226 protein-coding genes, 11 pseudogenes and 3 other annotated features (1 of these 240 cut by a window edge) are annotated in these 230,686 nt (G+C 35.2%); of the genes and pseudogenes, 169 read left to right on the top strand and 68 right to left on the bottom strand.

Annotated elements, in window-relative coordinates; genetic code table 11:
• Nucleotides 1-466, top strand: partial view of an aminotransferase-like domain-containing protein gene (locus tag ACIGHG_RS09735; protein WP_396548264.1) — the final stretch only. Its footprint begins 986 nt before the window's first position; only the last 466 of its 1,452 coding nucleotides appear in the window; its start codon lies off the left edge, out of view; it ends in the stop codon at nucleotides 464-466.
• A gap of 225 nt (nucleotides 467-691) precedes the next feature.
• Nucleotides 692-859: a DUF3933 family protein gene (locus ACIGHG_RS09730; RefSeq protein ID WP_090911955.1), complete on the top strand. Its 168-nt coding sequence runs from the start codon at nucleotides 692-694 to the stop codon at nucleotides 857-859.
• 301 nt (nucleotides 860-1,160) lie between these two features.
• On the opposite strand, the gene ACIGHG_RS09725 is transcribed toward ACIGHG_RS09730, so the two are convergent.
• Nucleotides 1,161-2,126 carry a patatin-like phospholipase family protein gene (locus ACIGHG_RS09725; protein WP_396548262.1) on the bottom strand — a complete coding sequence of 322 codons (966 nt, stop codon included), beginning with the start codon at nucleotides 2,124-2,126 and terminating at the stop codon, nucleotides 1,161-1,163.
• 95 nt (nucleotides 2,127-2,221) lie between these two features.
• The gene (locus ACIGHG_RS09720; RefSeq protein ID WP_090911948.1) at nucleotides 2,222-2,386 is read right to left on the bottom strand and encodes a YjcZ family sporulation protein; all 165 of its coding nucleotides are present in this window, start codon (nucleotides 2,384-2,386) and stop codon (nucleotides 2,222-2,224) included.
• 307 nt (nucleotides 2,387-2,693) lie between these two features.
• Between ACIGHG_RS09720 and ACIGHG_RS09715 the strand changes: the two genes are divergently transcribed.
• Both ACIGHG_RS09715 and ACIGHG_RS09710 read left to right on the top strand, forming a co-directional pair.
• A complete protein-coding gene (locus tag ACIGHG_RS09715; RefSeq protein WP_396548260.1) occupies nucleotides 2,694-3,467 on the top strand; it encodes a YwqG family protein in 774 nt (257 codons plus the stop codon).
• A gap of 520 nt (nucleotides 3,468-3,987) precedes the next feature.
• Complete coding sequence (locus tag ACIGHG_RS09710; protein WP_336472787.1) at nucleotides 3,988-5,145, top strand: transglutaminase domain-containing protein; 1,158 nt, start codon at nucleotides 3,988-3,990, stop codon at nucleotides 5,143-5,145.
• Nucleotides 5,146-5,187: 42 nt separating this feature from the next.
• Here the strand turns inward: ACIGHG_RS09710 and ACIGHG_RS09705 are convergent, their stop codons facing one another.
• The gene (locus tag ACIGHG_RS09705) at nucleotides 5,188-5,496 is read right to left on the bottom strand and encodes an ArsR/SmtB family transcription factor (protein WP_336472786.1); all 309 of its coding nucleotides are present in this window, start codon (nucleotides 5,494-5,496) and stop codon (nucleotides 5,188-5,190) included.
• Nucleotides 5,497-5,613: 117 nt separating this feature from the next.
• Here ACIGHG_RS09705 and ACIGHG_RS09700 point away from each other — a divergent pair, with 117 nt between their 5' ends.
• Nucleotides 5,614-6,552: an aldo/keto reductase gene (locus ACIGHG_RS09700; RefSeq protein ID WP_396548257.1), complete on the top strand. Its 939-nt coding sequence runs from the start codon at nucleotides 5,614-5,616 to the stop codon at nucleotides 6,550-6,552.
• Between the two features lie 246 nt (nucleotides 6,553-6,798).
• On the top strand, nucleotides 6,799-7,983 hold the full coding sequence (locus ACIGHG_RS09695; RefSeq protein ID WP_336472814.1) for an MFS transporter: 1,185 nt from the start codon (nucleotides 6,799-6,801) through the stop codon (nucleotides 7,981-7,983).
• A 64-nt stretch (nucleotides 7,984-8,047) separates the two neighbouring features.
• Here ACIGHG_RS09695 and ACIGHG_RS09690 read toward each other — a convergent pair whose 3' ends face one another.
• Both ACIGHG_RS09690 and ACIGHG_RS09685 read right to left on the bottom strand, forming a co-directional pair.
• On the bottom strand, nucleotides 8,048-8,272 hold the full coding sequence (locus ACIGHG_RS09690; protein WP_139207577.1) for a hypothetical protein: 225 nt from the start codon (nucleotides 8,270-8,272) through the stop codon (nucleotides 8,048-8,050).
• A gap of 85 nt (nucleotides 8,273-8,357) precedes the next feature.
• Nucleotides 8,358-8,705 (bottom strand): DUF4257 domain-containing protein, encoded by a 348-nt coding sequence (locus ACIGHG_RS09685; protein ID WP_035438188.1) that lies wholly within the window; start codon nucleotides 8,703-8,705, stop codon nucleotides 8,358-8,360.
• 310 nt (nucleotides 8,706-9,015) lie between these two features.
• Between ACIGHG_RS09685 and rsgA the strand changes: the two genes are divergently transcribed.
• Nucleotides 9,016-10,068 (top strand): ribosome small subunit-dependent GTPase A, encoded by a 1,053-nt coding sequence (gene rsgA, locus ACIGHG_RS09680; protein ID WP_336472784.1) that lies wholly within the window; start codon nucleotides 9,016-9,018, stop codon nucleotides 10,066-10,068.
• A 203-nt stretch (nucleotides 10,069-10,271) separates the two neighbouring features.
• Nucleotides 10,272-10,643 carry a DUF3979 family protein gene (locus tag ACIGHG_RS09675; protein WP_396548254.1) on the top strand — a complete coding sequence of 124 codons (372 nt, stop codon included), beginning with the start codon at nucleotides 10,272-10,274 and terminating at the stop codon, nucleotides 10,641-10,643.
• Nucleotides 10,644-11,068: 425 nt separating this feature from the next.
• Here the strand turns inward: ACIGHG_RS09675 and ACIGHG_RS09670 are convergent, their stop codons facing one another.
• Nucleotides 11,069-12,109: a YkvI family membrane protein gene (locus ACIGHG_RS09670; protein WP_396548252.1), complete on the bottom strand. Its 1,041-nt coding sequence runs from the start codon at nucleotides 12,107-12,109 to the stop codon at nucleotides 11,069-11,071.
• Nucleotides 12,110-12,448: 339 nt separating this feature from the next.
• Between ACIGHG_RS09670 and ACIGHG_RS09665 the strand changes: the two genes are divergently transcribed.
• Complete coding sequence (locus ACIGHG_RS09665; RefSeq protein ID WP_090911930.1) at nucleotides 12,449-12,904, top strand: DUF3939 domain-containing protein; 456 nt, start codon at nucleotides 12,449-12,451, stop codon at nucleotides 12,902-12,904.
• 76 nt (nucleotides 12,905-12,980) lie between these two features.
• The gene (locus ACIGHG_RS09660) at nucleotides 12,981-14,237 is read left to right on the top strand and encodes an MDR family MFS transporter (protein WP_396548250.1); all 1,257 of its coding nucleotides are present in this window, start codon (nucleotides 12,981-12,983) and stop codon (nucleotides 14,235-14,237) included.
• Between the two features lie 287 nt (nucleotides 14,238-14,524).
• Here the strand turns inward: ACIGHG_RS09660 and ACIGHG_RS09655 are convergent, their stop codons facing one another.
• Complete coding sequence (locus ACIGHG_RS09655; RefSeq protein WP_336472779.1) at nucleotides 14,525-14,941, bottom strand: DUF1259 domain-containing protein; 417 nt, start codon at nucleotides 14,939-14,941, stop codon at nucleotides 14,525-14,527.
• Nucleotides 14,942-15,371: 430 nt separating this feature from the next.
• Nucleotides 15,372-15,563 (bottom strand): DUF3896 family protein, encoded by a 192-nt coding sequence (locus tag ACIGHG_RS09650; RefSeq protein WP_090911924.1) that lies wholly within the window; start codon nucleotides 15,561-15,563, stop codon nucleotides 15,372-15,374.
• A 180-nt stretch (nucleotides 15,564-15,743) separates the two neighbouring features.
• Between ACIGHG_RS09650 and ACIGHG_RS09645 the strand changes: the two genes are divergently transcribed.
• Nucleotides 15,744-17,216 carry a flavin monoamine oxidase family protein gene (locus ACIGHG_RS09645; protein ID WP_336472813.1) on the top strand — a complete coding sequence of 491 codons (1,473 nt, stop codon included), beginning with the start codon at nucleotides 15,744-15,746 and terminating at the stop codon, nucleotides 17,214-17,216.
• A 39-nt stretch (nucleotides 17,217-17,255) separates the two neighbouring features.
• On the opposite strand, the gene ACIGHG_RS09640 is transcribed toward ACIGHG_RS09645, so the two are convergent.
• Complete coding sequence (locus ACIGHG_RS09640; protein WP_396548247.1) at nucleotides 17,256-18,158, bottom strand: aldo/keto reductase; 903 nt, start codon at nucleotides 18,156-18,158, stop codon at nucleotides 17,256-17,258.
• Nucleotides 18,159-18,339: 181 nt separating this feature from the next.
• Between ACIGHG_RS09640 and ACIGHG_RS09635 the strand changes: the two genes are divergently transcribed.
• Nucleotides 18,340-19,290: a CobW family GTP-binding protein gene (locus ACIGHG_RS09635; protein ID WP_336472777.1), complete on the top strand. Its 951-nt coding sequence runs from the start codon at nucleotides 18,340-18,342 to the stop codon at nucleotides 19,288-19,290.
• Between the two features lie 30 nt (nucleotides 19,291-19,320).
• Here ACIGHG_RS09635 and ACIGHG_RS09630 read toward each other — a convergent pair whose 3' ends face one another.
• Nucleotides 19,321-19,791 carry a GNAT family N-acetyltransferase gene (locus ACIGHG_RS09630; RefSeq protein ID WP_336472776.1) on the bottom strand — a complete coding sequence of 157 codons (471 nt, stop codon included), beginning with the start codon at nucleotides 19,789-19,791 and terminating at the stop codon, nucleotides 19,321-19,323.
• Between the two features lie 338 nt (nucleotides 19,792-20,129).
• The gene (locus tag ACIGHG_RS09625; protein ID WP_336472775.1) at nucleotides 20,130-21,068 is read right to left on the bottom strand and encodes a metal ABC transporter substrate-binding protein; all 939 of its coding nucleotides are present in this window, start codon (nucleotides 21,066-21,068) and stop codon (nucleotides 20,130-20,132) included.
• Between the two features lie 272 nt (nucleotides 21,069-21,340).
• Between ACIGHG_RS09625 and ACIGHG_RS09620 the strand changes: the two genes are divergently transcribed.
• Nucleotides 21,341-21,484 carry a hypothetical protein gene (locus ACIGHG_RS09620; protein WP_090911915.1) on the top strand — a complete coding sequence of 48 codons (144 nt, stop codon included), beginning with the start codon at nucleotides 21,341-21,343 and terminating at the stop codon, nucleotides 21,482-21,484.
• A 77-nt stretch (nucleotides 21,485-21,561) separates the two neighbouring features.
• Entirely contained in the window at nucleotides 21,562-22,221 is a 660-nt protein-coding gene (locus ACIGHG_RS09615; RefSeq protein ID WP_336472774.1) for an oxidoreductase, read from the top strand.
• A gap of 136 nt (nucleotides 22,222-22,357) precedes the next feature.
• On the opposite strand, the gene namA is transcribed toward ACIGHG_RS09615, so the two are convergent.
• Entirely contained in the window at nucleotides 22,358-23,398 is a 1,041-nt protein-coding gene (namA, locus tag ACIGHG_RS09610; RefSeq protein ID WP_336472773.1) for an NADPH dehydrogenase NamA, read from the bottom strand.
• Nucleotides 23,399-23,573: 175 nt separating this feature from the next.
• Here namA and ACIGHG_RS09605 point away from each other — a divergent pair, with 175 nt between their 5' ends.
• From ACIGHG_RS09605 to ACIGHG_RS09580, 6 genes are all read left to right on the top strand, one after another.
• Nucleotides 23,574-24,026 carry a methylated-DNA--[protein]-cysteine S-methyltransferase gene (locus ACIGHG_RS09605; protein WP_272191512.1) on the top strand — a complete coding sequence of 151 codons (453 nt, stop codon included), beginning with the start codon at nucleotides 23,574-23,576 and terminating at the stop codon, nucleotides 24,024-24,026.
• A 382-nt stretch (nucleotides 24,027-24,408) separates the two neighbouring features.
• Nucleotides 24,409-26,067, top strand: a complete 1,659-nt coding sequence (locus ACIGHG_RS09600) for a peptide ABC transporter substrate-binding protein (RefSeq protein ID WP_396548243.1) — start codon at nucleotides 24,409-24,411, stop codon at nucleotides 26,065-26,067.
• Nucleotides 26,068-26,123: 56 nt separating this feature from the next.
• Nucleotides 26,124-26,540, top strand: coding sequence for a FosB/FosD family fosfomycin resistance bacillithiol transferase (gene fosB / locus ACIGHG_RS09595; RefSeq protein ID WP_090911906.1), 417 nt, complete (start codon nucleotides 26,124-26,126; stop codon nucleotides 26,538-26,540).
• Between the two features lie 15 nt (nucleotides 26,541-26,555).
• Nucleotides 26,556-27,101: a short-chain dehydrogenase gene (locus tag ACIGHG_RS09590; RefSeq protein ID WP_396548240.1), complete on the top strand. Its 546-nt coding sequence runs from the start codon at nucleotides 26,556-26,558 to the stop codon at nucleotides 27,099-27,101.
• A gap of 14 nt (nucleotides 27,102-27,115) precedes the next feature.
• Nucleotides 27,116-27,733, top strand: a complete 618-nt coding sequence (locus tag ACIGHG_RS09585; RefSeq protein ID WP_336472770.1) for a phosphoserine phosphatase 1 — start codon at nucleotides 27,116-27,118, stop codon at nucleotides 27,731-27,733.
• A 214-nt stretch (nucleotides 27,734-27,947) separates the two neighbouring features.
• Nucleotides 27,948-28,388 (top strand): hypothetical protein, encoded by a 441-nt coding sequence (locus tag ACIGHG_RS09580; RefSeq protein ID WP_396548292.1) that lies wholly within the window; start codon nucleotides 27,948-27,950, stop codon nucleotides 28,386-28,388.
• 21 nt (nucleotides 28,389-28,409) lie between these two features.
• Here the strand turns inward: ACIGHG_RS09580 and ACIGHG_RS09575 are convergent.
• Nucleotides 28,410-28,454 (bottom strand): annotated as a pseudogene (locus tag ACIGHG_RS09575) (hypothetical protein); the annotation flags it as partial.
• 421 nt (nucleotides 28,455-28,875) lie between these two features.
• Here ACIGHG_RS09575 and ACIGHG_RS09570 point away from each other — a divergent pair.
• The 7 genes from ACIGHG_RS09570 to ACIGHG_RS09540 all read left to right on the top strand — a co-directional run bounded on the left by ACIGHG_RS09570 (nucleotide 28,876) and on the right by ACIGHG_RS09540 (nucleotide 36,818).
• Nucleotides 28,876-29,949, top strand: a complete 1,074-nt coding sequence (locus ACIGHG_RS09570; protein ID WP_336472768.1) for a CotH kinase family protein — start codon at nucleotides 28,876-28,878, stop codon at nucleotides 29,947-29,949.
• A gap of 82 nt (nucleotides 29,950-30,031) precedes the next feature.
• Nucleotides 30,032-30,649 carry an NUDIX hydrolase gene (locus ACIGHG_RS09565; RefSeq protein ID WP_336472767.1) on the top strand — a complete coding sequence of 206 codons (618 nt, stop codon included), beginning with the start codon at nucleotides 30,032-30,034 and terminating at the stop codon, nucleotides 30,647-30,649.
• Nucleotides 30,650-31,456: 807 nt separating this feature from the next.
• On the top strand, nucleotides 31,457-32,059 hold the full coding sequence (uptA, locus tag ACIGHG_RS09560; protein ID WP_336472766.1) for an undecaprenyl phosphate transporter UptA: 603 nt from the start codon (nucleotides 31,457-31,459) through the stop codon (nucleotides 32,057-32,059).
• A gap of 269 nt (nucleotides 32,060-32,328) precedes the next feature.
• Entirely contained in the window at nucleotides 32,329-33,708 is a 1,380-nt protein-coding gene (locus ACIGHG_RS09555) for a putative polysaccharide biosynthesis protein (RefSeq protein WP_336472765.1), read from the top strand.
• A gap of 187 nt (nucleotides 33,709-33,895) precedes the next feature.
• On the top strand, nucleotides 33,896-34,837 hold the full coding sequence (locus ACIGHG_RS09550; protein WP_090911894.1) for a magnesium transporter CorA family protein: 942 nt from the start codon (nucleotides 33,896-33,898) through the stop codon (nucleotides 34,835-34,837).
• A gap of 211 nt (nucleotides 34,838-35,048) precedes the next feature.
• Entirely contained in the window at nucleotides 35,049-35,945 is an 897-nt protein-coding gene (locus tag ACIGHG_RS09545) for a permease (protein ID WP_090911892.1), read from the top strand.
• Nucleotides 35,946-35,948: 3 nt separating this feature from the next.
• Entirely contained in the window at nucleotides 35,949-36,818 is an 870-nt protein-coding gene (locus tag ACIGHG_RS09540) for a TIGR03943 family putative permease subunit (protein WP_336472764.1), read from the top strand.
• Between the two features lie 602 nt (nucleotides 36,819-37,420).
• Here ACIGHG_RS09540 and ACIGHG_RS09535 read toward each other — a convergent pair.
• The gene (locus tag ACIGHG_RS09535; RefSeq protein WP_020060957.1) at nucleotides 37,421-37,510 is read right to left on the bottom strand and encodes a YjcZ family sporulation protein; all 90 of its coding nucleotides are present in this window, start codon (nucleotides 37,508-37,510) and stop codon (nucleotides 37,421-37,423) included.
• Between the two features lie 657 nt (nucleotides 37,511-38,167).
• Between ACIGHG_RS09535 and ACIGHG_RS09530 the strand changes: the two genes are divergently transcribed.
• The 3 genes from ACIGHG_RS09530 (at nucleotide 38,168) to ACIGHG_RS09520 (ending at nucleotide 40,048) form a co-directional block, all read left to right on the top strand.
• On the top strand, nucleotides 38,168-38,626 hold the full coding sequence (locus tag ACIGHG_RS09530; protein WP_336472763.1) for a spore coat protein: 459 nt from the start codon (nucleotides 38,168-38,170) through the stop codon (nucleotides 38,624-38,626).
• Nucleotides 38,627-39,127: 501 nt separating this feature from the next.
• A complete protein-coding gene (locus ACIGHG_RS09525; RefSeq protein ID WP_336472762.1) occupies nucleotides 39,128-39,322 on the top strand; it encodes a hypothetical protein in 195 nt (64 codons plus the stop codon).
• A 105-nt stretch (nucleotides 39,323-39,427) separates the two neighbouring features.
• Nucleotides 39,428-40,048, top strand: a complete 621-nt coding sequence (locus tag ACIGHG_RS09520) for an NAD(P)-dependent oxidoreductase (RefSeq protein ID WP_336472761.1) — start codon at nucleotides 39,428-39,430, stop codon at nucleotides 40,046-40,048.
• Nucleotides 40,049-40,073: 25 nt separating this feature from the next.
• Here ACIGHG_RS09520 and ACIGHG_RS09515 read toward each other — a convergent pair whose 3' ends face one another.
• Together ACIGHG_RS09515 and ACIGHG_RS09510 are read right to left on the bottom strand one after the other, a co-directional pair.
• Nucleotides 40,074-40,556 carry a DUF456 domain-containing protein gene (locus ACIGHG_RS09515; protein ID WP_336472760.1) on the bottom strand — a complete coding sequence of 161 codons (483 nt, stop codon included), beginning with the start codon at nucleotides 40,554-40,556 and terminating at the stop codon, nucleotides 40,074-40,076.
• Entirely contained in the window at nucleotides 40,553-41,866 is a 1,314-nt protein-coding gene (locus tag ACIGHG_RS09510; protein WP_336472759.1) for a hemolysin family protein, read from the bottom strand. Before ACIGHG_RS09510 ends, ACIGHG_RS09515 begins: the two co-directional genes overlap by 4 nt.
• Before the next feature lie 619 nt (nucleotides 41,867-42,485).
• Here ACIGHG_RS09510 and ACIGHG_RS09505 point away from each other — a divergent pair.
• The 4 genes and pseudogenes from ACIGHG_RS09505 (at nucleotide 42,486) to ACIGHG_RS09490 (ending at nucleotide 45,278) form a co-directional block, all read left to right on the top strand.
• Nucleotides 42,486-42,770 carry a hypothetical protein gene (locus tag ACIGHG_RS09505; protein ID WP_336472758.1) on the top strand — a complete coding sequence of 95 codons (285 nt, stop codon included), beginning with the start codon at nucleotides 42,486-42,488 and terminating at the stop codon, nucleotides 42,768-42,770.
• A gap of 501 nt (nucleotides 42,771-43,271) precedes the next feature.
• Nucleotides 43,272-43,919: a cyclic di-AMP binding protein CbpA gene (gene cbpA / locus ACIGHG_RS09500; protein ID WP_336472757.1), complete on the top strand. Its 648-nt coding sequence runs from the start codon at nucleotides 43,272-43,274 to the stop codon at nucleotides 43,917-43,919.
• A gap of 511 nt (nucleotides 43,920-44,430) precedes the next feature.
• Nucleotides 44,431-44,760, top strand: coding sequence for a chaperone CsaA (gene csaA, locus ACIGHG_RS09495; protein WP_090911877.1), 330 nt, complete (start codon nucleotides 44,431-44,433; stop codon nucleotides 44,758-44,760).
• Nucleotides 44,741-45,278, top strand: a pseudogene (locus tag ACIGHG_RS09490) (DUF1572 family protein). The gene csaA and the pseudogene ACIGHG_RS09490 overlap by 20 nt, the downstream one beginning before the upstream one ends.
• On the opposite strand, the gene ACIGHG_RS09485 reads toward ACIGHG_RS09490, so the two are convergent.
• Nucleotides 45,256-45,414, bottom strand: a complete 159-nt coding sequence (locus ACIGHG_RS09485) for a hypothetical protein (RefSeq protein WP_396548291.1) — start codon at nucleotides 45,412-45,414, stop codon at nucleotides 45,256-45,258. The pseudogene ACIGHG_RS09490 and the gene ACIGHG_RS09485 sit on opposite strands and share 23 nt — an antisense overlap.
• Before the next feature lie 24 nt (nucleotides 45,415-45,438).
• Between ACIGHG_RS09485 and spoIIP the strand changes: the two genes are divergently transcribed.
• The 4 genes from spoIIP to ACIGHG_RS09465 all read left to right on the top strand — a co-directional run bounded on the left by spoIIP (nucleotide 45,439) and on the right by ACIGHG_RS09465 (nucleotide 49,706).
• The gene (gene spoIIP / locus ACIGHG_RS09480) at nucleotides 45,439-46,593 is read left to right on the top strand and encodes a stage II sporulation protein P (RefSeq protein WP_336472755.1); all 1,155 of its coding nucleotides are present in this window, start codon (nucleotides 45,439-45,441) and stop codon (nucleotides 46,591-46,593) included.
• A 583-nt stretch (nucleotides 46,594-47,176) separates the two neighbouring features.
• Complete coding sequence (locus ACIGHG_RS09475) at nucleotides 47,177-47,917, top strand: M15 family metallopeptidase (RefSeq protein ID WP_336472754.1); 741 nt, start codon at nucleotides 47,177-47,179, stop codon at nucleotides 47,915-47,917.
• 398 nt (nucleotides 47,918-48,315) lie between these two features.
• Nucleotides 48,316-48,747 (top strand): NfeD family protein, encoded by a 432-nt coding sequence (locus ACIGHG_RS09470; RefSeq protein WP_336472753.1) that lies wholly within the window; start codon nucleotides 48,316-48,318, stop codon nucleotides 48,745-48,747.
• Nucleotides 48,747-49,706 carry an SPFH domain-containing protein gene (locus tag ACIGHG_RS09465; RefSeq protein WP_090911864.1) on the top strand — a complete coding sequence of 320 codons (960 nt, stop codon included), beginning with the start codon at nucleotides 48,747-48,749 and terminating at the stop codon, nucleotides 49,704-49,706. Before ACIGHG_RS09470 ends, ACIGHG_RS09465 begins: the two co-directional genes overlap by 1 nt.
• 108 nt (nucleotides 49,707-49,814) lie before the next feature.
• On the opposite strand, the gene ACIGHG_RS09460 is transcribed toward ACIGHG_RS09465, so the two are convergent.
• Nucleotides 49,815-50,276, bottom strand: coding sequence for a DinB family protein (locus tag ACIGHG_RS09460; RefSeq protein WP_336472752.1), 462 nt, complete (start codon nucleotides 50,274-50,276; stop codon nucleotides 49,815-49,817).
• Nucleotides 50,277-50,442: 166 nt separating this feature from the next.
• Between ACIGHG_RS09460 and alr the strand changes: the two genes are divergently transcribed.
• The gene (gene alr / locus ACIGHG_RS09455; protein WP_336472751.1) at nucleotides 50,443-51,618 is read left to right on the top strand and encodes an alanine racemase; all 1,176 of its coding nucleotides are present in this window, start codon (nucleotides 50,443-50,445) and stop codon (nucleotides 51,616-51,618) included.
• A 114-nt stretch (nucleotides 51,619-51,732) separates the two neighbouring features.
• On the opposite strand, the gene ACIGHG_RS09450 is transcribed toward alr, so the two are convergent.
• Entirely contained in the window at nucleotides 51,733-52,149 is a 417-nt protein-coding gene (locus ACIGHG_RS09450; protein ID WP_396548230.1) for a GNAT family N-acetyltransferase, read from the bottom strand.
• 828 nt (nucleotides 52,150-52,977) lie between these two features.
• Nucleotides 52,978-54,372 carry a MocR-like pyridoxine biosynthesis transcription factor PdxR gene (gene pdxR / locus ACIGHG_RS09445; RefSeq protein ID WP_336472749.1) on the bottom strand — a complete coding sequence of 465 codons (1,395 nt, stop codon included), beginning with the start codon at nucleotides 54,370-54,372 and terminating at the stop codon, nucleotides 52,978-52,980.
• A 129-nt stretch (nucleotides 54,373-54,501) separates the two neighbouring features.
• On the opposite strand from pdxR, the gene ACIGHG_RS09440 reads away from it, so the two are divergent.
• The gene (locus tag ACIGHG_RS09440; protein ID WP_336472748.1) at nucleotides 54,502-54,930 is read left to right on the top strand and encodes a GNAT family N-acetyltransferase; all 429 of its coding nucleotides are present in this window, start codon (nucleotides 54,502-54,504) and stop codon (nucleotides 54,928-54,930) included.
• Nucleotides 54,931-55,006: 76 nt separating this feature from the next.
• Here the strand turns inward: ACIGHG_RS09440 and ACIGHG_RS09435 are convergent, their stop codons facing one another.
• Together ACIGHG_RS09435 and ACIGHG_RS09430 are read right to left on the bottom strand one after the other, a co-directional pair.
• Entirely contained in the window at nucleotides 55,007-56,023 is a 1,017-nt protein-coding gene (locus ACIGHG_RS09435; protein WP_336472747.1) for an ABC transporter permease subunit, read from the bottom strand.
• Nucleotides 56,020-56,922, bottom strand: coding sequence for an ABC transporter permease subunit (locus ACIGHG_RS09430; protein ID WP_336472746.1), 903 nt, complete (start codon nucleotides 56,920-56,922; stop codon nucleotides 56,020-56,022). Before ACIGHG_RS09430 ends, ACIGHG_RS09435 begins: the two co-directional genes overlap by 4 nt.
• A 385-nt stretch (nucleotides 56,923-57,307) precedes the next feature.
• Between ACIGHG_RS09430 and ACIGHG_RS09425 the strand changes: the two genes are divergently transcribed.
• From ACIGHG_RS09425 to ACIGHG_RS09410, 4 genes are all read left to right on the top strand, one after another.
• Entirely contained in the window at nucleotides 57,308-57,793 is a 486-nt protein-coding gene (locus tag ACIGHG_RS09425) for a GNAT family N-acetyltransferase (protein WP_336472745.1), read from the top strand.
• A gap of 23 nt (nucleotides 57,794-57,816) precedes the next feature.
• Complete coding sequence (locus ACIGHG_RS09420) at nucleotides 57,817-58,263, top strand: GNAT family N-acetyltransferase (protein WP_336472744.1); 447 nt, start codon at nucleotides 57,817-57,819, stop codon at nucleotides 58,261-58,263.
• A 48-nt stretch (nucleotides 58,264-58,311) separates the two neighbouring features.
• Complete coding sequence (locus ACIGHG_RS09415; protein ID WP_396548226.1) at nucleotides 58,312-59,190, top strand: phosphotransferase family protein; 879 nt, start codon at nucleotides 58,312-58,314, stop codon at nucleotides 59,188-59,190.
• A gap of 306 nt (nucleotides 59,191-59,496) precedes the next feature.
• Entirely contained in the window at nucleotides 59,497-59,787 is a 291-nt protein-coding gene (locus ACIGHG_RS09410; RefSeq protein ID WP_396548224.1) for an antibiotic biosynthesis monooxygenase family protein, read from the top strand.
• 71 nt (nucleotides 59,788-59,858) lie between these two features.
• Here ACIGHG_RS09410 and ACIGHG_RS09405 read toward each other — a convergent pair whose 3' ends face one another.
• Nucleotides 59,859-60,644: a GNAT family N-acetyltransferase gene (locus ACIGHG_RS09405; protein WP_396548222.1), complete on the bottom strand. Its 786-nt coding sequence runs from the start codon at nucleotides 60,642-60,644 to the stop codon at nucleotides 59,859-59,861.
• A gap of 130 nt (nucleotides 60,645-60,774) precedes the next feature.
• On the opposite strand from ACIGHG_RS09405, the gene ytfJ reads away from it, so the two are divergent.
• From ytfJ to ACIGHG_RS09385, 4 genes are all read left to right on the top strand, one after another.
• Nucleotides 60,775-61,200 carry a GerW family sporulation protein gene (gene ytfJ / locus ACIGHG_RS09400; RefSeq protein WP_336472741.1) on the top strand — a complete coding sequence of 142 codons (426 nt, stop codon included), beginning with the start codon at nucleotides 60,775-60,777 and terminating at the stop codon, nucleotides 61,198-61,200.
• A gap of 161 nt (nucleotides 61,201-61,361) precedes the next feature.
• A complete protein-coding gene (locus tag ACIGHG_RS09395; RefSeq protein ID WP_396548220.1) occupies nucleotides 61,362-62,138 on the top strand; it encodes an oxalate:formate antiporter in 777 nt (258 codons plus the stop codon).
• Between the two features lie 48 nt (nucleotides 62,139-62,186).
• Complete coding sequence (locus tag ACIGHG_RS09390) at nucleotides 62,187-62,507, top strand: hypothetical protein (protein WP_396548218.1); 321 nt, start codon at nucleotides 62,187-62,189, stop codon at nucleotides 62,505-62,507.
• A 68-nt stretch (nucleotides 62,508-62,575) separates the two neighbouring features.
• Nucleotides 62,576-62,788 carry a hypothetical protein gene (locus tag ACIGHG_RS09385; protein WP_090911836.1) on the top strand — a complete coding sequence of 71 codons (213 nt, stop codon included), beginning with the start codon at nucleotides 62,576-62,578 and terminating at the stop codon, nucleotides 62,786-62,788.
• A 117-nt stretch (nucleotides 62,789-62,905) separates the two neighbouring features.
• Here ACIGHG_RS09385 and ACIGHG_RS09380 read toward each other — a convergent pair whose 3' ends face one another.
• A complete protein-coding gene (locus ACIGHG_RS09380; RefSeq protein ID WP_396548216.1) occupies nucleotides 62,906-63,244 on the bottom strand; it encodes a permease in 339 nt (112 codons plus the stop codon).
• Between the two features lie 210 nt (nucleotides 63,245-63,454).
• Between ACIGHG_RS09380 and ACIGHG_RS09375 the strand changes: the two genes are divergently transcribed.
• The 4 genes from ACIGHG_RS09375 (at nucleotide 63,455) to ACIGHG_RS09360 (ending at nucleotide 67,760) form a co-directional block, all read left to right on the top strand.
• Nucleotides 63,455-64,135 (top strand): class I SAM-dependent methyltransferase, encoded by a 681-nt coding sequence (locus tag ACIGHG_RS09375; RefSeq protein WP_336472812.1) that lies wholly within the window; start codon nucleotides 63,455-63,457, stop codon nucleotides 64,133-64,135.
• Nucleotides 64,136-64,264: 129 nt separating this feature from the next.
• Entirely contained in the window at nucleotides 64,265-65,953 is a 1,689-nt protein-coding gene (locus ACIGHG_RS09370) for a formate--tetrahydrofolate ligase (protein ID WP_090912618.1), read from the top strand.
• A gap of 90 nt (nucleotides 65,954-66,043) precedes the next feature.
• Nucleotides 66,044-66,571: a hypothetical protein gene (locus tag ACIGHG_RS09365; protein ID WP_336472738.1), complete on the top strand. Its 528-nt coding sequence runs from the start codon at nucleotides 66,044-66,046 to the stop codon at nucleotides 66,569-66,571.
• Nucleotides 66,572-66,590: 19 nt separating this feature from the next.
• Nucleotides 66,591-67,760, top strand: coding sequence for a DEAD/DEAH box helicase (locus ACIGHG_RS09360; RefSeq protein ID WP_396548214.1), 1,170 nt, complete (start codon nucleotides 66,591-66,593; stop codon nucleotides 67,758-67,760).
• A gap of 426 nt (nucleotides 67,761-68,186) precedes the next feature.
• Here ACIGHG_RS09360 and ACIGHG_RS09355 read toward each other — a convergent pair whose 3' ends face one another.
• Both ACIGHG_RS09355 and ACIGHG_RS09350 read right to left on the bottom strand, forming a co-directional pair.
• Nucleotides 68,187-68,807, bottom strand: a complete 621-nt coding sequence (locus tag ACIGHG_RS09355; RefSeq protein WP_336472736.1) for a hydrolase — start codon at nucleotides 68,805-68,807, stop codon at nucleotides 68,187-68,189.
• Nucleotides 68,808-68,838: 31 nt separating this feature from the next.
• On the bottom strand, nucleotides 68,839-69,822 hold the full coding sequence (locus ACIGHG_RS09350; RefSeq protein WP_396548212.1) for a quinone oxidoreductase family protein: 984 nt from the start codon (nucleotides 69,820-69,822) through the stop codon (nucleotides 68,839-68,841).
• 184 nt (nucleotides 69,823-70,006) lie between these two features.
• On the opposite strand from ACIGHG_RS09350, the gene ACIGHG_RS09345 reads away from it, so the two are divergent.
• Nucleotides 70,007-70,582 (top strand): sigma-70 family RNA polymerase sigma factor, encoded by a 576-nt coding sequence (locus tag ACIGHG_RS09345; RefSeq protein WP_336472734.1) that lies wholly within the window; start codon nucleotides 70,007-70,009, stop codon nucleotides 70,580-70,582.
• Entirely contained in the window at nucleotides 70,582-71,262 is a 681-nt protein-coding gene (locus ACIGHG_RS09340) for a DUF3600 domain-containing protein (RefSeq protein ID WP_396548209.1), read from the top strand. The genes ACIGHG_RS09345 and ACIGHG_RS09340 overlap by 1 nt, the downstream gene beginning before the upstream one ends.
• Nucleotides 71,263-71,357: 95 nt before the next feature.
• Here ACIGHG_RS09340 and ACIGHG_RS09335 read toward each other — a convergent pair whose 3' ends face one another.
• A complete protein-coding gene (locus tag ACIGHG_RS09335) occupies nucleotides 71,358-72,329 on the bottom strand; it encodes an MBL fold metallo-hydrolase (RefSeq protein ID WP_396548207.1) in 972 nt (323 codons plus the stop codon).
• 88 nt (nucleotides 72,330-72,417) lie between these two features.
• Nucleotides 72,418-72,639, bottom strand: a complete 222-nt coding sequence (locus tag ACIGHG_RS09330; RefSeq protein ID WP_396548285.1) for a DUF3925 family protein — start codon at nucleotides 72,637-72,639, stop codon at nucleotides 72,418-72,420.
• A 213-nt stretch (nucleotides 72,640-72,852) separates the two neighbouring features.
• Here ACIGHG_RS09330 and ACIGHG_RS09325 point away from each other — a divergent pair, with 213 nt between their 5' ends.
• A complete protein-coding gene (locus ACIGHG_RS09325) occupies nucleotides 72,853-73,332 on the top strand; it encodes a glutathione peroxidase (protein ID WP_396548205.1) in 480 nt (159 codons plus the stop codon).
• Between the two features lie 187 nt (nucleotides 73,333-73,519).
• Here ACIGHG_RS09325 and ACIGHG_RS09320 read toward each other — a convergent pair whose 3' ends face one another.
• The 3 genes from ACIGHG_RS09320 to ACIGHG_RS09310 all read right to left on the bottom strand — a co-directional run bounded on the left by ACIGHG_RS09320 (nucleotide 73,520) and on the right by ACIGHG_RS09310 (nucleotide 75,144).
• Nucleotides 73,520-74,269: a hypothetical protein gene (locus tag ACIGHG_RS09320; protein WP_396548203.1), complete on the bottom strand. Its 750-nt coding sequence runs from the start codon at nucleotides 74,267-74,269 to the stop codon at nucleotides 73,520-73,522.
• Between the two features lie 141 nt (nucleotides 74,270-74,410).
• Nucleotides 74,411-74,755: a hypothetical protein gene (locus tag ACIGHG_RS09315; protein ID WP_336472729.1), complete on the bottom strand. Its 345-nt coding sequence runs from the start codon at nucleotides 74,753-74,755 to the stop codon at nucleotides 74,411-74,413.
• Nucleotides 74,756-74,775: 20 nt separating this feature from the next.
• Nucleotides 74,776-75,144, bottom strand: a complete 369-nt coding sequence (locus ACIGHG_RS09310; protein WP_336472728.1) for a hypothetical protein — start codon at nucleotides 75,142-75,144, stop codon at nucleotides 74,776-74,778.
• A gap of 207 nt (nucleotides 75,145-75,351) precedes the next feature.
• Here ACIGHG_RS09310 and ACIGHG_RS09305 point away from each other — a divergent pair, with 207 nt between their 5' ends.
• Nucleotides 75,352-75,795: a hypothetical protein gene (locus ACIGHG_RS09305; protein ID WP_336472727.1), complete on the top strand. Its 444-nt coding sequence runs from the start codon at nucleotides 75,352-75,354 to the stop codon at nucleotides 75,793-75,795.
• Nucleotides 75,796-76,118: 323 nt separating this feature from the next.
• Here ACIGHG_RS09305 and ACIGHG_RS09300 read toward each other — a convergent pair whose 3' ends face one another.
• From ACIGHG_RS09300 to ACIGHG_RS09290, 3 genes are all read right to left on the bottom strand, one after another.
• The gene (locus ACIGHG_RS09300; RefSeq protein WP_396548201.1) at nucleotides 76,119-79,763 is read right to left on the bottom strand and encodes a copper oxidase; all 3,645 of its coding nucleotides are present in this window, start codon (nucleotides 79,761-79,763) and stop codon (nucleotides 76,119-76,121) included.
• Between the two features lie 89 nt (nucleotides 79,764-79,852).
• Nucleotides 79,853-81,013: a copper resistance protein CopC gene (locus ACIGHG_RS09295; RefSeq protein WP_396548199.1), complete on the bottom strand. Its 1,161-nt coding sequence runs from the start codon at nucleotides 81,011-81,013 to the stop codon at nucleotides 79,853-79,855.
• Between the two features lie 131 nt (nucleotides 81,014-81,144).
• Complete coding sequence (locus tag ACIGHG_RS09290; RefSeq protein WP_336472724.1) at nucleotides 81,145-81,558, bottom strand: hypothetical protein; 414 nt, start codon at nucleotides 81,556-81,558, stop codon at nucleotides 81,145-81,147.
• Between the two features lie 78 nt (nucleotides 81,559-81,636).
• On the opposite strand from ACIGHG_RS09290, the gene ACIGHG_RS09285 reads away from it, so the two are divergent.
• From ACIGHG_RS09285 to ACIGHG_RS09275, 3 genes are all read left to right on the top strand, one after another.
• Nucleotides 81,637-82,392, top strand: a complete 756-nt coding sequence (locus ACIGHG_RS09285) for a hypothetical protein (RefSeq protein WP_336472723.1) — start codon at nucleotides 81,637-81,639, stop codon at nucleotides 82,390-82,392.
• Nucleotides 82,393-82,897: 505 nt separating this feature from the next.
• A complete protein-coding gene (locus tag ACIGHG_RS09280) occupies nucleotides 82,898-83,425 on the top strand; it encodes a hypothetical protein (RefSeq protein WP_336472722.1) in 528 nt (175 codons plus the stop codon).
• A gap of 263 nt (nucleotides 83,426-83,688) precedes the next feature.
• Entirely contained in the window at nucleotides 83,689-85,605 is a 1,917-nt protein-coding gene (locus tag ACIGHG_RS09275) for an LTA synthase family protein (protein WP_090911813.1), read from the top strand.
• A gap of 115 nt (nucleotides 85,606-85,720) precedes the next feature.
• Here the strand turns inward: ACIGHG_RS09275 and ACIGHG_RS09270 are convergent, their stop codons facing one another.
• Nucleotides 85,721-85,807: an excalibur calcium-binding domain-containing protein gene (locus tag ACIGHG_RS09270; protein WP_244547989.1), complete on the bottom strand. Its 87-nt coding sequence runs from the start codon at nucleotides 85,805-85,807 to the stop codon at nucleotides 85,721-85,723.
• 340 nt (nucleotides 85,808-86,147) lie between these two features.
• On the opposite strand from ACIGHG_RS09270, the gene ACIGHG_RS09265 reads away from it, so the two are divergent.
• On the top strand, nucleotides 86,148-87,170 hold the full coding sequence (locus ACIGHG_RS09265; RefSeq protein WP_336472721.1) for a GH25 family lysozyme: 1,023 nt from the start codon (nucleotides 86,148-86,150) through the stop codon (nucleotides 87,168-87,170).
• A 250-nt stretch (nucleotides 87,171-87,420) separates the two neighbouring features.
• On the opposite strand, the gene ACIGHG_RS09260 is transcribed toward ACIGHG_RS09265, so the two are convergent.
• From ACIGHG_RS09260 to ACIGHG_RS09250, 4 genes and pseudogenes are all read right to left on the bottom strand, one after another.
• Nucleotides 87,421-88,215, bottom strand: coding sequence for an LVIVD repeat-containing protein (locus tag ACIGHG_RS09260; protein WP_483861796.1), 795 nt, complete (start codon nucleotides 88,213-88,215; stop codon nucleotides 87,421-87,423).
• A pseudogene (locus ACIGHG_RS25675) lies at nucleotides 88,195-88,584 on the bottom strand (alpha-helical endospore appendage domain-containing protein); the annotation flags it as partial. The gene ACIGHG_RS09260 and the pseudogene ACIGHG_RS25675, both read right to left, overlap by 21 nt.
• Before the next feature lie 956 nt (nucleotides 88,585-89,540).
• Nucleotides 89,541-89,861, bottom strand: a pseudogene (locus tag ACIGHG_RS09255) (alpha-helical endospore appendage domain-containing protein); the annotation flags it as partial.
• Nucleotides 89,862-90,546: 685 nt separating this feature from the next.
• A complete protein-coding gene (locus tag ACIGHG_RS09250) occupies nucleotides 90,547-90,906 on the bottom strand; it encodes a hypothetical protein (RefSeq protein ID WP_396548196.1) in 360 nt (119 codons plus the stop codon).
• A gap of 109 nt (nucleotides 90,907-91,015) precedes the next feature.
• On the opposite strand from ACIGHG_RS09250, the gene ACIGHG_RS09245 reads away from it, so the two are divergent.
• From ACIGHG_RS09245 to ACIGHG_RS09195, 11 genes are all read left to right on the top strand, one after another.
• Complete coding sequence (locus tag ACIGHG_RS09245) at nucleotides 91,016-91,663, top strand: HD domain-containing protein (RefSeq protein ID WP_336472720.1); 648 nt, start codon at nucleotides 91,016-91,018, stop codon at nucleotides 91,661-91,663.
• Complete coding sequence (locus ACIGHG_RS09240; RefSeq protein ID WP_336472719.1) at nucleotides 91,660-93,552, top strand: ABC-F family ATP-binding cassette domain-containing protein; 1,893 nt, start codon at nucleotides 91,660-91,662, stop codon at nucleotides 93,550-93,552. Before ACIGHG_RS09245 ends, ACIGHG_RS09240 begins: the two co-directional genes overlap by 4 nt.
• A 75-nt stretch (nucleotides 93,553-93,627) precedes the next feature.
• Nucleotides 93,628-94,359, top strand: a complete 732-nt coding sequence (locus ACIGHG_RS09235; protein WP_336472718.1) for a Bax inhibitor-1/YccA family protein — start codon at nucleotides 93,628-93,630, stop codon at nucleotides 94,357-94,359.
• 159 nt (nucleotides 94,360-94,518) lie between these two features.
• A complete protein-coding gene (locus tag ACIGHG_RS09230; protein WP_336472717.1) occupies nucleotides 94,519-94,857 on the top strand; it encodes a single-stranded DNA-binding protein in 339 nt (112 codons plus the stop codon).
• Nucleotides 94,858-94,920: 63 nt separating this feature from the next.
• Complete coding sequence (locus tag ACIGHG_RS09225; RefSeq protein ID WP_336472716.1) at nucleotides 94,921-96,048, top strand: conserved virulence factor C family protein; 1,128 nt, start codon at nucleotides 94,921-94,923, stop codon at nucleotides 96,046-96,048.
• Between the two features lie 5 nt (nucleotides 96,049-96,053).
• Nucleotides 96,054-96,437, top strand: a complete 384-nt coding sequence (locus tag ACIGHG_RS09220) for a thiol-disulfide oxidoreductase DCC family protein (RefSeq protein ID WP_090911711.1) — start codon at nucleotides 96,054-96,056, stop codon at nucleotides 96,435-96,437.
• 84 nt (nucleotides 96,438-96,521) lie between these two features.
• Nucleotides 96,522-96,956 (top strand): BrxA/BrxB family bacilliredoxin, encoded by a 435-nt coding sequence (locus ACIGHG_RS09215; protein ID WP_090911710.1) that lies wholly within the window; start codon nucleotides 96,522-96,524, stop codon nucleotides 96,954-96,956.
• Between the two features lie 193 nt (nucleotides 96,957-97,149).
• A complete protein-coding gene (locus tag ACIGHG_RS09210; protein WP_336472715.1) occupies nucleotides 97,150-97,926 on the top strand; it encodes a class I SAM-dependent methyltransferase in 777 nt (258 codons plus the stop codon).
• A gap of 41 nt (nucleotides 97,927-97,967) precedes the next feature.
• Nucleotides 97,968-98,183, top strand: a binding site (T-box leader).
• A gap of 48 nt (nucleotides 98,184-98,231) precedes the next feature.
• A complete protein-coding gene (gene argS / locus ACIGHG_RS09205; protein WP_396548192.1) occupies nucleotides 98,232-99,920 on the top strand; it encodes an arginine--tRNA ligase in 1,689 nt (562 codons plus the stop codon).
• Between the two features lie 51 nt (nucleotides 99,921-99,971).
• Nucleotides 99,972-100,106, top strand: a complete 135-nt coding sequence (locus tag ACIGHG_RS09200; protein ID WP_396548190.1) for a hypothetical protein — start codon at nucleotides 99,972-99,974, stop codon at nucleotides 100,104-100,106.
• Between the two features lie 310 nt (nucleotides 100,107-100,416).
• On the top strand, nucleotides 100,417-100,971 hold the full coding sequence (locus ACIGHG_RS09195; RefSeq protein WP_336472713.1) for an SMI1/KNR4 family protein: 555 nt from the start codon (nucleotides 100,417-100,419) through the stop codon (nucleotides 100,969-100,971).
• Nucleotides 100,972-101,181: 210 nt separating this feature from the next.
• On the opposite strand, the gene ACIGHG_RS09190 is transcribed toward ACIGHG_RS09195, so the two are convergent.
• Nucleotides 101,182-101,871 carry a YjjG family noncanonical pyrimidine nucleotidase gene (locus ACIGHG_RS09190; protein WP_336472712.1) on the bottom strand — a complete coding sequence of 230 codons (690 nt, stop codon included), beginning with the start codon at nucleotides 101,869-101,871 and terminating at the stop codon, nucleotides 101,182-101,184.
• A gap of 963 nt (nucleotides 101,872-102,834) precedes the next feature.
• Between ACIGHG_RS09190 and ACIGHG_RS09185 the strand changes: the two genes are divergently transcribed.
• Nucleotides 102,835-105,069: a GW domain-containing glycosaminoglycan-binding protein gene (locus ACIGHG_RS09185; protein ID WP_396548187.1), complete on the top strand. Its 2,235-nt coding sequence runs from the start codon at nucleotides 102,835-102,837 to the stop codon at nucleotides 105,067-105,069.
• A 443-nt stretch (nucleotides 105,070-105,512) separates the two neighbouring features.
• On the opposite strand, the gene ACIGHG_RS09180 is transcribed toward ACIGHG_RS09185, so the two are convergent.
• Entirely contained in the window at nucleotides 105,513-105,749 is a 237-nt protein-coding gene (locus ACIGHG_RS09180) for a hypothetical protein (protein WP_336472711.1), read from the bottom strand.
• Between the two features lie 185 nt (nucleotides 105,750-105,934).
• Nucleotides 105,935-106,176, top strand: a binding site (T-box leader).
• Nucleotides 106,177-106,230: 54 nt separating this feature from the next.
• Between ACIGHG_RS09180 and ileS the strand changes: the two genes are divergently transcribed.
• The 3 genes from ileS to aspS all read left to right on the top strand — a co-directional run bounded on the left by ileS (nucleotide 106,231) and on the right by aspS (nucleotide 115,412).
• Nucleotides 106,231-109,335: an isoleucine--tRNA ligase gene (gene ileS, locus ACIGHG_RS09175; protein ID WP_396548185.1), complete on the top strand. Its 3,105-nt coding sequence runs from the start codon at nucleotides 106,231-106,233 to the stop codon at nucleotides 109,333-109,335.
• Nucleotides 109,336-109,425: 90 nt separating this feature from the next.
• Complete coding sequence (locus tag ACIGHG_RS09170; protein WP_396548183.1) at nucleotides 109,426-113,658, top strand: tetratricopeptide repeat protein; 4,233 nt, start codon at nucleotides 109,426-109,428, stop codon at nucleotides 113,656-113,658.
• 139 nt (nucleotides 113,659-113,797) lie between these two features.
• Nucleotides 113,798-114,010: a binding site (T-box leader), on the top strand.
• 109 nt (nucleotides 114,011-114,119) lie between these two features.
• Entirely contained in the window at nucleotides 114,120-115,412 is a 1,293-nt protein-coding gene (gene aspS / locus ACIGHG_RS09165; RefSeq protein ID WP_396548181.1) for an aspartate--tRNA(Asn) ligase, read from the top strand.
• A 57-nt stretch (nucleotides 115,413-115,469) separates the two neighbouring features.
• On the opposite strand, the gene ACIGHG_RS09160 is transcribed toward aspS, so the two are convergent.
• Nucleotides 115,470-116,267: a lipid II flippase family protein gene (locus ACIGHG_RS09160; protein WP_336472707.1), complete on the bottom strand. Its 798-nt coding sequence runs from the start codon at nucleotides 116,265-116,267 to the stop codon at nucleotides 115,470-115,472.
• 183 nt (nucleotides 116,268-116,450) lie between these two features.
• Here ACIGHG_RS09160 and ACIGHG_RS09155 point away from each other — a divergent pair, with 183 nt between their 5' ends.
• The 5 genes and pseudogenes from ACIGHG_RS09155 to ACIGHG_RS09135 all read left to right on the top strand — a co-directional run bounded on the left by ACIGHG_RS09155 (nucleotide 116,451) and on the right by ACIGHG_RS09135 (nucleotide 120,563).
• On the top strand, nucleotides 116,451-117,092 hold the full coding sequence (locus ACIGHG_RS09155) for a class I SAM-dependent methyltransferase (protein ID WP_336472706.1): 642 nt from the start codon (nucleotides 116,451-116,453) through the stop codon (nucleotides 117,090-117,092).
• 14 nt (nucleotides 117,093-117,106) lie between these two features.
• Nucleotides 117,107-117,763: an HAD family hydrolase gene (locus tag ACIGHG_RS09150; RefSeq protein WP_336472705.1), complete on the top strand. Its 657-nt coding sequence runs from the start codon at nucleotides 117,107-117,109 to the stop codon at nucleotides 117,761-117,763.
• A 167-nt stretch (nucleotides 117,764-117,930) separates the two neighbouring features.
• Nucleotides 117,931-119,370, top strand: coding sequence for a GntP family permease (locus ACIGHG_RS09145; protein ID WP_396548179.1), 1,440 nt, complete (start codon nucleotides 117,931-117,933; stop codon nucleotides 119,368-119,370).
• 330 nt (nucleotides 119,371-119,700) lie between these two features.
• Nucleotides 119,701-120,126: pseudogene (locus ACIGHG_RS09140) on the top strand (SAM-dependent methyltransferase).
• The gene (locus ACIGHG_RS09135; RefSeq protein ID WP_396548177.1) at nucleotides 120,123-120,563 is read left to right on the top strand and encodes a GNAT family N-acetyltransferase; all 441 of its coding nucleotides are present in this window, start codon (nucleotides 120,123-120,125) and stop codon (nucleotides 120,561-120,563) included. Before ACIGHG_RS09140 ends, ACIGHG_RS09135 begins: the two are co-directional and overlap by 4 nt.
• A 469-nt stretch (nucleotides 120,564-121,032) precedes the next feature.
• Here ACIGHG_RS09135 and ACIGHG_RS09130 read toward each other — a convergent pair whose 3' ends face one another.
• Nucleotides 121,033-121,572 carry an HAD-IIIA family hydrolase gene (locus ACIGHG_RS09130; protein ID WP_090911681.1) on the bottom strand — a complete coding sequence of 180 codons (540 nt, stop codon included), beginning with the start codon at nucleotides 121,570-121,572 and terminating at the stop codon, nucleotides 121,033-121,035.
• A 215-nt stretch (nucleotides 121,573-121,787) separates the two neighbouring features.
• On the opposite strand from ACIGHG_RS09130, the gene ACIGHG_RS09125 reads away from it, so the two are divergent.
• The 5 genes from ACIGHG_RS09125 (at nucleotide 121,788) to ACIGHG_RS09105 (ending at nucleotide 125,714) form a co-directional block, all read left to right on the top strand.
• Complete coding sequence (locus ACIGHG_RS09125; protein WP_336472702.1) at nucleotides 121,788-122,513, top strand: ABC transporter ATP-binding protein; 726 nt, start codon at nucleotides 121,788-121,790, stop codon at nucleotides 122,511-122,513.
• Nucleotides 122,491-123,708: an ABC transporter permease gene (locus ACIGHG_RS09120; protein ID WP_336472701.1), complete on the top strand. Its 1,218-nt coding sequence runs from the start codon at nucleotides 122,491-122,493 to the stop codon at nucleotides 123,706-123,708. Before ACIGHG_RS09125 ends, ACIGHG_RS09120 begins: the two co-directional genes overlap by 23 nt.
• A gap of 260 nt (nucleotides 123,709-123,968) precedes the next feature.
• The gene (locus tag ACIGHG_RS09115; protein ID WP_336472700.1) at nucleotides 123,969-124,544 is read left to right on the top strand and encodes a YpjP family protein; all 576 of its coding nucleotides are present in this window, start codon (nucleotides 123,969-123,971) and stop codon (nucleotides 124,542-124,544) included.
• A 119-nt stretch (nucleotides 124,545-124,663) separates the two neighbouring features.
• Nucleotides 124,664-125,293: an HAD-IB family phosphatase gene (locus ACIGHG_RS09110; protein ID WP_090911673.1), complete on the top strand. Its 630-nt coding sequence runs from the start codon at nucleotides 124,664-124,666 to the stop codon at nucleotides 125,291-125,293.
• Between the two features lie 28 nt (nucleotides 125,294-125,321).
• On the top strand, nucleotides 125,322-125,714 hold the full coding sequence (locus ACIGHG_RS09105) for a VOC family protein (RefSeq protein ID WP_336472699.1): 393 nt from the start codon (nucleotides 125,322-125,324) through the stop codon (nucleotides 125,712-125,714).
• Between the two features lie 220 nt (nucleotides 125,715-125,934).
• Here ACIGHG_RS09105 and ACIGHG_RS09100 read toward each other — a convergent pair whose 3' ends face one another.
• Complete coding sequence (locus ACIGHG_RS09100) at nucleotides 125,935-126,417, bottom strand: hypothetical protein (RefSeq protein ID WP_396548171.1); 483 nt, start codon at nucleotides 126,415-126,417, stop codon at nucleotides 125,935-125,937.
• A 126-nt stretch (nucleotides 126,418-126,543) separates the two neighbouring features.
• Here ACIGHG_RS09100 and ACIGHG_RS09095 point away from each other — a divergent pair, with 126 nt between their 5' ends.
• Nucleotides 126,544-127,242, top strand: a complete 699-nt coding sequence (locus tag ACIGHG_RS09095) for a serine hydrolase domain-containing protein (protein WP_396548169.1) — start codon at nucleotides 126,544-126,546, stop codon at nucleotides 127,240-127,242.
• Nucleotides 127,243-127,548: 306 nt separating this feature from the next.
• On the opposite strand, the gene ACIGHG_RS09090 is transcribed toward ACIGHG_RS09095, so the two are convergent.
• Nucleotides 127,549-129,006, bottom strand: coding sequence for a serine hydrolase (locus ACIGHG_RS09090; RefSeq protein WP_396548167.1), 1,458 nt, complete (start codon nucleotides 129,004-129,006; stop codon nucleotides 127,549-127,551).
• A gap of 268 nt (nucleotides 129,007-129,274) precedes the next feature.
• On the opposite strand from ACIGHG_RS09090, the gene ACIGHG_RS09085 reads away from it, so the two are divergent.
• From ACIGHG_RS09085 to ACIGHG_RS09065, 5 genes are all read left to right on the top strand, one after another.
• Complete coding sequence (locus tag ACIGHG_RS09085; protein WP_336472694.1) at nucleotides 129,275-130,231, top strand: thymidylate synthase; 957 nt, start codon at nucleotides 129,275-129,277, stop codon at nucleotides 130,229-130,231.
• A gap of 20 nt (nucleotides 130,232-130,251) precedes the next feature.
• On the top strand, nucleotides 130,252-130,740 hold the full coding sequence (locus ACIGHG_RS09080) for a dihydrofolate reductase (RefSeq protein WP_336472693.1): 489 nt from the start codon (nucleotides 130,252-130,254) through the stop codon (nucleotides 130,738-130,740).
• A gap of 747 nt (nucleotides 130,741-131,487) precedes the next feature.
• Nucleotides 131,488-133,482 carry a penicillin-binding transpeptidase domain-containing protein gene (locus ACIGHG_RS09075; protein ID WP_396548164.1) on the top strand — a complete coding sequence of 665 codons (1,995 nt, stop codon included), beginning with the start codon at nucleotides 131,488-131,490 and terminating at the stop codon, nucleotides 133,480-133,482.
• Nucleotides 133,483-133,706: 224 nt separating this feature from the next.
• The gene (locus ACIGHG_RS09070; RefSeq protein WP_396548162.1) at nucleotides 133,707-134,342 is read left to right on the top strand and encodes an FMN-dependent NADH-azoreductase; all 636 of its coding nucleotides are present in this window, start codon (nucleotides 133,707-133,709) and stop codon (nucleotides 134,340-134,342) included.
• A gap of 113 nt (nucleotides 134,343-134,455) precedes the next feature.
• A complete protein-coding gene (locus ACIGHG_RS09065; protein ID WP_336472690.1) occupies nucleotides 134,456-135,175 on the top strand; it encodes a lysophospholipid acyltransferase family protein in 720 nt (239 codons plus the stop codon).
• Between the two features lie 40 nt (nucleotides 135,176-135,215).
• Here ACIGHG_RS09065 and trhA read toward each other — a convergent pair whose 3' ends face one another.
• On the bottom strand, nucleotides 135,216-135,872 hold the full coding sequence (gene trhA / locus ACIGHG_RS09060; RefSeq protein WP_396548160.1) for a PAQR family membrane homeostasis protein TrhA: 657 nt from the start codon (nucleotides 135,870-135,872) through the stop codon (nucleotides 135,216-135,218).
• A 193-nt stretch (nucleotides 135,873-136,065) separates the two neighbouring features.
• Here trhA and tatA point away from each other — a divergent pair, with 193 nt between their 5' ends.
• The 4 genes from tatA (at nucleotide 136,066) to ACIGHG_RS09040 (ending at nucleotide 138,506) form a co-directional block, all read left to right on the top strand.
• Nucleotides 136,066-136,230, top strand: coding sequence for a twin-arginine translocase TatA/TatE family subunit (tatA, locus tag ACIGHG_RS09055; RefSeq protein ID WP_035430399.1), 165 nt, complete (start codon nucleotides 136,066-136,068; stop codon nucleotides 136,228-136,230).
• Between the two features lie 122 nt (nucleotides 136,231-136,352).
• Complete coding sequence (gene tatC, locus ACIGHG_RS09050; RefSeq protein ID WP_396548158.1) at nucleotides 136,353-137,108, top strand: twin-arginine translocase subunit TatC; 756 nt, start codon at nucleotides 136,353-136,355, stop codon at nucleotides 137,106-137,108.
• Between the two features lie 154 nt (nucleotides 137,109-137,262).
• Nucleotides 137,263-137,514, top strand: a complete 252-nt coding sequence (locus ACIGHG_RS09045; protein WP_336472687.1) for a DUF2535 family protein — start codon at nucleotides 137,263-137,265, stop codon at nucleotides 137,512-137,514.
• Between the two features lie 149 nt (nucleotides 137,515-137,663).
• The gene (locus tag ACIGHG_RS09040) at nucleotides 137,664-138,506 is read left to right on the top strand and encodes a DegV family protein (RefSeq protein ID WP_090911658.1); all 843 of its coding nucleotides are present in this window, start codon (nucleotides 137,664-137,666) and stop codon (nucleotides 138,504-138,506) included.
• Between the two features lie 179 nt (nucleotides 138,507-138,685).
• On the opposite strand, the pseudogene ACIGHG_RS09035 reads toward ACIGHG_RS09040, so the two are convergent.
• Nucleotides 138,686-138,787: pseudogene (locus ACIGHG_RS09035) on the bottom strand (MBL fold metallo-hydrolase); the annotation flags it as partial.
• A gap of 308 nt (nucleotides 138,788-139,095) precedes the next feature.
• Here ACIGHG_RS09035 and ACIGHG_RS09030 point away from each other — a divergent pair.
• Both ACIGHG_RS09030 and ACIGHG_RS09025 read left to right on the top strand, forming a co-directional pair.
• Nucleotides 139,096-139,554 carry a helix-turn-helix transcriptional regulator gene (locus ACIGHG_RS09030; protein ID WP_090911656.1) on the top strand — a complete coding sequence of 153 codons (459 nt, stop codon included), beginning with the start codon at nucleotides 139,096-139,098 and terminating at the stop codon, nucleotides 139,552-139,554.
• Between the two features lie 118 nt (nucleotides 139,555-139,672).
• Nucleotides 139,673-140,260 (top strand): SCO family protein, encoded by a 588-nt coding sequence (locus ACIGHG_RS09025; RefSeq protein WP_396548155.1) that lies wholly within the window; start codon nucleotides 139,673-139,675, stop codon nucleotides 140,258-140,260.
• A gap of 142 nt (nucleotides 140,261-140,402) precedes the next feature.
• Here the strand turns inward: ACIGHG_RS09025 and ACIGHG_RS09020 are convergent, their stop codons facing one another.
• A complete protein-coding gene (locus ACIGHG_RS09020; protein WP_090911652.1) occupies nucleotides 140,403-140,861 on the bottom strand; it encodes an Hsp20/alpha crystallin family protein in 459 nt (152 codons plus the stop codon).
• Between the two features lie 414 nt (nucleotides 140,862-141,275).
• On the opposite strand from ACIGHG_RS09020, the gene asnB reads away from it, so the two are divergent.
• From asnB to ACIGHG_RS08975, 9 genes are all read left to right on the top strand, one after another.
• A complete protein-coding gene (gene asnB, locus ACIGHG_RS09015) occupies nucleotides 141,276-143,177 on the top strand; it encodes an asparagine synthase (glutamine-hydrolyzing) (RefSeq protein WP_090911650.1) in 1,902 nt (633 codons plus the stop codon).
• Between the two features lie 89 nt (nucleotides 143,178-143,266).
• Nucleotides 143,267-143,626, top strand: a complete 360-nt coding sequence (locus tag ACIGHG_RS09010; RefSeq protein WP_336472684.1) for a GNAT family N-acetyltransferase — start codon at nucleotides 143,267-143,269, stop codon at nucleotides 143,624-143,626.
• A 16-nt stretch (nucleotides 143,627-143,642) separates the two neighbouring features.
• Entirely contained in the window at nucleotides 143,643-144,131 is a 489-nt protein-coding gene (locus ACIGHG_RS09005; protein ID WP_336472683.1) for a GNAT family N-acetyltransferase, read from the top strand.
• A gap of 18 nt (nucleotides 144,132-144,149) precedes the next feature.
• The gene (locus tag ACIGHG_RS09000) at nucleotides 144,150-144,479 is read left to right on the top strand and encodes a hypothetical protein (protein ID WP_139207584.1); all 330 of its coding nucleotides are present in this window, start codon (nucleotides 144,150-144,152) and stop codon (nucleotides 144,477-144,479) included.
• Between the two features lie 105 nt (nucleotides 144,480-144,584).
• Nucleotides 144,585-145,571 (top strand): N-acetylmuramoyl-L-alanine amidase, encoded by a 987-nt coding sequence (locus ACIGHG_RS08995; RefSeq protein WP_396548152.1) that lies wholly within the window; start codon nucleotides 144,585-144,587, stop codon nucleotides 145,569-145,571.
• 607 nt (nucleotides 145,572-146,178) lie between these two features.
• Nucleotides 146,179-147,054 (top strand): D-amino-acid transaminase, encoded by an 876-nt coding sequence (dat, locus tag ACIGHG_RS08990; protein ID WP_336472682.1) that lies wholly within the window; start codon nucleotides 146,179-146,181, stop codon nucleotides 147,052-147,054.
• A 422-nt stretch (nucleotides 147,055-147,476) separates the two neighbouring features.
• Nucleotides 147,477-148,124 carry a nitroreductase family protein gene (locus tag ACIGHG_RS08985; RefSeq protein ID WP_336472681.1) on the top strand — a complete coding sequence of 216 codons (648 nt, stop codon included), beginning with the start codon at nucleotides 147,477-147,479 and terminating at the stop codon, nucleotides 148,122-148,124.
• A gap of 257 nt (nucleotides 148,125-148,381) precedes the next feature.
• A complete protein-coding gene (locus tag ACIGHG_RS08980; RefSeq protein WP_336472680.1) occupies nucleotides 148,382-148,870 on the top strand; it encodes a putative periplasmic lipoprotein in 489 nt (162 codons plus the stop codon).
• 135 nt (nucleotides 148,871-149,005) lie between these two features.
• A complete protein-coding gene (locus ACIGHG_RS08975; RefSeq protein ID WP_396548149.1) occupies nucleotides 149,006-149,554 on the top strand; it encodes a cysteine hydrolase family protein in 549 nt (182 codons plus the stop codon).
• 42 nt (nucleotides 149,555-149,596) lie between these two features.
• Here the strand turns inward: ACIGHG_RS08975 and ACIGHG_RS08970 are convergent, their stop codons facing one another.
• Nucleotides 149,597-150,187, bottom strand: a complete 591-nt coding sequence (locus ACIGHG_RS08970) for a class I SAM-dependent methyltransferase (protein WP_336472678.1) — start codon at nucleotides 150,185-150,187, stop codon at nucleotides 149,597-149,599.
• Between the two features lie 114 nt (nucleotides 150,188-150,301).
• Between ACIGHG_RS08970 and ACIGHG_RS08965 the strand changes: the two are divergent.
• The 14 genes and pseudogenes from ACIGHG_RS08965 to hcp all read left to right on the top strand — a co-directional run.
• Nucleotides 150,302-150,424 (top strand): annotated as a pseudogene (locus ACIGHG_RS08965) (alpha-crystallin domain-containing protein); the annotation flags it as partial.
• A 216-nt stretch (nucleotides 150,425-150,640) separates the two neighbouring features.
• On the top strand, nucleotides 150,641-151,789 hold the full coding sequence (locus ACIGHG_RS08960) for a GAF domain-containing sensor histidine kinase (RefSeq protein ID WP_396548147.1): 1,149 nt from the start codon (nucleotides 150,641-150,643) through the stop codon (nucleotides 151,787-151,789).
• Nucleotides 151,786-152,421: a response regulator gene (locus ACIGHG_RS08955; RefSeq protein WP_090911631.1), complete on the top strand. Its 636-nt coding sequence runs from the start codon at nucleotides 151,786-151,788 to the stop codon at nucleotides 152,419-152,421. The genes ACIGHG_RS08960 and ACIGHG_RS08955 overlap by 4 nt, the downstream gene beginning before the upstream one ends.
• A 154-nt stretch (nucleotides 152,422-152,575) precedes the next feature.
• Nucleotides 152,576-153,112 carry an NADPH-dependent FMN reductase gene (locus ACIGHG_RS08950; RefSeq protein WP_336472677.1) on the top strand — a complete coding sequence of 179 codons (537 nt, stop codon included), beginning with the start codon at nucleotides 152,576-152,578 and terminating at the stop codon, nucleotides 153,110-153,112.
• A gap of 1 nt (nucleotide 153,113) precedes the next feature.
• Complete coding sequence (locus ACIGHG_RS08945; RefSeq protein ID WP_396548144.1) at nucleotides 153,114-154,343, top strand: MFS transporter; 1,230 nt, start codon at nucleotides 153,114-153,116, stop codon at nucleotides 154,341-154,343.
• A 287-nt stretch (nucleotides 154,344-154,630) separates the two neighbouring features.
• Nucleotides 154,631-155,185, top strand: a complete 555-nt coding sequence (locus tag ACIGHG_RS08940; protein WP_396548142.1) for a YdcF family protein — start codon at nucleotides 154,631-154,633, stop codon at nucleotides 155,183-155,185.
• Between the two features lie 101 nt (nucleotides 155,186-155,286).
• Entirely contained in the window at nucleotides 155,287-156,240 is a 954-nt protein-coding gene (locus ACIGHG_RS08935; protein ID WP_396548140.1) for an ABC transporter ATP-binding protein, read from the top strand.
• Between the two features lie 3 nt (nucleotides 156,241-156,243).
• The gene (locus tag ACIGHG_RS08930) at nucleotides 156,244-157,755 is read left to right on the top strand and encodes an ABC transporter permease/substrate-binding protein (protein ID WP_336472673.1); all 1,512 of its coding nucleotides are present in this window, start codon (nucleotides 156,244-156,246) and stop codon (nucleotides 157,753-157,755) included.
• 388 nt (nucleotides 157,756-158,143) lie between these two features.
• The gene (gene arcD / locus ACIGHG_RS08925; protein ID WP_336472808.1) at nucleotides 158,144-159,571 is read left to right on the top strand and encodes an arginine-ornithine antiporter; all 1,428 of its coding nucleotides are present in this window, start codon (nucleotides 158,144-158,146) and stop codon (nucleotides 159,569-159,571) included.
• Between the two features lie 148 nt (nucleotides 159,572-159,719).
• The gene (locus tag ACIGHG_RS08920) at nucleotides 159,720-159,980 is read left to right on the top strand and encodes a LemA domain protein (RefSeq protein ID WP_336472672.1); all 261 of its coding nucleotides are present in this window, start codon (nucleotides 159,720-159,722) and stop codon (nucleotides 159,978-159,980) included.
• An 84-nt stretch (nucleotides 159,981-160,064) separates the two neighbouring features.
• Nucleotides 160,065-161,876: a hypothetical protein gene (locus ACIGHG_RS08915; RefSeq protein ID WP_336472671.1), complete on the top strand. Its 1,812-nt coding sequence runs from the start codon at nucleotides 160,065-160,067 to the stop codon at nucleotides 161,874-161,876.
• Nucleotides 161,866-163,716: a hypothetical protein gene (locus tag ACIGHG_RS08910; RefSeq protein WP_396548279.1), complete on the top strand. Its 1,851-nt coding sequence runs from the start codon at nucleotides 161,866-161,868 to the stop codon at nucleotides 163,714-163,716. Before ACIGHG_RS08915 ends, ACIGHG_RS08910 begins: the two co-directional genes overlap by 11 nt.
• A 267-nt stretch (nucleotides 163,717-163,983) precedes the next feature.
• Nucleotides 163,984-164,580 (top strand): hypothetical protein, encoded by a 597-nt coding sequence (locus tag ACIGHG_RS08905; protein ID WP_090911610.1) that lies wholly within the window; start codon nucleotides 163,984-163,986, stop codon nucleotides 164,578-164,580.
• Between the two features lie 106 nt (nucleotides 164,581-164,686).
• On the top strand, nucleotides 164,687-165,973 hold the full coding sequence (gene hcp, locus ACIGHG_RS08900; RefSeq protein WP_336472806.1) for a hydroxylamine reductase: 1,287 nt from the start codon (nucleotides 164,687-164,689) through the stop codon (nucleotides 165,971-165,973).
• Nucleotides 165,974-166,020: 47 nt separating this feature from the next.
• On the opposite strand, the gene ACIGHG_RS08895 is transcribed toward hcp, so the two are convergent.
• On the bottom strand, nucleotides 166,021-166,512 hold the full coding sequence (locus tag ACIGHG_RS08895) for a chromosome segregation protein (protein WP_336472670.1): 492 nt from the start codon (nucleotides 166,510-166,512) through the stop codon (nucleotides 166,021-166,023).
• Between the two features lie 779 nt (nucleotides 166,513-167,291).
• On the opposite strand from ACIGHG_RS08895, the gene ACIGHG_RS08890 reads away from it, so the two are divergent.
• Nucleotides 167,292-168,626, top strand: a complete 1,335-nt coding sequence (locus tag ACIGHG_RS08890) for a hemolysin family protein (protein WP_336472805.1) — start codon at nucleotides 167,292-167,294, stop codon at nucleotides 168,624-168,626.
• Nucleotides 168,627-168,803: 177 nt separating this feature from the next.
• On the opposite strand, the gene ACIGHG_RS08885 is transcribed toward ACIGHG_RS08890, so the two are convergent.
• Nucleotides 168,804-169,196 (bottom strand): YueI family protein, encoded by a 393-nt coding sequence (locus ACIGHG_RS08885; protein ID WP_336472669.1) that lies wholly within the window; start codon nucleotides 169,194-169,196, stop codon nucleotides 168,804-168,806.
• A 178-nt stretch (nucleotides 169,197-169,374) separates the two neighbouring features.
• Between ACIGHG_RS08885 and ACIGHG_RS08880 the strand changes: the two genes are divergently transcribed.
• The gene (locus ACIGHG_RS08880; protein WP_396548136.1) at nucleotides 169,375-170,508 is read left to right on the top strand and encodes a BA2291 family sporulation histidine kinase; all 1,134 of its coding nucleotides are present in this window, start codon (nucleotides 169,375-169,377) and stop codon (nucleotides 170,506-170,508) included.
• A gap of 268 nt (nucleotides 170,509-170,776) precedes the next feature.
• On the opposite strand, the gene ACIGHG_RS08875 is transcribed toward ACIGHG_RS08880, so the two are convergent.
• Together ACIGHG_RS08875 and ACIGHG_RS08870 are read right to left on the bottom strand one after the other, a co-directional pair.
• Entirely contained in the window at nucleotides 170,777-172,009 is a 1,233-nt protein-coding gene (locus ACIGHG_RS08875) for an aminopeptidase (RefSeq protein ID WP_336472667.1), read from the bottom strand.
• 91 nt (nucleotides 172,010-172,100) lie between these two features.
• Complete coding sequence (locus ACIGHG_RS08870) at nucleotides 172,101-172,865, bottom strand: DUF4397 domain-containing protein (RefSeq protein WP_396548134.1); 765 nt, start codon at nucleotides 172,863-172,865, stop codon at nucleotides 172,101-172,103.
• Nucleotides 172,866-173,077: 212 nt separating this feature from the next.
• Between ACIGHG_RS08870 and ACIGHG_RS08865 the strand changes: the two genes are divergently transcribed.
• From ACIGHG_RS08865 to ACIGHG_RS08790, 16 genes are all read left to right on the top strand, one after another.
• The gene (locus tag ACIGHG_RS08865) at nucleotides 173,078-173,233 is read left to right on the top strand and encodes a YjcZ family sporulation protein (protein ID WP_090911596.1); all 156 of its coding nucleotides are present in this window, start codon (nucleotides 173,078-173,080) and stop codon (nucleotides 173,231-173,233) included.
• A gap of 368 nt (nucleotides 173,234-173,601) precedes the next feature.
• A complete protein-coding gene (locus tag ACIGHG_RS08860; RefSeq protein ID WP_336472665.1) occupies nucleotides 173,602-175,074 on the top strand; it encodes an NAD(P)/FAD-dependent oxidoreductase in 1,473 nt (490 codons plus the stop codon).
• A gap of 421 nt (nucleotides 175,075-175,495) precedes the next feature.
• Nucleotides 175,496-176,806 carry an aspartate aminotransferase family protein gene (locus tag ACIGHG_RS08855; protein WP_090911592.1) on the top strand — a complete coding sequence of 437 codons (1,311 nt, stop codon included), beginning with the start codon at nucleotides 175,496-175,498 and terminating at the stop codon, nucleotides 176,804-176,806.
• Nucleotides 176,803-177,501 carry a 3-oxoacid CoA-transferase subunit A gene (locus tag ACIGHG_RS08850; RefSeq protein WP_396548131.1) on the top strand — a complete coding sequence of 233 codons (699 nt, stop codon included), beginning with the start codon at nucleotides 176,803-176,805 and terminating at the stop codon, nucleotides 177,499-177,501. The genes ACIGHG_RS08855 and ACIGHG_RS08850 overlap by 4 nt, the downstream gene beginning before the upstream one ends.
• Nucleotides 177,486-178,148, top strand: a complete 663-nt coding sequence (locus tag ACIGHG_RS08845) for a CoA transferase subunit B (RefSeq protein ID WP_336472804.1) — start codon at nucleotides 177,486-177,488, stop codon at nucleotides 178,146-178,148. The genes ACIGHG_RS08850 and ACIGHG_RS08845 overlap by 16 nt, the downstream gene beginning before the upstream one ends.
• Nucleotides 178,149-178,163: 15 nt before the next feature.
• Nucleotides 178,164-179,432: a peptidase gene (locus tag ACIGHG_RS08840; RefSeq protein WP_396548129.1), complete on the top strand. Its 1,269-nt coding sequence runs from the start codon at nucleotides 178,164-178,166 to the stop codon at nucleotides 179,430-179,432.
• The gene (gene ablB, locus ACIGHG_RS08835; RefSeq protein WP_336472661.1) at nucleotides 179,429-180,274 is read left to right on the top strand and encodes a putative beta-lysine N-acetyltransferase; all 846 of its coding nucleotides are present in this window, start codon (nucleotides 179,429-179,431) and stop codon (nucleotides 180,272-180,274) included. Before ACIGHG_RS08840 ends, ablB begins: the two co-directional genes overlap by 4 nt.
• 162 nt (nucleotides 180,275-180,436) lie before the next feature.
• The gene (locus ACIGHG_RS08830; RefSeq protein WP_396548126.1) at nucleotides 180,437-181,816 is read left to right on the top strand and encodes a sigma-54 interaction domain-containing protein; all 1,380 of its coding nucleotides are present in this window, start codon (nucleotides 180,437-180,439) and stop codon (nucleotides 181,814-181,816) included.
• Between the two features lie 245 nt (nucleotides 181,817-182,061).
• Nucleotides 182,062-183,480, top strand: coding sequence for a lysine 2,3-aminomutase (gene kamA / locus ACIGHG_RS08825; RefSeq protein ID WP_090911579.1), 1,419 nt, complete (start codon nucleotides 182,062-182,064; stop codon nucleotides 183,478-183,480).
• Nucleotides 183,477-183,749 carry a YokU family protein gene (locus ACIGHG_RS08820; RefSeq protein ID WP_396548124.1) on the top strand — a complete coding sequence of 91 codons (273 nt, stop codon included), beginning with the start codon at nucleotides 183,477-183,479 and terminating at the stop codon, nucleotides 183,747-183,749. Before kamA ends, ACIGHG_RS08820 begins: the two co-directional genes overlap by 4 nt.
• Nucleotides 183,750-183,824: 75 nt before the next feature.
• Entirely contained in the window at nucleotides 183,825-184,040 is a 216-nt protein-coding gene (locus ACIGHG_RS08815) for a YozE family protein (protein WP_336472658.1), read from the top strand.
• Nucleotides 184,041-184,239: 199 nt separating this feature from the next.
• Nucleotides 184,240-184,386 carry a hypothetical protein gene (locus ACIGHG_RS08810; RefSeq protein ID WP_396548289.1) on the top strand — a complete coding sequence of 49 codons (147 nt, stop codon included), beginning with the start codon at nucleotides 184,240-184,242 and terminating at the stop codon, nucleotides 184,384-184,386.
• A gap of 1 nt (nucleotide 184,387) precedes the next feature.
• Complete coding sequence (locus ACIGHG_RS08805) at nucleotides 184,388-185,863, top strand: recombinase family protein (RefSeq protein ID WP_336472657.1); 1,476 nt, start codon at nucleotides 184,388-184,390, stop codon at nucleotides 185,861-185,863.
• 318 nt (nucleotides 185,864-186,181) lie between these two features.
• Entirely contained in the window at nucleotides 186,182-187,024 is an 843-nt protein-coding gene (locus tag ACIGHG_RS08800; RefSeq protein WP_336472656.1) for an SMP-30/gluconolactonase/LRE family protein, read from the top strand.
• Nucleotides 187,025-187,424: 400 nt separating this feature from the next.
• The gene (locus ACIGHG_RS08795) at nucleotides 187,425-187,595 is read left to right on the top strand and encodes a hypothetical protein (protein WP_175483354.1); all 171 of its coding nucleotides are present in this window, start codon (nucleotides 187,425-187,427) and stop codon (nucleotides 187,593-187,595) included.
• A 63-nt stretch (nucleotides 187,596-187,658) separates the two neighbouring features.
• Nucleotides 187,659-188,282 carry a hypothetical protein gene (locus ACIGHG_RS08790; RefSeq protein ID WP_336472803.1) on the top strand — a complete coding sequence of 208 codons (624 nt, stop codon included), beginning with the start codon at nucleotides 187,659-187,661 and terminating at the stop codon, nucleotides 188,280-188,282.
• Between the two features lies 1 nt (nucleotide 188,283).
• Here the strand turns inward: ACIGHG_RS08790 and ACIGHG_RS08785 are convergent, their stop codons facing one another.
• The gene (locus ACIGHG_RS08785; protein WP_336472655.1) at nucleotides 188,284-188,439 is read right to left on the bottom strand and encodes a DUF3930 family protein; all 156 of its coding nucleotides are present in this window, start codon (nucleotides 188,437-188,439) and stop codon (nucleotides 188,284-188,286) included.
• A gap of 154 nt (nucleotides 188,440-188,593) precedes the next feature.
• Between ACIGHG_RS08785 and ACIGHG_RS08780 the strand changes: the two genes are divergently transcribed.
• From ACIGHG_RS08780 to ACIGHG_RS08760, 5 genes are all read left to right on the top strand, one after another.
• Nucleotides 188,594-188,779: a YozD family protein gene (locus ACIGHG_RS08780; protein WP_020060656.1), complete on the top strand. Its 186-nt coding sequence runs from the start codon at nucleotides 188,594-188,596 to the stop codon at nucleotides 188,777-188,779.
• A 111-nt stretch (nucleotides 188,780-188,890) separates the two neighbouring features.
• On the top strand, nucleotides 188,891-189,082 hold the full coding sequence (locus tag ACIGHG_RS08775; protein ID WP_090911567.1) for a hypothetical protein: 192 nt from the start codon (nucleotides 188,891-188,893) through the stop codon (nucleotides 189,080-189,082).
• Nucleotides 189,082-189,900 carry a serine/threonine protein kinase gene (locus ACIGHG_RS08770; RefSeq protein WP_396548120.1) on the top strand — a complete coding sequence of 273 codons (819 nt, stop codon included), beginning with the start codon at nucleotides 189,082-189,084 and terminating at the stop codon, nucleotides 189,898-189,900. The genes ACIGHG_RS08775 and ACIGHG_RS08770 overlap by 1 nt, the downstream gene beginning before the upstream one ends.
• A complete protein-coding gene (locus ACIGHG_RS08765; protein ID WP_336472653.1) occupies nucleotides 189,882-190,640 on the top strand; it encodes a sporulation protein in 759 nt (252 codons plus the stop codon). Before ACIGHG_RS08770 ends, ACIGHG_RS08765 begins: the two co-directional genes overlap by 19 nt.
• 72 nt (nucleotides 190,641-190,712) lie before the next feature.
• Complete coding sequence (locus tag ACIGHG_RS08760; protein WP_396548118.1) at nucleotides 190,713-191,366, top strand: phosphatase PAP2 family protein; 654 nt, start codon at nucleotides 190,713-190,715, stop codon at nucleotides 191,364-191,366.
• Between the two features lie 54 nt (nucleotides 191,367-191,420).
• On the opposite strand, the gene ACIGHG_RS08755 is transcribed toward ACIGHG_RS08760, so the two are convergent.
• The 3 genes and pseudogenes from ACIGHG_RS08755 to ACIGHG_RS08745 all read right to left on the bottom strand — a co-directional run.
• Nucleotides 191,421-192,302, bottom strand: coding sequence for a cation diffusion facilitator family transporter (locus ACIGHG_RS08755; RefSeq protein ID WP_396548276.1), 882 nt, complete (start codon nucleotides 192,300-192,302; stop codon nucleotides 191,421-191,423).
• Between the two features lie 194 nt (nucleotides 192,303-192,496).
• Nucleotides 192,497-192,811 (bottom strand): thioredoxin family protein, encoded by a 315-nt coding sequence (locus tag ACIGHG_RS08750; RefSeq protein WP_336472651.1) that lies wholly within the window; start codon nucleotides 192,809-192,811, stop codon nucleotides 192,497-192,499.
• Nucleotides 192,812-192,890: 79 nt separating this feature from the next.
• A pseudogene (locus ACIGHG_RS08745) lies at nucleotides 192,891-193,148 on the bottom strand (tyrosine-type recombinase/integrase); the annotation flags it as partial.
• A gap of 369 nt (nucleotides 193,149-193,517) precedes the next feature.
• Between ACIGHG_RS08745 and ACIGHG_RS08740 the strand changes: the two are divergent.
• From ACIGHG_RS08740 to ACIGHG_RS08725, 4 genes and pseudogenes are all read left to right on the top strand, one after another.
• Nucleotides 193,518-193,793: a barstar family protein gene (locus tag ACIGHG_RS08740; protein WP_396548116.1), complete on the top strand. Its 276-nt coding sequence runs from the start codon at nucleotides 193,518-193,520 to the stop codon at nucleotides 193,791-193,793.
• Between the two features lie 162 nt (nucleotides 193,794-193,955).
• Entirely contained in the window at nucleotides 193,956-194,144 is a 189-nt protein-coding gene (locus ACIGHG_RS08735; RefSeq protein ID WP_396548274.1) for a transposase, read from the top strand.
• 12 nt (nucleotides 194,145-194,156) lie between these two features.
• The gene (locus ACIGHG_RS08730; protein WP_396548114.1) at nucleotides 194,157-194,303 is read left to right on the top strand and encodes a hypothetical protein; all 147 of its coding nucleotides are present in this window, start codon (nucleotides 194,157-194,159) and stop codon (nucleotides 194,301-194,303) included.
• Nucleotides 194,304-194,697: 394 nt separating this feature from the next.
• Nucleotides 194,698-195,009, top strand: a pseudogene (locus ACIGHG_RS08725) (alpha-helical endospore appendage domain-containing protein); the annotation flags it as partial.
• Nucleotides 195,010-196,386: 1,377 nt separating this feature from the next.
• On the opposite strand, the gene ACIGHG_RS08720 reads toward ACIGHG_RS08725, so the two are convergent.
• Nucleotides 196,387-196,893 carry a sunset domain-containing protein gene (locus tag ACIGHG_RS08720; protein WP_396548112.1) on the bottom strand — a complete coding sequence of 169 codons (507 nt, stop codon included), beginning with the start codon at nucleotides 196,891-196,893 and terminating at the stop codon, nucleotides 196,387-196,389.
• Between the two features lie 703 nt (nucleotides 196,894-197,596).
• On the bottom strand, nucleotides 197,597-197,947 hold the full coding sequence (locus tag ACIGHG_RS08715; protein WP_336472649.1) for a hypothetical protein: 351 nt from the start codon (nucleotides 197,945-197,947) through the stop codon (nucleotides 197,597-197,599).
• A gap of 694 nt (nucleotides 197,948-198,641) precedes the next feature.
• Between ACIGHG_RS08715 and ACIGHG_RS08710 the strand changes: the two genes are divergently transcribed.
• Nucleotides 198,642-199,457, top strand: a complete 816-nt coding sequence (locus ACIGHG_RS08710; RefSeq protein WP_396548110.1) for an MBL fold metallo-hydrolase — start codon at nucleotides 198,642-198,644, stop codon at nucleotides 199,455-199,457.
• Nucleotides 199,458-199,533: 76 nt separating this feature from the next.
• Here the strand turns inward: ACIGHG_RS08710 and ACIGHG_RS08705 are convergent.
• Nucleotides 199,534-199,824: pseudogene (locus tag ACIGHG_RS08705) on the bottom strand (cupin domain-containing protein); the annotation flags it as partial.
• A 115-nt stretch (nucleotides 199,825-199,939) separates the two neighbouring features.
• Between ACIGHG_RS08705 and ACIGHG_RS08700 the strand changes: the two are divergent.
• The 8 genes from ACIGHG_RS08700 (at nucleotide 199,940) to ACIGHG_RS08665 (ending at nucleotide 210,855) form a co-directional block, all read left to right on the top strand.
• A complete protein-coding gene (locus ACIGHG_RS08700) occupies nucleotides 199,940-200,248 on the top strand; it encodes a DUF4870 domain-containing protein (RefSeq protein WP_090995817.1) in 309 nt (102 codons plus the stop codon).
• 604 nt (nucleotides 200,249-200,852) lie between these two features.
• Nucleotides 200,853-201,971 carry a citrate synthase gene (gene mmgD / locus ACIGHG_RS08695; RefSeq protein ID WP_396548108.1) on the top strand — a complete coding sequence of 373 codons (1,119 nt, stop codon included), beginning with the start codon at nucleotides 200,853-200,855 and terminating at the stop codon, nucleotides 201,969-201,971.
• A 98-nt stretch (nucleotides 201,972-202,069) separates the two neighbouring features.
• Nucleotides 202,070-203,506, top strand: a complete 1,437-nt coding sequence (gene prpD / locus ACIGHG_RS08690; RefSeq protein WP_336472646.1) for a 2-methylcitrate dehydratase — start codon at nucleotides 202,070-202,072, stop codon at nucleotides 203,504-203,506.
• Nucleotides 203,507-203,523: 17 nt separating this feature from the next.
• Nucleotides 203,524-204,432, top strand: a complete 909-nt coding sequence (prpB, locus tag ACIGHG_RS08685; RefSeq protein WP_336472645.1) for a methylisocitrate lyase — start codon at nucleotides 203,524-203,526, stop codon at nucleotides 204,430-204,432.
• 402 nt (nucleotides 204,433-204,834) lie between these two features.
• Complete coding sequence (locus tag ACIGHG_RS08680; protein ID WP_396548105.1) at nucleotides 204,835-206,595, top strand: sigma 54-interacting transcriptional regulator; 1,761 nt, start codon at nucleotides 204,835-204,837, stop codon at nucleotides 206,593-206,595.
• Between the two features lie 138 nt (nucleotides 206,596-206,733).
• Nucleotides 206,734-208,443, top strand: coding sequence for an acyl-CoA dehydrogenase family protein (locus ACIGHG_RS08675; protein ID WP_396548103.1), 1,710 nt, complete (start codon nucleotides 206,734-206,736; stop codon nucleotides 208,441-208,443).
• Between the two features lie 16 nt (nucleotides 208,444-208,459).
• Nucleotides 208,460-209,350 carry an NAD(P)-dependent oxidoreductase gene (locus ACIGHG_RS08670; RefSeq protein WP_396548101.1) on the top strand — a complete coding sequence of 297 codons (891 nt, stop codon included), beginning with the start codon at nucleotides 208,460-208,462 and terminating at the stop codon, nucleotides 209,348-209,350.
• A gap of 44 nt (nucleotides 209,351-209,394) precedes the next feature.
• Nucleotides 209,395-210,855, top strand: a complete 1,461-nt coding sequence (locus ACIGHG_RS08665) for a CoA-acylating methylmalonate-semialdehyde dehydrogenase (RefSeq protein WP_336472641.1) — start codon at nucleotides 209,395-209,397, stop codon at nucleotides 210,853-210,855.
• A 76-nt stretch (nucleotides 210,856-210,931) separates the two neighbouring features.
• On the opposite strand, the gene ACIGHG_RS08660 is transcribed toward ACIGHG_RS08665, so the two are convergent.
• The gene (locus tag ACIGHG_RS08660) at nucleotides 210,932-211,984 is read right to left on the bottom strand and encodes an enoyl-CoA hydratase/isomerase family protein (RefSeq protein WP_336472640.1); all 1,053 of its coding nucleotides are present in this window, start codon (nucleotides 211,982-211,984) and stop codon (nucleotides 210,932-210,934) included.
• A 452-nt stretch (nucleotides 211,985-212,436) separates the two neighbouring features.
• Between ACIGHG_RS08660 and ACIGHG_RS08655 the strand changes: the two genes are divergently transcribed.
• From ACIGHG_RS08655 to ACIGHG_RS08630, 6 genes are all read left to right on the top strand, one after another.
• A complete protein-coding gene (locus ACIGHG_RS08655) occupies nucleotides 212,437-212,697 on the top strand; it encodes a hypothetical protein (protein WP_090911532.1) in 261 nt (86 codons plus the stop codon).
• Nucleotides 212,698-212,993: 296 nt separating this feature from the next.
• Nucleotides 212,994-213,233 carry a DUF2584 family protein gene (locus tag ACIGHG_RS08650; RefSeq protein ID WP_090911530.1) on the top strand — a complete coding sequence of 80 codons (240 nt, stop codon included), beginning with the start codon at nucleotides 212,994-212,996 and terminating at the stop codon, nucleotides 213,231-213,233.
• A gap of 22 nt (nucleotides 213,234-213,255) precedes the next feature.
• Entirely contained in the window at nucleotides 213,256-214,413 is a 1,158-nt protein-coding gene (locus ACIGHG_RS08645; RefSeq protein ID WP_396548098.1) for an exonuclease SbcCD subunit D, read from the top strand.
• Complete coding sequence (locus ACIGHG_RS08640; protein WP_396548096.1) at nucleotides 214,410-217,499, top strand: AAA family ATPase; 3,090 nt, start codon at nucleotides 214,410-214,412, stop codon at nucleotides 217,497-217,499. Before ACIGHG_RS08645 ends, ACIGHG_RS08640 begins: the two co-directional genes overlap by 4 nt.
• A gap of 211 nt (nucleotides 217,500-217,710) precedes the next feature.
• A complete protein-coding gene (locus ACIGHG_RS08635) occupies nucleotides 217,711-218,016 on the top strand; it encodes a hypothetical protein (RefSeq protein ID WP_336474704.1) in 306 nt (101 codons plus the stop codon).
• Nucleotides 218,017-218,499: 483 nt separating this feature from the next.
• On the top strand, nucleotides 218,500-219,234 hold the full coding sequence (locus tag ACIGHG_RS08630) for a MerR family transcriptional regulator (RefSeq protein WP_396548094.1): 735 nt from the start codon (nucleotides 218,500-218,502) through the stop codon (nucleotides 219,232-219,234).
• A gap of 129 nt (nucleotides 219,235-219,363) precedes the next feature.
• Here ACIGHG_RS08630 and ACIGHG_RS08625 read toward each other — a convergent pair whose 3' ends face one another.
• From ACIGHG_RS08625 to ACIGHG_RS08610, 4 genes are all read right to left on the bottom strand, one after another.
• Nucleotides 219,364-219,702 carry a hypothetical protein gene (locus ACIGHG_RS08625; RefSeq protein WP_396548092.1) on the bottom strand — a complete coding sequence of 113 codons (339 nt, stop codon included), beginning with the start codon at nucleotides 219,700-219,702 and terminating at the stop codon, nucleotides 219,364-219,366.
• A 306-nt stretch (nucleotides 219,703-220,008) separates the two neighbouring features.
• The gene (locus ACIGHG_RS08620; protein WP_396548090.1) at nucleotides 220,009-220,356 is read right to left on the bottom strand and encodes a hypothetical protein; all 348 of its coding nucleotides are present in this window, start codon (nucleotides 220,354-220,356) and stop codon (nucleotides 220,009-220,011) included.
• A 192-nt stretch (nucleotides 220,357-220,548) separates the two neighbouring features.
• Nucleotides 220,549-221,070 carry a transposase gene (locus tag ACIGHG_RS08615; RefSeq protein ID WP_396548088.1) on the bottom strand — a complete coding sequence of 174 codons (522 nt, stop codon included), beginning with the start codon at nucleotides 221,068-221,070 and terminating at the stop codon, nucleotides 220,549-220,551.
• A gap of 40 nt (nucleotides 221,071-221,110) precedes the next feature.
• Nucleotides 221,111-221,665: a GNAT family N-acetyltransferase gene (locus ACIGHG_RS08610; protein WP_396548086.1), complete on the bottom strand. Its 555-nt coding sequence runs from the start codon at nucleotides 221,663-221,665 to the stop codon at nucleotides 221,111-221,113.
• A 640-nt stretch (nucleotides 221,666-222,305) separates the two neighbouring features.
• Here ACIGHG_RS08610 and ACIGHG_RS08605 point away from each other — a divergent pair.
• The 6 genes from ACIGHG_RS08605 to ACIGHG_RS08580 all read left to right on the top strand — a co-directional run bounded on the left by ACIGHG_RS08605 (nucleotide 222,306) and on the right by ACIGHG_RS08580 (nucleotide 226,347).
• On the top strand, nucleotides 222,306-222,842 hold the full coding sequence (locus ACIGHG_RS08605; RefSeq protein ID WP_336474090.1) for a DinB family protein: 537 nt from the start codon (nucleotides 222,306-222,308) through the stop codon (nucleotides 222,840-222,842).
• 248 nt (nucleotides 222,843-223,090) lie between these two features.
• Nucleotides 223,091-224,143 carry a metallophosphoesterase gene (locus ACIGHG_RS08600; protein ID WP_336474097.1) on the top strand — a complete coding sequence of 351 codons (1,053 nt, stop codon included), beginning with the start codon at nucleotides 223,091-223,093 and terminating at the stop codon, nucleotides 224,141-224,143.
• Between the two features lie 139 nt (nucleotides 224,144-224,282).
• Complete coding sequence (locus tag ACIGHG_RS08595; protein WP_336474089.1) at nucleotides 224,283-224,846, top strand: MarR family winged helix-turn-helix transcriptional regulator; 564 nt, start codon at nucleotides 224,283-224,285, stop codon at nucleotides 224,844-224,846.
• The gene (locus tag ACIGHG_RS08590) at nucleotides 224,846-225,142 is read left to right on the top strand and encodes a hypothetical protein (protein ID WP_090912593.1); all 297 of its coding nucleotides are present in this window, start codon (nucleotides 224,846-224,848) and stop codon (nucleotides 225,140-225,142) included. Before ACIGHG_RS08595 ends, ACIGHG_RS08590 begins: the two co-directional genes overlap by 1 nt.
• A 131-nt stretch (nucleotides 225,143-225,273) precedes the next feature.
• Nucleotides 225,274-225,906 (top strand): YdbC family protein, encoded by a 633-nt coding sequence (locus ACIGHG_RS08585; RefSeq protein WP_396548084.1) that lies wholly within the window; start codon nucleotides 225,274-225,276, stop codon nucleotides 225,904-225,906.
• Nucleotides 225,907-225,939: 33 nt separating this feature from the next.
• Nucleotides 225,940-226,347, top strand: coding sequence for an NUDIX hydrolase (locus ACIGHG_RS08580; protein ID WP_396548082.1), 408 nt, complete (start codon nucleotides 225,940-225,942; stop codon nucleotides 226,345-226,347).
• 59 nt (nucleotides 226,348-226,406) lie between these two features.
• Here the strand turns inward: ACIGHG_RS08580 and ACIGHG_RS08575 are convergent, their stop codons facing one another.
• On the bottom strand, nucleotides 226,407-228,107 hold the full coding sequence (locus ACIGHG_RS08575) for a pyruvate oxidase (protein ID WP_396548080.1): 1,701 nt from the start codon (nucleotides 228,105-228,107) through the stop codon (nucleotides 226,407-226,409).
• A gap of 82 nt (nucleotides 228,108-228,189) precedes the next feature.
• A complete protein-coding gene (locus tag ACIGHG_RS08570) occupies nucleotides 228,190-228,927 on the bottom strand; it encodes a ZIP family metal transporter (protein WP_396548078.1) in 738 nt (245 codons plus the stop codon).
• A gap of 679 nt (nucleotides 228,928-229,606) precedes the next feature.
• Here ACIGHG_RS08570 and ACIGHG_RS08565 point away from each other — a divergent pair.
• A complete protein-coding gene (locus ACIGHG_RS08565; RefSeq protein WP_396548076.1) occupies nucleotides 229,607-229,927 on the top strand; it encodes a hypothetical protein in 321 nt (106 codons plus the stop codon).
• 517 nt (nucleotides 229,928-230,444) lie between these two features.
• Here the strand turns inward: ACIGHG_RS08565 and ACIGHG_RS08560 are convergent.
• Nucleotides 230,445-230,686 (bottom strand): annotated as a pseudogene (locus ACIGHG_RS08560) (VanZ family protein); the annotation flags it as partial.

The raw sequence follows: 230,686 nt of genomic DNA, 5'->3' as shown, positions 1-230,686 counted from the left end.
TAGCCCAGGATTAAGAATTGGCTGGATTGTAGGGCCAGAGGCTGTTATTAATCGATTAGCAGATATTAAAATGCAAACAGATTATGGATCAAGTTCTTTGTCACAACGAGCTGCTGCTCAGTGGTTTTTAAGCGGATTGTACGAAGAACATTTAGATTGTATTCGGCAACAATTACAAATACGCAGAGATATTGCATTACATGCGTTGGAAAAACATTTTGCACATATTGCAACGTGGAATGTACCAGAAGGTGGTTTTTACATTTGGTTACATATAAATTTGAGATTTTCTATGCAGAAACTATTTTATAAAGCATTACAAGCAGGAATTTTGCTTAATCCAGGAAATTTGTATGATCGGCATGCTGAGCAACATTTGCGAATTTCTTACTCCTATGCATCGCTGCACGATATTGAAAGAGGAATTGAAAAACTTGCACGAATTATACAAGAAATAAAACAATAAATACGATAATATATAAATCCAAATTAAAAACCTGACATAAACCCCTTTTCTTTTTAGATGGTCGAGAGCGTCTGGCCATGCGTAGAAGCGGTCAGGGCCTTTTTCTTCCACGTGCGAAGTTCAAACAAAGAGAGAAAGAAAGTAGCAGGTTATTTTTTGTTCAGCATGGCGGCAACTTGTGTGTTGGAAAGTCAAGTTGGATTTATATATAAAAGGAGAATGAAAATGAAACGCTATGTCATTTGCCAAGTGATAAATGGAACAAAATATTTAGCTGCTTATGCAGAAACAAAACAAGAAGCAATTGAAAAAGCAGAACTGTTAGGGTTAAGAACGGGAGAACGTTATATTGTTATTACGGAGGAAGAAGCAGAGGGATTGCAATATCCGTAAAAGGACGGTAGCTATTATGGCTACCGTTTTTTCTTCTTATATTTATTTTTTAGCAGTTTTTCTCTAATTAGCTGTATACAGTGAATTTAGACTTGAGGAGGGAATTATATGTCCCAATGCGAATGTATATGCGTGGTACATAGCCAGTCCCTCTCGACCACTTAAAAAAATGCTTTTCTATCGGTTTTTCATAGAGTGACTGAGTAGTTACACCATTTGAAAATATATAAGTAAGTCTCTTGAATTTACGTTTTGAAGGAAAGAAGAAATGAACTAAAATCTTACTGCTGGTAGTTTTATATTATTGTTTATCGTAATTAGTAGTTTGGCTGTGTATAGCACGAGATGATTCGCTACGATATTGACGTATATACTGTTTAAAATTCCAAGAGCTCAGAAATTTTTTAGCTGCCTGGTAGCCAGAATGATAAAGCCAATCTCTTTCTTCATCACTTAAATTAAAGTGGGTACTCGTAATACTTCCAGTGGGGATTTTAATTGTGCGTGCGCTTGTTTCTGTATTGAGGTAGCGTAAATCGTGGGCTTGCATCATTGTTTTAAATAGTCCTTTAAACATAGAAACAGGTTCTTCATAATGCACAGGTTCAGCTTGAATTTCGTCTTTCATGAAATGAAATCCAAAGGTAGGCCAGCGAGGGATGTTTGGTGAGTCGAAAATCCATATCGGATAATTACTGAGAATGCCCCCATCAAGCATATAGCAAGGTTTATTCCACTTAGGGGTTTTCCATTTTACAGGTTGAAAAAAGAAAGGAATTGTTCCGCTCATTCTTGCTGCTTTTGCAATAGAAAATTTTTTATTTGGAAATCCATAATGCGGTAAATCATCAGGGAAAATTACCATGTTCCCATTGCTAATATCAGAAGCAATAATTTTTAAGCCGCTCGGGTTAGGTAAGTCACTAAAACAATAAACGCCCTTTTGAGATAATAAATCCTCTAACCATTGTTCTATAAAATCGTTTTTATATATACCCATTTTGAACCACACATTTACTCCTTTTCCAATAAGGGGAATTTTATCTAACCATGTTTTTGTTATGAAGTTTGTATAATCAGCACTATTTATAATTGTTCGTAGTTCTTTTCCTGTATAACCGCATGCGAGCAGTGCGGCTATAATAGCACCGGCTGATGTACCAGCGACTCGCTCCCATTCATAACCATGTTCTTCTAATGCACAAATTGCTCCAACATGTGCAATGCCTCGAACGCCGCCGCCTTCAAAGACACCATCTATTTTCATGAAAATACCTCTCTTCAATTCATTATTTATAAAGTTAAAGAAAATAAAAAAGCACGACAAATGCGTGCTTTTCTACAATAGTTGTTAAAGATTACTTAGAAGACAAAGCCATTACAGCAGCTTGCTCCAATGATGATAAGAAGGATAAATAAAACGATTAATAAAGCAAAACCGCCAAATCCACAACCGCCATATCCTCCACAACCGCCATATCCTCCATAACCGTAACCAAATCCACAACCGCCATATCCATAGCCCATATTTATTTCCTCCTTAATATAAGAATTTTGAGTAAAAAAAGTGGGAATTACGAGGGTGTCTTACAAAGGATGAAAAGTTTGCATGTTTGTAGGAACACTGTATATTATGTGTTAGAAAGACATTCCGATTATAATGAACAAGCCCTTTTTCATAATGGGCAGTACAGGTAGAGATAAAGAAAAAAACGAAAGAAGCTTTATCATACCTAGCGAGATGACCCTCACCTCAAGCACGAAACGGTAGGTGGGGGTAGTTCAATAAATTTTATGATATGATGTAGGTAATCATGTAGAAAAAGGAGTTTGTATGACGAAGCATATTGAAGAATTAATTGACAAGTATCAACTGAATCATATAAAAGATGAATTGTTAGCCACAGCATTTGAATGTATAAAAGTGGTACCAAAACAAGAAGAGATATTGCCAATAGGGTGTTCAAAAATGGGAGGATCACCTGATTTGCCAGCAGAGTTGGCGTATCCAGCTTATAAAGGGCGTCCCCTTCACTTTGTTGCCCAGTTTAATTTAGCTGAAATTCAAGCTGTAGGTATAAAAAATGATTTTCCTGAAAATGGCATGTTGTATTTTTTCTATTTTGCTGATGATGAGCAAGAAGACTTTTATGAAGTGTATGGAAATGCAAACATAAAAGAAGGCTGGCGTGTTTTATATTATGAAGGAGCAATCGAGGATTTACAAAACACGAATCAAATGAAAGGGCAATTTTCTCAGTGCAGAATTACATTTGAAAAAGTGCAAAAACTTCCGGAGTTGTTTATTGAAAATGAAGATGATTCAGATCGTTTCTTGCAATTGTTAGAGGAATTAATACCTGACCACTATGACAATCATCAAATTTTTGGTACACCATTTTCCGTTCAAACAGAAGTATTTGAGGAAGCACAGGAATATATGAATGTGCATCATAGTGAGATGACATTATTATTTCAAGTAGATTCTGATGAGCAACATTTAAACATGATGTGGGGAGATATGGGAATGTTATATTTCTGTATTGCAAATGAAGATATAAAGCAACGCCGTTTTGAAAACGCTTGTTGTATTTTACAAAGTTTATAATTTAAAGAAGTTTCGCGTGTGAACGGAAATTACTTTTCCATATATACAAGTTAAAAAACCGATATAAAAACCCTCTTTTTTTAGGGGAGGACGAGAGCATCTGGCCGCGCATAGAAACGGTCAGAGCCTTTTCTTGCCACATGCAATGTTTAAAACAAAAGGAGGAAGCGAGAGTAGGTCATGTTGTATTCTCTATAGCAGTGACTTATATGTCGGAAAATTAAAATGGATTTATATAGTTCACCGTTGTTTGAATTACTTCACTTACGTGTATGAAATCTTTATATCTAGCACATACATTTTTAGGTGATGTCAACGAGTTTTTGTTGTCTAGGTCCGTATACTTAACTGGAAAAACGCGGAACTGCTGCCCGTTACGTGCTTAAAGATGTGGGTTTCTTTCGGAAATACGTTAAAATATCAAAAAAATGTATTTTCTTTTTTGATAGAATTAATATATGTTTATATATATTAGAAAATCATTTTTTATAATTACTTTATATTACGAGGATGTGATTAAATGAAGAAATCTGTAAAATGTTTATCAACTATAGTACTTTGTTCGTCTATTATAAGTGGAACGCTTCATATGCCTTCAGTATCATATGCTGCTACAAAACAGGTAGATAGTTCTGTAAGCGATGCAAAACTGATTGCAGCGTTTCAACAAGAGTTACAAAAGCATTTAAATAATCATGAAACAAATATTACAATTGTTTATAAGACAAAGAATTCAAACATAAAAGAAGTGTTAAATACACTGGTGCAAGCCTATAACCAAACGTTGGAAAAGGATGAATATTTAAAATATAATGTAAGTGGTACGAAATTTTCGATTCGTGGTGTACCAGGGAATTATTCATTTACATTGAATATTTCATACCGAGAAACGAAAGAACAATCACAGTACGTGATGAAGCAAGCAAAATCAATTGTAAATTCAATCATTACAGCCGGAATGGACCAAAATGAAAAAGTAAAAGCCATTCATGACTATGTAGTGAAAAATGTTTCATATGACACATCACTACGTTCTTACACTGCATATGAAGCGTTATCAAAACATTCGGCAGTTTGTCAAGGATATGCACTATTAACCTATCAGTTATTAAAAGAAGCGGGAATTCAATCTCATATTGTAACGGGAACTGGAAATGGGCAGTCTCATGCGTGGAACCTTGTGAATGTTGAGGGGAAATGGTATCACCTCGATACGACATTCGATGATCCCGTTCCGGATAAACAAGGACGTGTTACGTACTCTTATTTTAACTTGTCCGATGAGCAAATGAGTAAAGATCACCAGTGGGATCGTAGTAAATATCCAGCTGCAAATACAAGTTATTATAATGAGTTAACAAATAAAATTAAAGCAGGAAATAAGAAAGCTCCTATTTATCAACAAATCTTAAAAGATACAAATCTTGTTTATTTAGCAGCAGAATTTGGAGCTGAAAACTATAATCAGTTAAAACAAAAATTACAGCAAAAATTTACAACGAAACAAGAAAAGGTAGAACTTCGTTACCATCAAACAATCGATAACACGATGAACGATGTGAAAAAAGTACTGAATGAAGTTGCTTGGCCAAAAGGAGCAAAGCGAGTGTCATATCAGGTAGCTCCTTACCAGGCGCAAAGTGGATATTCATTGTTAACAATTACATTTTCATATTAATAACAAACAGGAGCATCTTTATGAAGATGCTCCTGTTTGTTATTAATAAGGTTCTGTCGCTTGTAAAATAGCGTCTAATAACCCTGGAAATCTCTTGTTTAAGTCTTCTGTCCTAATGGAGATGAAACGCTGTGTTCCTTCGATTCTCGTATACATAACACCGGACTCTCGTAATACTTTAAAATGATGAGAGAGTGTAGATTTTGCGATAGGGATGTTTAAAGCGCCGCAAGACTGTTCACCGCATGTCAGTAAGTCGTTTACAATCTTTAACCGGATTTGATCGCTAAGTGCATATAATACAGAGGAGAGTTGAATTTCCTCACGATTTGGATGGTATAGAGTTCGCATTTTTCCACCTGCTTTTCGTAACGTATTTTAGTTTCTATTTGCACTATAACATATATCATGATATATTTCTATTGTTCGAATATATTAGAACAATAGAAATATAAAGGGGATAGAAAAATGAAATTAGTAACTTTACAGAAGGCAAAATTGGAAGTTTCACAAATTGGTTTTGGAACAAATGCGGTTGGTGGCTATAACTTATTCTCAAATATTGATGAGGCAGAAGGAACGAAAATGATAGAAGAAGCTTTATATCAAGGAGTTACTTTTTTTGATACAGCAGACGTATATGGATTTGGACGTTCAGAAGAGTTATTAGGAGAAGTATTACGAAGGAAACGAAAAGATATTACACTTGCTACGAAAGGTGGGATTCAAAAGTTATTAGGAGCTACTACTCGTATAAACAATAAACCTAGTTACATAAGAACAGCTGTAGAAAATAGTTTGCAACGATTACAGACAGATTATATAGATTTATATTATTTACACTTTTCAGATCCAGGAATTCCATTTTCAGAGTCAGTGGGGGAACTAGTACGTTTAAAAGAAGAAGGAAAGATACGAGCGATTGGTATTTCAAATATCAATATTAAACAGTTAAAAGAAGCGAATCAGCATGGGGATATTGCTGTTTTGCAATCACCATATAACATGTTGGATCGGACTGCGGAAAAAGAATTAATTCCGTATTGTATTGAACAAAATATTGCATTTATTCCATATGGACCTCTTGCTTTTGGAATTTTAGGTGGTAAATATCCGGAAAATTTGCAATTGAGTGAAGGAGACTGGAGAAGAAGTGTTTCTTTATTTGAAGAGGATGTATATAAGAAGAATTTTGTGAAGGTAGAAAAATTAAAGAAATTCGCAACGGAAAGAAATACGACTATGCCGAATTTAGCGTTAGCTTGGTTGCTTGCACAAGACGGGATTGATGCGGTCATTCCAGGAGGAAAACATGTAGAACAAATAAGAGAAAATATAAAAGTAAATCGAGTTACTTTACTCGAGAGTGATTTGCAAACGATTCAATCTATTTTAGAAGAGGAATAAGATAAAAGCTGCATGTGTTGCTTTTATCTATAAATATATATAAGTTAAAAAACTACATAAAAACCTCTTTCTTTTATGGGAGGATGAGAGCATCTGACCGTGCATAGAAGCGGTCAGGGCCTTTTCCTGACACATGCAAGGTTTAAAACTAAGGGAGCAAGCGAATACAGGGCATGTTGTATTCTACATAGCAGAGACTTATATGTCGAAAAATTAAAATGGGTTTATATAGAAAGGGTGTTTATGGTGAAGAAAACGATGCTTTTATTTTTTATGATCATGTTTATGATAGGAACAGATACATTTTTAATTTCACCCCTCTTACCGACATTGCAAGAGTTATATAATGTCTCTACGGAAATATCAGGTTGGATGGTAAGTGCATACGCATTAGGGTATGCTCTATTTGCATTAATTGCTGGTCCTATTTCTGATGGTCTAGATAGAAAGCGGGTTATAATAGGTGGAATGATATTTTTTTCAATTAGTACGTTTTTATGTGGTATAGCTCCTACTTTTTGGTGGATGATTACCTTTCGTTTTTTAGCTGGTGTTAGCGCAGCATTTGTATCACCGCAAGTATGGGCGTCTATCCCGCTCCTTGTATCACCTCAGCATATTATGAAATGTATAGGAATTGTTACAGCTGGATTATCTTTGTCACAAATGTTTGGATTACCTATCGGAGCTTACCTTGCATCTGTGCATTATTCTACTCCGTTTTTTGTAATTGGAATTTGTTCTGCTATATTGGGGATACTCATATATTTTACGCTGCCTCATTTACGACCGCTACAACAAGAATCTCAAAAACAAACAGTTTTTAGTCGTTATAACCAGTTATTACATATATCAAAAACAGTACCGTCATTTTTTGCGTATTTCTTATTTCAAACCGGTAACTTTGCAGCTTTTTCATTTTTAGGAAAATGGTTATCAGATCAATTTCAATTAGAAGTAAATGAAATTGGAAGCGCCATGCTTATATTAGGATTTGGGAATTTAACAGGCAATTTGTTTGGCATTAAACTTGTCAATAAGTTTGGTAAGACCCGCTCGTTATATGGGGGAATAATTGTGCTTGTTGTTTTGTATTTGATATTGCCTCAATTAAAATATGTGTTATTTATAGAGGTATTTTTCTTTATTATATTTTTTATAACAGGTATTTTGTTTACTATTATGATGAGTGCATTACAAACATTATCACAGACAGCAAGAGGTACTATTGCCGCGCTGGCTAATTCATCAATGTATATTGGGCAAATGATTGGAGCAGCTTTAGCAGGTTTTTTATACGTTATATTTCATAATTTTTCTGCTATCGGGATGTTTACAGCTAGCATGTATATCTTTTCTCTATTCACGTTTAAACGAGCTGGAATTATAAAAAATATAGAATCTGGAACAAAACAAAAAACAGTTTCATAATGTATATAAAAAACATATATACACTATGTAAACTGAAAGGAAAAAGCACTGTTTCATGTATATACTAAAACAGTGCTTTTCGTTTTGGATGGATTGTTGCAGCATTTTCATCTTTAATGCCGGCTTCTTTAATAATACGTTGCTTTGCTTTATCTAACAAATCGTTTACTGTTTCGCCAAAATAGTTTGCTTCTCGCTTTGTGCGGGCTTCTCGTAAACATTTGTAGTTTTCTATCAGCTCCTCTTTTTCAGGGTCTGTTAAGAAATCTTCTATTTTTTTGCTTGCCATACGAAACACCCTCTCTTCTGACAGACGCTTTCATTCAGCATTTTTATTTTTCATTATATCAGTAAATTGCAAATTGTAGTACATATTAACGCCTTAATAATTTGTCAATTTCTTGTATTTTTTCATTTGCTTTATTCATCTGTGTATTCTTTGCTTGTTCTCCTCCAAGCGCTTGATGGAGTAAAAATGTTTGGCCAGAAATAGCAGTAACGATTGCAACTTTAATGATTTCTTTTATAGTTGTCGCATCAAATAAAACAAGGCCAAGTAGGGCAGCGAGGCTGCCAGTGATGATATCAGCTAAAAAGCCAAGATGGAAAAATGTTTTTAATCGGCGTGGAAGCAATAATTTGCCTTGATGATTGATAAGATGGGCAACAAAACCGGTAATTCCACCAACGAGAAGAGCAGTTAGCCACGAATACATATCCATCAAACCCACTCCTTTTAGTAAATATCATTCTGTTTTTGGCGCATTTACTCCTTTTTAAATTTTATGTGTATAGATTGAGAAAGTTTGTTTTTGTTATATATGCTTTTTAATCTGATAATTCTGTTATATATGGTGGATATTTTATTTGAAATTTCATATAATATAATTAAATCTAATAAGAACGGAGTGATGTATTATGTCGATTGTTTATAAAATTTACACGGTTAATACAAATAAGGAAGGAACGGACGAAACTTTATAAAGAATCGTTATATCCTTCCCCATTAAACATTTTAGGGAGGATTCGAGATTGAATCGTAATTATTTAGTAGAATTTGGATGGGATATGCATTTTGAAGAGCAATTATCAGAGCAATATGAAGTAGGACGTGTTCTGTTAGAGCATAAACATATGTATCGGATTATATGCGAAGATGGTGAATATGTAGCTGAATTAACAGGGAAATTTCGTTATGAGGCAATTGAGAAAGGTGATTATCCTGCAGTAGGAGATTGGGTAGGCGTAACAAAATTGCCAGAAGAAAAGAAAGCAATTATTCACACTGTGCTTACAAGAAAAAGTTCTTTTTCTAGAAAAGTAGCTGGAGAGAAAACAGTGGAACAAATTGTCGCAGCAAATGTGGATTATCTCTTTTTAGTTAATGCTTTAAATGCAGATTTTAATGTAAGGCGAATTGAGCGTTATTTATTGTTAGCATATGAGAGCGGAGCGATGCCTGTCGTTATTTTAACAAAGAGTGATTTATGTACAAATATAGAGCAAAAAATAATGGAAACAGAGACGATTGCAATTGGAGTGCCTATTTTTGCAGTTGATAGTTTGCATCAAACAGGCATAGATCGATTGCAACAATTTTTACAACCAGGAAAAACGATTGCGCTTATTGGCTCTTCGGGAGCAGGGAAATCCACGTTACTGAATGCTTTAATGGGAAATGAAGTGGCCAAAACAGGTGGAATTCGTGAGAGCGATAGTAAAGGAAAGCATACGACAACACATCGAGAATTGTTCCAATTACCAACTGGTGCACTTGTTATTGATACACCGGGAATGAGAGAACTTCAGCTTTGGGAAGGAAGCGGTGCCATGCACGCAACTTTTTCTGATATTGAAGAAGCTGCTCAAAAATGTCGCTTCCGAGATTGTCAACATGAAAATGAGCCTGGTTGTGCAATTCGTGCTGCGATTGATGAGGGAACATTGGAGGAAGCTCGATTGTTCAATTATAAAAAACTACAAAAAGAAATTGCTTATGCGATGAGAAAGCAAGATGCTCTTTTAGCCCGTGCAGAGCGTAATAAATGGAAAAGTGTCACAAAACAAATGAGACAGAAAAAATAAAAAAACTCCAAAGGCGTAGTTACAAGTGTTAATTGAGAGATTTAAAGTATAATAAAAAAGCGTGTGGATCAAATGATTCACACGCTTTTCGTTTTTAATTTGTGTTTATATAGTTTTGAGCGGAGAAATACAGCTGTTATAGTCGTTTGTGGTAGAATAAATGTATATAGGGTATTGAGAAAGAGGTAAGAGAGGGGTATTGTATGCTGCACGAGGAGATTACATCATTTTTTAAAGTTCTTCCACAAGAAGACGGGACACGAGGCTGGAAGTATTATATTCAAGAAGAAAAAGGTACATATTTTATAACAAATACAATCTCATTAACAGGTACAAGTATAGAATTGTTTTTTAATGAAGACGATGAGATTGGTCTTGTTTTATATAAAGATGGTCAGGCGGTAACAAAAATCCAACGTATTGCTGTCCAAAAGGTGGATATTATAAAAGAAGAAGAAGAAAGCCTTCAATTTGTACTAGATCGTATGCCAAGCCGCATGATTCGATTACAGTTAAAACCATTTTTAGCAGTTGAAATGGGATTGTATTGGGAAGTGTGTGAAGATTGCGAGTAAAAAACATCCAGTTACTAACGGATGTTTTTTATTTTGCCATTCGCAGTAAGTAAGAAATTTCTTCCTCAAGATCTTGAGGAATTCAAAGAAAATAAGTTAGTTCAGTAGCTGGAACGTTATCAAAAATGGCTGAAGAGTTACAAATATGAATTGAAAGATGTAAGGTGTAATGAAAAAAGCACGTAAATAAGATGATTCACGTGCTTTTTGTTTTCGTTTGATAGAGGTCCAATCCGTTCAACTCATTCGTAGCAAGGGATAAGAAGTTTCACTTTATCCCGCATTAACGGGCAGTAATACTCCCACCTCAAAATTTGGCGAAAGCAAAGAAGTTAGGTAGGAGATAAACTGCCCGTAAAAGCCCGATTGGTTCAACTAATAATCAGTGAGGGATGAAGAAAACCCCCACTGATTAAAGTTTCACTTTATGTATTTTGCTGTTGTTTGAATGCAATAATTGGAAGGAAAATCAAGTTGATCCACCCAATCACAGGATATAATATATGAAGTAATTCACTATAACCAATATAACTAAAACAATAACTAATCAGTAAGATGAAATAAATAATGCTGTTACTTTTCCAGCCGGTGATAGATTGAAGTTGTTTAGTCATACCAAATATGTTACCGACAAGTGTTGTAAATACTTCCCCAAAAATAATTAATACAAAAAAGAAATGAAAAGTAGCATTGAAGCGACGTACAACTTCTGCCATTGGAATATTATATTGATAAAATTGCTCGACAGTTAAAATGGCGAAGTGACTACATAATAAAATTAAACAGAGACCAGCCCCGCCTAACATACCCCCCCATTTAATGGCTTTTTGATCTTTTACTTCACTTGCTAACGGTACAAGTACACTTTGAGCGAGTGAGAGGTTGAGTGCAACATATGTAATTGGACTTGTAACCCATTTGCTATTCCAATTTTCAGAAGGTGTCATGTTGAAAAAGGAAGGTACATCATGAAAGAGTGTTGTAATGGATAGCCCCACAATAAAAATCATCATAATTGGTACGACGAGTGAATTGACTTCGAATACCCCTTGTAATCCTCGGCCGCCAATTATCATACAAGCAAGTATCGTTATAAAGATTCCAAGTTGTCTTGGAAGGCGAAGTTGCTCTTCAAATACCGCTCCAGCTCCGGAAAGCATGACGCTTGTTACACCAAATAATACGAGAAGTAATAAAATATTTACAACGCTCCCAAAGACATCACCAAATAAATATTTGTTAAATTCTTGAGCAGAAAATGCATTAATTTGTGAAGAAAGCAGCATCATTTTTGTACCTAACCAAATAAAGAAAATGCCGCTTACTAAAATGCCGATTGTTCCATATGTGCCATGGATTGTAAAGAATTCCACGATTTCTCTTCCTGTTGCAAATCCAGCTCCAACGACAGTTCCTATATAAGTAGCAGCAATTTTTTTAGCTACTTTCCATTGCTCATTGTCCATGTAATCCCTCTTTCTTATGTTATGAGCTGATTGATTTGTTTCCTAGACTTTGAGAGTAGGGTGAGACAAAGTAAAAAATTCATCAATTATTTCTTACTTTTTTAAAAATTTTTCTTGAAATTTGTGATAAGAGAAGGTGCACTCTCTACTGAAAACGTTACTTAATTTCATACATATGAATGAGTTTGGACAAACATACAATAAAGTGATAATTTCGCATGATTTTTTTAAAAGGTGAGATTAGTGAAGGGACTTATTGGTAATGTAGAGGTGTGTTTTTTCATTATTCATATTTATCTTGTAATTTATGGTATAATAAAGGAAAAGGGGGCGGAGAAAATGTTTCGCTTTTTTACAAAAGGCAAGGAAGAAAGAGAGATTACGAAAGATGAATTAGAACTTGCTATGGCAAAATTTCTTGAAGCGAATGCTAACGTCGTATATACAGTATTAGTAAATGATGACTACACAGTTAATTATGACTTATTAAAACCTTATTTACCTGCTTTTCCTACAAATACATTTATTATTACAAAGGAGACACTTGAAGTCTTCGAGAATACACAAGAAAACCTTGATCTTGTTAAAGAAATTGATGATGTACAACGTGCTGTTGATCAATATGTAACGGACAAAGAAGTTTTTCCAATCGTTGAAGGAAATGAGAATCGCCTTATTTGTTCAATAAAGTTAGGTCCATATTTAAAAAGAAAACTAGAACGAAATTTATATGTTTCAGAGAAACATTATTTAGTGACAAGTAAGCCTGATAAAATAAATACAAGCATTGTATAATAAAGAAACAACAATACTTCATTGTTGTTTCTTTATTGTAAGCATCATGCGGAAGGTGTAGAGAAGAGGAAACTTCATGATTCTTAGGGAATGGGATTTAAATTTAAAGATTCGTCTAGTAGGGGAATGGCTCTTCGGCCTTTTCTTCTGGATGCTTCTTCCGTTTATGGCCATATATTTCGCGGAAGAACTAGGAAAGACGATGGCTGGAATATTACTTGTATTGTCGCAAGTATTATCTGTTTTTGCCAATTTAGTAGGCGGCTATTTAGCGGATACGTATGGCCGTAAGCGAATGATGGTAATTGCTACATTTGTACAAAGTGCTGCATTTGTATTATTTGCTTTTGCTAATTCACCGTGGTTGCAATCGCCTCTCTTAACATTTGTAGCTTTTTCACTTATCGGTATTATGGGTTCTTTATATTATCCGGCGAGTGCAGCAATGGTTGCCGATTTAGTACCCGAAGAGCAGCAAAGTAAAGTATTTGCGGTTTTTTATACAATGATTAATATTAATGTTGTGTTGGGACCGATTTTAGGAGCGTATTTCTTTTTTTCTTATCGTTTTGAATTGTTACTGGCAAGCGTTGTCATTAATTTTATATTAGCATTTGTACTACTTAAATTTATAAAAGAGACGTTACCAGAGAACAGAACAAAAGTAGAAAAACAAAGCGGATGGCTGACTGTTGTGAATGAACAGATAAGGAATTATCGGATTATTTTTCAAGATGGTGTCTTTCTGTTGTTCATTGTTGCAGGTATTCTTGTTGCTCAAACTTTTACACAGCTTGATCTATTGTTAGCTGTATACATAAAAGAAAATGTTCCTACGCAAGAGTTTTTTAATCTAATGATAAATGGGGAGAAATTGTTTAGTTGGATTATCGCGGAAAATGGATTTTTGGTTGCTCTATTTACTGTATATGTAACAAGGCTAGCAAATTACTTTTCTGAGCGGGCTATTTTTGTTTTATCTTCTTTTGCATATGGGATAGCAATGATTATGTTTCCTCACACTATCTCAGTCTGGGGGCTCATTATTGCGATGCTCATTTTCACGTTCGGAGAGCTATCAGTTGTTGGAATTCAAAATAGTTTCGTTTCTAAATTAGCACCTGAACATATGCGAGGACAATATTTTGCGGCAGCAACACTTCGTTGGTCTGTTGGCCGAACCATTGCACCAATTGCGATTCCTTTAACAGCATGGATAGGTTATCAATACACATTCTACATTATTGCAGCACTTGCGTTTTTGAGTGCAATTTTATATTATGTGATGTTTCAGTTGTTACAAGGGAGAAAAATTAAGGTGATAAATGAGTAAGTCTAGCTTTAGAATAAAGTTTAATTAGATTAACACTTTTAAACTTGATATAAAAACAAATATAAAGAGCATGTTTTGAAAAAAGATTGATCAAAACATGCTCTTATTTATGTCAAAAATATTGACTCAAATTCAAGGATTATTATACATTACCTCACTAGAAGTATGTATTTTTTCAAGAATAATATCTTGTATTGATAGAGTAATAGATTTACGAATTTTTCATTCGAAGGGATCGGAACTTCACGTTAAAACTCATATAAAAAATATATATGATTCACTTCGCATTAACTCCCATCATCAGCAATAGGGTAGCTACTTAGGACTGAAAAAGAATTTGCCAATTTTTTCGCAAAATGTAATGGTGGTTCTACTGATTGGACATGAATATACATGATCAATGGATTCATATATAACCAATGATTATGTAAGGCACTAACAATAATTCCTTGTTGTGTAATTGACCGCATAAATGAGGGGATTTCTTCTTGCAGAATAGCAATTTCACCTAAATTCAATGCATTACCATTTTGATCCAAAGATTCGAAGCCTACTCCTACAGGTACTACAGACATACTCGGTTTTCCTTGGACAAGCACCTTGAAATTGCGATGGAAAGATACTGAACAAGAATTTTGATTGATTTTACTTTTCCCTTTAAGAATGGTAGCAAATTGTTCGCAAAGAAAATGAAAGTTGTTCATAAGTTAAATCCCCCTCTATTAGGAAAATGGGAATTTTATTGTAAAAATTATGAATGTTTCCATAGTCGCCAACTACTATTTTGCCCTTCCTCTTTTTTCTAATTAACACTCCAAAAAGAGAATATTTATATAACCATATGCGTAAATTGTCTGTTTTAGAATGGAAAATAAGAATTTCAGATAACAATATAGAAAATCTTAAAAAAGTCTGCAGGAGTTTCACTTCTATTTAATTACTGTTATCAGAAGTTCGACTGTTGGAAAAGATATATCTATATGAATAATGAGGGCGGTATAGAAGGGCGGGAAACAATTGCTGTTATGTGCTAGCTTGGACAGGGTTTCCATCAGTGGGGATGAAGAAAAAACCGACTGATGGAAGTTTCACTTTATTTTAACCTCTATGTCCTGTTAATTTGTACACCCGTTTTCAGTGAGAAATTCCTCTTTCAAAATGATTCATTTCAACTAAGTTAAGAATATATTCGTAATTGTCAATCATTCTCTTGATTTCATTGCGCTCATTTTCTGTTAATTTTACATCTGTTAATCGTTTACATAAGTGAGATTTTTGGCTTTCTAATTGTTTTTTAATCTCATGATAGTTGTAAGAGCGTTTCATGTTTCCATCCCCTTCCTTACATTTCCTATCTACATTTTTATTATACGGTTAAATAAAAGGAAAGAGTGCATATTTATTTGAACTTTTTGTGAATATTCAGAAAAAATAGAATGATTCATCCTTTTCATGAATACAATGCATTGAACTATGAATTTGTGTTGATGAGTAGGGGTGGGGATGATGCGATTAAATATGCAATCCCATTTTGCAACAAATGAGATGGTATCTATTATTGACAATGGCTTACCAAAAACGACAGTACCGAAAAATATTATTATTATTGGAGCGGGCATGGCTGGATTAGTGGCTGGATCATTATTAAAGGCTGCTGGTCATCGTGTGAAAATACTAGAAGCAAATAATCGAATTGGTGGGCGTATTTATACGATGAGAATGCCAGAAACAGGCTTATATCTAGATGTTGGAGCCATGCGGATTCCTTATACACATGAATTAACGATTTCGTATATTAAGAAGTTTGGGTTGAAGTTAAATCCATTCATTAATCGAAATGAAACGGATATTATTTATGCAAATGGTCGCAAGACAACATTGAAACAATATGAGAAAAATCCGAGTATTTTACGTTATCCAGTTGCAGCGAATGAAGAAGGAAAATCATCGGAAGACCTGTTGATGTCAGCAATACAACCAATTCTTGATTTTATTAAAAGAGACCCGGAAAAAAATTGGAGTATTGTAGAGAAAGATTTTGGTCGGTATTCTACAGCAGAGTTTTTAAAGGATTATCCTCACCAATATAAAGTGCCTTTTTCACCAGCTGCTGTAGAGATGATAGGGGTGCTTCTTGATTTAGAAGGATTTTTAGAAAGGTCTTTTGTAGAAACATTGCGTTTTATTTTCATTTTACAGCAATCTACAGGTTTTTATGAAATTGAAGGCGGCAATGACGCGTTGCCAAAGTCTTTTTTACCGCAATTGCAAAATGATATTATCTTTCAACAAAAGTTAATGAAACTAGTGCAGCACGAAAAAGGAGTTACAGCATATTGTCGTAATGAGAAGACGTTTGAATATACCAGTATTACAGGTGATATTGTCATCGTCACCATTCCATTTACAACAATGAGATTTGTTGAAATTGATCCGTATGATTCTGTTTCTCATGAAAAGTGGAAAGCCATTCGAGAACTACATTACATGGCTGCGACGAAAATTGGAATCCAATTTAAAAGTCGTTTTTGGGAAGAACAAGGGCAACGTGGTGGCCGCATCATTACGGATTTGCCTATTCGTTATGCATATTATCCAAGCTATGGAATTGGGACAAAAGGGCCTGGAATGGTACTGGGGAGTTATACTTGGTCGTATGATGCGTTATTGTGGGATGGTTTATCTGAAAATGACCGTATTTATTATACTTTACAAAATTTAGGGGATATACTTGGAAATCAAGTATATGATGAATTTATTTCTGGTATATCGAAGAGCTGGACGTTAGACCCGTACGCATTAGGAGGGTTTGCAATCTTTCAGGCAACTCAAGAAACAGAATTGCAACCTCACATTGTGAAACCAGAAGGGAGAATATATTTTGCGGGTGATCATACTACGTTGTATCATGGCTGGATACAAGGAGCAATTGAATCAGGAATTCGGAGTGCGGCAGAAATAAATCAATTACAGATTTAAAAAGAACATGAGAATGAATCTCATGTTCTTTTGGTGTACTTATGGAACAGGATGACCATTTGAGCTTTCAAAGATGGTAAACCATTGCTGACGGTCCAATGTTAGTTTTGTTGCTTCAACAGCTGTTTTGATACGTTCTAGTTTACCAGAACCAACAATTGGTAGCATATTAGCTGGATGAGCAAGTAGCCATGCATACATAATCGAATCAATTTCAGAAATATCACAATCAGTAGCAATTTTCTCTAGTGTGTGACGTAAGCAAAGTATAGGCTCACTTTCTTTTTTGAAAATCTCACCCCCAGCAAGCGGAGACCAAATCATAGGAGAAATTCGATTTTCTTGGCACTGTTCAATCGTACCTTTTTCGAAATGCTCAAGCTGCATAACAGATACTTCGATTTGATTGGTAATGAGCGGAAAATCTAAATACGAACTTAACATATTGAATTGGGAAGGCAGAAAGTTTGATACACCAAAGTGTCGTACTTTTCCCTCTTGCTTCAAACGAGAAAAAGCTTCTGCAACTTCTGCTGGATTCATAAATGGATCAGGGCGATGAATGAGCAATACATCAATATAGTCAGTATTTAGGTTTTGTAGTGATTGTTCGGCACTTTTTAAAATATGTTCAGTACTTGTATTATAGTGAGCAACGTAACGCTCTGGAAATTTAGATGATGGGGGAGCGATTCCACATTTTGTAACGATTTGCATGTTGTCACGTAAACTTGGTTTTAATTGAAGTGCTTTCCCAAATAAAGCTTCACATGTATAATCGCCATAAATATCGGCATGGTCAAACGTTGTAATGCCCATTTCCATGCAAGATTCAATGAAAGAGAGTAATTCCTGATCTGTCATATTCCATTCTGCTAAACGCCAAAACCCTTGAATAATTCGAGAAAACTCTAGGTTTTGGGCCATTCGAATTCGTTCCATTTATGTAGATCCTCCTTGCTGATATGTATGAACCTATTCGATATGAAAAGGTTTTCTTATTTGCTGCTATTATATATTCGTGTAGATATACTTACAACTAATATGTTCTATATTCGAAAAATAAAAAGACAACCTATGATATAATTATGTAATTAGACATATAACAAGGAGATGTAGAATCGTGATTCCAGTAACAATATTAACCGGATTTCTCGGATCAGGGAAAACAACATTATTAAATCGTATTTTATCTGAAGAGCACGGAAAGAAACTTGCGGTTATTGTAAATGAAATTGGACAAATAGGTATCGATAATCAATTGATTATGAATGTAGAAGAAGAAATTATGGAAATGACAAACGGTTGTTTATGTTGTACAGTACGTGAAGATTTGCTTGTTGCACTAAAGCATCTACTAGAAGTAAGAGCAGAAGGTAAAATGGATTTTGAAGGTTTAGTAATTGAAACAACTGGGCTTGCAAATCCTGGTCCAATTATTCAGACATTCTTTTTAGACCCTATTATTCAGTCCGCATACCAAATTAACGGTGTAGTAACTGTAGTAGATAGCTATCATATATATAAACACTTTGAAAAAGGTTTAGAAGCAAAAGAACAAATTGCTTTTGCTGACATGGTATTAATAAATAAATTAGATTTAGTAGAGCAGGAAGAAAAGGAGAATTTACTCATTGAATTACAAGGGATCAATCCAACTGCAAAATTAATCCCAACAATAAATTGTGAAGTAGATATTTCATCCTTGCTAGATATACAAACGTTTAAAACGCGTGACAAGTTAGAAATTTATCCCCATACAGAGCAGCATCATTTAGAAGGGGTAAAGGCCTTTGTGTTAAGAGAAGAGCGTCCTCTTGATCTGCAAAAAATAAATGAATGGATGTCAGCCGTTGTACAAGAATTAGGAGAGTATTTATATCGTTATAAAGGAATATTGTCTATTGAAGGAGTAAATCGCCGCGTTGTGTTCCAAGGCGTACATACGTTATTTGCAGCTTCCTATGATAGAGAGTGGCAAGAAGGAGAAAAACGAGTAAGTGAGATTGTTTTTATTGGTAAAAATTTAAATAAAGAATGGTTTCAACAACATTTTGAAGAATGCATAAAATAAGCCTGCGTTTGCAGGCTTATTTATGTTGGTTTATGGAAGTTTCACTTTATCTATAAGTAACTCCATTACAACTCCAGCAACAGGACCTTCATCGTCAATATCACCAGTTAGACGAAAGCTAAACGATTCATATAGTTTCATTGCTAATTTGTTGTTAGGATGAAGACTTAAATAAATCTTTTTACATTGATATTTTTCTTGTAAATATGAAATTAATAAATGGAGAAAGCGTTTCGCGTAACCGTTTCCTTGAAAGTTGTGATCAATCATAAACCGGTCTAACCATATGCTTTCATTTTTTTCAGAATACCATCCATACATTGCGTATCCAACAAGTGTTTCTCCATCATATAAAGCTAACGATGTTGCATTTCCTTCATATAATGATTCGGCTAAAGAAAATGCGTTGCTTTCAATAAATTGTCGCTGCTCCGCTGCTACGTCTAAGGCAGCGACTGAACGCCAATTATGTACTGTTACTTCACAAATGTGAAGATTCATAGTTTCATCTCACTTTCCTATTTATTATAACTATATAAATACAAATTAAAAAATCGGCATAAAAGTTCTCTTTCTTTTTAGGCGGGCGAGAGGATCTGGCCATGCATAGAAGCGGTCAGTGCTTTTTCCTGCCACGTGCAAGGTTTTAAAACAAAAGGAGAAAGCGGGTGCAGATCATGGTGTATTCTGTATAGAAATGACTTGTATATTGAAATAATATATAAAACTAATATGGATAATTTTACTATATGTTTTTTATAAGTCAAGGCAATCAGGAAAGAAATGGCATAAGAAAAGACCGCAGAAACATTTTTTCGCGGTCAGAAATGAATGTTATATTAATTTGTAGCTTCTTTTAAAGTTTTCATGTTCTCTTCCATTAGTGTGAAGTAATCTTTATTTTTTTTCGCATCATTATCAGAAATAGTTGCAAGATGATTTAAGCGTAAAATTTTCGTTCCTGTTTCTTTTTGAATAACTTCTGCTACTTTTGGTGTAGAGAATGTTTCAAATAAAATATATTTTAACCCATGCTCTTTTGCTGTTGCCGTGATAGAAGCTAGTGCTTTTTGGGATGGTTCATCAGAAGCAGAAATACCTGCAATTGGAATTTGTTTTAAACCGTAACGTTGTTCCCAATATCCGTATGCTGCATGAGAAACTAAAATTTCTTTCGTTTTTGCATGATCAACAACTTCTTTAAATTGATTATCTAAACTTGTGAATTTGGTTTGCAGTGCAGCAAAGTTTTTCTCGAATTCTTCTTTATGCTCTGGTTGTAGTTCTACAAGTGCATTTTTAATTGCTTCAGCTTGTTTCGTTGCAAGTGTTGGATCTAGCCAAACGTGAGGGTCTTTATCATGATGATGTTCTTCTTTATGACCTTCCTCGTGTTCGTCTTCAGTCGAAGCTTGTAGTTCGATATCTTTTGATGCATTCACAACTTTAACCTTTTCATTTTTTAATGTTTTTTCCATTTTTTCAGCAAATGGCTCTAATCCAGCTCCGTTATATACAAATAAGTCTGCTTTGGCAACTTGTACTGTTTGTTTTTGACTTGGCTCATACGTATGGGAATCTGCACCTGGTGGATATATAGTTGTTACTTCTACGTAATCGCCACCGATTTTTTTAGCAAAGTCAGCTAAAGGAAAAATAGTTGTATAGACAGAAAGTTTACCATCTTTTTTATTTGCTGTGTTATCTTTGTTTGAACATCCAGCAAATATAAGGGTAAATATTAGTACGAATGAAAATATAAGTGATCTTTTCTTCATTTTGTTTGCCTCGTTTCTTTACTTTCTAAAATGTATTTTCTCCAAATAAAAGAAAGAATAACTTCTTTTTTTATAAAGCGTAATAATTACGTTTTATACCACCGGTTTAGTATAATACATCTTTGACAATGTTGCAATAAATAATAATGATTACGATTTATAGTTTGTTCTAAATTTGTCACAATGCTCTGGTTTATTTTTTTTGTTTTTGCATATATCCTTTCAGTTTCTTCATATAGTGTGATAGAGGGTGCAGAGAAGGAGATGAGTGAATGGAATATGTGAGCGAAGCAGTTTTATTAATATTGGCTGTTATTTTTCCATTATCATGTGTGCTGTTTTTTTTGAAAGCGCTTATTCGGAATTTAGGAGATACAAGTACAGTTACTGAGGTGCCAAAAGAAGAAAAAGAGTAAACAAAGGGCTTGCATATTGTATTATGCTTTGCATATGATAGAGAAAGATATTAGAAGATAAAGAGGTATGGAAACGGATGAAAACAAGAACAGCCTTGGTACTTGGAGCTAGTGGTCTAGTTGGACAGGAAGTGACACAATTACTGCTTGATTCGGACTATTATGATTCAGTTACAATTTTTGTGAGAAGATCACTAGAATGGGAGCACGAAAAGCTTCAACAAAAGCAGGTGGATTTTTCGATTTTGGAACAATATAAAGAGTTTTTTGCTGTAGATGATGTTTTTAATTGTCTTGGTACGACAATTAAAAAAGCAAAGACGAAAGAAAATTTTAAAAAGGTTGATTATGATTATACAATACGAGCAGCTCGTGTAGCAGAAGAACAAGGGGTACAAAATTTTCTTGTTATTTCTTCGATGGGGGCAAATCCGAAGTCGCTATTTTTCTACTCGCAAGTAAAAGGAAAGATGGAGGAAGGTATTAAAAAGCTAGTCATAGGAGGCATTCATATTTTTAGACCATCTCTTTTACTTGGAGAACGAGAAGAGTTTCGTTTTGGAGAAAGAATGGGAGAAAAAATTTCGGGAATTATGCCGTTTTTATTTAAAGGGTCTTTTTCAAAATATAAACCGATTTCAGCAGAGCAAGTAGCAAGAGGAATGTATGTAACAGCACTGCGAGAAGAGTCTGGAGTTCATATACATGAATCTTTGGAAATTGCTAAGATGAAATAAAGTGAAACTTCCATCCGAGGGGGGGGCTTCATCCACCTCGGATAAAAGTGGTTTTCACTAGATATTTTTCTCTTTAAGAAAATATTGCTGGTGTAAAATAAAGGAGCTGCCCAAAGTACTATTTTGGGCAGCTCCTTTATTTATTAGTATTTTTTAGTTTTCCTGGAGCACGACTATATTGAAACGGCTCAGCTAATTCAAAACCAAGCTCATTAGCTGCTGTTCTTGGGAAATATGGGTTTCGTAATAGTTCACGGCCGATAAAAATTAAGTCAGCAGAACCTTGTTGTAAAATTTCTTCTGCCTGTATGCCGCTTGTAATAAGGCCAACAGTACCTGTAGCAATAGAAGCGTGTTCTTTTATATGTTTTGCATAGGGTACTTGATAACCAGGATACACATCGATATGTGCTGGTACAACAGCTCCCGAACTACAATCAATGAGGTTAACACCTTGTTCTTTCATCCACTGTGCAAACATTACGTAGTCTTCTACAGTTAAACCTTCTGGATGATAATCATGAGCGGAAATACGAACAAATAATGGTCCAGTCCAAACTTCTTTAACCGCATCAATGATTTCACGTAAAAAACGATAGCGATTTTCACAAGATCCACCGTACTCATCTGTACGATGATTTGTGAGCGGAGATAAAAATTCATTAATTAAATAACCATGTGCTCCGTGTAATTCAATAATATCAAATCCAGCCTTTTTGGCACGTGTTGCTCCATTTTGAAAGGCTATGATAGCTTCTCTTATTTTTTCTTTGCTCATTTGCACAGGGATTTTCATAGAGGAATCAAAAGGAATAGCTGAGGGTGCAATAGGATCTGTATCAAGAACAGCTTTTCTACCGGCATGTGCAATTTGAATAGCAGCTTTTGCACCGTGTTCATGAATCATATTGACAACTTGATGTAGGCCATCTATATGCTCATTATCCCAAATACCTAAATCTTTATGGGAAATGCGTCCTTCTGGTGTTATGGCTGTAGCCTCTAACATAACAAGTCCAACTTGACCAGCTGCACGTGATGCGTAGTGGACGAGATGGAAATTCGTTATTTTTCCGTCTTCGTTTTCAGAGGAGTACATACACATAGGTGACATAACAATTCGATTTTTTAGTGTAACATCTTTTATTGTATACGGTGAAAATAATTGATTGTTCACAATAAGAATCCTCCTTTATTTTCTTAAATGAACATATACCCAAGTATCATTTCTTAACTAATGGGAGTGCCACTTTATTGTAGCACCTTGCACCCTTTTTCCATAACAAAATGCTTAAAGAAATGTTATGATGAGTCTATGTTTAGTGAATATGAAGAGAGGTGGAGTATTTTTCATGTATCAAGCATATTACAAAAGTGAACTTGGATGGATTGAAGTAAAAGGGGATGAGACTGGCATTTCCTCTGTATTATTTGTAGAACAAAAACAAGAAGATATTCCTCATCCAATTGTTGAGCGATGTGTAATGGAGCTAGATGAATATTTTCATAAGAAGCGAACGGAATTTACTGTCCCGCTACGAGCGAAGGGAACTCCTTTTCAAAAACAAGTATGGAATGCACTTTGCAGTGTTCCATATGGAAAAAGTGCTTCTTATCTTGATATGGCAGAGAAAATCGGCAATCCAAGGGCTGTACGAGCAATCGGCGGAGCGAATAGTAGAAATCCTATTTCGATTATTGTGCCTTGTCACCGAATTATTGGGAAGAGCGGGAAGTTAGTAGGTTATGAGGGTGGACTTTGGCGGAAAGAATGGTTATTAAAGCATGAAGGTTTTTTAAGATAATGGAATATTTCAAATGAAACAATTTAGTTGAGCTATATATACAAGTTAAAAAAATGACATAAAAACCTCTTTTTTTAAAAGGGAGACGAGAGCAGCTGGCCGTGCATAGAAGCGGTCAGGGCCTTTTTTTGCCACATGCGAGGTTTAAAACAAAGAGAGAAAGCGAGTACAGGTCATGTTGTATTCTGCATAGCAGTGAATGATATGCCAAAAAATTAAAATAGATTTATGTAGATGATAAGGTAGTGAAAAAAGTGACGTGTGTCACTTTTTAATTTTTTAAAAGATAGTATTTGAAATTATCAGAAAATTATGTATAATACTATTCAAGAGAGTTGGTCTTATTTTTAGTTGTTACAAAGAGAAAGAGGGGAAATGGTCTATGAAAAAGAAGGTTTCACTTATTACAGCACTTGCACTTTCTACGAGTGTGTTAGTTGCAGGGTGTGGAAATGGGGAAAAAGCATCAACAACTGAAAAGGGAAAAGAAGGAAATGCAGCACTTGCTGATAAACAAGTATTAAATTTACTAGAAACAGCAGAAATTCCTACTATGGATACGTCAAAGGCAACTGATGGTGTATCATTTCGGGTATTTGTAAACGCGATGGAAGGATTATACCGCTTAGATAAAGAGAATAAACCAACACCTGGTGTGGCAAAGGACGTGAAAATTAGCGAGGATAAGAAAACATACACATTTCATTTACGAGATACAAAGTGGTCTAATGGAGAATCTGTAAAAGCACAAGACTTTGTGTTTGCTTGGCGTCGTGCTGTCGATAAAGCAACAGCATCAGAATATGCTTTTATTTTGTTCGATGTTAAAAATGCTGAGAAAATTAATAAAGGAGAATTACCGCTTGAACAGCTTGGTGTTACAGCAAAAGATGATAAAACATTAGTGGTTGAGTTAGAGAAACCTACACCATATTTTCTAGATCTTACAACATTCCCAACATTTTTCCCATTGAATGAAAAATATGTAAAAGAACAAGGGGACAAATATGCATTAGAATCAGATAAGTTATTATATAACGGACCATTTGTGATGAGTGAATGGAAGCATGAACGAAGTTATCAGTTAAAGAAAAATCCGAACTATTGGGATAAAGATAATGTGAAATTAGAGGAAATTAATGTAAGTGTTGTAAAGGAAACATCAACAGCTGTAAATTTATATGATAGTAACGAAGTAGATCGAGTCATTTTAAGCTCGGAGTTTGTTGATAAATATAAGAAAAGTGAAGAATTTAAATCGGAATTAGATTCACGTATGTATTTTATTCGTTTCAATCAGAAAAATCAGATTTTTTCGAATAAAAAAGTACGTCAAGCTATTGATTTATCATATGATAAAAAGGGAATTACAAATGTGATTTTAAACGATGGATCATTACCTGCATATTACTTAGTAGCACAAAAATTTACAAAAGGACCAGATGGAAAAGACTTCCGCGAAACAAATAAAAACTTTCATGATGGTAAAGATAATGCAGCAAAAGCAAAAAAACTATGGGAAGAAGCGAAAAAAGAGTTAGGGCAAGATACAATTACAGTTGAAATGTTGAACTATGATAAGGATAACTTGAAAAAAGTTGGAGAATATATTAAAGCAGAATTGGAGAAAAACTTACCTGGTTTGAAAGTGAATATGAAACAGCAGCCGTTTAAACAAAAGTTAGAGTTAGAAAAGAAATTAGAATATGAGTTCTCTTTATCATCATGGGGCCCAGATTATCCAGATCCAATGACATTTATTGATATGTTTATTACAGATAGTGCATTTAACGAAATGGCATATTCTAATAAGAAATATGATGAACTAGTTGCGAAAGCAAAAGGTGAGTTGTTAACCGATGAGAAAGCACGATGGAAGGCTCTTTCTGAAGCAGAGAAAATTCTATTTGATGATGCAGCCATTTCTCCGGTTTATCAGCAGGGCGTTGCTTTTCTTGAGAAATCTAAGGTGAAAGGAACTGTTAAGCATACATTTGGAGGAGATTTTAGTTATAAATGGACATATATTACAAAAAAATAGTACGATAAAGATGCGCGAATATTGCGCATCTTTTTTGCTGTGAGGGGATAATGACAATGATAAAAGGAATGAATCATCTTTGTTTTTCTGTTTCAAATTTAGAGGAATCTATACAATTTTATGAACAAGTGTTGGAAGGGAAGTTACTTGTAAAAGGTAGAACACTTGCCTATTTCGACCTGTGCGGAATGTGGGTTGCATTAAATGAAGAAAAGGATATTCCAAGAAGGGAAATCTATCAATCGTATACACATATTGCGTTTTCGATAGAAAAAGAAGATTTTAAAGCTTTATTACATCGTCTTGAAGTGAATAAAGTACATATTCTACAAGGACGAGAGCGTGATGTACGAGATTGCCATTCTATTTATTTTACAGACCCAGATGGACATAAATTTGAATTTCATACAGGGACGCTGCAAGAGAGATTGCAATATTATAAAGAAGAAAAACCGCATATGCTGTTTTACTAAATATGGAAAGGGGATATGCATGTACTTATTGTTGGGGGAACTGGCATGTTACAGAAAGTATCAAAGTGGTTTGCTGAGCAAGAGCTTCATACTTCTGTAATCGGTCGAAACATAAAACGCCTAAAGGAAATAGAAGATTCATGTGATATTCCTGAAAGAGTTACATGTCTAGCGGTTGATTATCATAATAGTGATGAGTTGCGTGTTAAAATTAAAAGTTCAATTCAAAAAAACGGACCAGTCACGCTTGTAGTTGCTTGGATTCATTCAACGGCTGTAGATGCATTGCAAATCATTAGTGAGGAGATTGAAAGATTTTCAAAAGAATGGGAATTGTTTCATATAATTGGAAGCAGTGCTTACAAATCAGGGAAAAAAATAAGATGCTCTTCTTTATGTAGATATTATCGAATTATATTAGGTTTTATAGTAGAAGAAAAACGTTCGAGATGGTTAACACATGATGAGATTGCGAGTGGTGTTATAGCCGGAATTCAACACAAACAACGGGAATGGATTGTCGGAACATTAGAACCGTGGGATGCTAGACCGAGTTGGTAAAGGAGAAAATGATGATGAAAACAATGTTATATATTACGCGTCACGGGGAAACAGAATGGAATGTAGAAAAAAGAATGCAAGGCAGAAAAAATTCAAATTTAACGGAAACGGGAATACTACAAGCAAAACAATTAGGGAAACGTATGAAAGATATGCAGCTTGATGTTATTTACAGCAGTCCAAGCGGAAGAGCAATGCATACAGCTCAGTTAATTAAAGGAGACAGAGATATTCCAATTGTAGCAGATGAACATTTATATGAAATTGATATGGGAGTTTGGGAAGGACATACACAAGTTGAATTACAGGAGAAATATCCGAAAGAGTTTCATTTATTTTGGAATGCACCGCATCAATATGAATCAAAATCAGGGGAAAGCTTTTATGATGCAAGAACACGTATGTTAAATGGACTTGAATACATACTAAAAAAACATGAAGGAGAAAGTGTTTTAATTGTTTCTCATGCTATTACTTCATTACTTATGATGGGGTATTTTGAACAGCGCCTCATTGAAAACATATGGAATGGTCCTTTTATGCATAGCGCAAGTTTAAGTATGATTGAAGTGAAAGAAGGAGAAAATAAAATTCACTTATTTGCTGATATTGCGCATTTTGAAGAGGTGTAAATGTTTATAAAGGAAAATTTTTATTCTTGGTGGAGATGAAAAAGTAATTTGTTTTAATAGATAAATAGACCGCTTAAAGCGGTCTATTTGCATTTTTGAAAAAGAGAAGGATATTTTTGCTATGTTATAGAGCGGAATTAGAGCATATATTATATTATCAATCAGAGCGACGAGAACGACCGAGAGAACCGAGAGGGCCAAGAGGACCGGAACGATGAGAGCGACGAGAACGAGAGCGGCGAGAACGAGAGCGGCGAGAACGAGAGCGACGAGAACGAGAGCGACGAGAACGAGAGCGACGAGAACGAGAGCGACGAGAACGAGAGCGACGGGAACGAGAACGACGGGAACGAGAGCGACGAGAACAGCGGGAACGACGAGAACGAGAGCGTTTAGAACAGCGGGAACGACGAGAACGAGAGCGTTTAGAACAGCGGGAACGACGAGAACGAGAGCGTTTGGAACAGCGGGAACGACGAGAGCGGTGAGAACGAGAACGGCAAGAGGAAAGAAAACGCCAAGAGCGGCAAGTGCAACGAGAACGATGAGAACGAGAACGTTTAGAGCAACGAGAACGACGAGAACGAGAGCGGTCAGAACAGCGGGAACGACGAGAGCGGCGAGAACAGCGAGAGCGCTTAGGTTCTTGGCATAGAAAGGTTTCCATTCCAGCACCTTTTACCTCTTCTACTGCTTTTTGAATGTCATTTCTTGAATACATTTAAGAAAAGCCTCCTTAATAAAAAATGAGATTGTATCTATTGTTGAATTTTGAATAATAAACTTTCTATTAATAAGGTATGTCGACTAGATAAATTGTGTTTGTTCTTTTTGAAAAATGGTGTTATATCCTAAAGGAAACAGACTGTGATAGGTAGCCTGCTTTTTAGGAATTAGTATTTTGATCTGCAGGAACGATGTGAGTATTTTGAGAGTTTTCATCTTTTTGAATAGTACCTCTGTAAAGGGCGCCTCCTTATTTCGAAAAGGAAATTCTTTTCGTACTATTACATTATGAAGCATTTATTTTTTTGCATAGGAGAAGCGTATATAGCTAATCAAAATGAATATATAGTGGATGTGGCAATTGGGGAAGGAAGGGCATACATTGGTTGTAGATGAAAGAGAAGGGAAGGGAGAAAATGATACCTTCTTATGATTTTTTTATTCACCCAATGTATATCGTTGAGTTACGAAAAGATGTTTGGTCTGATGATCCTGTTCCAGCTAAGTTAACATATGATAAAAGAAAGTATGATATTGATATCGTATATCGCGGCTCTCATATTCGGAAATTGAAGAAAAAATCATATCATGTGATGTTCTATAAACCTAAATTTTTCCAAGGTGTGCAAGAGCTGCATTTTAATTCGGAATTTAATGATCCTTCTTTAATACGAAATAAGTTATCACTAGATTTTTTTTCAGACATTGGCACGTTATCACCGAAGGCGCAACATGTTCTTGTGAAGGTTAATAATAGATTTGAAGGAGTTTATTTACAGTTAGAATCGGTAGATGAAAATTTTTTGCGGAGACGAAATTTACCAAAGGGCTCGATTTACTATGCAGTCGATGATGATGCGAATTTTTCATTAGTAAGTGAGTTAGATAAAGATATAAAAAAGAAATTGTCCTTAGGGTATGAGTTGAAATGTGGAAATGAACATAGTGAAGGATATATTAGTGAATTTATCTATCAACTGAATACAATTTCCAGAGCAGCTTATGAAAAAAAAATCGTAAAATATGTCGATGTCGATAAATATTTAAGATGGTTAGCGGGTGTTGTATGCACGCAAAACTTTGATGGATTTGTGCACAATTATGCACTCTATCACAATGAAGAAACAAAGTTGTTTGAAATGATTCCATGGGACTATGATGCAACGTGGGGACGAGATGTACAAGGTCGAAAGATGGGGCATGATTACATTCGTATTCAAGGATTTAATACGTTAAGTGCTAGATTACTTGATGTTGATGTTTTTAGAAAGCAATATAAAAAAATTTTGAAAGATATACTCTCTCATCAATTTACAGTAGAATATATAAAACCGAAAGTAGAGGGAATGCACGAAGAACTTCGTCCACATATTGTGCAAGATCCGTATGTGAAATCGAAAATAGATGTATTTGATAGTGAGCCAAGTTTGATTTTTCGATATATAGAAAAACGTCGTGAATTTATACGAGAACATTTAGATAAATTATGAAGATGAACAAAAAAGAGATTGAACAATCAATCTCTTTTTTTGTTATATAATAAGTGTAAACTAAATTGAAGAAGGTGAAATAATGGAAATAAAATGGATTGAATGGGTAAAACAAATACAAGCAATTGCGCAGGCTGGATTAGCATATTCAAAAGATGTATATGATATAGAACGTTTTCAAGACCTTCGGAAATTATCAATTGAAATGATGGCACATTATACAAAAACAGATTGGGAAGTGATTGAGCATTTATTTGCCAATGAAACGGGTTATCAAACTCCCAAAGTAGATATACGAGCGGTCGTGTTTCAAGAAGGAAAGTTACTTTTTGTAAAAGAGAAAAGTGATGGAAAATGGGCACTTCCAGGTGGATGGGCTGATATTGGATATACACCTACGGAAGTTGCGCGAAAAGAAGTTTTAGAAGAAACAGGTTACAAAGTAGAAAACTTTCGTTTACTATCTATCTTTGATAAACAGAAACATCAGCCATCACCTTCTGCAATAGATGTATATAAAATATTTATTAGCTGTGAAATAGTAGGTGGTGAAAGACAAGTTGGTATTGAAACGGAAGATGTTCGCTTTTTTGGAGAAGAAGGATTGCCAGAACTATCAATAGGAAGAAATACAGAATGGCAAATCCGGCAAATGTTTGCTTATATGAAAGATCCGAATAAAGAAAGATTGGTTGATTAAGCAATAACGAAGATTATATAAATACAAATTAAGAAATCGACATAAAAACTCCCTTTCTTTTTAGGCGGGCGAGAGTATCTGGCTATGCATAGAAGCGGTCAGGGCCTTTTCTGCCACATGCAAGGTTTCAAACAAAAGGAGAAAGTAAGTAGTGGTCGTGTTGTATTGTACATAGTAACAACTTATATGTCGAAAAATTAAAATGGATATATATACGAAAAGCTATTTTGGTCATTTATAATGTTTTTTCTAATATGATTTTTGGTTCGCCTTTTTCATCAGTATATGTACGATAATATTAAATCTGTGCTTAATACTTAATATTAGCATGCTTCTCCATTTGTTTTTTGTTTGGATTGTTTTGTAGCTATTCTCTTTACACCATTTATGCTGCATATGCATAAGTTCTGAAGAAATGCCTTGTTTTCTGTAGTTTGGATGTACATCACCAATCCAACTATAGAAATGATTTTCTCTTCTTTCAAAGCCAATTACAGTTTCATGATCGAGTGCAAGTGCTAAAAGTAGACGTCTTTTCGTTCATTTCTTTTAGTAGATTTGTATTAGGAACTTGGAAAATTTCTTTGTGAAGAATTAGTAAATTTTTTATAACTTGCTTGTTTTTTGGAATAATTTCTAGTAATCTATATTCCATCGTGCACTTTCTCCTTTCGAAATAGAAATGTTAAGTATGTTTTTTTATTATTGCATAATTTTATACTATTAAGTAGTAGCATATTGGCAAGGATAGATTTTTATGAAATAATAAGAAAGTGTGTGTGCGTAGAAAAAAGGAGATAATGAAGAATGTTAGCAAATTTAGTTGAGCAGTTACTACAATTTTTTATAAGTCTGGGCTATTCTGGGATTGCGCTAGGACTTATGATCGAAATTATTCCGAGTGAAATTGTATTATCTTATGCGGGTTATTTAGTTGCTAAGGGAGAAATTAATTTCGTTGGGGCAGTGATTGCCGGAACGATTGGTGGAACGTTAGCGCAAATTTTCTTGTATTGGCTTGGATATTACGGCGGACGTCCGGTTGTTGAAAAATACGGTAAATATTTATTAATTAAAAAGCACCATTTAGATGTAGCAGAAGAATGGTTTAAGCGATATGGTGCAGGCGTGATTTTCTCTGCACGCTTTATCCCATTTGTACGTCATGCAATATCGATTCCAGCAGGACTAGCTAAAATGTCATTGCAACGATTTACAGCATATACAGTACTTGCAATTATTCCGTGGTCTATCCTGTTTATTTATTTAGGTGAAAAACTTGGCGGGAATTGGCGTCATATTAAAGAATATGCTGCTGACTACACGCATTATTTCATCGCAGGGGCGATTCTTTTTATTGCTGTATACATAGGTATGAAATTATTGAAAAAAAGAAAAGCAGGTCGTTAAAGTCAATGAATTTTCATTGGCTTTTTTTCTTTGTTTATCCCGCTATTTGTGGGCAGTAAGACTCCCACCTCAAGATTCAAAGAGAAACAAAGAAGATAGGTGGGGGATGAAGAAAACCCCCACTGACGGAAGTTTCACTTTATTGTACTATTCGCGGGCAGTAAGACCACATCTTAAGGCTCTGAGAGATTAAAGTTTTATCTTATATAAGTTCTAAAAGTAGAAAGTTGTCCATATGGTGTAGTAAAACAGTATAGCGGAGGAATTTCATGAAAGGGTCACCGTTTTTACGCGGAACATTCTTTTTAACAATGGCAACGATGATTTCGAAAATGTTAGGTTTTATATATGTAATTCCTTTTACAGCGATGGTTGGAACGGGAGGATATGTATTATATACATATGCTTATCGTCCTTATACACTTATGCTTAGCATCGCAACGATGGGACTTCCTTTAGCTGTCTCCAAAATGGTATCTAAATATAATGAATTAGACGATTATTATACGGTGAAACGAGTATTAAAAAGCGGGCTTATTTTTATGGGGTGTATGGGAGTTATAGCGTTTTTATTGTTATACTGTTTAGCTCCCTATCTCGCAAAGGTTGTTATTGATAGCGGAGATCAAACGGGTAATAGTGTAACTGCTGTTACATATAATATTCAAATTGTAAGCTTTGCTTTACTAATTGTTCCTTCTATGAGCTTATTACGTGGATTTTTTCAAGGGTTTCAATCGATGGGACCATCTGCTTTAAGCGTAGTAGTAGAACAGTTTTTTCGCGTGTTAACAATCTTAATCGGAAGTTTTGCAGTGCTTCATTTATACAAAGAATCAACAGCGTTGGCGGTTGGAGTTGCTACGTTTGGTGCCTTTATAGGAGCTGTAGCAGGACTTGGAATATTAATTGCATATTATTTAAAGAGAAGGCGTCATTTAAAGAAAAAAGAAAATATGAGTGTTCCGCAAACAACAAAATCATTTTTCGCACTGTACAAAGAATTATTTGCATACTCTATTCCATTTGTTGTTGTTGGTCTTGCAATTCCCTTGTATCAAACAATTGATACATTTACAATTAATAAGCTATTAATGCAAATGGGATATTTACAGCGGGAAGCGGAAAAAATAAATGCTGTGATTGGGCTCGTACAAATGGTTGTGTTAATTCCAGTTTCGGTTGCTACAGCTTTTAGTATGTCACTCGTTCCTGAGATGACAAAGGCGTATACAGCAAAAAATGACCAGTTATTATATAAACACTTTACGAGAACAAATTTACTTGTAGTATTCCTAACGATTCCAGCATCGTTAGGAATGATGGTTTTAGCTGAACCAGTATATACATTACTATTTGGTATGGGAAATGATCCTGCGTTAGGAAGTGTGATTTTACGCTATTACGCCCCGGCTTGTATATTATTTTCGCTCTTTGCGGTAACAGCGGCCATGCTACAAGGGATTAATCAACAGGGAAAAACAGTAATTGGTTTGTTTATAGGAATAGGGATAAAAATTGTGCTAAATATTGTGTTGCTTCCACAATTTGACTATATTAGTTTTGTTATTGCGACATATGCTGGTTATACTGTTTCTGTTTCGTTTAACTTGTGGATACTTTCTAAATATGTTATAAAAGCAACATAATGTCTATAAAAGACAGAGAATGCTCTGTCTTTTTCTATTTGAATAATTTGTGAAGAAAAGCGTTTTCAAAATAATTTTCTATTGAAATCTTTTCATTTGTTTCATATGCTGAAAATGGCGGTTTAAAATAGACTGTTATTTCAAAGTGAGGTTGATTCCTACATGTAAAAAGAATCGGGGTGATAGTATGTTAAATATTTATTTAACAGACCGAAACGGAAAACTACAAGAGATTGAGGAGATTCAAAAAGGTTGTTGGATTAATGTACTCCATCCAACAGAGGAAGAAATTCAATTTTTAGTTCAAACATTAAATGTTGAACTGGACTTCATTAAAGACCCCTTGGATGATGAGGAACGTTCGCGTATTGAAAAAGAGGATGATAATGCCTTAATCATCGTTGATATCCCAACAGTGAGACATGATGAAGAAGGGAATTCAATGTATGATACGATTCCAATTGGTATGATTGTCATGCCGGAATGTTTTGTTACAATTTGTTTGGAAGAAAATCCGATTTTTGAACGCTTTATTAATCAGCGTATTAAAGAATTTTATACTTTTAAAAAGACACGTTTCGCACTGCAGCTCTTATATACGATCTCTACTTATTATTTACGTTATTTAAAACAGATTAATCGAAAAACAACTGATTTAGAGCAGGAGCTCAATAAATCGATGAAAAATAAAGAGATTTTTACGTTATTAGGGCTTGAAAAAAGCTTAGTGTACTTTACGACATCTTTAAAGGCAAATAAGATTGTGATTCAAAAATTGATGCGAAATAATACATTTTTGAAAATGTATGAAGATGATCAAGATTTACTGGAAGATGTCTTAATTGAAAATAAGCAGGCAATTGAGATGGCCGAAATATATAGCAATATTTTAAGTGGTATGATGAATACATTTAGTTCTGTCATTTCTAATAATTTAAACAGTGTTATGAAGTTTTTAACTTCGATGACAATTATATTATCAGTGCCAACAATGGTTTCCAGCTTTTTTGGAATGAATGTTCCAGTTCCTTTAAGTGAAAACCCTCATGGTTTTTTAATGGCTATGATTATATCTGCAATCTTATCTTGCGTAATGGCCTTTATTTTTTGGAAGAAACGTTATTTTTAATATGAAACTCAGCTGTTTTGGAAATGTTCCAAAACAGCTTTTTTGCTATAAAGTGTCGAGGAATTAGCATTTTTGTGTAGTGCTATTCATTAATTTACGAAATAAAATGTGTATAATATACCATTTAGGTTAATTTTTATAACTACTTGTTCAATCTGTGGATTACAGTTACAATTACATATTGTTAATGAAAAGATAGGGGATATGCATCATGGAAATGTTTCATTTACCAAAAGCGTTCCTGCAAATGAATACGATTTTTATTTCAATTTTAATTGAAGCACTGCCATTTGTATTAATTGGTGTATTTATTTCAGGATTCATTCAAATGTTTGTGACAGAAGATATGGTAGCAAAATGGATGCCAAAGAATCGTTTTCTGTCTGTATTATTAGCAGTTTTTCTAGGGATGATGTTCCCAGGGTGTGAATGTGGAATTGTTCCAATCGTTCGGCGCCTTATTGGGAAAGGAGTACCACCATATGCAGGGATTGCTTTCATGCTGACTGGACCAATTATTAATCCTGTCGTTTTATTTGCGACATATGTAGCGTTTGGTAGCAGTATGCATATGGTTTGGTATCGCGCTATTGTCGCCATTATTGTCGCTGTTATTGTTGGTCTTGTTTTATCGTTTATGTTTAAAGATCATCAACTACGGAATACTAATTTTCCGGTGGTAGATCATAATCGACCATTTCGTCAAAAATTTTGGGACGTATGTACACATGCTGTTGAAGAGTTTTTCTCAATGGGGAAATTTTTAATTATTGGTGCACTAATTGCGGCAAGCGTACAAACTTTTGTGAAGACTTCAACACTCCTTGCAATTGGACAAGGACCGTATTCTTCACCAATTGTTATGATGGGACTTGCTTTTATTTTATCATTATGTTCAGAAGCTGATGCGTTTATTGCATCTTCATTCCAAAGTACATTTTCAACAGCGTCTCTCGTTGCGTTTCTTGTATACGGACCGATGGTAGATATTAAAAATATGTTTATGATGCTTGCGACTTTTAAAACACGTTTTGTTATTGTTGTTATCGTTTTAATTACAGTTGTTGTTTATGCAAGCTCACTACTCATTTATATGATGGGGTGGTAATCGATGTTTCGAGCTTATATTTTACTTGGATTTACAATTTTGTTGGCACAACTTCATATTTCTGGTGATATCACAAAATATATAAATATGAAATACGCGTATCTATCAAAAACAGCAGCGATTATTTTAGGATTTTTAACTGTGATCCAAATGATTATTGTATTTCAAAAAGAGCATGGAAAACATAATCATAATCATGAATGCGGGTGTAATGAAAGTCACTGTGGTCATGATCATTCAAAAGATGAAAACACATGGTGGAAACGTACTATCGCGTATACGCTATTTTGCTTTCCAATTATTTCGGGACTCTTTTTTCCGATTGCAATGTTAGATTCTGACATCGTAAAAGCAAAAGGATTTCATTTCCCGGTTGCGCAGCCAGAAAGTAAAGACCCGTTTATGAATCGGCAGTTTTTAAGACCTGATACGAGCATTTATTATGCAAAAGAAGGATATCGGGAAGTTATGGAAAAAGAGAAGAAGCAATTTGTGACAAAAGATAAAATCGCTTTAGATGACGCAAACTTTTTGAAAGGAATGGAAGTTGTTTATAACTATCCTGGTGAATTTACCGGTAAAACAATTTCTTTTAAAGGTTTTGTCTTTCGTGATGATTCTGCTAAAAAAGAACAATACTTTTTATTTCGCTTTGGAATTATACACTGTGTTGCGGATTCAGGTGTATATGGAATGCTGGTCAAGAAGCCTGAAGATGCCCAGTGGAAAAATGATGAGTGGATTCAAGTTGAAGGAACAATTTCAACAGAGTTTTATCAGCCGTTTCATGCAAATATCCCTGTATTAAAAGTTACAAAATGGAACACAGTAGAATCACCAAAAGAGCAATATGTATACCGAGGAGCCGATTGATAAAATCGGCTTCTTTTTTATAGATGTAAAGTAGATAAGGGAGACTCCTGTTGTTTAAAATTTCACCTTATCATTATATATATCCGTTTTAATCTTGCGATATCTTTGTCTAGCTCTGCCTCCTAAGCCCTCATGTCTAAGAACCTTCCACACGAGAAGGTAAAAAGCACCTTCTGTGTGAAAGAACCTTAGCCAACGGGCCTAAACAGTCGGCGGCGCTTTTCTTTATGATCCAGCTCCAGCGGCTAGAACAGTCGGTGGCTTCGCGTCTTCCACCGAGGCAAAAAGCGCCTCTATGTCAGAAGCTCCATCCCCCTCTTGTTCTGAGCGAGCCGCTTCCGCTTTTCTTTATAAGTTGCTGCTATGCAGAATACAACATAATCGCTACTTGCTTACTCCTTTTGTTTTAAACATTGCATGTGATAGGAAAACGGTCCTGACCGTTGTTATGCATGGCCAGATGCTCTCGCCCGCCTAAAAAGAAAGGAGCTTTTTATGTCGGTTTTTTAACTTGTATATATAGAAAAAGAACATCTAAACATTAGATGTTCTTTTTCATAGTTTTTTTGTCTGCATAAAAGTTGTATGAAGCGGATAGCTAATTAGCAAAAGCAAGCAGCACCAACAATAATTAAGAGGATAAATAATACAACAACTAATGCAAACCCGCCGCCGTGAGATCCAAAGCCCATTGTTTTTTCCTCCTTTTGTTATAAGGTACATAATACAATATGCACTTTTGTAATGGTTTGACTGGGATATATGCCATATAAAGATGTTTTTTTATCTCGCTATTCGTGGGCAGTAATACTTCCACCTCAAAATTCGGTAAAGCATTGTCCAGCTCCAGTGGCTAGAATGTTCGGTGGCTTCGCTTCTTCGTACGAGGTAAAAAACCCCCTCTACGTCAGAAGCTCCATCCCCCTCACATTCTGAACGAGCCACTTCCGCTTTTCTTAAGAAGTTAGGTGGGAGATAAACTGCTGGCATGCGCCCGATTGGTTTAACTAATAATCAGTGGGAGATGAAGAAAACCCCCACTGATTAAAGTTTCACTTTATTGTATAGGGATAGAGGGAGAAGGAAACATATAAGAATGATGATTTAAAAGCGGTGCTTTGTTATGAAAGCAGGCCTTATAAATTACGGGGTTCTAGAGCGGAAGTATATCAACATTGAGATGGTTTTTTCATGGGAAAGTGACACTTATGGATGATGGAGTTGTATATAGATTTTCAGCAAACAACACAATTTTTGAAAACATAAGTATAGGGGAGTTTTGTAAGATTCACAAAAGTTCTGTCGTTCTATTTAGAGCATACATATCAGTAGAGAGGAGGGAATATTGAATGGACTATATTGAAAAACTCATGGTATATAGTTATGAAGTGATATGTGTGATTGGTGAATATATGAAAGAAGTACGAGATCATGAATTAAAAGAATTGCTACAACAACATTTACCGTACTTATTGCAGGCATACAATGAGCAGATTAATTTTCAAGAAGGTGAAAATGTGCAGCATATCATTGGCCAGTATCCAGTTTCATCCTCAATGGAAATGATTCATACAAACTATAATGGACAAAAAGGTGATATAGAAATTGCTTTTTCGTATATTTCATATTTAAAACGGTTGGCACTTGAATATGCGCAAGTAGCAACTCAAGTAGCAAATCCAGAATTTCGCTCCTTTTTAGAAAGTTGTTTTTTGAAAATGAATCGAAATGCATACAGTGTATGGCAATATGTGATGAAAAAAGAATATAGCATACAAGCAATAATGGATGAAGAAAAATATGGGTGAAAAAGACAGCAATACCGCTGTCTTTTTATACTTATTTTGTTAAAATTCTACGTTTCTAAGTCGCTATATTCTCAAAAGACAAAACCTGATTAGTATCGCAATCGTATGAACTAAAATGTTATATATAAAGCCGTTTTAATGTTCGACATTTTTGTCTAGCTCTGCCTCCTAAGCCCTCATGTCTAAGAACTTTCCACACGAGAAGGTAAAAAACACCTTCTGTGTGAAAGAACCTTAGCCAACGGGCCTAAACAGTCGGCTCCGCTTTTCTTTATAAGTCACTGCTATGCAGAATACACCATGACCGCTCCTATGCATGGCCAGGTGCTCTCGCCCTCCCATAAAAAAGAAAGTGGTTTTATGTCGCTTTTTAACTTATATATAGTTAAAATTTAGAAAATTAACAATGATTTACTATTTCTTTACTAATTTATAATATTTCCTTTAAAAAAGAGAAGTAATATGAGAATGTACATATTCTATCAAAAGGGGGATAAGCAAATGAATAAATGGGTTAAATCGTTAACTGTAGTTGCACTTGCTAGTTCTTTATTTGTGGTAGGTTGTGGTAAGAGTGAGGAAAAGAAAGAAGAGACGACGCAACAAGAAGATAAGACAACTGATAAAGAAACAAGTGGGGAAGTAAAAGATAAAAAATCGAAAGAAAGTTCTTCAAGCTCTACTGAAAAGAAATAAATGTTATATGATGATAGAAGCTTTCTCGATCAATGAGAAAGCTTTTTTGTTGTGTATTTTTGCTTTTTCAGAAATAATAGAGAGATTGAAAGGGTGTGATTTAGTATGAATATATGTTTATTTGGAGCAACAGGTCGAGTTGGAGTCGAAATTTTAAAATTTGCATTACAGGATAATCATAAGGTGACAGCGCTTGTGAGAAATAAAGAGAAGCTACAAATACAACATGAGAATTTTCGTGTAATAGAAGGAAATGTATGGAATGAAGAAGATGTGAAAGAGTGTGTAAAGGGAGCGGATGTTGTAATTAGTGCACTTGGTACCGATGGAAACGGCACGTTATCAAAAAGTTTGCCAAATATTATAGACGCTATGAACAAGGATGGGATTATAAGAATTATAACAATTGGAACGGCTGGAATTTTGCAGGCACGTGTGAATCCGCAATTATATCGCTTTCAATCCAGTGAATCACGTCGAAAGACAACGGCTGCAGCGGAAGACCATGTAGCGGCCTATTTAGCTTTAGCGAATAGCAAATTACAATGGACGATTGTCTGTCCAACACACTTAATAGATGGAGAAGAAACAGCTATTTATCGTACTGAAGAAGATGTGTTACCGCTAGATGGTATGAAGATTACAGTTGGAGATACAGCTCATTTTGCTTATCAATTACTTTATCATGATATTCATTATAAAAAACGAGTTGGCATTGCCTATTAAAAAGCCATCCTTATGATAAGGATGGCTAAAAAAGAATATAGCATACAAATATAATAATCATAATGATTTGTAAAATCGCTTTAGCTATCGTGCTGCTTAGAAATCCGATGACGGTTGCAACCCCAACCATAAAGGCTTCTTGCGGTGCTTTTTTATGCATTAATTCTGTTACGAAAACGGAAAGGAATGGGATAATAATCAGTCCAAATGGAGGAAAAAAGAACGATCCAACAATGATCGAAACCATACCGATACGTTCGCTCCATTTTGTACTTCCGTACTTTTTTAAGAAATAGCTATTTGTAATAAAATCAGCAATGAAAATAATAATTGTAAATATAATTTGAACGATCCAAAATGACGTTGTTAATTGCAAGTGGTTAATTCCAAATTGATAAATGAAAAATCCAGCCCATAAAGCGAGTATACCTGGAATGACCGGGTAGATGAACGCGATAAACGATATAATAAAACAAGCGATAATACATATAGTTAATAAGATATTCACGACATAACTCCTTTTTGTGCATCTATTTTATTAACCGCAATTTTTTTTACTTGATGTCCATCTAATTCTAATGCTTTAAACTGATAATTTTCATATTGAATCATATGACCAGGCTCAATATTTATGTCAATGGTTTGTGACAAAAACCATCCTCCAATTGTATCTAAATCACTATCATCAATATGAAGACCTAACATATCATTTACATCAGAAATAAGTACTTTTCCATCAAGTACCGTTAATGTCGGATTGCGTTTCTCAATCATTGGTGTTTCATCTATGTCAAATTCGTCTTGTATTTCTCCAATAATTTCTTCAATAATATCTTCCATTGTAAGAAGACCTGCAGTTCCACCGTATTCATCCATAATAATTGCTAGTTGGACACGATTTTTTTGTAGATGAATGAGTGCCTTTTTAATTGGTACAGTTTCGAATACTGTTAAAACAGGATGTATGTATGATTGTAGCGGTTTGAAAATCCCCTTTGTTTGATCATGGAAGATTTCTTTTGTATTAATTATACCGACAATATCATCTTTATCTTTTCCGATAACTGGATAGCGCGTATATTTTTCATTGGATATAATTTCCATATTTTCCGTTGATGAATTTTCAGTTGACAAACAAATCATTTCAGTACGCGGAACCATAATCTCTTTTGCGACACGGTCATCGAATTCAAAAATATTGTTTACATATTTGTATTCTGATTGATTAATTTCTCCGCTCTTGTAGCTTTCACTTAAAATAAGGCGTAACTCTTCTTCAGAGTGAGAAAGTTCATTTTCTTTTACTGGTTGTAATCCAAATAGTTTTGTGAAAAAGAGCGCGGTGCTATTTAATAACCAGATAAAAGGATACATTATTTTATCAAATAGAATTAAAGGTCTTGCGAACTTTAATGTAATTTGTTCGGCCTTTTGAATAGCAAATGATTTCGGAACGAGTTCACCTAGTACAACATGAAAGAACGTAATAATGCTAAAAGCCATAACAAAAGATAACGTATGTGCCATGGCGCCTGTTATATTTATTTTTTCAAAAAGCGGCTTCAATAAATGTTCCACAGTAGGTTCACCAAGCCAACCGAGCCCTAAAGATGTAATCGTAATGCCAAGCTGACAAGCAGATAAGTATACATCTAAATTTGAAATAACTTTTCTTGCTAGGATTGCTTGTTTGTTACCTTCATTGGCAAGTTGATCAATCCGACTTTTGCGTACTTTAACAACAGCAAATTCTGATGCAACGAAAAAGCCAGAAATAAGAATGAGTAAAGCTATGAGAAAAAGATTTAATATGTCCAAGGATATTCTTTATTCTAAAATAAAATTAGAATAAAGATGTCACCTCCTGAATAAAAGTTTTACTTTAATAATATATGGAAAAGGAAAGAATAGTCAAAGAAAGCAGAGAGAGAATGTAATATTTTAATAAAAATCCAGCTATAAGAGGGATAGGAGGGGCGATAAAAGTTTTGATGTATTGGTCCTTATTAGCGATTTTAAAGAGGGAACCGCCAATAAGGATCTCAATTCGTTAACTAATAATTAGTTGGAAGAAATGGTTTACTTTATTGTTGTGCGAGATAGGTTATAAATGTGCTCGGTATGGCGATTTCTTTTCCATATGATTTGTAAGAGAGAAAGTAGCTTGTATGGGATGTACAGTAATAAAAGGCTTATTGTAACAAGGGTGGGGGAAGTAACACAGTATTGCACAATAAATTGAAATATCCCATTTACATGAAAAATACATTCCATATATGTAAAGGAAATCAATATAGAACCAATGATAGACTTATGATTTGCAAGCAGAGAAACGAGCAGTGTATTACTAAAAAAAGCTGAATCATGTATATGTGTTGTTTTTTGAGCTGTATACAAGAAAGGAATCCATTTTTTGATGCTCTGGATTATAATGACCATGGACGTACTACAAATAATTAAAAGAGAGGAAAAGTATGGAAAGGATATGTATGATGCTACGAATAGACAAAGAATAATGACGCTACATTGTAGTAAAACAGTGCCAAATGAAAATGGAACCCAACGTAAAACTAAAAAATGCTTTCTATTTTTAGGAGATAATCTAGTAAAAAATCGACCAATTCCAAGGCTGATGAAAAAACCAACAGTAAGTGAAAAGAAGAATCGTATCATAGATAAAAAATATAATTTCCATATGTATGGGAACGATGAAGTTGAATGAAATGATTTTGTCATATTTTCTGGATGGTAAGAAAAGAAAAAGAATGGTTCATGAATCCAATCTGTTATTGGAATAGCAATGGAACGAAAATGTATTAAATGATTAATCATTGTATGTAATACTTCAGAATAGGATTGTTCACTGTTTAGAAAAACAGAAGGAATTGGACTAATAAGGATAATGACCATCATCCCCAAAAGACAACGATATACATAGGAAATAATAGAAGTCGCCATATACCTCCACCTTTTCTCGGAATATTCTGAAAATTATTTCTATTATTGTAACGTTTTTTTCTAGAATACACAAGCTCTTTTAGGTAGGAAAGAAAATCTTTATATAGTATTTCCCTCGATATTTGTTGGGAAAATGAAAGGTTTAAGAAGAATTTGTGACGGATAATAAATAGAATTCAGAAAAATTAAATAAATTTATTTATTTTTGTCTAAAAATATTATATATTTATGTCACAGAAATTATTTTAACATAAGGGGGATTTTTATGAGAGTAAAGGGAAACTATGTTTTAAAAAAAGAAGTGTTATTTTGTAAGGAAACATATACATTGCAAGAAGCATTAGATCATTTAAATAAAACGGGATATCGATGTGTTCCAGTTCTAGATGAAAAAGAAGAAATATTTTTGGGGAATATTTACAAGGTGGATGTTTTAGAATACAAAGGATCTTTAGATGATAATGTGAAAGAATTATTGCGCAATAAAGATGGTTATGTAAAAGAAGACTCTTCATTCTTTAAAGTTTTCTTTACAATTAAGGAATTACCATATATCTCTGTTGTGAATGATAACGGAATCTTTCTTGGAATTTTAACGCATAAAAAAGTGTTTGAGTTACTAGAAGATGCATGGGGTCTTCATTCTAGTGTATATTCAGTTATGATAGGAACACAAGATTATAATGGGGCTATTCAAAAACTATCAACTGTATTGAAAAAGTATAGTGGGATTCAAAGTTTAATGACATTTGATAATAATGCACTATATGTACGTAGAATTGCGTTTACATTAGGAGAAGCATTTGCGGCAGAAGAATTACAAACACTTTTAACAGATTTAGAAAATCATGGATTTCGCGTTATACATGTAGAAGAAATGAAAAATTCACGTGAAGTGGAAATTGTAGAGTAAGAGGGAAATCCATCTCTGGAAATTAGAGATGGATTTTTTATATATAAGCTAAAAAACGACATAAAAACTTCCTTTCTTTTTAGGAGAGGACGAGAGCATCTGGCCGCGCATAGAAACGGTCAGGGCATTTTCTTACCATTAAAACAAAAGAAGAAAGCGAGTAGCGATCATGGTGTGTCCTGCATAGCAACGACTTGTATATCAAAAAATAAAATGAATATATAGTTCGAAATCATTACAGGAAGTTCAAAAGAAAGGCGTGTAAGCATTTTTCTGTTGTGAAGGAAAATGCAGGGGATTGTCTAATATATATACAGATTGAGTAACGACATAAAAGGCCCTTTCTTTTTGTTGGACGAGAGCATCTGGTCATGCATAGAAGTGATGAGGGGCTTTTCCTGCCAAATGCAAGGATTCAAACAAAGAGAGAAAACGAGCAAGTCATGTTTTGTTCTACATAGCAGCGACTTATATGTTGATAAATCAAAATGGATTTAGGAGGAATATAGAAATGGCTACCTTTGAAGATTTCATGAAATTAGATATTCGTATTGGAACAATTTACCGAGCAGAAGTATTTCCAGAAGCCAGGGTGCCTGCAATTAAGTTAGAGATTGATTTTGGTGAACTTGGAATGAAACAGTCAAGTGCACAAATCACGAAACGATATGAACCGGAAGAGCTTATTGGAAAGCAAGTTGTTGCGGTTGTTAATTTTCCGCCCAAACGAGTAGCTGGATTTAAATCTGAAGTCCTTGTACTTGGCGGTGTCCCTGAAAAAGGAGATGTTATTTTACTAGAACCGGGTATGGAAGTGCCGAATGGGACAACGATTAGCTAAAAATAGGAGGAGAAAAGTGGACATAGCAAAAGCGTATTTACAGTGTGCCGTGGAAAATTTTCAAGCTATAAAAAAGCAAGGGGATCGAACGTTTTCACAGCTTACTTATGAGGAGTTGTGCTGGATTCCCCATGAAGAAGCAAATAGTATTGCGATTCTTGTAAAACACTTATATGGTAATATGCGTTCCCGGTGGACAAATTTCTTAATGACAGATGGGGAAAAGAAAGATCGAAATCGTGATGATGAGTTTGAAGGTGGATACGCTTCAAAAGAAGAATTGTTACATGCTTGGGAAGAAGGATGGTTATTTGTATTTCGGACGTTGGAATCTATTACAGTTCATGATGTTCTAAAAACAGTATATATACGCCGAGAGCCAAGCGATTGAACGACAAATTGCCCACTATGCTTCACATGTTGGACAAATTATTTATATTGGAAAACTATTGAAAGAAAAAGAATGGACATGTTTAAGTATTCCTAGAGGAAAGTCTAATCAGTTTTTGCAAAAATAACGTTGAATGTACCGTAAGTAAAACAAAGAAACACGATAACACAATAGGAAATAATCCAATCATCAGCTTCAATTTCATTCACCTCAATGCCGATATTTCCAAATTTTAGTTGGTCTATTCTCTGTAGCTTGTACATATGTTCATAGAGAGAGGTGATCTAATGAGTCGAAGCTATTTTTATGTGAAACGGACAAGTCTTCCAAAATTTATTTTTTTGCTTTTATTGGGTATGATGGCTGCTTTTTTGTTTGTTAGTATGATCGTGACATCATTAAAAGAAACGAAGTCAACGTATTTATATAAATGGTTAAATGAGCTTTCAATGAATGGATATATGTATGTGCTTGGTTCAGAAAATCGTTATTTTACACAAGAATATCGCCATTTAAATACAGATTTTTCGATTTCTTCTTTTATTTTATCTGCCGCGACAAATATTCGCTTTGATGACGTTCGTAGTTTAATAGGAATAGAGCTTCCAGGACTTTCGAAATATGACACGGAAATTATAATTGCTGGAGAAGGAACAAATTATACAAATTTACCGATTGAATCAAGTGTACCTTTAGAAGAGCTTGTAAAAGAGCGGACGGGGGAACAAGAAAAATCTCAAAAAAACGAATCACCTGAAGAGAAAAAGAAGCCAGCACAAACGACAGGAAATCGAAAAGTAGCATTTATTTATCATACACATAGCTGGGAGTCATATTTACCATTGTTAAATTTAACGAATAATCCAGATCCAAATAAAGCAACGAGCTCAGTAAAGAACATTGCTGTATTTGGGGATAGATTTCGTGAAAAGCTAGAAAATTATGGGGTAGGTACAACAAATGATAAAACAGATGTTGGAAAGATGTTGGTGAGCCGAGGATTAAATGATCGCAGTTCTTATAAAATGTCTCGTGGGATTGTGCAAGAAGCAATGACAAATAATAGAGAGCTGCAATACTTTTTTGATTTGCATAGAGATAGTGCTAGGAAGGAAGTAACAACGAAAACAATTGGTGATAAATCATATGCAAAGTTGGCATTTGTTATTGGTAAGGGAAATAAAAATTATGCGAAAAACCTGCAACTGGCAACAGCGCTACATGAATCATTAAAGGAAAAATATCCTGGATTAAGCCGAGGTGTTATTCAAAAGGATTTTAGAACGGGAAATGGTGTATACAATCAAGATTTATCTGGTCAAGCTATTCTCATTGAAGTAGGCGGTGTTGATAATACAGAAGAGGAACTCGATCGTAGTATAGATGCACTCGCAGAAGCATTTAGTGAGTATTATTGGCAAGCTGAAAAGGTGAATGGTTAAGCGTAAGCAAGTGTTGCTTACGCTATTTATTTTGCGCAAAAGTTGTTTCTTTATCTTGTGAAAAAGGATTTGGAAGAATGATAGCGAATTTTCATTTATCCCGCTATTTGTGGGCAATAAGACCCCCACCTCAAAATTGAGAAAAAAACGTTGTCCAGCTCTAGCGGCTAGAACCTCCGGTCGTTTCGCCCCCTTCGACGAGGCAAAAAGCGCCTCTTTGTCAGGGACGTGGGCGTCCTGCGCTTCTGAGCGAGCCGCTTCCGCTTTTCTAAAGAAGATAGGTGGGGGGATAACTGCCCGTAAAAGCCCGATTGGGCGGGCTTTCCATCAGTGGGGGATGAAAAAACCACTGATGGAAGTTTCACTTTATAAAGCATCCTTGCTAATAATTATATTATATAAATAAATGTTAGAAGTATAAATATTATTAGAATTAGATAAGTAATTGTACTGTATTTGTTTAAGGAAGTAAAAAAATGGGCAACAATACATGGTATGTGATGGAAATAATCAACTGATATGAACTGTAGTGCAAGTTGATAAGTGTGTTGTGGAAAAAATTATTAGAATAAAAGGATGTTATATGAAAAAAAAATGGATGCTGTTTAGTATAGTCATTGTTGTTGGAGTGATTATGATTGCAATACCCCAATATGTAAAGCATAAAGAAAAACAAGCGATAGAAGCACAAGGAAACATTGTGTTTCCAAAGGTACAAGAAACAACCGCAAAAATAGAAGAAGGACTTGCGGTTGTTAACAATCCAAATTCAACTCTTGTTCTTGTAAACAAGAAGAGACGCTTGCCTGATTTGTATGAGCCACAAGATTTAGTGATACCCCAAGTTCGCTTTTTATATGAAGGCGACAATGAAAAAAAGAAAATGCGTAAAGAAGCAGCTCTAGCATTGGAGCGTATGTTTCAACAAGCAAAGCGTGAAAAAATCTTTTTATTTGCAGTTTCGGCATTTCGTTCATTTGAAAGGCAAAAAGCATTAAATACGATGTATAAAAAGCAAGATGGGGAAGCAAAAACAGCGATGTCTAGTGCAATTCCTGGTACAAGCGAACATCAAACAGGATTAGCAGTTGATATTACATCACAATCGGCAAAATTTCAATTAGAACCTTCCTTTGGAGAAACGAAAGAAGGAAAGTGGCTTGCTGAAAATGCTCATAAGTTTGGGTTTATTATCCGTTATGAAAAAGAAAAAGAAGAGGTAACAGGGTATATGTATGAACCATGGCATGTTCGTTATGTTGGAAACCCATATGCTACGTATTTATATGAAAATCAGCTTACTTTAGAAGAAGCTATAAAGTGAACCATCTATTAGTGGCTTTTTTTACTTTTCGCTAATAGATGGTTTTTATCAATTAAGGTCTTACTGCCCGTCAATGCGGGGGAAAGGATGAAAAGAAAAAAGTATATGCGTAAACAAAAAAGCGATGTTTCTTAGACGGAAACATCGCTTTCTTGTTATTGTAATGTAAATCACTTACTGCATAATGAGAACCTTTCTTTTTTAGAGAAGATTTTGATTTTTTGTCACTTTTTGAGAGGATTTATCATGTATAATAAAGAATATATTAATATATAATTTTAATATGTTTTTCATCTATTAATAGATGTTGCAGCTTTAAATTGGTTATTCAATGCAACGTGATAAAGTTTTCTTTCTCTCATATACATATAAAAATAGAATGGAAGCGAGGGTTGCACATGACAGGGTGGGTGATTTGGTTTGTCATTGCCGGTCTTTTATTTATTGCGGAAATGCTGACTGTAACGTTCTACTTATTATGGCTTGGGATAGGTGCTGTGGTCGGAGGTCTAATTGGCTTATTTGTACCAAACTCTTTGCTACTTCAAGTTGTGATAGCATCTGTTGTTAGTCTTAGTTTGACATTTTTTACAAAACGAATTTCTAAAAATTTTCGAGAAGCAAAAGGATATACAGATGCAGTAGATCAGCTTATTGGAAAAAAAGGCATAATTGTGCAAGCGGTTACAAATGGAGCGAATGGTATTGTAAAAATAGAGGGAGATATGTGGACTGCTGTGTCAGATGAACCAATTTTAGATGGAGAAAGAGTTATTGTTGTAAAAAGAAGCAGCACGGTAGTGCACGTAAAAAGGGAGTGTGAATTATAATGGTTGGTTTAACATTATCAATTATTTTAGCATTAATTGTTATTGTATTTATCGCATTATCAATTAAAATTATTCCGCAGCAAAGAGTAGGTGTTGTAGAGCGTTTAGGTAAATTTCAGCGTGTTATGCATCCGGGTTTAAACATGGTTATCCCGGTTATCGATCGTGTACGTCTTTATCATGATTTGCGTATCCAACAAACAAACGTCCCACCGCAAAAAGTAATTACGAAAGATAACGTACAAGTTGAGATTGATACAATTATTTTCTATCAAGTTATTGACCCAGAACTTGCAACGTATGGTATTTCCAATTATGAATTTGGGGTTCGTAATATTACATCTGCAACAATGCGACAAATTATCGGGAAAATGGAGCTTGATGAAACATTATCTGGACGTGAAAAAATTTCAACAGAAATCCGTTTAGCACTTGATGAAGCAACAGAAAAATGGGGTGTTCGTATTGAACGTGTTGAAGTTGTAGATATTAACCCTCCAAAAGATATACAAGCAGCCATGGAAAAACAAATGAAAGCAGAGCGTAATAAACGTGCCATTATTCTTGAAGCTGAGGCGGCAAAACAAGATAAAGTTCTTCGAGCTGAAGGGGAGAAACAAAGTAAAATTTTAATGGCTGAAGGGGATAAAGAAGCACGCATTCGTGAGGCAGAAGGTTTACGACAAGCGAAAGAATTAGAAGCACAAGGGGAAGCGAAGGCAATTGAAGAAATTGCAAAAGCAGAACAAATCCGGATTCAAATGTTACGTCAGTCAGGACTTGATGAGCGAGTACTTGCATATCAGTCATTTGAATCGCTAACTGAGATTGCAAAAGGACCTGCAAATAAAGTATTCCTTCCGTCAAACGCCGTTGAAACATTAGGAAGCTTAGGGGCAATTGGAGAGTTGTTTAAAGAGAAAAAGCTGCCTTCAATAGATACGAAAAATGAACAATAGAAATGAGGAAGAGAGATGGATACCATTTCTCTTCTTTTTTTGAAGTCGGTGTCGTTGATAATACATTAGAAGAGTTGGATAACTCTAGTGAAGTGATCCTCAAATTTTTTATTCGAACAAAGAAATTTGAGGATCTTTTGCATGTTCTGCTAATAAGGTATGTAATTGACTACGATGATGATAAAAATGAGCAACAATTTCAAGTAGCCACTCAAATCGAGAGTAGGAAGCGCCCCAGTAGGAATGGGTGACTTCTTCAAGTTCTGCTAAGGAATAGGCTTGAAATGTTTTAGAAAGAAGATGGAAACCTTCTTTCATTGTCTGTTGTACCTCTTCAAGCGTATGCGGTGTATGTTGCATGTAAAATATATCTAACTCTTCCTTTGATGCTTCGGCTAAAATAAGGAAATCAGCATGACAAATTAGAGAAAGATGTGTGCAAATTTCAAAGAGAGAGCGTTTATTTTTGAGCGGTCGTTGCTGTAACTCATCGTAAGTAACCTGTTCTAACATCTGTATTGTAGAATCAATCGCAATTTCTAATTGGTGCAGTGCTGCTTGAACAAACATTGTATTTCCCCTCACATCTGTTTATAATAAGATTTTACAAGTATTATATCACGCTTAAGATTCTGAAGATTCTAGTAGTTTGACTAGGAAAATGAAAAGTATTATAGTGTTAAAGGTCCTATTGAACGATAAATAGAATGGGATTATTCAGTTAGGAGTTAAAATAATGATTGCAAGATACGGAAGAAATACAATTGTTGAGGTTAATTTAGATGCTGTAAAACATAACGTAAGAGAATTTAAAAAACGTGTAAACGATGAAAATATTGCAATGATGGCAGCTGTAAAAGCAAATGGATATGGTCATGGTGCCATTGAAGTTGCAAAAGCGGCGATTGAAGCTGGAGTAAGTCATATTGCGGTTGCTTTTGTAGATGAAGGAATTGAACTCCGTGAAGCGGGTATAACAGTACCGATTTTAGTTTTGGGCTATACACCGGAGGAAGCTATAATAGACGCAATTGAATACGATATTATGATGACCGTATATAGAATTGACGATTTAAGAAATATTGATTGTATAGCAGAGCGTCTGCAAAAGGCGGCGCGTATTCAAATAAAAATTGATACAGGTATGAGCCGGATTGGTTTACAAGAAGAAGAAGTGGTACCGTTTCTACAAGAATTGAAAGCAATGCAACATGTAGAAGTAGCAGGGATGTTTACACATTATTCTACTGCTGATGAAGTAGACAAAACATATACATTGATGCAAAAAGACTTATTTGAGAAGGCTGTAAATATTGCAAAAGATATGGGGCTGCATTTGCCGCTTATTCATAGCTCGAATAGTGCAGGAACAATGGAGCTAAATAATGAATTTCAAAATATGGTTCGCGTTGGGATAGGGATATATGGAATGTATCCATCAAAAGAAGTGAATCATAAAACAGTAACAATTCAGCCGATTTTAACATTAAAGTCCAAAGTGGCTCATGTGAAACGGGGTAAACAAGGAAGAGGGGTAAGCTACGGCAATACGTATGTTGCGGCAGGGGATGAGTGGGTTGCTACAATTCCAATCGGATATGCGGATGGATTTAGTCGTCAACTGTCAAGTAGAGGGTATGCCTTAGTCAATGGTGTGAGAGTACCTATTATTGGCCGTGTTTGTATGGATCAGCTTATGCTCGATGTAACGAAAGCGATGCCTGTACATGTTGGAGATGAGGTAGTCTTTTACGGTAAGCAAGGCAATGAAGAGATTGCGGTAGAAGAAGTTGCTGATATGTTAGGGACAATTAATTATGAAGTCACGTGTATGTTAAATCGAAGAATTCCGCGTGTATATAAAGAAAATGATAAAATTGTTAGTGTTGTAAATCCATTAAGAAGAAAGTGATTCATAAATAATCTAAGGTTTTTTCTATATATGAAACAAAGAAAAGGATAGATAAAGCAGAATGGTTTCTGTGTTATCTATCCTTTTTGTATAGCTATACAATCACTCACTATTTCATATTTTCTTCTGTAAATAATAATGAGTGTGTCCTTTTGGAAAATCTTCTATAACACCATATACTTCATAACCATACTTTTTATAAAATTCGGGTGCTTGGAAACTAAAAGTATCAAGTTTAATGAGTGTACAATCCGTCTCTTTCGCTATTCGTTCGGCTTCCAATAGAAGTTTACTGCCATAACCTTGGTGACGCAGGTTATCATCGACCCATAAAATATCAACATGTAGGCACTGCCAAAAAATAATACCGATTAAACCAGCTACGATCTCTTCATTCTCATTTTTTACTGTTAAACAGACGTCTTTCACAAGCGATTGCTTACTTCCTGAAACTTGCGAGTTATTGAATGAAATGAGTTGTTTTCTAATATAATCGCTGTCTTTTTTACTCCATTTGTTTTGAATCTGCATATTATAGTCTCCTTTTTATAGTGTGTGAATTAAAAGAAAGATGGGCGTTCTATTCATCTATATAAAGCCATTTTAATTTTTTAACATATATAAGTCGCTGCTATGCACGGCCAGATGCTTTCGTTCCCTAAAAAAGACAGGGGTTTTCAGCTAACGCTCTACCATAATTTTGTAGTGTTATCCTTACTGTTTGTTTATTGAAAGATTTACTATATTGCCAGTTTTATTACTTATTCTTCTTGTTATCGTATATTGATTTTCCTAAGATTAAGATAAAGAAAGTTAATATAGATAGTAAAGGTTTCCCAACAATTAAGAAAAATAATCCTACTGTGGGTATGAGTAATAGATATATGATTGCCAGTTCTTTTCACCTCTATTGCCAGATTATCTATTTAAGTCTTTGTTTCCAACATAAATCAAAAATAAACATAATAGAAAAATACCTATTGCTGTTAGTATAATATCTTGTTTATCTTTACCCTCTCTATGTCTTTTTACGATTGCTAAACATACCGAACCAGTCAAACCTAAACACGTCATGATTATATCCATCAGTTTAAACATTCCTCCTATTGGCTATAATAAGTGTCCATATTGTATGTTTCTTATTCTACGATAACAATTACTAAGACCGTCAAAATATGTCGTTTTAGCACGTATTCTAAGAACAAACAGTTACTATAGATAAATGCTTCCTTGAACAGATAGTAAATGATAGGAGAAGAAAAAAGATTCTGTAACATCATATTTATATAGATTTGTTTATCTGAAAATTCCCTCAAATAATTATACAATATTTATAGGAATAATAGGGGAAATAGTAAATTAAAACCAAGCTTTCTTCAATAATTGAATGGCACAGGGAATGTCAGCTATGGATATTCCTCCAAATCCCATCAAAACGTAAGGTTCTTCCTGGAGATTATTTACCATATCATACGGAGATAAAGGATATACCTTTACGCTTTGTTCTGCCGCTTTATTTATAAGCTCTTGTTCATTCATCCCGTTATGAACATGTAATACAATATGAAGACCAGAATCAGAACCTATGATATCTACTAGAGGTCCCATCTCTTTTTGGATGGTCTGTACTAAGAAGTGATGTTTCTTTTTATATACAGTACGAATTCGATTTAAGTGTCGCTCCCAATATCCCTCTTTCATAAATGTTGCAAACGTAAGCTGCTGTATTTTGGAGACGGTTTGCTTGAAAATGGTTCCATCATGCTCATAGTTTTTTAGTAGAGTTTGCGGAAGAACCATGTAACTCATTCGGAATGAAGGTAAAAATGATTTTGAAAATGTGCCCATATAAATGACACGCCCGTTAGTATCTAACCCTTGTAAGGAAGGAATCGGTTTTCCTGTGTAACGAAATTCACCGTCATAATCATCTTCTATAATGCACCCGTTATTGTCGTTAGCCCATTTTAGTAGTTCCATTCGGCGAGAAAGCGGCATAATCATTCCATATGGAAATTGATGAGACGGTGTTACATATACGACATTCGCACGACTTTCATATAAAGAAGAAATATGAATCCCTTTTTCATCTAGAGAAATTGGCTGTATATGTAAGCCGCAGCTTTGCATGACAGCTCTTACGCGGTGGAATCCTGGATTTTCCATTGCATAGTTGTTCTCATAACCAAGTAATTGCAAAAGTAACCAAAGAAGAGGTTGTGTACCCGCTCCAATAACAATTTGTTCTGGAGTAGATTCAACACCGCGTGCTTGATAGAGATAACGAGAAATTTCAGAACGTAGTTGCCATTCGCCTTGAGGATCTTCTTTTGTAAACAAATCATTCTCATATTCTAAGAGACAATTATTTGTGATCTTTTTCCAAGTAGACAATGGAAAGGAAGAGGTATCTATGCTTCCGTGACTGAAATCGAAACGGAAATTCTCCTGAACAGATTTTCTTTTATTTACTATATTTTTATTATTTGTTGTTTGAATCATATCGTAATCTATACTCGCTACAAATAATCCACGTCTATGTTTACTCTCTACATATCCTTCAGCTATTAACTGTTGATAGGCATATTCCACTGTATTACGGCTTACATTAAGCTGCAAAGATAAATTCCGATGAGATGGCAGACGACTGCCGATTTCAATCCTTCCTTGTAAGATTTCTTTTTTCATGTAGTTATAAATTTGTATGTAAAGTGGTATGTTACTTTTTGAGTCTAATGGGATGGTGAGTTCCACTGTTATCAACCTTTCAAACTGCCCTTGTAAAAAAGAGTAAAACTGTCACTTATAAAAGGGGCATATAATTTTTATAATAACAATCATAAAACATTTTGAATTTTTGATAAATAGTTGGAGGGGAAGAATATGAATACACATGTACAAGAGGTAAAAACAGAACAAGAATTTTGCAAGGTGCTACCAGTATTACAACAACTGCGACCTAAACTCTCTAGAGAAGAAGTGCTGTCTCTTTTAGAAAGGATGCAAGAAGAAAATTATCGTCTATTTGCTTTGTTTAATCATGAAGGAGAAGTAGTGAGCTTAGCCGGAGTGGCAATTTGTACAAATTTTTATAATGCGAAACATGTCTTTATATATGACCTTGTTACAGCAGAAGCACATCGTTCAAAAGGACATGGAGAAAAACTACTCTCGTATATTGAAGAGTGGGGGCAAGAGAATAATTGTACTTGTGTCGTATTAACTTCAGCGTTTCCAAGAGTAGATGCACATCGTTTTTATGAGAGAGAAGGATATGAGAAGGTGAGTTATTCATTTCATAAGGAAATATAAAAAAGAGGAGGATTTTCAAAAAGCAGACCTTTTTGAAAATCCTCTTTTGTGTTTTTGAAAAGGAATGATAAGGTTGTTATTTATTATTAGCAAAAGTGAAGGAATGCTTGTTTTGTATGTGTGGATTTGTTTCTTTGTGTCTTTCCATTTTTTTTATAGAATATTTTTGTTTGGTTAAAGCATCTTGTACTCCTGTTGTCATTAGTTTTAAGACAAGAATAGTTAAAAATAAAGCAATAAGTGTACTAAAAACAATCCACATAGATACGTTTAGTTCAAAATAGTTGAGACCAATAAGTCCTGCCCAGTCGTTAGAAAGTGAAATAAATTTATCTTCTGCTAAATCTGCACTTTTCTTTTGTACCCCTCCGATAAATTGCTTTACTAGCGCGAGGTGCATAATTAACAGAAGTGTTTGCACAATGTGCTGCATAAATAATAAGAAAAGACGATCTTTTAATAATACGCGTAAATGCATACGAACAATATATAGACGACTGGCGCCCATTAATTGTGAGCTTAAAATATAGTCTTGTTTCATAAATTCATCAATTTCAGAAGATACATATGTTGTTATAGTAGGTAAAACAACAAGGACAAGAACGATAGCTTGATAAGATAGAAGAGAAAAGTTCACGTCGAGTTTACTATCTAAGTTTGAAAAAATCATTTTGTTCATAGGCTGCATTAATATATATGCAATGAAAACGGTTGGTAAATAATAAAATACTTCTGTACATGTTTTTACAAAAGATTTTAATCGCGTTACATATAAGCTTAATAACACACCAAGTATTGTACCAAGGAAAACGCGTAATAAACTAATTCCAATCGCGAATAAAATCGTAAACTTCGCACCGTCTAGTATTTGGAGAAAAATAGATTCACCAAAACGATCTGAACCAAGCGGTGGCATTTGCTTTGGTGAAAATGGCGAGGCGGCAATTAATTCTCCATTTTCATCGTATAACAGTCTCATTGGTTTTAAAGTATCTTCTTTGAAGTAAAAGCCGTAAATAAAACTAGCGATGACAAGTACAACTATATATGTTAATCCGATAACAAAGCGTTTTGATTTCCAAATAGCCTTCATATAATCTCTCCATTCATTTGTGTTTGCCATCTTTTCATAAAGTAAGAACAAATTTGAAATAAAAGGTAAACAGGCATAACAATCATTATAAGTACAATAAATGTAATGGATGTTGAAAAATGATTTGTGAAAATAAGGAATTGAATAATGCCTGACATGTGAAACACGGATTCTAGTACAAATAAATTGGAAAGTAAAAAGACAAAAATCATTTTTGAATGATGGAATAGGTGAATGAAAATGTTTTTAAATAAATGTATACGGATGATATAGCTTGATGAAAGTCCTTTCCCGTAGGCAACTTCAACATACGGTTTTATACGCTCTTCCTCTATGTACAATATCATCATTCGAAACATTTGAATGGTAGGGAGTATCGACAAACAAATAATAGGAAGTATGTACGCTCTGTTTTCATTGAATGTCATAATATGTACTGGCAATTCACCTGTTTGACGGAAATACCACATAAAAAACATTTGTAGACAGATCATAATCATGACATCAGGGATGGCCTCCAATACGAAAACAGTGCGCTCTATCATATTTTTAATCCGCTTTGATGATAAAAAATAAAGGTAAGCAATACTTGCTGCAACAAATAAAGAAAGAAATAGGGCAGCAAATAAAATTGTAAATGAATATACGTATGGTTCTAATACAGTAGGAAACAAGGAAACGGTTTTCATGTTTCCTGTAGATGCAGGAATTTGAAAAGTAAGCGAGTGTACAGAAAAAATTTGTTTTCCCATATTAGTGATGGCCTGTATGAACTTGATTGGTTGAAATGAAATGTTTCTGCTTTCGTTTATAAATAGGGCTGGGATGTTTAATAGAATAAGTAACATAATGAAAACAGTTAATAGCTGTATAGAAGATTTCCATAGTTTCCTTAGCATAATATCCCTCCAAAAATACATTTTTACAATATTATACAAAATAATTGGAGATTTGTTTTGATTTTTCAGAAAAAATATTATAATAAATAAAACTAGTAAAAAATATCATATTTATCCCGCATTAACGGGCAGTAAGACCCCTACCTCAAGATTCAGAGAGAAACGAGGAAGATAGGTGGGCGAGTACATCTGGCCATGCATAGAAGCGGTCAGGGCTTTTTTCTACCACATGCAAGTAATTATGCATAGCAGCGACTTGTAAAGAAAAGCGGAGCCGACTGCTTAGGAGGCAGAGCTAGACAAAGATGTCGAAAAATTAAAATAGATATTATAACGTTCAAACAATGATTTACAAGATGTATAAAAAGAAGTAGGAGGAGCCTCTATGAATTTTGTAATTCGTGAGATGAAAGAAGAAGATATTCCATTTATACAATATGTGGCTAAAGCTTCATGGAATGATACGTATAAGGATATTATTCCGGCAGCAGTACAAGAGAAATTTTTAGGGCATGCCTATTCCCCTAACATGATGCAGCATCGTTTACAACATTCACATTTATTTGTAGGAGAAGTAGACGGGAAAGTTGTAGGATTTGCCAATTTTTCGCCAATAAAGCATCAAAATGAAGCTGAGTTAGGAGCGATATACTTATTGCCCGCATATCAAGGGAATGGTATGGGAACAGCGTTATTACGTAAAGGAATTACAACGTTAGAAGGTGTCAAGAAAATTTGTATAAACGTAGAAGCAGAGAATAAAACAGGAAAAGCATTTTATACTGCAAAAGGATTCGCAGTGGTAGATGCGTTTGAAGAAGATTTTGATGGACATACGCTGAAAACATTAAGAATGGTATTACATGTTTAATAGGAGAGAGGAAAGATGTTTTTATGATCCAAAGAGCAACTGAAAGTGATGTGGAAAAAATTTTAGTTCATTCGGCTGAGTCTTTATATGAAGGAACGATGAAAACAAGTAAGTTTAGCCAAGAGAAAGTACTGGAAATTACGACGCCACTTTTAGAAAAAGGAGCATATTATCTTGTTATTAAACAAGATAATATTTTAAAAGGATGGGTATTAATTGGGAGCAATAAGGACTATTTTTCTGGAGAAGAAATAGGTTTTATTTATGAATTGTATGTGTTGCATCCTTATCGCGGACAAGGGTTTTCACGTCAGCTTATGAGAGTAGCTGTTGATGAACTTGATAAGCTGGGCTACTCAGAAATTCGTTTGAATGTATTTGCAGGGAATTTCGCGAAAGAGTTGTATAAAGAAATGGGATTTGTTGAAAGACAAGTTGTTATGAGTTTGAAACGTGAAGATGAAAAATAGAAATAAAGGTAAAATTTTCGCGATAATTAGAGTCAAGAGGGTGAAGAAATGGTAAAAGAAAATGAGTACGTTCAATACTTGGAAAAGGTTTACCCGAATCTTGATGTGCAGACTGCTTATGTAAATGATATTGGTCAAAATAACGATGTACTAATTGTAAATGAAAATATAGTGTTTCGTTTTCCAAAATATGAAGAAGGAATTACAAAACTCATTGCTGAGACAAAGCTGTTAGAGAAAATACAAAACTATGCTTCACTCTCCATCCCTTGTCCAAGCTATCAGCATTTTCAACCAATGGAGCCTGGGAAAGTATTTTCTGGTTATCATAAAATTAATGGAGAGCCATTTTGGAATACAACATTTCTTCAATTGTCCGAAGAAGAACAAAGTACAAGCGCAGCGCAACTAGCTAATTTTTTAAAAGAATTGCATAGTATACCAGTGTCAGAAATTAGTCCAATGCTAAAAGGAAGTACTGCTGATATATATAGTGAAATAGAAAGTTTATATTTTCAATTGAAAGAGAATTTATTTTCTTATATGAAAGAAAGTGCAAAGCAAGATGTCTCTCAATCTTTTGAAGCTTATTTAAGTGATAATAGTCATTTTACATTTCAGCCGTGTCTTATTCATGGAGATTTTGGAATGACAAATATTTTGTATGATGGTGAGGAGAAGAGAATCTCGGGGATTATTGACTTTGGCGGGGCGGGTATTGGTGATCCGGCATACGATTTTGCAGGGTTATTATCTAGCTATGGCAGTCATTTTTTAGAGGGATTTTCATCGCTGTATCCGAATTTTGATCAAGTGATGGATAGGATGAATTTTTATAGAAGTACGTTTGCTTTGCAAGAAGCATTATTTGGGTTAAGGAATAATGATAGAAAAGCATTTGAACAGGGGATAAAAGATTACATTTAAGAATGGTATACGTAATATATATAAGTTAAAAAAATGACATAAAACCTCCACTTTCTTTAGGGAGGACGAGAGTATCTGGCCGTGTATAGAAGCGGTCAGAACTTTTTTCTGCCACATGCGAGGTTTAAAACAAAGGGAGCAAGCAAGTACAGGTCATGTTATATTCTGCGTAGCAGCGACTTATATGTCGAAAAATTAAAATGTATTTATATAGAAAGTATTATGGAACAGTGATAACAGGCCTATTACGAGAAGAATAGAATTTGCAAATTTCGACGTGTAATAAAAAGTTAGGAGATGATGGTGGTGATATTAGAAGCAGCAATGCTCCAAATAAAGCTTGGAATGGAAAGAGAATTTGAACATGCCTTTCAAGAGGCTTCTAACATTATTTCTTCTATGAAAGGTTACCGTGGTCATACACTTCATAAATGTATAGAAACTCAGGGGAAATATCTTTTATTAGTGAATTGGGAGACCTTAGAGGATCATACGGAAGGATTTCGAAAATCAAGTGAGTATGAAGAGTGGAAGAAGAGATTACACCACTTTTATGAGCCGTTTCCAATTGTAGAGCATTTTCAGTATGTAGAATGAGATGGATTGAACCTGAATAAAATTGCCATCAGTGGGGAATGAAGATATCCTATGCTGATGGCAGTTTCGTTTTAGCGATACATCGTCCAAGTTCCAATATCCTCAAAGCCTAAGCGTTTATAAATTCGTCCAGCAGCAGGGTTGCTGTAAAATAAACAAAGCGTTCTTCCTTCAGCGATGAAATCTTGAATCATTTTACTTACGATTTGCGAAGCATATCTGTTTCCGCGGTAATTTGGGTGTGTACATACCCCTACAACCATGGCAGATAATGAATTTTCAGCAGATGTGGATGCACATGCAATAATTTCTCCATTTTTCTCTATGTAATATGTCCGGCCTGTATTTGTTTCAATTGCTTGGCGCAGGAGTTTTCCGCTATTGTCTGCCAGTTCAAATTCAGTTATTTGTTTTCGTAAATGCATAATACGATCTACGTCCAAGGCAGTTGCTATTTTTATATCCTCTTTGCTTGTATCTTTGACTAACTGTGTTTCAACTGTGCACTCACAAAAGTATGTGTGCAGTTTTTTACCAAGTTTTAAGTTAGTGAGATTTTCAAACTGTTCGACAACCTCTGATTTTCCAGAGAGTTTAATATGGTCATAGTTAATGAATTGATTCATGAATGCTTCTGGCTGGAATGAATTTCCAGAATAAGTAATAAAGGAATCATGGAAACGCAATAAGACAGCGTGTAATTCATTTTCTATTGTAAATTGCCCCCATAGTTCTTGAAAGTCTTGATCATATCCAAATGCCTCAATATCGCCAATTAAGAATAAATTAAATGCAGCTTCTTTCTTTAGGAACGAAATTACTTGTTCATGATCTTGTTCTGTTAACTTACGAATCATGTTTGCTCCCCCTTTTTTTGTATTTTCTAAATATTAGTATGTATTATTTTGAAAATCAACAAAAAATGTATGTTTAGTTCACAATGTTTAGGAAAAACTAGGAAGGATATGAAAAAGGAGGTTATGAACGGTGGATCATCCAATTCAAGGGCTGATGAAAGCAGCTATGGAAAATTTGAAAGAAATGGTTGATGTAAATACAATTGTCGGTGAGCCTGTTCAAACAGCTGATGGCGGCATTGTATTAACTGTTTCAAAGGTAGCGTTTGGTTTTGGCGCAGGTGGATCAGATTTTTCAGCAAATGATGTACAAAAGGTACAAGGTCATCCTGCATTTGGTGGTGGTAGTGCTGGTGGAGTTTCTATTACACCGGTGGCTTTTCTTGTTGTAAATAAGGATGGCGTAAATATTCTTCATTTACAAAATGCAACGCATCTGGCAGAGAAAGTAATTGAACTTGCACCGCAAACCATCGATAAAATTCAGTCGATGTTTCAAAATAATAAAAAGCAAGACCATTCACATTATCCAAAAAATCCAGATGAAATCGCATGAAAAATGCCTGTTTATAAACAGGCATTTTTTCTTGTAATGGAGATGTAATAAAACTCATAAAAATGTAAATAGTTTTTGTAGTTTTTTCTATATTTCTAAAAATTTTCGTGATAAAATATCCTATAGTATTGAAACATATAAAACGAAGGTGGCTAGGTGCTTTGTCTGGAGGATCTGACCAAATCAAAAATATGATTTATATTAATGGTAATCGTCGCAATCATTGTTTTATCACATCTGGAATTACGTTTGAGGAGTTTGCAAACAATATTCCTTCACCGCTTCATCAAATGCTGCTTTTAAAGCATAGTTTTGAATGGACGGATTTTCATTATCATACTTTATTCGAATATGTAGAAGAAGAGAATATACATAAATTAATTTCAGCAGATGTCGAGGAGTTTGAGGAATTTTGTTGGATTGATTTTGATGATGTAAATGACTTGGATGAATTGGCGCCAAAAGAAATTGCAGAATTGCTTTATTTGGCGCACAAAAAGGAACCGCTTGGGAAGGCTTTTTTCCCGCTTTTGAAAAATAGATTTGTTTATCTTTCTCACGATGACGGATGGTATAATAAAGTGTACTATCGAAGAATGCAGGAATTTATTGGCATGCTTAGTAAGGTAATTCCTTATAAACTTGGCTCATTTGGAAAAAAACGATTCGCATTCTTTCAAAAATCGAAAATTTATCCAGCAATTTCAAAAGAGGTTATTCTTGAACTTCTGCCATTTATGGAAGATGGCTTATACTTAGATTTAGCCGGAAAAATAGAATCAAGACGCGGTTTAGAGATTCCTGTTTATGTCATCGGTTCGTATGAAAGTACAAATGAAGTCCTAGATGGTTTAGAAGATTTGAAAAATGAAGCTTCTAAAACAGGATGGCTTATCTTTGATAAGAAAGAGCAAGAGTGGCAGTGGATAATGAATTAAGAGAACTTGACGATATGAGTCAAGTTTTCTTTTTTGAAAGGAGATAAAATGGAGAAGAATTTTATTATAGTAGGTATTAGTAGTATTGTACTTGTCGCAATCATGCTATTAACATGTCCGAAAGAAGCGGATTTTCAAAAGCATTTAGAAGACAAATATTCAATTGTGTGTAATGAAGTAGATTTTAATTGTACGCAGAAAAAAGATCAAAAAGAAGAGAAAATGGAGTTTGTTAGTAAGGATGTTCGAAACGGCGTATTTTTTATAAAGATAGAGCAGACGTTTCAAACAGAAACAAAGATAAAGAAGACGTATAGCGCTGTTGGGATATTCGGCAGGTTTCTCTTTTCCTCTGAAAAGACTTTCTAAAATGTAGAAGGTCTTTTTTTTGTACTCTCTTTCATATAGTTAGGATAAGACAAGCTTAGGGGGGAGTTATGGTGAATAAGATTTGCATGGTTTGCGGGGGAGAAGATTTTTTTTCGTCCACCTTATATGCTCGTACAAAACAAGACTGGGCATATGCACCGAATATGTATCGCTTTGAAAAAGTATTTATTGAACAGCGAGATGAGGAGAATTATCCCGTGTTTCAAGAAATTACTGCTTATCATTGTAGTAGCTGCGGTTATGTGATGTTATTTCGTTAATATGCACCTGGCGCATAAGGGATGTAACAATTGTTGCATCCCTTACATAAGAAAAAGGAGTGACAGATTCACTCCTTTTTCTTGGTGTGTAAATAGTTTGTATCAAACAAGTGTTTTTTAAAGTGTTGATAAGAAGAACGGATATAATAAACTAAACAGTAAAGAAAATCCTCCAAAACCAATGGCTGTATATCCGAGTGTTTTTGCTTCGTAATGAACAGCAAGAAGTCCAATTAAAATGGAAAGCGATCCAAGTGTAATGGGATAGAAAGCAATTGAAAATAAGGAGAGAAATAATGCAACGTATCCAACAATGTTACCGATGTCCGTCCGCTCTTCTTCTTTATGAATTTCTTTACGACGACGTCTAATTGGAAGTCGCTGAGGGGTAATTTCTATTGCATATTCTTCCTGTTTTTCTCCGCTTTTTAGATGATGTGTTCGTTTTTTCGGCAAGGAATGTCCCTCTCTTTCGAATTAGGGTATGCTTAGTATTTTTTATTAAATAAGAAAACATGCTTATTATTTATATACAACTAAAGAAAAAAATGGAGAAACAATTATCTGTTGCTATATTATCCATCTCTTCTTAAGAATAAACAGGAAAAATGTAAAATGGTGTAGAATGACTTTTACATAGATGTAAAATGGAAAGGTGGGAGAAAAATAATGAAGTTTAATTGGCATGAAGCAGCGCAGCAAAAATGGGATGATAATGCGGATTTCTGGAGTCAAAATAGTCAAGAAATGTGGGATAATGGTAGCCGCAGTACAATTATTCCGTTTTTCCAAAAATATATACGAAGCGGAGAAACCGTTCTTGATGTAGGGTGCGGGGATGGATATGGTACATACAAACTAAGTAAAGCTGGTTACAAAGCTTGTGGTGTCGACTTATCGGAGCAAATGATTGAAAAAGGGAAAAGTCGAGGTGAACATTCTAATTTATCATTTATAGTGGGCGATCTTACTTCGTTGCCGTTTCAAGATGGGGAGTTTGCCTCCGTGTTAGCGGTAAATTCATTAGAATGGACCGAAGCACCTCTTGAAGCATTGCAAGAAATAAAGCGAGTGTTAGGAAAAGAAGGTTTTGCCTGTATTGCTATTTTAGGACCAACTGCAAAACCACGTGAGAATAGCTATCCGCGTTTATATGGAAAGAATGTCATTTGTAACACAATGATGCCATGGGAGTTTCAAAAACTTGCACAGGAGCAGGGGTTATATTTGGTAGATGGAATGGGAGTATATAAACGAGGGGTAAACGAAAAGATGATTGGACAACTTCCGCTTGAATTGCAGCAAGCTTTAACATTTATGTGGGTATTTATGTTTCAAAAGAAGTAACTTTTCTTGCTACTAATGGGCAATAATCCTCACGGATAGAAGTTTTATTGTAAAGGTGGATTATAAGTGCAGAAAATACAAAAAACTGATACAATATTTTCAGAAACAATTAAAGGGGGACTAGGGAATATGGCAGCAACTACTACAGTAAAATCTGATATTGAAATTGCACAAGAAGCAAGTATGAAGAAAATTCAAGAGATTGCAGCAGAATTAAACATTTTAGAAGAAGAATTAGAGCCGTACGGTCATTATAAAGGGAAACTATCTCTTGATATTTTTAAGCGCTTACAAGGAGAAGAAGATGGAAAAGTTGTACTAGTTACAGCAATTAACCCTACTCCAGCAGGGGAAGGAAAATCAACGGTAACAGTTGGTTTAGGACAAGCGTTTAATAAAATCGGTAAAAAAGCAGTGATTGCGCTTCGTGAACCATCTCTTGGACCAACTATGGGATTAAAAGGCGGTGCAGCAGGCGGAGGTTACTCGCAAGTTGTACCAATGGAAGATATTAATCTTCACTTTACAGGTGACATTCATGCGATTACAACTGCAAATAATGCACTTGCAGCATTTATTGACAATCACATTCAACAAGGAAATGATTTGCGTATCGATACGCGTAAAATCGTATGGAAACGTTGTGTAGATTTAAATGATCGTGCACTTCGCAATGTTGTAATCGGCCTTGGCGGACCAGTGCAAGGTGTGCCGCGTGAAGACGGCTTTGATATTACAGTTGCATCTGAAATTATGGCTGTATTCTGCTTAGCGACAGATGTACAAGACTTAAAAGGACGTTTAGCACGTATTGTTGTAGCTTATAACATGGATAACGAACCTGTAACAGTAAAAGATTTAGGTGTAGAAGGTGCATTAACACTGTTATTGAAAGATGCGTTAAAACCAAATTTAGTACAAACGTTAGAAAATACACCAGCAATCATTCATGGCGGCCCATTTGCTAACATTGCACACGGCTGTAACAGTGTAATCGCAACGAAAATGGCAGCAAAATTAGGTGATTATGTGATTACGGAATCTGGCTTTGGTGCGGATTTAGGTGCTGAGAAATTCTTAGATATTAAAGCACGTGCAGCAGGAATCAAACCAGAAGCAGTTGTTATTGTTGCAACAATTCGTGCCCTTAAAATGCATGGCGGCGTAGCGAAAGATGGATTAAAAGAAGAGAATGTTGATGCGTTAGCAAAAGGTATGGAAAACTTACAAAAACATGTTGAAACAATTCAAGCATTCGGTGTTCCATTTGTTATCGCAATTAACAAGTTCATTACAGATACAGATAAAGAAGTTGTATACTTACAAGAGTGGTGCAATGAGCGCGGTTACGAAGTATCTTTAACGGAAGTATGGGAAAAAGGCGGTCAAGGCGGTGTTGACCTGGCAGAGAAAGTATTAAAAGTAATTGAAAAAGGTGAGAATACATACGCACCTTTATATGATTTAGAGCTTCCGTTAGAAGAGAAAATTCGTACAATTGCTCAAAAGGTATACGGTGCAAAAGATATTGAATTTGCGCCAAAAGCTCGCAAACAATTAACGCAATTTGCTGCAGAAGGTTGGGGTAACTTACCAATTTGTATGGCAAAAACACAATATTCTCTTTCTGATGATCCAACAAAACTAGGACGTCCATCTGACTTTATTGTGACAATTCGAGAATTTAAACCATCTATTGGTGCTGGCTTTATCGTCGCATTAACAGGAACAATGTTAACAATGCCAGGCCTTCCAAAGAAACCAGCTGCTTTGCAAATGGACGTAAATGAAGATGGAAAAGCAGTAGGTTTATTCTAAAAGGTTGTATTTCTTCTCTTTTATCGGTAAACTATACGTACATCATACGGCGCCTTTCGATGGAAAGGCGCTTGTTTTTTGGAGGAATATATGTTTGATCCAACTGCTTTTGAAAATTTAAAAGTTGTCGTTGAAGGAGCTGTATATGATTTTGATCTACATGCTGATATCGTTGTAACGAATCGAAAGGATATAATGGATCTGGCATCATTTAGTCGTACATATACCATTTCGTTTCAGCTCACAGAATATATAGAGCCATTAGTGGAAGCGACGTTTTTATTATCAGTTGATGCAAAGAATTTATCAGGTGAGATATTAGCGGTACCAAATTTTGTTCCTGGCTGTGAAATGAAACTTTTCTTTGCATTTCCTATGGGGTATCCAGAAAAAGATTGCCAAGAAATCGAAGCGTTGCTACAATCCATATGGGGAAAAGAACGAATGATTACGCAGCAAATTTCATACGAATATAATAAGCAAGCGATTTCATATCATAATAAAGTAGACATCTTATTTCAAAAAGCGATTACAGAAGACCATGTTGATGACTTAATAACTGTTATTTCTCATATGATAGAAACGATGCGAATAATACAACAATTTCTTCAAAAATAGAGATAAAGGAGAAAAAGAAATGATAAAAGAGATGCAACCATTTTTGCAACAAGCTTGGGAGAAGGCTGGTTTTAAAGAGTTTACTGAAATTCAAAAGCAAGCTATTCCAACGATTTTAGAAGGACGAGACGTTATTGCTGAATCTCCAACAGGAACAGGTAAAACATTAGCGTATTTATTACCACTTTTACATAAAATTAACCCTGAAGTGAAACAACCTCAAGTGGTTATTTTAGCACCAACACGTGAACTTGTGATGCAAATTCATGAAGAAGTACAAAAGTTTACGGCAGGTACTGAGATTTCAGGTGCATCTTTAATCGGCGGTGCAGATATTAAGCGTCAAGTAGAGAAGCTAAAGAAGCATCCGCGAGTAATCGTTGGGTCACCTGGACGTATTTTAGAACTAATCCGTATGAAGAAATTGAAAATGCATGAAGTGAAAACGATTGTATTTGATGAGTTTGATCAAATTGTAAAACAAAAGATGATTGATGCCGTGGCCGATGTAATTAAATCGACAATGCGTGATCGTCAAGTCGTATTTTTCTCAGCAACAATGACAAAAGATGCAGAAGAAGTAGCGCGTGATTTTGCGGTTGAACCAGAATTGGTTCGCATTAAACGTGCGGAAACAAAAAGTTTAGTGGAACATACGTATATTGTTTGTGAAAGACGTGAAAAAAACGATTACGTGAGAAGAATTATGCATACTGGCAATGTAAAAGCAGTTGCTTTCTTAAATGATCCGTTCCGTTTAGATGAAATTGCTGAAAAATTGAAATTCCGTAAGATGAAAGCGGCGGCTCTTCATGCAGAAGCAAGCAAACAAGAACGTGAAGCAACAATGCGTGCATTCCGTCAAGGAAAAGTAGAAATCTTGTTAGCGACAGATATTGCAGCACGCGGATTAGATATTGATGATTTAACACATGTTATTCATTTAGAATTACCGGATACACTTGATCAATATATTCATCGTTCAGGGCGTACAGGACGTATGGGAAAAGAAGGAACAGTCGTTTCGCTTGTAACACCACAAGAAGAGAAGAAGTTACTTCAATTTGCAAAGAAGCTAGGCATTCAGTTTAAAAAACAAGAAATGTTTAAAGGATCGTTTGTTGAATCGAAACCGAAAGAACCAAAGAAAAAGAAACCAGCATTCACTGGGAAGAAAAAGCCTAGATAAAGTGAAACTTTAATCAGTGGGGGGTCCCTCCACTGATTTTTAGCCCAACCAATCGGGCTTTTACGGGCAGTTTATATCCTACCTAACTTCTTAAGAAAAGCGGAAGCGGCTCGCTCAGAATCGCAGGACGCACAGGGCGGAGAGGCGCTTTTTGCCTCTTCCGAGGGGGCGGAACGAGCGGAGATTCTAGCCGCTAGAGCTGGACAATGAAGAAAAGTGGAAGTGGCTCGTCCAGAATGTGAGGGGGATGGAGCTTCTGACGTAGAGGTGTATTTTACCTCGTAGGAAGAAGTGAAGCCACCGAACATTCTAGCCACTGGAACTGGACAATGCTTTCACTGAATTTTTAGATGGGAGTCTTACTGCCTACAAATAGCGGGAGAAAAGCCGTAGCTACGAATATGATGTAGCCACGGCTTTTCTTTATCAGGTAATATGCAGCTGTTCTAAATAAAACACACTCTTATGAAGAGAAGTTTCTATATAACCAATAATTTGATTCATTGTAAATACTTGTAGAGGCTCATATAAATCTTGCTGTGAGTACAGCATATCTTCAAAAACTAATGATTTAAAAGAATGGATGTGTTCCCCTGGTACTTCCTCAATACCTATCAAATTCGCGTTCATATTTAAGATATGAAATAAGTTCTTATCCCTATCATAATAATGTAGCAACTTTCCGTTTAAAATCTTAAAGTCGTGATGGTACAAAGAAAGGATATTAGGATCATGATCGATTCGATTTTTGAGCCAGGGAAGATAGAAGCCTTGCAGCCATATATCATCAGCAACGAGATGTGTGTAATATCCTAATATGAAAGGAGAATCTTTGTACGCCTTATATTTATGTAGGAATGCTTCATAATCAATTTTTCTTGTATAATTCTTTACTGTGCCTTTATAAAAGTGCGATATTTCTTTTTCCTCTTTTGAATGAACTGCATCTGCCGCAATTCCTCCGAGTAGGAAAGAAGTTTTGTCTGGAATCTCTAATTTTTTTGCAACCAAATTCGCTATAATTACATGCATAATTCTTGATCCCATGAAAGGTACCTCCGCTTGAAAGAGAATCATGTTATGTTGGCTGAACATTTAATAAAACTTTTCCGGTACTTTGTCTACTTTCGACCCATTCATGTGCTTTCCCTGCATCCTCAAGTGAAAAACGTTTTCCGATTTTAATTTGTAAATTGCCATTGCTTAAAAGAGGAAATATTTCCTCAGCAGTATGTTGGAGCAGATGAGGGCGTTTTTTTCGAGTTGTTCCAAAGCTAAAGCCAAGAACAGATCGGCAGCTTGCATGTAAATCTTTTGTTTGAAATGTTCCGATAGCACCGCTTGCATTTCCAAAATGGACAAGGCGCCCATAGAAAGCAAGACATTGCAAGCTTTGTTCTGATATGGTACCGGAAATAGAATCCAATATAACGTCTGCACCTTCTCCATTCGTAATCTCATTCACTTTATGTACAAAATCTTCTTCCTTATAACAAATAACATAATCTGCCCCGGCTTCTAAAGCGATTTTCTTTTTTTCTTTATTTCCAACTGTTCCAATGACTTTTCCAGCACCTAAAATGTTAGCGAGTTGAATAGCTGTTGTGCCAATTCCTCCTGCAGCGGCATGGATCAGTACAGTTTCGCCTTGTTGTAACCTTGCAATATTTGCTAGCAGTGTATAACTTGTAAACGCAACAATTGGACAAGCCGCAGCAGTTTCAAAATCAATTTCGTCTGGTAATACAAAAGTAAGTTCTTCATTTGCTACAACATATTCGGCATACGATCCGTTTAATGGAAAAGCAATAACGCGCTGTCCCACTTTAATATTCGTTACGTTAGATCCGACCTGTTCCACGATTCCAGCAGCATCTATACCAGGTATAAAAGGAAGATTTCCGGTTCCTTTTTTTCCATATCGAGATTTAATATCAGCAAAGTTCACACTTGTTGCGACAACGCGAATTAAAACTTGATTCGCGTTAATAGACGGCATAGCTATGTCTATATATTTCATCATTTCAGGGCCTCCAAAGGCAGTTACAACAATTGCTTTCATGATCTGTCCTCCTAAAGTAGATTCTATAGTTTATTATAAAAGGCCATCATAATTTGGAAAATTATATAATGGTTATGAGGAGTTATAAGAAAACGTTATGAAAAATTAATTTCAAAAAAATCGAATGGAATTTTCTGTTCTTGCCAATATATAGTGTACGACATAAGAGAGGAGGGGAGTAAGGATGGAGAAAGAAAGCGAATATGGTTATCTTATTGAGCAGACGTTATTAGGAAATCAGGAAGCATATAGTGAACTATACGATAAAACAATTGAAGATGTGTATAAGACGGCCCATTTTTTGATAGAGGAAAAGTCGGATGTAGATGATGTTGTTCAGGAAATATATATGCAATTGTATCAATCGCTTAGTCAATTTGATCAAGGGCGTCCTTTTCGGCCATGGTTAATCGGTCTTACTGTAAGACAAATTCATTCTTATAGAAGAAAGAGATGGATGCGTCTACGGATTGTGAAAAAAGCAGAAGAGCAGCGAAAACCAATTGAATTTGATTTTTCTAATGATCTTGTTAATAAACTGTCCAATCAAGAACTTGTTACTTTGATACATAAGTTACCTTATAAATTAAAACAAGTCATCATCCTGCGATATTTACATGATTACTCTCAAGAAGAAGTAGCAAATATTTTAGATGTACCAGTTGGAACGGTTAAATCGAGAATTCATGCAGCCTTAAAGAAATTACGGCAAAAAGAGCGAGAAGGAAATATTCTTTTAAAAGAAGTGGGGGATGCATAATGAGTCTTGAATACAAAGTAAGAGAATCTTTGCAAGAAGAAGCAAAAGGAATTGTACCATCACCGGAATTGAAAGAAAAAGTAATGAATCAAATAAAAGTAGAACGCGGAGGGAAAACAATGAAAAAACGTCTTATAACGAGTGTGTTAGCAGCAACATTACTTATTCCAACGAGTGCTTTTGCGTATCAATCTCTTGTAGATGGTGTGTATGGATCATTTGATAATGTAAAGAAACATTTTGTAAATGCAACATTTCAAGGGTATATGCATGTAGATGCGAAGTTATCGCAAGCAAAAGGTGAAATGAGAGACAAAGAGTATACAGAGTTTACAACATTGTTAAAAGGACTGCTAGATGCAAAAATGAAATATGGAGATGCAAATGGTAATATTGATTACGATCAACTTTCTCAAGAGAAACAAGAGGAAATGATGAAGGCTTACATGGTTATTCAGCCGTATTTTGATAAGTTAAACGGAGAGAAATCAAGTAAAGAAGTGTTAACTTCTAAAGAATTTAAACAATATATACATGCTCAAATGACATATGAAAAAATACAAGCGAAAATGAAATCAAGTGAACCTATAACGATAGATAAGGTTCCTGAAGAATATAAAGCAGAATTTCAAGAAGCAGATCATTTCATGAATTATGTCAGCGAGAAAGTACATAAGTAATATATCGAATAAACTTCAAAAAAGAGTCCATGACAAGAAAAATGGACTCTTTTTTTGTTGCAGCGACAAACATTTTGGTCATGATCGTAAGATTCTTATTTTGGAGTTGTTTCTGTTTGTTCTCGCTTAATCAAATAATCAATAATTCCCATAGCCCCGATTTCTAAATCGAGTTTTAGCAAGTCATAAATAGAATGTGACGATGGGACACCTTGATTTGTAAGATGTGATGAAACTTTTTCAAGTAATAAATGGGACAGCTCTTGGCTTGCTTTTTCAAAATTTTGTTCATGTTCAAACACTTGCTCTCCGGCTTCAACAAATATTGGGAGCCAATGTTCTAGCTGCGTGCAAATTTCAGAAATATGAGAAGAGGCACCATAATGACCAAAATAAATAAAATCGACATTCATATTTTGAATACGGTCTTTTGAAGCTAACATAGCTTCTGGTTGAAACTGTGTAGGAGATGTTGTTGGCAAATAAAGTTCAACACCTAGTTCAGCTAATTGACGGTAGTAAATACCAATCGTGTCGCCAGTAAATATACCGTTTGTTAAAGAATCATGAATGCTAATGTGATGCTTTGCATGACCTGGTGTATCGTAGAATGTCAGCGTCCGGTTATTGGCAATTTGTAATGTTTCACCATCTTGTACGATGTGAACGCGTTCTTCTGAAATAGGCAAAATGGGATGAAAGAGTGTATCAAATGAATCACCGTAAACAGCTTTTGCACCTTGAATGAGTTTTGTTGGATCAATCATGTGACGAGCGCCCCTAGAATGAACGAACAGCGTTGCATTTGGGCATTTTTCCATCATTAAGCCAGCAGCACCAGCATGGTCCAAATGAACATGTGTAACAATAATATTTTTTATATCGGTTAGTTGTATATCCAATTGTTGTAATCCATCTAATAGATAAGGAAGAGAAGGTGCAGCGCTCGTTTCAATTATCGTAATCTCATCACCAAGTAAAACATATGTACCTGTACGTTGTTCATGTTGTAAGTCGTAATCATCGATAAGGTATAGCTGTGAAGATAGTTTTTCTACTTTTTTCAAATTTATCACTCCTTGTAGTTTATTATTCTTTTATTATAAAAGAAAAGGCAGAAAACGAAACATCGTTTTCTGCCTTTATGTAATACGTTTAGTTATTTTGTTGTTTGCTAAGAGACATAATAAAGTAGCCGACAAGACCGCCGATTGTTGGAACTGTAATCATTCCTGCGAGTGTGAAATATTTGCTTAAGAAAATACCGTTAACATCCATAAACCAACCTAAAACAAATAACATCATCATGTATAGTACGAAATAAAATTCGCGATTAGAAAGCTTTTCACTTTGTGCAGTTTTCATTATCAACACCATCCCTATTTTTAATAATGGAATTGAAAATGTCACAATTTAGAAGATAAAATGTCACATTTTGTTCACACTTTTATTGTAAAACTTTCCAAGTAAAATGTCTAGTTAATTGTGACGATTTTTTGAACAAAAATAAAACATTCTCATTAGACAATGTACACCATACATTTTATGATGGATATATAGGCGTGTATGAACTTAAGGAGTCGATATAATATGACAATTTATAATTTTTCTGCAAAAACAATAAAAGAAGAAGAAAAGTCGTTACGTGAATATGAAGGAAAAGTAGTATTAATTGTGAATGTTGCCAGCAAATGTGGTTTTACACCGCAATATAAAGGATTGCAAGCTTTGTATGAAAAATATAAAGAACAAGGTTTTGAAATACTCGGATTTCCATGCAACCAATTTGGCGGACAAGAACCAGGGACAGAAGAAGATATTACAAGCTTTTGTGAATTAAATTACGGTGTATCTTTTCCGATGTTTGCGAAAATTGATGTAAAAGGTGATAGTGCGCATCCGTTATATAAATATATGACGGAGCAGGCACCGGGCATACTTGGCATGAAGGCGGTAAAGTGGAACTTTACGAAGTTTTTAATAGGGCGTGATGGAGAAGTAATTGAGCGTTTTGCGCCGCAGAAAAAGCCGGAAGAATTAGAGAGGGAGATTGAAAAAATACTTTCATAAAGTAAAAATTTTCTCAGTGGAATTTTCTTCATTCACTGCTGAATATTAAGTAAACCAAGGGCTTTTCTTGTTATGAATGTCGAATAAAATGTAAGAGTAAATCTGAAAAAAGTAAATAAAGTGAATAGGGAATAAACTACCATTATGTATGCTTAGGTAGTTTATTTCCTATTGTTCGTGAGTGCTATTAATGAGGACAGACGGAAATAAAACATACGTCATCTAGATTTATCTCTACAATTTTATTAGAAACTTTTACTTTTATTTTAGCTGGAGGCCTTAAAGCATCATCAATATCTTCTTCCTGAACAGCGATTAATATTCCTTGTATAGGTTCTTCTTCATTTTGCAGTCGGATGATAATGTTTTTTCTAACAAATCTTTGTAAGTAAAGTACTAAAGAAATACCAAAAAAAGTATTAATTAAAACTGGATTTGCCGCTACTGTTTTTCCAAAATGTAGTATTAAATCTTGTCGCAGTTGTGGAGTCAAATTAAATGTGAAAGATTGCGACGTAGGTTTTTGTTTGTGATTTCGCTTCAATAAACAAAGTTGTAAATATGGAATTAGTAATTTTTCTTGTTTTTCGTTAGTTAACTCAATAAAATCTTTTCCTGCATTTGTTAACGTTCCTATCAGTGTTTCTTTTGTAGTGTCACATGCAACAATTGCTTGTACTTCTAGATTGCGAAGTGTTAAGAGAAACAGCTGTAAAGCTCTTGTGATTTCTGGATCTCTTGGATTTGAAATAACATGAAGTAAGTTGTTGGCCTCTTCAATGCACGTCTGTAATTGATCTAATTCATCTTGTGGAAGTGAACTGTTAGGGGAAGGAAAGCCCGGTGCGGCATTGGGAAAGCAAGTAGATAATGGATGACAGGGGGAGACATCAAAATGAGTTGGAAACCAAATTTGGCTTCGGTTGTCCGTTTTCATTGTTTGTAGAATGCTCCTTTCATATCAAAAAATGTAGCTAGTATAATAGATGTGCTTTTCATACATTCTGTGTCATCATTCACCTATTGCAATTGAAAAAGGCTATCACCTACTCTTGATAAGAGGGATAGCCTTTTTGAATTAATTTCCTGATATTTGTTGAATGTTTGGAATTTCAAATCTTCCATCTTCAATAAAGAATACTTCAATATTGTCAATGTGTATACGTGCCGTCATATTATCAAATTCATTAATATGAGTTGTTTCAATTTTAATAAAAGCGTAGTCTGCGTTTATTTCTAAAATGGTACCGATAATCATAAATGGAAACTGGGCAATTAGAATCAATACTCGGGAACCAATGTGGTTTTCAAATTCTTGTGTAACATTGGCACGACGTAATTCATTAATTAAAGGATTATTAACTGCACTTCTACAAGCTGGAGAAATTGTTCTTTGCCCTTTAACTTGATCTTGATTCTTCATTTTTTACACCACCTTTATTATTATGGGATTGGGAAGCGAGTATTAGGGTCAAATGGTAAGAAGAAGGCAATCATCTCAATTGCAAAATTAAGAGGCGTAGGAAATTGGAAAAATGGTGCATTATTCATTTTAATTGTGACAGGATAAAGTGTAATGAAACCGTCTGATACTCTTATAATACTTCCAGTAAAAATAGGACGAAATGTTTGGCCCAATATATTTAACTGATCAGAGCGAGTAGTCAATAAAATATTTTTCCCTAATAGATCGCTAAATACTTGGTTTTCAGGTAATGTAGTGTTGTTTTTTAAAGGGATTTTTTTCTTTTGTGAATTTTCCGATTCAGTTGTTCGTTTTCCGGGCTGATGTTTTATATTGTTTTTTTGCATATGTATGGCGTGAGATCTCGTGGCATGTACCAGGAGAACAGACGCATATGCCCCCTTTCATTATGAATTTTAACTACCAATCTATTATTATGCGAATCATTTTACTTTTATTTACATTGAAGTGAAATACCCCCTATTTACTTTGTGTGTCCTTTTATTTTTCTTCTTCATACGCTAAAGAGAATAAGTGAAAGGAGATGTTGTCTTTTGTGGATTAATAAACAAAAAACAGCGGTATCACGTCCATATTTTACTGTTCCAAGTGTAGTCCAAAAGCAGAACAGCCTGGAATATAAAGAACAAAACATAAAAATTCCAATTGTTATGGAGACACAAGTAAAAAAAACGATAGGTAATAGAGATCCTGTATGTGAAGAATTGTCCTCATTGAATTTTAATGGTTTAAAGGATAGATTGAATTTCCGCCTTTTAAAAAATATAGGAAATGTAATAGAAGTGACAATACGCCGTGATGGGAATGAGGAAGAAATCATTGTTGGGACGATTCAAGAAGTAGGTACGGATTTTATCGGCGTACTACAGAAGCAAAAAGTGATAGTGACAATATTATGGAGAAATATTAGAAAGATTCGTTTTAAAGATGGAGAAGTGATAGTGATTGAGAAACTAGATGAAGAAGAAGTGATTTAGCTTGTGCTTTAAGTAGGAAATATGAAGGCTATCCTAATAAAGTGAAACTTCCATCCGAGGGGGGTTCTTCATCCCCCTCGGATGGAAAGCCCACCCAATCGGGCTTTTACGGGCAGTTATCCCCCGCCTATCTTCTTTAGAAAAGCGGAAGCGGCTCGCTCAGAAACGCAGGACGCCCACGCCCCCTCCGACGAGGCGCTTTTTGCGGGGCGGAAACGACCGGAGATTCTAGCCGCTAGAGCTGGACGACGCTTCTCTCTGAACCTTGAGGTGGGGGTCTTACTGCCCACAAATAGCGGGATAAAATAGGGATAGCCTATTTTTTAAGAGTTATATAAAGGTGATAGTTTGCTATTTTCTTTTTTTAGTACACGAAGGATACCCCACATTCCGAGTTCAATATCCCAGCGAATATTACCAGAGCGGTACATATAATCTCCTGGTATTCCATTAAGTCCCCCAGCTCCATATGCAATGACTAAATTTGCTCTAGAACCAACACTATTTTCTCCTTGGACAGCGGTAAAGGTTGAGTTTAAATTATTCTCGTTTCGAAGCCATGAATGACCATGTAATGTAAAAGTATGCGCTCGAGGTTTATCAGCAGGGAAAGTATAACGAAAGATAATTGGATCATCTACATGTGCAAAAAATATTGGTGTAGCAGGATCTCCATGTACTTTCGAATTAAATATTTTTGAGACATCAGGATTTCTTTTCAAACGATGGATAATACGCTCAGAGCGATAGTTAAAACCACGAGATCCTTGATCTTCGGTGTCTTCCAGTTTTTCTTCCGGTATGATAAGAATTGGCTCGGGATCGATAATAAGATTTCCGTTTTTATTTACAAGGTGAACACCGTCATGCATTAATAATGCAAATTCACGGAATTCTGGGAAAAGAGGATGTGAAATAATTGCTTGATTTCCAATTCGTATTGGAGTGCGTGTTATAGGATCTAGATGAGTGGCCCCGGTTTGTTCGGTAATTAGCATACCAAAAGCTCCGTGGTGCCGGTGACTGCGTAAATCAGCCATATCCCATAGATTACAAGCGCCAAAATTACGATCAATAAACCAACGATACGTAATACTTTCCCCTGGTGCCACAGTTTGATCAGGATTAAATCCAACTGTAGCACCGTCTGAGCCAAGGGTGTCATATGCGACCATTTGTGCATGAAGGGAAAGTCGTCTTGATGGTGTGAAAATAATATCTTCATCAGGAACTTCTGGATAGCCATGAAATTCTCTTTCATTATGAAATGGATCTGCTAATTGGTTGTGGAGTGTAATTTCTACACATTCACCAGTATTTGCACGTATTATAAATGGTTCAGGATTTATTTTCTTGTTTTTAATATTCTCAACATCTTCTTTTAAAGCAAAAATAATGCCAAATGGATCGTGATCACCAGCTTTGTTATAAGTAATCTTCGATCGGAAGGCAACGACTTCAAATCTTCGAACTGGTGTACCTGGGGGACAAGGATCACCAGGATCTGTTGCTGGTGGTGGATTTTCCCCAGTAGGTTTTGATAGTGGTATTGTTCTTTTTGGTGGCTGTGGTCGGTCTGGTAGAGGGAATAGGTTTGGAACTCGCTCTTTAAATGTCCGGAAAATCCCCCAAGCTCCGAGCCAAATATCATCAATTCCACCGTAATAGTATAGCATATCAAAATCACCATCGCCTTCAACCGCAAATTCAGCGGTAAAAGCTTCTGAAATTCCAAGGATTTGTTGCTGAGTAAATTCTGATTCTAAATCCGGACGATTTCTACGCCAACGTTGTCTGTGTAAGTTAAAGCTATGAGATTCCTCATGGGCGCCTTGAAATAATCGGATGCGTACTGGATCACCATTATAAGTTTGTAATAACGGTGTCACAGGATCTCCATGAAGGAAAGAGCTAAAAACAAAAGCTGGATCGGTTTCAGGATTTGTTAATCGTGCTGATAGCGGTTCATTTCGATAATTAATTGCCATAACGCCAGGGTCACCCTCGGAACCTGAAAATCTAGGTGGATTAAGTGGTTTACCCTTACGATTAAATAGAAGTGAAAAATCATGAACAAACAAGGCAAACTCACGAAAGTCAGGAATGAGTGGATTTGTAATAATAGCTTGTGTACCAGATGATAAGGTGTCTCCTGAACAAGGATCGAGAAATTTTGATCCTTTCGGTTCGATACATATTCCTGCAAATAACCCATGTTGTTGATGTGAATTTGCAAATAAATGATCATGAAAGAAGACTGCTTTCAATTCAACATCTGCAAACCATTGCATTTGAATTGTTTCGCCTCGCAAAGCACTACTATCATAATTCCAGCCAACATTAGCACCATCGGCAACAAGAGGATCGAATTTGACGAAGTGTACATGAGTAGCTGCCTCATATGTTCGCTCTACAAGTTGGAATGCATTTCCACCTAATGTTTCTGGAAACTTATTTGTAAAGTTAATACGAATACATTCGCCGGCATTTGCACGTATGACAAATGGTTCTGGTTTTTTACGACCAGATAACACATCTTTTTCATCTTCTTCTAATACATATATACGACCTTCTGGATCATTCCAGCCTTCTTCGTTATATATTATAGGTACTTGAATACCAACAACATTAAAAATGCGTTCTACTCTTGAACCTTTTGGACAAGGATTCACAAATACGGCACCTGGACGAGCGTTTGGATCAAATTGATTAATTTCAAGCTTTGTTGACTTGCGACCTCCAACAATTCCAAGTGGTGGACGAGGGGCTTTACAACCAAAAACACCAGGAATAAAGTTTGGAAATCCAGGCTTTTCGCGTGTAGGAGCAGGTGGAATTGGTCGATCAGGAAGCGGCTGTAATGCTGCAATTGGTACACCATTCGGATAAAACTGGCTACCATCCTGTAGTGTATTGAAAATGCGATTCATTCCCCACATTCCCTCCCCAAAATGAGGGTAAAGATGACAATGAATAATAACATCGCCAAATGCGCCTTGTAAGCTGCCTGCACCGTATAAAGGGGAAACGGTCAACGCATTTTGTGGGCTGATAGATAATGAATCGATCTGCAAGGAATTAACATTATTACGTTCAAACAACCACTGATGAACATGATAATGAAAGACATGTGTTTCTTTTATCCCCCCATGAATAACACGGATTTTAAGGGGGTCACCTACATAAGTACGTAAAATAGGAGTGGTTGGATCACCAAATACCCAAGAATCATGGTGAACTTCTTCGCCCTCACAATCAGGACAAACAATACCTTCTTGGATGAGACGAACACGATTTCGCATCGGTTCGGATCGATAATTAATGGCGTGTGTTGCACTATTTTGTAATGTATGAGGGTCAATTGGTTTTGCACCTGTTAAATCTTTCACTTCCATTTCATCATGAAAAAACCATGCGAATTCCCGAAAGGAAGGCAAAAACGGGTTATGAATGTCAGCGTAAACTCCGCTGTTAATAGGTAAGCCAGTTATAGGATCGGTCCATGTAGATCCTTTTGGCTGTGCAATTAATGCCCCGAATAAACCATGTACATTACTTCCTTTCTCGCTAGAAAGTGGGTTACCTAAATCAGAGAAAAGGTGAATTTCTTCATGGAGGATTTCCCATGTGTAAATCCGTTTCTGACCGGGTGGAACAGTAGTGTTTTCGTTATTTCCGACAAACGCACCATCTGAAGTTTGAACATCGTATTCTGCTAATTGAATATGCATGGAAGTACTAAATAGCAATTGATTTTCAAAGATGATTTTTACCGTATCACCTACGTTGGCACGAATAACGAGTGGTTGCACGAGATCTACTGTTGAAAACGGATTTTCCTCTACAAGCTTTTTTACTTTACTGACATTTTCTTTTAAAACATATATTTTACCTTCAGGATCGTGATCGCCAAAGTTGTTAATAACAATACGAATCGGAATGGCAACTACATGATACTCCCTCAGCATTATATCAGGCCCCTTCCAATTAAAAAGAATCGCACTCTATCTCAAATATAAAAAGTAATATGAAAAAATATTCATTTTTAACTGGTTTTTTACAAAAAAAGGTAATTATAAAACCCTGTCCATTCGTGAAATATTATATTGCATAATAAAATACTTGCTTGAAAACCAAGCGAAAGATATGTGCTTTTTTTAGATTTGATAAACATGTACAGATGTATCAAACAAAGGAGAATGGTTAGTAATTGAATCGTGAAAAATGTTGCTCCAGATGTATTTAAATTCAAATAAGTAAAATAAACAAACAGATTATAGATAAATAAAATGGCTGTCAAAATACAGACATATAAATGAATTTTAGGGAGAAGTGATTGAATAAAGAGCTGTTTTTGAAAAACAGCTATAAATAAATAACCTCCTCCTAAAACAGTAATAATATATAAATAGATATTTTCAAAAACTATTGTAAAAGGGGATGGGAATATAATTAGAGTGTAGGCTGTCATACTTTTTATAAACAAAGTAGAGACTACCCATAAAATACAGATTAAATTTGAGCGAGATAGACAGAAAAAGCTAATAAAAGCTAGCGAAACTAAAAAAATCCAGGAAACTCCATATAATATATCGATTGGTAGTGTTACTATTTTTTCATTCAGGTCAAAATCGATCGTATTAATGGATTGGAATATGAGTAAAAGTAATGTCGTTAGCAAAAAGAATAATTGAAAAATAAGAAGTGTAGCTTGATAGCGTTTGAAATTTATGGAATCAGTGGGTTTAAGCAAATATCCCCATATAATCCATCCGATTAATATAATAATTCCAAAATAATGAAGCACGCTTGTAGAATAAAGAAGTGTAATCCAAGTTTGTTCTGAAGTGGTTGCGAAGATATTTCCGCAAAATTGCGAATCATATTTGAGTTGGAAGAGTGAGCGAAATGAAAAGATGGATTGATTAGCTGTCTCTTCTGAAAATACATCAATTGTAAATATGTAAGAATCACGAACGATTTCTCCAGTGTTCATCGGTATATAATAAATAACCGTATATACACCATTTGTTAATGAAGGCAAACGTAAAGATAAAGTTGTTTCGTTGTTCGAAAATTCAATTGAGTTTTTAACTATGTTCAATCCTTTTTCATCAAAAATTTGAACAGTAGCTTTTTCTTTATTGATTTGAGATGAAAAAGTCATTGAAAGGTTTGATGGAGCGTTTTTCAGTTTCTCATCTGGTTTAGGATTCATTTGTATAGTGTTCGTTTCTGCAAAAACATGTTTTGTTTGTAAAAAAAGATAGATAAAACTAAATAAAATGAGTATATGTTTCCGTCTAAGAAGTTTGCACATAACTGAATCGTTCCTCCACTAAAAATTCGTTAATTTCGAACAGAAAAACGTAGTAAAATGAAAGATAAAAATACGACTACAGTTGTACAAATAATTAAGAAAGCGGGCTGTGTTGAGTGTAAACCAAGCATTGGTCCCATGAGTCCAGACATAATACCACTTGCGACACCTGTTAGCAGTGTCTGATAATCAACTAATGCTCCAAACACAGCGCCAACAGCAACAGCAATTATTGTTGTTACAATTGTAATTACACCTTCATCTAAAGGCAATTGTGATCCGAGAACGGTACCGACAGCTAAACCAATAGCCGTACTAGATAGCATTGCAATATTCATACCTAAGTGATAGCCTATGAGATGCCGAGATTGGTATAAATGGTAGTATGAAATAGCTGCGATAAAAAAATAGCTAAATAAAATAATGCCACTTAAAAAATTCATTTGTGTTTTCACCTCCATAATAAACTATGAGTTAGCATCATAAAATATTTATGATGAGTAAAGAAAAAGGAGGTTTGTATGGAGGAGAATGGCATAATGAAGGTTCGTGATGAGGAGAGTCTTGTTTTGGACTATAAGGAAAAAAGGGGAGAAGGATATACATCTCCAGCTAGTGCTTTACCGACTCATGAATTAAAGATGCTTCAGGAATATATGCATGGTGCTAATTTAAAAGTATTAGGTGAATGTTTACCAGAGCGAAAACAAGTGATGATGCTAATGAAGTTTTTTAAACATAAACGTTATCAGCGTGTGGAAATATTTTCGAATCGAGGCGGGGGCAGTGTACACACACTAGCGAAAGTAAATGAAATCGGTAGAGATTTTGTTGTGCTTACAACATTAACGGAACGTATTTTCATCCCGTACACAGCGATTCAAAGTGCGAATATTCCTTATGCGATACCTAATGTTTCTACATCTCATCAGCATTTAATATATGATGAAACTCTTCGAAAGAAATTGATGCTACAGTTTGGGAAAACTGTAGCAGAACAAGTGAATTTGAAACAGCAGTTTTTTGAACAAGCATTTATGAATCATTTGCAATTGTGGGAAGGTATGTATATAAAACTATACGACCAAAAAGAAATGTATACAGGACGAATTACGAAAGTGACGAACAAATATATTCACCTAAAAAAACGTAGTAAAACAGAAGTAATATTAATAAAAGATATTACCTTTATTAATATCATGCGTGTTTTCGCTATGTGTGCGGGTTTTATAAAAGGGATAAAGAAAAGAATTTATCAATTGCGTAAAAAAACTTAGAGATGATGTATGCTCAAGTTAATGATTCATTATGATAGATTTAATAAAGACATAGAAAAATAAGCTTCGGTATGAGCTTATTTTTCTATTTATATACAAGTTGAAAAAACGGCATAAAACCATTTTTCTTTTTAGGTGGGCGAGAGCATCTGGCCATACATAGAAGCGGTAAGGGCCTTTTTTTGCCACAGACAAGGTTAAACAAAAGGGGCAAGCAAGTAGCGGTCATGTTGTATTCTGCATAGCAGCGACTTATAAAGAAAAGCGGAAGCGGCTCGCTCAAAACAAGAGGGGGATGGAGCTTCTGACATAGAGGTGCTTTTTGCCTCGGCGGAAGACGCGAAGCCACCGACTGTTCTAGCCGCTGAAGCTGGATCATAAAGAAAAGCGGAAGCGGCTCGCTCAGAGCTAGACAAAGATGTCGAAAAATTAAAATGAATATATATAATTGATGTGGTACCTTCGAAAATAATATAGTAGTATAAGGTTGTAGGGGGAAAATAGCTTGAAAAAACGTATTTTAACTATAGGATGTTTATTTATTATGTTAGCCGGCTGTAGTACTAGTAATTATGGTGCGCATGTTGAAGCTGGTATGAAAGCATTGAAAGATGAGAAGTATAGTGATGCAATTATGTGGTTTAAAAAAGCTGACCAAGAAAAATCTACTGATGAAACAAAAACATTTATGAAAGTTGCAAAATGGATGGAACATGGTGCGACCGCATTAAAAGATGGAGATTATAAACAAGCGATGGAAGACTCGAATCAAGTGATAAATATAAAAAAAGATACGACACTTGAAAAAGCTGTAAAGTCCAATGCTGAAGATATGTTGCAAAAGGCAAAAGATATAGAGAATAAAGAAATAACGAGAGAAGAAAAGAGAAAGAAAATAGAAGAAAAAGGCATTGATAAAGCAATTAAAGCGGTAGATAGCGTTGATGAAATAAGAGAAAAGCAAAAAGAGATTGGGGAATCTTTAGATAAAGCCGAAAAAGTAAAAGAAAAAATAGAGGCAAAGAAAAACTAACATATAGAAACAGTAAACCTTAAGAAACAGGGCAACAAGCAAGGTGATTCTTCCCTTTCTACAAGGAGCGAATTTGAAGGAACTATAGTAAAAGAGAAGCTCATATAGAAGAGCTTCTTTTTTCATGTATTCATTTTACATAAAAAAAGAAAAAGTTCACACGGAATACAAATGTATTCGATACAATGTGTCGGTGAGAAAAAAACCATAAATATATGAAGAGATATTATGCTACTATTGTTCAGTCAGAGAGGAAGAGAGAAATGAAAGAAACGTTAAAAAAACAATTTCAAAATATGCGTTTTCCGTTATTAGTTGCTATTTTGATTTGGTTAAAAACATATATTGTTACGCGAACTAGTTTTGACTTAAAGCTAGAATCTGCTATGCAGGAATGGATTCTCTTTATTAGTCCATTAGCGTCTTCTTTAGTGTTAGTTGGACTTGCTTTATTTGCAAAGGGTCAAAAACGGAATTATATAGCTATCATTATTAACCTTATTATGACCATTATCTTAATTGGTAATGTGATGTTTTATGGTTTTTATAATGATTTTGTTACACTTCCGGTATTAATGCAAACGTCGAATATGGATGGATTAGGATCTAGTGTCAAAGCATTGTTAAACGTTAAATTTATCTTAATGTTTATAGATATTATCGTTTTATTTTACATTGCTAAAAAGAAGCCTAATTTTGCAAAAACAGCACGTGTTTCTGGCTCTATGAAGTCACTATATTTTTTAATCTGTATCGCAGTTTTTATGGTAAACCTTAGTTTTGCGGAAAAAGAACGCCCTGAATTATTAACTCGTTCATTTGACCGTGTTATGCTTGTGAAAAACCTTGGATTATATGTTCATCAATTATATGATCTTGGCTTGCAAGTAAAGACAAGCTCACAAAAAGTATTTGCGGATGGAAGTAAAATTCAAGAAGCAGAAAATTATATGAAGACGGTGGAGGTAAAGCCTGATCCAAATATGTTTGGAATGGCAAAAGGAAAGAATGTTATCGTTGTATCTTTAGAATCAACGCAGTCTTTTTTAATTGATTCTAAAGTAAATGGACAAGAAGTTACACCGTTTTTAAACCAATTTAAAAAAGAAAGTTATTATTTCGAAAACTTTTATCATCAAACAGGACAAGGGAAAACATCAGATGCAGAATTTATGATTGATAATTCTTTATATCCGTTAGATCGTGGTTCTGTATTCTTTACGAATGCCGGAAACGAGTATGTAGCAACTCCAGAAATTTTACATCAGCAAGGCTATTATACAGCTGTATTCCATGCGAATAATGCTACGTTTTGGAATCGTAATATGATGTATCCGTCATTAGGATATGATCGATTCTACAATGAATTAGATTATAAAGTTACTCCAGAGACGAAACTTGGCTGGGGATTAAAGGATAAAGAATATTTTGATCAATCTGTGGATAAATTACAAAAGATTCAACAGCCGTTCTATACTCGTTTTCTTACGTTAACGAATCATTTTCCGTTTGCGTACGATGACAGTATTAAAATGATTGAACCATTTAATTCAGGTGATGAAACATTAGATAATTATTTTGTTACAGCGCGTTACGAAGATGAAGCTTTGAAACATTTTATTGAACGCTTAAAAGAAACGGGATTATATGACAACTCAGTTATCGTATTTTACGGTGATCACTACGGTATTTCAGATAACCATAACCGTGCGATGGCACAATTTTTAGGGAAAAATGAAATTAATCCATATGATCACATGCAGTTGCAACGTACACCATTATTTATTCATGTTCCAGGTCAAACAGAGGGGAAAACAATGACTGCTCCTGCTGGTGAAGTAGATGTAAAACCAACAATTCTTCACTTATTAGGAGTTGATACTTCTAACGATATTGAGTTTGGTCATGATTTATTTTCACCAGAACGCAAACCATTTGTTGTAGAACGTGATGGAAGCTTTATTACAGACAAATATATTTATTACAATAACACATTTTACAATCGTCAAAACGGTCAAGTTGTTCAAGTGCCAGAACAAGAAGCAAAACCGCTTATTGATAGAGCGCAGACAGAATTAAAAATGTCCGATAGTATTATTCAAGGTGACTTGTTACGCTTCTTTGATGGGAATAAAGTAAAATCAGGAACGATCAAAACAGCTATTAAAGAAAAAGAATAATGAAAACCCCGATGTCTGGGCATCGGGGTTTTCATTATCCATTAATATTATATTTTACAGAAAAAACTTCAAAGAGGTGGAACTGAGCCAAAAGAAATGATTTTAAATATGTATATTATTTTTCACAGGCAATACCGTCACCGTCTTTATCTAATTTACGACTATCGTCAGGTTCACCTACATGTAAAGGTGGCTTTTCTATTTTTCTTAAAGAATGAAATAAAACATAAAATAAGTAGAATGGGAGTGGTATAATTTTACAATGTAAGTATGTTAATTAAATTAAGGATTAAAATGAAGGGAGTAAGAAATGAAATCTAAAAATATAGCACACCATTTTCAAACATTACAACAGAAGCGGCACTGTTTCTTTCAAAAAGTACAAGGTATTTTAAAGGTGAGCTTTTTTCAAACTTAAATTCATCCTCCAAGTATAAGATTTGAAGATAAATCTAGTAAACTATTTATTTGAATGATAATAGGTATTCGGACAGACCATAAAATAGATTCTGAATATAATAATAAAAAGGAGATATTCAGAAATGGGACATATTATTGACATTTCAAAGTGGGACGACGATATCGATTGGGACGTAGCAGCGCCGCAATTAGACTTGGCTATTTGTCGTGTACAATACGGTTCGAGAGTAATAGATGAAAAATATAAGGAATACGTTGCAAATTTAGAACAACGTAACATTCCACACGCTGCATATGCTTATGGATGCTATGTCAGTGTAACGGATGCTGTAATAGAAGCTAAGGATTTTATGGCTCGTACAAGCCCTAATGCTAAATTTCTTGTGTTAGATGTTGAGGATGATACATTAGCGAGTTGTGGTCCTAGTAAACTAGCAGAAGCATCGCAAATGTTTATTAATACTTGTAAAGCAGCTGGTTGGAAAGTTGGGTTGTACGTAAGTCATCACCTGTATGGTTCTTATGGATTACAAAATGTACAAGCTGATTTCCTTTGGATCCCGCGTTACGGTGGGAAGCGTCCAGATTATGCATGTGATTTATGGCAGTATACTGATACAGGATATGTAGATGGAATTGGTGAATGTGACTTAAACTATATTATAGGAGACAAATCTCTTGAATGGTTTATAGGTGGAAATGATGACGGTGAAATTATTCTTCCTCCAGATTGGCAAACAAACAACTTAGGGAGTATCACTATAATTGTCCAAGTTGCTAATGTTCGCCAAAGGCCATCTTTAGATGCAAAAGTCATGCGGCAAGTTTATAAAAATTCAGGTCACGTTTATCTCGATTGGTATTATGATGACTCTCACTTTTGGTACAAAATTGCGGAAAACAACTGGGTTCGTGATGATGTAGCGCAAATCAATAAAGATGGGAAAACAAAAGGAGTTGTTTGGATTTCAGGAACAAACATTAACCTTCGCAAAGGAGCATCAAAAGGTGATCCAGTTGTAGGGCAAGCAAATGTTGGAGCTTGGGATGTCCATTTCAGATACGAGGATTGGATTTATGTGTACAAAGAAGGTGTTGAAGGTTGGATGTATTTTGACGAATCTTACGTAAAGTGGATTCGATAATAAGGAAGCTTCCGCTCAATTTTGAGTGGAAGTTTTCTTATTATGCTGATACGGAAGCTTTTGTTTTGCGGTACCGACCTATTAGCCTACCGATTAACAATGAAAATTGGGAAAGTGAGTGAAAGAGGCGAGAATCTTTGTTTCATAAAGGATTAGGACTGAGAAAGACTGACGATAATGATATGTTATGTAAACATGACATAAATACGGTATACATTATGAAAAAGGAAGGGCTCCAAGACAGAACCCTCTAGCCTCCTACTGTAAAAATCGCCAATCCGAAAGGGCCATTTAAAGCTTCTGCACCAAAGTTCGCTACACGTACAGGATTCGGAGGAATGGTAATATCAAAAATTGTTACCGTACTATTGTTAAAATTTGCTGCATACAGAGTCGTATCTGTAATCGCCAATCCCTCAGGGCCATTTAAAGCTCCGGTATCCAAATTTCTTACATGTACAGGATTTGGAGGAATGGAAATATCAAAAATATCCATGGTACTATTGTTGAAATTTGCTACATACAACGTGGTACCCGCAGTCGTCAATCCAGTAGGGCCATTTAAAAATCCTGTACCAAAATCCGTTATACGTACAGGATTCGGAGGAATGGTAATATCATAAACTTCTACCGTACTATTGCCCAAATTTGCTGCATACAGCGTGGTACCTGTGGTCGTCAATCCAGTAGGCACACTTAAATTCCCTTCATCCACTTGCTCTACAAAGGAAGGCAACGCAGGTGAAGAAATATCAAAAATGGCTACTGCGTCGTTAGGGGGATTTGATACATATAGAATGTTATTTGCAATTGCTAATCCGGTAGGGTTATTGAAAATTCCTGGAAAATCTATTGCACTTAACTTACTCACAAATACAGGAGATCGAGGATTGGAAATATCAAAAATTACAAGGGAGTTATCGAATTGATTTGCGATATACAGCGTGGTTCCTGTAATTGCTAATCCGGTAGGACCATTAAAAACGCCTGGAAAATCTACTTCACCAAACTCTCTTACAAGTACAGGACTCGTAGGATTGGAAATGTCAAAAATGGCTATCGTGTTATCGTTACGATTTGATACAAAAAGAAATTTAGATATCACAGCTAATAGATCCAGAACGTTTTCAAACTTGAACTCCAAGAGCATTTCCTTCTTGATGACGTCACGAAGTGTTCTTTGTACACTTGAGTTGACAGCAAGAAGATTAGATATCGTAACTACCGGAGGAGAAAGAGTAGTTCTTCCCGGCGGTAATGTTCCTAAAACAAATTGAAGCTTCTCAGCCTCAGCGTTGACAATATGAGCTAGGGCTAATTCTTCTAAGGCAATGGAGCTTAAAAGCAATGGAATGGTCTGTGCAGTCGTAACAGAAATGGTAGGTGTAATATTGGGGATGTTCGGAAAAGACAATATACATGCATCCTTTCTAGGAAACCTTCGAATCATCTGATTCCATGTATACATAGATAGGTCTCCTATTTTTGTGATTGGAACGTTCATAATGTTAAAAATAATATAATAAAGTGAAACTTCCATCAGTGGGGGTTTTTTTCATCCCCCACTGATGGAAAGCCCTCACCAATCGGGCTTTTACGGGCAGTTATCCCCCACCTATCTTCTTTTAGAAAGGCGAAACGACCGGAGATTCTAGCCGCTAGAGCTGGACAATGCTTCTCTCCGAATATTGAGGTGGGGGTCTTACTGCCCAAGAATAGCGGGATAAACAAGGAATTTACCAGTTATTCTCTCCATTTTATGTAACAAGCGTTTGGATGGCTGAGCACTTGTCCTGCTGTAGAGGTACATTTCTTGTTGAAAGAGTCCCTTTTATTGAATCGATGAAGCATCTAGGATATTAGTGAAAACACATACTACAAATCCAATTCTCCTCATTTTTTTTCATGTATGTATAAAAAACGAGCTAATATTCATTCAGCTCGTTTTTATTTCTATCATCAATCAATACCCATCTAGAAAAGTAGTATTCGATTCTTTTATGGAATCATTCATTACATGCTTGGTAGTAGATAAAATAATAGTTAATCGCAGTTAATAACGATAATAGTGACACTACTAGTTACTCCAGGAAAATCAGGCAGCGAAGCGGTAACAGTTGCAGTCCCGCCAGGTAGAACGTTTGCTGAGAAAGTGGTGGTAAAATTGCCGGATGCATCTGTAAAAGCAGGGTTAGGAGATACAGTACCAAGAGAAGGGTTATCTACTGTAAAGGAAACCGGTGTACCTGTTGGAGGAGGACTTCCATTCACCAACACTTGACCAGTAAGAACAGAGTTATTTGGTGCCCCTGTTCCCAAAGCACATACTGTGGTTAGATTAGCATTCAAGGTAATCGTTGCTGTGGGTGGAGGAGTAATAGTAGCTAACAAATCTAGCACATTTTCGAATTTGAATTCCAAGAGCATTTCCTTCTTGATGACGTCACGAAGTGTTCTTTGTACACTTGAGTTGACAGTAAGAAGATTAGATATTGTAACTACTGGAGGAGAAAGTGTAGTTCTTCCCGGCGGTAATGTTCCTAAAACAAATTGAAGCTTCTCAGCCTCAGCATTGATAATGTGAGCCAAAGCTAATTCTTCTAGAGCAATGGAGCTTAAAAGCAATGGAATGGTCTGTGGAGTCGTAACAGAAATAGTAGGTGTAATATTAGGGATATTTGGAAAAGACAAGATGCATTCATCCTTTCTAGGAAACCGTCGAATCACCTTATTTCGTGTATAGATAGGTTTCCTACTTTTGTAATTTGAGTGTTCATAATGTTAAAAGTAATATTATGAACAAGGAATTTACTAGGTATTCTCTCTATTCTATGTAACAAGCGTTTGGATGGCTGAGCGTTTGCCTTGCTGCAGAGGTATATTTTGGGGTGAACGAGCCCTTTTTATCCCGCTATTTTTGGGCAGTAAGACCCCCACTTTAAGATTCAGAGGGAAGCTAGGAAGATAGGGAGGGATGAAAAATCCTCCTCTGGTTGTTTATAAAAAGCTTCCGATAACATTGATTATGCCACCAAAAACCAAAAAAGGGGCTATTTTGTTTCCTTAGCATAGGGAGACTAAGGATTTGTCTTCCAATAAATGTATTGGTGTGCAATATCTGCGTTTTGGCAGTAAGCTTCTCTAAAAAGTTGAAAGATCTGTGATGTAATGAAAACGAGTACTTTGCTATTTTTACAAGGAATATTGGTACATAACATGCTCACACTTTGTTCACAAGCTATATAAATTTATATGAAAATGAGTGAAAAAATAATATTTTAATAAAATAAAACCAAGAACTATAAAGCGCCAAAGACCTTTATTAATAAAGGTCTTTGGCGCTTTATAGTGTTTGAGAATTACAAACTGAATTATTTTAAAACTGCTCATTCTTCTCCCAAGATTCAACAATGTAATGAGCAACTGTTGGATTGTAACCTTTTCCAATTAAGTACGTGATTGCAGCAATTTCCGTCATTGCGTGTGGTACAGATGTATATTTAGCTTCTTTTACGCCGTATTCTACCCACGGTTTTATGAGATTTAATACGGGTTGTTTTAAGTGTTGAAATTGCGAAACGTATTGTTGGATTTGTTGCTCAGTTGGTTCTGATGGTATTGGGGGGCCGGATTGAGGGAAACGTGGATCATAATGGTATTGGTAGTGTAGATGTTGTTCGGGATATGGTTGATAATAGGATTGCTGCGGATAAGGCTGTTGTGAGTTATAAAACATTTTTTTTCCTCCTTCATGATACTGAGTACAACATATAGTATGGGCGGACAAGAAAATATGTGATGAAAAAATGAGGGCGTGTTACAATAGTGAATTGGGTGAAGATATTATGAACAAACAAGAACAAATTGAAAAAACGATTATATTTGTTAAAGACATATTAGAAAAAGATGCAAGTGGTCACGATTGGTATCATATTGAACGTGTACATAAATTAGCGATTGCATTGTTTGAAAAAGAAGGTGGGAATCGCTTCGTTATTGAAATGGCAGCTTTACTTCACGACGTTGCAGATGAGAAGTTAAATGAGAGTGAAGAAGCTGGTATGAAGAAAGTGACAGACTGGCTTGAGCTATTATGTGTTAGCCAAGAAGATGCACGGCATATTGTTCATATTATTGCTAATATGTCTTATAAGGGTGGACACGGCGGAACTGTGGAGACGTTAGAAGGGAAAATTGTTCAAGATGCAGACCGCCTTGATGCACTTGGAGCAATCGGGATTGCACGAACATTTGCTTATGGAGGTGCAAAGGGACGTTTACTGTATGATCCAAACATTCCACCGCGTGAAACGATGACGAAGGAAGAATATCGAAAAAGCGATGAACCATCGCTCAATCATTTTTATGAAAAATTGCTAAAGTTAAAAGATTTAATGAATACAGATGCAGCGAAGGAAGAGGCTGAGGAGCGTCATCGCTATATGGAGCAATTTATTAATCAATTTATGAAAGAGTGGAATGCACAAATATGAGAATGTTAACAGTTGAAAATGTATCGAAATCATATGGAGATAAACCGTTATTTAATGGTCTATCTTTTAGTATTACCGAGGGACAGCGCGCTGGTATTATCGGTGTAAATGGAACTGGTAAATCAACGCTATTAAAAATTATTGCGGGCGCGGAAATTCCAGATACAGGGGAAATGACGCATACACGTGGATATACGATTAGTTATTTATCACAGCAGCCAGATTTTAAAGAAAATTTAACTGTACTGGAGCAAGTGTTTCATGGTGATACACCGTTAATTCGTCTTCTTCGTGAATATGAACAAACATTATTGAACTTAGAAAAAAATCCAGCAAGTGAAAAAGCACAGGAAGCATTATTTGCAGTGCAGCAGCGTATGGATGCAATGAATGCTTGGGAAGCGAATGCAAATGCAAAATCGTTGTTAACAAAGCTCGGTATTACTGACTTTTCGGCGGAAGTAGGAAATTTATCAGGCGGACAGAAAAAACGCGTTGCGATGGCGCAATGTTTCATACAAACACCAGATTTATTAATTTTAGACGAGCCAACGAACCATCTCGATCATGAAACAGTAGAATGGTTAGAAGAATATTTATCACGTTATACAGGTTCTGTTTTACTTGTTACACATGATCGTTATTTTTTAGATCGTGTAACAAACCGTATTTTTGAATTAGATAATGGTAAGTTATACAGCTATGAAGGAAACTACGGTGCTTTTTTAGAAGCGAAAGCACTTCGAGAAGAACAAGAAATGGCACAAGAAGCAAAGCGTCAAAACTTATATCGCCGCGAGCTTGCTTGGATTCGCCGCGGTGCGAAGGCGCGCTCTACGAAGCAAAAGGCACGTATTCAGCGCTTTGAAGAATTGCAAAAGAAAGAAGGACCAAGTGCAAAACAAAACGTTGATATTGCGCTTGGAGGTAGCCGACTAGGAAAGAAAGTACTGGAATTAAAAGATGTAACAAAAACATTTGGTGATAAAACTGTTCTTCGTAATTTTGGGTATATTGTGAAACCAGGAGATCGCATTGGTATTATTGGTGCGAATGGTAGCGGGAAATCTTCTCTATTAAACATGTTAGCTGGTAGAATCAAACCGGATAGCGGTGAGATTGAAGTTGGACAAACGGTAAAAACCGCATATTATACGCAAGAAAATGAAGATATGAATTTAAATCAGCGGATGATTGAGTATATTAAAGAAGCAGCTGAAGTCATTCATACAACAGATGGAAAAACGATTAGTGCTTCGCAAATGTTAGAACGTTTCTTGTTCGAGCCGCATACACATGGTACACCGCTTAGTAAATTATCAGGTGGTGAAAGAAGAAGATTATATTTATTGCGTATTTTAATGGGAGAACCGAATGTTTTACTTTTAGATGAGCCGACTAACGATTTAGATACGCAAACATTAACAGTGCTTGAAGATTATTTAGAAGAGTTTCCTGGTGTTGTCCTTACTGTATCGCATGATCGATACTTCCTTGATAAAATTGCAGAAGAACTGTTTGTATTTGAAGGTAACGGAAATGTTCGAATCTTCTTTGGTAGTTATAGCGATTATTTAGATGAGAAAAAAGAACAAGAAGCATTATTAAAAGCAGAAGTGCAGAAAGAAAAGAAAGTAGAAGAAGCTCCAAAACAACAAAGGAAACGCAAGCTTTCCTATAATGAACAGCGTGAATGGGAGACGATTGAAGATAAGATTGCAGAATTAGAAGCGAAAATTGAAAGTATTACAGAAGAATTAGAAAAAGTGGGCGCGGATTATACGAAAGCACAGCAACTCTCTGAAGAGCAGCAGCGAACAGAAGAAGAATTAGAACAGACAATGGAGCGTTGGAGTGAATTATCTGACATTATTGAAGGTTTAAAGTAAAAACAAGCCGCATATGTTGAAATGTAAAGGGAAAAACTTTACACTATTGGTAGAATCTATTTTAGGAGGGAAATCATGCGATCATCTAATCCAATGTTAAAGAAAGATGCGTTTCGTAAAGAGAGCGTAAGTACTTCAGCGATGACAATCGGTGGTACAGTAGGAAAAACGTTTATTATGCTCATATTGTTATTGGGAACGTCTGTGTACGCATATATGCAGATGATTCAAAATAAAATGCAAATGCCAGTGTTAATAGGTGCTTTAATTTTTGCTTTTATTATTTCGCTTGTATCGATATTCGTACCGCGTATTTCACCAATTACAGCACCGATTTATGCTGCTGTCGAAGGGATTTTATTAGGAAGTATTTCTGCTGTATATACAATGCGATTTGGTGATTTTATTATTTTACACGCAGTATTATTAACAATTTCTATTTTACTAGCAATGTTAGTGTTATATGCAACGCGTGTTGTGAAAGTGACAGATAAGTTCCGTACGGGTGTGATGGCAGCGACATTTGGAATTATGATTATGTATTTAATCGTTTTAGCTTTACAACTATTTGGCGTACCAGTGCCATTCTTACATCAAGGTGGAACGATTGGTATGATCGTCAGCGCAGTTGTAATTGTTGTTGCTGCATTAAACTTAATGTTAGACTTTGATTTCATTGAAGGCGGTGCACGCAGCGGTGCTCCAAAGTATATGGAGTGGTACGGTGCGATGGGCTTAATGATGACATTAGTTTGGTTATACTTAGAAATTTTACGCTTCGTTTCTTATTTTGTAAAAAATGATTAACGTACTGAAATCCTGCATGTTTGTATCATGCAGGATTTCTTTTTGAAATTTTATAGAAATAAAGATGAGTTTTCATATGAAAAAATATTTTTTTACATTTTTTACTACACGTTTCGTTTTTTCTACAATAAAGAAAAAACGAAGAGGTGACATACTTGTATGATGAATCGAGTTGCGTTAATTGGCAGATTAACAAAAGATCCAGAGTTACACTATACAAAGCAGGGCATTGCTTATGCGCGTATTTGCGTAGCTGTAAATAGAGGCTTTCGTAACAGTTTAGGAGAGCAACAAGCAGATTTTATTCATTGCATGATATGGCGGAAATCAGCGGAAAATGTAACGATGTACTGTAAAAAAGGGGAACTTGTTGGTATAACAGGACATATTCATACGAGTGGGTACAATAATGAGAGCGGCAAGAGAATATATAAGACAGAAGTTGTGATTGAAAGAATTACATTTTTAGAGAAGAAAAAAGAGCAAGCACCTCAGTAGGAGTCTTATTTGAGAACATGTTACAATACAGCTAAGAACAGCAATAAAGGGGAGACTATATACGTGAAGATTAAAGGCATTGAACCGACACCAAGTCCAAATACAATGAAGGTTATTTTAAATGAAGTATTACCAGCAGGAGCGCGTAACAATTATACACGTGAAAATGCTAATGAGGCTCCAGAGAGAGTGCAGCAAATTTTGCAAATTGAAGGTGTAAAAGGTGTATATCATGTAGCCGACTTTTTAGCGGTAGAACGTAATGCGAAATATGATTGGAAACATATTTTACAGCAAGTTCGCACAGTCTTTGGTGAAGAAGTCGTAACAGAGAGCGAACAAGAACAAAATGCCCATTTTGGGGAAGTAAAAGTGTTTATTCAAATGTTCTTTACCATTCCGATGCAAGTGAAACTAACAGATGGTACAACTGAGGAACGCGTAGGGTTACCAGATCGTTTTAAGGAAGCGATTATGAAAGTGCAAATGTCAGCGCCAAATGTTGTGAAAGAGCGTAAATGGATTGAGCAAAGTACGCGTTATGGTAACTTTGAAGAGATTGGAAAAGAAGTTGTGGAAGAAATTGTTGCGACATATCCAGCCGATCGTGTAGATGCGGTTGTACAAGAATTATTACAACAAGCAGGAGAGGTAGAAGTAACGATTACAAAGCGTGAGCCATATAAAGTAACTGAGGAAATGATGAATGATTCTGATTGGACAAAGCGCTATGCAGCGCTTGAACAAATGGATCCAACAGAAGAGGATATTCCTGTACTAGAGAAAGCGTTAGAAGATGAAAAAGTATCGATTCGCCGCTTAGCAACTGCTTATTTAGGAATGGTCAAAGGAGACCGCGTTTTACCTTTACTCTATAAGGCGTTATTAGATAAATCAGTCAGCGTACGCCGCACAGCAGGTGATTGCTTATCAGATATCGGTGACCCTGCTGCGATGTTTGTGATGATTAAAGCATTAAAAGATTCAAGTAAACTTGTACGCTGGCGCGCGGCAATGTTTCTATTTGAAATTGGTGACGAAAGTGCAATCCCAGCACTCCGCTTAGCGCAAGAGGATCCAGAATTTGAAGTTGCAATGCAAGCGCGTTTAGCACTTGAACGTATTGAAGGCGGTGAGGAAGCAAAAGGTTCTGTTTGGAAGCAAATGACGGAGTACCGAAAAGGAGAATAATAGCTATGATTGCCTTTTACGATAGCTGGTGTCCGATGTGTACAAAGATTGCAAATCGAACAAAGGAACTAGATAAAAAGGGGAAAATAACATTTGTTTCTTTTCGTGAAGAAGAAATTGTTCAGCAATATTGTTTATCAGAAGAGATGCAGCAAAACATGGAGAAACATTTGTACATTTATAAGGATGCGCGCTGGTATAAAGGGATTCGAAGTATATACGTCTTAGCGAAAGCAATTCCTGCATACTGGGTAATCGCACCTTTTATTAAACTATCGATTTTTTTCGGATTTGGTCATGTCTTATATGATTATATTGCGACAAAGAGAGAAATTGTCCCTGTTGGACATTGTAAAAATGGTGTTTGTGAAATCCAAAGGAAAAAATAAGAAAGTTATAATGTTTCTTTTGCGTCTAGTATTAGAGCGTGATATGATGAATTTGGAATGAAAGTTGAAGGAGAGATTGGTAACATGACAAATGCATACGAAGAATACATGCGCCAAATGGTAATTCCAATGCGTCAAGAATTAGTACGCGCAGGATTTAAAGAATTAACAACAGCAGAAGGTGTACAAGAATACATGGAAAATGCAGAAGGGACAACATTAGTTGTTGTGAACTCTGTTTGTGGTTGTGCGGCAGGTCTAGCGCGTCCATCAGCTGGTCAAGCGGTTGTACGTTCTGAGAAGCAACCTAACAATCTTGTCACTGTATTTGCAGGTCAAGATAAAGAAGCAACAGCGATGATGCGCTCTTACTTTGATGATATCCCGCCATCTTCACCATCTATGGCATTATTAAAAGGAAAAGAAGTTGTTCATTTTATTCACCGTCATGAAATTGAAGGTGCAACAATGGAAGAGATTATTCAAAACTTAGAACAAGCTTTTGAAAAGCATTGCTAAAAAGGGAGAGATTTTCTCCCTTTTTCTTTGTCCCGCACTAACGGGCAGTAAGTCCCCCACCTCAAGATACCAAGAAAATGAAGAAAGTAGGTGGGGGGATAACTGCCCATAAGAGCCCGATTGGTTCACCTAACCATCATTGGGGGATAAAGCCCCCAATGATGGAAGTTTCACTTTATAATGAGGTGACAGAATGATTGTAACGACAGCAGGACGAACAAATAAAGAAATGACTGCATATGCTGAAAAAATAGCAACGGATTTACAAAGTTCTTTTCTTATGAGAAATGATCGTCCTATTTATGAATTACATGAGCAATATAAACAAGATGTACTTGTTGCTCAGAAAAATCGATTAGCGATTTATCCGCAAGGAACGGAAGAATCGTTCTTTTTTCATCCGAACTCTGCTATGTTTCGCGTGAAGCGATTAATGCGTGGTGAACATGATCCATTTCTGCAAGCCGCGCAGCTCGATAAAGGGATGACGCTGTTAGATTGTACACTTGGCATGGCATCTGATAGCATTGTGGCTAGTTATGCTGTAGGAGAAGCGGGACAAATCACTGGATTAGAAGGTAATCGCTATATGGCATATTTGATCGGAAAAGGTCTTCAGCAATGGGATGCAGGTGTAACAGAAATTAACGAAGCAATGCAGCGAATTACAGTAAAACATACAGAGCATTTATCTTTTTTACAACACTGTGCAGATTATAGCTACGATGTAGTATATTTAGATCCGATGTTTGAAGAAACGGTATTAGAATCAGACGGTATTCGTGGTTTAAAACATTTTGCACTGTACAATGATATTACGGATGAGACAGTTAAAGAGGCTAAGCGTGTAGCGCGAAAACGGGTTGTATTAAAGGATCATTTCCGCAGCAAGCGTTTTGAAAAACATAATTTCTTTGTCTATAAACGAAAAAGCGCAAAATTTCATTTTGGTGTAATTGAAACTTGCTAATTATTAGACAATATGTATAATAGATTATAATAAATTTTTATAGAAAATCTTGGATGAAGATAGTAATTATTTTCAGAAGCAATAGCGAGCTAGGGACGGTGAAAGCCTAGTGCGGAGAAAATAATGAAGCGCACTTCGGAGATGCTGCTTGAACGGTGTAGTAGAGTAAGCCGGGGCTCCCTAACCTCGTTATAAACGGGAAAGTGGTTCGTTATGAACAACAAGGGTGGTACCACGGGTGTAAACTCGTCTCTTTTTTAGAAAAGAGGCGAGTTTTTTTATTGATAAAAAGGAGGAAGATACTGATGGAATATAAAATGAAGTTTGCACAGCATGTATTCGATGTATTAGAACCAGCTTTATCATTAGAACAAATTGCCGCTTTAATTGAAACACCAAAGCAAGATGAGTTTGGAGATGCCGCTTTTCCTTGTTTCACATTAGCAAAACAATATAAAAAGGCACCAGTAGTTATTGCGCAGGAACTAGCAGATAAATTATCTCACCCATCCTTTACAAAAGTGGAGGCAGTTGGACCATATGTAAATGTGTTCTTCAATCGTCAAATTGTAAGTAATGAGGTGTTAAATACGATACTAGATGAAAAAGAAGAGTACGGAAACCTGTACTTTGGGCAAGAAAAAACAGTTGTCATTGACTATTCATCTCCTAATATCGCTAAACCGTTTTCGATGGGGCATTTACGTTCTACAATGATTGGAAATGCCTTAAAACATATATGTGAAAAATGTAGTTATGAAGTTGTAGGCATTAACTACGTTGGTGATTGGGGAACACAGTTTGGAAAACTCATTACCGCCTATAAAAAATGGGGCAATGAAGAGCTTGTTAGAGAAGATCCGATTCGCGAGTTATTTAAGTTATACGTACGTTTTCATGAAGAAGTAAAAGAGTATCCAGAGCTTGAAGAAGAAGGGCGTGCTTGGTTTAAGAAGCTAGAGGATGGCAATGAAGAAGCGGTATATTTGTGGAACTGGTTCCGTCACGAATCGTTAAAAGAGTTCTCTCGCATTTATGAACTGCTTGGCGTAGAATTCTCGAATTTTCAAGGTGAAGCATTTTATAATGATAAGATGGATGATTTGGTCAAGCTTCTAGAAGAAAAATGTTTATTAGAAGAATCAGATGGAGCGCAAGTTATTAATTTAGAAGAAGAAGGAATGCCGCCATGTTTAATTAAAAAATCAGATGGTGCTACTCTCTATGCAACGCGTGATTTAACTGCAGCATTATATCGTCAAAATACGTATGCATTTGATAAAGCATTATACGTTGTTGGAGAAGAACAAAGCTTGCATTTCTCTCAATTTTTCACTGTACTAAAAAAAATAGGATTTCAGTGGGTAGAAGGCATGTCTCACGTTCCGTTCGGACTTATTTTAAAAGATGGTAAGAAAATGTCTACTCGTAAAGGGAAAGTTGTTTTACTAGAAGAGGTGTTAGAAGAAGCAATTGCGCTAGCAAAGAAAAATATTGAAGAGAAGAATCCGAACTTAAAGAAGAAAGATGAAGTAGCAAGACAGGTCGGAGTTGGCGCAGTTATTTTCCATGACTTGAAAAACGAACGCATGCATAACATCGAATTTTCACTTGAAAAGATGCTGAAATTTGAAGGAGAAACAGGACCATACGTACAATATACGCACGCACGTACTTGTTCATTATTGAAAAAAAGTGATGTAGACATTGAGAAGCAAGACTTACAGTTAACAGACGATATAAGTTGGACAGTGATAAAATTACTTCATCGTTTTCCGCAAGTCGTTGAAACAGCGTTTGCTAAATACGAGCCATCTCATATTGCAAAATATTTATTAGACGTGGCACAGGCGTTTAACAAATATTATGGTAACGTTCGTATTTTAGAAGAAAATGCAGAGAAAGAAAGTAGACTTGCGCTTGTATATGCGGTGGCAGTTGTATTGAAAGAAGGATTACGTTTGCTGGGAATGGGAGCGCCTGAGGAGATGTAAAAGAGAAAGGGATTTGATCATTGACAAGTAGTAGTATTCCTGGAAAACATAATGACAAATCATTATGTTCCTATTGATGCGGCGCATTTTGAGTCACGAGACCGGGCGACTCCGCAAAAAAAGAAATCAAAATCACAGCCGAAAAAGCGCGGTTATAAACCGAAAGCGGAACGGAAAACGTTCTAATCAGAAAAATAAGACCGAGAAAATCAAAAAACATCTATGAAAAGACAATAGAAGATCAACTAGATATTAGTCTTGAAACTGTATAAGAAGATATGTAAGAGTAATTTTCAAACAAATCAAGCAACACAATACACAGAAAAAATTTGACTTATTTGAAAATAAAGAATTGGTTAGAGATAAGTAGTTGAAAAGTAAATAACCCTCTTAGCTTTTAAAAGGTGAAGAAAAATACTAAATGAATTGTTAACAAATGAGCTTCGTCTATTATTTAGATTGCAAGACATTGAGAATGATTGGGGGTATCTGGCATATGTCGAAGGAAAAGAATCCATTATGTTCGATGGAGGAACTTCAAATTAAGTTGAAAGAAAGAATGCTTCCAATGGCAGAATACTTAGAGATTGATTCATTTTTATTAAAGAACAATATTCATCAGGAACCTATTCAAGAATTTCAAGAGAAATTTCAGCTTCATCCGAAAAGTGTCTTTTTAAATTTTGTTCGTCAATATGACTTGAATCAGTGGGAGTTCTTTAATATTTGGTTTGGACGCGGAAATTATTTGGAGGAATTGATTGAAATTAATACAGGATGGGATTGTTGGTGGGGAGAAGGGGAGAGACCAAGTGAATGGTTAATGATTGCTCAAACGGATCCTTATACATTTTTGCTTCACCGACAGACGGACAAAATTTACGCCATTACAAGCGATGATAAAGATACGGAGTGGCAGGCAATTGCCCCAAATTTTGAACAGTGGATTCGAGGAATCGGAACATACTATATAGAGAAGCGTGATATTGAAGAAATTATCTGCCTTGTACAAGCTGAAAACAAAAAATATTGGAGAGAATTGAATACTTGAATATTAAGCAATTCCTGTTGGGACAGGGTGGAAAATAGAAGAACATCATTGTCAAAGAACGTACAGAGAAGCGAGTGGATTTGAAAAGCTCCTTAAGCCATTTGAGTGCCTAGAGGAGCTTTTTTATACGGTAGGAATTTATTTTAATCAATCTTTTTCAAAATGTATTCTTTTAAATCTTTTTGAGATAACTATTCTCTTAATATATAACTATTTTTTTAGTATCTTTTTAAGCTCCATCAAATTTGAAATCTCATAAGTAGGTTTTAATTCTGATGTATTTACAATTTGATTAGGATTAAACCAACATGTATCTATGCCAAAATTGTTTCCGCCTTGTATATCAGAAGTTAAGCTATCTCCTACCATTAATACTTTGTTTTTGTCAGTATGCTTTAAATTGTTTAAGGCGTGCTCAAATATTTTAGAATCTGGCTTCGATACATTAACATCCTCAGAGACTACTATATCTTCAAAATATTTTGCTATAGTAGATTTCCGTATTCGATTATCTTGAACATCTTTGAGACCATTGGTTATTATCGAAAGTCTATATTCTTGATGTAGACTTTCGACAAGGGTTATACTCTCATCATATAAAAAAGAAGCATTAGATAAATGTTTCATATATAATTGTGCGAGTTCAACTTCATCAAATTTAGCATTTAATTTATTTGATAACCGTTTAAATCGTTCAACATTTAAGTTTTTCTGAGTAATAAGTCCATCCTCTAGCTCTTTCCATATAGCTGTATTGATAGCCTTATATATTTTTAAATGATAACTTTCATCATATTTTATATTACATGCCAGCATCGTATTTTTAAGAGCGTGTTTTTCAGATTTTTTAAAATCAAATAAAGTCTCATCTGCATCAAATATTATAACTTCGTACTTCATATTAATCCTCCAGATATATATAAATACAAATTAAAAAACCGGCATAAAAACCTCTTTCTTTTAGATGGTCGAGAGCATCTGGCCATGCATAGAAGCGGTCAGGGCCTTTTCCTGCCACATGCAAGGTTTAAAACAAAATGACAAAGCAAGTAGCAGTCATGTTTCGTTCTGCATAACAGCGACTTATATGACGGAAAATTAAAATGGATATATATAGTTAATTTTTGTAGTGGTCACATACAAACTGTCTTATAAAAATGTCTTATCAACGTACTCATATGAGGTCCTGTCATACGTTAAAGCGCTAGGTTATAAATAAAATATCTTCTATGTTTTACGACACTTAATAAATTACAATATTTATTAAGTATTGTATATGACATATGTCATACTAAGCAGGGATTATGAGAAAATCTGAGCACGGGAAAATTATTTGTATGTAGTCTTCTTTATATTTTGTGTAATTTTGCATAGTCTAAAAAAACTGTTAATTCTGCTACTAGTAGTGTATTCGCGGCTTTTTCTAAGTGCCCATGAAAATCTCTGTAATATCTTGTTTTGGACTAGTGCTTCCATGATTTTTGATGTAAACTGATTCATAGGAAAGCTCTTTTCTATGAATTTTTGCGGTAACCCAATTCTATTAAGAAAAGGTCTTTTTTTTTGTTTTTATTTACACAAAATAGTGCATACTCTCTAAGTATTTGAATAAGACAACAATAAAGTGAAACTTCCATCAGTGGGGGTTTTCTTCATCCCCCACTGATGGTTAGTTGAACCAATCGGGCTTTTACGGGCAGTTATCCCCCACCTATCTTCTTCGATTCTCTCCCACTCTTGAGGGGGGGGGGCTTACTGCCCGTTAATGCGGGATAAATCAATTAAACTTACAATTTAAATTTAATAGGAGATAAGATTATGAGTGAAAATAATAAGTTAAAGGTACGTAGTAAATCAGTTGCGGTGATAGGAGTAACTGGCGTATGTTTATTGTTAGCAGAACCAACGTTTATAAAAGCTGATAACTTACAGGGTGAAGATATTAAATCAAATAATTTACAAGATCAATCACAAGATAATAGTTTTAAAATAGATAATTCACAAAACTTACAAGGCAGTAATATAAAATCAGATACCCAGAAAGATAATGATAGTAAGTTAGAAAATGTACAAGATAGAGATGTACATTCAAATAATCAACAAGATAGCAGTGCCAAATCGTATAACATAGAAAGTAATGAGGTTAAATCATCTAATCCACAAGAGAATGTTAGTCAACCATCTACCTCACAATCTAGTGCAACAACAGTACAAGAGACTCAATTTATTAAGTTTTCACAAGGTAATGGCATTTGGTCTGTACCATATGGATTACAAGGTGCAAACTATGTTGATTCCACAAATAAGTATGTAGGAAAAGAAGTTCAGCTGATTCAAAAAATGACAGTAAACAATATAGTATGGTATCAATTTAGTGTAGACGGACAAACAATCGGTTGGCTTGATAGTAGAGTGTTAACTGATTTGACAAACGTACAAGAAATAGATGAAAACGCCGTAATGGGTGCAACATCAAATAATGGTATATGGTCTGTACCTTATGGTATTAGCGGTGCAAACTACATAGACTTATCAGATAAATACGCTTACCAAAACATTAAATTAATAAAAAAAGTAACTTTTGGAAATGCGACATGGTATAAATTTAGTTTAAATGGTCAAGTTATCGGATGGATTGATGATAAAGCATTAGATAAAGGACAATCGACTTCTGTTAATTTCAATGTAATGATTGGAAATACAAATGGTAATGGGATATGGTCAACGCCGTACGGTATCATTGGTGCTAGATATTTAGGTTCTACAAATGATTATACATATCAAACTGTACAAGTAATAAGAACTGTAAAAATAGGAAACACAAATTGGTATCACATAAGTAAAGACGGTAAGTTAATTGGTTGGATAGATGGTGATAGAGTTGTAACGGATTTAGAAAACGTACAAATTGAAAATAGTACCTTAACAATAAGCGGTTCTATAAAACCTTCTGACGGTATTTGGAGTGTACCATATGGAGAATACGGTGCAAATTGGATTGCGCCTGTTAGTGATTATAGTTATAAACAAGTTCAAATTATACAGAGTGTAAAAAAATGGGGTGTAACTTGGGATAAAATCAAGTTAGGTGATAGAGTGTTAGGGTGGGTTGATGCAAAAACATTAGCAAATCTTACAATACAGAATGAAGATAGAACTGCAATGATTGGAGACACTAATGGTCATATTGTATGGACTTTACCTTATGGTGAAAGTAGTGCTAAATATGTTAACCCTGCTGTAAAGTACATAAATCAACCAATTCAAATCATTCGTAGTACGGAAAAAGATGGAGTACTTTGGTATAACTTTAAAATTGGTAACAATGAAGAGGGTTGGGTTGACTCCAGAGCAATTTCTAGTGCATCTAATATAATAGAAATGAATGAAACGTATCATGTATCAAATCCTGAGGGTCATACTGTATGGTCAAGACCTTATGGTATGCAAAACGCATCTTATATTGGCTTTGCTTCTAATTTTGCTAATAAGAACTTAAATGTAAAATTATCTGTAAATTACAACGGTGTAACATGGTATGCTTTTAGAGACAATAAGGGTGGTTTAAATTGGATAGATAGTAGAGCTGTTGTTCAAGGTTCTACTTATCCACATATGGATGTGCCGATTATTAGCCAACGTGATCCTTATATGCCATCAAGAAATTTAGTATCTGGTTGTGAGATAACTTCTGTAACTATGATGTTACAATATGCAGGTGCGAACGTAGATAAAGTTCAACTTGCATACGAAATGCCGTATTCTAGTTTTGATCCAAATCTAGGTTTTGTAGGAAACCCTTTTGGTAGAGGTTGGACTATATATCCACCTGCTCTAATGGATTTAGTACGTAAATACGCAGGTAGTTCAATAAATTTAACTGGGCAAGATATAAAAAGACAATTAGATGCTGGGAAACCTGTTGTAGCTTGGATGACTATGCATGGTTTTACAGTTCACGCTATTACGCTTGTAGGGTATGATGAAAACAATTTTTATTATAACGATCCTTGGACTGGTGAGAAAAATGCTTCTATGTATTGGTCTGACTTTTATAACAATTGGTCTACTCAAAATAGACGAGCAATTTCATATTAAAGTATTGGGTAGAGTTTAAAAATAACTCTACCTTTTTATATGGATGTATGGAAACAAGAAAATATGAGTTAAAAAACCAACATAAAACCCCTTTCTTTTTATGGGAGGACGAGAGCATCTGGCCGTGCATAGGAGCGGTCAGGGCCTTTTCCTGCCACGTGCAATGGTTTAAAACAAAGGGAGCAAGCAAGTGCAGGTCATAATGTATTCTGCATAGCAGCGACTTATATGTCGAAATATTAAAACAGGTTTATATAAATTTGGACACATATTATCTTTAATCTCAGATTGTTTCTTGAGGTATCTAGTGTTTACATTCTATAGAATGCGTTCTTCTTTGCATAATAAATGCCCCCTTGTTTGGTGATATTAAGAATAAAACGATTCTTAATAAGTGTCCAAATTCATTAGGAGGCTAATGGGAAAGTACAAATATCATATAATTAATGATTAAAAAATCCTAAAGCATATTTTACCCCTTCATGGATATCGGTTGTTTCATACCCTGCTAATTCTTCATAGGTAATTTGCATTTTGACATTTTCTAATTCGTAACCGCTGTCTAAATCAATATTCAACAGAACCTCATACCCATCAGTAGTAACGTTTGTTTCTATAATGTTAAAGGTTTGAATCGCTGTACCTGTTTCATACTCGATTGGCTCTAAAAGATCTGACATAAAAAACACCACTTTTCCTAATAATAAACATGTTTAGCTCTTTCAGTAGTTTAACCATGCGGCATGCTGTTATGCATGTCACATTCCAATAAGTGTAGAATTTAAATAAATATAATTTAAAAAACATTCTAAAATGATTGACAATTGATAGTGCATTGGAATAAAATAACTGTTAACAAAAGTATACAAATCTGATGACGAGAACAAGTAAAATATATCACTGTTCCCCAGAGAGCCGGTGCTGTGCTGAAAGCCGGTGTTCGGTATATGTTTGAAAATCATCTCCGAGGAGTCGAGCTGAACATAGTAAGTTCGAACGGTTGTCTACCGTTACAAGGAACGCGTATGATTGTACGTTGCTGAGTGCTATTGATGAGCCATTGATCAATAGAAGTAGGGTGGTAGCGCGGGTAAACCCGTCCCTAATGATAGGGACGGGTTTTTTGTGTACTTTTAATTATTTCTTAAGGAGTGATTGTAGATGAAGAAGGTAGATGTGAAAGAATTAGCTGTAAGGAGAGAAGCACGAATTCGTAAGCAATGGAATGAACAGGATACCTTTATGCAATCGATTCGAAATCGTGAAGGTGCACAATCTTTCGTATTTTATGAAGGACCGCCAACTGCGAATGGGCTTCCGCATGTCGGTCATGCCTTAGGGCGAACCATTAAAGATTTGGTTGCAAGATATAAAACGATGACAGGATATAAAGTGCTGCGTAAGGCTGGATGGGATACACATGGATTACCAGTGGAATTAGGTGTTGAAAAGCAGCTTGGCATTTCTGGGAAACATGATATTGAAAAGTACGGTGTAGAAGCCTTTCTAGCCAAATGTAAAGAGAGTGTATTTACGTATGAAAAGCAGTGGCGTGAGTTTACAGAGAGTATTGGTTACTGGGTTGACATGAATACGCCGTATATCACGTTAGATAATTCCTATATTGAAAGTGTTTGGCATGTTCTTGGAACGATTCATGAAAAAGGATTGTTATATAAAGGTCACCGCGTTTCTCCTTATTGCCCAAGCTGTCAAACGTCGTTAAGCTCACATGAGGTGGCGCAAGGATATAAAACAGTGAAGGATTTAAGTGCAACAGTTAAATTTCAGCTTGCAGATCAGGAAAACGAGTATATTCTCGGTTGGACAACGACGCCGTGGACGCTTCCCGCTAATGTAGCGTTAGCAGTTCATCCTGAGATGGAATACGTGAGGGCGCAGCAAGGGGATGATGTTTATATTGTTGCGAAAGAGTTAGTGGAAGATGTACTGCAGCAAGAGTATAAAGTGTTATCTGTTCACAGGGGAAGCGAGTTAATAGGTCTTTCTTATGTACCACCATTTCAATTTGCAGAAGTTACAAATGGTCATTGTGTAGTAAATGCTGATTTTGTCACAGCCAATAGCGGTACAGGAATTGTTCATATCGCACCTGCTTACGGAGAAGATGATTATAAAGTGGTTCAAGAACACGGTCTATCATTTGTGAATGTTGTAAACGAGAAGGGAGAATACACATCTGATGTTCCTTTTTTACAAGGGAAATTTGTAAAAGAGTGTGATGTTGATATTGTTCGCTATTTAGCTGAGCATGGTCTTCTTTATCATAAGGAGAAGTATGAGCATAGTTATCCGCATTGTTGGCGCTGTGATTCACCGTTACTTTATTACGCAAATGAAAGTTGGTTCATTCGAACAACTGCTTTAAAAGAGCAATTTTTACAAAATAATAATGAAGTAACATGGCATCCAGAGCATATTCAACATGGCCGGTTCGGTAATTTTTTAGAAAATATGGTTGATTGGAACATTAGCCGAAAACGATATTGGGGTACGCCGCTTAACGTATGGGAGTGCGATGGATGTCATCATCAATTTGCACCGAAAAGTATTGAAGAACTTAGAAATTTTGCGATTAGCGCTGTAGATGAAAATATTGAGTTGCATAAGCCATATATGGATGAAGTGAAGGTAAAGTGTTCAAAATGTGGTGAGACGATGAATCGTACGCCAGAAGTAATTGACGTTTGGTTTGATAGCGGTTCGATGCCATTTGCTCAGTATCATTATCCATTTGAAAATAAAGAGTTATTTGAAGAACAGTTTCCAGCGGATGTTATTGCTGAAGGAATTGATCAGACGCGCGGATGGTTTTATAGTCTACTTGCAGTATCTACTCTGTACACTGGAAGAGCACCGTATAAGCGTGTATTATCACTTGGGCATGTGTTAGATGAAAATGGGCAAAAAATGTCTAAAAGTAAAGGGAATGCGTTAGATCCAGTAGATTTAGTAGAGAAATTTGGAGCGGATGCCCTGCGGTGGGCACTTCTTGTAGATAGTGCGCCGTGGAATCCAAAGCGATTTTCAGAACGAACTGTACAAGAAGCAAAGTCGAAACTCGTTGATACGTTGTTAAATGTATACAGTTTTTATGTATTGTACGCGAATTTAGATGGATACAATCCAAAACAGGAATATAGTACAAAGAAAACAAAATTGGATGAATGGGTATTATCAAGATTGCATAGTACGATTCAAAAAGTAAGCATTGCTTTAGAGGATTATCAATTTACAACAGCTGCGCGTGAAATAGCCGTATTAGTTGAAGAGGTAAGTAATTGGTATGTAAGACGTTCCCGTAGTCGTTTTTGGGCATCTGGTATGAATGCTGAAAAAGCAGCAGCATACGATACACTTCACGAAGTACTTGTTACGCTTAGTAAGCTACTTGCGCCGTTCACACCATTTTTAGCAGAAGATATTCATTTTAATTTAGAAGGCAGTAGTGTTCATTTAGCAGATTATCCAGTATGTGAAGAAGCGCTAATTCAGAAACAGCTTGAAAGAGAGATGGCAGCTGTTTTGCAAGTAGTTGAGCTTGGACGTAGCATTCGTAATCAACATACACTAAAAGTAAAACAACCATTAGCAAAACTTGTTGTATTTGAGAATGCGAAGCAAGAAATGGATTGGGATTCTTATAAAGAGATTATAATGGATGAGCTTAACGTGAAAGAAGTTACGATCGAACATAGCGAAGCGGAGTATATGTCATATCAGTTAAAACTAAATTTTAAACAAGCAGGACCGAAATTTGGAAAACAAATCAATACGGTAAATCATTGGCTGCAAAATTTATCTAGTGAAGAAGTAAAAGTGTTTATAGAGGATCAAAAGGGAGCATGTCAAATGTCGTCTGGAGAAGCTGTAACAGTAACATTAGACGATGTGTTTGTTGAAAAAGTGCCGAAAACAGGATTTGCTGATGCTACGAATGGATTATATACCGTTATGATGGATACGAATGTAACGGATGAATTGCTGCAGGAAGGAACGGCGCGAGAATTTATTCGCGCTGTACAGGAATATCGAAAACAATTGAATTTACCAGTAAATTTGCGAGTAGACATTGAAGTTGAATGTGACGAGGAATTACAGAATGTAATTATGAAGTATAAAGAATTACTACAAGAAAACTTACTTATGAAACAATTATTCATCAAGGAATCGATGCAACAAGCAAAGCAAATCCAAGTAGGGAATAAGCATATGTTGATTCATCTTAGAGCGAACGAGATATAAGATAAGAAAAACAGAGTATACGCTCTGTTTTTTTTCTTTTGAAGAAACTGTGAAAAAGCATTGTAAGTTCTATAACTAGTATATAAAATTATGAAAAAAGAATGGAGTGAAAAGATGCGAGACTTTGAGAAATTAAGGGTATACGTAAAAAGGAAAGAATTTTCAAATGGTTTATCGGAAATTCAAAAGGAAATTGAGGAAATAAGAGCAAGAAAATCTCTTTCATATATGAAAAAATGGCTCGGTCAAATTTCTTCAGAAGAAGATTTTTATACACTTATTCAATTGTTGGATGAAGGGTTAATGCCAGCTTATAGTAGATTTATGGTGCGGTATGCGCATCGTCGTTTTAACAGTTTTCGTACTCTTACTTGGTTTTGTGATGATTTAATTGATGAACGAAAATCATTAGATGCAGAAGATTTGTTAAAAGAGGCATTGCGAAAAAAAGGGAATTCTGTTAAAAAAGAGCACCTTGCAAAGACATATTTCGTATTGGCACGCTGCATACTGGAAATGCGTCGTTATGAGGAAGCTTATACATATATGAAGAAAGCAGAAGAGTTAAGTGAAATTCCGATTTTTGATAAATGGGGTTACTTCTATTTATTTAAAGGCGATTGGCTAAAGGCAGAAGAAGTACTTCGAAAAGGAATGAATTATGAAGAATGCGCAGATACGTCAACATATTTATTGGCTGAGCTACATTCTATGAAAGGGGAACATGAAGAATCATTACAAATCATTACGGAAGCGATGAAGAAATTTCCCCAAGTTCCGTTCTTTTATTTAGAAAAGATTAAAAGATTATATGATCAAAAAGCATATGATGAGCTGAGCCAAGTTTTACATGAAGTTCAAAAGTTGTTGCCATTTCATAGTTATCAATCGTTTTTCTTACAAATTTGGGCGGAAATCTATTATACGAAAGGTGAGTGGGCTACTCTGCAAACATTGTTAGAAAATGAGAATAGTTTAAAAGATTCCCCTTATCACAACGCACTGCGTTTTGCTGAGCAAAAAGAAGTGATGTTACCAATTATACCTGTCGTGCAGAAAGATAACTACTGTGTACCTGCAAGTATCGAAATGATGCTGAAGCTTTTTGGAAAGCATGAAAATCAAGATGAAATTGCTAAGCATATTTTTGATGGAATCGGATCGAAGTTGTCAAAAACAGTTGAATACGTAGAAGGGATTGGTTATAAAAGTCGCTTTTTTGTAGGTGCAGTAGACATGTATAAAAGATTTATCGATGCGGGTATTCCGGTTATGCTTAGTGTCGATATAGATCATGTTTCGCATGTGCAATTGGTAGTTGGTTATAATGATCAGCTGCAAGTTTTATATATTCAAGATCCAAATTTTGCAGAGCGCATACTTGTCACATATGAAGAATTTGCAAAGCAGTATGTAAATACAAACTATTTATCTATCGCAATTGTTCCAAAAGAGAAAAGTGAGCTGCTTTCTTCTTTATGTGAAGAAGATGATTTGTATTTCCGTCGCATCTTTTCGTTAACAGATCACATGGAATTTGCTGAACACGACGATGTGGAAAATTTATTAAGGCTTTTACATGAGCATAACGAAAATCCGTATACATGGCTATATGCGATTAAGCATTTAGATTTACAAGATGGAAAGGAGTTTATATTTAGCTGTGCGAAGCGTGCTTTACATGCCTATCCGGAATCCGATTATGTAAACCTTCATGCAGCGCAATGTTTTGTGCGTATTGAAGAACTGGAACAAGCAAATAAAGTATTAGAACAAGTGAAGCATAAAACTTCTAATTCATTCTATCATTTTATTGAAGGACGCATTGCGTTAGATGAATCTCGTTATCATGATATGATCGCCAGTTTTCGCGCGTCGCTCCAGCTAGATCCTGACCAGCCAGTAGCTTGGAGTTATATGGCAATTGGATATATGTATTTAGGTGATTTAGAACAGGCTCTAAAGTATTCGTCTATTGCAACGGGGCGTTACGAAGATCGTTTTGTTTTTGTTAATCATGCTCTTATTTTAATGGATGCAGATCGAGATGAAGAAGCATATGAAGTGTTTACTATGTTGTTAAAACAATATAAACGAGACGGATATGTCTGGTGTGAGCGTGCGAGGTGTGCTCATAAATTAGGAAAGGTAAGATCGGCAATTCGCGGACTGCGAATCGGCAAGGAATTAGATCGTCAACTGCCGCTTCCATATATCATGTTAGCTGATATTTATGAAGCAGAATTAGATGATGAAAGAAAAGCAGAAGAGATTTTACTAGAAGGAGTGCAAAATGATGTCCAATCAGCTGCACTATATGCGAATTTAGGAGACTTTTATTTAGAACGAGAGCAATATGAAAAAGCACTGAACATGTATGAAGTAGGACTTCAACATGACGAGGAAGATGTATCCTGTCATATAGGGATAGGTGAAGTCTACATGAAACAAAGAAGCTATGAAACAGGAAAACAATATATTTTTAGACTGAAAAAACAGTTTACTGAAGATAGTGACTTCCTTATTAATGCCGGGAAAGTATTATGGAATGCTGCTATGGATCAAAGCATAGAGCAAAAAGAAGTGGAATCGGCTTTAACAATCATGGAAGAAGGAATCGTTTGTATACAAAATAATTTCCGGGATGCACTAGATATATATGTAACGCAGCTAGAAGATACACCATTTTTACAAAGAGGGATTTCATTTTTAAGTACTTTAGTTGAAGAAGATAATCATAATATAGATTATTTATGTTATTTAGGAATATTACAGGAGTCGGCTGGAAATTATATGAAAGCTATTTGGCTATATGAGCAAGCGGCGTGGATCACTGAAGATACATTCCCGCATTTTAGACTCGGAGAAGCGTATAAAACATTGGAAGAATGGGAACAAGCAAAAACAGCTTATTTACAATGCGTGAAACGAGATTCTACTTTTGCAATGGCGCATTTAAAACTGGCTGAAATTTACTATGTTGAAGAAGATTTAGAGAACGAACAGCATCATATGTTTGAAGGTTGTAAAAATGCCCCCCTTTTAGTAAATATGGAGCATTTAGCGAATATATCAGTAAAAGCCGGGCGTCATAAGGAACTGATTGCGGCTTTAAACAAAAAGAAAGGGATTGTTCCTGAGTCATGGCGTTTAAATAGTCTTGCATATGTATACGGGGCATCTGGTAATGGCCAGAAAGAACGTGTTTATGTAGAACAGGCGCTGGCAAAGGAAAATAATCATGAAGAGATATTACATCATTATGCGAAAATATTACTTGCCTCGCATGAAAAAGAAGGTTTACCTGTTATTGAAAAGCTTATTATGCAAAATGTTCACAATGAAGAAGTGTATGTAACGTATATAGACGAATTGCAAAAGCGAAGAAAAAGTATAAGTGATAGTTTAGGAGATTTAGACATATCAAAAGAAGAAAAAAGTTATGCGTTTATGTATGCAGCTTCCGCACTTGAACAAAAATGTATGGAACAGATGGAGCAAGAAGAACAAACAGGAGCATTTTTTACAAAAATGTATCGCCGCATTCGAAAGCGTGCGCAAGATGTACTTTCTATTACATCTATTATTGATTTGTATGAAACGGCAATCCACCTAAATCAAGAAAACGGCGGGGCGGTACAGCGATTTGTACACTTTTATGTAAATGGCAATCTCATTGATGATGCAATAGAAACATTACGTAAATCGCTCGAAAACCATTGGAATTATGAAATTGCACATCAGTTTATTATGCTGCTTTTAGAACATGTAGATGACAATGGGGAAAGGCTGCAAGAGGCATTGCGTGAAACGGAGCACATTTTGCAAGAAAGGCCGACGGACGCATCGATTCGAATGTTGCAGGGCACGATATTACTAGATTTACAAAGGGAAGAAGAAGGAGAATATATTCTCCATGCTTTAACAGAAGATGTTCCAATGATGAGTGGTAGTTTTATACATTTAGGTGCTCTTTACAGTAATCAAGAGCGTTACCAAGAAGCGATTGCTATATTGGAAAAAGGATTAGAGCATCATCCAGAAGAGGATGAACTATATATCGGTCTTGGTGTTTCCTATCATTTAAACGGTGATACAGAAAGAGCGTTGCAGCTTATGGATGAGGTATTATTGATGGATGAATCACATTTAAATGCCAGGTATAATAAAGCATGCTATTTATCTGTATTGAATCGAAAGGAAGAAGCGACCACTGAATTAGAGCGCGTACTGCAAGAAGATGAAAGCGGCTATTTTGCAGAATTAATGGAAGAGGACCCAGATTTAATACGTATTAAAAAATATGTAAAGCAATATATTTGATGAATTTTGGGAAAGTTTATAACAAGATAATAACGGATGTATAGAAGAAGTAAGAGAAATAATCTTTCGAATTATTTGAAAAAATAAAGAAAAATAACTTGCATTTCATTGTTTGAAAGGATAGAATATTCCGTAAATATAAAAAGCGATGAGCAGGAAAAGTACATCGTGAACTGATCTACAGAGAGCAATCGGTAGCTGAGAAGATTGCGGTGCAGCGTGATGGAAAGACACCTGTGAGTGTTATTTTGAACGTGAACAACTAGTAAAAGTAAACGGAACCTACCGTTATCAGGCAAAAAGTGGTCAATATGACAATTTGGGTGGTACCGCGGTGAAATCCGTCCCTTATATAGGGGCGGATTTTTGTATTCTTTGAAAGGGGTGAGCGGCCGTGGATGATGATGACAACGATAATAATAAATTTATAATCATACAATTAATTGTAGGAGGCGGAATGTATGCGTCAACAAACGAAGCGGTCGCTTATTAGCGAATGTACACCGCATGAAACAGTTGTGTTACAAGGATGGGTAAAGAAAATTCGTCATCTAGGGAATATTAGCTTTTTATTACTTCGTGATCGAACAGGAGTCATACAATGTGTACTTGAAAAAGAATGGGCTGGATATAAAGTAGAAGTAGAAAGTGTTGTGCAAGTTACAGGAAAAGTAATTGGGACAGAGAAAACGAGACTTGGAGTAGAGTTATTAGTTGAAGATGTAAAGCTCATAAATGGTGCGGAGCCAATTCCATTTGAAGTGAATAAAAAGAAGCTGCAGGTCGGTTTAGATCAAATGTTACATTCGCGAACGTTATCACTTCGACATGAACAAGTGCAAGCGATTTTTACAATTAAATCAATGTTTGCACATGCCTTTAGTGAATATTTACTACAACATGATTTTACAAGAATTTTCACACCGAAAATTGTTTCACAAGGAGCGGAAGGCGGAGCAAACGTATTTCAGTTTCAATATTTTGAAAAAGAAGCATATTTAGCACAATCACCGCAGTTTTATAAGCAAATGATGGTTACGGGCGGATTAGAACGTGTTTTTGAAGTGGCACCAGTGTACCGCGCTGAACATCACAATTCATCTCGTCATTTAAACGAATACATTTCCTTAGACGTCGAATTTGCATTTATTGAAGACTTTTATGAAGTAATGAAGCTTGAAACAGATGTACTTCGGTATATGTTTGAAAAAGTACAGCAATACTGTACAAGGGAGTTACAGTTGCTGCAAATTGAAATTCCGGTCATTACAGACATTCCAAAATTAACGGTGACAGAAGCGCAAACCATTTTACAAAAAGAGTATCGAAAAGAATCTCCGATAGGCGATTTAGATTCAGAAGGAGAAAAATTGCTTGGGAAGTATGTAAAAGAAACATACAATAGCGATTTTGTCTTTATCACTCATTATCCGAAAGAAACACGTCCGATGTATACAATGCCAAGTCAAGAGAATCCTTCTGTCACAGACTCTTTTGATTTATTGTATAAGGGATTAGAAATTACATCAGGTGCGCAGCGTATTCATAACTACGATATGTTAGTTCGTTCTTTTGAAGAAAAGGGATTAAATGTAGAGAACTTTCAATCGTATATCGATACATTCCGATATGGATGTCCGCCGCACGGTGGGTTTGCGATTGGATTAGAACGGCTTGTATATAAATTTTTAAACTTATCGAACGTTCGTGAAGCAAGTGCATTTCCGAGAGACTGTACAAGGTTAGTACCGTAATATAAAGAGAAATAATCCCCGGTACACTAACCGGGGATTTGTTGTGAGTATCTTTTTTCAATTCGTAATCGAAATAATCCACAATATCCAATGAGCTCCTGGTACAAAAAGAAGCTGAGCTAGTAATGTTCCTAAAAATCTAGAAATCATTAACCATCCATACATTTTTCCCATTGTTTCTGTACCGTTTTCTTTTTGAAGGGCTCGTTCGGTTAGTAAGGCAATTTGCGGGTCTAGCAATACTGTAAGTAGAATGGTAGCAAATCCATTAATAAGACCAGATGCAGTCGTTGCAGTCGTAGCATAAGTTGGGTTTAATACAGAAGCATACAAGGCAGAAAGTACGCCAGCGGTATAAATTGCTGTTACAACCATATTAATGAGCATAATCCGTTTTGGAATACCACCAACGCGCAAACGGTGAATCATTTCTAACTTTGGGAATCGAATATATTTTTTTGTATAGCGCAGTTTTTGCACATTAATTGTTTTCATCATCCGGATGAATGATCCTTCTATTTCAAATTGCTGAATGACATATCCAAATAACTTTGTAAGCGTTGGATACAAAAAGAGTGCAAGTAATGTTCCTGTGGAAGCTGCTAACAATATAAGGCGTATTGTAGTTTCCATATCGATATCACCATGTGCTCGAGCTCTATCTGCAATATTTCCAAGCATAACCGCTTGGAAAAGGTTCGATGTTCTGGAAACGAGTAATACAATTCCTATAATCGCTAGTGCTACCGCAAGCTTTTTTAATCGAACTCCAGCTAAGCGAATGCTATAGGAACTTGTTTCCACAGCATGGATAATCATTGTAAAAACCATAATAAAAATTAATTTTGTCGTCATATGTATTCACCATCTATTAAAAATTGGAAAATAAATTTAATCATACATGATGAGAAGGGTTTTGTACATCTTGAATTTTGTTTTGATGGTGACTTATAGCATCTTATTGACTGAATATTTACATTTGAATGATTCTTTTGTAAAATAGTGAAGGTTGTGGCTAGAATGGTAAGGGGGATAAGAATGAAAGCATATTACAGTAACCGAGCAAAAAGTTATGAAGAAGTATATTTTCGAGAAGACCCTATTAGGCAAGCAGAACTGATACAAATAAAAGATGTTTTGAAAGAAAAGTTTATAGGAAGGGATGTACTTGAGGTTGCTTGTGGCACAGGATACTGGACGCAATATGTTGCTGAAACGGCTAAGTACATTACTGCAATTGATTATTCGGAAGAAGTACTTGCGATAGCGAAAGAAAAGCAGCTTTTGCCATCTAAAGTTTCTTTTGTACAAGGAAATGCATATAAACTAAATCAATTAGCAAAAACATTTAATGGAGCATACGCAAATTTTTGGTTTTCTCATATTCCGAAAGAAAATATTTTTTCCTTTTTAGAACAGTTTCATGAGGTTTTAGAATCAGGTTCGATTGTATGCATGGTAGATAATATGTATAACGAAGGAATGGGTGGAACACTTATTTCTAAGCCGAATGATGAAAATACATATAAAATCCGTTCATTAGCTAGTGGGCAGCAATATGAAATTATAAAAAATTATTACTCGAAAGAAGAACTTACAACTATTTTTGAACCATTTGCAGTAGATTTAGAGATTCATATGAATACATGTTTTTGGATCGTAACATATAAAGTAAAGTGAGTGGAGGAGAATATATGTATACAACTTTTTTATTCGATTTAGATGGCACATTGACAGACCCAAAAGAAGGTATTGTAAATTCGGTCATATATGCGCTGCAAAAAATGGGAATAGATGAGCAGGATAATTACAAATTACTTTCTTTTATCGGTCCGCCGATTCAACATTCATTTGCAAATATATATGGAATGAATGAAAAACAAGTAACAGATGCAGTCACGTATTACCGTGAATATTTTAAAACGAAGGGAATGTTTGAGAATCATGTATATGAGCATATTCCTAGTGTTTTACAAGATTTAAAGGATGCAGGAAAGCGGTTATTTGTGGCAACGTCTAAGCCAACTGTATTTGCGAAACAAATTTTGGAACACTTTCAGATGGCACATTATTTTGAAGAGATTGTCGGCAGTAATTTAGATGGAACACGCATTGCAAAAACAGATATTATTCAGCATATTTTACATACATATCACGATTTAGAAAAAGAGCATGTAGTTATGGTGGGCGATCGAGAGCACGATATAATTGGAGCACGGCAAGTTGGTATCGATTCTATCGGAGTCATGTATGGATACGGTAGTAAAGAAGAATTAGCGGTGGCGGGAGCTACTCATATGATTAAAGATGTAGAAAATATAAAGAAGTTTTATTATGTGGTAGAACAGTAATTGACTGAAAAGATAAGGTTGTCACCTTGTCTTTTTTTGTATAGAGACGTTGTAAAAAATGACTAGATTTAGAGTTTGAAAGAGGGATTTTCGTTATAAAGTGGAATTGTAGTAAATAAACTGAAAATTCTATAAATATTTCCTTGGAAATTAAAAAGGAGGAACTCATGGAATTAGTCATTATTTTACTGGCACTTAGCATGTTAATGTTTGTAGCGTATCGCGGATTTTCTGTTATTTTGTTTGCGCCTATTTGTGCTCTGTTTGCTGTTTTGTTAACAGAGCCGACTTATGTATTACCTTTTTTCTCAAATATTTTTATGGAGAAAATGGTTGGCTTTATTAAATTATATTTCCCTGTATTTTTACTAGGAGCGATTTTTGGAAAAGTAGTTGAGATGTCAGGAATCGCAGAATCTATCGCAAAAACGATTATCCAAATTGTTGGTGCAAAACGAACGATACTGGCGATTGTATTAATGGGAGCTATTTTAACATATAGTGGTGTCAGTGTATTTGTTGTGGCATTTGCTATCTTTCCATTTGCAGCTAATTTGTTTCGTGAGGCAAATATACCGAAACGTCTCATTCCTGGTACAATTGCACTTGGAGTGCTTACTTTTACAATGGATGCACTTCCAGGAACACCGCAAATTCAAAATGTTATTCCGACAACATTTTTCAAGACAGATATTTATGCTGGCCCATTACTAGGAGTTACCGGAGCTATTTTTATTTTCATAATCGGTATGGTGTATTTAGAAAGTCGACGCCGCAGGGCAGAAGCGCAAGGCGAAGGGTATTATGGATTTGACGATGGACATGTAGAAATGGCGGCATCTGTCGAAGTAGAACAAGGTGTAAAACAGTCACTCCCAACGACTGAAATTACACCACTTCGTCAAGTACTTGCCTTCGTACCGCTTATTTTAGTTGGTGTCATGAACAAAGTTTTTACAATTACTATTCCAAAATGGTATCCAAATGGTTTTGATTTTGCAGCTATTGGTTTAAAGAGTTTTGGGAAAGTAGAATTGTCTGGAGTACTTGGAGTATGGTCAGTAGAATTAGCACTTATCATGGGGATTATTGCAACACTCCTTTTAAATTGGAAGCGTGTATTTGTAGACTTTCAAACAGGGTTAAATGTAAGTATTGGCGGAGCATTGTTAGCAGCAATGAATACCGGTGCAGAATATGGATTTGGTGGTGTAATCGCATCTCTTCCAGGATTCGGCGTAATCCGTGACGGTATTTCAACTACTTTTACAAATCCGCTTATTAACGGAGCAGTTACAACAAATGTGCTTGCGGGTATAACAGGATCGGCTTCTGGGGGGATGGGAATTGCATTAAGTGCGATGGCAGATAAATATATTGCAGCCGCAGAGCAGTTCCATATTCCATTAGAAGTGATGCATCGTATTATTGCAATGGCATCAGGCGGGATGGATACATTGCCGCATAACGGAGCGGTTATTACATTACTTGCAGTAACCGGGTTAACTCATAAACAATCGTATCGGGATATTTTTGCAATTACAATTATTAAAACGACAGCTGTGTTTGTTGTAATTGGTATGTATAGCTTAACAGGTCTTGTATAATTTTCAGAAAGAAGAGAGCACTACGTACTCTCTTCTGTTTAACTTATAATATTATTATGTAAACTAAAATATTATTCATGGAAAATATTCAGAAAATATATTATAATGTAAGTGGTTACAAAAAGGGGGCATACGATGTTCTCGTTACAACCAATCGCTTTTGTACATAATAAAGTGAAACTTCCGTCAGTGGGGGTTTTCTTCATCCCCCACTGACGGTTAGCCCGCCCAATCGGGCTTTTACGGGCAGTTATCCCCCACCTATCTTCTTTGCTTCTCTCTGAATCTTGAGGTGGGGGTCTTACTGCCCACAAATAGCGGGATAATTGAATCAATGTAGAAGATGATTTGTGGGGAGAAATTGAATCTGTTATTGAGTTGACAGATTTGTATACGAGAGTTTGCAAGGGGTTGAACAATTTTTACATATTGAAGTGATTTTTTATTTTAATAGAATGAGAGAAGAGAACATTCAGTACACAGCAAGACATCCCCAAAATAATGAAGAGTACCCGAAAATGGGTATTTTTGCACAGCGCGGGAAAAATCGTCCGAATCGATGGTGCTACGATTGTAAAAGTAGTATGAAGAGAAGGAAAGCGCTTAGTTGTGCAAGGGTTAGATGCGATTGATGGTACCCCTATTTTAGATGTGAAACCAGTTATGAAAGAGTTTTTGTCAAAAGAAGAAATTAAGCAGCCTGACTGGGCAACGGATTTAATGAAGAACTATTGGAAAGGAAGCGAAGAGAAGTGAAAATATATCAAGCAACTATGGAAGACTTACAAGGAGTAGCATCATTATTTAATGAGTACCGTATGTTTTATAGACAAGATTCTAATATGGAAGAAGCAGAACAATTTTTGCGTGAACGTATAGATCGAAAAGAATCCATTATTTTTGTGGCAGTAGATGATGAAAAATATGTTGGATTTATGCAGCTATATCCTTCTTTTTCTTCTGTTTCGATGAAAGAGTTGTGGATTTTAAATGATTTATTTGTGCGAAAGGAAGCAAGAGGAACTGGAGTAGGGAAAGAATTGTTAGCAAGGGCGAAGCAATTTGCAGTAGAGACAGGGGCAAAAGGGTTAAAGCTCCAAACGGAAGTAGATAATGCAACAGCGCAGCGTTTATATGTAGGGAACGGTTATATAAGAGATGATCGCTGTTTCTATTATGAATTAAATTTATAAAAATTCATATATAAATACAAGTTGAAGGGCCTAAAAAGCCCTTTTTTTTAGGAGAGCGAGAACATCTGGTCATGCATAGAAGCGGTTAGGGCTTTTTCCTGCCACGTGCAAGGATTAAAGTAAAGGGAGAAAGCAAGTGCGAGACTGCTGAAAAAGCACCTGCTTTGAGTAAGTAACAGAATTTTTATCAATATACAGAAATTAAAAAGAAGATATCCTCCTATATATAATAGGAGGATATCTTCTTTTTCTCTTTTAATAGACTTTTTCAGTGACCTCGGCCAGTGCGGGTCATTTTTTATTCTGTATAGTAGCGACTCATATGTTGAAAAATGAAAATGGATTTATATAACTAGATATATCACGATATAAAATGTAAAGGTGCAAGCCTCTCACAGAGAAATGGTTTAAGTATTTTTGCAGTTGAGGTATGCAGAACGAGTGGAATGAATAAAACAGCAATGCCGTTTTATTCAGAATGTGAAAAGAGCCATGAAACAGCATCCTCTAAATTTGTGGCAATATAATCAGCATTCATGTTCGCCCATTTATGACGATACGTATGCAGTGCATCGTATCCAGCACCTGTTTGCACTAAAATCGTTGTGGCACCAACCTTTATACCTGCAACAATATCGCTCCACCGATCGCCGATTACAACACATTTTGTTAAATCAAGATGATGTTTTTCCGCTGCTTGAAGAAGCATTCCTGTTTCAGGCTTACGACACCTGCAGCCATCACCATGCCGATGTGGACAAAGATAAATGTCGTCAAAACCAAATGCTTCTAATTCTTGAATAAAGTCTTCTGTTGTTGCTTTGCCATCAGCAATGCCCGGTTGGTTTGTAAAAGAAAATAGTTGTATGTTTTGTTCTTTTAGTTTAGTTAGAGCTATCTTAGTAAATGGGAATAACTGTAGTTCTCCAGGGTAATGAATCGTTGTATCGCCGCCGATTGTACCGTCACGGTCGATGAAAATCGCTTCGATGTTCCGTTTAATTGTCATAATAAATATCCTTTCTCGTCGTTTGCTAGAAATGTTTTAGAATGCAAAATAAAAGATTTTTGAACTTATAATATAAAATATTCTATTATTCGTGTTATTTTCCTGCATATGAATGATATCTTCACTACCTTTAGATTGAAAAGTATTTTAATTGAAAAATATGTTATTATTTTCATAGGAATTTATTGTAATTATATAGAGGAAGAGGGATTTAGTTGCTGCAAGTGAATATAAAATCAGCTGGATACGAAGCTGGAGAGGAAACGATACATAATATCGCCTTTTCAATTGAACAAGGTGAACTAGTTGCTTTAATTGGCGCAAATGGAGCAGGAAAGAGTACAACGATAAAAGCGATTCTTGGATTATTGGCGCATATGGAAGGGGAGGTCTCATTTGGAGAGAAAAAGAATCCGTATGCATATGTACCTGAACATCCGACGTATTATGATTATTTAACATTATGGGAACATATTGAACTTTTAATGGCCGCTAGGGATGTTGAATCAGGAAGCTGGGAAATACAGGCGGAAGAGTTGTTGCGTACATTTCGTATGGACAAGCATAAGCATGAATATCTATCGAAGTTTTCAAAAGGAATGAAACAAAAGTCAATGCTCATTTTAGCTTTTTTAACAGAACCAGATTTTTATATTATTGACGAGCCGTTTATTGGATTAGATCCGACGGCAACTCGTGATTTTCTCAATTTTTTATATAAAGAAAAGGAGCGCGGAGCAGGTATTTTACTTTGCACACATGTGTTAGATACAGCAGAAAGAATATGTGAGCGTTTCTTATTAATTTCAGAAGGAACGTTATTTGCAAATGGAGATTTACGTAGTATTCAAACGCTTGCTAACATGCCAGAAGGTACATTGTTAGATTGTTTTGATGTCATTGTAAGGCGGGAGCAACATGATCAGAACACTATTTTATAAAAGGTTGTTTCATGAGATAAAACGAAAATGGAAGGCAGTGCAATCTGTTGTTGATTGGACGATTGCATTATATGCAGTTGTTCCAGTACTTGTATTTAGCTGGATATACTACGCTTCACTTTGGAAAAATGGACCAAAAGATGAAGATGTATTATATTTGTCTATCGGACTTTTTGTTTTTTACATTTCAACGTACTCAAGAAGTGTGCGGTCATTTTTGGAACAAGCAGACAGTTTATTTTTAATTCAATTTCCAGATCGGATTAAACAAATGATGAAATATGGAATGATATATTCATTTTGTCGTATTTGCTTCACAAGTGCACTTGTAACAATATTATTCCTACCCATCCTTTTGAAAAGTCTGCATGGAACTGGTATACAAGCTTTTTTCTGCTTTGTATTTTTAACATACTTTCGTTTCACACTTTCTTTGCTGCAACGGTATATTGATGTTCGGTTTCATAAACAGTGGCAAGTGATCATTATTAAAAATATTCTCTTTTGTTTAGGTATTGTATATGTAGGACTGGCATGTAGATATATATTACAGCAGCCTTTTTACACGATTTTGTTTTTTGTTTTTCTCCTTATCATCAGTTTTTTCCTAGTAAAAGAAAAAATGAAGTACTATCGCTTCTTCTTTAAAGAAATCGAAAAAGAAAAAGGAGAAGAAATGAGATGGACAACGCAAATTATGGCACTTGGGGGTCAAGTACAAAAACCTACAAATGCAGCGAAGCCCTGGTTATTTCCACGTTCTAAACGTATATTACTAGGAAATAGTAATGACGCTAGAATCATTGAAGCTTTTCTAAAGGAATATTTTCGTTCGGGTGATGCAAGTGGCTTTTACATTCAGGTTATCTTTGCAAGCGCAATTGTCATTTGGCGTGCGCCGTGGTGGATTACTGTAATCGTTATTTCGTTTGCGTTATTTGCAATATATCGTTATTCAAGTGACAAATGGAAAGTTTTTTCTGGAAAACTATTTTTACAGTTATATTGTTCAGAAGGGAAGATACTGTGGCTTTCACAGAAAGCAAAGGCATATCTCTTTATACCAGCTTTATGTGTATATGGCATTGCAGCACTAGCTCAATTTTATATGATTCCTGCTGTAGTTTGTGCAGGGATTGTCATTGGATTAACAGTATGGATTTTATTTATTCCTAACAAAAAAAGAGCTGAATAGCTCTTTTTTTGTTAATCCGTAATCGACACATACATAAAATAAATGAGAACACAAATGCTTACGGCTGAAAAGAGAAGGTCAAGGTTCAAATGGAAAACCTCCTAGTAAAATTGAGGAATGATACTTATTATATGAAATCTTACTATTTCATATTCAAATGATGTTAACGTTATTAAAATTGTAAAGTGCAAAAATTGGCATCATTTTGTATAATAGAAGAAATAGTTATAAAAATATAAAAAGAAAGGGAGGGATACAACATGCCAAATTGGATGAAAAAGACACTCGTCGCGTTAATTACTGTATTTACATTTGGATTAGTAACACCTCCTTCTGCGCTGCTTGATACTGCAAAAGCGGACAAGCCTACAAAACAACAAAATCTAGAGCAACCGTCGTATACACTGGATGAAAAGTCAAGCGATATAAGTTCAGAAGCATTTCTTTCCTATGCGATGCAGGAAGCTGAGCGGCAATCAATAGAGAAATTCGGATCAAAAATCGGCCCAGTAATTGAAGATGAGTTTAGAGATGTTATATTGCCGAAAATAGAAGAAGCACTTGCAAACCTTGCGAATCATACACCGGAAGATTCGTTACAGTCTTTAGCAATTTCACAAAAACCAGCCGGTGGAAAAAATGAAAAGATTTTTCATGTTTATGATACAAAAACTGGTGATGACTTACTTCGTTTTCACGTCAGACGAGATCATCCTCCGCAAGATGGTTATTATTTTAATTTTCATTACCATCGTTATGATGATAACTTTACAGCACACCATGAGCTTGGTGATATTTATTGGAATACGAATACACCGCCGCAATGGCTGTCATAAAAAAGGAGAACAGGGAGATATACCTTGTTCTTTTTTTATGAATAAAAGGTTATATCGATTTGAAAGAGAATTCATAAGTATAAATAATATAAAAGAAATGATAACAAGGAGTATTGGTGATGAATAAATATGTTATGTTTGATTTTGATGGTACATTAGTGGATTCTAAAGATATTTTTATCCCTATTTTCAATGAAATAGCAGAGAAACACCGTTTTAAACAAGTAAAAGAAGAGGATGTTGAAGCATTGCGGAAGTTATCAATTCCAGAGAGATGTAAATTGCTTCACGTGCCTCTGTATAAAATTCCTATGATAGCATTAGAGTTCTATAAATTATATCAACCATCGATTCAAAATCTTACTTTGTTCGATGGAATAAGAGATGTTTTGCAGGCATTGAAAGAGAGCGGCTATGAAATTGTCATTGTATCCTCGAACGCTGAGGAGCATATTCGGGAATTTTTACGTCAAAATGAAATTGATTATATTCATGATGTTTTTTGTTCTAACAATATTTTCGGAAAAGACAAGGTAATAAAGAAATTTTTAAAAGCAAACAAACTAAAAAATTCAGATGTGATTTACGTAGGAGATGAGCTTCGAGACATTGTATCTTGCAAAAAAATTGGTGTAGAAGTGATTTGGGTAAGCTGGGGATATGATGTGATAGAAACGGTACAGGCTGAATCTCCGAATTACATAGCGAATGTACCAGAAGAAATTGTAAGTGTTGTACATTCAAAATAATGTGAAGCGGGAAAGGGAGCAAGGGAGTATGTCGGAAAAAACGTTTGAACCAGGTATTCACCATATTGAATTTTGGGTAGCAAACTTAGAGGAGTCTATTGAATTTTATCGTCAATTATTTTCGATTATTGGCTGGAAACAACTAAATGAAACAGCTTTTAGTACAGGGAAAACAGAAATTTATTTTAAAGAGATTGATGCAGAGCTTGTACGAACATTAGGGCCAAGACATATTTGTTATCAAGCAATGAATCGTTCTGTAGTTGATGAAGTAGCAAGTTTTTTACATAATGTTCAGGCTACAATCATTCGTGGTCCGATCGAAGTGAAAGAGTATTCGGAAGGATATTATACAGTAGATTTTTATGATCCAAACGGTTACATCTTAGAAGTTGTGTATGCGCCGAATATGGAGATGTAAATGGAGTATAAGTAGAATGACTTCTATTAGTTAAACAAACTATAACTAGAAGAGGATACTATGATCAAGATTATCGGAAATTCTCTTAACACTGAAATTAGCAAGAATGATTCACTTCTTATTAAGAAATACATCAAAAAGGATGTAATAGGAAAGTAGAGACTTTCATCCCAAAACAAGCAATGCCTAGAAGGAGCATTGCTTGTTTGTTTCATTCACCTTATGCAATTTTTGTAACAACAAGTGAAGGATTGTCATAACCGGAAACTCCTGAACCACCACCAGCAACTGAAGTAAAACGAAGAGATACTTGATCTCCTGCATTGAGATTTCGCTGTATGGTTTTAGATGGGGTCGATACAATAGTTAGAAAAGCATTATCTATTGGATTGATTATAAAAGGATTTATTATAAAAGCCGCAAAACTTGTCAAATCATCTACGCCATTAACATTTGCAATAACTGTCACAACTTCGGATTGGGCGCTAGCATTGACAGCTATAGCAATAACAATACTAAATTCGATACTATAAACTCCCGTACTTAAAACAGTAATAGTATTTGTTGCAAGATCTAGAATTGTTCCGGATGATGGTCCCGTCATCTTAAAATCAACTATACCATTAGGAGTGACAGGAATACTAGAATCATCTCCATAAAGGGAACCATATACTGGTTTAAATGGTGGTCCTGGTGGTACCATAAATTATCAAACTCCTTTATTTATATTTAGTATATTAAATGAAAAAGGAGTTTTTTTTGCTTGTATGCTTGTCCAACATAATTTATAAACACGAATACCTCATTCATATGAGGTTGACATAACATAATGTTATCAGAATTTTCCCTCATCCTTTGTGAGGCAAAGATTCTCGTCCTTCCTTATATAGGTTTTTTAACAGGAAGTAATACTGCATCAAATACAATGTTTATCAAATTACAAACACAGACTGCAGTTCAAGTTGGATTATCTCCAGTCTTATTAGCTTGTATTCAAATAGAAGATGTTTGTGGTAAACCTTTTGAGCTGTTAATGGACGAGCTTATATTTGAACCGTTACATATGAAAAACAGTACATTCAAACAAACAACATTAACAGAAAGAAGTGGACTATTTTCTTGTGGTCATAATAAAAAAGGCGAAGTCGTTTCTAGTAAATATCCGATTTATCCATATCCAGCAGCTTCCGGACTTTGGACAACGCCAACAGATTTGGCAATTTTGCTAATTGAAGTTATAAATGCGTTAAAAGGTAAAAGTAAAATTGGTCTTTCTGAAAGTAAGGCAAAAGAACTCATTACTTCACAAGGTTGTAAGGAATGGGCTGGTTTAGCTGTTTTTCTGGATGGCTCAGGACACGGAATTGAATTTTCGTCACTTGGTTGGGGAATAGGGTTTCAATGTATGCTCGTTGCTTATCCATATTTAGAAACAGGTGTAGTTATTATGACAAATACAGATTTAGGAGTTCATCAAATGAAGGGGATTATTGGTGAGATATTGCCTGAAGTAACTAGAATACAGTGACATTTAGGTTTTGATAGGAATAAGGGAGAGGGATTCAAGAGGAAAAACTTACGACTGTGGTTCGTAAAAGAGAGGGAATAATATATAAATCCATTTTCATTTTTCAACATAGAAGTCGCTGCGACACCAAGCAAAATATGACCTACTCTCGCTCACATAAAAAAAGAGGTTTTTTATGTCCGTTTTTCAATTTGCATTTATATATATGAGGTTTGTTCTTAACTCATGGATGCATGAGTTATAGAAGAAAATGATTGAATAAAAAACGCAGGGTTTCGAAGGCCCTGCGTTTTCTTAACTAAAATTTTATTTTTCTATTTTTGTAAACAGAAGCGGCTTTGTGCTTAACGTTGCTGGGAAGTGTACTTTCAGTTCATGCAGTTCACCTGCTGGATTCATTTCATAAGAAATTAATATGTCCATTTCTGCTTGGAAAACATTCCATTTCGTATTGAACATATCATAGTGGTGATGGTTCATTTCAATGTCAAATGACGCAAATTTAAAATATAATGATTCATTTCGTTTGTGTACCTCAATTGTACCGTATGCAGGGTGTTCGAATGTTCCGATATAATCCTTTAACGGATGGGAAAGAACAGTTTCCTTTACTTGTGGTAGCGGTTTGTTTATTTCTTCTATTATTTCTTTAAGCTTTGCTGTATCTTCTATTGCACGTTTATGCCAATCAATTGGTTCTAATCCAAGCAATTCATCATAAATTTGATGTGCGAGGTAAGAAGGTAATAATGTATGACCGGAATTTGTTAGTACGACAAGACCGGCATTTTTTTCTGGCATAAAAGAAACAAGAGCTGAGAATCCGTCGATACTCCCTCCATGATGGATTTCTTTATGGCCGCGATAGGCAGTAATAAACCAGCCAAGACCGTAGCTGTTTAATGGTGTTTCCGGTATAGTAAACATTGGATCATTTGGAATTGGAATGTGCGGTGTATACATTTGTTCAAGCAAATCTTGTGCAAGTAATTCATGTTCGCCAACTTTTCCTTTATTTAAATGAAGTAACACCCATTTTGCCATATCTTCTATATTAGAGTTTATACATCCAGCAGCACCGATTGTATCAATGTTGCAAAAAGGTACTTCTGTTATGTTTCCATCTTTCTCAATGTAAGGAAGTGCATGATCATCTGATTTTTGCGAAGTGGTAACTGAGAAGTTTGTACGTTCCATTTGAAGTGGGGTTAAAAGATGTTCTGTAACATATTGTTCCCATGTTTCATTTGTAATGTTTTCTGCAATAGAGCTAATTGTGGCATACATTAAGTTGTTATATAAAAACGCAGAACGGAACGGCGCATCTAGTTCTAAGTGGCGAATGTTTTCAACAATGTTTTTTCTACTTAAGGAGGCTGCATACCATAGTAAATCGTGGCGACTGACACCGGTGCGGTGAGATGCTAGGTCGCGAGCGGTTGTTTGTACGCTTGCTAGCGGATCGTGAAGTGAAAAAGTTGGAATATACGTTTGTACAGGTGTATCCCAATTAAATTTTTGCTGCTGCGCGAGTAAACTTAAAGAAAAAGTACCAAAAGCTTTTGTTGATGAACCGATTGCAAATAGTGTTTTTGGTGTAACGGGTTTTTTATTTTTTGTATCACGGTACCCATAACCTTCTGAGAACACTACTTCACCATTTTTTACGATGGCCACTGCAGCTCCTGGGACGTTCAATTCTTTCATCATGTTTTGGATTGTCGTATGTAATTTACTTGTAAGAGGCATTTCAGTTTTTTGCATAGTAAAACCTCCACTCATATATTATTTACTACCGCACTATAGTTTCTTGAAACGGATGGGAAATCCCTTTTTCTTTTTAGAAGAAAAATTGACGAAAGTATGTCAGATTGTAAAGATGAAAAATTTTTTAATACTGAGTTTTTGCGTGTGTATTCTATATTAAAGAGTTTTTATAAAAAAGTCCGTGTGAAATTCGAAGGCATATATGATAAACTCCATATAGGAAAAAATAATGTTACATAAAGCAATTGTGAAAGAAGGTTACTTGATGAAACACGCAGAGTATGAATATTTAAATATGTGCCGTCATGTTATGGAAAACGGTACGAGAAAAGAAGACCGCACTGGTACAGGAACAGTATCTGTATTTGGGTATCAAATGCGCTTTGATTTAAGTCAAGGTTTTCCGTTACTTACGACAAAACGTGTGCCGTTTCGTTTAGTAGCGAGCGAACTTCTTTGGTTTATGAAAGGTGATACGAACATTCGGTACTTGCTGCAGCATAATAATAATATTTGGAACGAATGGGCGTTTAAGAACTGGGTAGAGAGCGATGCATACACTGGTCCGGATATGACAGATTTTGGACTTCGTTCCCAGCAAGATGAAGAGTTTAATAAGCAGTACGAAGAGCAAATGGAATTGTTTAAAACAAAAGTGCTTGAAGATGACGAATTTGCAGGGCGTTACGGTAATTTAGGAGATGTGTATGGGAAGCAGTGGCGTGCATGGAAAACGACTGCTGGGGAAACGCTTGATCAATTACAAGATGTAATTGATATGATTAAGAAAAATCCGGATTCTCGCCGCCTTATTGTGTCTGCATGGAATCCAGAAGATATACCAAGTATGGCGTTGCCACCTTGTCATACGTTATACCAGTTTTATGTGGCAGATGGAAAATTATCTTGTCAGTTATATCAACGCAGCGGTGATATTTTCCTTGGTATTCCATTTAATATAGCGAGTTATTCTTTATTAACACATTTAATTGCCCATGAGTGTGGCTTAGAAGTAGGAGAATTCGTTCATACAATTGGTGATGCTCATATTTACACAAATCATTTTGAACAAGTGGAAAAACAATTAGCACGTGAACCGCGTCCATTCCCGACGTTAAAGCTAAACCCAGATGTGAAGTCTATCTTTGATTTTGAAATGAATGATCTTATGTTAGAAGGATACGATCCACATCCAGCAATTAAAGCACCAGTAGCTGTGTAAACAAAGATAGGGGGATATATATGATTTCATTACTTGTAGCGATGGATAAAAATCGACTAATCGGTAAAGACAACCAATTGCCATGGCATCTACCGGCAGATTTGGCATACTTTAAAAAAGTGACGATGGGTCACCCGATTATTATGGGGAGAAAAACGTTTGAATCCATTGGCAGACCTTTACCTGGCAGAACGAATATCATTTTAACTCGTAATCAAAATTATGAAATGGAAGGCTGTGAAGTCATTCATTCTATTGATGATGTGAAGAAAATGGACGAGCAAATGAATGAAGAACTTTTTGTAATTGGCGGTGCAGAAATTTTTAAAGAAGTGCTTCCTTTTGCCGATCGCTTGTATATTACACAAATTGAAGAGGTATTTGAAGGTGATACATTTTTCCCCGAAATAAACTACAATGAGTGGGAAGAAATATCTGCAACACAAGGCGTGACAGATGAGAAAAATCCATATACATATGCTTATCATGTGTATGATAGAAGGAAATAAGGAGAGAAGATTGGTGTGTTACATACCAATCTTCTTTTGCTGTTGCCGGTGATGGAATTTGTTTAACTGGATCAAAGAATTGATTGATTGTTTGAGAAACAAAGGAAAGAGGTCTTTTATATCGATCTTTTAATTTGTATTTATACATATATCAAAATTAAAAACCTAACATAACCCCCTTTTCTTTTTAGATGGTCGAGAGCGTCTGGCCATGCGTAGAAGCGGTCAGGGCCTTTTTCCTCCACGTGCGAAGTTCAAACAAAGAGAGAAAGAAAGTAGCAGGTTATGTTTTGTTCAGCAGGGCGGCGACTTGTGTGTTGGAAAGTTAAGTTGGATATATATATATATATTAAGGAATCGTAACTACTCGGTCACTCTATGAAAAACCGATAGAAAAGCATTTTTTTAAGTGGCCAGGGAGGGACTGGCTATGTATAGGAGCGGTCAGGGCCTTTTCCTGCCACGCGCAAGGTAGCAAGGCGTAGGTCCATTTTTATCTTCATGGCAGCAATTATAGGGAAGCGTATTTTCGTTGGAATTATACTCTTTACCAAGCTTCTAAATGAAATGTATGGCTGAGTAGTTACAAGGAATCAATAAAAATAAAGCCTTATATAAAAATTTTTTGAATGTTATACTGGTAATATAAAGAACGGCGCATATTGTGTCGTTTTTTTATATTGGGTGAATTTTGTAAAGTTGGATTTTTATAGTATGATAGTATCGAGATATAAAGGAGGAGAAAATGTGAAAAAGATATGGGGAATGCTTCTTATTTTTTCATTGCTACTAGTAGTAGGCTGTGGCAAAGAAGAAAAGCCAGAACAAGCGATGGATACATATGTAAAAGCATGGAACGAAAAAAAGTTTGATAAAATGTATGAACAGTTATCGAAAGAGGCAAAGCAGTCAATTACAAAAGATGATTTTGTAAAGAAATATGAAAACGTTTATACAGGTATTGCAGTGAAAAATTTAAAAGTAGCAGCAGAAGCGAAAAAAGAAGACAAAAAAGATGAGAAAAACAATGCGAATGTACCTTTTAAAGTAAGTATGGATACAATCGGTGGAAAGATTTCGTTTGAAAATGAGGCAAAACTTGTGAAAGAAAAGGATGGAGATAAGGACGTCTGGAAAATTGATTGGAATCCATCGTTTATTTTTCCAACCATGAAACAAGATGATAAAGTACTGGTGCAATCATTTTCGCCAAAGCGCGGTGAAATTTATGATAGGAATGGAAACGGATTGGCGACAAATGGGAAAGCGGCAGAAGTTGGAGTTGTCCCTGGGAAGTTAGGTGAATCGGCACAGCAAACGAAAGAAACGTTAGCGAAATTATTACAAATGCCAGTTGAAGATATCGAAAAAAAATTAACAGCGAAGTGGGTACAACCAAGTTACTATGTGCCACTTTCTACTTTACCAGAAGGTGCAAATGAAAATGATTACATTTCTATGCCTGGTGTCGCAATACGCTCTGTAAATGCTCGGACATATCCTCTAGGAGAAGCTGCCGCTCATTTAACGGGCTATATGGGTAAAGTAAATGCAGAGGATTTGAAAAAATTAGAAGAAAAAGGATATAAGGCTGATGAGCCGATTGGAAGAACAGGCCTTGAAAGTGTCTTTGAAGATAAACTTCGCGGTGAAAAAGGCGGACGTGTTTATATTGCCGATGCAAAAGGAAAAGAGCTAAAAGAGCTTGCTAAAAAACAAGCGAAAGATGGCGAAAATATTACATTAACGATTGATGGAAATTTGCAACAAAAGATTTATGCAGAAATGAAGGGTGAAGCTGGTTCAAGTGCAGCAGTACATCCGAAAACAGGGGAAACATTAGCGCTTGTAAGTAGTCCATCATACAATCCGAATGTCATGATGAGAGAGTCAGCGAAAGCAGAGCGAGATGCTTTGAATAATGACTCAAAAAAGCCAATGACAAATCGCTTTACACAAGTATACGCACCGGGTTCTGTTTTTAAACCGATTACAGGAGCAATTGGTCTTGAAACAAAAGTGCTTGATCCGAAAGAATCTCTTAAAATTGATGGTGTAAAATGGGCAAAAGATTCTTCTTGGGGTAACTACTATGTAACGCGTGTAAAAGATGCAAATCCAGTTGATTTTGAAAAAGCAATGATGTATTCCGATAACATTTATTTTGCACAGGAAGCATTAAAAATTGGTAAAGATAAGTTTGTAGAGGAAGCGAAGAAATTTGGACTTGGTGAAAAGTTACCAATTGAATATGGATTTGCAACGTCGCAAGTCGCAAAAGATGGTATAAAAGATGATATTGGACTTGCTGATACAGGATATGGTCAAGGAAAAGTCTTAATGTCATCTCTTCACGTTGCATTATCGTATGCGCCAATTGTGAATGAAGGAAATATTCCATCCCCGCACCTTGTAAAAGACGAAAAACAGGTAAAGGCGTGGAAAGAAAAAGTGGTATCTAAAGAGAACAGTGATATTTTGAAAAATGCTTTAATAAAAGTTGTGAATGATCCAGAAGGAACAGGTAAGATTGCAAAATTAGATGGCATTACACTTGCTGGAAAAACAGGAACAGCTGAATTAAAAGAATCAAAAGATGCCGATGGTAAAGAGTTAGGGTGGTTTGCTGCATTTGATGCAAATTCTCCAAATATGATTGTCGCAATGATGATTGAAGATGTAAAAGGAAGAGGCGGAAGTAGTATTCCAGCTGAGAAAGTAAAGCATGTATTTCAAAAGTAATAGAAAAGGGGCTGTCTCGTTCATAAGCGAGGTAGCTCCTTTTTTATCTTTTACTGATGGAAGTCTAATTTCATATAGTTATTTACTTACTAAAAAAAAGCAGCTATTTTTTATTGACAAAAAAATATTAATTAGGTATTATTGCTTACATAAGGTAAGTGATTTACTTTTTATATTGAAAATCTCAAATTGAAGATATTTATGAACAAGGGAGAGAAATGAACATGACAAAAGTATTATTTATTACGGCAAATCCAAATCCAGTAGAAGTATCATTCGGTATGGCGGTAGGAGAAGCGTTTATTGAAGCTTACCAACAAGCTAATCCACAAGATGAAGTTATAACAATTGATTTATTCCATACAAATGTACCTGCAATTGATGGTGAAGTGCTTGCTGCTTGGGGAAAACTTGGGGCAGGAGAAGGCTTTGAAACATTAAGTGAAAGCCAACAACAAAAAATTGCAGCAATGAACGGAAACTTAGAAACGTTTATGCACGCAGACAAATATGTATTTGTAACACCAATGTGGAATTTGAGCTATCCACCAGTTGTAAAAGCATACTTAGATAACCTATCAATAGCAGGTAAAACATTTAAATATACTGAAAATGGTCCAATTGGTCTATTAGAAGGTAAAAAAGCTCTTCATATCCAAGCGACAGGCGGCGTATATTCGGAAGGACCATACGCAGCAATGGACTTTAGTCGAAACCACTTAAAAGCAATGCTAGGCTTCATGGGTGTAACGGATGTAGAATATATTGCTGTAGAAGGTATGAGTGCAAATCCTACGCAAGCACCTGAAATTAAAGAACGAGCTATTGAAAAAGCACAAGAGTTAGCAAAACAATTTTAATCTATCATATTATGAAAAATGTCCAAACGCTTGCCGTTTGGACATTTTTTCTTCTTTTTCCTTCGTTTGTCTAGTATAATGAAGTACGGAATGACAATATGTGGGGGTTCTATATGATTCAAACAGTTTTTAAGATTTTGTACTTAATTTTAATTGTAATTGGTATTACGCCAAGAATGTGGCGTATAAAACGAAAGGTACATACACTATCACCGCAAGAAAAAGATCAGCTGGTGTATAAAACAACAAACTGGTTTGGCAAGAAGATGGTTCGTGTAGTTGGATCAACAATACAAGTAAATGGACTGGAAAATGTACCACAAGATAAACCGGTACTCGTTGTAAGTAATCATCAAAGTGACATGGATATTCCAGTTTTACTAGGTTATTTAAATAAACCAATTGGATTCGTTTCAAAAGCGGAAATTAAAAAATTTCCAATTGTATCAACGTGGATGGAAATGATGAGTTGTGTATTTATGGATCGCAAGAATCGCCGTCAATCGTTACAAGCGATTAAAGATGGGATTGAGTTGTTAAAACAAGGACATTCTATCGTTATCTTCCCAGAAGGCACTCGTAGCAAGGGTGATAAAATGGGAGAATTTAAGGCTGGTAGTTTTCATCTTGCTGTAAAAGCAGGTGTAGCGATTTTACCTGTAACATTGGACGGAACTTATAAGATGTTTGAAGCGAATGGCAATCGAATGAAGCCGGCGCATGCAACGATCACAATTTCGAAACCAATTACAGCAGAACAATATCAAAATATGGATATTAAAGAATTAACGAAATATACGCAAGATATCATTGCAAGTCAGCTAAAAAAGTGAGTAAAAAAGGTCTCAGCTACAGTAAAAGCTGAGACCTTTTTTATGCTACAGGCAATACATAAAATAATACGCAGAAAAACATCATCGTGCTTCCACCTAATACAAAGAGGTGCCAAATTGCATGATTAAACGGGAGTTTCTCCCACAGGAAGAAGATGGCACCGACAGAATATAAAATTCCGCCAATTAATAATAATGTGAAGCCGCTACCTGTTAAGTTTTCATATAATGGTTTAATAGCAACGATAATGAGCCATCCCATTAGGACGTAAAATAAGGTTGATAGTTTAATAAAGCGACGTACAAAAAATATTTTGAAAATGATTCCTGCAATTGCAAGTATCCATATAATCGCAAGTAATGTCCAGCCTATTGGTCCGCGCAGAGTAACGAGTAAAAATGGTGTATATGTGCCAGCGATGAATATATAGATGGCAGAATGATCTAAAATAGTAAATAATTTTTCTACTTTTGGATGATGGATACTATGTAATAGTGTTGAACATACATACAGTATAAGCATGCTAACACCGTATACAGTAAATCCTACAACTGCTGATGCAGTTCCATGTTTTGATGCGTGAATAATTAAAATAATTAACGCAGGGATACTTAAAATGGCACCGATGCCATGTGTAATTGCATTTGCGATTTCTTCTTTAACAAACTGAGTCATTCGAGTCATTTTTTGAGTCATGTTTCGACTCCTTTCTCATGTAGTCCAATGAGGAATATAGTTTCTTTCACCATATCATATACAAAAGGAATAGGAAATGAAAAATGTACGAAATTTATATTTTCAAATTTTTTCGACAAAAGATAGCGGATACATTGACGTTTACAGACTTTTTTGACAAAATGAAGTTAATTGAAAATAAGGGGGAAGCAGTATGCCGAATATTGGGTTTCCAGGATTAATTTTAATTTTAATTTTAGCATTAATTATTTTTGGACCGAAAAAATTACCAGAAATTGGACGAGCGTTTGGAGAAACCTTAAAAGAATTTAAAAAATCTGCAAAAGGTTTGCATGATGATATAGATGAGAAAAAATGAAGTTTTTATCAGTAGGGGGAGTTCCTGCTGATTGTTAGTCGAATCAAACGGATGCCTATGTCCGTTTGTGAGGGACTAAAGATGTAAGAGAAGCTTGCATCTTTTTTTCAGTGACCAGAGAAATGGGTGAGAATATGAACGATCACGAAATGAGCATAGTAGATCATCTTGGAGAGTTGCGAAAACGACTTCTTATTACAGCAGTGGCATTTTTATTTTTCCTTATTATTGGTTTTTCTTATACGAAAGAGATTTATAGTTTTATTGTAAAAGATTTACATATGAAATTAACAGTTCTTGGACCGAGCGATATTTTATGGATTTATTTTGTTATTGCGGCTGTGTTTTCAATCGTATGCACCATTCCAATTGCAGCCCTGCAGCTATGGTTATTTGTCAAGCCAGCATTGCTTCCAAATGAGCGGAAAATGACGTTATTATACGTACCAGGATTATTTATATTATTCATTGGTGGACTATGTTTCGGATATTTTATTATCCTACCATTTGTACTGAACTTTTTGGTTAGTCTCGGTGATGAAATGTTTCAAACAATGTTTACAACAGAGAAATATTTTTCTTTTGTTATGAACATGACTGTACCATTTGCTGTGATTTTTGAATTACCTGTTGTAACCATGTTTTTAACAAGCATTGGAATTTTAAATCCAGTAGCACTACAAAAAATTAGAAGATATGCGTATTTTATATTAATTGTCATTGCGGTGTGCATTACACCACCTGACTTTATTTCAGATTTTTCCGTAGCAATTCCATTGTTGGTAATTTATGAATTAAGTATTACAATGTCAAAAATTGTATATAAAAGAAAAGTAAAACGAGAATTGCAATCTTCATCGAAAAGTGCCTCTTTATGACGGGCACTTTTTTTATTTCTTTGTTATACTATTAGTGTAAGCGTATACAATATAAAAAAGAAAAAAATTAATGCTTCTCCAAAATTTAGACAAACTTTTTGCCTTTGTCGGTTTATACTAACATTATAAATCCAAAAAAAAGAGGATTGATATCGTGATTATGAAGAGTTTTTATTTCACTCATCCAACAGGAAAATGTGTAAAGGTGGTTGAAATCCCTGTGCTACAAACACAGCACCCATTAGCGTTTCAAATTCAGTCGCGTCTTCAGCTCTTTATTTCTAAAATTCAAAAACAAAAGCAACCAAGGTTTTCGTACTCATTTCGAGAATATTTGCAGAATTGCTTAAAATGGAATGATTATTCAAATGTATATGAAATAAATACGTTAGAAAAAAATGCATAAGAAAACGGCAGAGCAAAAGTGCTCTACCGTTTTCTTTTTTAGACATAAAAAACAAGAATTTCGTCAGAAAATTACCTTAAACTGTTGAAAGCAGTGGGAATACTAGTATAATAACAGGGAGAGCGTAGTGGAAAGGGAAGAAATAAAACATGCAAAAAATTAAAATTGTCACAGACTCAACGTCGGATTTATCACCAGATGTGATTGAGAAATATGATATTCATGTTATTCCATTATCAATTTCTGTGAACGGACAAACTTATTTAGATCGCGTAGATTTACAACCAGATGAGTTTATTGAAGAAATGCAAAAATCAGAAGAATTACCTAAAACATCGCAACCAGCAGTTGGTTCATTTGTTGAAATGTATGATCGCTTAGGAGAGGACGGCAGTCAAGTTCTTTCGATCCACTTAACAAATGGATTAAGCGGATCAGTTGCAACGGCAAATAGTGCAACAACGATGACAGATACAAAAGTAACAGTAGTGGATTCTTTATTTATTAGTCACGCTTTGGCTTATCAAGTAATTGAAGCAGCGAAAATGGCACAAGAAGGTCGTTCTTTAGAAGAGATTTTAAAACGTATTGAACAAGTTAGAAAAAACACACGTTTATTCGTTGTTGTTGATACGTTAGAAAACCTTGTGAAAGGCGGTCGTATCGGTAAAGGAAAAGCAATGATCGGGTCTTTATTAAATATTAAGCCAATTGCTGGTATTGAGGACGGAGTCTATAATCCGATTGCTAAGGTACGTAGTCAAGGACAAATCGTAAAAACATTAGCGAAAATATTTGAAGAAGATATAGCTGGTAAGACAGTAAAAGCCGTTGCGATTCCACATGCAAAATCATTACCGTTAGCGCAGAAAATGAAAGAAGCAGTTGAAAAGATTAGTGGATTTACACAATCAGAAATCTTCTTTACAACACCGGTTATTAGTACACATACAGGCGTTGGCGCAATTGGATTCTCTTATTTTGCAGAATAGGAAAAAGCTACTTGATTATATTCAAGTAGCTTTTTTCGTGCAGGATACATATTAATCATAAACAGGCACTGGTTTTGCGTGCTATACATACAAATTTTCTCTATCTACTTTTTTCCTTGAACGGAAGGAGAAGAGGCTGTATATATTTTCTCAAAAAATAAAACATGCAATTGTTCCTATGGGACCATTCGTAAATTCCAATTGTTATGAAGTCTTGTGATAGCTACTTTGGGCGTTTCATCTGCGAGTGGGAATGCACTGTAATATATTGAAATAAAGTGAAACTTCCATCAGTGGGGGTTTTTTTCATCCCCCACTGATGGAAAGCCCTCACCAATCGGGGTCTTACTGCCTACGAATAGCGGGATAAAATTTTTTCCTTCATGGCTAAAAATGCTTGCACGGCTGTTTCTAGGAAAATATGCGAAACCATTCAGATTCATAAACTCCAATTGGCATGAAGGCAATATCAATTGTAAAGTAATCTCAAATTTCTTGAAAAACACAAAAGGAAAGAAAATTGACTAAGTATTAAAAAAGTATAAAAATACAATAAGATACTATTTACATAGTAAGAAGGGGTGTTCAAATGAATAAAGACGAAGTCGTACTAATAATTGCGAAAAAAATGAAGCTGGTTCGAACAGAATATAATTATACACAAGAAGAAATGGCAGAGATTTTAGGTCTTTCTAAAAAGACGCTTGTTCAAATTGAAAAAGAGCGCATTTTGCCTTCGTGGACGACTGTTGTTGCGATATGTGCCTTGTTTCAAAGTAGCGAAATCGTGCAGTCTGCATTTGGAGGCTCTGCTCTTGAAGTTGTCCAAACAATCGCTCACCATCAAATGGAGTATAAAAAAGAAAAAACGATGGGTGGACATATATGGTGGAAAGAGATTGAGAAAAGAGGAGATTTCTGTTTACAACAAAACATTGTTAGTCAACATTATCGAATTTTAGACGGTGAAAATTATAGGTGGTTTAGTACATTTCATAAAGAAGAAGCAATTGAAAAATTAGTACGATTTAGTGAACAAGTGAAGTAAACAGTTCCCTCATAGTGTTTACCTTTGTTACAATAAAGTGAAACTTCCGTTAGTAGGAGGCCTTTACTGCTCGTTAGTATGGGATAGAAGAAATTGAAAGAGAGAAGGGTGTTCTAGAATGAAGCGATATCAAAAATGGATTGGTATTCTTACCGCTTTTTGCTTGCTACTCTTAGCTGGATGTAGTTCAGGATCGAAACTTCGAAATCCGTTAAATTGGGATGTTGAAAGTTTTCAATACATAAATCAAAATGGTAAAAAATTTGGTACAAAAGATTTAAAAGGAAAAGTGTGGGTAGCAGATCTTGTATTTACAAACTGTCAAACAGTATGTCCGCCGATGACAGCGAATATGGCTAAGCTGCAAAGATTGGCAAAAGAAGAAAAACTAGATGTTCAATTTGTATCATTTAGTGTTGATCCAGAGGTAGATAAGCCTGAAAAGTTAAAAGCATTTGTGCAGAAATTTACTGAGGATACGAAGAATTGGAATTTGTTAACAGGTTATTCGCAGGATGACATCGAGAAGTTTGCGAAAAATAATTTTAAAACGTTAGTTGATAAACCAGATAATCAAGATCAAGTTCTACATGGTACAAAATTTTACTTAGTGGATCAAAACGGAAAAGTGATGAAGGAATATAGTGGAATGAATAATACACCATATGATGATATATTACGTGATATTAGGCGTTTAACACGATAATAAGGATATAAATTGGTTATCCCTTTTGGATAGACAGTAAAAAAGAGTCCATCTAGTATGATGGACTCAGTATTGTTTATCTGGAGGGATTTTTAGATTATTGTCTATTTGAAGAGAAGACGATTAACTTAACATTCTTTTCTTATTCGATCGATAAAATATCATGTTGCTGTGGAAGCTTTGGTGCACGAATTTCTAAAATGCCGTTTTGATAAGAAGCTTTTGCTTGCTTTTTGTTAATGGGATACGGTAATTTTATAACGCGAGAAGCTTCTGACATTGTGCGTTCGCGGCGATAATAATTATATGATTCGTTCATTTCTTCGTCTAAAACATCTTCTTTTACGGCAATTTTTAAGTATTCACCTTGTATTTCAACTTGAATCTGTTGTTTTTGAATACCAGGAAGTTCAGCTTTTATAACAATGTCCTTTTCCACTTCAAATAAATCAACTGGAAATGTTACTAAACGGTTTCCTTTTTGGAAAAAGTGGTTCATATCAGCAATAACATCACGAAGCGGAGTCTGTTCGAAAAAGTCATCAATTTGTTTTAAGTAACTTCGAAATTGTGGACGTGAAGGTTTTTTTTCATCACTCATAATTTCTCCTCCTAAAGATAAATTTGAAATATCATATGAAAAAAAAGCCTAAATGTGAGTATGTTTTTTAGCTAAGTAAGAAATTGAAAGATAGGGTAAGAATAGAAGCGTTTTTAGTATATAAATACAAATTGAAAAAACGACATAAAAAAACCCTTTCTTTTTAGGGGGGCGAGAGCATCTGGCTATACATAGAAGCAAGCGGTCAGGTCCTTTTCCTATCACATGTATAAAATAAAGGGTGAAAGCAAGTAGCGGTCATGTTTTGTTCTACAAAGTAGTGACTTATATGTTGAAAAAAACAAAATGGATTTATGTACTTTTTGTCGCCATATTGCTATGATTATGCTAGTATAAATAGGGTTGATATAGTAGTATAGAAAAAGAATGAAAACCGAAAGAGGGTAAGAAAGTATGTGTGGTTTTGTAGGATGTTTATGTGAAAACCCTAGAGGGTTTTCGGCAGAAGAAAAACATCAATTTGAAAATATGAATACGATTATCTTTCACCGTGGTCCAGACGATGAAGGGTACTTCCGTGATGAACACGTACAATTTGGCTTCCGCCGTTTAAGTATTATTGACTTAGAGGCAGGACATCAGCCGTTAACGTATGAAAACGATCGTTATGTAATTATTTTTAATGGTGAAATTTATAACTATGTAGAGCTTCGCGAAATGCTTCTTGAAAAAGGTGCAACATTTGCGACACAATCTGATACAGAAGTAATCATTGCATTATATGCTCATATGAAAGAAAAATGTGTAGATTATCTTCGTGGTATGTTTGCATTTATGATTTGGGATCGCGAAGAGAAAAAACTTTTCGGTGCGCGTGATCATTTCGGTATTAAACCGCTTTATGTTGCACAGCACGAGGATACAACATTCTTTGCATCTGAAAAGAAAAGTATCTTACATGTGATGGAAGATAAAGGGGTAAATCCAGCTTCTCTGCAACACTACTTTACGTATCAATATGCTCCTGAGCCTGAAACGTTAACAGTTGATATTAACAAAATTGAGCCAGGTCACTACTTTGTAAAAGAGCTTGGTAAAAAGATGGAAATTCGTCGTTATTGGCAACCATATTTCAATGCATCTGATGCGACGAAAGAAGAGCATATTCAGGCAATTCGTGATGTGTTATACGATTCTGTGAAAATGCATATGCGTAGTGATGTGCCAGTAGGTTCATTCTTATCTGGCGGTATCGATTCATCGATTATCGCGTCTATCGCAAAAGAAATGAATCCAAATCTATTAACTTTCTCTGTAGGCTTTGAACGTCGTGGTTTTAGTGAGGTGGACGTAGCGAAAGAAACAGCAGAAAAATTAGGTGTAAAAAACTATAGCGTATTCGTAACACCACAAGAATTCATGGATGAATTCCCAAAAATTATGTGGCATATGGATGATCCATTAGCGGATCCAGCAGCTGTACCATTGTACTTCGTTGCAAAAGAAGCACGTAAACATGTAACAGTTGTTCTTTCTGGGGAAGGTTCAGATGAGTTGTTTGGCGGATATAACATTTATCGTGAGCCAAACTCTTTAAAAATGTTCTCTTACATCCCTAGCCCAGGAAAACGTGTATTAAAAGCGTTAAGTGGTGCATTAAAAGAAGGATTCAAAGGAAAAAGCTTCTTAGAGCGCGGATGTACACCGATTGAAGAGCGTTACTATGGAAATGCGAAAATCTTCCGTGAAGAAGAAAAAGCAGCACTTATGAAGCACTACAATGAGAGTGTGAATTACATGGATATTACGAAGCCGTTGTATGATGATATCAAGAACTATGACGATGTAAGCAAAATGCAATACATTGATATGTTCACATGGCTGCGCGGCGACATTTTATTAAAAGCTGATAAAATGACAATGGCACATTCATTAGAACTTCGTGTACCATTCTTAGATAAAGAAGTATTTGATGTTGCATCTAAAATTCCGACAGAATTAAAGATTGCAAATGGTACAACAAAAGCAATTTTACGTGAAGCAGTACGTGGTATTGTACCGGATCACGTATTAGATCGTAAGAAGTTAGGCTTCCCAGTACCGATCCGTCACTGGTTAAAAGATGAAATGCATGATTGGGCTGTAAATATCATTAAAGAAAGCAAAACAGAGCATTTAATCGATAAGCAGTACGTATTAGATTTATTAGAAGCACATTGTGCAGATAAAGGCGATTACAGCCGTAAAATTTGGACAGTACTTGCATTTATGGTATGGCATCAAATTTTTGTTGAGCACAAATATGATACAAATGCGTTTCACGAAGAAACAAAGCGCGCTTATAGCTTAGTATAAAGTGAAAACCTTAAGATAGCATTGCTATCTTAAGGTTTTTTTCATAAATACTTGTCCTGTTTGATACAATAATAAGGAGTGAAATAAATATGTTAATGTTTGAAAAAGTAACAGGCGAAACAAAACTAGTAGTAAAAGAAATGTTTTCTTCTCATGATCTACCAATTCAAGATGTAGCGTATTGTATAAAAGCAGATGATACATATATAGGTGTTGTTGACTACACTGTGAAACAAGAGAAAGCGATATTATCGTATCTTCTTATTCATCACGATTATGAGGGATACGGATATGGAACAAATGCTTATTACACGTTTGAGGAGATAGTAAAAAGAGAGCATGTGAAGGAGATTCAAATCATATTTATAAATAAAAATGAAAGAATAGAATCATTTTTTGAACAACTTGGTTTTCAAAAAAATAATCATGTTTACATAAAGAAAGTGTAACGGGGGAGACGAAGAAATGGAAATTCGCAGCGCATATAAAGAAGACGTAAAATCAATTTTACATATATATAATGATGCAATTATCCATACAACCGCTACATTTGATTTACAAGAGAAGACATTAGCAGAAATGAATATGTGGTTTGATGCGCATAATGAAATGTATCCAGTCATCGTTGCTGAAGACGATGGTATTGTGCTTGGGTATTGCTCTTTATCACCATTTCGCGAAAAAGAAGCATATAAGCAAACAGTAGAAATTTCAGTATATGTGGAAAAACAAGCGCGCGGGAAAGGTGTAGCGAAGAAATTGATAGGGCACATACTTCAATTGGCAGAAGAGGCAGCTCATCATACTATTATTGCTGGGATTACAAAGGGAAACGATATAAGTGTGAAGCTACATGAACAGATAGGATTTACATATGTAGGATGTTTTCAAGAAGTAGGTTATAAGTTTGATGAGTGGCAAGATGTGTTGTTTTATCAGTACATTATAAAATAAGGTGGGAAGTATATGGGAATGACACTAACACTTATGGTAATTCTTGGCTGCTTTTTGTTTGCAGAGCTCTTTCAATTATTTATAAGAAATATATTAAGTAAGAGACGTACACCATATGAATTGCAGTATTTCCCATTATTTTTAATGTTATTTTTTATGCTATATATTTTGCAAAAAGTCACTCTTTTTCCACCAACCATTGAAATTTTTTTGAAATTAGGTTTGCTATATAGTTGCATCGGAATGGGAATCTTATGTTGTTTATTTTTTCTGAGATATGTCCACTATCAAACTTATATTTTGATTTTAAATTGGTTGAATCGAGATGATGGAAACCGTCTTTCATAAGATGGTTTTTGTCTATCATTGTCACATTCTATCAGTTCTATGAATAAAATAGGACGAGCATATAATATATGCTTTAGAATGAAGGGGAAAGAAAGGGATTGAGTGATGAAACTTGTCATTGATGCAGGACATGGCGGATATGACTCGGGTGCTGTTGGAAATGGTTTAGAAGAAAAGAATCTCACGTTACAAATTGCGCAGCGTGTTCGCGATATTTTACTAGCAACTTATTATGTGGACATTGAGATGACACGTGATAGTGATGTATTCGTAGCGTTATCAGAACGGGCAAATATCGCTAATTCATATAATGCAGATTTCTTCATTTCATTTCATATTAATAGTGGTGGCGGGACAGGCTATGAAGATTATATTTATAATGGCCTCCCAAGCGGTAGTTCCGCGGCTATGAAACAAGCGAAAATGCATGAAGCTGTTCGCACTGTTTTAAATCAATATGGATTGCAAGACCGCGGTGCTAAAACAGCGGATTATGCGGTATTAAGAGAAACAGCAATGGACGCTCTCTTAACAGAAACAGCATTTATTGATACGACGTTAGATGTAAATTTACTAAAAAATCAACAGTTCATTGAAGATTTGTGTCAAGCGTATACAAAGGGGATTGCAAATATTATGGGATTGTCTGCGAAAGAGAACCCGAATCCTCCAGCACCAGATCCACAAGCGATTGGTGTAGTAAATATTCTTGGAACGAACGTAAATTTACGAACAGGTCCCTCAACAAGTTATTCAGTTATTCGTCAATTAAATGCACCGGAATCGTATGTTGTTTTTAATGAGAGTAATGGATGGTTAGATTTTGGAGCGAGTCAGTGGATTTATTACGATCCATCTTATATGCAATATATAAAGTATAGAAATCAAGATGGAAGTCCGATTGGTGTAGCCGAAATTCGCGGAACCAATATCAACTTAAGAACAGGACCATCAACGAGCGCTTCAGTTATTCGTCAATTAAATGCACCAGAATCATATGTAGTATATCAATACCAAAACAGTTGGCTTGATCTTGGAGCGAGTCAGTGGATTTATTATGACCCCTCTTATATTAAATACACTTCATATTAAGTTGGAAGGAAAGAATCCATGTTCTATAGATTCTTTTGATTTTAACTTTGCCAAATGAAGTGAACGTATATAAAAACACCTAGGGTTTCTTGTATTTTATAAGAGATCCTAGGTGTTTTTTGAGTAGAGAGTTTTTCTATTGAGACTTTTCATCATGGCAATTTCTTTAGATAATACCGTCTTCTTTTATTTGTTCGCAGTATTAGGCGTTGTTTTTTGTGAACTCTTTGTTTCCACCGCTGGCCATAAAAATGAATGGAACGAACTATTAGAGGAGAAAATGCTCCACTGAAATTATTATATCCCTCAAGAAACCCCAAGTTATTCCCTCCTTTTTAGGAGATAAAAATAATGAGAACAAATAGTTTGCGTCTCATATTTTATGTTTTGATATCCAATATGAGCAAGTCTTTTTGAAAAAAATAATTACTAATAACATGGGTTATTAGTAGGTGGGTAAGAACACTTGGGTATATGTTGAAAAAGAAAATTCAATATAGCTAGTAAATGGAGAGAATATTTTGTTGTATAATAGTTAGAAAATTCCTTCTTTTTGAGGGGATTAAATTATACAATGGGGGTATATAGGAAGAGGAGGCGAGGAACAATGTACAGTACTTATAAAGATTGGATATTACTTAATGGAAGTATGATAAATACGAGAGAGAAAGAGCCAATGATTTCATTAGATGAGCGAGGATTACAGTTTGGAGATGGAGTATATGAAGTATTTCGTTTATATGATGGGAAGCCTCATTTATTAGATCTCCATTTAGATCGTTTTTTTCAATCTATGAAAGCAATTGAATTAGAACCGCCCTTTACAAAAGAAGAATTTATTTATCAAATGCAGCAATTAGTTGAGAAAAATGAATTTAAAGAGGATGGAAATGTATATATTCAAATTTCAAGAGGTGTACAGCCTAGAAACCACTTGTTCGAGTCCAATCTTCAGCCTACATACTATGCAAATATCGTACCATTTCCAAGGCCAGATACTTTGATGGAAAACGGAATTAAAGCAACAGTTGCCGAAGATATACGTTGGCATTTTTGTCATATAAAATCCCTTAATTTACTTCCGAATATCATGATTAAAAATAAAATTGCAAAAGAAGGCTATTACGAAGCGATTTTAGTTCGTAATGGCATTGTAACAGAAGGGTGTCATTCTAATTTCTTTATTGTCAAAAATGGAACTCTTATTACACACCCTGCGAACCAATTTATTTTGCATGGAATTACACGTCATCATGTCATTTCTTTAGCAAAGAAGTTGAATATTCCTGTTGAAGAACGACAATTTTCTCTTCCAGAAGTATATGGTGCAGATGAGTGTTTTTTTACAGCTACACCCATTGAAATTGTACCAGTGACGCAAATTGGAGGAGATTGGTATCAAACGGGAGAACAACCAATTATAAGAAAGTTGCAGGAAGCGTATAAAGAAAGTATTTATAACAAAGTAACGCCGAACAATTAATAAATTACGGCTTCAGTTTGAATGCGGTCATTCCAGTAACTTGAATCAGTACAGTTGTTTGAACAAGTGACAGAAAAATCGCTTCATGGATGAGTAACGATCCTAAAGGATTTTTATAACAGGCATTGCATATCGGTACTTTTTTCAATGAGGGAGTGATGGTATATCCATATGCACGTCTCTTCGATGTGTCTGTATCTTATAAAAATGCTGTTCGAGCTATATATACTAGGTAAATATTGTATTATTTCCAAAGCCAAATACGCTGATGGAAAATGGAATGAAAGTGAAACTGCGTTTTATTGAACGTTAGAAGTGAAAAAATACGTAAAAAGCTGGAACATGTCCAGCTTTTTTTGTTATGTGATATAATCAGACTGGCAGGGATTTTGAAAATGTTATAAAAGGGGATTTTAAATTATATGGATTATCAAGCATTCAAAGATATTATTCACGGTCGTCGCAGCGTTCGTAAATTTACAGAGCAAGATGTTTCTGTGGAAGAGATTGAAGAAATTATCGATTGTGCGAGATATGCACCGAGTGATACAAATTCGCAAACATGGGAATTTGTCGTTATTATGAACCGTGACAAAATTAAAGAAATAGAAGAGATGACATGGAATGCATTACATAAGCGAGCAGAAGAAGCAGCACAAAAAGGGGAGGAAAAAGCAGGGAAATTATTGACTCGTTCTTTTGGACCATATGCAACAGCATTTTCAGATGCACCGGTTTTAATCATTTGTTTAGCAACCCCATATCAATCTAAATTTCGTGAAAAGATTTTTGATCCAATTGAGTTTGTTCCAGAGTCTGTTTGGGAAGAGGAAGGCATCAAAAGTAGTTGCTTAGCCTCGCAAAACTTAATGCTTGCGGCTCATGCTAGGGGCCTCGGTACATGCCCGATGACAGGACCGGTGTTATTAGCACAGAACGAGCTAAGAGACTACTTAGAAATTGGATCTGATAAACAAATCAATATGGTGATTGCATTAGGACATCCGAAAGAACAGCCCAAAAAATTAGCTCGAAAAGAAGTAGCGGAAATTACGAAGTTTATTCGATAAAATGAACTCTTCGTTAGTAAGAAGAGAAAAGTTGAAATAATCTTAGTTATAAGGGCTAAGATTATTTTTTTGTGGAAATGAATAGTAAAAAAGATTTACTAAAAATTTCTTGAAGAAATAATGGTGATAAACAGGGAATAAGTGTGGTACAGTTAATGATGTAAGTAGAGAATTTGTTTATGAAAGTAATAAGTGTATATATTTAAGAGTTATTCTTGTATAATAAATTATACATTGAGATACAGGGGGAATGGATTTTGAAAAAATTCATAGTCACTGGATTATCTGTTATGTTGTTAGTTGGTTGTGGAGTAACAGAAGAAAATAACGTCAAAGAAGAAAAACAACAAGAACGAGTTGTTAATGCACAGCAAGAAATAAAATATTCATTCCCAGAGGGAGTAACTTCAGTTGGTGAAGGAAAAGTAAAAGTTGTTACACCAGATGGTACATCGGAAAATGGGAATATACCTGTCGTATTTATTAAAAAAGATACGCTTATTCAACAAGTAGAAGTTGAACTTGAAAATTTTCAAGAGGATAAAGAAATATTTATATACGTCGATAAACAGTTTGAAGACAAGCACCAAGTAAAAAAATTAGCACAAACAACAATGTCGTTAAAAGAAGAGACACTACAACCAGGTATTCATACCGTAACAGCAATCCAGTATGAAAATAATGATCCGAATGGAAAAGTAATCAACTTTGTTCAAGCGAAGTTTGAAAATAAACCAGCACAGTAAGAAGAAATCTGCTTTTTAAGCAGGTTTCTTTTGTTTGTATAGGGATTTTCATTTTACCTGTCGAATATGTATGTAATAAAGCGTCGTTATAACGCGTTTTCTATTGTTTACTGTGAAACGAAAGGAAGAGAAAAGATGAAGCGAGCACTTATTAATATTGATTATACATATGATTTCGTAGCAGAAGATGGAGCTTTAACGTGTGGTAAACCTGGGAAAATGATAGAAAAGAACATTGTAGAAATTACGAAGCAGTGCATTGAAAATGGAGATTATGTTATATTTGCTGTTGATAAACATGTAGAAAATGATTTATATCATCCAGAGAGACAATTATATCCACCTCATAATATAGCAGGAACAAAGGGAAGAGACTTATACGGTGAATTACAAAAATTATACGAAATACATAAAGATGATGAAAATGTATATTACATGGATAAAACACGGTACAGCGCCTTTGCAGGAACAGATTTAGAAATTAAACTTAGAGAAAGAGGGATACAAGAAGTGCATCTTGTTGGTGTTTGTACGGACATTTGTGTGTTACATACAGCAATTGATGCCTATAATAAAGGATTCCGCATTGTAGTTTACGAAAAAGCAGTTGCCTCATTTAATCAACAAGGGCATGAATTTGCCCTGCAGCATGTGAAGTCTTGTCTGCAAACTACAGTAAAATAGGAAGAAACGACCGCCAGAAAAATAAAAATTCTGGCGGTTTCGTTATTTTCTTGCAATTATACAAATTGAACCTCTATACTCATGAAATACTACGTTGCTAAATCCAGTTTCTTTCAATAATTTTTCTATATCTTCTTTTGTTTTGAATTTTCTCATATGATAATTTATTTTATATAGCTCAGCTGCGATAATAAAATAGCCATTTGATGTGAGGACCCGAAATACTTCTTTTACATCATTCTCTAAATTTGGCCAAAAATAATGGGTTTGAAAAGCAGTAATAATATCAAAAAAGTCATTTGAAAAAGGCATAGCCGATACGCTTGCTTGTTTTATAAGTACTTTTCCTAAATCTATATCTTTTTTATTCAGTTTGATAGAGTTTTCTACTGCTTGTTTGGAATAATCAATACCATATATTTTTCCGTCCTGATTCATTTTCGAGAGAGTATGTATTGTTTTTCCACCGCCGCAACCTATATCGAGCACGTTTGCATGCCCATTTATTTTAACATTACTTAAAGCCCATCTTGTCATATTAGTATGAGCGGCATTCATGATGCATAACATAGATGCCCCCACAAAACCTCTTGGATTTTTAGCTTGTTCTATTAATTTAGTCAATACACTCAATTTTATATCACCTTTCTTGATTATTTCATATAAAAATTTTTTATGAAGCTTCTCACTGTATATGTTTCTTTATACTTTTTTCAAATTCCTTTCTTATGGAAGAGGGAGATAGGAAATATTAAAGTCGACTTTGAAAAGGATATGTTAACAATTCAAGCGACGCAAAATGATGAAATAGAAGAAAAAAGTGAAAGTGGCACATATATTCGAAAAGATACAGGATCGGTTATTCGCCGGCAATAAGATTCCTAGAAAAATAGAGATGCAGACATTCGAACAATTATATATTTCCATTTTAATTTTTCGACATATAAGTCGCTGCTATGCATGGCCAGATGCTCTTGCTTGCCTAGAAAGAAAGAGGGTTTTTATGTCGCTTTTTTAATTTGTATTTATATAGTGATATGAGTTTTATTTGTAGTATTTAGAAATTTCATAATGTTATAATGAGAAATGGTGATGAACATGAATGAAAATGATAGACAAATGCATCGATTGCAAGCGTTAAAAGAAATTGCGGAGTTATTAAATGAAGCGACTGATTTGCAGCAAATGTTAGAAAAAGTTCTGCATACGCTCTTGCAAGTGATGGATTTACAAACAGGATGGATTTTTTTTATTGATGAAAAAGGAACGCATCAAATGCTCGTTGATACAAATTTACCACCAGCACTTACATGGGAAGAAAAGAAACCAATGTGCGAAGGTGATTGTTGGTGTATTAATCGATTTGTTGCGGGGCGTTTGCAAAAAGCAACAAATATTATTGAATGTAAGCGTATAGAGGATGCGATTGAATATGAGTGGGGAGAAACAGAGAGTATTACGCATCATGCGACGATTCCACTTCAGGCAGGAGAGGAGAAGTTTGGATTATTAAATGTTGCTTCTCCTCATAAAACGTACTTTACAGAAGAAGAATTAGCTTTATTAGAAGCGATTGCCTTTCAAATAGGGACAACGATTCAACGGATTAGGCTAGTTGAGAAAGAGCGGAAATATGTAATCGTTGCAGAAAGAAATCGCCTAGCACGTGATTTGCATGATTCTGTTAAGCAACTTCTCTTTTCCATTATGCTAACGGCTAGAGGAACAATGGATATGACGAAAAATAAAGAATTAAAGGAGATGTTAACGTATATAGGAGAGTTATCACAAGAGGCGCTGCAAGAGATGACATTATTAATTTGGCAGTTACGGCCTGAAGGTTTAGAAAAAGGTCTTGCTGAAGCAATTCAAAATTATGGGAAGCTCCTTGGTATTCATGTAATTATGCGAATTGATAGGGTTATTTCGATGGATGATGAAATAGAAGAAATGTTATGGCGTGTTAGTCAAGAAGCACTTCATAATTGTAAAAAACACGCTTCTTGCGAAAACGTATTTGTACATATAAAAATAGAAAACAATATGTTGAAGTTTCAAATCGAAGATGACGGAATCGGATTTATGAAAGAGAAAGTAAGAGATTCTGCGCTTGGTTTGAAAAATATGCAAGAGCGTATTGAGTTAATGAAAGGGAAGTTTCATATTCAAACGAAACTAGGTGAAGGAACGAAGATTGAGATTCAGTTACCAGTTCAAAGGGGAGACATGTATTGAAAATTAAATTACTGCTTGTAGAAGATCATCATATTGTCCGAAGAGGACTTGTTTTCTTTTTAAAAACAAAAGAAGAATTTGACATTATTGGTGAAGTGGGAGATGGAGAAGAGGCATTACAATTTATTCAAACAGAACGACCTGATGTTGTATTAATGGATGTGTCGATGCCGAAAATGGACGGAATTGAAGCAACGAAGCGTATAAAACAATATGACTCATCTATTAAAATACTGATGTTAAGCAGTTTCTCAGAACAAGATTATGTTCTTCCAGCAATGGAAGCAGGTGCAGATGGATATCAATTAAAAGAAGTGCAGCCCGATCAACTTGTAGCTTCTATTATTGCAGTTCATCAAGGGAATGCTAATTTTCATCCAAAAGTAACGCCTGCCTTATTAGGTCGCCCTGCGGCAATTGAGAGTAAGCAAGATCACTTGTCTATGTTAACGAAACGAGAAAAAGAAGTGCTGCGAGAAATAGCCAAAGGAAGAAGTAATAAAGAAATTGCGTCAGAACTACATATTACAGAACAAACTGTGAAAACGCATGTTTCAAATGTCCTAGCTAAATTACATGTAGATGATCGAACGCAAGCAGCCTTGTATGCGGTAAAACATGGTGTTGTATAGGAAGAGTAATGACAGAAACTCATACGAAAGTATGAGTTTCTGTTTTGTTTTTTCATACTATTTTCTCAAGTGGTTTCCGCCTTTCTTACGGTTTATAAGAGGGAATTTTCTGATAAGATAAATATAGAAATTCAAACAAGGGAGAGAAATAATCATGAAACTAGTTGTCATTAACGGTACGCCACGTAAATTTGGTAAAACTCGCGTCATTGCAAAGCATATTGCACAGACTTATAACGGAGAATTATATGATTTAGCTGTTGAAGCGCTTCCGTTATATAACGGAGAAAATTCTCAATATGAATTACAAGCAGTAACAAAATTAAAGAAACTTGTTAAAGAAGCAGATGGTGTTGTCCTATGCACGCCGGAATATCATAATGCGATGAGCGGTGCACTAAAAAATGCATTTGATTTTCTTGGAAGCAGCGAGTTTATGCATAAACCGGTTGGGCTTCTTGCAGTTGCAGGTGGAGGTAAAGGTGGTATAAATGCCTTAAATAGTATGCGCATTGTGGCAAGAGGCGTATATGCAAATGTGATTCCGAAACAAGTTGTTATTGATAGTCTTCATGTACAGAACGGAGAATTAGGGGAAGATGCGAAACCGCTAATTGCAGATTTGCTAAAAGAATTGAGAGGATACATGAGCATTTTTCCAGAACTGAAAAAACAGCTAGGAGCTGATTAATATGTCATCTCTTTACCGTGATTCCCGGTTGTACTATATTCTTGGAGCCAATAGCTTATCGGCGATTGGCTCTGGGATTACGATGATTACGATTTCATGGCTGCTTGTAACGGCGCCTGGTGGCAATACAATGTTTGGTTATATTTCGATTATGTCTACACTTGTTATGTTTTTGTGTACACCGTTTATCGGACATTGTATTGATCGCTTTTCTCGTAAAACGTTACTCTTAGTGAATGAAGCCATCGGAGCAATCGCAGTCTTTGTTATGGTATATTGGGGATTTACAGGTCACTCCTATGAAACAATCCATTACATTGTGCTGTATATAGCAGGTTCGTTTTATTATCTAGTATTTTATCCGAATATTTTCGCATTTAATCAAGAAGTGTTTGCACCAGAGCATTATAAATCACTTAGTGGTACGATGGAAATACAGGGACAATTGACACAAGTTATTGCTGGTGCAGTTGCTAGTTTTATGATTACAATTGTTGCTGTCAAATGGATTTTATTTATTAATATGTTAGCGTATGTCGGTGCATTTGTACTGCTATCGTTTATTCCATATACAAAACAGAGAACAAAACTAGGAAAGCAACCATTTGCAAAACAAATTTTTGAAGGCGTTCATTTTATGAAGAAAAGAAAGCAATTATTTTGGTTTTTATTTGCATCTTATATGCCGTTTATCGGTGTAATGATGACGAACTACTTAATGCCGGTATACATTTCAGACGTATTAAAGGCAAATGGATCAGTATATGGAACAGAAGGAATGATGTACGGAATTGGTGCGATGCTTGCGGGAATTGGCATTCCAATTCTTATGAAATATGTAAAAACAGAAGTATCTATTGTATTCACAATGCTCATATATACAATTTCAATTACCGTAATGGTTATACAACCATCCGTTTACTTGGTATACGGCCTTGCTATTTTTAAGGCAATGGGAAATGCAGGAACACGTGTTGCACGAAGCGTGCTTATGATGGAAGAGGTTCCAAATGAAATAATTGGGCGTGTTGATAGTCTATTTCGATTTGTTGGTACAGGTGTACGAGTTATTCTTCTTATTGCCTTTACAACGTTTGTGTCTCAAATTGGTGTCATGATTCCGTTTTATGCACTGAGCATATTATTAATTGGTGCAACATGTATTGGGGTTTCATATGTGAAAATGCAGCGGCAAGAACGAATTCACATTACCAATAAAACGGTTGTATAGTAACGAATCTAATACACATCCTATAGATGTAACATTTAAAAAAAGGTGTGAAATGATATGGGAAAAACAAAAGCACTAGGTTCTGCGAAGCATAAAGGAAATCAAACGCAAGATCATACGTCTTCAAAGAAAGCACGCAATGCTCAAAATGCAGGACAGCGTCAAGGATAGGGAAAGTAGCGAGGATTGTCTCCTCGCTATTTTTTTGAAATTTACTAGATGTAGGTAAAATACTTCTGCATGATCTCTTTCTTTTATATAATATAAAAAAGGGAGAGAACTGCTATATGAATAAATGGTTATTATTACTGTTGTTATTACCGCCAGTATATGTTGTTTATATAACATACTGCATGAAGAAAACTGCTAATGAGAAAGTAAGTCATACAGCACCGTATGTTTTAATTTTAGGTGCAAAACTATTTGGTGATAAACCGTCATTATCACTACAAAATCGATTAGATGTAGCGCTAGGCTATTTACATTCGCATCCAAAAGTAAAAGTAGTTGTATCTGGCGGACAAGGAGACGATGAAGATATTTCAGAGGCTCTTAGTATGAGTCGCTATTTAATGGAAAACGGCATTGGAAAAGAAAGAATTTTACTTGAAGATCGTTCTACAAGTACATATGAAAATATAAAGTTTTCTAAGGATTTATATGATATAAAACATGCGGTTGTAGTAAGTAACACCTATCATTTATACCGAGCAAAAATTATTGCAGATCGCTTAGGAATGAAGATGGAAGCACTTGCTGCACCAACGCCAAAGCGTTCGCGGAAAAAGGCATATATACGTGAGTATGCGGCGGTCATAAAGACAATTTTAAAAGATTATTAGAGCTCAAAATAGAGCTCTTTTTATTTTGAAAAGACAAATCATTTGAAAATAGCTCAAATTTCCATGAGAATAGAGGAAAGAATGAAAAAGGAGTTGTATTTGTGATTCGATTTGAACACGTTTCAAAAACGTTTGATGATAAAACAAAGGTGGTAGATTCTCTAGAGCTAGAGATTCGTAAAGGAGAATTTTTTGTTTTGATTGGTCCGAGTGGATGTGGAAAAACAACGACAATGAAAATGATCAATCGATTAATTGAAACAACAGAAGGTTCAATTTTTATTGATGGGAAGAATATTCGGGATTATAACATTCATGAATTACGATGGAATATTGGATATGTATTGCAACAAATTGCGCTATTTCCGCATATGACAATTGCAGAAAACATTGCGGTTGTACCAGAAATGCGCAAATGGAGTAAAGCGAAAATTCAAAAGCGTGTTGATGAATTATTAGAAATGGTTGGTTTAGATCCTGATACATATAGGGGACGTATGCCAGATGAATTATCTGGCGGTCAAAAGCAGCGCGTTGGTGTTGTGCGAGCGCTTGCGGCCAATCCCAAAATTGTTTTAATGGATGAACCGTTTAGTGCGCTTGACCCTTTAAGCCGTGAACAGCTGCAGCGTGATTTAGTAGACTTACAAAAAAAGATTCAAAAAACAATTGTTTTCGTAACTCATGATATGCAAGAAGCATTAGCACTTGGTGATCGTATTTGTATAATGAAAGATGGAAAAGTTGTCCAACTTGATACGCCAGAAGTAATTTTACAAAACCCCGCAAATACATTTGTAGAAGAATTTATTGGGAGACCACGATTATCTTGGTATGATCATAGAAAAGTAGAAGATATAGTATCAATATTAGTACAAGAAGGAAAACAAGGTGATGGTAATCCACTTTCGACTGAAGCTTCCTTGCAGGACGCTTTACTTCGTTTAGAACGCGAAAAAGAAATACCAATCGAACAAAACGGTACATACATTGGTACATTAACAAGTCAACATATCGTTCAATATATAGTAGAGCAAATGAAAGTGAGGGGATAGACAGTGACGTCCTTTTTACAAACGATACAAGAGCGTAAACAAGAACTGTTAAGTGCCCTTTTGGAACATTTACAAATTTCGTTGATTGCTTTATTTTTCGCAATTCTTATCGCAGTGCCACTTGGAATTTTGTTAACAAGAAAAGAGCCTATTGCTGAATGGGTAATTGGTACTTCTGCTGTAATGCAAACGATTCCTTCTTTAGCACTTCTTGGGTTATTAATTCCGTTAGTTGGTATCGGAAAGGTTCCAGCTATAATCGCCCTTGTGATTTATGCACTGCTTCCTATTTTAAGAAATACATATACGGGGATACGTGAACTAGATCCATCACTTATTGAGGCAGCAAAAGCGATGGGAATGAACAATTGGAGGCGTTTATGGAAGGTAGAAATACCACTTGCTTGGCCTATTATTATGGCAGGAATTCGGACGGCAATGGTATTAATTGTTGGTACGGCGACATTAGCTGCTTTAATTGGAGCAGGAGGGTTAGGAAAGCTTATTCTGCTTGGAATTGATCGAAATGACCATGCTCTTATTATATTAGGGGCTATTCCAGCTGCATTATTAGCACTATTCTTTGATGGTGTGTTACGCATGACCTTGCATGTAAGACGTTCACCGAGACGAACAATAGTTGCAGCAGTTGCTGTATTTGGAATCATCATCGCACCTTTTCTTTGGAGTGTGCAGAAGAAAGATATCGTAATTGCTGGTAAGCTTGGTTCAGAACCGGAAATTTTAATTCAGATGTATAAACAATTAATCGAACAGGATACTGATTTAAAAGTAGAGGTAAAACCAGGATTCGGAAAAACATCTTTTATATTTGAAGCGTTAAAATCTAAAGAAATCGATATTTATCCAGAATTTTCAGGAACAGCTTTATCAACTTTCGTAAAAGAAGCACCAAAAAGTACAGGTCGTCAAGAAGTATATGAGCAGGCACGAAATGGGATGGAGCAAAAATTTAATATGAAGCTGTTAAAGCCAATGCAGTATAACAACACGTACGCATTAGCAGTACCAAAACAAATAGCGAAGCAGTATAATATCAAGACAATTTCTGATTTGAAAAATGTTTCTTCTGAAATGAAAGCTGGCTTTACACTTGAGTTTGCAGATCGTGAAGATGGATATAAAGGAATACAAACACTATATAATATACAGTTTCCTCATTTGAAAACAATGGAACCGAAGTTGCGTTATAGTGCAATTCAATCTGGTGATGTGAATGTCATTGATGCTTATTCAACAGACAGTGAATTACAGCAATACGGTCTACAAGTATTAGAAGATGATAAAGGGCTGTTTCCACCATATCAAGGAGCGCCATTAGTACGTGAAGAAACGTTAAAGAAATATCCAGAAATTGAAAAATCATTAAATAAACTTGCGGGGAAAATTACTGACGAAGAAATGCGTAACATGAATTATGAAGTGAACGTAGAAGGTAAAGCAGCAGAGACTGTAGCAAAAGAATTTTTACAAAAAGAAGGACTATTAAAATAGATGAAGTGAAACTTCCATCAGAGAGGGTTTTATCACCCTCTGATGGAAACCTCGTCCAATTGGGCACATAGCGGCAGTTATCCACCATCTATCTTCTTCGGACTCCTCACAATCTTGAGGGCGGGATTTTACTGCTCACGAATAGCAGGATAAAATTTACAGATGTAACATAAAAAAGTGGTTTATATAAAAATAAACGACTTTTTTTATGCATACTTATACTTTTTTTCGAAAAAGTATTCCATTTTTGCTCATTTTCTTTTAGAATAGGTAATGTTTTTCTGAAAGAATATAAAGTGATACAGTTCGTCATTTTCAGGGTACGTATTTTTTATATAAATAACTCATAATATGAATGCCTGGTGGAACGGAATGAACACATCAAGAAATTGCAGACGGGGTGATACCAATAGAAAAGAAATTAGGATTTTTTCCATTAATTGCACTTGTAGTAGGAACAATGGTTGGAGGCGGGGTGTTTAGTTTACCGCACGATTTAGCAGCAGGAGCAAACAGCGGTGCTACCTTAATTGGTTGGTGCATTACAGCTTTAGGAATGATTCCGCTTGCTCTTGTATATCAATCATTAGCACATCGAAAGCCAGAGCTTGAGGGTGGCATTTATAGTTATGCACGCGCTGGTTTTGGAGAATATATTGGATTTAACAGCGCATGGGGATATTGGATTGCTGGAATATTAGGTAATGTTGCAACAATTATGTTGTTATTTAACTCATTAGCATATTTTTTCCCGATTTTTAAAGGTGGTAATAATGTTCCATCTATTGTCGGTGCATCACTTTTATTGTGGACACTTCATTTTCTTATATTACTTGGAATTCGTGAAGCTTCGATTATGAATTTTATTGCGACAATTGGTAAGCTTGTCCCAATTGTATTATTTATTGTGATTATGGTTACTGCGTTTCGGTGGGATATATTTACGCATGACTTTTGGGGAAAAGCTCCGGTTTCATTATCTTCTGTACTTGGACAAGTTAAAAATACGATGCTTGTTACGCTTTGGGTATTTATTGGCGTAGAAGGGGCAGTCGTTTTATCGGGCCGAGCAAAGCATAGCCGTGATGTCGGAAAAGCAACTGTATTCGGTTTACTGTTAGTAATGGGCATTTATATTTTAATTTCTGTTTTATCATTAGGGGTAATGTCACGAGAGGAATTAGCGGCACTTGAAACACCGTCAATGGGACATGTATTAGAGCATGTCGTTGGTTCATGGGGCGCATTTGTTATTAACTTAGGATTAATCGCCTCGCTTATTGGTACATTAATTGGTTGGTTTTTACTTGTTTCGGAAATTTCTCACGTTGCTGGAAAAGACGGCGTATTTCCGAAGGTCTTTACGAAAACGAACAAAAATCATACACCACATATGGCATTATGGATTTCAAACTGTGTTGCCCAAACATTATTTATTATTGTGTTATTTTCAGCATCCACATATCAGATCATGTATTTTATTGCATCAACATCAATTTTACTCCCATATGTATTTTCAGCACTATATCAGTTGAAATTAGTGATTACAAAAGCATATGAAGGAAACAGATGGAAAGATGGGATACTTGCTTCTATGGCATCTGTATATGGAGTTTGGCTTGTATATGCAGCCGGATTGAAAAATTTATTACTTGTTTCTTTAGTTTATGGCATCGGACTTATTGTGTATGTCGCTGCAAGAAAAGAGCAAGGAAATCGCTGTTTTACTCGCGCTGAACAATATGTGATGATTATCATTTTACTTGCAGCAGGTACTTCTATTTATATGCTGGTTACTGGAAAGATTGGAATGTAAAGATATCAATATACAAAAAAGGATTTATGCTACAGTGTGGGCATAGATCCTTTTTTTGATGGGTGAACAAGATTTCTTGCGTGGTTAGCAGGAATTTTTAGGGATTAACAGAATATATAGTTTTAAGAATGTGTAGGAGGGGATTGTTATGGAAGAAAAGGAAAAATTGATGCGGATTGTAGAGTTAGCACAAGATGTTCGGAAATTATTAGTGCAAGAAGCGTTCTTTAATCGAAATCCCGAACTGCGCGGAGCGGTAGAAAATTTAGCGTGTTCTGTAGAGGTTTTAGCTAATATGCATGTACATGAAGATAAAAATGCAGAAGATACATTACGTTATGTATTAGCGAAAATGAAGATTGCTCACAATGCAATTTCTCACGAAAAAGGAGACTTTCATTTAACCTGACAATAAGTGTCAGGTTTTTTGTTTCTAGTTTGCTTTTATTATTCATACAATGATAAAAGCATTGAAAAAAAGAAGGTGAGCGAGATGAAACTTGAGAAAGCTCTTCACCCAAGTTTTGTAAAGAGATTACAGCATATGCGTTTTGTTGGGAAATTTGCAGAAGAGCCAAAGAAGAAAGGATCATTTTTTGTCGTTTGTCTTTCGCCAATTCCAAACATAATTGAAGTGGCTTTTGGAGAAGATTCTTATATATTTGAGGGTTTATATAAAAATAAACAAAATGAAAAATTTTTCGCAAGTATAAAAGAAGGAAAACGAGAAAAACAATTGTTGTTATTCCGACTTTCTTATATGGAGAACACTTTATATGTAGAATTAATAGATGCTGAAGAACGAGAAATTGCAAACTCCTATAAAATGATTCCTTCTCCTAAACTATCAGTCACAAAAGCGAGAGAAGTGTTTGAAAGAAAACTTGAGAAAGGATATGTTTCATTTCTAGTGCCCAAATTTCCACATGATTTTGGTACGCCAGGGTTGTTATGGTATGAAGGGCGGATATATGGAAATGTATCTTTAAAACCTTCTATTAGTGCCATTACATATCGAGAACAGAGGCGGGATGTTCGTTACCTCGATGTGGATGATTGGATGCAGTATGCCGATATGAATGTAGAGAATAGTTTGTTTTTTGTGCGAACAGAAGTATATGAGCAATTAGAAAAACAAATAAAAGAGAATGGAAAACAAATTGAAATCAGCGATACACGTAAACAAGAAAAGGGAAATGAATGGAATGAACGTGAGTATTCTTTTATACAATGCGTAAAGCAAATTATCGCAGAAAAAGAATTATATATTGATGAAAGTGATATTTACAATTTTCATATTTGTGTAAAGACAAATTTATTGACAATAGTAGGTGGTATGCCTGGAATCGGAAAATCACAGTTTGTGCAAGCCTATGCAGAAGCGCTTGGATTAACATTTGGGAAAGATTTCATTTGGATTCCTGTGTCACCATCTTATCAAGAGCCTCATGATGTATTAGGTTATCTTCATTCAAATGGAACGTATATGGAAAGTGAAACAAAACTTGTTCGAACATTGTTAGATGCTGCTGAAAATCCAAATCAATTATATATGATTGTATTTGATGAAATGAACTTGTCATATATTGAGCATTGGTTTACTCCTTTTCTATCACTCTTGCAGCTAGATCGAAAAAACCGTATTTTAACTTTATATGCGGCTAGTAATGAAAAAGAACAGGATGTACCACCGCAAATAGAAATTGGTGATAATGTCATTTTTATTGGTACAGTTAATTTTGATGAAACAACAAAGGAGCTATCTGACCGTTTATTAGACCGTGTAAATGTTGTATTCCTTCAAAAAATTCCATTCTGTGAGATGAGTATGGTCGAGAGAAAGATGATAAATATTCCGTTTTCATTATCTGTTTCAGCCTTAGAATTTCGAATGAACTGGGTTCATCACAAGGCAATGCTTGATGTGTTTACAGAAGAAGAATTGGAGTTATTAGATAAAGTGCATCAGCTGTTATTTCTTCACGATGCTTCAAAAGGAATTTCTTTTCGCGTTGCGTCGGCAATTGCATCTTATTTGCAAAATATCCCATATGATGAAGGGAGATCTTTGTTAATAAGTCGTGAAGAAGCATTTGATTTACAAATAAAACAACGTATTTTAACGAAGTTACGTGGTACAGAAGCGACAATGAGGGCATTGCTTCGTGAAGAGGGAAAGAAAGAGATGTCTCTTGTACAACTATTACAATCATCACTTGCAAATCGTGTATCAACTTTTGAACACTCACTGCTGTATATGAAACAAAAACAGCGAGAGTTGGAGCTGTATGGATATGTTAAATGAAGGTACGTATGAAACAGAAATCATGGAGACAGGGGAGAGGCTTCCCTTTGTATTGAAAGTAATAGTAGGAGCAGAAGAGAAGGGGGAGCATATTGTATTAAATAAACTTTGTGTTTCGCCAGTTACGATTTCTTCATGTGTGTACAAAGTACAAGAATTAAAACCGCTTCGGCTACATATACAATCAAGGTACCCAATAAAGATTACGTTCATTTGGAATAAAGTATATGAAGGACAAAAGCAACATATGGAATGGAAATATGAACTGCATGAAAAGCAACGTACTGTTTTACTATATGAGCATGGAAAAACGGATTATTTATATCCATGGCGCTGCGGTGTATATCACTTTGAAGTGCAAGTTGGAGAAGAGGTGTTTTACGGGGCATTTCAAATCGTTCCGAAAAATTTTTTTGATGATCAACTAGAGTTAATTCAGCAATATGTAAAGTCTGTACTAGGTGAAATCATTTTAGATCGTGGATATTATAAAAAGACATTTGTTACGTTTGCAGATATTGAAGATTATTCATATATGCGTATGCTCCGTATGTTGCCGCAAAAAATGAAAAAAGTAAAGCAGTTATATTATGAAATGCAGCAAAAGAAATTTTTTGAACAAGAACATATATGGGAAATAAAAGAGAGAAAACCCACAAGAAAGAGCACCATTATACATGAGAAAAAACCGTATGCAAAATGGTATAATCGCCGCTTTACAGAGCAAGAGCATTGTAAAGAAAATGGTTATGTAAAATATAAAACGAAGTTGTTTTATAATAAACTATTAGAAATTGATTTATTTTTGCGCGAAATTATTCAGAAACTAGAGCGGGCACAGCAAACACGAAGAGAAGAGAAAAAAGCAGTGTATACCATTTTACAAATGATTGAGCGAAATGGCTCTGTGACTGAGCGAGACAAACAAAAATATGGCAACATTCATTTGTTAAAAGACACTGATTTGCGCAAAATTGCGATGAAAATTCAAGAATATAAAGTGTTATATACCATTTTGCAAAGTACACTTACGTATTTTTCACATCTTTTATACACACCATTTTGGAGAGGGGTTCAGGAAGAAATTACACTTACAACACATTCACTTCCTCCTTTATATCACCAGCTATTACGTCAACTTGAATTTTTACCGCAGCACAATGAATTAGAACCATCGTTTTTATTTGTTTATAAGCCGACATTTTTAATTTATGAGTATTATGCATATTTTACTATTGTGGAAATTTTACAGGAGATTGGTTTTAACGATGCTCCGTCAATTGCAGAACAAATTCAATCGTATTTTTATTTAGATGGTTTACAAGATGGAACAACAATTGTGTTAGAAAACGAAGAGTTGCAGCTGCATGTGGCATTCAATGATTTAATTGAAATACATCCGCTTATTGCGCTCAGTAAACAGAGTCATTTTTATAATGGAGAAGATACCAAAAAACCAGATATTCGTATTGATTGTTATAAGCGAGGAGAAACTGCCTATATATATCAATCATCTATTATTATTGAAGTGAAATATAGTCCGATGTATAACATTTTTCAGCCAGTTGGAAATACGAAAGCAACCGAGCAGATGTACAAATATTGGTCAATTAAATATGTAGAAGAGCAGAATGGAAAACGATTATTTCACCGCCGTGCAATTTATGAAGTTATATGTGTATATCCAGGCAGTAATATGCATGCCAAAAAAATTGAAGCAGGTTGCGGTATATTTTTACAATTGTATCCGTATAAAACAAAAAAAGGCGAAGAGAGGCTAGCGGGGAAAAAAGAATTAGTGAATATTTTTCAGGGGTGGTTGGCGGGGATAAGGAAATAATGTTTTATCTTATCCCCCTAGTGGTCAGTTTTTCTTTTGAATTTTGAGGTGAGGAAGGTATTTTACAAAATGTAACATGTTTTTTATGAATATTGTTATGTATATATGGAATTTTTGTGTAAATGTAAAAATAATACAGGAATCATCATTTATATATGGAAACTATAAATGGAAAAACAATTTTTCTTGCATAGCATGTTTCCTTTTTATATGATAGGTGATGAAAGCGCTAACAAAAGTAAAGGGTAATGGGAAAGGCGGGGTAGTATGTTCCAACGTGTTCAAACAAAGGAAGAACATTTTTGGTTCGAACAATTATGGGGAGATTTTTGTGAAGAACGAAACTTAATGTTTGTAGAACGAAATTTAACACCTTCAAGATTTTTATTGATAGAAGACAATCATTATATCGGAACGGTTGAATGTATACATTATACAACACCTGAACAATCGAATTCCGAGTTTTTTTATCCGTTTTCTGAAAGTGAATATATAAAAGGGTTAAAAAACGTGTACGAAATTGGAAAGTTAAGTATTGCAAAAACATCTCGCGGTCGTGGACAATTTAAACAACTTGCGACGATTTTATTTATACATGCGTTAGAAGTAAAGGCGGAGTGGTATATTGCGGTTGTAACAAAGCGTATGTATATGTACTTACGTTCATTAGGATTTCCAATTGAGCCAATCGATGAAGCATTGACTGTTAATGATGAACTACAAGGTGTACCAGTTCGTATTCATGTTATGAAGGGATTGACGCATATGTATTCTTTGAAGGAATTTCGTGATGTGATTCAAGGAAATGCACATGCACAAGCATTGATTAAAGAGAACAGTAAAAATATTATGTTAACAAGATAAAAATTGTCACAAAATTGCATCATTCCATGTGATTATCATCACATCTTTCGATAGCGATTTGTATTACGCTTACACTATAAAGATTGCTAGAGAGGGGATGGGAATGATGTTTTGTCATCAATGTGAACAAACGCCTACCGGAGGATGTAAAATTATCGGAGTTTGTGGAAAAGATGAAACCATTGCAAGTATACAAGATATTATCGTCTTTGCTTTAAAAGGAATTGCTGCCTATCGTACCCATGCAGCACAGCTTGGATACACAGACCCATTTGTAGATGCAGTAACGCACGAAGCGTTATATATGACGTTAACAAATTCAAACTTTAATGAACAAGAACATTTAGATATGGCAATGAAAGTTGGGAAAGCCGCGATTCGCGTGATGGAATTACTTGATAAGGCACATACTGATCATTTCGGAGTGCCAGAACCAGTACAAATTACACAAAATCGCGCTTATGGGAAAGCAATTGTTGTTACAGGACATAATTTGTTTGCGCTAGAAGAGTTATTAAAGCAAACAGAAGGAACAGGTATCAATATTTATACACATTCTGAAATGCTGCCGGCACATGGTTATCCCCAGTTGAAAAAATATGCGCATTTAAAGGGGAATATCGGAAAGGCTTGGTATGATCAGCGTCGTTTATTCGAAAAATTTTCAGGAGCTATATTAGCAACGACAAATTGTGTGATGCCAATCAAAGGAACATATGCAAATCGCTTCTTTTCCTACGATGTTGCAGGATTAGAGGGAGTACGCAAAATTGAAAATAATGATTTTACATCGCTTATTGAAACGGCGCTGGAACTTCCAGATGTACAAATGGAGTCAGAAGAACAATTAACAACGGGATTTCACCATGAAACCGTATTATCGCTTGCACCGGAAATTATTGATGCGGTGAAAGTTGGTAAAATTCAACGTTTCTTCGTCATTGCTGGTTGTGATGCACCTGGAAAAGGCGGGGAATATTATCGTGAATTAGCAACATCCTTACCACCAGAAACAGTTATTTTAACGACATCTTGTGGGAAATTTCGATTTAATGACGTAGATTATGGCTTTGTGCCAGGAACGAATATACCGCGTTATATTGATCTCGGACAATGTAATAATTCGATTTCAACAGTGAAAATTGCAGCCGCTTTAGCGGAAGCATTTCAATGTGAAGTGAATGAGTTACCAGTCAGCATTGTATTGTCTTGGTTTGAGCAAAAGGCTGTAGCCATTTTACTCGGATTATTTAGTCTTGGTATTCAAGATATTCGTATCGGTCCGAAAGCACCGGAGTTTATATCACCAGGTGTACTACAAGTGTTACAAGACGCATTTCGTTTACAACTCATTACAACAGCAGAAGAAGATATGAAAACGATGTTATCATAATAAAAAAGGTGATGTTCGATGAACATCACCTTTTTTATTACAGAATATTAAAATCCAAAAATATTCAAAATCATTTTACGTCGTTTTGGTTTTTCTTCTTGTTTTGATGCTGCGACTTCTGGGGTAATATAGATAGGTTCTTTTCGTTTAAGTGCCGCTTCTAATTGTTCAATTTTTGCATGCATTTCTTCTATTTCATTACGGTGCTGTAACAATTGATAGCTTACAACATCGTCTGCCTTTTCTTGTAATTTTTCTTCTAGACGATCTAATCGTAGGGAAATATGTTTTAATTCTTTTATAAATTGTTGCATTTCATTTGATGGTGCTGCCTCAGCAGCAGGATTGGAAGGGAGTTTATGTTCGTGACTTGATGTAGAGCGCTGAAATTCAAGCATTTGCTGTAAATCTTTTTCGTAAAAAACATAGTGTCCAAATTTATTCTTTTTTAATTCTAATCCAATTTGCTGCGCAAGGCGGATGACAGCTTTTGGACTAATACTTAACGTTTTGGCAATCATCGGCGTTTTATATTCCACAATAATCCCTCCTACGTCTTATTGTTAGAAGGATTCGTGATAGCTTTTTTGTTCCCTGCATGCTTGACAAAAGAAGTGAGAAATCGGCAAAGAAAGTGCTTTTTCACAAAAATAATTTTTTTAGGAAGGAAATATCCCGAAAATAAAAAAATTGTCTATATAAATCCATTTTAATTTTTCGGCATCTTGTCTAGCTCTGCCTCCTAGGCCCTCATGTCTAGGAACCTTCCACACAAGAAGGTAAAAAACCCCTTCTGTGTGAAGGAACCTTAGCCAACGGGGCTAAACAGTCGGTGGCTTCGCGTCTTCCGCCAAGGCAAAAAGCGCCTCTATGTCAGAAGCTCCATCCCCCTCTTGTTCTGAGCGAGCCGCTTCCGCTTTTCTTTATAAGTCGCATCTATGCAGAATACAACATGACCGCTACTTACTTTCTCCTTTTGTTTTTAAACCTTGCATGTGGCAGAAAAAGGCCCTGACCGCCTCTATGCATGGCTAGATGCTCTCGCCGCCTAAAAAGAAAGAAGTTTTTTATGTCGACTTTTTAATTTGTATGTATATAATTTCAGCTGTTTCTCTTATTTGACGGAGAGTATAAGTTTCGTTATCATAAACGTAAATATCTTTTTTATGCATGCATATAATGTATAAAAGGTGATTATTAGTGTAGAAACTTGTAAGATTGTTAGAGAAGTTTTTTCTTTAGAATAAAACAATTAGGAGGTGGCTTCCTTACTTACAAGGTGAGTAAGGAAACGTATTTGGACATATTTAGTATAAGTATGGTGATTGTTTTAATTGCCTTAACTGCTTTCTTCGTTGCGTCTGAATTTGCAATTGTCAAAGTTAGGAGCTCGCGCATCGACTATTTAATTGCAGAAGGAAATAAACGTGCAATTGCTGCGAAAACAGTCATTACAAACTTAGACGAGTATTTATCAGCGTGTCAGCTAGGGATTACAGTGACAGCGCTCGGCCTTGGATGGCTAGGGGAACCGACGGTTAAACGTATGCTTGATCCGATTTTTGCAAGATTGGAGGTGCCTCCCTCGGTAGCAACTGTCTTATCGGTTTTTTTAGCTTTTATGTTTATTACCTTTTTTCATGTTGTGGTAGGTGAGTTAGCTCCAAAAACGTTGGCAATTCAAAAGGCGGAAGGGATTAGTTTAGCAATTGCAAGACCGCTTATTTCTTTCTACCGACTTGCATATCCGTTTATTTGGACATTGAATGGTTCCGCGCGTATTGTTACGAGAATGGTTGGGCTTAAACCAATGCAGAAGCATGAAGCAGCACATTCAGAAGAAGAGTTACGCATGCTTGTATCAGAGAGTTATAAAAATGGTGAAATTAATCAATCAGAATATAAATATGTAAATAAAATTTTCGAATTTGACGATCGAATTGCGAAAGAAATTATGGTTCCGCGTACAGAAATGGTAATTTTAGAAAAAGAGCAATCTGTTACGGAAGCAATGAAAATGATGTCAAATGAGAAGTATACAAGATATCCAATCATTGATGGAGATAAGGATCATGTTATCGGTTTTGTAAACTTTAAAGATATTTTCACAGATTTTGTGAAACATGATGGGACAAATAAAGAAACTGTTGCACAGTATGCCCGTCCGATTATTCAAATTATTGAATCCATCGCTATTCATGATCTATTTGTAAAAATGCAGCGCGAACGCACACATATGGCAATTTTAGTGGATGAGTACGGCGGAACGTCTGGACTTGTAACAGTTGAAGACATATTAGAAGAAATTGTTGGCGACATACAAGATGAATTTGATACAGATGAAAAGCCAGAAATTCAGCGCATTAGCGAAACAAAAACAATTTTAGAAGGAAAAGTACTTGTTAGTGAAGTTAATGCATTGTTAGGACTTTCAATTGATGATGAAGACGTTGATACAATTGGAGGCTGGATTTTAACAGAACATCTTGAAATTGAACAAGGTGATAGTATTGATATTGAAAATTATAAGTTTCGTATTGTTGAATTAGATGGTCATTACATTAAACAAATTGAAGTGACGAAGCAGCTTGCAATGCAGCCTGTAGAAGTTGCAAAGCAACATGTCTCACTTCAAGAACAAGTCAGTTCATAACCTTTTCCTATATGGGAAGGTTTTTTTGTTTATCCCGCTATTCGCGGACAGTAAGATCCCTACCTCAAGATTTAGAGAAAAGCAAAGAAGATAGGTGGGGGATGAAGAAAACCCCCACTGATGGAAGTTTTACTTTATCGTAAAAAATACGCCCGGTTAGAGGCCAGGCGTATTTTGTCAGTTCATCTCTTGCTTATAAATCTCATCTTCCACATAAATATGTTCTTTTTCGACTGCTGTATTATGTGCGAGTACAAGTCCAATTGGTGTATTTGCATCTTTATTTTGTACAATTGTAAACGGCACTTGTTTTTCATTTGCTAATTTAATGTATTTAGATAAATGTGGATATGCGATGTTACCGTTCACATACAATGTTAATCCTTGAGAAGAACCCATACTTTTTTTAATTTCTGAATAAACGTTCGTTTGCATTACCTGTCCAATCGTTAATGCAATTTCCACACGTTCACGCAATGTGCTTAAAAACATGTTACGCTCTTCAGGCTTGTTTTGTTTTTGCCCGTGAATGCCTTCTTGAAGATAGTCTTCCACATTTTTATTTACCATTTTTTTCACACCTTTCTTGTTTCTATTGTATGAAAAAAATGAAAAGGATGCAAAAAAAAATAATTTCACATACTATATTGAAAAATTTTATCAACATGAAATAACAAAATGTGACAATAGTATCTTAACGAAAAATGTTTTTTGTGTTAATATTCAAAATATATAGGGTGTTTTTCGTATGGAGATGGAGGGAATGGGGGTTTTTCCGATCGATAAAGATATTAGTAAAATGTTTTGTACGTACTTAGAAATGAATAAACAGCTATTCGTAGAGAACTGGAAAAACAAAATTATTATTTCAGAAAATGATCCTTTTAGACAAGAAATTAATGAAAACGGAGAAAGATTGTTATCATTAATGATTGAGCTTATTATGAGTGAGAAAGGTATTGAACTTATTAGACCATTATGTGAGAAAATTGCCATTGAGCGCGCGGGGGCAGATGCAAATATTGGTGACTTTGTCTATAATGCGAATGTCGGACGGAATGAATTATTTGAAGCAATGTGTGAATTAGATGTGAGTGCTCGTGAATTGAAACCAATCATGGCAAAAATACATATTTGTTTTGATCGTTTAATTTATTATACGGTTTTGAAATACTCAGAAATTATATCGAAAAATTTGGAGGAAAAGCAAAAATTCATTAACGAAACGCATAAAGAGAGATTGACAATATTAGGACAAATGTCAGCAAGTTTTGTTCATGAGTTTCGTAATCCATTAACATCTATTATGGGATTTGTAAAGTTGTTAAAATCGGATCAACCGCATCTCCCGTATTTAGATATTATTTCCCATGAGCTTGATCAATTAAATTTTAGAATTTCTCAGTTTTTACTTGTGTCAAAAAAAGAAATATGGAATGAAGCAGAAAAATTTTGGTTGAATGATTTATTTCATGATATTATCCAATTCTTATATCCGAGTTTAGTAAATGCAAATGTTTCTATCGAGAAAAATTTGTCGCATCCAATATCATTTATGGGATATCGAAGTGAAGTTAGGCAAGTGTTTTTAAATATTTTAATGAACTCTATCGACGCTCTTGAAGGAATAGAAGAAAGTAAGAGAATTGTTATTGATGTGTGTGAAGATGAAGAGTTAATACATATTTTTATTAAAAATAATGGACCAATGATTCCGCAGGAAAATATAGAAACAATATTTGAACCATTTGTAACTACAAAAAAGTTAGGAACTGGGATTGGTTTATTTGTTTGTAAACAAATTGTGGAGAAACATAAAGGATTCATTACATGTAAGTCAACAAAAGAGTGGACAGAATTTCATATTTCGTTTGAAAAGTAATAAATGTATATAGTAGAGATGTAGATCATTGTATCGATTATATATACAAGCTGAAAAGCCACATAAGAACGTCTTTCTTTTTAAGAGGGGCGAGAGCATCTGGCTGTGTGTAGCAGCGACATGTGTGTCGAAAAATGAAAATGGATTTATATATTTTTTAAGAAATGCCATAGTGTGGTAGTTTGTTACATTTAAAAACACACCGTTCTCATTTTGAACGGTGTGTTTTTGTTAAATGGAAGTTTCACTTTATGTTTTGACACAAAAATTAAAATGCCCAATTCCCTTTTCTAAAGATAGGCTCAAGTTTTCCACTTGATGTTTCGCCATCAATATCGAGGTTGGCAGATCCAATCATAAAATCAACATGAGTAATACTATCATTTAATCCGTTTTCTTGAAGCTCTGCTTTACTCATATTAATACCGTTTTGAATACACATAGGAAGTGCATTGCCTAATGCGAGATGACAGGATGCATTTTCATCAAATAATGTGTTGAAAAAGATAACGTTTGTATTCGAGATAGGTGAATCGTGTGGGACGAGCGCAATTTCTCCTAAATGCAGAGCTCCTTCATCTGTTTCCAGTAATTTTTTCAAAGTTTCATAGCCGGTTTCAGCTGAACAATCTATAACTTTTCCCTCACGGAAAGTCAGAGAGAAATTATTAATTAATGTGCCACCGTAATTTAAGGGTTTTGTACTCCTTACTACACCGTTTACCCCTTTTTTTAATGGGACAGTAAATACTTCTTCTGTTGGCATGTTCGGTATAAATGGAGTATGTAATTTATTTTGAAATTGTGCACTTAACCATTTGTGGTTATTAGGAAGTTCGATTGTTAAATCTGTTTTGTCAGATTTATAATGTAGTTTTTTATACTTTCTCTCATTTAAATGATGTGCTTTACTATTTAATAATTGAATATGGTTTTGCCATGCCTGTATAGGGTTATCATCAGTTACTCTTGTAGTTTTAAAGATAAGATCCCATAATTTATTGACACCTTCTTTGGCATCGAGTTCAGGGAAGATTTGAGAGGCCCATTCAATGGTTGGCATAGAGATAATTGACCAACTACATTGACTATTAATTCGATATTCGTTAAGTTCCTTCATACCAGAGGCATTTGTTTTCATAGCAATTGCAAGTCTTTCTGCATCAATGTCTTGAAAAAGAGTAGGATTAGATGCAGCAATATATAAAAAAGCAGCATTGTTTTTCGCTAATTCAACAAGTCCTTTTGCTTTCCAGTGGGGGAATTCCTTCAAACCTTCTAGTGGTGAATGTAAGTATTTAATTAACGTTAAATCTTCATCGGAGTATTCGACATGGACATTTTTTGCTCCGGATTTATAGGCTTGCTTTGATAATTCACGAACTAAGCGAGAAGATGTAATAGGTGCATGGATAACGAGAGTTTGTCCTTTCTGAATATTAATCCCAACTTGTATAACTAATTGCGCGTACTTTTTTAAATTTTCTTCAAAATGAGTCATGAGCAACCTCCTGAAAATATATAGATTACTATAAAATTATAAAAGAAATTGATTATTTTTTCTATTCTGGTTTTTAGTATTTGCAGAAAATTTAATTTGTCAAAAATAAACTTTCCAATTTTGGAGATTTATGAGCATAACCAAGCGTAACAACCGTATAAATCTTATTTGCCTCAATTTTCACCTCAGGAATTGTTAATATAATGTCTTTTGTTCCTGCAGCAGCTATTTCTATATCTGCTACGCCAGGACTCACTTGTAAATAATCTGTTGATTGTTTAAATGAAACCTTTTCAAACAGTTTTTCCCCATCCTTTAAAGCTACATCTACTTGAGGTGCATCAGGAGATAAATGAACGAATCGTATTTTTGCTTGTCCATATGGAAGAGGTGTATTATCAGTTAAATTTAACAGTTGCAGTTTATTAACATTACCAACTGCTGCAAGAGTATATGTATGATTTCCCATTACAGGAGTGAGAGTTGAAAAGATGGGAGTTTCCCCGCCAGCAGGTACGATATCAACGCGGTATTGCCCTTGTGTAAGTGAAAGATATGGGCTATATTGCTTAAACGAAATGTTTTTTACTACTTTTTGTCCATTTATAACAATATCAATGGCAGATGAATCAGGAGAAGCGTGTAAGATTCGAATGTAAGAGGGCAATGCTTGCTCGCTTGAATACGGTGGTGATACACGGCTTTGCTCGTAAGCTTGTACAAGTTGTTTCATCGCCTCATAGTGTCTTAAGTATACCTCTATATATTTTTGCGGATTTGTATATTTGTAATAACAAGCAAGTTGTTTATATATTGCAGCTTGCTGGGCATATTTTTCTATTTCAGATGAATTCATTGATTTGCCTCCCTCTATTATCATTATTACAACTATATGCATGTACAATGAGAAGGTATGCAAAAAAGTCTTGCTAATCTTTAAGGAGATGAAATCTCTAGCTAAGCTGGAGATTTTTTTTATTTCTAGGCAAACACACATACAAATAGATGTTTGTCCTACATATTTTGTGAATGTAAACTATTTTAAATGGATGTAAGGAGTGAAAAACTATGTGGGGTTACGGTGGAGGATATCCAGGTTATGGCTGTGGATATGGCTACGGTGGATATGGCGCTGGAGGCTGTGGATATGGTTATGGCTTTGCGATCATTGTTGTGTTGTTTATTTTATTAATTATTATTGGAGCTACTTGCGTACGCTTCTAGTTATGCAGAAAGAGCGTCATGGTGAACCGATTAATAATAAAGTGAAACTTCCATCAGTAGAGAGCTTCATCCTTCACTGATGGAAAGCCTGCCCAATCGGGCGCATGCCAGCAGTTATCCTCCACCTAGTTTCTTTGCCTTTTTTAATCTTGAGGTGGGGGTCTTGCTATTCAGTGGTACGGGATGGATTAATCGGTTCTTTCTTGTTTTTAATGCTTTTTTTAATTCCATATACATAAAAAAACGGATTTTTCACGAACGTTTAAATAGGGTTTATGAAAATCGTTCGTTCGTTTTGTTGACATTCCAAATGGAACATGCTACCTTTAGTAAGGGTTTTCTAAGGAATGCAATGGGGGAATGAATATATGAATACGAACTATGATGTAATTGTTGTAGGTGCAGGTCCTGCGGGAATTTTCGCTTGCTATGAAATAATTGGTAAAATGCCAGATGCAAAAGTGCTATTAATTGATAAAGGACATGATATTTATCGGCGCAATTGTCCGATTCTTCAGAAGAAAATAACGAAATGTCCGCCTGCTGCTGGAAAGAAAGAGTATGCAGGATGTTTACCAGCATGCTCAATCACAAATGGCTTCGGCGGGGCAGGAGCATATTCAGATGGTAAATTTAACATTACAAGTGAATTCGGTGGTTGGATGACAGATTATTTATCTCCATCGACAGTATTGGACTTAATCAAATATGTAGATGAAATTAACTTAGCACACGGTGCAACTACATCAATTACAGATCCATTAACGGATGAAGTTCGTGATATTGAAAAGCGTGCTTATGCAGCAGGATTAAAACTATTGCGTGCACAAGTTCGTCACTTAGGAACAGAACAAAACTTAGAAATTTTAAAAAGCATTTTTGAATATTTAAAAGAGAAAATTGACATGAAATTTAAAGTGGAAGTAGACGACATCGTAACTGAAAAAGCAGAGTATGAACATACTGTACGTGGAATTGTTTTAAAAGATGGAACAATACTATCAGCGAAAAAAGTAGTCATTGTACCAGGGCGTGATGGATCTGCTTGGCTCACAAAAATTATGAAAAAACGCCGTTTAAAAATGAGCACGAATCAAGTAGACATCGGTGTTCGCGTTGAAACTTCAAATATCGTAATGGAAGAAATAAATAAGCATCTCTATGAAGGAAAATTCGTATTCAACACATCTGTCGGAACGCGAGTACGCACATTCTGTAGTAACCCGTCTGGTCATGTTGTTGTTGAAAATCACTCTGGTATTATGACAGCGAATGGTCATGCATATAAAGATCCTGTGCTAGGAAGTGATAATACAAACTTTGCGCTTTTAGTATCACATCAATTTTCTGAACCGTTCGATCAGCCGAACGAATACGCACATGAAGTATCACGCTTAGCAAATCGTATTTCAATGGGTGGAGTTACGGTACAAAAGTATGGAGATATTTTAAAAGGTCGTCGTTCTACGCCGAAGCGTATTCAAGAAGGGTTTCTTGAGCCAACATTAAAAGAAGCAGTACCAGGAGACTTAGGTCTTGTATTGCCATACAATACAATGAAAAGCTTAATTGAAATGACAGAAGCATTGAATCATGTCACACCAGGTATTGCATCTGAACATACATTATTTTACGGTGTAGAAGCGAAATTCTACTCCGCAAGACCAAAACTAAACGAACATTTTGAATCCGAAATTTCCGGCCTATACTTAGGCGGAGATGGCGCTGGAGTTACACGCGGACTCGCACAAGCAAGTGCATGCGGTGTTCAAATTGCTCGTAATATCGTAGAACATTTAACAAGGAAAACAGAAAAAAGAGAAGAAGTTGTAGTAGGATAATATATGTTTATAGAAGAAACTCGTCTTATCATAGGACGAGTTTCTTTTTATGAAAATTTTGTCTAAATTTGTTTGAAAGTATATGAAACAAAATGAAGAAGCAAGAAGGAAAATCCTCAGAGTGCTGTCGAAGTTTACACATTAGCAACATATTTTCATTTTAAATGATATTTTAGAAGAGAGGAGTAAGAAGATTTTTAGTTGCTGGTTTTGCTTGGATGGGGGGGATTAGAGAGAATATTGTTGATTTATAGATTATTATTTCTGAAATTTCTTTCTATTTTGTTTTTATGCATTTATTTTTATATTCTATAATAATGACTTTTTAATAGAATCACTGCCTAGGCAGAGAATTTTTTTATGAAAGAAGAATTGATTTTCTACATATTTATATATGAGTTGAAGAAACGGGGGGAACGTCATGCGTGATTACTTAATTAAGCCACTTGTTGGTCAACCGTATCCGATGATTTCACACGGGAAAGGTGTTTACTTATATGATCAAAACGGCAACAAATATTTTGATGGTTCGTCAGGAGCGATTACAGCAAGTATCGGACATGGCGTAACGGAGATTGCAGAAGTTATTAAGCAGCAAGCGGAGGAGATTGCCTTTGTGTATCGTTCGCAGTTTACGAGCGAACCGGCAGAGAAGCTCGCAAAAAAGCTGAGCGACTTAAATATGGGGGATTTAAATTGGAGCTTCTTCGTGAATAGCGGTACAGAGGCAAATGAAACGGCAATGAAAATTGCAATTCAACATTTTCAAGAACGCGGTATTCAAGGGAAACATAAAATTTTATCGCGTTGGATGAGTTATCACGGAATTACGATGGGAGCATTATCCATGTCTGGGCATCCGCTGCGTAGGCAACGTTTTGTTTCCATATTGGAAGATTACCCGACATTACCAGCCCCGTATTGTTTCCGTTGTCCAGTCCAAAAGGTGTATCCGACATGTCAACTTTCGTGCGCAACAGAGTTAGAGCGATCCATTGAACGTATTGGAGCAGAGCATATTGCAGCGTTTATTGCGGAGCCGATTATCGGTGCAGCTGGGGGAGCTGTTGTACCACCGAAAGATTATTATAAGGTGATTAAGGATATTTGTGAGCATTATAATATTTTATTTATTGCTGATGAAGTTATGACAGGACTTGGCCGCACTGGAGCATGGTTTGCGATGGAACACTGGGGTGTCCAGCCGGATATTATGACGCTCGGAAAAGGGTTAGCAGCTGGCTATGCGCCAATTGCTGCAACGATGGTAAGTGATCGTGTGATGGAACCGATTTTACGAGGGTCCCGTTCTGTGATGAGTGGGCATACATTGAGCGCAAATCCACTTTCTGCAGCAACAGCTTTAGCGGTAATTGAATATACAGAAAAGCACCATTTGCCAGAAGAAACTGCTGAAAAAGGGGAATATTTAATTGCAGGTTTGCAAAAGATGCAGCAACAATCGACAATTATTGCTGATGTACGCGGGAAAGGTTTTCTGATTGGAGTAGAATTGCAACCGTTTACAAAAGCATCTGAACTTATTTCGGTTGCGGCGAAAAATGGTCTTCTTTTATACCAAGCTGTATCAGGGCAAGCGGGTAAGGAAGATAGTGCATTGTTAGTTGCGCCGCCGCTTACGACTACATATGCAGAGCTGGATGAACTACTTCATATTTTTGCGAAGAGTGTAGAGGAAATGACACAAAAAGGAGGGCATAGTATCGCATGACAACTATTACAAATACATTTAAAAAGCTAAAAACAATACAAGATGTTATGCCATATTTTCATAATGAGATGACGCTTATGTTTGGAGGGTTTGGAGGCATTGGCTCCCCTCCCTCTTTAATTCAAGCGATTTTAGATAAAGGAATTCATGATTTACATTTAATCGGTAATGATACTGGTTTTCCTGATGTGGGAATTGGTCGCCTTGTGACAAATGAGCGTGTAAAGTCATTAATTACATCGCATATCGGTTCAAACCCAAATGCAGGACGGCAGTTAAATGAAGGGAGATTGCAAATTGAATTTTCCCCTCAAGGTACATTGGCAGAACGAATTCGAGCTGGAGGAGTCGGACTAGGTGGTGTTCTTGTTGATGTTGGAATGGATACAATTGTAGAAGAAGGAAAACGAACAGTTGAAATAAATGGGAAGACATATTTGATTGAAACCGCATTAACCGCAGAAGTGTCCATCGTGTTTGCGAAACAAGCAGATCCGTTTGGAAACCTCGTGTTTGATAAAAGTGCACGCAATATGAATCCACATGTCGCAATGGCTGGAGATATTACGATTGTAGAGGCTGAAGAAATTGTTCCTCTTGGGGAACTCGATCCAGAAGAGATTATAACGCCTGGTGTATTTGTTGATTATATCATTCCATCGGGAGGAGTGAATTGGAAATGGGCATGGGAGTAGATGTTCGCAATAAAATTGCAAAGCGTGCTGCGAAGGAAATTCAAAACGGAATGATTGTGAATCTGGGGATCGGCATCCCATCTCTTATTCCGAATCACTTGCCAGATGATATGCATGTTATGTTTCATGCGGAAAACGGTATCGTTGGTATGGGACCAACACCTGTAAAAGGCGAAGAGGATGAAAATTTATGTAATGCGGCTGGCTTGCCGACATCAATTATTGCCGGAGCTAGTTATTTTGATAGTAGCACAGCATTTGGGATGATTCGAAAAGGATTACTTGATATTACCATTCTCGGGTCACTGCAAGTAAGTGAAAAAGGTGACTTAGCAAACTGGATTGTACCTGGTAAGCGTGTACCAGGAATAGGTGGTGCCATGGATTTAGCGCAAAAGGCAAAACGTGTTGTTGTTGTCATGAATCATGTCGATAAATACGGAAAATCAAAAATTGTTTCAGAATGTACGCTTCCGCTTACATCAAAACGATGTGTAGACGTAATTATTACAGATATGGCAGTAATGGAAGTAACACCGGAAGGACTAGTGCTGCAAGAATTAATGAGTCCGTACACAGTAGAAGATGTAAAAAAATGCACAGAAGCTGCTTTTCATGTAAGTCCGTCTTTACTAGTGATTGACTGAAGGGAGATGTAACAATTGGAGCAATATAAAAAACAAGTGTGTGAATATATTGAAAGTCATGAAAATATGAGTGTGAAATTATTAAAACGTTTAATTCAAGAAAAAAGTACGAGTGGAGATGAAAGCGGAGCACAGGCAGTTGTAATTGAAAAGCTTCGTGAGCTTGGTTTAGATTTGGATATTTGGGAGCCGTCGTTTACGAAAATGAAAGATCATCCGTATTTCGTCTCACCGCGTACAAGTTTTAACGATAGTCCTAATATTGTAGCAACGTTAAAGGGAAACGGCGGCGGAAAGTCGATGATTTTAAATGGTCATATTGATGTTGTGCCTGAAGGCGATGTGAATCAGTGGGAGCATCATCCGTATGCAGGAGAACAAATTGGGAATCGTATATACGGACGCGGTACAACCGATATGAAAGGTGGTAATGTATCGCTCATGCTGGCAATCGAAGCAATTGTAGCAACAGGCATTTCTCTAAAGGGAGATGTATATTTTCAAAGTGTAATAGAAGAAGAGAGCGGCGGCGCAGGTACGCTTGCAGCACTTTTACGAGGCTACGAGGCAGATGGTGTGATTATCCCAGAGCCGACGAATATGAAATTTTTCCCGAAACAACAAGGTTCAATGTGGTTTCGTTTATTCGTAAAAGGGAAAGCTGCACATGGTGGGACACGTTATGAAGGTGTAAGTGCTATTGAAAAAAGCATGCTTGTTGTGAGGCATGTGAGAAAGCTAGAAGAAAAACGAAATGAACGGATTACAGATCCTTTATATAAAGGAATCCCGATTCCAATTCCGATTAATATCGGGAAAATTGAAGGTGGCAGCTGGCCAAGCTCTGTACCAGATTTTCTTACTTTAGAAGGAAGATATGGTGTTGCGCCGAATGAAAGTATGGAAGAGGCAAAAATAGAATTTGAAAATTGGATAGGACAGTTAAATCAGGTAGATCCATGGTTTGCAAAACATCCAGTAGAAGTAGAATGGTTTGGCGCAAGGTGGGTTCCTGGTGAATTAGAAGAAAAACATCCGCTTATGACGACGCTAAAGGGCAATTTTGTACATATTGAAGGTACAGAGCCAATTATTGAGGCATCACCGTGGGGAACAGATGGAGGCTTATTTACACAAATCGCAAATATTCCAACTATCGTGTTTGGTCCAGGTGAAACGAAAGTCGCACATTATCCAAATGAATATATTGAAATTGATAAAATGATCGCAGCAGCAAAAATTATTGCATGCACACTGCTAGATTGGTGCGAGGTGGACAAATGAAATATTACGAAGAATTTGCAGAACAGACGAAGTACTATACAGTAGAAGGCACGTTAGATTATTTTAATAAACGTATTCGAGTTGACCATTATAAGGGAAATGTCGAACAAGTAATGTATAAAGTTGAAGAACTCGCAAACTCTCATTCTTTCACGAAATTAATTATAAAAGGAAAGAGAGAGCACGTTTCTGAGTGGCTCTCTCTTGGCTTTATATTAGAAGCAAGTATTCCGCAATACTTCCAGGGGCATGATGCATATTTTATGGTGAAATATCGGGATGATGAACGCCGAAATAGTGTGCAGTGGGTGAAGGAAGATGAAATTGTAAGTGGTGTAATTGCGAAGAAAGTAATAGAAAAAGAAATACCAGCACAGTTTGTTTTGCGAAAAGCGACAGAAGAAGATGCAAAGCAGCTTGCAGACGTATTTGGAAAAGTATTTGAGATTTATCCAACACCTTTGAATAAAGTCGATTATATTGTGAAAACGATGAAGGAAGATACGATTTATTATGTGTATGAAACGGAAGGAAAGATTATAAGCACCGCTTCAGCAGAAATGAATGTAAAAGAAGGAAATGCAGAACTAACAAATTGCGCAACATTACCAGAGTATCGAAAGCATGGTTTTATGAAAAGTTTACTTATGAAGTTAGAAGAAGAACTGCAAGAGAGAGGTATTTTTTGTTCGTATACAATCGCACGGGCACTTTCATTTGGTATGAACGCAGCATTTTATCAGCTTGGATATACGTACACAGGACGGCTCGCAAATAACTGTTATATTTTTGATAAGTTAGAGGATATGAACGTTTGGGCAAAGGATTTATCTCGTATTTAGTACATAGTATAAGAGAGAAATAAAGGTTCGAAAAGAATCAATTTGTTCAACTTCCATAAGTGGGGGAGAAAAAGTCCTCGCTGATGGGAGTTTCATTTTAGCGGTAGGTGCTCAAAATCTGGCACAATAATTGCTGATTTTTGAGCAAAGGAGGAGAGTACGTTGCTGGCGATTTCAACACAAGAAGTGATTGAAGCGATTTTAAGTAGCATTGATGAAGCCATTCACGCGGTAGATGAAAATGGAGTTACTATTTTTTATAACACAGTAGCAGCAAAACATGATGGATCGAATGTAGAAGATGTACTTGGTAAGTATTTATTAGAGGCATTTCCTTCGTTAACACCAGAAACGAGTACACTGTTAAAGGTATTGCAAATGAAAAAGCCAATCCTGCATCAAGTGCAGCGATACCAAAATCAAAGTGGAGAAGATGTTTATACGGTGAATACAACGCTACCGATTTTTATAGAAGGACGCATTGCTGGCGCTGTTGAAATTGCAAAAGATTATTCTACTATGCAAAAGTTGACAGAAAAAATTGCTGACTTGCAGTCGAAAATGAAGCGATCACCAGCGAGAAAAGCACCATACAGACATGTAGCATTTGATACGATTATAACGAATGATAAGCGCTTTTTACAGACGAAACAGCTGGCGCAAAAGGTTGCGACTACTAATGCGAACGTACTTATTTACGGTGAAACAGGAACGGGAAAAGAGCTATTTGTACAAGCAATACATGAAGCATCGAAAAGAAGAAATAACGCGTTTATCGCTCAAAACTGTGCTGCCTTGCCAGAATCATTACTTGAGAGCTTGCTGTTTGGAACAACAAAAGGCAGCTATACAGGTGCCATAGAGCGCGCAGGTTTATTTGAGCTTGCGGACGGTGGCACATTATTTTTAGATGAACTCAATTCGATGCCGTTAGATTTACAAGCAAAAATGCTTCGTGTATTAGAAGATGGTATCATTCGCCGCATCGGTGATAATAAAACAAGAAAAGTTGATGTACGCGTAATTACAGCAATGAATCAACCTCCAGATGAGTGCCTTCGTGAAAATAAAATTCGTACAGATTTATATTATCGATTAAATGTGTTTTCTTTATTTATTCCGCCGCTTCGCGAGCGAAAGGAAGATATTTTATTGCTAGCCCCGTACTTTTTGAAGGCTTATAACAAAGAATATAAAAAGAATGTGATTGGTATAGGTGAAGATGCAAAAGAGAGATTGCTTCAGTATCATTGGCCAGGTAATGTACGTGAATTAAAGCATATGATTGAGCATGCGGTCATTGTAGCAGAAGGGAAAATGCTAACGTTATCTTGTTTGCCACGTTTGTTTCGGCAAATGCCACATCCGCAAAAACAGCCAATATTACCGCTTCGGGAAGCGCTTTACAAAACGGAAAAAGAGTTGATTGAACAAGCGATGTTAGAAGCGAAAGGGAATGTTTTACAAGCTGCAAAGTTGTTAGGTATTCCAAGACAAACTTTGCAGTATAAATTAAATAAATATGCGAAATATGCCGAATAATCGGCAGCTTTTTGTGCATTTGCACGAATAAATGAGCGCTTACATATATAAAAGTAAAGAAAATTCTGTTTTTTAAAGGGGTATTTTTATTTTTCTTTCGAATAAAACGATATTTTTATAGTCAAGAAGCTTGTAATAGTCAAGGTTGTACGAATAGAAAGGAATCAAAATCTAGACGTAACCGTTAAAGTTGGCATGATTATTGCTTTAATAAATAGTGAGCGTTTGAAAAAGGGGGAATGGCAATGTTACACGACGTATATAAACCAGAACGTCATTGGAAAGAGATTGAATTATGGAAAGATGTTACAGAGGAGCAATGGAATGATTGGATTTGGCAGTTAACAAATACAATTAAAACATTAGATGATTTAAAGAAAGTAATTAATTTAACACCGGAAGAAGAAGAAGGTGTTAAAATTTCAACAAAAACAATCCCATTAAACATTACACCATACTATGCATCCCTTATGAATCCAGATGATCCACGTTGTCCAATTCGTATGCAATCTGTACCGATTTCAGAGGAATTATATAAAACGAAGTACGATTTAGAAGATCCGCTTCATGAGGATGAAGATTCACCAGTTCCAGGATTAACACATCGTTATCCAGATCGTGTTCTTTTCCTAGTAACAAATCAATGTTCTATGTACTGTCGTTACTGTACACGTCGTCGTTTTAGTGGACAAATTGGAATGGGAGTTCCAAAGAAGCAATTAGACGAAGCGATTGCTTATATTCGTGAAACGCCGCAAGTTCGTGATGTGTTAATCTCTGGCGGTGATGGACTTCTCATTAACGATAACATTTTAGAGTACATTTTAAAGAATTTACGTGCAATTCCGCATGTGGAAATTATCCGTATTGGAACGAGAGCTCCTGTTGTGTTTCCGCAGCGTATTACGGAAAACCTTTGCAATATCATTAAAAAATATCATCCAGTTTGGTTAAATACACATTTTAATACTTCTATTGAGATTACAGAAGAATCTAAACTTGCTTGTGAAATGCTTGCGAATGCAGGTGTACCGCTTGGAAACCAGGCTGTTATTTTAGCGGGTATTAACGATAGCGTACCAATTATGAAAAAATTGATGCACGATTTAGTAAAAATTCGCGTGCGTCCTTACTATATTTATCAATGTGACTTATCTGAAGGAATTGGTCATTTCCGTGCACCAGTTTCTAAAGGCCTTGAAATTATTGAAGGGTTACGCGGACATACGTCTGGTTATGCAGTGCCAACATTTGTTGTAGATGCACCGGGCGGCGGTGGTAAAATTGCTGTTCAGCCAAATTATATTATTTCACAAAGTGCTGACAAAGTTGTTCTTCGCAACTTTGAAGGTGTTATTACAACGTATCCAGAGCCAGAGAATTATGTAGCAGGCAGAGCAGAAGGATATTTCAAAGAAATTTATCCTACTTATGAAGAAAAGAATTCTGATGTTGGTATAGCAGCACTGATGAGCGATAAGAAGTTTAATCTTGTACCAGAAGGCTTGCAACGTATGAATCGCCGCAAAGATTATGAAACAAATAATACGCATGCTTCATTAAAAGATAAACGTGAAAAGCGTGACGAGTTGAAAGATAAAAAATATCAAGCACAAATGGAAAAATTAAATGAGAGTAAAAAAACTGAGGGAGATGCAGTATGAGATGTATGTGGTGTGAAGGTGAAGAAGCAATTGAAAGTGTAAATACTGTCTACTGGGAGTTACCAGATGGAACACAAACAATTACAATTGAAGAAACACCTTGTATCGCATGTTCAACTTGTGGAATGCATTATCAATCAGAGGCTATTGTGAAAGAAATTGAAGATCAGCTCTTTTTAATTTATACGAAAGATTTGCCAAAACAAGTCACATATACAGAACTTATGGAGCGCCCTCGTTTACTAAAGCGAAATTATTTTGATTTTTAACCAGCATTTTTCATGCTGGTTTTTTTCTTGTTTGCCTTGTATAATGTAGCCAAGTTAGAAAGGTAGGGAATAGTATTGAAAAAGTCATTTTATCATTATATGATGAAGCACCGTGCTTCTTTATTGAAAGATGAACTATGCGACTTGGCGGAAACAATGTATGAAGATCATAGTTTTCCAAAACAATCGGAGGATTATGATGAAGTTAGTTCATACTTAGAGTTAAGCGGTTCATTAGAAAGTATGAGCATTTTTGATCGTGCATGGGAATTATATATGCAAGAGCAGTAGAGTGAAACGCCTATTTTCAGATCGTTTTACCACTATTCATTTTTAATTTGTGTTATGTACACTCCTATAGAGGAGTGTATTTTTTCATGAAAAAATATTCAATTATACAACCTCATGTGATAAGCGTTTTTGTAATGGGTCGCATATACTGTTATCGTCACATACTTAAAATCACGACTTGAAAAGGAGAGAGAGAGACATGACGAGAAAAAAGCAGCCCAAATACAATATAGGAGATATAGTCGTGATTACGTTATATGGTACCGTTGGTAAAGTCACAAATGTTAATTTTCTATTTTTATTGGTTATGTGTTATGAATTTAATATGACACATTGGGGGCTATAAAATGGCGTTGGCTGCTATGTATTTACGTTTATCTAGGAATGAAGAACAATTAGATATTGAGGATATCTTAACAAATCATCGAAATGCTCTAATTAAACTTGCAAAGCAACATAAGTTGACATATGACATTTATCAAGAAATTTCGAGTGGTGTAAACATACAAAGACCTCAGCTGAATTTATTGTTAAGTAAATTAGATGAATACGATTATCTTTTGGTAATGGATATAGACCGGATTTCTCGTGACAATGCATATGCTGAACAAATTAAATCAGTGTTGATTGCACATGACATCAAAATATTAACACCACAGGGTGCTATTGATCTAAATCAAGAAAGTAATGAAATGTTATTTTCTTTCCAAGCAATGATGGCAAATTTTGAATATAAGCAAATTAAAAAGCGTTTGGGGCGAGGTCGATTGGCAGCAGCAGAACAAGGAAGATGGACAATGAGTAATAAGGCACCTTTGGGATATGAAAAGGACAAAAATCAAAGATTAGTCATTGTTGAGGATGAAGCAAAAATAATTAGATACATATTCCAAAAGACTTTAGAAAGAGTTAGTGCAAACGAAATAGCCAAAGAATTAGATTTGCTAGGTTGGAGGAGTAGAAGTGGTAAGGTTCTAACGACTTCTCATATCTCATCAATAAGAAGAAATGTTGTATATTATGGGGTAGTCAAAGCTTGTAGAAGGGTAAACGGGAGAGTTGTTGATGAGGTTTTTGTAGAAAATGCCCATCAACCAATCATCTCAAAGCAACAATGGTTAGAAGTTCAAAAAATACTTGAAGAAAACACAACAGGAAATTTTTTTAATAAAAGGAAAGCAACCCGAAGACTTCAAAACCTAATTTATTGTAATTGCTGTGGAAGAAAAAGATACATCCAAATTGATGGTAACGGAACTGATTTTATTAAATCTTGTTTTTACAAAATAAGCAATAATAAATGCAGAGATAGGGGACATAAGTATCTTCCTGTAGAAGACTACGTAATTAATAAGGTAAAAGAAAAGAAGGAGGATCTTGAAAAGACCATTCGGAAATTAAAATCTCTTGATATTACGGATGAAGAAAATAAATTCCTTTCACAAATGGACTCATTAGAAAAGCAATTAGAAAGATATGAAAAGAGACAAAAAAATTTAACAATAATGAGAGCAGACGGGGAAATAAGAAAGAGTGAATTTCTTGTAATGAGTGAAGAGAACGAGGAACAAATCAAACAAGTTAAGCAACAGCTTGAATTAGTTGATATTCAATTAAAAAACTTGAAGAATACAGATGAAGAACAACGACGGTTAGAAAAAATTATTGAAATGTTAGATAGGATAGAGACATATGACTCCGAAAACTGTAATGCTTTCTTTAAAACGTTCATAAAAAAAATCTGGTTCTCAACCAATGCGATTACAAATCATAATACAAAAAAAGAGGTTCCCGAAGTCATGATTGAAATCGAATGGCTATAAATAGCTCCAATATTTTTACTGCTTATGGCATGATGAGTCATGCCATTTAAACTACCGGCTGAACAGAGGTATGTAATTCTAAAAGAAACGAGTTGTTCCCGAGGATTATAAATTTACTTTAATTGAATCGATCAAGTTCAATGTGAAGTAGAAGACCCTAACTACAGTTATGTTTTTTGGATTCCTCCATTTGTTAAATATAAAAAGTTGAAGATAAATGGGATGCAAGTCTTATGAGACATTGTGACAAACTGTACTTCAACAAAAACAGCTTAATAGTTTGTCAATATTTTTTTAATAGGAAAGGAGATTTAAATCATGGGTGTTGAATCATTAAAGAGCAAAATGCTAACGAAACCACATAAATTTACAGCTGGAATAGAAGGTCCTTCATGTGATAAAAAAGGGAATATTTACGCTGTTAACTTTAAAAAATCAGGCACGATTGGCAAAGTAACTCCAAATGGGAATAGTAGTGTCTTTATTGAACTGCCTAAGGGTAGTATCGGAAGCGGGACACGTATTGACCGTAATGGAACTTTGTTCATTGCAGATTATGTTAAACATAATATATTCGCAGTTAATATTGAAACAAAAGAAATAAGAGTGTTTGCTCATAACCCTGATATGAACCAGCCTAACGATTTAGCGATAACCAATCAAGGTGTTTTATTCGCTAGTGATCCCAACTGGAGCGAATCAACAGGACAATTATGGCGTATTGATAAAAACGGGGTCACTCATTTATTAGAAACCAATATGGGAACGACTAATGGAATTGAAGTGAGCCCTGATGATAAAAAACTATATGTAAATGAAACAGAGAAAAGAAAAATATGGGTATATGATCTATCAAGTAACTACGAATTAAGTAATAAACGCTTACTTATAGAATTTACCGATTTTGGACTTGATGGGATGCGTTGTGATATGGCTGGCAATTTGTTTGTAACTCGCATTGGTAAAGGTGTGGTGGCAAAGATATCACCTGATGGTCATCTTCTAAGCGAAATTCACCTTACCGGAAAAAAATGTAATAACCTTACATTTGGAGGTCCTGATGGAAAAACCTGTTATGTGACAGTAGCTGATACAGGAAACATTCAAATGTTTCAAACAGATGTACCTGGAAGGTGTTGGAGTTTACTGCATGATAGATAAGATTATTCCATATTATCTAACTGAATATGATTATTAGTTATGTAATTTAGTAGATTGATAATGTGTGTGTATTTACCTTAATTTAAATAGTTAAGAGTTATGATATATAACATCCAGACCAATGACTGGATTCATTCTAAATTTAGTGAGGTAATTGTTGAATGGAAAGTGTAGAAGGTGAACGCAAGTTGGACGCTGATTGAACAATGGTTACGGAAAAAAGGTTTTAAAAACAAATTTTGACTAAAAGTTCATCGTCAATTATCGGAATTTTAAAAAGGGAAATCACTTCTCCAAGATACTGCTATATAGTTCGGACTGTTTCGGTGGGAGGAGGAGAAAAATGGGGAATGATAACAAGAAAAAAATACGTTGAGACAAGATTCCAAACAAAAACTTCATGCATATTCTGCAACGAGGTGATTTCATTGTGAAAGTAAAATATGGAGAAAGAGGAACCTTTGATCCGGTGAAGGCAGCCAAGGGACTAATTGAATTGTACAATAAGTTTAATAATCCGAATGTTCTAGATAATCAAGAAAATGATAAAATAAAAGATAAACCAAATTAAACTCGTGTGCCACTAAGGTATACGGTTTTTCTTTTTTATTTACAAGGAGGCGATAACCTTTTAATCGTAAATGGTTATTCATCAAATAAATTTAGAAATATAACAAATATAAAAATACTAGATGGCGTTTATGTATACGAAGTGAACAATCACGATGGATTTTACGTAGAACATACATTACAGCTTGTGACGGAACAAGAAATGAAAGATGGCGAATCCGAGTGGATTGAACTGCACTATAAATTTACGTTTGGTGATCTCGTTCAAGTAACAGGCTATGAAAAAGATGTATTTCGTGTTGTTGGCTACCGGACGGAAGTATGGCGTTATAAAAATGATGCATGGGAAGATACAATTTATGAATTATCTCGTATTACAGATGGAGAGTGGCTAGAAGCGGATGAATCTGATTTGACACTTATAGCGAATGCACAAACAGCAAATATCATTTTAAAGAAAATGAAACAAGATAAGGCAGGTATGAATAAGCTTGATTTAGGTAAATTAAAGTCTATTAATAATTCGAAAAAAGTAAGTATAAAAACGAATCGAAAAGAAATTATTGATGGTTTACTAGATATTTTTAATGATTACAGAACATTATATGAAACATTTCAAGATGAAGAGTATAAAATTGTGATGGAAGTTGTACGTAATTATTTAATTAAATTATCCGAGAAAAAATAACTTAGAAAGAGAGCAGGAATTGAAAGAAAATAAAAGCTGTATATGGTATGCCTACAATTGTTAAAAAGATAATAAATATAGAAATTAGTTTGTCCACCCATTTATCTTCATGTACAAAACCTTCCTCTATATGTATTGTTTTTTGTTTATAGTCCATTGTGTTTTCCTCCTTTATATAGCTTGTACTACATCTTATGCAAAAGTGTCCTCTTGTATAACCTATATATCTAGCAAGAAAAGAAAAATGTTTTTCTATTGTTATACATAATTTCTATTTTTCTTCATAAAACAGAATTAAAGGGGTGATGCTCATGAAGGAAATAGAGGTCGTGATTGATACGGAAGAAATTGCGGAATTTTTTTATGAGCAATTAATTGTAAGAGGCTATGTACCAAAGCGCGAAGAAATTGAAGATCTTGCAGATATTGCCTTCGATTATTTGTTAGAGAAATGTATGATTGATGAAGTATTTGACGAAGATGATGAAGGAAAGTAACGACGGGATAGACTCGTCGTTTTTTGCATCGCATAAATTAAAAAACTAATATCACCATATCGTGTTGTATTTGGTATAATGAAAGTGAAAATTTTCTGAAGAGGTGAAGAAATGTTCAAAAAAATTATTGATTCTTTGCTAGGGAATAAACATAAGCACCACTCTTACTCCAGTAGTGATTATCGACATCGACATCGTTCGTATTCTAGCAGCGATCATCATAAACATCGTCCATCTCATGGGTATGGGCATCATCATTATAAAAGAAAACATAAAAGTGGCAGTTTTTTCTCTAGTAGTTGATGAATTTTCAAAAAGTATTGGCATGGTTTGATCGACCGCTGTCCATCGATACTGTCGTTGCACAGCGGTATCAAATTCAACGCATTCTTGGTATGGGAAGTTATGGTTTTACATATCTTGTTACTGACATGTTGTCTCATGAGAAAAAAGTATTAAAACAACTTCGAAAAAGTAAGCAGCGCTACGCATCAGGTAGGAAATCGTTTACATATGAGCAAGCGATTTTACAGCAGTTAGAACACCATGCGATTCCTAGTTTTTTTCATAGTTTTACATGGAGAAAAGAACCTTTTTTTATAATGGAAGAAATGCGCGGGAAGACATTTGAAGATTTTATTTTCAAATATGGAGAAATGTATACAGAAAAAGAAGTTTTTCTTATTTTATATAAAGTACTTCATGTCGTTTCTTATTTTCATAGTCAAGGTATTGTGCATCGCGATTTGCGAATTCCTAATGTTTTAATGAATGATGATGAAATATCTATTATTGATTTTGGATTAGCTCGCTTTATTGGTGAAAATGATGAACGTGCCGGGTCTTATAAAGGGGAACAAGCATCTATGCGTGAAATTCATTATCGTAGTGATTTTTATGCACTAGGACATTTTGTTTTGTTTTTGTTGTATTCTAGTTATGAATCTTCAAAAGAAGAAAGACCTTGGTATGAAGAATTAACATTATCAGCAAATAGCAGTGACGTAATTATGCGGATGTTACAAATGAAAGAGCCGTATTACGAAAATGTACAAGAACTAATAGAAGATGTGCGCTGTATAATAGAAAGGATGGGAGATACATGTTCCAAAAGTTTTTAGCAAGCGTTGGTATTGGCAGTGCAAAAGTTGATACTGTATTAACGCAAGAAGAATGGCTCATCGGAGAAGAAATTACAGGGGTTGTACATATTACTGGTGGATCAGTAGAACAAGAGATTGATAGCATTTATTTAACGTTATCTACGACATATATTCGTGAAGTGGATGATAAAAAAATGAGTTCAACATATGATTTAAAAAAGGTGCGCTTAACAACTCCTATAACGATCGGGATAAATGAAAAACGAGAAATTCCATTTTCTTTCCCAATGCCGATTGAAGCACCATTAACATTTGGAATGAAAACAGTTTGGGTACAGACTGGTCTAGATATTAAACGCAGCATTGATCCAAGTGATCGTGATTACGTTCAAATACTTCCCAACTTATTGTTAAAAAGTGTATTAGATGCAGTCCAAAATCTTGGATTTCATCTTCGTCAAACGGAATGTGAAGAACTTCCATACCGTTTGCGCGATCATGTACCATTCGCACAAGAGTTTGAGTTTGTTCCTGTATCCGGGCAATATTATGGAAAGTTAGATGAATTAGAACTGCTGATCATCCCGCGTTCGTATGATAGTTTAGAAATTGTGATGGAAGTAGATCGGAAAGCAAGTGGAATTGCTGGACTATTATCTGAAGCTTTAGATATGGATGAAAAAGTTTTACGTTTTACAGTGAAGCGTGAAGATATTCCAACAATGCAGCAAAAAATTAACAGTTATATTTCTGGGTAATTCATGCATAAAAAAGAAATGGAGAGGGAAAATAAAACACCCGCTCCATTTTTGTATAGTGAGGTTATGCAGATGAAGAGATATCGACATTTATATATGTTACTATTTGTTTTACTCATTGGTTTTGTTGTACTATCTTTTTCTTATCAAACATCTTTCATTGATCAATTTGATCATGTAGTAAGTAATTATATACAAAGCTTTCGTAATGAATATTTTACCGCTTATTTTGTATGGATGTCTTATATTGGATCAAAAAAGGTATATTTTCCTGTATTGTTTATCCTGTTTATGTATTTTTTGATTCGAAGACGATACATGACAGCCATTTTGTTAATGATAAATTTTTATGGTTCGCGCCATATGAACTATATGTTAAAGCTATGGTATGAACGACCAAGACCTGATATATCACAACTTGTTACGGCGACAGGTTACAGCTTTCCGAGCGGACATGCGATGAATGCTGTTACATTTCTTGGGTTTATTGCATACATTACAATTACCGAACATCGCCTACAATTGCATCGAAAATTATTGCTTATTGTTATTGCCTGCTTTTTTATCTTTTCCATTTCTATTAGTCGTATATATTTAGGGGTACATTATCCGTCTGATATTTTAGCGGGCTGGGCTGCTGGAGGAAGTTGGCTTGTTTTATGTATCATGTTTCATCAAACATTTATCCCGCAAGTAGCCGACAATAAATCTTCTGTATCAAGTTAACCAATGATTCGTTATGGGCTAATTTCAATCCATTTTATTTTACATAAAAAGAGCCTATGTGAGCATAGGTTCTTTTTGCATAGGTTCCACATGAATATGTGTGTACCAAATATTGTGTTTTTGTTGCAGCTTTTCTTCAATTTCATCAGTAATACGATGACTTTCACTTACGTCCATGTGTGCGTCTACTTCGATAGTAATATCAACATACGTTTGATTTCCATACATGCGTGCTCGTATGTCCACAATGTGTTCAACGCCTGAAATGTTTTTTACTGTTTCGGCATATTTCTTCATTTTGTCTGGATCAATGCCATCTGTTAACAGATGTGACGCTTCTTTGAAAATATCCCAAGCTGTTTTACAAATAATGATGCCGACGATAAGTGCTGCAATTGGATCAAGAAGAGGCATTTGAAATTGTGAACCGAAAATACCAATAACTGTCCCTATACTCACAAGAACATCAGATAAATTGTCTTTTGCAGCCGCTTCTAGTGCCTTACTTTTTGTTTCTTTTGCAATTTTACGATTATATACGTATACGCTATACATAATAGCAGCACAAAACAAAGCAACCCAGGCTGCTATTAAATTAGGGGTCGTCTGTTCCTCCTTGAAAAAGGATTGAACAGCATTCACGATAACTTCGAATCCGACCGTCATCATAATAAAGGATGCGACGAGTGAAGCGATTTGTTCCGCGCGTAAGTGACCATATGGGTGATCCGGATCGCGAGGTTTTCGGGAAATTTTCAATCCGATTAATACAGCTAGTGATGCGCCAATATCGGTTAAATTGTTAAGACCATCTGCACGCAGTGCGCTAGAAACAGCTATGTAACTTATTGCAATTTTAACAGTTGATAAAAATATATAAGCAACAATGCTTAGTATTGCCCCTTTATCAGCAGCTTTGTTAGAAAGTGGCTCCATACTATTCATTCACCTTTCTCTCAAAGATTCTCTATGTATAAGCGTATCAAACGAAAGTCGTGTGGGTCTATACAAACATTGTTGTGTACTTTTAGCATTTTAAGAAAGGGAGAACATTGTTTCGTAAGGGCAAAAAATACAAAAAGCACTTAGATATGCTTCTAAGCACTTTTTTGTAAGTTGTTTATATTATATTAATATACTTCTAAGAACTCAGTAACTTGCTCTTCTGTCTTTGCATTCGCACTATGTAGATGGCCCAGTTTTTCACCGTTTTGATACACTAATAAACTTGGAATTCCCATTACTTGATATTCTTCAGCAATGCTTGGGAACTCATCTTTATTAATGGAATACCACTCGAATTTATTGAACTCTTCCATTACATCACCGATAAAATTGTCCATACGCACACAATCTGGGCACCATGTTGTGAAAAATTTAATTACTACTGGATTTTCTTTTGCGATAAGATCGCGAAATTCTTTTTCAGATTTGATTTCTTTCATGTTTTTAACTCCTTTCAATGTTAGACGAATTTGCTAGTATTTTTATGCAAAATTCGTATTTGCAAACATTTTGCAAACATTAGTGTTTTTGAAATAGATTGTTTGCAAAATCTTCTACGGCTTTTTCTTGAAGACCTGGTACAACGTGAGAGTAGGTATCTAATGTGATGCCTATTCTTTTGTGTCCTAATCGTTCGCTAACAATCTTCGGATGAATACCTTGTTTTAGCATTAAAGTAGCATGGGTATGCCGAAGATTATGAAAGCGAATATTAGGAACCTCACTTTTCTTTATAAGCTTTTTCCATAGCTGTGTCAAACTTTTGAAATTGCAAGGAAGTCACAAAAGAACTCGGCATGTTCCTCAAAGTCATCTTGGGGAGGTGGAGAATGAAACTGACAAAAAATGAAATGCCGAATAATATTAATAGACATTTAGCAAAATTACAACTACAATTTCACATCAATAAAGTAAGAATATTTATAATAACAATAATGATTTATTGATATCACACCTGTTATCAGAACAGCTAAACAAATAGGGGGATTATCATCTGGTAAATACGATGGAACATGGTATCAAGTGAAATTCTATTATTTATCAGGATATGGAGGAAATAATAGAATTTCATAGTCAAATGATGGATAATTTATAAAACTACAGATTACATATAAAGCTTTTACTAAAATAAGGAGAGAAATTAATATGGAAAAAATAGTGTTAAATGGACAAGAATTTATAAGCACGGAAGTTTTGCATAAAGTATTAAAAGAAAAGTTAGATTTACCTGAGTATTATGGAGAAAATGCTGATGCTTTATGGGATTGTTTAACTGGATGGATAGGTCTTCCTTTAACGATTGAATGGGAATGTTTTGAAGAAAGTAAAAAATTTCTTGGTTCATATGCAGAACTGATTTTAGAAACTTTTCAACATGCACAGAAAGAAATGGTAGGAAAGTTTTTCATCATTGTAAAATAATTTTTATATGATGGAATATATAAAATTCTTAATTAATTACAAGAAGTATTGTAAGGATTTCTTATTAGAATCAATATGATGTTGTGAAAAAAAGACACTCTTAGAAGTGTCGCCATCTATCTTATTACTTTCGAGGTTTGAAAAGGGACGAATGAAAAAGAAATTTTATTAATTCAATATTTGGAGGGCTTTCATTCCGTTCGTTTTACATGTAATCAGGTAAAACAGAATGCGACGTATCGTTGGTTTGTAGGCATTTCTCCAAAAGAGAAAGTTTCAGATCACTCAACGAGCTCTAAGTTTCTTTCACAACGTTTACGGAATACAGCGTTTTGGGAGAAGCTTTTTTAGCATTGTCTTCGTTTGATTCATCAAGAAGGATTTATTGCGAACGAAACATGGGTGGCGGAAGAAACAGAATTGAAAGTAAACGCAAATAAACGTTATCCGAGAAATTTTGGTAGAGGAGAAAGTAATAGAAGAAAAAGACAAAGATTTAAAGATGATTAACGATCACCGTTTGCGCCATGGGAAAAAACCCCTACCAGCGAAACGTTTGAAAATAGAGGAAAAATAGACAAATATTAGACCGGTAGATCCTGACGCGCGTTTATTCGTCAAACACGATAAATGCGGACGATTTGTGTTCCTACTCATATCGCAGGTGTTCCATAGATGGAATAAAAAGGGCTCTTTCAACTAAAAATCCGCTTGTACACATAGGTAAATGCTCAGTCATTCAAATTTTTATTGAGTAAGATAAAAAGCATGATAGGTAAACACCTTTGTTTATGATGTTTTTTAAAACAACAATAAAGATTTGTGAACGTACAAATAACAAAAGTAGGAAACCCATGCACAGAATAAGGTGATTCGATGGTTTCCGAGAAAGGATGAATGTACATTGTCTTTTCCAAATATACCTAATATCACACCTACCATTTCTATTTCTACTGCACAGACGATTCCATTGCTTTTAAGTTCCATTGCCTTAGAAGAATTAGCTTTAGCTCACATTATCAATGCTGAGGCAGAGAAGCTTCAATTTGTTTTAGGAACACTACCGCCAGGAAAAACTACACTTTCTCCTCCGGTAGTTACGGTATCTAATCTTCTTACCGTCAACTCAAGTGTGCAAAGAACCCTTCGTGATGTCATCAAGAAGGAAATGCTCTTGGAATTCAAATTCGAAAATGTGATTGATCTCATCGATACTTTACCTAAAGAACGTCAAAAGACTAACAGAATTCTGGTTTTCGGACCTTCGCTCGGTTGTAGCCCAAATGAAGCAGAGTTGGCTGCTTCATTAGGATTCTCGGTTACAGTGGCTAATGAAGCAACTTGGTCAAACTTTACCACTGCAGACTTTGAACAGTTTGACGCGATTGTTATTGGAGATGCATGCTGTTTTGAAAATACTTCTCCATTAGCAGCAGCAGAAGCAAATAGAACGACATGGAGTCCAGCCATCACTGGAGCGATTTACATCCAAGGAACAGATCCAACTTTTCATGAGGGGGCACATCCAGAAGGTTTACAGATGATTAAAGATGGAATCAGCTTTGCTGCCAGCCGTCCTGGTACAGGACTATATGTAAGTCTTGGCTGCTACTACTTCAATTCACCTGCAAATACACCAGTGACTATATTAGACCAATTTGGTACCTTTACAGTACAAGGATTTCAAGGAGAGAATGTTAATATTGTCGCTCCATCCCATCCTGCTGTGGCTGGTCTGACAGATGCTGGTTTGTCAAACTGGATCAATTCTACTCACGAGGTATTTAATAGTTTTCCAGGGTTTTTAATCCCTCTAGTCATAGAAACAGATATTGGTCTTCCCTATATTATCGCTACACCATAAATAGTGATAATATCGGTACACTTCATAGATGGCATCAAAACAAGGAAGAAAAAGTCATTGTTTAGAGTGAAGTGCACCTCCAATTGTTAGACACAGTTTAACAATTGGAGGTGCAGCGACTTTTTCTTTGTTTTGATAGATTGGTTTAATCCAAAAATAATAGGTATGAATAGCACATACATGTGAAGTTTACATAACATGTCATTATATACAGTAAACACAAAGACTAACTCTATGTTCAACAAGGATTAGACCTTTTTCTCTTTTAAAAGCTTTATGCAAGAATATATACATTCTTGGTTTATTGCGTATGTTTTCTCAGAATTGTTCTTATTTACCGTATAAAAAATTCTGTATAATATAATATATTAATTAATAACAAAAAATATTGTAAGGATTTCTTATTAGAATCAATATGATGTTGTGAAAAAAAGACACTCCTAGGAGTGCCGCCATCTATCTTATTGCTTTCGAGGTTCGAAAAGGGACGAATGAAAAAGAAATCTTTTTCAAATCAAATTTAACATCAATGGAATATATAGTAAATTGAGAAACATTATCCGGAAGATTTAGTATAGATACTTTTCACTATCATTATAGAGGAAATAATCTATTTTTCCGACAAAAGAGGGTCTACTCAAAATAGTAGGTTGGATGTATTTTGACGAAAGTTACGTAAAATGGATTAGATAAAAAGAAATCGGCTCCTTTATGGAGCCGGTTTTATTACTATTTTTTTGATTTTCTATACCCTGCAGCTTGTGCGTCTGCTTCTGAGCAAAACATTTCTTCTGCATTGGTTTTATCATAAAATTGCTGTCCGGGCATATGATAAATTTTTTCACCTTTACTGTTTTTATTCCCTTTAATACTACAAGATCCGCTCTGTGAAGATTTAGGTTCTGGTTTAGATTGAGAAGTTGTACTTTGTGTTTGTTTTTGTTCAGATTTAGCCTGTTGCTCTTGTTGTTTTTTCTGTTCTTCTTGTTTTTTCAATTCCTGTTGTTTCTTTTGTTCTTCTTCTTGTTGTTTTTTCAATTCTTCTTGTTTTCGTCCTTCATCTTGTTTAACAATTGTAGTTTCTTTTACTTTTTCTTTGCTATCATCCTTGGAGCCGTTGGAACAAGAACCTATTAAAATTAATAATAGAATAATAATACCAAGGCATCCGAAACAGCCACAGCCAAAACGCTTTTTCTTTTCTTGTTGCTGCTTATTTCTTTCTTCTGTTGCCATAATTAGCCTCCTATGTATCAGAATTTCAATGTTTAGTATAACAAATTTCAAATAGTAATTTTACATAAATTTTTACTTGACGAATTATAAAGTAAGTTTTTTGTGTATTTACGTTTTAGAATGATAAAACCCAGCTTCTTTTTGGGCTGGGTAATTTTTTTATATACCAAATAAAGTAGTTCTTAAATCTTTTTAACGTATATAATTTTCTTCTTAACTTTTATCCCGCTATTCGCGGGAAGTAAGACCTTCACCTTAAGATTCATAGAGAAACGTTGGCGTGCGAGTCGCTTCCGCATTTCTAAAGAAGATAGGTGGGGGATAACTGCCCGTAAAAGCTCGATTGGGTGGGCTAACCATCAGTGGGAGATGAAAAACTCTCCACTGATGGAAGTTTCACTTTATGTAATGTATGAAACAAAGTTGTGAGAACTTTCGATTAGAGATACTATCATATTGTAAAAAGTAGTTTTGCTATATAGCGGAGTCTTTTTTGATAAAAAAAGACACTACATGAGTGTCTTTTAATTGAAAGAATTTTCTTTCTATTATATAATTGATTATGGGAAAGGTAATGTTAAAGTGTTATTTTTAATGTTATCTTATTATTTAATAGGCCATGAAATCAAATCAATTGATTTTTTGGCTTTTTTTATTATAGTAAACAGATTCTTTATTTTTCATATTATATATTACTTTCTATTTAACAGCGAATGACAGTGCCGGAATAACAAGCTATGAAATAGTCTTCAGTATCCATAATGGTCACTGCGGAAATAAATCCTTTAAACCCTTCTGAAGAGTAATAGATTTCTTTAGGGAGATTTTCAGCAGATTGGTACTTTCTTTTTTCATACTTTACATGATGGTGCTTAATTGTTTTTGGTTCAGGTATAATGGATTGTTTGTTTATGGCAGTGGAAGTATTTACATTCAAAGAATCTTGAGAAGTGACATCTAATCCTGCTGCGTTTACACTCTCCGTTTGTGAAAAAGCACCAATGCCACAAAATCCGATAAATGTTGCTAAAGTAACCTTTGCGAAATTTTTCATTTTCTTTTTTCTCCTTTTCTAATTTTTTGTAAGATTGTTCTTACACCTAACAGTCTATATGGAGTGTATATGGACTGTAAATATATATGAAAAGACAAAATTTGAGGAAAATCTCCATTTTTCTCAAATTTTGTATAATAAATCGTTGTTTGGAAATTTGTCAAAAATTGAAAGTTTTTCCTATGCGAAAAGGAGAACTATTTATGCAGAAAAAGAATAAATATTCATTGTTCAAATATTTGAATAAAATGTGAACAATTTTTAATCAGTTAGATTGGTCGATAGGCCTAGAGTCTTGTTGCATTCATTTAGGGGACTACGATTCTATTGAATGGAATGTAGATGTATTGAAAAAAATAAAGAAGTATTATCTGGTTATGGCGTTTGGATAGAGTGTCTAAATGACGGAAGCCAACGCATTATAGCTGAAGATTTCAATTCAAAAACATGGTGTGATGAGACTTATTTAAAAGTATTGTATCTGTAATACGTAATATACATCAAGGTAAATATCGTGAAAAACAATCCAAAGCGTAAGGAAGGTGGTGTTTTTGATAAAAAATCTCATAGCCTACAAACAAAAAGAGTGATATTCTTTCTATATAGTTTTTGTAAAAATTTCCTTTTGATTTTAGAGATATATACTTAAATCTTTTCAATGCAAGGGGAGAAACTAGAGTGGAGGCATAAGGCAATGATTCAGTATAAAGATCATTACATAACTATCTTTCAAAGTGCTATGTATCAAACTAATTCGGTTGTTATAGAAACTGATGAATTGGTATTAGTAATAGATCCAACTTGGCTACCGAATGAAGTGAATGAAATTCAGAACTATGTTTATAAAAATAAACAAGATAAAGACGTTTACTTACTTTTTACACATTCCGATTTTGATCATATTTTAGGGTATGGTGCATTTTTGTATGCTAAAGTAATTGCAAGTAAAAAATTAAAAGATTGCCCGAATAAGCAATCAATTATCGATAGTATTCGAGATTTTGATGATTCATATTACTTAACAAGAGAGTATGAAATAAAGTTTCCAAATGTAGATATTTCTATTAGTAAGGAATATGAGGAATTAGAAATAGGTGATATGAAATTTCATTTTTATCAAGCTCCAGGTCATACTGAAGATGGCATTATTACAGTTCTCGAGCCTCTCGGTATCGTAATAGCTGGTGACTACTTATCAAATATAGAGTTTCCTTATATTTATCATAACAGTGATGACTATTTATCAACTCTACAAAAATTAGAATCTATAATAGACAAATATGATATTAGTCTCCTAATACCAGGACATGGAGGGTTTACAAAAGATCAAGCAGAGATGAAAAAGAGAATATCCGAGTCAGTTCATTATATTTTACAAATGAAACAGTTACTTTTAGAAGATAAACAAGAAGAAACATATGATCTCATAAAAAAATATAGTTATCCAAAAGCAATGAAAAAATTTCATAATTATAACCTTACCTTGTTAAAAAAAGAACGGAACGTATAAAGGCATTTTTTCGTTCTAAGCTATATAAAAAGAAACCTATGAGTTATCAAGGGTATTATTTAAGTGGGGTGTTATATTAATATTCCCAATGGAGAAATGGAATTTGATGTTGTTGGTAATAATAAGGTGAATGCTCGGCGTGTACTTGGTTTTGATTAGGTATATGCTGAAATGCATTTCGATTTTGACTTGGGTTACAATCTTTAGGAGGACCGATTACAGTAGTAGATTGAATAGGAGATACAGTTTGTTTCCATTGTTGCTCATCGAGACAATAAGTATGGGCCATAATATTTGCGGGTGTTAATCTTAACATGTCCGATCCAAAAATAACTTCTGGAGTAGGAGCATTAAAAATGGCTAAATAAGTGGAACTTTTGGATGAGTATAAATCAGTCTCGGGCCTCATGCACATAGTATTAGTTATTATATAAAATATTACATAACAAAGAAAAAACAAAGAAAAAAGGAGTGATTTTTAAATGGAGCATAAAGGACTGAAAATATTTATTCATGCTAGTACTTGGTTTGCACCTGTATTAGTTCCTTTTATTATATTTCTTGTGAGTTCAGATCGAGAAATTAAAAATTTATCATTACAAGCAGTCATATTTCACTTTGTCATCGGCGTATTAATTGGTATTTCAGCATTTTTCTCTTGGGTATTAATTGGAATTCCATTTTTAATTATTTTTGGACTAATGGCTTTAATTACTCCAATTATTGGTATTGTTCGTGCATTGAATGATCGACATTTTCAATATCCGATTGTTGGATCATGGCTGAAATAAACTATATGAATATAAAATGTATGAAAGGGATAGCGTATTGCTATTCTTTTTTTATTAGAAAAATAAATCGTTTATATATCTAAAGATAACGAAAATAAAATAAATTGTAATCTTCTAAAAAGTCTGATATATTTTAATAGAAAATAAAATGAGTGTAAAACGGGTGAAGATAAAGTGTTTGTTCTATCTTCTTAATACAGGGGTCGATTAGACAAAATATTGTCTTGTAACTGTATTTAAGAGTGATGTGATTCTTGTTTGTTTTACATATCAAAGTCTGCGTGGAGAGGAGGTGCAAATTTACGAAGATAAGTGCTTCTTCGTATGGTAACAGCTTCTTTGAAAGTTATTTTTTATTGTCGTAAATCATTAATAAATATGAAGCTTATGAGAGATTCTTTGTTTGGAACATTTGCTTATTTTCTCAATCCTTTCAAAAGTACCATTATGAACAATCTAAACATAGAAAAACCTTGTACGCTGCTAACCTCATATTCTTTGAGAGCAGTTAAAATAGAGAATCGTGAGGAAAATATATTTGTGCAATCTTGGAAAGGCTTACAGAAGTGTAAACGAAGATCTATTTGGATTGGAGGAAAACAAAATGGGAGCTGAAGGAAAATTTTTTCCAGGACTTGAAGGGGTAATTGCAGCAGAGACGAAGATTTCTTTTCTTGATACAAAAAAAGGAGAAATCGTTATTCAAGGTTATGACTTGATTGAGTTATCTAAAACGAAAAGCTATTTAGATATTGTTCATCTTTTATTAGAGGAGAAACTTCCTAATTCAGATGAAAAAGCGGCATTGGAAGAAACGTTAAAGCATGAATATGAAGTTCCTGTTGGTGTTTTTGATGTCTTAAAAGCATTGCCAAAACAAACGCATCCAATGGATGGATTGCGTACAGGAATTTCGGCGCTATCTGGTTATGACAATGAAATTGATGATCGCTCATTAGATGTAAATAAAAAGCGTGCTTATAAATTGTTAAGTAAGGTGCCGAATATAGTAGCGAATAGCTATCGAATTTTAAATAATGAAGAACCAATTGAACCGATTCAAGAATTATCTTATAGTGCAAACTTCTTCCATATGCTTACGGGTAAGAAGCCTTCTGAATTAGAAGAAAAAATATTTGATCGATCACTTGTTCTGTATAGTGAACATGAAATGCCTAACTCTACTTTTACGGCTAGAGTAATTGCGTCGACACAATCAGACTTGTATGGTGCCTTAACTGGAGCAGTTGCTTCTTTAAAAGGTAATTTACATGGAGGCGCAAATGAGGCAGTGATGTACATGCTGCTTGAAGCAGGTACTGTCGGAAAATTCGAAGAATTATTGCAAAAGAAACTGTATAACAAAGAAAAAATCATGGGATTTGGACATCGCGTCTACATGAAGAAGATCGATCCAAGAGCGCTTATGATGAAAGAAGCATTAAAACAGTTATGTGATGTGAAAGGCGATTATACATTATATGAAATGTGTGAAGCTGGAGAAAAGATTATGGAGAAGGAAAAAGGAATCTATCCAAACCTAGATTATTATGCTGCTCCAGTCTATTGGATGTTAGGTATTCCAATTCAACTATATACACCAATCTTTTTCAGTTCAAGAACGGTAGGCTTATGTGCGCATGTGATTGAGCAACATACAAATAATCGCTTGTTTCGCCCACGTGTAAATTATATCGGCGAGCGACATGTGCTTAGCAAATAAAAACAACTGGGGAGTTGTTAAGGCCGCCCGCCAGATGGGTGTTTGACCGACACCCATTCTTAATAATAACGAATTTTCGATAGAAAGGGAAGAATAGCGTGATTAAAACAAATGAAATTAAACAAAAAGATGCAATTTTAGAAGAGATTACGGATTATGTATTAAATAAAGAGATTACAAGCTCAGAAGCATTCAGTACAGCACGCTATGTGTTGCTTGATACGCTTGGATGTGGGATTTTAGCACTGCAATATCCAGAGTGTACGAAATTACTAGGACCTGTCGTACCAGGAACTGTTGTGCCAAATGGTACACGTGTACCGGGAACATCATTTGTACTTGATCCAGTACGCGGTGCCTTTAATATCGGATGTATGATTCGTTGGTTAGATTATAATGATACGTGGCTTGCGGCTGAATGGGGGCATCCGTCTGATAATTTAGGTGGAATTTTAGCTGTTGCAGATTATGTGAGCCGCGTTCGTATTTCAGAAGGAAAAGAACCATTAAAAGTAAGAGATGTACTTGAAATGATGGTTAAAGCACATGAAATCCAAGGTGTACTTGCATTAGAAAATAGTTTAAACCGCGTCGGTCTTGACCATGTGTTATACGTAAAAGTAGCGACAACAGCAGTTGTTACGAAAATGCTTGGTGGCACACGTGAAGAAATCTTTAATGCATTGTCTCATGCATGGATTGATAACTCTAGTCTTCGTACATATCGTCATGCTCCAAATACAGGTTCACGTAAGTCATGGGCAGCTGGGGATGCGACAAGCCGTGGTGTTCATCTTGCACTTACTGCATTAAAAGGTGAAATGGGTTACCCAACAGCATTATCTGCACCAGGATGGGGATTCCAAGATGTATTGTTTAATAAGCAAGAACTAAAATTAGCAAGACCTTTAGATTCTTATGTAATGGAAAATGTATTATTTAAAGTATCATATCCAGCAGAATTCCATGCTCAAACAGCTGCAGAATGTGCAGTGAAATTACATCCAGAAGTGAAAGAACGATTAGATGAAATTGACCGTATTACCATTACGACACATGAATCAGCAGTTCGTATTATTGATAAAGAGGGTCCATTAAATAACCCAGCTGACCGAGATCATTGCTTGCAATACATTACTGCAATCGGTTTATTAAAAGGTGACATTGTTGCAGATGATTATGAGGATGAAGTAGCTTCTGACCCTCGTGTAGATGAATTACGAAATAAGATGGTTGTTGTTGAAAATAAACAATACAGTTTAGATTATCTTGATCCGAACAAGCGCTCAATCGCCAACGCTGTTCAAATTCATTTTAAAGATGGTACTGTAACAGAAAATGTAGAATGTGAATATCCATTAGGTCACCGTTTCCGTAGAGACGAAGCGATTCCAAAGGTTGTTCAAAAGTTCTCTGCAAATATGGCTGTTCATTATTCCAATAAACAACAAGAAAAAATTCATGAGACTTGTTTGAACGAAGAAAAATTAGAAAATATGAATGTAAATGAATTTGTAGATCTTTTCTTAATTTAAGTATAGGGGGAATAAGAATGGCTTGGGTTGTAAATAAACAGTCAACACAAGAAGAACTTGCCAATCGATTCCGAACTTTAGTAGAAGCACCTGAAATCTTGCAAATTCCTGGTGCGCATGATGCGATGGCTGCTCTTGTTGCAAAAAATGCTGGATTTTCAGCTCTTTATTTATCAGGAGCTGCTTATACAGCAAGTAAGGGTTTACCAGATTTAGGTATTGTAACATCTACTGAAGTGGCTGAAAGAGCAAGAGATCTTGTTAGAGCAACGGATTTACCTCTTCTTGTCGATATTGATACAGGGTTTGGTGGAGTGTTAAATGTAGCAAGAACTGCTGTAGAAATGATGGAAGCAAATGTAGCTGCTGTTCAAATCGAAGATCAGCAACTCCCTAAAAAATGTGGACATTTAAATGGGAAAAAACTTGTTTCTATTGAAGAAATGCAACAAAAAATTAAAGTTATAAAAGAAGTAGCACCATCGATGGTTGTTGTAGCTCGTACGGATGCTCGTGCGGTTGAAGGATTAGATGCATCGATTGAGCGAGCAATTGCTTACATAGAAGCGGGTGCAGATGCTATTTTCCCAGAAGCTTTGCAGTCAGAAGAAGAATTTCGTTTATTTACAAAAAAAGTAACGGTACCTTTACTTGCTAATATGACTGAATTTGGGAAAACACCGTATTATACTGCCGAAGAATTCGCTAATATCGGTTATCAAATGGTTATATATCCAGTGACTTCTCTTCGCGTAGCAGCAAAAGCTTATGAGCGTATTTTTCAGCTCATAAAAGAAGAAGGATCGCAAAAAGAAGGGCTTTCTGATATGCAAACAAGAAGTGAATTATATGAAACAATTTCTTATCATGACTTTGAGGAGTTAGATAAGGGAATTGCAAAAACAATTTTATCTGAAGGACAATAGATGAAGTGAAACTTCCAGCAGTGGAGGCATCCCCTTACTGCTAGTTAGTTGAACCAATCAGGTGCATGCCAGCAGTTGTCGCCCATCTATCTTCCTCACTCTATTCTGAATCGTGGGGATGAGGGTCTTACTGCCCCAAAATAGCGAGATAAAATAAGAAAGCGATGATACACATTTTTAGCAAAAACACCTGCTTGATGTGAAATGAATCATCGCTTTTTTGTCATATTAACGGATAGTAAGAATGAGATTGATAAAAGTTTTTTGACGAAAAAGAAACGAAATCCTCGTTTGTGTAGTTGCATTTTATCATAATATTTTTTTCACGGTAGAAAAGCATTAGCATGTTATGCAGATAGGAAAAGAGGAGTATAGACATTCTAAAGGAAGGGAAATTCAGTTATGATGGCTGCAAAATATGAATCTGTTCGAAATTGGATGAAGCAGGACCCGTACATTTTGAGGAAAGATAATACAATTCGAGAAGCATTACGAATACTAGCTGAATCAGAGAGCGCAGAACTCCCTGTTTTAGAAAATAATCATGTGATTGGAGTTGTGAAACTAATTGATTGTGTAAAGTGGTTAGAGGATCATTCAGAGTGGGATGAACCGATTGTCACTATACTGAGACATTTTTTCTATAACGTAAGGGAAGAGTTTTCATTAAGCGAGTTAGAGAATATTCCACTTTACGTTACTTGCGAAGAAAACAGAGAGCTTAAAGGAGTGTTCAGTAATAAGGAATTATTAGCCTTTCATAAAGATTTGGTTCAAGAAATCGAATGTGCACATCAAATGATAGAATGGTTTAAACTTTGTTTTGATACTGCATACGAAGGTATTGCAATTGTGGATGAAAATGGAGTTATCCAAATGTTCAATGATACGTACAGTCGTTTTGTCGGTGTTACGAAGGAAGAAGCAATAGGGCAGCACGCTGAAAATGTAATTGAGAATACGCGGCTTCCAGTTGTATTAAAAACAGGAGTACCAGAAAGAAATCAAGTGCACCGTCTGCAAGGACAGAATCTAGTTGTGCACCGGATGCCAATTTGGAAGCAGGGAAGAGTGATAGGTGCTGTAGGGATGCTTATTCATGAAGGGATTTCAGATATTTATAAAATACTAGAACGATTTGATCAAAAGGATAGGGCAATCAAACCAACGTTTTCTAAACCGAAAAAGAAGCAGATTCGATTTGAAGATATTCTTGGAGAAAGTCAAACAATTTCTGAAACGAAAAAAATGGCTCGAAAAGCAGCTGGATCAAAAGCATCCGTATTAATTACTGGAGAAAGCGGTGTTGGTAAAGAGCAATTTGCACGTGCAATACATGATACCGGTATAACAAAAAACGGTCCATTTATTAGTGTGAACTGTGCTGCTATTCCTGATAATTTACTAGAATCTGAATTGTTTGGTTATGCAGAAGGTGCTTTTACAGGTGCGAAAAAGAATGGGAAGGCAGGGAAATTTGAACTTTCAAATCATGGAACATTATTTTTAGACGAGATTGGCGATATGTCACTATTAACGCAAGTAAAAATTTTACGTGTTTTACAAGAAAGGGAAATAGAAAGAATAGGAGGTACACATCCAATTCCTGTTGATTTCAGGCTAATCACAGCGACAAATAAAGATTTAAAACAAATGGTTAGAGAAGGTACCTTTAGAGAGGATTTATATCATCGTCTTCATGTTATTCCGATTCATATTCCACCGCTTCGCTTTCGAAAACAAGATATACCACTCATTGTTGAAGAACATTTACAAAAGTTATGTCAAATGTATGGTGCCGAAGAAAAGACACTTGATAAAGAAGTATTACGCCTTATGTTCCATTATAATTGGCCGGGTAATGTCAGGGAATTAATCAATGTGTTAGAAAGGCTATTTGCACTATCAGATGATGCACATATACGGGCTAAGGATTTACCAGAAGAATTTTATTACCGGGATATGGAGCAGAAGAAATTAGTACCTATGATTCAGTCTTTACCAGCAAAACAAGAAGCAATGAAAGTGGTGCGTGAAGAGGAAGAAAGAGGATTAATTGAACGCGTTTTAAAAGAAGCAAAAGGAAATAAGTCAAAAGCAGCGGCATTGTTAGGGATTTCTAGGGCGACCCTTTATAATAAATTGTCAAGATTCAAAATCTAAACAATTGTTATATCAAGTGTAAAACTGTCTAGACAGTTTTACGTTTTCTTTTCATTTTGCCCTTGTTCTATCAATTTTTAGATTGGCATAGATTTTGCATATAAATAAAATGAAGACTGAAATGATAGGGGGATACAGATGGAGAAAACAAAGTTGCAATGGGAAGAATTTTTTTCGCTGAATCAGAAGCTTAATACAATCTTTTTTACACCTGAGGATTTTTCAGGTGATGAAGATTTAATCGCAAAAACAACAGAACAATTTGTGAAACAGGAAATTGTTCCTCAAATTGAAAATATCGAGCAGCACAATTATCAAGTTTCCCGCAGGTTGTTTGAAAAGGCTGGAGAACTTGGATTGTTGAGTATAGAGGTTCCCGAAGAATATGGTGGATTTGAATTAGGGAAAGCAGTTTCTGGACTTGTGGCGGAAAAGATGGGATATGCAGGAGCCTTTAGTGTTTCTTTTAATATTCATGCTGGAGTAGGAACGCTGCCATATATATACTACGGAACAAAAGATCAGAAGGAAAAATACTTACCTAAAATTGCATCAGGCGAATGGATTGGAGCTTATGCTTTAACAGAACCTAATGCTGGATCTGATGCATTAAGTGCAAAAACAAGTGCTGTCTTAAACGAAGAAGGAACAGCTTGGACATTAAATGGTGAAAAACAGTGGATTACAAATGCTCATATGGCTGATGTATATGTTGTGTTTGCAAAGACAAATAAAGGAATGACAGCATTTATTGTCGAAAGAACATGTGAAGGCGTTTCGATTGGCCTAGAAGAAAAGAAAATGGGTATTAAAGGTTCTTCAACTGCGACACTGATTTTAGAGGATGTCATCATACCTGCTGAAAATGTACTAGGGGAAGTAGGAAAGGGACATCACGTAGCTCTTAATATTCTCAATTTTGCTAGATTGAAACTTGCTTTCGGAAATATTGGAACAGCAAAGCAAGCAATTGGCTTATCTGTTCAATACGGAAAAGAACGAAAACAGTTTCAAACAGAATTAGTTGATTTCACGATGATTCAAGAGAAAATTGCAAATATGATTATCGCTACATACGGTGCAGAGAGCGCAGCTTATCGAACAGCAGGCGTAATTGATGAAGCAATTCATGCGAGTGATGAAGGTATTATGCAGAAAATGTCTCAATTTGCAATGGAGTGTGCGATCAACAAAGTGAATGCTTCAGAAACACTTGGAAACATTGTGGATGAAGCGGTACAAATTCATGGTGGTTATGGTTATATGCAAGAATATGAAGTAGAACGATTATATCGCGATGCTAGAATTAGCCGTATATTTGAAGGAACGAATGAAATTAACCGCTTAACAGTTGCGAAAATGTTAATGAAACAAACGAAACAACTAGGGGACCAAGTAGATAAAGATAAATTTGAAAATGTAGAACGAAATCATCGTTATATTTTATTATCGAAACAATTATTGAAGAAATCTTTGAAAACGCTATCTCAAACTCCTGAATTAAAAATCGAACAAGAACAAGAATATTCACGCGTGTTAGCAGACATGTTGAAAGATGTATATGTAATGGAATCGGCATTTTTACGTACAAAGAAAGCGATAAGTAAAAATGGTGAAGAAAAAGAATGTACAAAACAGTTTATAACGGATGTGCTTTGTGAAGAAGGATATCGAAAAGTAGAATCAGCAGCAATTGTTCTTCTTTCTGCAGCGGTGCAAGAAGAGCAAACTAGAAACGCCATTCTAGATGAAATTCGTCAACTGTCAGTACCTCTATACACGAACTTGTTTACGAAAAAGAGAGAAATCGCAAAGACGATTATAAATCGCGGGAAATATATTGTTTAAATAGGAGGAGAGCAGTATGAAAAAGATTGGTTTTATCGGCTTAGGTAATATGGGTCTTCCGATGTCTAAAAATTTAGTTAAATCAAATTATACGGTATATGGAGTCGATTTAAATAAAGTGGCTGAAGCTTCCTTCGAGAAAGAAGGAGGAATCATCGGTTTATCAATTAGAAAATTAGCAGAAACATGTGATTTGATTTTTACAAGTTTACCGTCACCGCGAGCTGTTGAAGCTGTTTATTTTGGAGAAGAAGGTTTAATTGAGAATAGTCATTCGAATGTTGTTTTAATTGATACAAGCACAGTAGCTCCACAACTAAATAAAAGATTGGCAGATGCTGCGAAGGATAAAAAAGTTGATTTCTTGGCTGCACCGGTTAGCGGCGGAGTGATTGGAGCGGAAAACCGCACATTAACTTTTATGGTTGGTGGACCAAAAGAAGTATATGAAAAAGGTTTACCAGAGATGGAAGTATTGGGAGCAAATATATTTCATGTGAGTGAGAAAATTGATAGTGGTACGACTGTAAAATTGATTAATAACTTATTAATTGGTTTTTATACAGCGGGTGTTAGTGAAGCTCTGACATTAGCAAAGAAAAACAATATGGATTTAGATAAAATGTTTGATATTTTAAATGTGAGTTATGGACAAAGTAGAATTTATGAGCGCAATTATAAAAGCTTTATTGCGCCAGAAAACTATGAACCAGGATTTACTGTAAATCTACTAAAGAAAGACTTAGGATTTGCAGTTGATTTAGCAAAAGAAAGTGAGCTTCACTTACCAGTAAGTGAAATGCTTTTGAATTTGTATGATGAAGCTGGTAAAGCAGGATATGGTGAAAAAGACATGGCTGCTTTATATCAAAAGGTAAGTGAACAATTAACCTCTAGTCATAAATAACAATGAATACTAGCAAATATAAAAAATAAAAAGGAGCGAATACAATGATCACAACAGAAATTAAACGCGTGAAAAATCATATTAATGGTGAATGGGTAGAATCTACTGGCACAGAAGTGGAAGCTGTTCCGAATCCTGCGACTGGGAAAATAATTGCTTATGTTCCACTTTCTCCAAAAGAAGATGTGGATCGTGCTGTTGAAGCTGCAAAAGCAGCATATGAAACATGGTCTAAAGTACCAGTTCCAAATCGCTCAAGACAGTTATATAAATATTTACAACTTTTACAAGAAAACAAAGATGAGCTTGCAAACATTATTACATTAGAAAATGGTAAAACATTAAAAGATGCAACTGGCGAAGTGCAGCGAGGAATTGAAGCTGTAGAACTGGCAACATCAACACCAAATTTAATGATGGGGCAAGCACTTCCAAATATTGCAGGTGGAATCGATGGTTCAATTTGGAGATACCCAATTGGAGTTGTTGCCGGTATTACGCCGTTCAACTTCCCAATGATGATTCCACTATGGATGTTCCCATTAGCAATCGCTTGCGGTAATACATTTGTATTAAAAACATCTGAAAGAACGCCGCTTTTAGCAGAAAAACTAGTAGAATTATTCTATGAAGCGGGCTTCCCGAAAGGGGTTTTAAACTTAGTACAAGGTGGAAAAGATGTTGTAAATAGCATTTTAGAAAATAAAGATATTCAAGCTGTTTCATTTGTTGGATCTGAGCCAGTTGCACGCTATGTATACGAAACAGGAACAAAATATGGAAAACGAGTACAAGCACTTGCAGGAGCGAAAAACCATGCAATTGTTATGCCGGACTGCAATATTGAAAAGACAGTACAAGGTGTCATTGGTTCTGCATTTGCGAGCAGTGGAGAGCGCTGCATGGCATGCTCTGTTGTAGCGGTAGTTGATGAAATTGCTGATGAATTCATTGATGTTCTTGTATCAGAAACGCGTAAATTAAAAGTCGGTGATGGTTTCCATGAAGAGAATTATGTAGGTCCATTAATTCGTGAATCTCATAAAGAGCGTGTACTAGGCTATATTAATAGCGGTGTAGCAGATGGAGCTACTTTATTAGTAGATGGCCGTAAAATTAATGAAGAAGTCCGCGAAGGGTATTTCGTTGGAGCAACAATCTTTGATGGTGTGAATCAAGATATGAAAATTTGGCAAGATGAAATTTTTGCTCCAGTATTAAGCATTGTGAGAGTAAAGGATCTAGAAGAAGGAATTAAGCTTACAAACCAATCAAAATTTGCAAATGGTGCAGTCATTTATACGTCAAGTGGTAAACACGCACAAACATTCCGTGATAATATTGATGCAGGGATGATTGGCGTAAACGTAAACGTTCCAGCTCCAATGGCATTTTTCGCATTTGCAGGAAATAAAGCTTCTTTCTACGGTGACTTAGGTACAAATGGAAAAGATGGTGTACAATTTTATACACGTAAAAAAGTAGTGACAGAACGCTGGTTTTAAGAAGAATGTAAAAAAGTGTCCATGGTATTGGACACTTTTTATTTGAAATAAAATGTATAAGTTTCACTTGATATAATTAGCTTCTTAGAAGGCTGAAAAAGCTGTTCACAACCTCGTCTGAAACATCCTCTAATTGCTTATATTTATATTGAGGGTTTTGGTCCTTATCAATGACAACAGAGCGTATTCCTTCGAAAAAATCTTCATGTTTCAGAAAATTTTTAGCGAGTACAAGATCAGTAGCAAAGCACTCTTCTAATGTTTTTTCTTCTCCATCAATAAATTGTTTTAAAGTTATCTTTAAAGAGAAAGGTGATTTTGACAACATTGTTTCTTTTGTGTGCGTTGCAAAATGGCTTGCATCTTTTTCTAAAGAATGGATAATTTCTTCAACAGTGTAATAAGAAAAATGCCTATCAATATTTGATTGGAACGATGATAGTTCACTTTCGGTAGTAGGAAGCTCAGAATAGTCATTGATTAGCTCTGTTAATGATGTATGGATATCTTTTGCATGCCAATCTACTTGTTCAATATGAGTAAGAAGAGCATTCAATTTTTCGCTTGTCATGTAAAATTCTGCAGCATTTATATATAGTACATCAGGGGCTTTAATGACAGAAGCTGTTAATGCTAAGTAACGTCCTATATAGCCCGGCGCTTTATTTAAAAAGTAAGCAGATCCGACATCAGGGAAAAAGCCGATATTCATTTCTGGCATCGCCCACTTTGTTCGCTCAGTTACAATTCTATGACTAGCTCCGTAAGTGAGCCCAACTCCTCCGCCCATAACAAAGCCATCTAAACACGCGACAATTGGTTTAGGAAACTTATAAACGAGCATATCTAATTGGAATTCATCTTCAAAAAATTGCTCGGCTTTTTGCAGGGCAGAGTCATGTAAACGAGCTTCGTAAAGAGTCTTAATGTCACCACCGGCACAAAGTCCCTTCGTACCTGCGCCTTTTATAATGACAAGATGAATTTGATCATCCATTTCCCATTCTTTCAATTTTTGTGAAATTGGTCCTATCATTTCATAAGAAATGGAGTTTAATGCTTTTGGGCGATTTAACGTAATGGTAGCTACTCCATTTTTGTTAACTGAAAATAGAACTTGATCAGTCATAATATATCCTCCTTTATCATTCTCTGTTTGTTTTCACAAGTTGTGTCAGTGTATAAACAAATAGACATTTTGTAAAAAAACAGAGAAATTGCGTTTTTATATATAAATTTCTTGTTTTTTTTCTTTAATCCTGCAATACCACATGTCTTTCTTTGTTTTAAAATGAAGAGCAAATGAATATACTGTAGAAAATAGACATAATCTTTAATAGTAATGCGTTTTTTGGAGAGATATTTGGGAAGGATTTTATAAAAGAAAAAGGAATAAAACTTCTAACGATTAATTGATATGATTTGCAATTTTTTATAATAAAGGTTTTAATAAATTGATATAATGAGTTTTCTATATTTTGGTCTTATTTTCGTTTTTAGGTTTGTTGATAAGTTTATTTTTACTAAATATAGAATGTTTACTTAATGTACCCTAAGAAAGTAGAGGGAGGGGAGATTGGAATGCCAGGGCTTTTGTTATTATCAGTCATTATTTTGTCTTCTCTTATGGTTGGTTTAACTTTTTATTTTCATCAAGAAGATACAGAGCAAGATACTGTGCGAGATAAAGTACGATTGGTATTTCCAATTTTCATTTTAACAATTGCAATTAGTTTTGCATTAACTGAAAATAATTACGTTGCAATTCTTTCATGGTTTTTTATGACAGTGTTATTATTCATTGTGTTGTACGTTGTAATGAAGGATTATTTACAAAAATAAAAGTGCCATTTATGGCACTTTTATTTTAAAGTAATATTTAATTTCACATACCGTAATAAAAAGAAAATAAAAAATCGATAGAAATAAATCCTTTAGAAATATAAAATAGTTGGGTATGGACTGGAAAGAATAATGATAAAAGTTTTTCTTTATATTCTGTTGTCACTTTTCTCATACTACAAATGAATAATGAGAGTTTTCGTTAGGGAAGTCATACCATTCTTACTCATTCTCTTGTCAATCAGTAATACCCACTATACTATGAAAATAGAGACATAAAAAAGGGGTGTTTTTGCATGAAGTTTGAAATGCATACAAAGATTACTACAAATGAAACCGAGAAACGATTACATACAGAAGATAATATATTTCAGTTAGTGTTAGAAGGATATCATTTATTTGTTATTGATGAAATATTGCCGGTGTATAAAACAAGACAAGAGCTTGTTGGAAGTGCCGTTGTAAAGAAAGTGGAATGGGCAGAGGGAAGAACGACGCTGTTATATCAACTTATTTCACTTCAATCTGTGAATTAATAGAAAAGAAAGGAAGGGAAAGATGAAATTTTTTCATACAGCCGATTGGCATTTAGGAAAGCTTGTACATGGTGTTTATATGACAGAAGATCAGCGCTATGTTTTAGAACAATTTATACAAGCAGTGAAAGAAGAAAAACCAGATGCTGTCATTATTGCAGGAGACTTATACGATCGTGCCATCCCGCCGACAGAAGCGGTAGATTTGTTAAATGAAACATTACAAAAAATTGTAATTGAATTACAAACACCAGTACTAGCGATAGCGGGAAATCATGATAGTCCAGATCGTATTCATTTTGGAAGTAGTTTAATGAAGAAACAAGGCTTACACATCGTCGGACAATTTCAATATCCATATGAGCCTGTTGTTATGCAGGATGAATATGGAGAAGTACATTTTCATTTAATCCCATATGTTGATCCGAGCATCGTTCGTCATGTTATGAAAAATGAGGACATTCGTAGTCATGACGATGCGATGCGTATTTTTATGAATGAGTTATCGGAAAGTATGGATAAAGAGGCGCGTCATGTCTTTATCGGACATGCTTTTGTAACATCATCAGGGGAAGCAGAAGAAAATACAAGTGATGCTGAAAGACCATTATCCATTGGCGGAGCAGAATATGTAAACAGTCATTATTTTGATGCTTTTCATTACACAGCGCTCGGACATCTACATCAGGCGCATTATGTACGAAATGAGACAATTCGCTATGCAGGTTCTCCGCTCGCTTATTCTATTTCGGAAGAGCATCATAAAAAAGGGTATTACATTGTTGAATTAAATGAAGCAGGACAAGTAACACTTGAGAAACGATCGTTAACACCAAAGCGTAAAATGAGAATGGTTGAGGCAAAAATTGATGAATTGTTGAAACAATCTGTTTGCGAAGACTATGTATTTGTAAAATTATTAGATGAAAATCCTGTATTGCAGCCGATGGAAAAGATTCGTTCTGTTTATCCGAATGCAATGCATGTAGAGCGTGTTATACAAAGAAAAGAATTAGCAAATGAAAATATTGCAGTCACTTCACGTCATAGAATGGATGATCTTTCCCTTGTGAAAGCTTTTTATAAAGAAATGAAAGGGTCAGAGTTATCAGAAGAAAAAGAACGCCTCTTCTTAGAAGTATTAAAGACAGTTCATGAACGAGAGGGGGAGAGAGCATGAGACCTATCAAACTTATTATGACAGCGTTTGGTCCATATAAGCAGCAAGAAACGATTGATTTTAAAGAATTAGGCGAACATCGAATCTTTGCGATTTCTGGAAATACAGGTGCAGGAAAAACAACGATTTTTGATGCGATTTGTTATGCGCTGTACGGAGAGGCGAGTGGAGAGGAACGCAATGATACGAGTATGCTTCGTAGTCAATTTGCTGATGATAGCGTATATACAAGCGTTGAATTATTATTCCAATTAAAAGAAAAAACTTATTGTATAAAGAGGCAACTTGGACATAAAAAGCAAGGAAATAAAACGATTACGGGCCATGCAATTGAATTTTATGAAGTTGTTGATAACGAACAAATTCCATGTGTAGATCGTTTTCACGTGACGGATGTAAACAAAAAAGTGGAAGATTTAATTGGTCTTAGTAAGCATCAATTTAGTCAAATTGTGATGCTTCCACAAGGTGAATTTCGTAAACTGTTAACATCTGAAACAGAAAATAAAGAGGAAATTTTACGCCGCATTTTTAAAACAGATCGATATAAATTAATGAGAGAGTTATTAGATCAAAAGCGTAAAGAATGGAAAGATGTTCTGCAAGAAAAGCAAAAAGAACGTGAATTGTACTTTCGTAACGTTTTCAAGCTTCCTATACGTGGCGGTACATTGCTTGAGATATTAGTAAATCAAGAACATGTAAATACACATCAAGTAGTAGAAGCACTTCGGCAAGAAATGGCTTTTTATGGAGAACAAGCAAAGCAATTAGAACAACAAGAATCCATGCAGTTAAAGCAATTAAAAGAAGCAGAAACAGGTTATCATGAAGCAAAAGCTTTGAATGATAGATTACAAGATTTGCAAACAAAACAAAATCGTTATGATTCATTAGGACAAGAACGTCCTTCTATTGTAGTGAAAGAACAACAATTGAAACAAGCTGAGCAAGCAAACCGGTTATTACCGTTTGAACAGTGGTATGATGAAGCAGTTCAAAGTGCAGAGCAAGCTGAGCAATATATGAAACAAACGGCTGCTAAACAAGAACAACTAGTATTAGCTTATGAACGTGCAGAGCAGCAGTACGAACAAGAAAAAAACAATGAAACAGTCCGTGAAGAAACGAAGCGAAACATTCAAATGTTAGAAGAATTAAAAGAGGTTATTGCCACATTTGCTGATAAACAACTAAAATTAGCGGCGTCAGAAAAGCAAAAGGAGCAATTTAAGCTTGAGATGAGCAAATTAGAGGAGCAGCAAGAATTCGGTAGTGCACAAAAACAACAGCTTTCTGCTAAGTTAAAACAGATGGAACAAGCGCTTGAGCAATATATAACAAAAGCAGAGCAGTTAAGTCGTATGCGTGAAGATGCAAAAGTATTAAAAGATACTTACCAAGTATGGCAAGAAGTGCAAAAATATGAGAAGGAAAGAAAAGGTACCTTAAAGCAGATGAATACTGCTCAGCAAACGTATGAAGCTTTGGAGAAATCATGGTTAAACGAACAAGCTGGTCAGTTAGCGATTCATTTACATGATGGTAAACCTTGCCCGGTTTGTGGCAGTACTTCTCATCCGAATAAAGCGACTGAACAAGAACTGTCCATTGATGAAGAACAGTTAAATAGTCTTCGTGAACAAAAAGTACAAGCTGAAAAGCAGTTTGTTCAAATAGAAGAAAAATGTAATTTTTATAAAGGGCAATATGAAGAATTATGTAAAGAAGTGCAGAGTCGTGGATATGCTGCACTAGAGCTAGGAGATGCGTATCAAACATTAATCCAGCAAGGAAAACAATTAGCTGCAGAAGTAAATGAATTAAAAGCGACTGAAGAAGAACGTAAACAACTTTCACCACAGCTGCAAAAGCTAGACGAACAATTAGATAGATTGCAGGGGGCTAAACGTGATGTAGAAGAAAAATTGCATCGCTCTGAAATAGAATTGATTCAATTGCGAACAGCATATGAAAATGACAAAGAAAAAATTCCAGCAGAGATGCAAACATTAGAAGCGTGGCAACAAGCATACGAAGCAAAAGCTTCTTTACTTCACCGTCTGCAAGAAGCATGGCAAAGAGCACAAGATGAATTTCAGCGCTCTACGAGTGAAAAAATTCGGGTGGAAGCAGCGTATAAGGAAGCGCAGCGACAATTTATACAAAGAACTGAGAAAAAAGAAGAACAATATGCACGTTTCATGAAAGAACTTGAAGCAAGTGGTTTTGCGAGTCAGCAAGTATACACTGAAGCTAAATTATCAGACGCAGAGCGAATGAGCTTACAACAACACATTCAATCTTATTACTCAGCGCTCGAAGTATTAACAAAACAAATTGAAGAATTAACAGAGGCGCTCCGTGGAAAAGAATGGATTGAGTTAACGCAATTAGAAGAACAGTTAAAAGAATTAGAAATTCAGCTTGATATTATAAAAGAACAACGTCAGCGTACGAAAAGTGCCAATGAATATATTGCCGATCTGCATGAAAATATTCGCCGCATTGATGAACAAATTCATGAAGAAGAAACAGCATTCCAAGAGCTCATTGATTTATATGAAGTGATGAAAGGTGACAATGAAAGTCGCATTTCATTTGAGCGTTACATTTTAATAGAATATTTAGAGCAAATTGTTCAAGTAGCCAATGAGCGACTTCGTAAACTATCGAACGGACAGTTTTACTTAAAACGAAGTGAACGTGTCGAAAAACGAAATCGTCAAAGTGGTTTAGGATTAGATGTATATGATGCCTATACAGGGCAAACACGTGATGTGAAAACATTATCCGGCGGCGAAAAATTTAACGCATCGCTTTGCCTAGCACTCGGTATGGCCGATATCATCCAATCATATGAAGGCGGTATTTCAATTGAAACAATGTTCATTGACGAAGGCTTCGGTTCATTAGATGAAGAATCATTAACGAAAGCGGTAGATGCTTTAATTGACCTTCAAAAATCAGGCCGTTTCATTGGGGTAATCTCGCACGTACAAGAACTGAAGAGTGCAATGCCAGCAGTGCTGGAAGTAATGAAGAAGAAAGATGGATGTAGTAAGACGAGGTTTGTGGTGAAATAGATAAAAGTGTCTGATTTTTCAGGGGCGGCACGTGTTGTATCTTCGGAAGAACGCCTATTCCACCATTGATTTCTGATACTATTAAATATCTTTATATTGTTCAGTTTTGGACTCTGCAAAATTGCAGGGTCTTTTTTTATGTAAAGGATTTACTGTATATTGATGTTGATCTGGTTTATGATACATATTTTACAAAAGGGAGGAATGTCAAATGGAATCAGTAAATATTAGTGGGAATATTTATTATATTGAATGTATTCCGTTCGAAGACAAGAGTGAGAAGGACGAGGAGGGGTACTACGAATATTATTACAAAGGAGTCAATATACTGTTTCACTCTGGTAAAGAAATAATAACAGCTAGAATTTATGATGGAGAAGAAGAAATGTCTTTTTCAAGGAATCCAATTCTTGCTTTTGGTGAAGATTTTGAAGCGATAAAAGCACATATAATTAAAAAATTCGGTGTGAATAGATTTAAATTCCTAGGTGGAGAAAAGGGTTATACGGAATTATAGTCAACATCATTTTTTAACTTGGTCCGAGTAAAAGATGTTCTATACTAGCTTCACATGATTACGAAGGTGTTGAAGTTGTTTCGTAATCATAAGATATGTTATGTGTAATAAGATGAAAAGCCACTTTCAATAACTTATTCACACATGCAATGGATGCAATTTTGTATCGTAAAATAAAATATTTTGCGTAAATGACTATTTATCGCTGGGTTATTCTTTATAAGTTTAAGTGTTTTCGTTCTTTTTAATGGTGTCCCTATAAAATTAAATGTTAAATTAATTCTTCCTTTAGAGTAGTGATCTTCCTCAAGCAATGTATTGATATAGTGCTGGATATGCATAGTTGTACTCTCTTGCATTCTCAAATGTCCAATACGTGGTTATATCCAATGCAATTAAATAAATCGTGTAAATAAATTTCTAAAAAAATCTTGACTCTAACCTTAGGTAATACTTCATAGTTAATTTTGAAAGGAGGAAATAATGAAATTTACAGTTAAAAATTTATCAGCTATAGCAGGCGTTTCCATCAAGACTCTTTACCACTATCATAAAGTTGGTTTGCTTATTCCTAATGAGATTGGTGAAACAGGCTATCGGTATTATGGTGTAGAAGAATTAAATAGATTACAGGAAATTCTTTTTTATAAAGAGTTGGATATCTCGTTGTTAGAAATTAAAAATTTGTTAGACGAAGAATCAAATAGGAGCGGTACTTTAGAAAAACAGATGATGCTTTTTGAAAAGAAAATTGAGAAGTATCATCAGCTAATTGAAACAATAAAAGTATCTTTAGAATATACAAAGAAAGGTGAGAATATGGACAATAAACTAATGTTTAAAGGATTTGAAACAGAGGAAGAATGGAAAAATGCTCTTGAAAAGCAAAAAACACATTTAAAAGAAAAATATAATTTTGACATTAATACTGATTCCATTAATGTGAATGATATGAATAAGATGGCTATTGAAGCAAAAAATTTCATAGATAGAATGGCTGAATTTTTAAGAAATGGAGTTAAGTATGACGATTCGAGTGTACATGATGTCGTTAAACAGCATCTCAAGTTTTTAAATAAAAACGGTCATACAATTAGCAAAGAAGATTACGTGAATCAAACAAAGTTTTTCCTTCAAGATGATTTTCATAGAGAGATGTTAGAAAAACAGCAAATCGGATTATCATATTATTTACTAGCCGTTGCAGAAAATTTATAAATACTTTTTAAGACAGCAGGAATAGTGCCCTTGCTGTCTTTTTTGCGGATAACTCTTTATCAAAATATAGAAATTAAAATGTAAATTCGACTCATATCACATTGAATCGGATTTAACAAATACCTTACACTAGTTGGAATCACGGTTTTGTAAGTAATTCTCATACTCTTCTAACCATACTAATATTAAGTTCTTTAATTCAATTGTTTCAATTCTGCAAGTGTACTCTTCATCATCTGCATAACGATGTGTAATCGTAGTGAAATCTGGTTTAACTTCCAAATCACAAGAGTTTCCACCAAAATTTGCACAATCAATTTCTTTATTCAAAACTTTATCAAGTTCTTCTATCCACTCTTTACCATGAACATCAGATCCTAAAAACTCACCAACTAAAGCGATTTCTTCAGGTAAGTTAATAAGCAATATATCAAAAGGTCCTTTACTAAATTCATAGCTATATTTCATAGTTATATATTCTCCTATTAATAAATTGGAAATGCTGATATAATCCTACCAGTTGATTTATCAAGAAACATTTGGATTTGCATTCCGTTTGCCGCTTTAACGATATATGTATTTCTAGTTCCTTTTACAAATTGAGCGTTTAAATTATAGCTGGTGAAAAATACCGGCTATTTTTATTAGGGGCGGAGAAGGTTTTCGGGATTTTGGTTCGCCAGGTGTCCGAAAAATCCGTGCTATAGATAGTAGGTGGTATGTAAAGTAATAAATAAGGTTGACTTCATGCAGAAGTCAGCCTTTTAAATTATTTTACTCCTGTGTTTTCTCTTTTTTAAACTCTTTTTGTTTGTCCAGCCAAATATTAATTAAATGTACTAATTCAACCGTTTCTATCTCACAAAATTCACCTTTACCATCTTCAGCTAAATTGTCTAAGACAGTAGTTGTATCTCTTCGAATTTCTAAACCACAAATGTTGCCATTTACTTCTCCATAATCTTTTTCCCCGTTTAAAACACTATGTATCTCTTCTAAAATCCAATCTCCAAATGCAGAAACTTCAACATATAAAAAGGTTCCAACAAGTTTAATTTCCTTTGGTACCCTCATGATTAATATTTCATCATCAAGCAATTCAAAAGTATATTTATATTTCATTTCTATTATACTCCCTTATATTAAAAATAGAATTATTGAATAGATTGTCACATAAAACTGACGAGTAGATAGTAAGGAAAGCACACAAGTCGGGCTTAAGGAAAAAGAACACATATCATCAATGTTTAATATGTGTTCTTTTTTAGTTTTTACATTTGTGAATAGTAGCAGTAGAGTAGCTTATATTTAACGTTAATCAAAGCTATTTTTAGGCAGAAGAGAAATAATATTAAATACTAATGCAAGCAGAAAAATTGGTAGTAGTACATATAGCGTTACCTTAGTTATGTATGAGTCATAATGAAAAAGGTACCAAATCATAGGCATGTCCGAATAAGAAACTTTTAAAACTGCCACGGTATTTTCACCGCTTGTTTCGTTTCGAGTTGTGCCTATAACTTTTCCGTATACAGTAAAATCCCCTATGTACGCTGGATCAGCAACATGCCGGAACGGGGTGTTGCCCTTTAATTCAATGTCTCTAGAATCTACATTCGGATATGTATTTTTCACTTTTTCTTTTAGTATGGCTAAATCACTTTCACTAATTTTTTGAGGTGCTCCTGTAGTAGCTTGTGCGTATACGTGTAATTTTATATCATCTCTTTGAATGGCAGTCCTACCTACTATTCTATTCGGAGAAAATATGAGAAATATAATATGAAGGATAAAAAACATTATAAACACTCTAGAGCATTTTTGTAACTTATTCAAATTGCATCTCTCCGTAAAAAATAGTGGGATTAAGTAAAATTCATTTAGGGAAATATAACGATTGGAATTCGTCTTTCGTAATTCCAAAATAGATTTCGTCATAGAATGCGCCATTTGTATACATCATATTTCTTAAGCGGCCTTCCTCTACAAACTGAAGTTTTCGATGAAGGTTGATAGAAGCGGTATTAAATGAATATATTTGAACGGTTGCTTTTTGATATCTAAGCTCGAAGAAGTAATGTTTTAGTATAGTTATAATCATATCTTGCGCGTATCCTTTCCCTCTATGAGAAGGGAATACAGATATACCGTAATCAAATGTTCCATTTTTAGAATCGCAATTCGCAACGTCAATTGTACCGATTATGTTCTTATTGTGATCTTCAGCAATCCAATAAAAATCATCACAGTCAGTAGAAGAACCCTTTGATATGTCGGCTATCCACTCTTCGATTTGTTCTTTCGTTCGTGGGAAAGCAATTGAATCGAGGTTTTTAAGTATTTCATCATCTAAGCATTCGAATAAATGAATGTCTTCTTTTTGAGGTGCCCTTAGCCGTACTTTTTTACCGCTCCAATAGGATACTTTCATTATCTTCATCTCTTTCTAGTTATATTATTAAGTAAAATTATAACATTAGTGTAGTTTTTTGTATATTAAACACAAATTGTTAAATTTTTTTGTTTGAGAAATTATTTGCTTTTCTGTCGAAAGAGTAAGAATAGGGGGGATATGCCTTTCATAAATGTTACTAAATTCTAATCGCTTTACTTTATTGAAAGCATCATCCAGTAGATGAAATAAAAAGCAAAAGGACCTGTGTCCGAAACAGGTCCTTTCGCTAGATAATGAAACTCGTTAGGAGCTCACTTATTATGGTAGCAGCTGATAATCGAGCAGTCTATAGGTTAAGGGTTGAGAAAGTTTTTTCGTAGGGTGGCTGATTTTCAAGATTAGAAGAGAAGAAAGTAAAATGTTCTCTATAAATCTATTTTAATTTTTCCACATATAAGTCGCTGCTATGCAGAATAAAACATGATCGCTATTTGCTCCTTTTGTTTTAAACTTTGCATGTGGCAAAAAAAAAGGCCCTGACCGTTTCTATGCATGACCAGATGCTCTCGCCCGTCTAAAAAGAAAAGCATTTTAACATCATTGTTTTAGAATTGTAATTTTTCGGATTAATATGATAATATTTTATGATAAAGATAAAATAAAAAGGATGGTAAACATGCAAAAGAGACCAGAAGCAAATGAATATAACCCGTACTATTCAACATACATAAACTTAGTACCAGAGGGAGATATCATACATATTTTAGAAGAGCAAATGAAAGAGACGAACCTCTTATTGAAGGATATTTCTGATAGTGAAGGACATTTTCGATACGCTCCTAATAAATGGAGTATAAAAGAGGTAATCGGTCATATTGCGGATACTGAACGTATTATGGCATATCGACTTCTTTCTATAGCGAGAGGCGAAACGGCACCGCTTCCTGGATACAATGATGATATGTATGTTCTTAGAGCAGCATTTGATAAGCAATCTATGCAAAACCTTCTGGCGAACTTAACAATTGTTCGCCAATCTACTGTGCATTTACTTAAAAGTTTAGATGAAGAAGCTTGGTTACAAAGAGGTTTTGCGAATAACTCTGAAGTTACTGTTCGAGCATTGGCATGCATTACTGCTGGTCATGAACTCCATCATCGTCAAATTATAAAAGAACGTTATTTGAGTTCTGCTGCTTATTCATCCAATTGAAATATGAAATAAAAAAAGAGATTGATTCGTAAAAATTATGAATCAGTCTCTTTTTGTTTTGCGGCGTATGAGTGGAATTATAAAAATTTTTGTGTCAAAATAAAATTGTCAATGGTTTGAATGGATATTTATTTTATTTCGTGTATGATGTAAACATTCGTAAATAAAACATATAAAAGAGGAGGCATACTTTGAAAACGAAAAGTGTAGTAAATATTTTTATTTTATTTACTCTATATACGCTGTTAATGATTTACATTGGCTGGAACGGCTGGGTTTGGATTCATACGACTTTTCATATTCAATCTTGGGGATATTATGCGATTCTAGTTGGACTATTATCATACGCATATATTCTAGATCGATTGATGAAATTTACTTCACCACTTAGAACAATTGGTTCTTATTGGTTTGCGGTTATACAATATGCAGTTATACTATTACCGATAGCGGATGTAACAGTGTTTATTTTAAATTGGTTATCGTTTCCGAAAGAGCAATCTATTTTTTGGATTGGAACGATTGTTCTCATTACTTTTGTGTTTATTTTTGCATATGGAACATTTAATGCGTATAGTCCAGTCGTACGAAAATACGAGATTCATCTACCTAAAAAAGTTAGCAGTCGTAAAGCACTTCGAATCGCGATGGCTTCAGATATGCATTTTGGTAAGCTATCTGGCATGTCTCATCTTAAAAGATTGGTTCATCATGTAAATAATATGAAACCGGATATTATACTTTTACCAGGAGATATTATTGACGATCATCCAGAATATTTTATAAAAAAGAATATGGGACAAGTGATGAAACAAATGCATGCTCCTCTTGGTGTATATGGTGTGTTAGGAAATCATGAATATTACGGCGGAGCGATTCCTGAATTTTTACAAGAGATGAATAAAATTGATGTAAATATATTATTAGATGAAGTAGTGAAAATTGAAGATTGGTTTTATATTGTAGGGAGAAAAGATAAGACGGACCGAGATCGTAAAAGTTTCGAGGAATTAATGAGCAATGTAGATAAGAGTCTTCCTGTCATTGCAATGGATCATCAGCCATTTGAGTTAAAGCAAGCTGAAGCAGCAGGTGTTGATGTATTATTGTCTGGACATACGCATAGAGGACAAATGGCACCGAACCATATCATTACTAGAAGAATGTATGAATTAGATTGGGGATATGTACAGAGAGATTTATTTCATGCGATTGTTTCTTCTGGATTTGGTTTTTGGGGACCACCGTTAAGACTTGGCAGCCGGTCAGAGATAATTGAAATAGAACTTACATTTGATTAAGTAGCAAGGGGGAGATACCTTTGCTGCTTTTTATTTATTAAGTAAAGTAACTTAAAGTAGTCACCATGTTGACATGTTTTTTGGAAACGTGGTATTCTGTATTCGTCAACATGGTGACTAATATAGGGAGGAGCTACATATGGATATTAATCTCATAATGAAAGAACTGCATGCGATGCAGCAAAGTTACGCAACTTTATTTTCGGTTGTCAATAAGGTGCAAACTCGTGGGGATGAGTATTTAGAGATATTAACTTCCCGGCAACATATGGCTTTAATTGCTATTGCGCATTTGCCAATTGAAAGCACCACCCTTATTAATATTGCGAAAAAGCTAGGTACAACAAAGCAAACCGCTAATAAGTTGATTACAAGTCTTGTGAAAAAAGGGTATGTTAAAACTGTGCCGAGTAAAATAGATAAACGTTCGATCAATATGGAAATTACTCCTGAAGGAAAAAAAGCGTTAATTGCTTGTTCAGAAAAATCGACTTATTTTTTAGCAGATATGTTTCATAATTTTACAACTGATGAAATTGAAATGTTTTGGAGATTATTACAGAAACTGTATCGCTTCGATGGGGAAGAACAAGATGGTTTTGAAGAAAAAGCTAATCTTGAGGTGGATGAGCATGTACTGATAAATAATCAAGAAAAAATATTGGCTGAGTTTTCAAGACGTCGATATGGGGGGATGGAATGATGAGTAAAGTTTATTTGAGTAATGTCTTTTATGAGAAAGCAAAAGAGACTGAAAATAAGATGAAAGAAAAAATCTATGATGTAAAGAATACAGTCCAGCAATCTATTTCTCAAGCAAAAGCCAAGTTTCACCGTAACAAGAAACGAAACCAGATAGGTAATTGTGTATCGATTGCTATTGCACTACTTATTATGGCAGCTTCTTGGTTGACCGCAACAAATTGGCTATTTTGGATAGGGGTAGTAAGTATTTTAAGTAATGCCTTATTGTTTAGTATTAGCTTTATTAAAAGATAATGTAACGAGTAAAATGTATTTCCTTTTGTAATGTTATTTTTCCTAAAATTTTGATATTTCTATCAAACCCTTTTAAAATAAAAGTATATAGTTATATTGAAGTTTTAGCGGGAAATAAGGGGGAAATATGTATGCTAATTAAATCTATTATTTGTAAAGTTAGCGACGAAAAAAAGGAATTATTTTCAGCTGCTCAAGAACAATGGAGCGAGTTGAAGGCATTAGACGGTTTTTACGGACAAATCGGGGGATGGGATGAATCAGAGGCTTGTATAGTGAGTTTATGGGAAAATATGAAAATGTATCAAAGCTTTATGAATGAATCACACGATAAGGTTTTTTATGATAGCGATCAACAAAACACGTATACATCGTGTAAAACAGAATTATATCAATCTTTATTTGACATAACGGAGACTTCATTTTTAGACGCATTAGCACACAGTTCCTTTTTACGAATAGCAATTTGTGATGTGAAACAAGAGAGTGAAAAGCAATTTTTACATATGCAAGAAACGGTTTGGAACCCAGGAATAGCGAGAGCAGAAGGAATGATGGGCGGCGTTGTTGGAAGATCGCTTTCTTCTAATCGTTACATTGTTTTGTCACTATGGAAAGATGCAGCAGCTCACAATCAGTATGTGAAAGAAATATTTCCGCAATTACTACATACAGCAAACCCATCTCAGCAAGTGTTGCATATGGAAGGGAAGCAGACAACATTTGTTAGTTCTTGGTCTGTATTACCTGTTCATTGTATGTAGAATGTTAGCAATTTGTCTAAAGGAGGAGTAGGCATGCCTTATCCGAAACATATTATAAGTGCTGCCACAGTCGTGTTAAATGATAAAAATGAAATTTTACTTTTAAAAAGTCCAAAGCGGGGCTGGGAAATTCCTGGTGGTCAAGTGGAAGAAGGTGAGGCCATTCCTGTAGGTGCTATTCGAGAAGCGAAAGAAGAAACAGGAATTGATATTGAAATTGTGAAATATTGCGGAGTATATCAAAATGTTTCACAGTGTATTTGTAATCATTTGTTTGTCGGTAAGCCAATCGGAGGACAGTTTACCACAAGTAGTGAAAGCTTAGAAGTTGGTTATTTTTCAATTGAAGAAGCGCTGCAAATGGTAACGTGGAAAAATTTCAAAGAGCGCATTTTATATTGTTTAGATGAAAGCAGTCAGCCATTTATGGTAACTTTTTAAGATAATCAAGGATAAGACAGGGGTTATTAAAGTATACCTACTGTCTTATCCTTTTGTTCTTATAAAGGGGGTAAATCAATTTTTCCTTCTTCAAATAGTACTTTCAGCATGTGCCTTGTATAGCCGGCTGCTTGGGCAAACGTAATTTTTGCAGGCATTGGAGCTTCGTTGACATCAACGAGAACGTCGATAATACATGGTCTGTTTTGCTTTACAGCTTGTTCAAAAGCAGGCATCAATTCTTCGAGCTTTTCAACACGGTAACCAACTCCGCCGCAAATTTCAGCGTATTTCGCGAAATTTGGATTGGTAAGTTCTGTACCAAACTCGATATTCCCCATTACTTCTTGTTCAAATTTAATCATGGCGATTTTATGGTTATTTAATACGACTACAATAATTGGGAGTTTATATTTTACAGCTGTTATAAAGTCGTTCATCGTCATTCCAAATCCACCATCTCCGCAAATTGCGAAAACTTGTTTATTCGGGTAAGCAATCTGTCCAGCAATTGCTCCGGGAAGACCGCAGCCAAGTGTTGCTAACCAGCTTGATAAAATAAAACGTTGATTTGTCATACGAAAATGACGTGCTGTCCAAACCGTTACATTACCTACATCTACTGATAAAATAGCATCATCATGCGCAACTTGCTGCAGTGCGTGCATGACTCTTTGAGGTTTAATTGGAACAGAAGTGTCGTTTTCTTGATTATGCAGTCTTTCTTCCCATTTCCTCATTAATTCTTGATGGTGTTGTAAAAATGAGTGATCCGTATGTTTTTCGATATTTTGCGTGAGCCATTTTAAAGTTTTTGCGGCATCACCAGCAAGTCCGATATCTGTTGGATAACGTTTGCCAATTTGTGCTGGATCTGTGTCGATATGAAGCGTTTTGGCCTTTTCTGGTAAGAAACCTGTGAATGGGTAAGAGGTACCTACCATAATTAACGTATCCGCATTATGCATTGCTTCATATGCAGGTTTTGTCCCAATTAAACCTAATCCTCCAATGCAAAGAGGATGCTCATCTGGAATCACTCCTTTAGCCGGAAGTGTTAATACAATTGGTGCTCCAATATGCTCGGCAAAAGCAAGTAAAGGTTCTTTCGCATCTCTTGCGCCTTTTCCTGCTAGAATAACGGGTTTTTTTGCTTCATTTAATGCAGATGTTGCTTTTTCTAAATCATGCTGCCTAGGGAATAACTCCGGCATTGTAAAAGCAGGTGTTGTAATTCGTGCTTTTGCATCTACTTCAAATTTTTGAATGTCATCTGGAATGGTAAGAACGGATACTCCTTTTTTGGTATAAGCCATGCGAATTGCTTGATTTACAACAGCGGGAAGTTGTTCCGCTGACATGATTCGCTGGTTATAAACAGCGACATCATCAAACATTCTTTCTAAATTTATTTCTTGAAAAAAACCAGTTCCAATTAAATCTGACTCAATTTGACCAGTAATAGCAAGGACAGGTGCTTGATCTAATTTGGCATCGTACAATCCATTGAGTAAATGTATGGCACCTGGCCCGGCGATTGCCATACATACGCCGAGTTTTCCAGTTAATTTTGCATAAGAAGCAGCTGCTAAAGCGCCAGCTTCTTCGTGGCGAACTTGAATAAATTTAATTTTATCTTGCGTTTTACGAAGCGGCTCGATAATAGAATTAATGGAATCACCAGGCATGCCATATATGTGATCGACGCCCCATTCGATCAATAAATCAATCAGTACCTCACCAGCAGTTTTTTGAAACATGGAATTTCCTCCTTACATACTGAGATACTATTATGTTTTGGAGAAAAAGGTGAAATATACAAATGGTAAGAGAAGTTCTTTTTTAATGATGACTTATAAAGGGGATAAAAATGATAATAAGTAAACATCCAACAAAAGTCCAAGAAAGAAAAGAGAGTAGTGATAAGTTCTTTTTAGCTTTCCAAAGCATTTCATGGACTGTTACATATCCTAAAGAACCGATAGCACTTCCCATTATTAATCCTGGTAAATGAATAGCTTTGCTGTTAATTACCATACCAAAGGCAGTGCTTAAACCAAGAGTAATTGATAGTAAGAAAATTATTAAGATAAAAGATAGATATTGATGCCGTGTAAATAAGAAAGAGATAATTAAGGTGAGGCCTTCAGGAATATGGTGAATAATAATAGCTAGTAAGAAAGAAAGGGTGGCTTCATGTTGCGCTGTAAAAGCAGTACCTAACGCAAAGCCGCTAGGTAGATTGTGAATAAAAATTGCAAAGGAAAGAAATAAAAAAGTTTGCTGTGCCGGCTGATTGTTATTATGTAACATAACATGATGACAGTAGTAGTCCATTAAACGCATTATTAAAATTCCAGAGGCAATGCCGAGAAGGGGACCGATTATTTCATAACTTGAAAATGTTTCTGGAATGATTTCTATTAGTAATAATCCAAGTAGAATACCTCCGCAAAGTGCATATAAGCGAAATGTTTGTTTTTCCATTATACGTCTAGTCGCAAGACCAACAATTCCGCCTAATAACAACCCGCTAAATGAATAAAACGTAACAATTATGGGGAGCAAAAGTTGTTCCATAAAATCACACTCCATTTTTATCTCGCAATTTTAAACAGTAAGATTCTTATCTGAAGATTATAGAAAAGAAAATAGGTGAGATCTAGTTGTTGGCACAGTACTTGATTGTTTCAATCAATAATTAGCGATGAAAAGAAAAGCTTAATGATGAAAAAACTCTCCACTGATGGAAGTTTCACTTTATAACAACTTATTATGATCAAGAAGAGGTTAGTCCCAATTAATTGAAAAAGGGGAGTTTTTTTATAGATTTGGAGTAAGGGGTAGCACGCACATTTTAACCTTTTTATACGCTAAGAGATTCTCAAAACTCAATATTGCCCATTTCAATTGAGACTTTGATTTGAGATAAGTTTTAAGACGTACTTTCAGCTATTTTCCGCCTATTTTAAGTTTAATTTCATTTGTCTCAAATACCCTCGTTTTTGAGATTGGATGAATCGCTTAGAGTAATAAAATCAACGTTTTTTATGTCGAATTTTGCTTAGCGTATATTTTCGTTAAAATGTGAGCGGTACGCCTACATGGAAAACAAGTAAATTACATTAATAAGAGGAACCAAAAATATTCATTTTAATGGCAACAATAAATGATGTTCTATTTTTAATAGGGAAGCAAACATTTCAAATTATTACGTAAAGGGATGCTGTTGAATGGAAGAAAAAACAGTTCAAGTGTTATGAAAAAAATTGTATCTAAAAGTGTAGAGATATTAAAAGAGTACGAAAAACCGTTAAAAGAATATGGGTTACCGTTAGTTCGATTAGGGTTAAAAATGGCAATCCAAAAGAAGTTTAGAAACAAGAAGAACAAGAGCGTAGTTGAGACAATTGTAGATGCAGGGATAGACATCGCAAGTACAAATATTCCCAAACCGGATGAACAAAAGAAAAGAGGAGGCTGGACTTACAAGAACGAGCACTGGGTACGAGATTATTATAAGAAAGACGGAACACATGTTAGAGGTTATTTTAGGGGCGGAAAAAAGGATGAGTTGTAACTTTGAAATAAAGTTTCATTAAATTGACGATTTTAACCTTTATATAAGAGCAAGTATAAAGAGCATGTTTTGAAAAAAGATTAATCAAAACATGCTCTTATTTAATGTGATCGATTAACTTCTTTATAAAGGGGTTCGACCGAGATACGTGTATTAACTATACTAAATAAAACCATAGTCCTTATAGTTCTTTAAGTAAGGTTTATGTTTTTTATTTATCTTTAAATAAAGTATAAATATATTGATTTTTCAAAGTATTAAAATTTTTTTAAGTTAGTTGAAGATTAAGAAAGGCTATTTTTTAGCCTTTTTATTCATCGGGTATCGCCACATCGCTATCAAGCTAAGAAATACAAATACCTCCAAAATGAAATTTTTTCTCACTAGATATATTTATGAGAATTAAGTTCATTTTTTCGTTTTTGAGAACAACCAATTTTTTAAGTTGATGGAGATGCGGCTGTACCCCATATTTATTGAAAACATTGCAAAGAAAGCCCCTTAGAATGTTGGTTCTTTACTCCCACCAATGCTTCATTTCACTGAATCTAACGTCCCATAGTTTAGCATTTCCGGAAACGATAATCGTAATTTCGCTTATTTTGTTATCAGATGCTAAGTTTAAAGGTTCTACGTTAGGATATTGTTCAATATGAGCTATTTTTTTTCCATCTAGCAGTATAGTGATTTCACCCTTGTCTGGAATGCTAAAATAAGAGTAGAACATCACCTCTTTCTTGTTCTCCAAGATGTAAGTAT

It is taken from the genome of Bacillus sp. NPDC077411, from assembly GCF_044543425.1.
GTDB classification, from domain to species: domain Bacteria; phylum Bacillota; class Bacilli; order Bacillales; family Bacillaceae_G; genus Bacillus_A; species Bacillus_A bruguierae.
The sequence above is the reverse complement of the archived record's forward strand: the minus strand, read 5'-3'. Positions and strand labels throughout refer to the sequence as shown.

Excerpts from the sequence above, each read along its gene's own strand:
- ACIGHG_RS09730 (WP_090911955.1), top strand. The coding sequence starts at position 692 with ATGAAACGCTATGTCATTTGCCAAGTGATAAATGGAACAAAATATTTA.
- ACIGHG_RS09725 (WP_396548262.1), bottom strand. The coding sequence starts at position 2,126 with ATGAAAATAGATGGTGTCTTTGAAGGCGGCGGCGTTCGAGGCATTGCA.
- ACIGHG_RS09720 (WP_090911948.1), bottom strand. The coding sequence starts at position 2,386 with ATGGGCTATGGATATGGCGGTTGTGGATTTGGTTACGGTTATGGAGGA.
- ACIGHG_RS09715 (WP_396548260.1), top strand. The coding sequence starts at position 2,694 with ATGACGAAGCATATTGAAGAATTAATTGACAAGTATCAACTGAATCAT.
- ACIGHG_RS09710 (WP_336472787.1), top strand. The coding sequence starts at position 3,988 with ATGAAGAAATCTGTAAAATGTTTATCAACTATAGTACTTTGTTCGTCT.
- ACIGHG_RS09705 (WP_336472786.1), bottom strand. The coding sequence starts at position 5,496 with ATGCGAACTCTATACCATCCAAATCGTGAGGAAATTCAACTCTCCTCT.
- ACIGHG_RS09700 (WP_396548257.1), top strand. The coding sequence starts at position 5,614 with ATGAAATTAGTAACTTTACAGAAGGCAAAATTGGAAGTTTCACAAATT.
- ACIGHG_RS09690 (WP_139207577.1), bottom strand. The coding sequence starts at position 8,272 with ATGGCAAGCAAAAAAATAGAAGATTTCTTAACAGACCCTGAAAAAGAG.
- ACIGHG_RS09685 (WP_035438188.1), bottom strand. The coding sequence starts at position 8,705 with ATGGATATGTATTCGTGGCTAACTGCTCTTCTCGTTGGTGGAATTACC.
- ACIGHG_RS09675 (WP_396548254.1), top strand. The coding sequence starts at position 10,272 with ATGCTGCACGAGGAGATTACATCATTTTTTAAAGTTCTTCCACAAGAA.
- ACIGHG_RS09670 (WP_396548252.1), bottom strand. The coding sequence starts at position 12,109 with ATGGACAATGAGCAATGGAAAGTAGCTAAAAAAATTGCTGCTACTTAT.
- ACIGHG_RS09665 (WP_090911930.1), top strand. The coding sequence starts at position 12,449 with ATGTTTCGCTTTTTTACAAAAGGCAAGGAAGAAAGAGAGATTACGAAA.
- ACIGHG_RS09660 (WP_396548250.1), top strand. The coding sequence starts at position 12,981 with ATGATTCTTAGGGAATGGGATTTAAATTTAAAGATTCGTCTAGTAGGG.
- ACIGHG_RS09655 (WP_336472779.1), bottom strand. The coding sequence starts at position 14,941 with ATGAACAACTTTCATTTTCTTTGCGAACAATTTGCTACCATTCTTAAA.
- ACIGHG_RS09650 (WP_090911924.1), bottom strand. The coding sequence starts at position 15,563 with ATGAAACGCTCTTACAACTATCATGAGATTAAAAAACAATTAGAAAGC.
- ACIGHG_RS09645 (WP_336472813.1), top strand. The coding sequence starts at position 15,744 with ATGCGATTAAATATGCAATCCCATTTTGCAACAAATGAGATGGTATCT.
- ACIGHG_RS09640 (WP_396548247.1), bottom strand. The coding sequence starts at position 18,158 with ATGGAACGAATTCGAATGGCCCAAAACCTAGAGTTTTCTCGAATTATT.
- ACIGHG_RS09630 (WP_336472776.1), bottom strand. The coding sequence starts at position 19,791 with ATGAATCTTCACATTTGTGAAGTAACAGTACATAATTGGCGTTCAGTC.
- ACIGHG_RS09625 (WP_336472775.1), bottom strand. The coding sequence starts at position 21,068 with ATGAAGAAAAGATCACTTATATTTTCATTCGTACTAATATTTACCCTT.
- ACIGHG_RS09620 (WP_090911915.1), top strand. The coding sequence starts at position 21,341 with ATGGAATATGTGAGCGAAGCAGTTTTATTAATATTGGCTGTTATTTTT.
- ACIGHG_RS09615 (WP_336472774.1), top strand. The coding sequence starts at position 21,562 with ATGAAAACAAGAACAGCCTTGGTACTTGGAGCTAGTGGTCTAGTTGGA.
- ACIGHG_RS09605 (WP_272191512.1), top strand. The coding sequence starts at position 23,574 with ATGTATCAAGCATATTACAAAAGTGAACTTGGATGGATTGAAGTAAAA.
- ACIGHG_RS09600 (WP_396548243.1), top strand. The coding sequence starts at position 24,409 with ATGAAAAAGAAGGTTTCACTTATTACAGCACTTGCACTTTCTACGAGT.
- fosB (WP_090911906.1), top strand. The coding sequence starts at position 26,124 with ATGATAAAAGGAATGAATCATCTTTGTTTTTCTGTTTCAAATTTAGAG.
- ACIGHG_RS09590 (WP_396548240.1), top strand. The coding sequence starts at position 26,556 with ATGCATGTACTTATTGTTGGGGGAACTGGCATGTTACAGAAAGTATCA.
- ACIGHG_RS09585 (WP_336472770.1), top strand. The coding sequence starts at position 27,116 with ATGAAAACAATGTTATATATTACGCGTCACGGGGAAACAGAATGGAAT.
- ACIGHG_RS09580 (WP_396548292.1), top strand. The coding sequence starts at position 27,948 with ATGAGAGCGACGAGAACGAGAGCGGCGAGAACGAGAGCGGCGAGAACG.
- ACIGHG_RS09570 (WP_336472768.1), top strand. The coding sequence starts at position 28,876 with ATGATACCTTCTTATGATTTTTTTATTCACCCAATGTATATCGTTGAG.
- ACIGHG_RS09565 (WP_336472767.1), top strand. The coding sequence starts at position 30,032 with ATGGAAATAAAATGGATTGAATGGGTAAAACAAATACAAGCAATTGCG.
- uptA (WP_336472766.1), top strand. The coding sequence starts at position 31,457 with ATGTTAGCAAATTTAGTTGAGCAGTTACTACAATTTTTTATAAGTCTG.
- ACIGHG_RS09555 (WP_336472765.1), top strand. The coding sequence starts at position 32,329 with ATGAAAGGGTCACCGTTTTTACGCGGAACATTCTTTTTAACAATGGCA.
- ACIGHG_RS09550 (WP_090911894.1), top strand. The coding sequence starts at position 33,896 with ATGTTAAATATTTATTTAACAGACCGAAACGGAAAACTACAAGAGATT.
- ACIGHG_RS09545 (WP_090911892.1), top strand. The coding sequence starts at position 35,049 with ATGGAAATGTTTCATTTACCAAAAGCGTTCCTGCAAATGAATACGATT.
- ACIGHG_RS09540 (WP_336472764.1), top strand. The coding sequence starts at position 35,949 with ATGTTTCGAGCTTATATTTTACTTGGATTTACAATTTTGTTGGCACAA.
- ACIGHG_RS09535 (WP_020060957.1), bottom strand. The coding sequence starts at position 37,510 with ATGGGCTTTGGATCTCACGGCGGCGGGTTTGCATTAGTTGTTGTATTA.
- ACIGHG_RS09530 (WP_336472763.1), top strand. The coding sequence starts at position 38,168 with ATGGACTATATTGAAAAACTCATGGTATATAGTTATGAAGTGATATGT.
- ACIGHG_RS09525 (WP_336472762.1), top strand. The coding sequence starts at position 39,128 with ATGAATAAATGGGTTAAATCGTTAACTGTAGTTGCACTTGCTAGTTCT.
- ACIGHG_RS09520 (WP_336472761.1), top strand. The coding sequence starts at position 39,428 with ATGAATATATGTTTATTTGGAGCAACAGGTCGAGTTGGAGTCGAAATT.
- ACIGHG_RS09505 (WP_336472758.1), top strand. The coding sequence starts at position 42,486 with ATGGACGTACTACAAATAATTAAAAGAGAGGAAAAGTATGGAAAGGAT.
- cbpA (WP_336472757.1), top strand. The coding sequence starts at position 43,272 with ATGAGAGTAAAGGGAAACTATGTTTTAAAAAAAGAAGTGTTATTTTGT.
- csaA (WP_090911877.1), top strand. The coding sequence starts at position 44,431 with ATGGCTACCTTTGAAGATTTCATGAAATTAGATATTCGTATTGGAACA.
- ACIGHG_RS09485 (WP_396548291.1), bottom strand. The coding sequence starts at position 45,414 with ATGTACAAGCTACAGAGAATAGACCAACTAAAATTTGGAAATATCGGC.
- spoIIP (WP_336472755.1), top strand. The coding sequence starts at position 45,439 with ATGAGTCGAAGCTATTTTTATGTGAAACGGACAAGTCTTCCAAAATTT.
- ACIGHG_RS09475 (WP_336472754.1), top strand. The coding sequence starts at position 47,177 with ATGAAAAAAAAATGGATGCTGTTTAGTATAGTCATTGTTGTTGGAGTG.
- ACIGHG_RS09470 (WP_336472753.1), top strand. The coding sequence starts at position 48,316 with ATGACAGGGTGGGTGATTTGGTTTGTCATTGCCGGTCTTTTATTTATT.
- ACIGHG_RS09465 (WP_090911864.1), top strand. The coding sequence starts at position 48,747 with ATGGTTGGTTTAACATTATCAATTATTTTAGCATTAATTGTTATTGTA.
- ACIGHG_RS09460 (WP_336472752.1), bottom strand. The coding sequence starts at position 50,276 with ATGTTTGTTCAAGCAGCACTGCACCAATTAGAAATTGCGATTGATTCT.
- alr (WP_336472751.1), top strand. The coding sequence starts at position 50,443 with ATGATTGCAAGATACGGAAGAAATACAATTGTTGAGGTTAATTTAGAT.
- ACIGHG_RS09450 (WP_396548230.1), bottom strand. The coding sequence starts at position 52,149 with ATGCAGATTCAAAACAAATGGAGTAAAAAAGACAGCGATTATATTAGA.
- ACIGHG_RS09440 (WP_336472748.1), top strand. The coding sequence starts at position 54,502 with ATGAATACACATGTACAAGAGGTAAAAACAGAACAAGAATTTTGCAAG.
- ACIGHG_RS09435 (WP_336472747.1), bottom strand. The coding sequence starts at position 56,023 with ATGAAGGCTATTTGGAAATCAAAACGCTTTGTTATCGGATTAACATAT.
- ACIGHG_RS09430 (WP_336472746.1), bottom strand. The coding sequence starts at position 56,922 with ATGCTAAGGAAACTATGGAAATCTTCTATACAGCTATTAACTGTTTTC.
- ACIGHG_RS09425 (WP_336472745.1), top strand. The coding sequence starts at position 57,308 with ATGAATTTTGTAATTCGTGAGATGAAAGAAGAAGATATTCCATTTATA.
- ACIGHG_RS09420 (WP_336472744.1), top strand. The coding sequence starts at position 57,817 with ATGATCCAAAGAGCAACTGAAAGTGATGTGGAAAAAATTTTAGTTCAT.
- ACIGHG_RS09415 (WP_396548226.1), top strand. The coding sequence starts at position 58,312 with ATGGTAAAAGAAAATGAGTACGTTCAATACTTGGAAAAGGTTTACCCG.
- ACIGHG_RS09405 (WP_396548222.1), bottom strand. The coding sequence starts at position 60,644 with ATGATTCGTAAGTTAACAGAACAAGATCATGAACAAGTAATTTCGTTC.
- ACIGHG_RS09390 (WP_396548218.1), top strand. The coding sequence starts at position 62,187 with ATGGAGAAGAATTTTATTATAGTAGGTATTAGTAGTATTGTACTTGTC.
- ACIGHG_RS09385 (WP_090911836.1), top strand. The coding sequence starts at position 62,576 with ATGGTGAATAAGATTTGCATGGTTTGCGGGGGAGAAGATTTTTTTTCG.
- ACIGHG_RS09370 (WP_090912618.1), top strand. The coding sequence starts at position 64,265 with ATGGCAGCAACTACTACAGTAAAATCTGATATTGAAATTGCACAAGAA.
- ACIGHG_RS09365 (WP_336472738.1), top strand. The coding sequence starts at position 66,044 with ATGTTTGATCCAACTGCTTTTGAAAATTTAAAAGTTGTCGTTGAAGGA.
- ACIGHG_RS09360 (WP_396548214.1), top strand. The coding sequence starts at position 66,591 with ATGATAAAAGAGATGCAACCATTTTTGCAACAAGCTTGGGAGAAGGCT.
- ACIGHG_RS09355 (WP_336472736.1), bottom strand. The coding sequence starts at position 68,807 with ATGGGATCAAGAATTATGCATGTAATTATAGCGAATTTGGTTGCAAAA.
- ACIGHG_RS09350 (WP_396548212.1), bottom strand. The coding sequence starts at position 69,822 with ATGAAAGCAATTGTTGTAACTGCCTTTGGAGGCCCTGAAATGATGAAA.
- ACIGHG_RS09345 (WP_336472734.1), top strand. The coding sequence starts at position 70,007 with ATGGAGAAAGAAAGCGAATATGGTTATCTTATTGAGCAGACGTTATTA.
- ACIGHG_RS09340 (WP_396548209.1), top strand. The coding sequence starts at position 70,582 with ATGAGTCTTGAATACAAAGTAAGAGAATCTTTGCAAGAAGAAGCAAAA.
- ACIGHG_RS09330 (WP_396548285.1), bottom strand. The coding sequence starts at position 72,639 with ATGGTGTTGATAATGAAAACTGCACAAAGTGAAAAGCTTTCTAATCGC.
- ACIGHG_RS09325 (WP_396548205.1), top strand. The coding sequence starts at position 72,853 with ATGACAATTTATAATTTTTCTGCAAAAACAATAAAAGAAGAAGAAAAG.
- ACIGHG_RS09320 (WP_396548203.1), bottom strand. The coding sequence starts at position 74,269 with ATGAAAACGGACAACCGAAGCCAAATTTGGTTTCCAACTCATTTTGAT.
- ACIGHG_RS09315 (WP_336472729.1), bottom strand. The coding sequence starts at position 74,755 with ATGAAGAATCAAGATCAAGTTAAAGGGCAAAGAACAATTTCTCCAGCT.
- ACIGHG_RS09310 (WP_336472728.1), bottom strand. The coding sequence starts at position 75,144 with ATGCAAAAAAACAATATAAAACATCAGCCCGGAAAACGAACAACTGAA.
- ACIGHG_RS09300 (WP_396548201.1), bottom strand. The coding sequence starts at position 79,763 with ATGCTGAGGGAGTATCATGTAGTTGCCATTCCGATTCGTATTGTTATT.
- ACIGHG_RS09295 (WP_396548199.1), bottom strand. The coding sequence starts at position 81,013 with ATGAATCCTAAACCAGATGAGAAACTGAAAAACGCTCCATCAAACCTT.
- ACIGHG_RS09290 (WP_336472724.1), bottom strand. The coding sequence starts at position 81,558 with ATGAATTTTTTAAGTGGCATTATTTTATTTAGCTATTTTTTTATCGCA.
- ACIGHG_RS09285 (WP_336472723.1), top strand. The coding sequence starts at position 81,637 with ATGGAGGAGAATGGCATAATGAAGGTTCGTGATGAGGAGAGTCTTGTT.
- ACIGHG_RS09275 (WP_090911813.1), top strand. The coding sequence starts at position 83,689 with ATGAAAGAAACGTTAAAAAAACAATTTCAAAATATGCGTTTTCCGTTA.
- ACIGHG_RS09265 (WP_336472721.1), top strand. The coding sequence starts at position 86,148 with ATGGGACATATTATTGACATTTCAAAGTGGGACGACGATATCGATTGG.
- ACIGHG_RS09250 (WP_396548196.1), bottom strand. The coding sequence starts at position 90,906 with ATGTTTTATAACTCACAACAGCCTTATCCGCAGCAATCCTATTATCAA.
- ACIGHG_RS09245 (WP_336472720.1), top strand. The coding sequence starts at position 91,016 with ATGAACAAACAAGAACAAATTGAAAAAACGATTATATTTGTTAAAGAC.
- ACIGHG_RS09240 (WP_336472719.1), top strand. The coding sequence starts at position 91,660 with ATGAGAATGTTAACAGTTGAAAATGTATCGAAATCATATGGAGATAAA.
- ACIGHG_RS09235 (WP_336472718.1), top strand. The coding sequence starts at position 93,628 with ATGCGATCATCTAATCCAATGTTAAAGAAAGATGCGTTTCGTAAAGAG.
- ACIGHG_RS09230 (WP_336472717.1), top strand. The coding sequence starts at position 94,519 with ATGATGAATCGAGTTGCGTTAATTGGCAGATTAACAAAAGATCCAGAG.
- ACIGHG_RS09220 (WP_090911711.1), top strand. The coding sequence starts at position 96,054 with ATGATTGCCTTTTACGATAGCTGGTGTCCGATGTGTACAAAGATTGCA.
- ACIGHG_RS09215 (WP_090911710.1), top strand. The coding sequence starts at position 96,522 with ATGACAAATGCATACGAAGAATACATGCGCCAAATGGTAATTCCAATG.
- ACIGHG_RS09210 (WP_336472715.1), top strand. The coding sequence starts at position 97,150 with ATGATTGTAACGACAGCAGGACGAACAAATAAAGAAATGACTGCATAT.
- argS (WP_396548192.1), top strand. The coding sequence starts at position 98,232 with ATGGAATATAAAATGAAGTTTGCACAGCATGTATTCGATGTATTAGAA.
- ACIGHG_RS09200 (WP_396548190.1), top strand. The coding sequence starts at position 99,972 with ATGACAAATCATTATGTTCCTATTGATGCGGCGCATTTTGAGTCACGA.
- ACIGHG_RS09195 (WP_336472713.1), top strand. The coding sequence starts at position 100,417 with ATGTCGAAGGAAAAGAATCCATTATGTTCGATGGAGGAACTTCAAATT.
- ACIGHG_RS09190 (WP_336472712.1), bottom strand. The coding sequence starts at position 101,871 with ATGAAGTACGAAGTTATAATATTTGATGCAGATGAGACTTTATTTGAT.
- ACIGHG_RS09180 (WP_336472711.1), bottom strand. The coding sequence starts at position 105,749 with ATGTCAGATCTTTTAGAGCCAATCGAGTATGAAACAGGTACAGCGATT.
- ileS (WP_396548185.1), top strand. The coding sequence starts at position 106,231 with ATGAAGAAGGTAGATGTGAAAGAATTAGCTGTAAGGAGAGAAGCACGA.
- ACIGHG_RS09170 (WP_396548183.1), top strand. The coding sequence starts at position 109,426 with ATGAAAAAAGAATGGAGTGAAAAGATGCGAGACTTTGAGAAATTAAGG.
- aspS (WP_396548181.1), top strand. The coding sequence starts at position 114,120 with ATGCGTCAACAAACGAAGCGGTCGCTTATTAGCGAATGTACACCGCAT.
- ACIGHG_RS09160 (WP_336472707.1), bottom strand. The coding sequence starts at position 116,267 with ATGACGACAAAATTAATTTTTATTATGGTTTTTACAATGATTATCCAT.
- ACIGHG_RS09155 (WP_336472706.1), top strand. The coding sequence starts at position 116,451 with ATGAAAGCATATTACAGTAACCGAGCAAAAAGTTATGAAGAAGTATAT.
- ACIGHG_RS09150 (WP_336472705.1), top strand. The coding sequence starts at position 117,107 with ATGTATACAACTTTTTTATTCGATTTAGATGGCACATTGACAGACCCA.
- ACIGHG_RS09145 (WP_396548179.1), top strand. The coding sequence starts at position 117,931 with ATGGAATTAGTCATTATTTTACTGGCACTTAGCATGTTAATGTTTGTA.
- ACIGHG_RS09130 (WP_090911681.1), bottom strand. The coding sequence starts at position 121,572 with ATGACAATTAAACGGAACATCGAAGCGATTTTCATCGACCGTGACGGT.
- ACIGHG_RS09120 (WP_336472701.1), top strand. The coding sequence starts at position 122,491 with ATGATCAGAACACTATTTTATAAAAGGTTGTTTCATGAGATAAAACGA.
- ACIGHG_RS09115 (WP_336472700.1), top strand. The coding sequence starts at position 123,969 with ATGCCAAATTGGATGAAAAAGACACTCGTCGCGTTAATTACTGTATTT.
- ACIGHG_RS09110 (WP_090911673.1), top strand. The coding sequence starts at position 124,664 with ATGAATAAATATGTTATGTTTGATTTTGATGGTACATTAGTGGATTCT.
- ACIGHG_RS09105 (WP_336472699.1), top strand. The coding sequence starts at position 125,322 with ATGTCGGAAAAAACGTTTGAACCAGGTATTCACCATATTGAATTTTGG.
- ACIGHG_RS09100 (WP_396548171.1), bottom strand. The coding sequence starts at position 126,417 with ATGGTACCACCAGGACCACCATTTAAACCAGTATATGGTTCCCTTTAT.
- ACIGHG_RS09095 (WP_396548169.1), top strand. The coding sequence starts at position 126,544 with ATGTTATCAGAATTTTCCCTCATCCTTTGTGAGGCAAAGATTCTCGTC.
- ACIGHG_RS09090 (WP_396548167.1), bottom strand. The coding sequence starts at position 129,006 with ATGCAAAAAACTGAAATGCCTCTTACAAGTAAATTACATACGACAATC.
- ACIGHG_RS09085 (WP_336472694.1), top strand. The coding sequence starts at position 129,275 with ATGAAACACGCAGAGTATGAATATTTAAATATGTGCCGTCATGTTATG.
- ACIGHG_RS09080 (WP_336472693.1), top strand. The coding sequence starts at position 130,252 with ATGATTTCATTACTTGTAGCGATGGATAAAAATCGACTAATCGGTAAA.
- ACIGHG_RS09070 (WP_396548162.1), top strand. The coding sequence starts at position 133,707 with ATGACAAAAGTATTATTTATTACGGCAAATCCAAATCCAGTAGAAGTA.
- ACIGHG_RS09065 (WP_336472690.1), top strand. The coding sequence starts at position 134,456 with ATGATTCAAACAGTTTTTAAGATTTTGTACTTAATTTTAATTGTAATT.
- trhA (WP_396548160.1), bottom strand. The coding sequence starts at position 135,872 with ATGACTCAAAAAATGACTCGAATGACTCAGTTTGTTAAAGAAGAAATC.
- tatA (WP_035430399.1), top strand. The coding sequence starts at position 136,066 with ATGCCGAATATTGGGTTTCCAGGATTAATTTTAATTTTAATTTTAGCA.
- tatC (WP_396548158.1), top strand. The coding sequence starts at position 136,353 with ATGGGTGAGAATATGAACGATCACGAAATGAGCATAGTAGATCATCTT.
- ACIGHG_RS09040 (WP_090911658.1), top strand. The coding sequence starts at position 137,664 with ATGCAAAAAATTAAAATTGTCACAGACTCAACGTCGGATTTATCACCA.
- ACIGHG_RS09030 (WP_090911656.1), top strand. The coding sequence starts at position 139,096 with ATGAATAAAGACGAAGTCGTACTAATAATTGCGAAAAAAATGAAGCTG.
- ACIGHG_RS09025 (WP_396548155.1), top strand. The coding sequence starts at position 139,673 with ATGAAGCGATATCAAAAATGGATTGGTATTCTTACCGCTTTTTGCTTG.
- ACIGHG_RS09020 (WP_090911652.1), bottom strand. The coding sequence starts at position 140,861 with ATGAGTGATGAAAAAAAACCTTCACGTCCACAATTTCGAAGTTACTTA.
- asnB (WP_090911650.1), top strand. The coding sequence starts at position 141,276 with ATGTGTGGTTTTGTAGGATGTTTATGTGAAAACCCTAGAGGGTTTTCG.
- ACIGHG_RS09010 (WP_336472684.1), top strand. The coding sequence starts at position 143,267 with ATGTTAATGTTTGAAAAAGTAACAGGCGAAACAAAACTAGTAGTAAAA.
- ACIGHG_RS09005 (WP_336472683.1), top strand. The coding sequence starts at position 143,643 with ATGGAAATTCGCAGCGCATATAAAGAAGACGTAAAATCAATTTTACAT.
- ACIGHG_RS09000 (WP_139207584.1), top strand. The coding sequence starts at position 144,150 with ATGACACTAACACTTATGGTAATTCTTGGCTGCTTTTTGTTTGCAGAG.
- ACIGHG_RS08995 (WP_396548152.1), top strand. The coding sequence starts at position 144,585 with ATGAAACTTGTCATTGATGCAGGACATGGCGGATATGACTCGGGTGCT.
- dat (WP_336472682.1), top strand. The coding sequence starts at position 146,179 with ATGTACAGTACTTATAAAGATTGGATATTACTTAATGGAAGTATGATA.
- ACIGHG_RS08985 (WP_336472681.1), top strand. The coding sequence starts at position 147,477 with ATGGATTATCAAGCATTCAAAGATATTATTCACGGTCGTCGCAGCGTT.
- ACIGHG_RS08975 (WP_396548149.1), top strand. The coding sequence starts at position 149,006 with ATGAAGCGAGCACTTATTAATATTGATTATACATATGATTTCGTAGCA.
- ACIGHG_RS08960 (WP_396548147.1), top strand. The coding sequence starts at position 150,641 with ATGGTGATGAACATGAATGAAAATGATAGACAAATGCATCGATTGCAA.
- ACIGHG_RS08950 (WP_336472677.1), top strand. The coding sequence starts at position 152,576 with ATGAAACTAGTTGTCATTAACGGTACGCCACGTAAATTTGGTAAAACT.
- ACIGHG_RS08945 (WP_396548144.1), top strand. The coding sequence starts at position 153,114 with ATGTCATCTCTTTACCGTGATTCCCGGTTGTACTATATTCTTGGAGCC.
- ACIGHG_RS08940 (WP_396548142.1), top strand. The coding sequence starts at position 154,631 with ATGAATAAATGGTTATTATTACTGTTGTTATTACCGCCAGTATATGTT.
- ACIGHG_RS08920 (WP_336472672.1), top strand. The coding sequence starts at position 159,720 with ATGGAAGAAAAGGAAAAATTGATGCGGATTGTAGAGTTAGCACAAGAT.
- ACIGHG_RS08915 (WP_336472671.1), top strand. The coding sequence starts at position 160,065 with ATGAAACTTGAGAAAGCTCTTCACCCAAGTTTTGTAAAGAGATTACAG.
- ACIGHG_RS08910 (WP_396548279.1), top strand. The coding sequence starts at position 161,866 with ATGTTAAATGAAGGTACGTATGAAACAGAAATCATGGAGACAGGGGAG.
- ACIGHG_RS08905 (WP_090911610.1), top strand. The coding sequence starts at position 163,984 with ATGTTCCAACGTGTTCAAACAAAGGAAGAACATTTTTGGTTCGAACAA.
- hcp (WP_336472806.1), top strand. The coding sequence starts at position 164,687 with ATGTTTTGTCATCAATGTGAACAAACGCCTACCGGAGGATGTAAAATT.
- ACIGHG_RS08890 (WP_336472805.1), top strand. The coding sequence starts at position 167,292 with ATGGTGATTGTTTTAATTGCCTTAACTGCTTTCTTCGTTGCGTCTGAA.
- ACIGHG_RS08885 (WP_336472669.1), bottom strand. The coding sequence starts at position 169,196 with ATGGTAAATAAAAATGTGGAAGACTATCTTCAAGAAGGCATTCACGGG.
- ACIGHG_RS08880 (WP_396548136.1), top strand. The coding sequence starts at position 169,375 with ATGGAGATGGAGGGAATGGGGGTTTTTCCGATCGATAAAGATATTAGT.
- ACIGHG_RS08875 (WP_336472667.1), bottom strand. The coding sequence starts at position 172,009 with ATGACTCATTTTGAAGAAAATTTAAAAAAGTACGCGCAATTAGTTATA.
- ACIGHG_RS08870 (WP_396548134.1), bottom strand. The coding sequence starts at position 172,865 with ATGAATTCATCTGAAATAGAAAAATATGCCCAGCAAGCTGCAATATAT.
- ACIGHG_RS08865 (WP_090911596.1), top strand. The coding sequence starts at position 173,078 with ATGTGGGGTTACGGTGGAGGATATCCAGGTTATGGCTGTGGATATGGC.
- ACIGHG_RS08860 (WP_336472665.1), top strand. The coding sequence starts at position 173,602 with ATGAATACGAACTATGATGTAATTGTTGTAGGTGCAGGTCCTGCGGGA.
- ACIGHG_RS08855 (WP_090911592.1), top strand. The coding sequence starts at position 175,496 with ATGCGTGATTACTTAATTAAGCCACTTGTTGGTCAACCGTATCCGATG.
- ACIGHG_RS08850 (WP_396548131.1), top strand. The coding sequence starts at position 176,803 with ATGACAACTATTACAAATACATTTAAAAAGCTAAAAACAATACAAGAT.
- ACIGHG_RS08845 (WP_336472804.1), top strand. The coding sequence starts at position 177,486 with ATGGGCATGGGAGTAGATGTTCGCAATAAAATTGCAAAGCGTGCTGCG.
- ablB (WP_336472661.1), top strand. The coding sequence starts at position 179,429 with ATGAAATATTACGAAGAATTTGCAGAACAGACGAAGTACTATACAGTA.
- kamA (WP_090911579.1), top strand. The coding sequence starts at position 182,062 with ATGTTACACGACGTATATAAACCAGAACGTCATTGGAAAGAGATTGAA.
- ACIGHG_RS08820 (WP_396548124.1), top strand. The coding sequence starts at position 183,477 with ATGAGATGTATGTGGTGTGAAGGTGAAGAAGCAATTGAAAGTGTAAAT.
- ACIGHG_RS08810 (WP_396548289.1), top strand. The coding sequence starts at position 184,240 with ATGACGAGAAAAAAGCAGCCCAAATACAATATAGGAGATATAGTCGTG.
- ACIGHG_RS08805 (WP_336472657.1), top strand. The coding sequence starts at position 184,388 with ATGGCGTTGGCTGCTATGTATTTACGTTTATCTAGGAATGAAGAACAA.
- ACIGHG_RS08800 (WP_336472656.1), top strand. The coding sequence starts at position 186,182 with ATGGGTGTTGAATCATTAAAGAGCAAAATGCTAACGAAACCACATAAA.
- ACIGHG_RS08795 (WP_175483354.1), top strand. The coding sequence starts at position 187,425 with ATGCATATTCTGCAACGAGGTGATTTCATTGTGAAAGTAAAATATGGA.
- ACIGHG_RS08785 (WP_336472655.1), bottom strand. The coding sequence starts at position 188,439 with ATGGACTATAAACAAAAAACAATACATATAGAGGAAGGTTTTGTACAT.
- ACIGHG_RS08780 (WP_020060656.1), top strand. The coding sequence starts at position 188,594 with ATGAAGGAAATAGAGGTCGTGATTGATACGGAAGAAATTGCGGAATTT.
- ACIGHG_RS08775 (WP_090911567.1), top strand. The coding sequence starts at position 188,891 with ATGTTCAAAAAAATTATTGATTCTTTGCTAGGGAATAAACATAAGCAC.
- ACIGHG_RS08770 (WP_396548120.1), top strand. The coding sequence starts at position 189,082 with ATGAATTTTCAAAAAGTATTGGCATGGTTTGATCGACCGCTGTCCATC.
- ACIGHG_RS08765 (WP_336472653.1), top strand. The coding sequence starts at position 189,882 with ATGTTCCAAAAGTTTTTAGCAAGCGTTGGTATTGGCAGTGCAAAAGTT.
- ACIGHG_RS08760 (WP_396548118.1), top strand. The coding sequence starts at position 190,713 with ATGAAGAGATATCGACATTTATATATGTTACTATTTGTTTTACTCATT.
- ACIGHG_RS08755 (WP_396548276.1), bottom strand. The coding sequence starts at position 192,302 with ATGGAGCCACTTTCTAACAAAGCTGCTGATAAAGGGGCAATACTAAGC.
- ACIGHG_RS08750 (WP_336472651.1), bottom strand. The coding sequence starts at position 192,811 with ATGAAAGAAATCAAATCTGAAAAAGAATTTCGCGATCTTATCGCAAAA.
- ACIGHG_RS08740 (WP_396548116.1), top strand. The coding sequence starts at position 193,518 with ATGGAAAAAATAGTGTTAAATGGACAAGAATTTATAAGCACGGAAGTT.
- ACIGHG_RS08720 (WP_396548112.1), bottom strand. The coding sequence starts at position 196,893 with ATGGCAACAGAAGAAAGAAATAAGCAGCAACAAGAAAAGAAAAAGCGT.
- ACIGHG_RS08715 (WP_336472649.1), bottom strand. The coding sequence starts at position 197,947 with ATGAAAAATTTCGCAAAGGTTACTTTAGCAACATTTATCGGATTTTGT.
- ACIGHG_RS08710 (WP_396548110.1), top strand. The coding sequence starts at position 198,642 with ATGATTCAGTATAAAGATCATTACATAACTATCTTTCAAAGTGCTATG.
- ACIGHG_RS08700 (WP_090995817.1), top strand. The coding sequence starts at position 199,940 with ATGGAGCATAAAGGACTGAAAATATTTATTCATGCTAGTACTTGGTTT.
- mmgD (WP_396548108.1), top strand. The coding sequence starts at position 200,853 with ATGGGAGCTGAAGGAAAATTTTTTCCAGGACTTGAAGGGGTAATTGCA.
- prpB (WP_336472645.1), top strand. The coding sequence starts at position 203,524 with ATGGCTTGGGTTGTAAATAAACAGTCAACACAAGAAGAACTTGCCAAT.
- ACIGHG_RS08680 (WP_396548105.1), top strand. The coding sequence starts at position 204,835 with ATGATGGCTGCAAAATATGAATCTGTTCGAAATTGGATGAAGCAGGAC.
- ACIGHG_RS08675 (WP_396548103.1), top strand. The coding sequence starts at position 206,734 with ATGGAGAAAACAAAGTTGCAATGGGAAGAATTTTTTTCGCTGAATCAG.
- ACIGHG_RS08670 (WP_396548101.1), top strand. The coding sequence starts at position 208,460 with ATGAAAAAGATTGGTTTTATCGGCTTAGGTAATATGGGTCTTCCGATG.
- ACIGHG_RS08665 (WP_336472641.1), top strand. The coding sequence starts at position 209,395 with ATGATCACAACAGAAATTAAACGCGTGAAAAATCATATTAATGGTGAA.
- ACIGHG_RS08660 (WP_336472640.1), bottom strand. The coding sequence starts at position 211,984 with ATGACTGATCAAGTTCTATTTTCAGTTAACAAAAATGGAGTAGCTACC.
- ACIGHG_RS08655 (WP_090911532.1), top strand. The coding sequence starts at position 212,437 with ATGCCAGGGCTTTTGTTATTATCAGTCATTATTTTGTCTTCTCTTATG.
- ACIGHG_RS08650 (WP_090911530.1), top strand. The coding sequence starts at position 212,994 with ATGAAGTTTGAAATGCATACAAAGATTACTACAAATGAAACCGAGAAA.
- ACIGHG_RS08645 (WP_396548098.1), top strand. The coding sequence starts at position 213,256 with ATGAAATTTTTTCATACAGCCGATTGGCATTTAGGAAAGCTTGTACAT.
- ACIGHG_RS08640 (WP_396548096.1), top strand. The coding sequence starts at position 214,410 with ATGAGACCTATCAAACTTATTATGACAGCGTTTGGTCCATATAAGCAG.
- ACIGHG_RS08635 (WP_336474704.1), top strand. The coding sequence starts at position 217,711 with ATGGAATCAGTAAATATTAGTGGGAATATTTATTATATTGAATGTATT.
- ACIGHG_RS08630 (WP_396548094.1), top strand. The coding sequence starts at position 218,500 with ATGAAATTTACAGTTAAAAATTTATCAGCTATAGCAGGCGTTTCCATC.
- ACIGHG_RS08625 (WP_396548092.1), bottom strand. The coding sequence starts at position 219,702 with ATGAAATATAGCTATGAATTTAGTAAAGGACCTTTTGATATATTGCTT.
- ACIGHG_RS08620 (WP_396548090.1), bottom strand. The coding sequence starts at position 220,356 with ATGAAATATAAATATACTTTTGAATTGCTTGATGATGAAATATTAATC.
- ACIGHG_RS08610 (WP_396548086.1), bottom strand. The coding sequence starts at position 221,665 with ATGAAAGTATCCTATTGGAGCGGTAAAAAAGTACGGCTAAGGGCACCT.
- ACIGHG_RS08605 (WP_336474090.1), top strand. The coding sequence starts at position 222,306 with ATGCAAAAGAGACCAGAAGCAAATGAATATAACCCGTACTATTCAACA.
- ACIGHG_RS08600 (WP_336474097.1), top strand. The coding sequence starts at position 223,091 with ATGATTTACATTGGCTGGAACGGCTGGGTTTGGATTCATACGACTTTT.
- ACIGHG_RS08595 (WP_336474089.1), top strand. The coding sequence starts at position 224,283 with ATGGATATTAATCTCATAATGAAAGAACTGCATGCGATGCAGCAAAGT.
- ACIGHG_RS08590 (WP_090912593.1), top strand. The coding sequence starts at position 224,846 with ATGAGTAAAGTTTATTTGAGTAATGTCTTTTATGAGAAAGCAAAAGAG.
- ACIGHG_RS08585 (WP_396548084.1), top strand. The coding sequence starts at position 225,274 with ATGCTAATTAAATCTATTATTTGTAAAGTTAGCGACGAAAAAAAGGAA.
- ACIGHG_RS08580 (WP_396548082.1), top strand. The coding sequence starts at position 225,940 with ATGCCTTATCCGAAACATATTATAAGTGCTGCCACAGTCGTGTTAAAT.
- ACIGHG_RS08575 (WP_396548080.1), bottom strand. The coding sequence starts at position 228,107 with ATGTTTCAAAAAACTGCTGGTGAGGTACTGATTGATTTATTGATCGAA.
- ACIGHG_RS08570 (WP_396548078.1), bottom strand. The coding sequence starts at position 228,927 with ATGGAACAACTTTTGCTCCCCATAATTGTTACGTTTTATTCATTTAGC.
- ACIGHG_RS08565 (WP_396548076.1), top strand. The coding sequence starts at position 229,607 with ATGAAAAAAATTGTATCTAAAAGTGTAGAGATATTAAAAGAGTACGAA.